Here is a 230,686-nt window from a genome sequence, read left to right on the forward strand (position 1 = left end):
TCCAGACTCGCAGTGCATTCCCAACGTGCCAAATGCACTGAGATTACCTAGCAACGCTGGAGCCATTCAGAACTTACCAGGCTATGCAGAAGGCTGGTGGATTGTTCAAGATAGTAGTGCTCAACTCGTCAGTTACTTAGTCGATCCGCAACCTGGAGAGATTGTTGCAGACGCTTGTGCGGCTCCCGGTGGCAAAACTCTGCACCTGGCAGAATTGATGCAAGATCAAGGAACCGTGTGGGCGATCGACAAAACCGCCTCTCGATTGAAAAAGCTTCAGCAAAACATCGATCGCTTAGGGGTCACTTCGATTCAGATTTTGACAAGTGATAGCCGAGACGTTCCCAGTTTGAAAGGGAAATGCGATCGGGTTTTAGTCGATGCACCTTGTTCAGGCTTAGGAACGCTGAATCGTCATGCCGATGCACGCTGGCGACAAACCCCTGAAAGCGCAACAGCACTTGCTCAACTGCAACAAGAAATTCTCACCGAAGCTGCAAGTTGGCTAAAACCTCAAGGCGTGCTTGTGTACTCAACTTGCACCTTGAATCCGCTCGAAAACGAATCCGTGATTGAGAAATTCCTCCATCAGCATCCAAATTGGGCGATCGAACACCCTACGCATCCAGCTTTGATCACACTCACTTCCCAACAAGGGTGGATCAAAGTCCTCCCGCACTGCCACAATATGGACGGATTCTTTATGGTTCGACTCAAACAAATATGAAAAACGATGTCAAAGATTTAGTAAAAATTCTGATCGGTGTCGCTTGGTTAGATGGGAAAATTCAGCCGGAAGAAAGAACGTACTTACAGCGAATTGCGATCGAAAAAGGAGTGGCAAAAGATCCAGAAATTCAACCCATCCTGCACGAACTTCGAGCGGTTCGATCAGAGGAATGCTACCAATGGATACAAGACTATCTGGGCGAGCATCCTACCTCTGAAGAATGCCATCATCTCATCGAAGCCATTAGTGAAATTATCTATACCGATGGCATGATCGACAGCGAGGAAGCCAAGCTTCTCACTCGCCTGCAAATTCTCGAATCTGAACCTGTCCCAACCCTGCAAACCAAGGTTGTCTCAGCGCTGCGTAAGCTCTATCAGCATGGACTCCAAAAAATTGAAAAGCTCTGAATCGTAATCCAGAGCTTGGTTTAAGCCTAAATACCAGGCGTTTCTTCTTTTTCAACTTCTGGCACGATATTAGGACGCTCTTTATCTTCCCAACCGACCGGGCGTTTCGAGTTGTACCAAGCGATTGACCCAATCGTCACGGCTGCCACAAACCCAACCCCATAAACTAACGTGAACGAGGTCGGAAACTGCATTCCAGGCTTTGTTGCTACTTCGGTTGCCACTTCTAATAGAAGATTCATCTAAACTGCTCCTGTAAATTTTCTACTGTGGAATCCAGACTAACAAAGTCATCATAGCAGGGCATCTTTCGCCAGTTCGATCCGTTGTTACAGAATTAGGTACTTTCTACTAATTCCCTGGAGGAGGTAGAGGGTCAGCAGCGGCGGGAGCAGGATCAGCAGGAGGTGGTGCAACTGGAGCAGCCTCAGGTTCAGGTGGAGCAGCTTCAGGTTCAGGTGGAGCAGCCTCAGGTTCAGGTGGAGCAGATCTAGGAGGCTCTGGCTCAGAATAGCGTGGTTCTGAGTAAGTTGGTTCGGGTGGAGCTTCCTCATATCGACGACGAGGTTGTTCTTCAGGGGAATCTGGAGCTGTGCCCAGTGCTCGGAGCCGATTCGGTTTTACAGGCTGAGCCTTGATCGTGCCTTTGCGATCGTCCAAATTCTCTGGAATCTCAGCAAATTTTTGCGTCGGCATTCCTGCCACAGCTTCTTTCATAAATTCATGCCAGGTAAAAGCAGCCGTTCCACTGCTTCCCCAAGTGGGAGAATTATCGTCGTTGCCGAGCCATACACCTGTAACCAGTTGTGGGACATAGCCAATAAACCAAAGGTCACGCGCGTTTTCTGAAGTTCCAGTTTTTCCTGCCACGGGTCGATCGAGTCGGGCTGCCCGTGCTGTTCCATCTGAAACGACTCCACGCATCATCCAAGTCGTAATTGCCGCCGTTTCTGCATCTAAAACTCGTTTTGGTTTGTAGTTTGCATCATAGAGAACCTTGCCTTTACGATCGATCACTTTGCGAATTGCATGAGGTTCAACATAATTTCCCTGAGCAGCAAACACGCCATACGCACTGGTCAGTTCTAATGGATTCACTTCATATGCGCCTAGCGCTAATGAATAAGTGGGTTCCATCTTCGATCGAATTCCCATGCCCTGCGCTAGTTTGATCACAGGTTCAAATCCGACATCGATCAGCACTTTAACGGCAATCACATTCACTGAATTGGTCAGTGCCGTTTTCATGTTCAACCAGCCAGAATACTTATTGCTGTAGTTCTTCGGCTGATAGCCATCGACGCTAAAACGCTCATCCAAATAGGATTGATAAGGCGACTTGCCGGTTGCAATGGCAGTGGCATAGACAAAGGGCTTAAATGTCGATCCAGGTTGCCGTTGAGCTTGGGTCACTCGGTTGAATTGACTATCTTTGTAGAAGTCATATCCACCGACCATCGATCGAATTTCACCATTGCGCGGATCGATAGCAACGAGTGCGGCTTGCTTGAAGCCTTCAGCATTTCCGTCTACGCCGATCGCCTCTCGAATCGATCGCTCTGCAACTTTTTGCCACTTCGCATTCAGAGTCGTCTCAACGGTCACGCCACCTGCTGCAAGTACGTCTTTCGGGACAAGTTTCTCAAGCTGCTGCTGAACGTAATATGTGAAGTATGGCGACGTACTTTGAAGATTTTTCGGCATACTGGGCTTCACAACCAATTTCTCAGCCTGGGCTGCCTGAGATTCTGCTTCGCTGATGTAACCAGCCACCACCATTTTGTCGAGCACTGTATTTCGCCGCTCTTGAGCTTTTTCTAAGCTCACTAATGGGGAATATAAACTGGGCGCAGGAGGCAATCCCGCGATCATTGCCATCTCGCCTAGCGTTAGCTGATCGAGGCGCTTACTAAAATAGATCCACGCTGCATCTGCTACACCGTAAGCATTAGAGCCAAGATAAACAAAGTTCAGATATTTTTCGAGAATCTGCTTTTTATCGATCGTGCGCTCAAGTTTCTGAGCAATCAGGGCTTCGCGAACCTTGCGACCGAGAGAGCGATCGTCTTGATCGAGAAAGACCACTCGTGAAAGTTGCTGAGTGAGCGTACTTCCTCCCTCAACTACATCTCTCGAAGTCAGGTTGCGAAAGACTGCCCGCCCAATTCCCTGAAGATCAAGCCCGTTATGGTCGTAAAATCTACGGTCTTCCGAAGCAACAAATGCATCGATCAATCGCTTCGGAATCCGATCAACCGCCACTTGATCGCGCGTTGCGGGACCCAATTGATGTAAAACTGATCCGTCGGAAGCTCGAATGGTCAGTGTTCCGGGACGAGCAAATGTCTTTAATTCAGCCGGGTCAGGTAAGCTTTGATCGACTTGAATCGCAGCATATCGGAATAGTCCAGCTCCGCCCAAAATGACAATCCCGATCGCGACTCGCTTTTGTACCACCGGATTTTTGATCGGTGCAGGTATCTTATGGTCTAGTGCTTCAAGGCGACGAGTGGTAACATCTAAAAACCTTCGCACCCCTGCCATCCGAGGATGCTCCATGAGCTTCGTTACTCCTGCGGATAAAGGGTTGCGGGCGCGTTCTCGTCTAGATTTTGGCTTCACTTGGCGCTTCTTTCCTGTTCCGTCTGTCATAGAGTCCAGCCCTGTTGAAGATTGATCCATCCGAGTCGGTTTTTCTCTACGTTTTGAGCGATGCTGTGCCACGATTGTGCCTCTTATCACAAAGCAGAAGAAAAGATCCGCAGAAACCAGGGAATTCATCTCTGTTAGATTGACGGAAAGCGATTCTTACGTCAACCGTGTTCTTCAAACGGATGATCTCTGCTGCGGGGTCAGAATCATGACCGAATTTGAAGAATTACTGACGTTTAGTCTACAAGACTTTCAGGATTTTGCGATCGCAATCCCTTTGATTCCGGGGTTAGCGATCGCAAATCAAGGCTAAATATTTGCATGTCCTAATGCTAACGCCGTCACCAACATGCCAAACACAAGAAAGGGTTGGGCGCTGGCTTGATATTTAACATCGTTCTTGATCGGGTCTCGCAGGAAGTACATATCTTGAAAGGTGATCTGCGGAATGATTAACAAGATCAGCAGCGTCGCCATCAGATTTTGATGAATGGTCATCAGATAACCTGCAACTCCTGCTTGAAAAACATCAATCATTGCTACACAAATCCAAGCCGCTGTTGTTACTCCAAACATGACCGGAAGTGATTTGAGTCCTAGCGCTTTATCGCCTTCGACGCTCTTGAAATCGTTGACGATCGCAATTCCCAAGCCCGAAAAACTGTAGAACAAGGTCAAGATAATAATGGTCGGATTCAGATCGCCAAATAAAGCATGTCCTGTCCACCAGGGAATCGCAATATAGCTTGCACCGAGCGCATAACAGCCTAGCCAGCCATTTTGTTTGAGTTTGAGAGGGGGTGCTGAGTAGATATAAGACAAGAATGATCCGGCGATCGCCAGTACCGTAATCGTTGGAAATTCATGCCCTGCCCAACGATCCAAAACATAGGCAAGTCCCACACCGCTGAGGAGCAAGAACCAAATTTGGATCACAACTTGGTTCAGAGGAATCGCACCCGATGGAATCGGACGATACGGTTCGTTGATGGCGTCGATCTCGCGATCGTAGTAGTCGTTCATAATCTGCGTGTAGCCTGTGAGCAGTGGTCCTGCCAGCAGCATACAAGCCGCAGATTTCAGCACATCTTCGAGTGCCCAATGATAGTTTCCAGACGAAGCCGCACCGCAGAGAATTCCCCACATCAGCGGAATCCAGGTAATCGGCTTCATCAATTGCAGCCGAATCTTCCAGATCGAAGATTCTTTCACGTCTGCGCCTTTCATCCCCAGAATCTGGCGAGTTTTGGCAGAGCGCTCGGTTTGAAGTTCAGAAGATTCAGTCATAAGGTTAGGGTCGTGAATTGAATAATCGCGGACGACTAAGACACGCTAAAACGAGATGATTAAATAGCCGTCTTGGAATTTTGCGCCTGTCACAGGTTGCCCGCGTAATGGCGCAGGCAGGTCGATATTGCGCCGCTGATCGCCCGCTTCGATCGTGATTTCTGTCCCATACTGGGTCAGTTTGACTTGCTTTTTATCAAATCCCGGCAAGAATAAGCTTACTTTTCTTTCGGCGACATTCACCGCGATCGGTCTCGGGGCTTCAGAAGTGTGATCGAGTTCTGGCAATGCATCGATCAGGGACTGCCAGTCATTCACGGGCTGAACCGGAATCGCTGAAATTGGCAAAGGCTGAAATGCTTCGCTGACCGCAGAAGCATCGCTGGAACGATTACACAAAACGCCTGCAACGGTTAAGCCAATTTGTTGCGCGCTGCCCCAGAGATATTTTGCACTCGCGATCGCAGCCTCATCTTCAGTCGTCACTAAGAAAGCTGCCATGCGTTTCGGATCATTCACCGCTTGCTTCCCTTGATCTAACAGATCATTGGCTTGACGAGTCGGCTGGGCAAAGTTATCCCCGACGAAATTGTTGTTCGTGAAAATTGCAGCAGCGATCGGTTGAATCAACATCGAAACCGTTTTCCCTAAATCTGAATCGATAAAGACCTGACGGAATCGACGAATATACCAACTCAATGTCTCAGGCGTTCCCAACAATCGCAGCGTATCTTGATTGCCTGCGCCATCGTAGATGATTACGTCATAGCGGCTATCAAACTCTCGCAGGGCATTCAAAGCGAGCAACTGATCCAAGCCTGGAAAAATCGCCAATTCCTGACCAAACACATTTTTCAGAATCGGTGACTGAAGATATTGCGCCTCCAACTTTTTCACTTCTTCCCAACTGCGTTCGAGCAGCGTTGTTGTCTGAAGTTGAACGGCGCTGAAGTTGGCAGAAATTTCTTGTGGATCAACGCCAACCGTTGTTCCGAGTGCTAAACCAAAAGCCGGAGTCGGATCTTGTCCGACCAGTAAAACGCGCTTTCCTTGAGCAGCAAACTTTTTGGCAGCCGCGATCGCGCAAGTTGTCCGTCCGGTTCCGCCTTTACCTAAAAACGTCAATATAAAAGCCATATCCAAATCCGCAAAAAGGGGCGATTCATGAGAAGAGGGGTCAGGGAAAAAGGCAAACTGCTTGATTCCCTAACCCCTATGGTATCGACTGGTCGAATTCTTAGCTCGATTAGCCGATCGTTTCCAACTCATCCTCAAAAAACCAGGTTGAGTATTTATCCTCAAACTGGACGAGTAAACCAATGCCTTTGCCATCAACCACTTTGTATTGGCTGATAACGCCAGTTGCTCCGAGCTTTTTAACCACATCTTGGGGGACACGATCGCGCAGTCGCCGAACGCGCACTTTTTGACCAATTTCCATTGCCACTTCTGATACTTGACCATCCAAAAGTTTACCAGGATGTTGCGTCTTATTAAGCTGCTGACAAGACAGAATCAAATGTCGAGGGGTATTACCCCTCATGGGTCTGACCCAGATTATTTTGTCAAGTGGGAGAACACGATGAATTGAGAAGAGTTAATTTTCTAGGATTGTTGGGACTCCTGAACGCATTTGCATGAATTTTAGGGCAATCTACAAGAGTGAAGACGAGTCGCGGAACTGAACAAGCGCTTGTAAAGTTTGAATTCTCAATTTTGGATCAGCATGAGGCATCACCATGTCGGTTAACGTGAAGACGATTCTGAAATCTCCTTTGGCAGTTGGAGCTTGTATTACCGCAGTCATGACCGTGTCTGGAACTCTGTATGCGGTAGCGAAACCCAAGGCGACGGTTAACAGTACAGAATCGGCGAATGTCATTCAAACGGTCGCGCAGGATTGTCAAACGATCGTCTTTGACGATAAGCCGCCATTGAATGTGAGATCGGCTCCAATCGAGAAGGTCGGAAATATTGTGGGGTCCCTACAGAATGGTATTGTTGTTACCGTGATTGGGCGCAGAGATGGCTGGTTACAAATTAGCCAACCTGTTGTGGGCTGGATTTATGAGAATTTAACTCGGAAAACCTGTGAAAGTGATGGTCCTGTTGCAACGCTCAATCGGAAACGAGCGAATGATCCAACTTTAGCGAGTTTGCCGAATGATCCAGGCAGCCGCCTCTACCGTGAATCACTTTCGCATTTCCAAGCTGGAAATTTAGATGGCGCGATCGCACTTGCAAAAGCTGTGCCAGCCAACAGCGCCGCCTATCCCCAAGCTCAATCGGCTCTCAAGACGATGCCCAAATCCTGGGATAAAGCTGTGACTCAATATTCAACGGCGCTAGCAGCAGAAGAACAGAACCGTTGGAGCGATATTCTCAAGATCGCGACGAATTATCCCGATATTCGCTACTGGAGAGAGAAACTCACGCCGATTGTAAAACGGGCGATCCAGATGCAACATGATTTTTCCGGTTCAGATAGAGATGTTCAGTAAGGTGACACATTGAGCTTTGTACAATACTCAAAACTTTCAGTAGGTCTTTGCACAGTCAAGGTCAGTGCGGGTTTACCATAGCCGAAACTCAACCTGACGCGAAAGTTGAATTGAAACCTCTAGGCTTTTGCAAGTCTGGAGGTTTTTTGTAATTCACTAAACCATTCCGTGATTGAATTTGCAAGTATTGAAGTAATTTCTTGATCCCAAGCTTCTCTACGACATATGCCTTTTAGATCCTCAGCATTGATTTGGTTCCGCTCAAGCACTTGTGCAACCTTGTTAGCGATGATGGCAGCTTGTTCTTCTGCGCCTCAATCTTCTGCCCCAGGTGCAAGCTCTCCGACTGCAGCGCCTCAATCTCCTGCAAAACCGACTGAATCTCCCACGGCTGCACCTCAATCGATCCCTCAACTGTCGCCCGAATCTCCAAAATCGGATGCTGCTTCTGACGCTAAGCCCTCTGGCTCAAAAGCGACTCGAACCGTCGAAAAATGTGTGATTCGTATGGCGAAAGTCAACGATCCAGAGTCACCTCTGAATGTACGATCGAGTCCCAATGCTTCCTCACAGATTTTGGGACAGTTGCCAAATGGAACGTTTGTCGATGTTGAGAATGAACAAGACGGCTGGTTCAAAATCACGGGTGAGCAGCCAGGTTGGATTGCGAAATCTAGAACAGAAAATAACTGTGGTGAAAAAGTTGAGCGGATCGAATTTGCTGGAGGACAAGACAACATTGAAATTAGAGATCGCTTCATTGGAACTGGCAGTCACACCTATTCCTTCAATTTGAGCAAAGGTCAGACATTGACGGTGACGCGCGATCGCCAAGTTTTTCCCAGAATTGTTGCGCCGGATGGGAAAGATTTGGTTGAGTACAGAGAAGACCGAAAATCTTGGACGGGTGAGGTTGCTGCGACCGGAGATTACGCAGTTATTTTTGAATCGAACTTCAAAGGATATGAATATGGAGTGTCTGTCGAGGCACGTTAGGGGAATGGGAAGTCAGCATAACCATTGCTACTTTCCCCATTCCCACATTCCCCGATTAAATCCCTAACCGTTGATAAACCTGATCGAGATTTTTCAGATGCACCTGTGGATCAAAACACTCATCCAATTCTGTAGTCGATAGCGTTTTGGTCACGCGATCGTCTTCACTCAGCAATTGACGGAAATTCCCATCTTCCCGATTCCAGGCTTGGTGGGCGCAAGATTGCACGATCGCATAAGCATCCTCTCGACTCAATCCTTTCTGCACCAATGCCAGCATCACCCGCTGACTAAACACTACCCCGCCGTAAACGTTCATGTTGCGAGCCATATTCTCTGGATAAACCAGCAGGTGTTTAATCAAGTCTGTCGTCTCAACCAACATAAAATGCGTCAAAATGCATGCATCGGGTAATGCAACCCGCTCGACTGAACTGTGAGAAATATCGCGTTCATGCCATAACGCAACATTCTCTAATGCAGCAGTCGCGTAGCCTCGGAGCAATCTTGCCATTCCGGTCAAACGCTCCGATCGAATCGGATTTCGCTTATGGGGCATGGCAGACGATCCTTTCTGACCCTTTGAGAAAAATTCCTCAACTTCCAAAACATCCGTTTTCTGCAAATTGCGAATCTCAACCGCAAACCGCTCGATCGAAGCTCCTAACAAAGCGAGGCAATTCATATAATCGGCATGGCGATCGCGAGAAATCACCTGGGTTGAAGCGGCATCTGGTTCCAGTCCTAAATTCTGACAAGTCAGCGCCTCAATGCGCGGATCAATATTGGCGTAAGTTCCTACTGCGCCAGAGATTTGACCGACTGCGATCGATTTTCTGAGTTGACATAAGCGATCGCGATGGCGCAACATTTCAGCGAGCCAGCCTGCCAGTTTGAATCCAAATGTGATCGGCTCAGCGTGGATGCCATGCGATCGACCAATCATCACCGTATTGCGATGCTGTTGGGCCTGATATCGGATGGCTTGAATCAACGCTTCTACATGCGTCATGATCACATCTAAGCTGGCGACCATTTGCAAGGCTAAAGCGGTATCCAGCACATCCGAACTGGTCATGCCTAAATGAATATAGCGACCCGCATCGCCTACATATTCATTCACATTCGTCAAAAACGCGATCACATCATGACGAACCTGCGCTTCGATTTCTAAAATCCGCGCCACATCAAATTTCGCTTTCGCTTTAATCTCTTCAACCGCTTCAGCCGGAATATAACCTAGCTCGGCTTGCGCCTCACACACTGCTATTTCAACTTGGAGCCAGGTTTTAAATTTGTAGTGATCTGTCCACAAATCGCCCATCTCAGGCAGGGTGTAACGCTCAATCAAGGTAGGGGTGCCGAATTCAACCGTCACATTGTAGCGCCTCAAGTTCCCGATTCAAAGAGGGCAACAAAAAGGGTGACAAACCGCCACCCGAAACGCAAGGAATAATGATGAAAGTATTGATCGAGATGCACTGGACTTAACTTATCATTCTCCGGCTTTCCACGATCGTAAACCCTGTAACACCGCCTCTGTGTTTGCCGTCCATCCCACAATGCCCCCTTGTGCCCGCACCATCTCTAACGTCGCTTGTTTAAATTGTGGAAAGTAACTCTCAGTGGCATCTTCGACGAGTAAGCACTCATATCCTCGATCGTTTGCCTCTCGCATCGTGGTCTGCACACAAACTTCGGTTGTTACGCCTGCAATCAAAAGATGAGTAACATTGCGATTGATCAACTGCATCTCCAGATCAGTGTTGTAAAACGCTCCTTTTCCGGGCTTGGGAATCAAAACTTCCCCCGGTAAGGGAGCAAGTTCAGGAATGATTGCGTTTCCAGGTTCACCCAGAATCAGAATCCGCCCCAACTTGCCCTGATCGCCAATGGTCAGGTTTCCTTTTCCCCGCTTGAGCTTCGATTGCGGACAGTCAGACAGATCCGGCAGATGTCCTTCTTGAGTATGAAAGATCGGCAGGTGCAGCGATCGACATCCTTCGAGCAGTTGTTTCACGGTGGGTACGATCGCTTGAGCGAGTTTCACATCATTGCCAAGGGCTTCACCAAATCCGCCTAACTCCAGGAAATCGCGCTGCATATCGATCACGATTAACGCGACTTGGGAATCACTCGGAAGTTCGTATTCGTAAGGCTGTGCGGCGATCGAAGGCATAAGGTTTAGAAGGGAATTTGGCTATTTTTACTGGGAAGGGCTTTCAAGTAATGCAGAAACTCGATCAGTTCATCCTCATCAAGCTCCGCACGGGTTTTCTTGCCGTATGTATCTTGCAAGTAAGTGCTGCCCTGTTTTTTCGTCCAGCCGATGCGCTCAATCTCAGTTCCAATCTGAGCGATCGCATCGGATAAGTCGATGGGTTCGGGTGCTGGAAAATCATCTTCCTCAAAATCGGGTGCAAAATCTGCTACAGGCGGCACAGGTTCGCGAGTAAATTCAAGAGGTTCAGATTTGATCTCGGGAAGATCGAAGTCTGGCACGGAAAATTCAAGCGCAGGGGCGATCGGATCTTCTTTCTTTTTGCGCGCAGGCTTTTTCGGTGCAATCCCTTCAGGAACCAATTCTTCAACAGGGGGTAACGGAATTTCTGCCATGGGGTCTAAGCTGGGTTCCACTTCTTTTGGCGCTTCCACCATTGGTCTAGATGGCACATCAAATGTCGCGGCACCCCCCGTCGGTGAAATTCCCAAAACTTCCATCGCTCTGACTCTGGCTCGATCTTCTGCGACTTCAATCTTCTCGGCAGCAGCCATCCCAGTTGCCATTGTGGTTGTTCCGACTTGCACGATCGCGCGAACGACAAATTGCCCATCCTGCACCTGCACCAGTTCTGAAATCAGCGCTCCTTGCGGAAATCGGCTCCGCAACTGAGCAAATAAACTATGTCCTTGGGAGTGAGATGCCAAATTGAGAGAATCTTCAGAGGAAGAGAACATAACAGGAGTGAGGTTCGCAATCATATCTATTGTAGGAAGAAGGGCAAACTGCCGCGACCATGAAAGTTTATAGGTTACAGGATCTCTCTCCAGATCGATCACTCTAAAATAGAAAAAGAGTCAAAACGTTTTGTGTAATACCTGTCAAGCTAAATTTCTCTTGTTATATTGAGGCGGCTGAAATTAACTGCTGTTCCTGATGTTCATTCGATACTCGGTTGTGTGTCCAAAATTTATCCCCCTAATCGATGCTGTATAGAAATGTGCCAGAAGGTCAGGAACCGATCCGTGTTCACTTCGAGCGTCAGATTAAACGCATTCAGCGTGATGTTTTGAGAATGGGCGCGTTAGTCGAACGCTCCTGTTGTCTAGCAAGAGAAGCTCTGTTCGATCGCAATCTTGAAGCGGCTGCGCAAATTAATAAACAAGATAAAAAAATCGATCGTCTCTATAAACAAATCGAACTCGATTGTGTGAATTTAATTGCGCTCCAGTCTCCGGTCGCGCAGGATTTGCGGCTGTTAAGTGCTCTGATGCAGTTAGTCCGAGATCTAGAACGAATTGGAGATTATGCCAAAAACTTAGGGGATGTCGCAGTGCAACTATTTCCCTATGCAGAATCACCTTACATGGGTCAGATTTTGCAAATGTTCGATCGCTGCCGTGCGATGTTAGCGTTGAGTCTAGAATCGTTGTCTGATCTGAATGCAGAATCCGGAATGGATGTGCGCCAGCGAGATGATGCGGTCGATTCTGACTATGAAACGCTTTACAACCTACTAGCGCGTCAGCAAGACGTAAAAGGCATTATCGAGCCAATTGTGCTGCAAATCCTGGTGATCCGCCATCTAGAACGAATGGCAGATCACGCTGCAAATATTGGCAAACGGGTGGCTTATATCGTGACTGGCAAACGGTGAGGATGGATTAGGTTTGAAAGAGAAACGAAATCTTATCGCCTTTGCCGAGTGAAATGCGATCGCCCGGTCTTAATCGATGCCGATTGCCCATCGGCAGGGGCGAATTATTAATATAAGTTCCGTTAGAACTGCCGACATCTTCAATGTAGTAGGTTTCACCTTCGACGCGAATGTCTGCATGAATCCGCGAAACGATCTCTGAGTTTGGAAACCCCGAAACATCAATGTCGGGTGGAATTTGATCGTTGGGTTTTCCGATATGCACCACAGTTAGACCTGGCGGGATTTCTACCACCGTGCTGGTTTGTAGATTTAACAAACGGGCGAAGGATTGCTGAAGCTGAGTTGCCAAGACTGGAGGCTGAATGGCGGCAGCTTCAGGGATTCTTTCAGCTTGGGTCGGTAGAAGAATTGGATCGGGCTGAACCAAAGGTTCAGGCACGATCGGTTCAGGCGATTCTAAGGGATCAGGCAGCGAAGATTCAGGAGTCGATAACATAGGAGCGCTCACAGATTTCAGGTGATAGCCGCACTGTCCACAGAAACTGGCATCCGCTTGCACGGTCGTGCCACAGCTTGGACAGGCGATCGAGACGGGCAAAGGCGTGTAACACGCTTCACATTGCACTGCACCGTCAGGATTAGCATGATTGCAATTGGGACAGACAATCATTTCGACAGGTTCCGATCAAAGGTGAATTTAATGATAGCTGCTAAAAATTTCAGCCGCGTTCGTAACTTGCAGTAGATACAAGTTTAAATCGGTTGATTACGGGATTTTAGAACGGAGAGAGAGGGATTCGAACCCTCGGTACGGTTCAAGACCGTACAACAGATTAGCAATCTGCCGCTTTCGACCACTCAGCCATCTCTCCAGAGTTGTCGAGTCACATCATAACAGCTTTTTGTGACTCGATCACAGTTTTTTGTGCGGATTTGAGAAATTAGTGAATTGCAAGACTGAATCCAGCCAGGACAGCCGCGATCGTATAAAACCAACCGACAACCTGTGTTTCTGTCCAGCCCGTCAATTCCAAATGGTTATGGAATGGAGACATCCTGAACAAACGCTTGCCGATGCCATTTGCATCTTTTGTGGCTTTGTAATACGTCACTTGAGCAATGACAGAGAGAGTTTCTAAGAAGAACAAGCCGCTCAGAATCAACAACGCGAACAGGGAATTCGTTAGTAATCCAACTGCCGCTAATGCGCCACCTAACGCCAGCGATCCAGTGTCTCCCATGAAGACTTTTGCCGGATTGCGATTGTGAACCAGGAAGCCGAGGCAACCTCCACTTAGGGACGCACAGAAGATACCTAAATCAGCATGCTCAGGTGCGATCAAAGCACCCAATCCCAACAGCGAGATCGCGACTGTTCCACCTGCCAATCCATCCATTCCATCAGTCAGATTCGTCGCATTGCTTTCTGCAACTAAAACGAAACAAGCCAACGCCCAAAAGAGCGATCCCAACGGCAGCACTAGACCCAACGGCAATGCGATCGAAGTGACGCTCGGATTTGTCAGGGCTAACCAGAGACAAAACGCAACTGCAAAGAAGATTTGCAGTCCCATTTTCATCCGCGGAGAAATGCCTTTGTTGGACTTGCGGCGAATGATTTGCCAATCGTCGAGAAAGCCGATCGCAGCGTACGCCATGGTCAATGCTGAAACGGCAATTACATTGCCCGAAAAATTAGACAAAATTAAACCCAGTGCAACCGCGATGGGAACAAAGAAGGCTCCTCCCATCGTCGGGGTTCCTGCCTTCTTCAAATGCGATTGTGGGCCATCTTCGCGAATAATCTGTCCAGCTTTCAGTGCCTTGAGGAAAGGCACAGCCCAAAAGCCGATCCCTGCCGTTGCCAGTCCACTCATCCACATGGGGAACGTCAGTGATGTATTCTGGCTCCAAACTCGTCCACTAAAATGATCCAGCGAGATTGCTGCGATCGTCATGCCAATCGTGAGTAGAAGAAATAGCTTCGTACCCGAAAAATTTAAGGCTCTTCCTGTAAAAAGTTTTGCGTCCACAGGTTTCTCAATTCACTCCGCACATTTCACCACTTAATTATCAAATCAGGCACAAGATTCAGAAGAATCTCGCGCCTCATCGTCTAATCTTCTAAATCTAAATCATCATCGTCATCGTCTGTGTCAAAGGCACTGCTGCCTTCGCCATCCATCAGTTCATTGATCTCTTCTTCATCGTCTAGATAGTCGAAATCTGCATTGTCGCGTGCCAGAAGTCGTCCTGTGCTTTCTAACCAGTCGAGGATCGATGATTCCTGCTGCATCGGGATCACAGCGGCACGTTGGGTTCGAGGTTCTTGACGTAGAGAGGGGTTGTAAATCATTGAGCGGTTGTAACTCCAACAGTAGAGAGCTTCTACTTTATCTTAGATCGACCGAAACACCCAGAGTGTAACACTTACGGGTATAGCTGGCACATTGAATTTGCTTTTGCTTTCGCAAATTAGCAATATACGGTTTAGATTCAATGCATTTTCTACGTTTTTCTGAAATTGTCAAGTAAATAATTTCGGAATTTCGGATTTTTTGGATCAAGACTGAATTTAAGAAACTTTTTGAATCTGAAGCAGAGCCGTGGAGAACGATTACGATTAATTCTGTTTACGCTAGGAGCGCATCATGATCGGGAAAGCTGCTTTACTCGAAGCGATCGCGGGAACGAATCGCGGCATTCTCGCCTCAGAGTCCGAAAAACAGGCAATTTTAGCGGCGATCGCTCAACTCGAAGATCGCAATCCTACCCCTCGCCCACTTGAAGCAATTCACTTACTTGATGGTAATTGGCGGTTAATTTACACGACCAGTCGCGGCATTTTGGGGATTGATCAATTTCCGCTGCTCAAATTGGGGCAGGTTTATCAGTGTATTCACGCTCCCGAAGCGAAACTCTATAATATTGCGGAAGTTTCGGGCGTGCCGTTTTTAGAAGGAATCGTGGCTGTGGTTGCTCGCTTTCGTCGGATGACGGATCGCCGAGTCGATGTGAAATTTGAGCGATCGTTCATTGGTCTGCAACGCTTAATCGATTACCAATCTCCCAGTTACTTTATTCAACAGCTAGAATCCGAGAAGAAGTTTGCCGCGATCGATTTTCAGATCAAAGACCGGGATCAACAAGGATGGCTGGATGTGACTTATCTTGATGAGGATTTGCGGATTGGGCGCGGCAATGAAGGCAGTGTGTTTGTTTTAACGAAGAACTAATGCGAATCTCTCAAGGACATTTGAATTTACTTGAATTGTGTCCGCGCAAATTTCAGCACACTTATATAGAGCAGTTGGGATCAGCAAATTCACCCGAGCAACAGGAGCGACTTGCAGCGGGAAGTCGATTTCATGCGCTGATGCAACAGTGGGAAATGGATTTACCGATCGAGCCTTTTCTGCAAGAAGATCCGCAACTTCGTCAATGGTTTCACGCTTTTACGGGTGCTGCTCCAACAATTCTTCAGATTGAGCGTCCTAGCTTTCGGGAGAGTGAGCATCTTCGGACGCTCGAATTCAATGGGCATTTATTGACTGTGGTCTATGATTTGCTACTTTTAACAGATTCAGCAGCGCAAATTTTAGATTGGAAGACTTATCCAAAACCAGCGCGAAAGGACTTATCACAAAACTGGCAGTCTCGCCTGTATCCATTCGTTTTAGCGGAGACGAGTGAATACGCACCAGAGCAGATTTCGATGACGTATTGGTTTTTCCAAGCGCAGGGAGCCGCTGAATCTCCTCAGAGCTTGAGATTCGCTTACAGTACGCAACAGCATAAGGAAACGCGGCAAAGCTTGCAGCAATTGTTAGCCCAGTTGGATGAATGGCTCGATCGCTATGAGACCAAAAATCAGCCTTTCCCGCAAATTCCACAAACCGAAGAATGTAGCGGATGTAGTTTTGCGGTGCGATGTCAGCGATCGACAGAAGCAGTCAATGCGGAAGTGTTCTTAAACTTGGCAGAGATCCAAGAGATTCCTTTATGAAAGAAGCTGAAATTTAGGATTCCGAAATATCTCTAAAACACCACTGAATGCGTCAGAACCGCAATCATTAACTTAAGTGAGATGTTTCTATTCTGGGAGTGACAGAGACTCAGAATAGAGGTGTATTCCCTTGATAAAAACTCGCCATGAATCTCCATATCCCACTGCAATCAGAAACGCTGAGTCACTTTGCTTATCGTGCGATCGAGAAACATTTCCGTAAAGCGATGAAGCACGAAGAAGAAGTTTTAGCGGATCAAGATCCAGAGGCACTGCATCAAATGCGAGTCGGACTGCGGCGACTGAGAACCGCAATTCAGGTTTTTGGATTTGTAGCAGATCTGCCAAAAGCCGCGAGTGAAGCAAAAATCCGTAAGTTTGCTCAAATTTTAGGTGCAGTGCGAGATGCAGATGTGTTGCAGCTTGAATTGAAGTCGCCCACTTTGCCAGAATCAGAGCAGAAAGAATTAAAACGGGCGTTGAAGAAACTCCAGAAGCAGAGATCGCGAGATTTCAAAAAACTGCAAAAGGCGTTGAAATCGCATGAATACAAGGCATTTCGGAAAGAAATGGAGAATTGGTTAGCGTTGCCACATTATCGGGTGATCGGACAACTCCCAATTCAATCCGTCTTACCCGATGTCTTGATGCCTCTGATTCATGGCGTTCTGCTGCATCCCGCTTGGCTGATTGGACGAGAAGAATCTGGCAGATTTGCCCCGATTACAGCCGAATCGATTCGAGAACAATTGCAGCAGAACGCATCGCTCCACGATTTACGGAAGCAAATGAAACGGGTGCGCTATCAAACTGAGCTATTCACCGAGTTCTACGGAGAGGCTTACAAGGCTCAAGTTGAAAATTTCAAAGCGATTCAAGAGAGTTTGGGAGAGATTCAAGATAGCGTTGTGATGCAGGAGTTCTTAGAGAGCAGCTTGAAGCAAGCGATCGAGAAAACTTGTCCGATTTTTGCCGATCGCCTGCAAGAGAAAATCATCAACGCTTGGCAGCAATGGCGATCGCAACAAGAAAAATATCTCGACCCTTCATTCCGAATACAGCTTCGGCGGACTGTACTAGAAACGACCTAAGTGAATCGCTTCTTCTCACCCTGGTAGCGAATCCCTTCAGCCAGTAGAGCGAGTCCACCTGAAATCACCAGCAAAACGACGCTCAATGCATTCATATCCGGTCTTACACTGGTTCGGATTCGGCTGAAGATCTCCATCGGCAAAGTTGTAATCCCTCCACCTGCGGTAAAGCTTGCGATGAGAAAATCATCCATGCTCAACACGAAAGCCAGGAGACAGCCCGAGACGATCGCGGGCATTAACTGCGGCAGCAATACCATCACCAATGACTGCATCGGAGTTGCACCCAAATCTAACGCTGCTTCCTCCAGATGCGGGTCAAGATTGACGAGTCGTGTTGAAACGACTAATGCGATGTAAGCCAGGCAGAAAACGACATGGGCAGCCACAATTGTCCAAAGGCTCAGGGGTACTGCAATGACTGCTAAAAATACAAGGGTTGCAACTGCGATCGCGATATCAGGAATAATCAACGGCAAATAAGCTGCACCTTGAAATAACTTTTTGCCAAAGAACTGATATTTTGCAAGCCCGATCGCTAGTAAGGTTCCAATGACAGCTGCGATCGCAGTTGCCAAACTTGCAACTAACAAACTATCTCGAAGCGCTGAAAGAATTCGACTATCTTGGAAAAATTTGATGTACCAAGATAATGTAAATCCAGTCCACTGAGCACTGTTTGGAGCTTGATTAAAGCTGTAGAACGCGAGCACTGATAGCGGTAAATACATAAAGCCAAACATCAGCAAGGTAAACCCTGCTGAGATGCGATTTCTAAATTGACTTTGCATTCTGATCTCCGTATTTAATGAGCAGTGCGATCGCAATACTGACGATTAAAATCAGCATCATGCTCAAAGCTGAGCCATATCCCCAATTCTGCGTTGCACCTAGGAATTGGTCATAAACGACACGCGCCGCAGTTCGGCTCGATGTTCCGCCTAATAGCTCTGGATTGATAAAGTCTCCTAGCGCCGTGATGAATACCAGCAAACCTCCAGCAATAATGCCCGGAAAGCATTGGGGGACAGTCACTTTCCAGAACGCTTGTTGAGGGGTTGCGCCTAAGTCTGCGGCGGCTTCTAACAATCGTCGATCGAGCTTTTCTAACGAGGCATAGAGAATCAGAACCATGTAAGGCAATAAACCATAGGTCATGCCGATCAGGACTGCGATCGGTTGATTTAATAAATCTAAGGTCGGTAAACCGAGACTCATCAGAAAGCTATTGAGTACGCCAGTTCGACGCAGAATGCTAATCCAGGCATACGATCGCAACAGCGAAGATGTCCAAAGTGGCAATGTAAAGCCCATTAAGATGAGATTTTGCCAGCGTTTGGGAGAAGTGAGAGCAATCCAATAGGCGACGGGAAAGCCGAGGACAAGACAAGCGATCGTCGTTCCCGATGCGAAGAGGAACGATCGCCAAAGAGCAGGGAAACTCTCAGGCTGAAAAATTCGCAAGTAATTCTCCAATCCTGATGGATTCACGACATCGCCCGGTTTGATGTTGGGAACAAGGCTCAATTGGAAAATAATCAGGGTCGGAACAATCAACAGCAACAATAGCCAAAGTCCCGCAGGCGAGAGCATCAAGACTGGCTGCAACCAGCGAGGAGCGCTAGAGGTAGAGGATTCAGAAATCGAGGGCGCTTTCATAGTTTAATATCCTCAGCTACTCGTGAGTTTCGTCCAATATCGTTCGTAGGCTTCTAGCGTTTCCCGCTCTACGGGTGCGATCGATTCGGATTTATTCAACAACTCCATCGCGGGGAACAAGCTAGAATTTGACCGAATCGCTTCAGGGAGTTGAGCAATGCCAGCTTGATTGGTCGTTGCAAAGGATAACCGTTCTGTCATTTTGGCGGCGACTTCAGGCTGAAGCATAAACTCTAACCAAGCGTAAGCTCCATCAGGGTTGGGAGCCGTTTTGGGAATCACCATCGTATCTGTCCAGAGAGAAGTGCCACTGCTCGGGATGACATATTTCAACTTTGGATTGTCTTTCATTGCCAGTGCCGCATCTGAGGAGTAAGCCATCGCGATCGACAAATCTCCAGCAATTAATTGATCCCGCCAGGCATCGGTTGTGAAAGTCGCGATTGCAGGTTTCAATTCTTGTAGCCGATCGTATGCTTTTTTCAATTCGGCCGGGTTGGTGGAATTGTAGGAGAATCCAAGCGATCGTAACGTTGCTCCTAACACTTCCCGCACATCATTCATCAAGGTCATGCGTCGCATCAACTTCTCTTTGTTCTCCCACAGATAGTTCCAATCTTTGGGTGCATCCTTGATTTTTTCACTGTTATAGATCAATCCGGTCGTTCCCCAACTCATCGGCACACTGTAACGATTGCCGGGGTCATGCAGGGAGGTTTGAAAACGCGGAATCAGATGACGGAGGCTTTCTAACCGTAAGTGATCAAGCTGGCTCAAATAGCCGAGCTTACTCATCTGAGTCACTTTATAGTCCGATGGATAAATGACGCTATAGATTTTTGCTTTTCCGGCTTGGAAAGCTGCCAACATCGTCTCGTTAGAATCAAACACATCAAACTTAACTTTGATCCCTGTCTTGGCTTGAAATGCATCGACGAGTTCTTGATCAATGTAATTCGACCAAGTGTAGATATTGAGTTCATCGGAAGACTGCACGATCGCCTGATCAGTCTGAACTTTTGCTAATGTCCAACCACAACTTGACAGCGCAAACCCTGAAACTCCTGCGGCTGCAGTTTTGATGAATCGGCGACGAGAGGCACAATACGACATAACTGCCTCCTTACAACTCAGATAACGCTAAACTGTCGGCTGCATCCCAAGACACATAGAGTGGAGCGTCTGCGTTTGGAAGTTTAGGTGATTTTGGCTGACGCACAATCACCCGATCGCCAGAGTTCATGACTATCACGCAATAGACATGAGTTCCCAGATACATCACATCTTGCAATCTGCCTTCAAAGCAGTTTGCTGCTGCTTGAGGAGCTAGACTAATCTGGATTTTTTCAGGACGTACGCTCACCGTGACCCAGCCAGAAGTCAGGGATTTCGAGGCGGTATCCTGCTGAACGGTCATTTTGATGCCCGTCTCGGTTCTAATCCAAAGCGTCTCAGGATGTGCGCCTTCAATCTTGCCGCGAAATAGATTCGTATCCCCGATGAAATCTGCAACAAATGAAGTGCGTGGACGATCGTAAATTTGCTCAGGCGTTCCCACTTGCTCAACTTTCCCCAAGTTCATCACGGCAATGCGATCGGATAATGACAACGCTTCTTCCTGATCATGCGTCACCATCACAAAGGTCATGCCTAATTCTCGATGTAACGTTGCGAGTTCAACCTGCATCTCTTTGCGTAACTTCAAATCTAATGCGCCTAGCGGTTCATCGAGCAGCAGAACGGCGGGGCGATTGACTAAAGCACGGGCAACGGCGACTCGTTGTTGTTGTCCACCGGAGAGCTGCGCTGGAAATCGATTGGCAAGCGCTTCGAGCTTGACTAATTTCAACGCATCTCGAACTCGATCTTGAACTTCTGATCGCGAACATTTCTGAATTTTCAGCCCAAATGCAATATTTTCTGCGACGGTCATATGACCGAACAGGGCGTAGCTCTGAAAGACTGTATTGGCAGGACGTCTGTACGGTGGGACATTCGACATCGAGCGATCGCGGATCAAAATCTCGCCCGAGGTCGGATGCTCAAATCCCGCAATCATCCGCAGCGTCGTCGTTTTACCACAACCAGACGGCCCTAAGATACTAAAAAACTCGCCGCGCCGAATACCCAAATCAATACTGCGAACCGCAGGTTCACCGTGATAAACTTTGGTGACGTTTCGCAACTCGACATCTAAGCTGACATCAATGCTGCGAGAGGGTGGAGTTTGGGTTGCCATGTGAGACATAAAATATGCTGCCCTGCGATCGTGGGTCACTGACGGCGCGATTGTCCGTCATTTCCGCAACAAACCCATAGTATCCAGAAACTTTGAATTCGGAGCAGTCCGTGAATTCATGCCTTCAATCATGAAGTCTTTATTTCCAGTGGGGTCGTATTGCTAAAGTTCCCTGCCCCGATCTCAAATTCCTAAGTGATTTCCCGGAGTTCACCGCAATTTAACTCTCCCCGTCATTGGGTAGATCATTCGCTTCTCAACTCGTCAGGAATGCCAACGGGAGAAAGTCCCCCAATGGCTCTCAAACCTTGACATCGCAGTAATTCCACAAAACTCAACATGCGCCCTTCATTTTGGGCGACAGCTTCGATCGCACTCAACAAAGCCCGTGCCGCTTCAGTTTCTGTATAGCCTCGTCGTTGAGCAATTTTCAGCGCTTGTTCATCCGCTTCGAGTTCCATCCGCGAGCTGCGGTTATTCCGCCAAATTTGAAAGAGTGCGATCGCGCTTAATCCACTTGCCGCTGCAACTCCCACAAAATCCTGCTGAGCAAGTTCAACCCCCAATCCGATCGCGCCTAATGCGGTCAGTCCTAACATTGGGGTCGGTTGAAACCATTTAATATTGCTACTCCAACTGACCGTTCGCAAGATCAGGAGATCACGCTGAGATCGCGACAACCGACTCCAAAGGTCGAAATTAATATAAACCGGGCGATCCCTGCCCCAGGGTAACGGTGCAGGAGTATCAATGAACGATCGCTGATCTGGCTTACTGACCAACTTGACAAACATCCGACCCGATGCGGGCATCACGTCTAACAATCGTCTAATCTCAAGCTCAGGATTCATAACGGCAGGCAATACGCGACACGCCTCAAAGTATAAGCGAATCAGCGTATTGCCTGTAAGTTTCTAATGCATCAAATACAGCAGATCAGGCGAAACCCAGTTAATCAAAATAAATAAAGTCAAAAAGAAGCTAACAGTTGCAATCCCTAGAATTGAGGAAAGCGAGAGAAATCTGAGAAAACCAGAAGACATAAGCGGCTCCAATATATTAAGGACGCTTACACCTTAAAAAAATTGCGACTACGAATCATCAACCCAATGAAGACCCATCACTCTACTAATGGATAGATTTCAACAAAAATGCGCGATCACAGAAGTCGATCGCGCATTCAAAAAAGTTCCAAATCCGCTTATCTCGGATGAGACAGCAAATCAGGGAAGAACCGATTAAATTCAATCAAAAGACCCGCTGTAAAAGTCAACCATAATGCAGTCGCTACAGGAGCCGATGAAAGATATCTTAGAAGACCAGACATGGATGAACCTCCAAAATGTGAATCAGAATTGTCTTATTTCTTCTTCACCATTGCAGGGAAGAAAGACTCAGCGCCCGACGGAATCATATCGTTACGTGCAGTCAATTCGCCACTCAGAAACTCTTTCACTGCCAACAAAGGCCATAAAGCTGCTCCCAACATGCAGGAGATCGCCAAAGGCACGTTGATGATGATTTCGTTTTCTTCAGGCTTATCTGTCTTCTTGACCGCTTGCAGATAAGAGCGACCTGCCCAACCGATCCATCCTGTAATCAGCAAGAACAGAATGCCAGGAATGGTGAATTCGCCAGCATGTGCCAGGTTGCCATCCGCGATCAAGTGAGGTAGACCATCATCCTTGCCGCATAGCAAATCGGAATACTGCTCAAAACGACGCTGCGCACTGGCGCTAGTCGAATCTTTCATTCGTTGAACGAACACAGGATTGTCGCCACACCGAGTCAAATTGTAGGCGTGAGCAGGCTGAGGGTTGGCAAAGCCCAATCCTAGGAAAAGAACGAGAACTAGAGCAAACAATCGTTGCATGGAATTGTTTCCCTTTATTTACGAATTACAAAGAAAAGTTGTGTCAAAAACGAAGTTGATTTTTCCACAAATGGGGGTGAATCCAACAGAGCGCTAAACTAGGAAATCAGCTTAGCTCACTCTAATTCGAGCGACTGCTAAAGTCACCTACTCCCAAAACCTACCAGCAAATGGCAACGGTCTTAGCAATTGAAACAAGTTGTGACGAAACTGCGGTGGCAATCGTAAAAAATCGTCACATTCTCAGCAGCATTGTGTCGTCTCAAATCGCGATTCACCAGAAATACGGCGGGGTTGTTCCTGAAGTTGCTTCACGGCAACATGTGGAAATTGTCAATTTAGCGATCGCTCAAGCCCTGGAAGCATCCGGTTTAACCTGGTCAGAAATCGATGCGATCGCAGGCACTTGTACGCCCGGACTCGTCGGCGCACTTTTAGTCGGATTGACGGCTGCAAAAACTTTAGCGATCGTTCATCAAAAACCTTTTATCGGTGTACATCACCTAGAAGGACATATTTACGCCTCCTACCTCAGCGATCCCCATCTCGAACCGCCGTTTCTCTGTCTCCTCGTCTCAGGTGGACATACCAGCCTCATCTACGTCAAGGACTGCGGGAAATATGAAGTTTTAGGACAGACTCGGGACGATGCCGCAGGTGAAGCGTTCGATAAAGTGGCTCGCTTATTGAATCTGGGCTATCCAGGCGGCCCAGTTATTGATCGGTTGGCGGCAGAGGGCAATCCGCGCGCTTTTGCCCTACCTGAAGGTCAGATCTCTTTACCTGAAGGTGGCGTTCATCCTTATGATTCAAGTTTTAGCGGCTTAAAGACAGCGGTTTTGCGGCTGACTCAAAAATTGCAGGCAACTGGTGAACCGATCCCCATTGCCGATCTCGCGGCTAGTTTTCAAGCAACCGTGGTACGAGCCTTGACGAAACGAGCGATCGCCTGCGCTAAAAATTACGGACTAAACACAATTGCAGTCGGCGGGGGTGTTGCAGCCAATCGAGGATTGAGAGCAGAACTTCAAGCGGCGGCTGAACCGCATCAGATTAAAGTTTTATTTCCGCCGATGAAATTCTGTACAGATAACGCTGCCATGATTGGATGTGCCGCAGCGGAGCATTTTGATCGGGGGCATACATCAGACTTTGCGATCGCCGCCCAGTCCCGTTTGCCCTTATCTGAGGTCATGACCCTCTACTCTTAATTTTCAATCACCAGCTCCCACTCCCCTGCCTGAGCACTCCAATCTGGTCGCTCAGTCTCTCCAACGACAAACGGGCCCCAATACCGTTGTGAGCCATCCTGAGCGAAGGCAACCACAACATCTCCCCGTTTTAGTTGAATCGATCGCTGTGGCAACGACACCAACAATCCGCTTTGGCTGCCTTCTTGCGGCGCAAAATCCCAGTGTGCCGGAGGTGCAAAACCGCTCTGAGGTGAACCTGATTTCAGATTTGCCTCTTTCGGTTGCCGTGAGAGCAGCGCGACTCGGATCGGGTAATCTGAGCGATTCCGAATTCTGAGATTGCCTTGCTTTGCAGCAATTGCTGTCGCATTAGGCTTTTCAATTTTTACAGGTGCAACTGGCTCAACTGAGGGAGATTCAGTCGTTTTGATCATCGGTACAGCATTCGGCGCAGCAGGCGCGATCGAAATCTCGATCGCAAACAATTTCATCAGACCCGCGCCTACGATCCCGATCAAAACGATCACGGCCAAACCAACTCGCAGTGCAACTTTTCCAGTCGGACGAGATCCCGATTTTATTTCTTTCATCACCTGTGCCTAGCTCGTGTCAATCTTCCTACTTCAGTAATAACAAGGGAATTTGGGATCGGGGCAGAAATTTTTATTGAGACTGAAGCAGCACGTCAAAAAAATCTTTGTAATTTGTTTGACAAATTCCCTAAAACATTGCAATATAGAAATCGCGCCACACAAAAAAGCGCAAATTTGGGACTGTAGTTCAATTGGTTAGAGCACCGCCCTGTCACGGCGGAAGTTGCGGGTTCGAGCCCCGTCAGTCCCGTAGATAAATTCAATAAACTTTCTAGCGAGCCGGGCTTTCCCCTTGATTTCACTGGGTTGTCCTGCAAGCATTATTTTGGGTTGTGGAACGAATCTATTACTAAATGAATAGTAAAGATTGATTGCAGTCTGGGAAGAATAACTTTAGAAAAACTTGGGTAACTCGATAAGGACCCAAATCTAAGGAACTTCAGGAAATGTTAGTGGACGATTCCTCAACCGATTCTCCTAGTGGTCTATTAGGTCTCCGTAGTCGGATGCATTTCAGTGGACGACTGGACGTTTCGACCCATGGACAGCAATGGAGCTTATATCTTTATATGGGTCGGCTGATTTGGGCAACGGGTGGTCCTCATCCTCGCCGTCGCTGGCATCGCTATTTAACTCAGCACTGTCCACACCTTAGTCCCAATGCGATCGCGCTTCCTCCCCTGGATGAAAATTCATGCCAGGATTACGAGGCTTTGGTCGCTTTAGTCAAACGTCAGCAAATTGGTCCTGAACATGCGGTTGCGGTGATTCGTAGCATTGTGACCGATGTCTTATTCGATATTATTCAACAGGAAGAAACTAAGCCTGTTACCTTCCGCTCTAATCCCTCAGCAATGTTAGAGGCATCGTTAGCGCTTTTAAATGCTGAACAACTCCTTGCGGAGGTTCAACAGCAATGGAACACTTGGCGATCGCTTGGACTTGCCGATCATTCTCCAAATCTTGCCCCAGTTTTACGCAATCCTGAACAACTTCCAGAGCATACGCCTGAGAAGGTTTACAAAATGCTGGTATCGCTCGTTGATGGTCGGCGAACTCTACGGGATTTAGCAATGCTGATGAAGCAAGACCTGATCCAGATGACACGCGTTCTCGTTCCCCTGTATCGGAAAGGACTGATTGGTTTAACGAAAATTCCTGACTTGACCCCGCCAGGTGCCGCCCGAACAACCAGCCCTCCACTCTCTGGCACATCTAAGCCACTGATTTCCAGCGCACCTGTGTCTGGAATTGTCTCTTCTCTACCCTTAACAGAGTCAAATCATGCACCAGTTGTAGCTTGTATTGATGATAGTCTTCGCGAATGTCAAATTATGGAACGCATTCTGACCGAAGCGGGCTATCAGTTTGTCGGCATTCAAGACTCTGTACAGGCACTACCGACCCTCATTGAGAAAAAGCCAGGGCTAATTTTTCTCGATCTAGTTATGCCGATCGCGAACGGCTACGAAATTTGTGCCCAAATTCGTCGAGTTTCGACCTTCAACGATGTTCCGATTGTTATTTTGACGAGCAACGACGGCATCATAGATCGAGTTCGTGCAAAATTCGTGGGTTCATCAGGGTTTCTCGCAAAGCCAGTAGATGCCGATCGCGTGTTAGCGATCGCGCGAAAGATGCTACCGATTCTTGACTAAATCATTAAAAGCTTCTCATCTCAGTAACCCGGAGGAACATATGAAAACCGTACTCATCGTGGAAGATAGCATCACTGAGATGCAACTTCTCACAGGCTATCTGCAGAAAGCTGGGCTGACAGTCGTCAGTGCAACTAGTGGAGAAGAAGCCCAAACGAAACTCTCGACCCAAACGCCTGACCTGATTGTATTAGACGTAATTTTGCCAGGTCAGAGTGGTTTTGAACTCTGTCGAGAATTGAAAGCTGACCCCAAAACCAGCCAGATTCCAGTTGTCCTTTGCTCTACCAAAGGCACAGATGTCGATATGATGTGGGGCAACTTGCTCGGTGCAAATGCATATTTGCCAAAACCCGTTGATCAGACAGAACTCCTCAACACGGTTCGCCAGTTGATGGTGAATTAGGCTCGGAGGAACTATGACCAAATTGTCTGAGTTCACGCGAACTCCAATTGCAACGGCTTCACTGACTAGTTTGGCATCTCTTCTCAGTCCGCCTGCTGGCACTGAACCGATGCAGAAATTTCTGCGATTTCGCCTGGATCGAACTCAATCGATGCTCCTTGCAGTGGAGGGTATTGCAGCTGTTCAGACCCTTGCGATCGCAGATATTCTGCCTGTGCCCCAGATGAATGCTTGTATTTTAGGCATGTCAAATTGGCGCGGAGATTCCCTCTGGCTTGTTGATCTCGCACAACAACTGGGAGTTCAAACTCGCTTGAATCGGATGCAAAAGCTCACCGCCTTAAGCACGATCGTGGTGCAAATTAATGACAACACTCTCGGTCTTGTTATTCCAGAGATTTACGAAATTGAGGAATACAACCCCAAAATGTTGCTCAATCCTCCTGCTGATCTTCAGACGAACCCATTTTTTCCATTTATAAGAGGATATTTTAAGCATGATCGCAGCCTGGTTTTAGATGCGGCGGCGGTTGTACAAGATCCGTCTTTACAATTGCATCATTTCAATTCTTGATAAATTTTCTTTTTCTATTGCCTCCAGGAGCTTCCCTATGTCCGCATCGCGTCGTACTGAACCCACGCTTGATATGTCTTCTATGATGTCTTCAGAACCCACTCTTGAGGAATTTACTGCTTTCCTTTCAGAAACTCCCGTTGAGATATCAAGCAACGGTGCGGATTTATCGATCGAGGTTTCCGAATCTCCAGGCTACTCCAATGGTAATGGGGTCAGTCGTTCAGAACCTGAAGATGCAGGGCGAGACATTCAGCAAGTTGTGACTGCTTTGACAGGTCTAAAATCAGAACTCAAACGGGCTGGACTTCTGGACAAGCCGAATGTCCAAAATCTATTCCGTCAAGTTGCTGAATTTGCTGCGACTCAACCCAAAAAAACGAACCAGCAAGGTGCATCGCGTGAGCTTCGGTATCAGCGGAAGCAATTAAACGCAATCTCTGCTCAAATGCGCCAAATGCCTGACTTAGATGCTTTGCTCAAAGGTTTTGTCAAAGTCGCGCGCGAAACCTTGCAAGTCGATCGAGCCATCATCTATCGCTTTGGTGCACAAGAAGGCGGTTCGATCGTGGCAGAATCGGTTCAGCGTGGATGGACCCCAGCACTTGGGGAAGCGCCGGCGTTAACTTGCTTTTGCTTTGATCAGCCTGAAGATTATGTCAAGAATCAAGTCGTCGTCATCGAAGATATCACGCGCGTCGATTTGATGCCTTATCAACATCAGCTTCTGGATCAGCTTCAAGTTAAAGCGAGCTTAAGCTTACCGATTCGTGTTGCTGGTGAGGCTTGGGGATTGCTCGTGGTTCATCAATGTTCTCGAGCGCGCCTCTGGCAAGAAGTTGAAATTAACTTACTGTATCAACTTTGCCTAGAATTGACGATCAATCTTCAGCAGTCTGACTTTGCATTAAGGCTGGCTCAGCAAGGTGAAACTGAAAAAGCCGTTTTCAAAGTTATCGATCGGATTCGTCGATCGTTGGATTTAGATGTTGTTTTCCGTACAACCACCCAAGAAATTCGGCAATTGCTAAAAGCTGATCGAGTGAGTATTTATCGTTTTGCAGAAGATTGGAGTGGTGAATTTGTTGCAGAGTCCGCTGCACCAGGATGGACTTCACTGCTCCAAGAGCAAATTGATAATCCTGCTTTGAAAGAGAATGTTAGCGATTGTAGTTTGAGAACGCTAGGAAAGCTGACAGATACTTATCTGCAACAAAATCAAGGCGGAAGATTGGCGAAAGGCGTCAATTTTAGAGCCGTAACTGACATTCATCAAGCCGGATTTTCGCCTTGCTATATTGAGATGCTGGAGCGATATCAAGCAAGAGCATACGTGATTATTCCGATTGTACAGAATCAGAAACTTTGGGGATTGCTTGCCGCTTATCAAAACTCAGCTCCACGGGAGTGGCAAGAAGCAGAAGTCGCTCTGATGATGCAGATCGGGACTCAGTTAGAAGTTGCAATTCAGCAAACTGAGAACTTACATCAATTGAAATCCCGTACAGCGCAACTCGCAAAAGTGACTGAACGTGAAAGAGCAGGCGCACGCGTGATCGAAAAGATCCGTACTTCATTGGATCTCAATACTATCTTCAGAACTGCGACCCAAGAAGTTCGACAGTTACTCGGTACAGATCGAGTAGCAGTGTACCGTTTTGAGCAAGATTGGAGCGGCGAGTTTATTGCTGAATCTGTGACAACGGGCTGGCGTTCATTGATGGAAGACCAACTCAGCGATCCAGGTTTTCAAGAGAATGGGAGTGATTGTACGATCAGATCGATGGGCACATCTGCGAAATCGGTTGATACGTATCTTGAACAGACTCAAGGTGGAGCCTATACGAGAGGAGCAACCTTTAGAGCCGTTGAGGACATCTATAAAGCAGACTTTTCTCCCTGCTATCTGAGTGTGCTGGAGCGGTTTCAGGCAAGAGCTTATATTACTGTGCCAATCCTGCAAGGAGATAAGCTTTGGGGATTGCTTGCAGCTTATCAAAACTCTGGGGCGCGGCGATGGGAAGAGTCAGAAATTTCTTTGATGGTTCAGATTGGAACCCAGCTTGGGGTTGCAATCCAACAAGCTGAATATCTGGAGAAAGTTGAGACTCAAGCGGAGCAACTTAAAAAATCGGCGGCACGGGAACGGAACTTTATTCGCGTGATTGATCAGGTGAATAAATCGGTACTCGAACGGATTCGTCAGTTTGAAAGTACTGAAACGATTCTTGGGCAGACGGTTCAGCAGATTCGTCAGTTCTTGCAAGCCGATCGCATTGCAATCTACCGCTTTAATCAAGATTGGGGTGGTGAATTTGTTTCAGAGTCAGTTGCTCCAGGTTGGGTGCGCCTAGTTAAGGCAGATGTCAAAACTGCTTGGGACGATACTCATCTACAAGAGACCCAAGGAGGGCGGTACCGCAACAATGAAAGCGTTGTTGTGAACGATATTTATCAAGCTGGATATCTGCCTTGCCACATTGAAGTTTTGGAGCAGTTTCAAGTCAAAGCTTATACGATTGTTCCAATTTTTTCGGGGCAGAAGCTTTGGGGATTGTTGGGCGCTTATCAAAACTCGGCTCCGCGTCAGTGGGAAGAGTCGGAAGTGAATCTTCTTGCTCAGCTTGGGGCGCAGTTAGGTCTTGCAATTCAGCAGGCTGACTATGTTTCTCAGATTCAGCGACAAGCCGAGCGAGAGAAAGTCCTGGCAAAAGTAAGTGATCGAATTCGCCAATCGATCGACTTTGTGCGCCAATCTGCTGACATCAGTTCAGTTTTCCAAGTGATCACGCAAGATATTCGGCAACTTCTGAAAGTCGATCGGGCTGCCATTTATCGGTTCAATCCAGACTGGAGTGGCGACTTCATTTATGAATCGATTAATAGTGGATGGGGTAAGCTGGTTGGCACTGAAATTGGTACCAATGTCAAAGATACTTATCTGCGGGAAACCCAGGGTGGACGATATCGCAATCGAGAAAGCTTAGCGATCGATGATATTTACAATGCAGGTCATGACCCTTGTCACGTTGAGCTTCTAGAACAGTTTGAGGCGAAAGCTTATGCGCTTGTTCCTGTCTTTAAGCACCAAGAGCTTTGGGGAATTTTGGCAGTCTACCAAAATGGAAGTACCCGTCACTGGGAAGAAGCAGAGGTTGTATTGCTGAATCAGATTGCAGGACAATTGGGTGTTGCCCTAGAACAAGTGGATTCACTTGAACAGTTAAGAACACAGTCCGAGCAGCTTGCTCAAGCGGCTCAACGTGAGAAAACTGCGAAAGAACAATTGCAAATGCAGGTGATTCAACTGTTGGGTGCAATTAAACCTGTATTCTCGGGAGATTTAACCATCCGGGTTCCAGTCGTAGAAAATGAAGTTGGAACGATCGCAGATGCCTACAACAATACAATTCAAAGTTTGCGGAAGATTGTAACTCAAGTCCAAGCGACATCGACCAAAGTTGCAAGTACTTCTAAGAATAGTAGTGGTGCGATCGCAAAGCTGACACAACAAGCAGAAGAGCAGTTGCAGGAAGTCACTCGGGCTTTGGATCAGCTCCAAGCAATGGTCAGTTCAACTCAAGCAGTTGCGACAAATGCGCGTCAAGTTGAAACTGCACTTCAGCAGGCGAATCAAACGGTTCGATCTGGAGATGCTGCTATGAACCGGACGGTCGATGGAATCTTGGCGATTCGGGAAACGGTTGCAGAGACCAGTCAGAAGATTAAACGCTTAAGTGAATCTTCTCAGAAGATCTCTAAGGTCGTTAGCTTGATTGGAAGCTTTACAACACAGACGCAACTTCTAGCGCTGAATGCTTCGATCGAGGCAACGCGTGCGGGAGAGTATGGACGTGGCTTTACAGTCGTTGCGGATGAAGTGCGATCGCTCGCGAGACAATCGGCAGACGCGACGCGTGAAATTGAGAAACTTGCACAAGAGATTCAATCGGAAACGAATGCTGTTGCGGCAGCCATGGATACAGGAATTCAACAGGTTGTCAGTGGAACAGGGCTGGTGAATGAAACTCGTCAGCAGTTGACTGAGATTATCAATGCAACCGCGCAGATTAGCCAACTGGTACAAGGAATTACCCAGGCAACGCTAGCACAGACGCAGCAGTCGAAACTCGTGACTCAATCGATGACAGACGTGGCAACACTAGCAAGTAAGAACTCTGCTCAGTCGAGTCAAATCTCTGCATCTTTCCAAGAGCTACTCAATACAGCTCAACAACTGCAAACGAGTGTTGGACAATTCAAAGTCAGCTAGGAAATATGAGGTGGGAGGTTTGAGCCAAATCCGGCTTGAACCTCAATGCCTTGAATTGTTTTGTTCATCTGCAATTCTGTGAGTTCCCTATGATTTCTGATGCTAAACTTCGCGAACAAACTTATTCCTATTTTTTAGCTGAAGCTGAAGATTTGCTGCAAACGATCGAGCAAAATTTACTGTCTCTGCGCAAAGAGCGTTCTGCTGCGAAAGTGCATGAACTGATGCGTGCGGCACATACCTTGAAGGGTGCAGCAGCCAGCGTTCAGTTTGATAGCATGAAATCAATGGCACATGCATTTGAGGATGTTTTCAAGGCGTTCTACAAGCCAGAAGTTGAGATTGATGCGGAGTTAGAAGCCTTACTGTATGAGGGATATGATTGCTTACGCTTACCTTTGACAACTGTTGTCTCAGGAGTAAAGTCTCAGGATGCGGAAGTGCTCGATCGATCTGAAATTATCTTTTCTAAAATTCGGAACAAGTTAGGCAAACACTTTGATCCAGGTGCAGCTTTGCCAACCTCAGCAGATTTGGGATTTGATATTGCTCAATCGCTGTTTGAAACGGGAGTGACGGAGCGACTAGAACAATTAGCGATCGCAATTTCTCAAAACGATGACGACACGATCGCGCTGACGCTACATACTCAGTCCGAGGTATTTCTGGGATTAGCAGAGTCGCTTAATTTGCCGGGATTTGGGGAAATTGCACACACGACATTAAAGGCAATGAAGCAGAAGCCTCATCAGGTTCGTGACATTGCCCAAGCTGCATTAGCTGATTTTAGACAAGGGCAAATTGCAGTGTTGTCAGGAGATCGTGTCTCAGGTGGAAAGGTGTCATCCACACTCCAGAGCTTTGTAGAATCAAATTCGATTCAAAATAGCCAGCAACTCTCTCATCGCGCCTGGAGAAAGATCAAAAACTTCTTCCAGCGTTCACGAAATGAACTCTCTGAACCTCAAGTTGCCGAAAGCTTTGACGAACCGAAAGCGGTGTTTTCGGTTGATCCTGAGATTGAAGCATTGGCGGATCAGTTTGAGGCATGGCAGACCGAATTGCCTGAAGCCAAGGCAGATCTAGGATTTGAATTATGGGATACCCCGATCGCAGAAACCGAGATTGAGCCACCATCTGAGCCTTTACACCTGAAAGAGTCAGCGCAAAACGTGTCTCAAAAGCCTGCTCAGGATACAGTTCGAGTCAAGCTTACCCACTTGGAATCGCTCAACTTTATCACCAGTGAACTGCTCATTCATCAAAACCAGCAACTTTTGCAAGATGAGCGACTCCAAATGATGCTAGCAGAATTGCTGCATCAGGTAGAGCAACATCAGCGTGCTCTAGCACAGTTGCGTGAGTGGTCATTGCTCGCTCCAGAGCGATTCTCCAGAAGAAGCGGTTCTCTCGTTGTTGAGAACGACTTGAAACAGAACTTCGATACCCTGGAACTGGATCGATACAATGACTTGCATGTACTGCTACAAACACTCGTAGAACAGGCAGAACGGATTGATGAATCGACTGAGGCGATCGACTTTTTGGCTAGGGAGTCACGACTATCGCGCAGCAAACAAGGTCGATTATTGACGAATCTGCGCGATGATTTGATGAATGTGCGGATGATCGCGATTGGAACAGTTCTAAATCGCTTCCCACCAGTTGTTGAGCAGCTGTGTGAAACCTATGGGAAAAAAGTTCATCTGAAGTTGACTGGCACGCAGGTGATGATTGATAAAGCATTGGCAGACAAGCTTTACGATCCATTGCTCCATCTGGTGCGTAATGCCTTCGATCATGGAATTGAGCGTGACGCAATTCGCCAACACCAAGGAAAAGGCATTGGAGAAATTGAGATTCGAGCTTATCAGAAAGGCAATCGAACCTTGGTTGAAGTTTCGGATAATGGCAAGGGGTTGGATTTAGAGCAGATTTGTCAACGTGGATTTGAACAACATCGATTGTCTTCTAACCAAATTGACCAAATCTCGAAGTCTGAATTATTGGATCTCTTGTTTGAGCCTGGATTCTCGACGGCCGAGCAAGTGACAGAATTGTCAGGGCGAGGGGTAGGGTTGGATGTTGTGCGATCGCAAATCAGAGCGATGAAAGGCGAGATCACGGTCGATTCAGTTCCAACCCAGGGAACAACATTTTCTTTGCGATTGCCTTTAACGTTGATGAGTACTCGGTTGCTCATTTGTCAGGCAGGTTCGGCAACGTATGGATTTCCCTCAGATGACGTTGAGCGGATTGTGACATTAGATGCTGCTGAGATTGATCAGATTGGCAACCAGCGTAATGTGCGCTGGCGATATGAAGGAGAAGAACACACCCTTACGATTCACAGCTTGGGGCAGTTGGTGACTTATACGAATTGGTTGTTCGGGATGCAAGCCCAATCTCCTGAAACTTTCGGAGCTGCTCCCACCTTGACCACTTCAATTCTGATCATTCGTCGTCAAAAGCATTGGATTGGGCTAGAGGTCGATCGAGTACTGGGTGAGCAGGAATTAGTGTTGCGCCCGATGGGAAGTACGATCGCTGCACCTCGATACGTGTATGGGTGCAGTGTGTTGGGAGATGGTCGATCACTCCTCGCGATCGATGCTGTGACCTTAGTCGAGCAGAATCAAGGTAAACTTTCAGCCCCGGTTGCAATTTCGCCCCCTGCTCAAAAAGAGACATCCCTCAAATCAGTCTTAGTCATTGATGATTCGATCACAGTTCGGCAAGCATTAGCTATGACTTTAGAAGATGCAGGATTCCAAGTTGTGCAGGCACAGGATGGACTCGATGCGATCGCACAATTGCAATGTCATCCTGAGATTCAGTTAATTACCTGTGATGTAGAAATGCCACGCTTGAACGGGTTCGAGTTTCTCATGCGGTATGAGCAGGAATCCCAGCTTCCTCACGTTCCGGTAGTGATGCTGACCTCGCGCAGTAATGAGAAACATCAACAATTAGCAAAGCAATTGGGTGCAGCGGCTTATTTGACGAAGCCGTTTGATTCAGATCAATTAGTTCAACTCGTTCATCAATTGATGGCAGGAAAGGTGGTGCGATGACTCAAGTGATAGAGCATTCTCAAACGATGCGGCAGATGATGCGGTTGGTTGTTTTTACGATTGCTGGATATCGATTCGGGTTGCCATTGGAGAGCATTTTGCGAGTTGTGAATGTGCCAGAAGAATTGAAATCAAGCGCTTCTGGGATGTTGGAGGTGGTGCCGGTAGGTGAGTATACTCTGACTGTGCTGAATTTGCGATCGCAGTTGAGTATGACACAAGGGCAAGCGCAGGCAGTGAGCACGCGATCGCAAGCAGAATTTTTAGTGGTGACACAGGTTGAAGCGGAACTGTGCGCGCTTCGAGTAGATGCACCCCCCGATTTGATCGAAATTGATGCGGCAGCGATTCGGCAGTTGCCTGCTCCCTATCGTCAGGGGCATCCCTTAAGTATTGCTAGCCATGTTGTGGTTTTACCTCAAGGCAAGGCAACGCTAGCCATCTTTTTACTAGAGATGAAGCGTGTCCTTGCATTATCCGAAAATTCTCTAGGATAAATGCTCTTGTTTCGATGCAAGATGCTGGAGGAGAAGTGTCTTCCAGATATAAAAAGGGCTGAGAAGTCTACCCATAAAGAACTGGAGTTCACAGGCATCAATCAGATCGTTGGATCGCTGATGTTTGTGCCAGGAGAGGACGACTTTGCGTAAATCGTTAATGAGGAGAAAAGGGAAAGCGATCGGGCGTTTCCAAACTGGGTAGCGAAGCATCCGAAAGCGATGCTGGCTTAGTCCGATCACACTTAGAAAGTTCAATAAATAGTCTTTTTCTAGCCGCCATTGCGGGATTTTGTGAGCGATTGTCATTTCGGCGTTGTACCAGATTTCCCAATGGAATGATTTCATTTTCCAAAGGACTTCCGTTTCTTCGCCTTTCAGGGCAAATCCTTGTTTGACTGGACCTTGGATAATTTGGTCGCCGATCGCGCTTTCGAGCCAAGCTTGTTTGCGAATCACTAGACCTGCACCAACAGGCATTCCTTTGAGATGAGTGTCATAGCAGAAGGACTGCGTTTTAAGCATAATGGGCATGTAGTGAGCAATGCGATCGAAGTTCTTCGGTGGCTCAATTTCATATTCAGGAAGAATTCGACTGCCAAACGCTCCTACTTTCGGATGCGTTTGTCCAAATTTGTAAGCTTGTGCAACCCAATCTGGAGCGGGCAAGGTGTCATCGTCAAGGAAGCCGATCCAAGTACCCTGGGCTTCAGTAATGGCTCGTTTTCGAGCGATCGCAGCTCCTTGCTGAGTCTCAAGAATATAGCGAAGCTGGCTCAGCTGCGATTGATAAGTTTGCACGACTTCAGCAGTATTGTCAGTGCTATTGTTATCAACGACTAAAATTTCCCATCGAATTGATTCAGTATTTTGCTGTAATTGTAATTTTTGAAGCAAAAGTGGCAAACGCTGAGCAGCATTGTACGCTCGAATCGCGACTGTAAAATCTATCCGTACCATAGAGGGCTTGCCTAATTCAGAAGCATGACATCCCTAAAGTGCCCAAAAAGGTGCCCAAAAACAGGGATAAGCTTTTGCCTAGGCTAGTTTGAACTATCATCCGAGCTATTGATCTTGCTTAGGTAAGCCTGCATCTGCTGAGGATAGATAATCAAGAAAAAAATCATCCAGGCTAAAATTGGAACTGCGACGAGAGTGGTCAGCCATAGTTTTGCGAACACAAACCAACTGCCAGCAATTATACAAATTCCTGTGAGTAGAATTGACCAAGGCTGACACCACCAAGGTTTGTATTGCCAAATGTTTGTTGATTGATCATTCATAGAAGTGATATTGCTCAAGCCACAGTCAGATTATTTTACTAACTGTGGCTCGAGTAAGCTATCCGGCAAACATTGCGCTTTTTGCTTGCTCGTTTAGAAGAACTTGTCCTTTACCATCCATACTAAAGTCGTGTCCGGGTTCGTAACCTTGCGTGATCAGACGGCGATAGAGCGTTACAGAAGTAATTCGGCGAATTTCACGCATGACGTAGCCTGGAATCACATTCTCGATCGCCCAACAGAATGCAAGCGGATCTATCCAAACTAAGCGTTCCAGACTTACAATCACCATTCCTGCTACATCACGGAGGGTGAGACGGCTCCTCAAATTCGCAATGACTGCTTTGCCGATTTCAGTATTTCGAGTAGCAAAGGCACAGGCTAAACGGCTCAATTCTTGCTCAAGGTCTAAGCTGGTATGATCTTGCACGGGTTGTTTATTCTCCTACAGAATCAGCAATATGTCGTTACAACAGGCGTGATTTTGTAGAAGTATATCTTGAGATAGATTTATAGCCCTAAACAAATAAGTAGCGTAACAAAACTTGATATTCTCTAGCTCTACTCAAAAATCAAGCTTGCTGAGAGGTTTTTGGGTATACTGGGCGCAAAAAATCCAGATGTACATTCATGACCCTTAGTCTTGCTTATATCAGTCAGGGAAAGCTTTTTCTTAAGTACCAAGATGCTCCGGTTCAAGAAGTTGAAAGTCAGTTCGGGCTTACAGTTCAAGAGCGAAAACTGAGAATGGAACGGAATAAGGCTTGGAAGCCTCGTGGGCTGCAAGAAATGATGCTTCCGCCGGGTCTAAAGGCTCAATTACAACAGCAACCAGAGTCGGTTGTAGGAGTTGAGATTACAAGCTTGTGTCAAGGTGATACTGAACAGCTACTTTATGCGCTGAATGCTGGAGATGTAGGCGGTATCTTTCTGTTTCAGCCAAAACGACAGCGAGAAGATCGGTTATTTCATACCGCAGATTTTCAAGTTGGGCATTTGAACTATGATCGCGATCGCAAATTAATTGCCTGTACGACGAACTATCAAACGGGAATCTCCAACATTGCCGTGATGCAGATTGATGCGCCTCGCCCACGTGAAGTGACGGAAGGAGATTCGATCGATTTAGCTCCAAGATGGGTTTTAGGCAAAGAAAAAGCTTTAGTGTATCAATCGGCGGGAATTGGACGAGATCATCAGGGGTATGTGAGTGATCGTGCGCCGTTTACGATTGAGAAGTTGGACTTTGAGAAGCAGGATGTTTTAACGTTGGCATCTGATCCAAAATCTGATTTGTTATCTCCTCAGTTGGATGCAGATGGGTGGCTGTACTACATTCGTAGACCTTACTCAGCGAGACAGCGATCGTTCAACTTTCTACAATTTTTGAAGGAAATTTTCCTGATTCCAGTCCGACTGCTGCACGCAATTTTCCAGTGGTTGAATTTCTTTTCACAGATTTACACTGGGAAGCCTTTGATGAATGCAGTGACGAAGCAGAAGATAGAGCAGAAGCAGTTGCAGGCTTGGGGAGAGTGGGTGACACCGGAGATGTTGCGCGATCGAAATTTAGATGAGCCAGATGCCCCGTCGTTAGTGCCCAAAACTTGGCAATTAGTAAGACAGAGAACACAAGGGGTTCCAGAAAATTTGGCTGAAGGGGTTTTATCCTATGATTTGGCAGCAGATGGAACAGTGATTTATAGCAATGGAAGTGCGATCTATATGCTCTCGCCCAATGGCAGCCGTGAACGAGTGTTAGTTGGCAATTGGATTGAAGGTGTGGCACTCTTACAACCGTAATGACTGATGCTTGGTGTCAAAAACAAGCGCTTGATCTGAGGCAAGATCAAGCGCTTGTTTGCGAGAAGGAAATGAAATTAGCCCCAAGAATCGAGGTCGAGCGCAGCTGAACCGCCTTCTTCGATTTGGGTGAGAATTTTACCGAGTTGCCACCAGACGAGCCATGCTGTTCCAATCGTTAAAGGAAGCGAAATTGCATAGGCTAATCGAGTTGGAAAACCAAAGATTTCAACACCTGCTGAAAGAAAGAAAAACGCACCGCCTGCCATTCCTAGAAACGGGGTGAATAAAGATAATCCACGCATCGTCGCTAAGCTGCGAGTCGATTTGTTTTCTGACCATTCTTTCACCGATTGTTTTAAAACCGCTTGAAAGGCTGACCCAGAAGCAAGGCTTGCTAGGAGAGCAACGATCAATAAGAGGTAAGGAGGTTGGGGAAATAAGTATTGCACAGTTTTTTAGGACGGGTTCAAAGTTCGCTAATTCCCCATATCCTACCGTTCTAGCTTGATGCCCGTCAAAGAAGAGACGGTTGGAATTAAGGCAGCTGTCCCTGCGGTGGATAAGTCTGCGATCGCTTTCGGCAAGAGTGCTGCTCCGACTCCTAGCGCTGCTGTCCAGATTCGAGCAGGTTTGATATCGTCTTTGACGAGTTCCCACAGGCGCTGAACTTCTTCGGTATGTAAGCGATCGTCTTCTGTGAGAGCGATTAGAATTTGCTGCCGTAAGAATTGTCCTTCTTCGGACAGCAGATACTGGAGGCCGAGTTGAGCGGTTGGAAGAATGTCGAAGCTCGAATCGGATCGAGCAATAGAAATCATGTTCTCTAACCGATGCCATTGGAATTTGCCGTCCTTAAAAAGAACTTCAATCAGGCGGCGACGTAAGCGAGGGGATTCTCCAGTTAACAAGCGGCGCGCGACATACGGATAGGCAATTTCAACGATTTTGAAATTGGGGTCGAGCGTGAGGGCTAAGCCTTCTTGGGTGACGAGCGATCGAATAATCAGTGCGAACTTAGCTGGAACCCGGAACGGATAGTCATACATCAGTTCGCTAAAGCGATCGGTAATCGTTTTGAAGTTAAAATTGCCAACACTCTCGCCCATGATGTCTCCAAGTACAGATTCAAGGGCGGGAACGATCGGATAGATATCAGTTCCAGGCGATAGAAAGCCAAGTTTGACGAAATCGTGAGCGAGATCAACATAATCTTTGTTGATCAAATGAACGACCGCATCGACTAGCGTCTCTTTTGCTTCTTCTTCGAGCTGATCCATCATTCCGAAATCGATGTATGCCATTTGTCCGCCATTTTCGGTAGGAACAGCGAACAGATTGCCAGGATGAGGATCGGCATGGAAGAAGCCAAATTCTAAGAGTTGGCGCAGCCCAGATGTTACTCCGATGCGAATGATGGCGTTTGGATCGGCTCCAGCCGCTTCGATGCCTTCTACGTCAGTTAATTTGTAGCCGTTAATCCACTCTAAGACGAGCACGTGCTGCGAGGTATAACGCCAATAAATTGAAGGAACTTTGACGGAAGGATCATTGCGGAAATTCGTAGCGAATTTCTCGGCGTTGCGTCCTTCGTTAAGATAATCAATTTCTTCAAAGAGCTTGGTTCCAAATTCATCGACGATCAAGGTGAGATCGTGTCCTAGATTTAATGGGAGCCACGGGGCTAACCAGCCCGCAGCCCAGCGCATGATGTAGAGATCGAGAGTTAATGTGGGGAGAAGATTGGGGCGTTGAACTTTGACGGCGACTTCTTCGCCTGTTTTGAGGTGAGCGCGATAAACCTGACCGAGAGAAGCTGCTGCGACCGGAGTTGTAGAGATTTGCGCGAAAATTTCATCGATGTCTGCATCGAGTTCAGTTTCGATGATGCGAAAGGCATGTTCAGTCGGGAAGGGGGGCAACTGATCTTGTAACTTGATCAGTTCATCCAGGTAATCTTGACGAATTAAGTCGGGTCGGGTCGAAAGGGCTTGACCGACTTTGATAAACGTGGGTCCCAGTTGAGTCAAGATTTGCCGAATTTGAGCGGCGCGCTTAAATTTGTTGCGGTCTGCAACGCCTCGCCAGTCGTCCCATTTCAGACCAAAGACAAATCCCGTAAATAGCAGTGTGACTTGCAGTGCTCGCCAGATGACTTGCCAGGGGCGGAAGCGGTAATGATTTGCGATCGCGTTGAAGTCGTAACGTTTGAGTTGAAAAAGCGGAGTTCGACCCACAGTTTTTTAGCCTCTTGATTCGATCGATGAAACGCAACCACCTGCAGCAATATCATCGTCTTTGTTCCGCTTCTTAACAACATTAAATTGTTGGAAGTTCCGGGATTTTCCGCTGGCTTAGCTGCCCTGTGATGATTACGATTTTTGTTATTTGCTCCTATTCTAGTATACAAAACTACATCTTTACAGCCCAAAATTTGATTATTGTGAGCGGCTGTAATCTAGATTCTGTAGTCTTTTCAGGCATCCGTTATCGAATCAAGCAGTCTTTCAAACTGTAAATGACTTGATCTTGCTGCTCTTCAGACAGTTCTGGGAACATGGGGAGTGACAAGACTTGGGCAGCCGCTCGATCGGATTCGGGAAGTTGTCCGGGTTGATAGCCTAACGATTTATAAACGGGCTGCAAGTGTAGCGGGATTGGATAATAAATCATCGAATTCACGCCTTTCGAGAGCAAATCAGCTTTGAGTTGGTCGCGGTTTTCGTGAACTCGAATCGTGTATTGGTTCCAAACACTCTGACCACCTGCGAGCGCTTGTGGAGGTGTAATGCCAGGAATTGAAGAGAGGAAAGAGAAATAGCGATCGGCAATTCTCGTCCGATTCTGATTCCAAGAGTCGAGATAGCGAAGTTTGATTTGGAGAATGACAGCTTGAACCGCATCGAGACGGCTATTCACCCCGAGTGCTTCATGGTAATAACCGCTGTAGCGTCCATGATCTCGAAGCATTTTTAGCTTGGAAGCAATTTCAGGATTGTTCGTGGTGATCGCACCGCCATCTCCACATGCGCCTAAATTCTTTGTGGGATAAAAGCTAAAACAGCCAATCTGTCCAATGCTACCCACACGTTTGCCTGCCCATTCTGCCCCAGTGCATTGAGCACAATCTTCGATGACTTTGAGTTGATGGGCATCTGCGATCGCCATCAGCTTTGTCATATCTACAGGCTGACCAAACAAATGTACGGGAATGATGGCTTTCGTTTTTGGAGTGATGGCTGCTTCGATTTGATTGAGATCCAGATTGAAGGTTTGTGGATCAATGTCGATAAATACAGGTGTTGCACCGACTGCGCTGATTGTTTCTGCGGTTGCGATGAAGGTAAAAGGTGTGGTGATCACTTCGTCGCCCGCGCCGATGTCGAGCGCGCGAAGCGCGAGAAATAGAGCGTCTGTACCGGAATTACACGCGATCGCGATATCAGAGCCTATATATTGAGCAAATGATTTTTCAAAATTCTCGATCGCTGCTCCGCCAATGTATCGACCGGAAGCCAGCACCTCTAAAACAGCTTGATTAATTTCTGAACCGATCGCTTTAAATTGTTCAGACAGATCAAACGGGGGAATTGTATTCACTCAGCTTTACCACACCTGTAGTTAATTTGGTCTTATGCTTTAGACCGGAAAGGATTGAGATTGGTTTCTCAATTGGATCTAAAGATATCAGGCAAGGGGAAAATCGGGCAATGAATTTTGCGACGCAGGCAGTTTGGGCGATCGGGCTAGTTGGGGCGGCATTTGCGCTCTCGTCTTGGCAAAAATTAGGACTCGAAGGCAGTCTGATTTTGGCGGCAGGACGAGCGGTGATTCAACTTGCTGTGGTCGGATATGTCTTGGCTGTCATTTTTGCGCCACCGCTCAGTCCGATTTTGATCTTGTTTGTATTGGGGGTGTTGGTGATGATTAGCGCGATCGTGACGCGCAATCGGATTAGCCAGAAATTGCCATTGCCAGGGATTGTCGGATCGTTGTTGATCACAACACTGGTTACAGTAGCGTATGTTCAATTGATTGTGGTTCAGCCTCAGGTTTGGTATGAACCCAGATTTTTGATTGCGTTGGGCGCGATCGTGCTGTCTCAGGCAATGAATGCAGCAGCGATTTCGGGAGAACGTCTTTTCAATACATTAAAGTCGAATTCTTTAGAAATTGAGACGCGATTGAGTTTGGGGGCGACTCCAGCACAGGCAATTGAGTCGTATCGGAAAGACTCAATTCGGGCGGGAGTGTTGCCTGTGATCAATGCAATGTCGATCGTGGGATTGGCGACGATTCCAGAGATCGTGAGTGGGCAACTGTTGGGCGGTGCGGAACCGATTCAAGCGATCGCATTTCAGATTGTGATTTTGTTTATGGTTTTGTTTGCGACACTGCTTGTTACCTTGCTTGTGACATCCGGAATTTGGCGAAAGTTCTTCAATGCACAGGCGCAGTTGATTCGATGGTGATTTCTGGCAAACAGCGATACACTGAGGGCAATCTTCTCGATCAGTGGCTTCGTGTTGAATCCTCACTTTCATCGATCGATTCCTAGCATTTTTAAGGGCATTGCGCTGTTCACGCCAGGCGGTGATCTGCTCTACTGTATCGATCCCGACAAGCAAGGGCGCTGGCATCTTAACTTGTGTATGGCGCTGCAAGAGGTTTTAGAGCTTTCGGAACCGCCTCATTTTCTAGTTCCTTGCTATACGGCAACGCTCGATCGCTGGTTTGATGCGAGAACGAATCAAATTCGGATCTTTGCAGAAGCGTATCCGCCTGTATTTCGATATCGAGCATTATTGAATACGGTGTTCGAGGCGGGTGATTTGCATTGGCAGGTTGCGCCTTCTCAAGAGATTTGTGATCCGATGGTTTTAGAAACGTATCGTCATCGGTTTCCCGAACTTTGGGAGAATCATGATCTGGTGATGCGATGTGATCCCACTCCGCCTGTCACGGTGCAGCAGCCTGCTTCTCCTTACCCGCAAGGTTATGTGTTGCGCTTGTTTGTCTCTGGCTACAGCGCTGCAACAGCAAGGATTTTGCAGAATTTACATGAGTTACTAGAAGATTCCTTGGAACATCCTTACACGTTGAAAGTGATTGATATTTTTAAGCATCCTGAGCAGGCAGAAGCTGATCAGGTTTCTGCAACGCCTACACTGGTAAAGGTATATCCGCCTCCGGTTCGTCGCATTGTGGGGAATTTGGAGGATGTCGATCGAGTTTTAAAAATTTTAGGTGCTTTGAATGAAGGGCTGAAGGATGATTGATGCAATTTTAGACAAAGCAGAATCTGGGTTAGATCTGTCTGTGGATGAGGGGGTTTTACTGCTGAAGCAGACAGATGTGGATGTGATTGAGAAGATTCGGCAGAGTAGCGATCGCTTGCGACAAAAACAGGCAGGCGAGACAGTGACTTATGTGATCAACCGTAATATTAATTACACCAATATCTGTGAGCAGCATTGTAGCTTTTGTGCTTTTCGACGAGATGAAAGCGACGAAGGATCTTACTGGTTAGATTGGTCACAGATTCTAGAAAAAGCAACCGATGCAGTCCGGCGAGGCGCGACTGAGATCTGTATGCAAGGCGGGTTGAATCCGACAGCAAAGGTTCAAGAGAGTTCATTAAAGTACTATCAAAAGCTAGTTGAGACGATTAAGTCTGAGTTTCCTGAGCTACACATTCATGCGTTTTCGCCGCAAGAAGTGCAATTTATTGCGCGAGAAGATCGATCGACAATTGCCGAAGTCATTGTTGGGTTGAGAGATGCGGGTGTCGATTCGATGCCGGGAACTGCTGCGGAAGTTCTAGATAATCAGGTGCGTAAGATTCTTTGTCCGGAAAAGATCGATGCTGAAACTTGGATTGAGATTGTTCAAACCACGCATCAGCAAGGAATTCCCACGACTAGCACGATGCTATCAGGACACATTGAAACTTCAGAACAACAGATTCAGCATTTAGAGAAACTCCGATCGATTCAACAGTCGGCTCAGCAGCTTGGATTGACTGGGATCACTGAATTTATTTTGCTGCCGTTTGTCGGGAAAGAGGCTCCGAAACCTTTGCGGCGCAGAGTTGGACATGATCAGCCGATTCTTGCTGATGCGCTGTTACTGACGGCTGTTGCTCGAATTTTTCTCGGCAACTGGATTCCGAATCATCAGCCAAGCTGGGTGAAGCTAGGACTGGCAGGAGCGGTTGAGGCGCTGAGATGGGGCTGTAATGACATTGGCGGAACTTTGATGGAGGAACATATCACGACAATGGCAGGAGCGATCGGGGGAACTTGTATGGAGGTAGAGACGTTGCAGACTGCAATTCGTTCTCTCGATCGACCTTATGCACAGAGAGATACATTGTATCGGTTGTTGGTTTGTGCCTAACTTCGTCAGAGCCAATGTTTTCTAAGATTGTCCTGAGCAGATGACTGATCGCATTTGCCGTAGATTTATGGGCAAATCAAGCTTAATCGTTTGCTCAATCAGAAAACTCGGAACTGGAATCGTTGGAACCGCTTGCACTGAATAAGTCAGGATCGTTCCTTCTCCATGCGGCTGTAGTTTCAAATCGGCATGAAACTCGCTAAAGCTACCAGATTCTAAGTAAAACTGAATCCGTTGTTGTTGCGTTTCTAACACACTCAGCGAAATCTCGACCTGAGCTGTAAACATCATAAATGCCTTACTTGCCACTTGGTACAGCCGTTTTACACCTTGGCGAGACAACACTTGACGAATCTCACTCCGGGTCACGTCCGGAAAATATTGCGTCCAACGTGGATAATCAGTCACCTGCTGCCACACTTGAGGTAATGCGATCGGTAAATACATCTGTGCCGTCACCGCTCCACCCCAAGCCGAATGAGCGCGAGTCTCTAGCAAAATTTCGCCGCGCATCAGGGCAACTACGTCGCGTGTTAACGTCATCATGAGCGTCACTCCCACACCAAAGGATCGATCACTCGTTACGATAACAGGCAACGCATAAAATAAGTGCATTAACTCTATAAAGATTGTAAAAATTCTCCCTCGAACGAAGATGAATCAACCCAGTAACTCTAGAGCAACAGTCTATATCGTAGTTTTAGTGATGACCGCGATCGTATGGATCTTGCGCGGTATTGGACTTCTTGCCTTCTTGCCAGGATTCGTTTTGTGGATTCTGATTTTCCTGTCGATTATTTTGACGATCGTGAATGGGTTGATCGAAGTTCGATAAGAACCTTTCTCTAGAGAGATTAGTAAAGCGATCAAGATCAGAATAATGACTAATATGCAGACCTTGATCGTTTACATTTAGCAACTATGAATTCTTCGGCTTTACCGACGCGCGGGCAGTTAGAAAGGACACTATCGCAGCGAGTTCAGGCGTTTTATCGGACTCAGTTAGGACATCAGCCCAGTCGAGTCCAATGTTATATCGCAGACGGCAAAATTACGATCGTGCTAGAAGACTCGATTACCAAGCCTGAACAGTTGCTAATGGAAAACGGACAAGAGCAACTTGCAGAAAAAGTGCGAAATGATCTCGATAAAGCACTGCATCCGCAGTTGAGCGCTATGATTCAAGAGATCGTTGGCATTAAAGTTGTAGATATCTTCAGCGATGCGACTTTTGATACGGGGCGTAGTGGAACAATCGTGGTGTTAGAAGAAGCACCTCAATTGCGCGAATCGCAGCCGAAACGCTCTAGAGAAGAGAATACTGAGGCAAGTGACGAGTAACGACCTCAAAGAGATCGTCTAGGTCATAAGGTTTGCTGAGATAGTCATTACACCCAGCGGAAAGAATACGATCGCGATCTTCGTCTCTGGCGAGGGCGGTGAGCGCCACAATAGGAATCTTAGCAGTCAGTGCAGACTGACGAAGCTGGCGAGTGACTTCAATCCCACTCAGGTCAGGCAGTAAAATATCGAGCAGAATTAAATCGGGCAATTGATGTTGTGCTAGCTGAAGGGCAGCTTGACCTGTTGTGGCTGTGACGATTGCACAAGACGTAACGGCTTCAAGCTGGCACTCCATCAACGTCAGATTATCAATGCTGTCATCTACAGCAAGCACGATCGGCTGTTCGGAAAATTTTGATGAATTCATGAAAAACGGTGTCCAACTCAGGTTTCTTTTGTAACCGTAAGAAAAGCTCACTTCAAGAGAATCCTGGTGGAGCAGGCTGCGACTGCGCTCAGCCCTCAAAACTCGTAAGTTACGACTGAACGAAACTCACGCCACGGCAAAATTCTACTGATTTAGACATTCCTAAGCGCTGAGTGAAGCATTTCTAAAGCGGCAATGAAAGGGCGCTTTATTAATCTGGTTGTCGCTGTCCTCATGATAGCGAAAAATGCATGAACGATAATATTTAGTTACATGAGGTTTAGATTGGCGGGAATTCCAAATTTATATTGATTGAGTATATTTAGTTTGCAACAATAAGTACAAAACTTAATGTATCAGAGAATGCTTCTGATCACAGAATAATAAATAGCTTCTTCAGTGCGGAAGTGATTATCGCTGCATCAATCTGTTAGAACTGAAGCAGAATATGTTGTGCAAGTCGTAAAAGAAGTCACGACTTGTAGGAGGGAACGTATGGCGATCGCTACAGTTAACCCGTTCACTGGGGAAACAGTGAAGACATTTCAAGCCTTGAGTGATATTGAGATCGAACAGAAGCTTAGCTTGGCACAGGCGCAATTTTTGAAGTATCGAACGATTTCATTGAGTCAGCGTTCGCAGTGGTTATCCGAAGCCGCAACTATCTTAGAGCAAGAGCGCGATCGCTTTGGTAAACTGCTGACGCTAGAAATGGGAAAACCTTTGAAGGCAGCCATTGCAGAGGTAGAAAAGTGCGCGCTGGTCTGTCGGTTCTATGCGGAACATGCGGCGCAATATTTAGCGGATGTTTCGGTTCAAACTGATGCCACAACGAGTCTAATTAAATATCAGCCGTTGGGTATCGTTTTAGCTGTCATGCCTTGGAATTTTCCATTTTGGCAAGTGTTTCGGTTTGCGGCTCCTGCATTGATGGCGGGGAACGTGGGACTGCTCAAACATGCTTCTAATGTGCCGCAGTCAGCTTTAGCGATCGAAGAGATTTTTACTCGTGCTGGTTTCCCGGAAGGAGCGTTTCAAACTTTGTTAGTGGGTGCTGACAAAGTTGCTGCGATTGTTGAAGACGATCGCGTGAAAGCCGCGACTTTAACCGGAAGTGAACCTGCTGGCGCAAGTCTCGCTGCTACTGCTGGAAAGCAAATTAAAAAAGTTGTTCTCGAACTCGGGGGCAGTGATCCGTTCATTGTGATGCCGAGTGCTGATTTGGATCAAGCGGTTCAAACTGCGGTAACGGCGCGGATGATCAATAATGGTCAGTCTTGTATTGCAGCCAAGCGGTTTATTGTTGCCGAAGAAATTGCAGATCAATTTATCGATCGCTTAGTTGAACAATACAAGCAGCTCAAAATTGGTGATCCAATGTCAATGGATACTGACATTGGACCGCTTGCTACTCCTGGAATTTTGCAAGACTTGGATCAGCAAGTTGAGATTTCAGTGCAGCAAGGTGCAAAAGTCCTGATTGGGGGTCATGCGCTGCGCGATCGACCGGGCAATTTCTACCTGCCAACCATTCTGAGTGAGATTCCGAAAGGCTGTCTGGCTGAGCATGATGAGTTTTTTGGACCCGTCGCACTGGTGTTTCGCGTGCCGGATTTAGAGAGTGCGATCGCGCGGGCAAATGATTCACCTTTTGGGCTAGGTGCGAGTGCTTGGACACAGGATCAAACCGAGCAAGATCGATTTATTTCAGAGCTTGAAGCGGGGGCTGTGTTTATCAACGGTATGGTCAAATCGGATGTGCGGATGCCGTTTGGGGGAATTAAGCGATCGGGCTTTGGGCGGGAGCTTGGACGCGAAGGCATCTTGGAGTTTGTCAATGTCAAATCGGTTTGGGTGAAGTAAATTAAATCGATCAATCTGAGCTATCAATAACAAGTCAAAAACTACTGAGGAGGATGATCGGTGAATACAGCAGAGTTACTCGTTCGATGTTTGGAGGCTGAAGGAGTTGAATATATCTTCGGCCTGCCAGGAGAAGAAAACCTCCATGTGTTAGAAGCATTACAAGGCTCATCAATTCGGTTTATCACGACTCGCCATGAACAAGGTGCAGCTTTCATGGCAGACGTGTATGGACGATTGACTGGACGAGCGGGGGTCTGCCTGTCTACGTTAGGACCAGGGGCGACAAATTTGATGACGGGTGTGGCTGATGCAAATCTCGATCGCGCTCCTTTAGTCGCTATTACGGGACAAGTGGGAACCGATCGGATGCATATTGAATCGCATCAATATCTCGATTTGGTGGCAATGTTTGCGCCTGTGACCAAGTGGAATGCTCAGATTGTTCGCCCGAGTAATACCGCTGAAATTGTTCGTAAAGCCTTCAAGATCGCTCAGACTGAGAAGCCCGGAGCCGTCCATATTGACTTGCCTGAAAACATTGCTGCGATGGCAGTAGAGGGCAGTCCCTTACGTCCTGACAACATTGAAAAGTCCTTTGCTTCGTTTCGGAGTATTGAGAAGGCGGCGGCAGCCATTAATGAGGCGAAGAATCCATTAATTTTGGTCGGAAATGGTGCCATTCGCTGCGATGCCAGTGAGATGCTCACCCGATTTGCGACTCGATTAAATATTCCTGTCGCGAACACGTTTATGGGAAAAGGCGTGATTCCTTATCCGCATCCCTTAGCCCTCTGGGCGGTAGGGCTTCAGCAGCGAGACTATATTAGCTGTGGGTTTGACCAAGCAGATTTGGTGATTGCGATCGGCTATGACCTGATCGAGTATTCGCCGAAAAAATGGAATCCAGAAGGGACGATCCCTGTGATTCATGTTGGAAGTACTCCGGCTGAAGTAGATAGTAGCTATGTGCCGATCGCGGAAGTTGTAGGAGATATTTCAGATTCATTGCAAGAGATTTTGTATCGCTGCGATCGCGATGGTAAACCGGAACCGCAAGCTCTGCATTTACGGGCGGATATTCGCAGTGACTATGCTCAATATGCTGATGATCAAGAGTTTCCGATTAAGCCACAAAAGCTAATTTATGACTTGCGGCAAGTGATGGGCGCAGAAGATATCGTGATCTCAGATGTCGGGGCACATAAGATGTGGATGGCGCGGCACTATCATTGTCATCGTCCGAATACTTGCATTATTTCAAATGGATTTGCAGCGATGGGGATTGCGATTCCGGGTGCGATCGCGGCGAAATTGGTGCATCCCGATCGCAAGGTTGTAGCAGTCACGGGAGATGGCGGTTTTATGATGAACTGTCAGGAGTTAGAGACAGCGCTGCGGGTCGGTACTCCGTTTGTCACGATCATTTTTAATGATGGGGGCTATGGCTTGATTGAGTGGAAGCAGGAAAATCATTTTGGGCATTCCTCGTTTATCAAGTTTGGGAATCCCGATTTTGTCAAATTTGCCGAGAGCATGGGATTGAAGGGTTATCGTATCAAATCAGCGGAGGAGTTAATTCCGACCTTGAAAGAGGCGCTAGAGCAAGAGGTTCCGGCGGTGATTGATTGCCCGATCGATTATCGGGAGAATTTACGATTTACGCAAAGAGCAGGCGATTTAAGCTGCGCGATTTAGGAGCCGAACAATTTCAGGGATAGTCAATCAACCTTAAACCATTGCAGCTTGATAGCGTTCCTGAATGCGATCGAATTCCAAATCAATCAGATAATCGACTGTCCAATTTGCACACCGCTGCAACATATGAAACGGATAGCTGTTCGCCACCCCAACGACTGGAATTTTTGCAGCTTTTGCTGCTTGAATTCCAGCAAAGGTATCTTCGATCGCTAAACAGTTCTCTGCGGTGAATTGAAGGTCAGGAAAGGTCTGATTTAAGCGCTCGATCGCGAGTAAATATCCATCTGGTTCAGGCTTACTCACGGTTAAATCATCGCCCGATACAATCACGTGGAAGCGCGATCGTAAATTTGCTCGTTCTAGAACTAGCTCGATTTCAGATCGCAAAGCACCACTGACGATCGCAAACTTACAATTGGGCAGTTTGAACATCACATCTTCAATGCCAGAGTAGAGAGGGAGCCTTTCTAAGCTACTCATCTGCGCTACATAAGCTTTGGCTTTACGAGCAACTAATTCATCGAGATATTCATCAGTGATCACTCGTCCGCGCCGTTCTAGCAACTCTTGAATACACACGCGATCGCTCCGTCCCAAGCACAATTCGCGAAATTCGCCAGACTTAGGACGCAGATTTTCCTCAATGAGGATTTGTTCGAGAAGCTTATCGTGAAGTGGTTCATCATTGATGATCACTCCATTGAAATCAAACAGAACGGCTTTCAGCATACACGTAGAGATGATTCTCGCATCTTTTACCTTACACCCAAGCTTGCTCAAGCGATCGCCCAAGCCGATTGTTCAACATCGCTGAAGTTTTCAGATTCAGTATGGGGTAAGGGTTTGACTCCATGCGTAATTTGATGGATCAACCAGAAGTCATGGCTTTGCACTGCCTCAAATCCGGCGGCTCCCATCCATGCTTCAATACTGTCGTTTGCGAAATCTTGGATATAAGGCTCTTCAAAAATCTGTGTTAGCCATTCAGTTTGTCGCAGGGTCTTCTGGCTGCCGTCTAGAATCAGAACTTCTCCACCTGTTCGCAATAATCGAAAGCATTCCTGCAAGATGCGTTTGGAAATTTGCGTGGGGGTTTCGTGGAACAATAACGATGCAGTCACGAGATCGAAGGAACCCTCTGCAAAATTCGTGTTTTCTGCTTTTCCATGTCGCCACTGAATGTCTAAATTCGCTTGTTTCGCTTTGTAATCGGCGATCGTTAACATGTAGGGCGACAGGTCTAATCCAATCACTTCTGCGGTCGGAAATGCTTGTTTTAGCATGAGAGTCGTCGAACCTGTGCCGCAGCCGAGATCGAGAATTCTCGACGGTACACCTTGAATCGCATCGATCGCGGCTTGTCGCACCCAGGTTTCATTTGGCGGTAAGGCGTATTGCGTTATCGGATCGTAAGAGGTTGCTGCACCGATCGTGAGATAGCCGCCTTCGATACCATGAAAATTCTGGTCTTTGTAATAGCTGGGATAGCTCAGGTTCGGATCGGTCAAGCGATCGCAACCTGCTTTCCAATCAATGCTGTCGTGAAGGCGTTTCATCTCTTTTTCATCGATGAAGAGACGAACGATCGGGGCAAGGTACTGCTCAAACAGGGTATCTTTGCGAACTGGCATAGGTGCAAACAACGCTACTGGTGCTTAGTTTAGCGAATTGTTCTCAGACCGGATCGATACCAGGCTTGAATTCGTGTGGGTGAAATGCCTATCAAATAGGCAAAAACTACGATTTGATTGACGATCGTAGTTCTGAAAACGCCAAGTTTCTGCCAGCGTCGCCCTGATGTGATCACAGGTTTGGGCAAAATCACAATCTTTCCCAATTGTTGCAGCGTCCTGACAAATTCAAAGTCTTCCATAATGGGTAGGTCAGGAAAGCCGCCGATTTTGTGGAAGGTTTCGGTTCTTAAAAAGAGTGCTTGATCGCCGTAAGGAAGTTGTAAATAACGCGATCGCCAATTCACGCCTTGCTCAATCCAACGAATTCCGGGTTGATTGGCATCAATGCTGAGTTCAAATGCTCCCGCAATTGCCGTCTTTAAAGCGTCCCGAATCATTTGATCAAAGCCATCTGGAAGCCTGGTATCTGCATGGAGAAAGAGCAGAATTTCACCTGATGCGACTTTCGCGCCAGCATTCATTTGGGCGGCACGACCCGGAGCAGATTGAAGAACTTTCACCCCAAAAGATTGAGCAATGGCGACGGTTTCATCTTGGCTCCCCCCATCTACGACAATGATTTCGATATCGGTTGCTTGGATCGATAGCGTATTGGGCAGGTGACGAGCTTCGTTGAGAACGGGAATGACGATCGAGATTTTCATGTGAGATATTGCAAATCTTCGGGGCGATCGATGTCGTGCAAAATGGGAAGTTCAGCGATCGACAATCCCAATCGTTTGACAATTTCTATCGTTTGCTGAAATACGATGTCTGTACTCCATTGAATATTTTGAAACGCATCAGGCACAAACCGATTGCATCCAATCAAGTAATATCCGCCATCGGTTGCACCACCGATCGTGATCGGATGAGTTTTTAGATTGGAAAATGCTAGCGCTAAGATTTCGGATGTGAGGTCAGGACAGTCTGTGCCAATCGCGATCGCAGATTTTGCACCGTGATCAAATGCCGTTTGAAATGCATGAGTTAAGCGATCGCCTAAGTCTCCAGAATGCTGCGGGTAATAGCAAAGATCATATCCAAGCCAATCTTGCATCTGTTCTAAAGTCGCGCCTGTGAAATGAATGCAGAGCTGGCACGTGAGGCTACGGCATTTCTCGATCGTTCTTTCGGTCATTTGTCGATGCAGTTCAGCAGCTCCAACTTCTCCGAGTGCTGGAATGAGACGAGTTTTAGCTTTGCCCGCTTCAGGATACCGAGTGAAAACAATTAACTGTTCTTGCACAATCTCCCCACTCCCCACTCCCTACTCCCCACCCTCTTCCTTCCACCGCTCCAGTGGTACACAATCAATCTCAAACTGATCTAACGCCCGTGCCACCACAAAATCGACTAAATCCTCGATCGTCTGCGGACGATGATACCAAGCTGGAATTGCCGGAACAATCCGCGCTCCTGCTTCTGCTAAAGCCGTCAAATTCCGCAAATGAATCAAACTAAACGGGGTTTCTCTCGGCACAATGACTAGCTTACGTCCCTCTTTCAACTGCACATCGGCTGCGCGTTCTAGCAAATCTGAACTCAACCCCGTCGCTAATTTTCCGACGGTGCTCATACTGCAAGGCATAACCAACATGCCCAATGTCCGAAACGACCCACTGGCAATATTCGCACCGACATTTCCCCAAGGATGACAGTTCAATTTTCCAGCAGTTTCGACTCCCGCTTGATCGCGCCAAAATTGCTCCTGCTGGATTGGGTCTGGTGGCATCCGCATTCCTGTTTCTTCCTGCCACACCATATAAGTTGCTTTCGATGCGACAAGCTCGATCGCGTAATCTGCCGATAACAGGTACTTCAAAGCTCGGACGGCATAAATTAAGCCTGAAGCCCCAGAAACACCAAGAATGATAGGACGATTGACCACAGAGAATACCTAAATAAAAAATGCGGGACATGCCCGCATCTCTTATTATTCCTCACTAAACTCCTCATCGGGGAGGGCAGGTTCAGGTTGAAACTCAGATCGCTCTTCGGATTCAAATTCTTCGTCGGTCGCCTCACTGCCACCGCCGACTGCAATCAGGTCAATCTGCTGGCGGTAGTAATCGACGCTCTTGACTTGAACTTCAATGCGATCGCCAAGTCGATACTGCTTGCGATTCTTTCGTCCTACCAGGGTTTGCTGGCGCGATCGAAACTCGTACCAATCATCTTTGAGCGAACTCACATGCACGAGACCTTCGACGAGCAATTCTTCGAGTTCGACAAACAATCCATATGATTGAACACCCGTAATCAATCCGTGGAAGATTTCGCCTGTGCGCTCTTTCATCAACTCGGCTTTCTTCAAACCTTCGAGATCGTTTTCTGCATCTTGAGCCACTTTCTCGCGTTCACTCACATGCACAACGACTGCACCAAAATGGCTTTCCAATTCTTGATGCACATCGGTCGGCAGTACGTTCCAATTAATCTCTCCGTGACAAGAGCTATGGCGTAAATCAACACTATCTTTCACGCGCGAAGACCGACGATCTCGTCCTGCTTCAAAGACCGCATGTAAGGCGCGATGCACGAGCAAATCAGGATAGCGCCGCACGGGAGACGTAAAGTGCGTATAGCCTTGCTCTAATGACAAGCCAAAATGTGGTTTCGGCTGAGAACTGTAGAATGCAGGTTTCATGGTCGAAAGCAACAAGTAAGTCAAAACTCGTTCTGCATTCGATTCTGCAAAGGCATGTGTGAAATTCTGATAGTCTTGTGGGCGAACTTCTTCTTCGTTTTCTAGCTTCAGTTCGATGCCCATGCTGACTGCTAACTTCACCAATTCCTGCACCTCTTCTGGATCAGGGGTGGGATGGACTCGGTAAACGCTAGGAACTCCGAGTGCAATCAAATGAGATGCAACGGTTTGATTTGCCAGCAACATTAGTTCAACGATCATCGAGTGAATCGGGAGCGTTGCAGAAACAACTACTGCACCTAATACGCCTTCATCATCGTAGTGAAACTTGCTAAACGTAAATTTATCCGTTTCTTCTGGCGATTCTGAACCGTCAGGACGCGCATAAATTTTTTCTGGCAGGTTCAGTTCAAATGCGCCTCGTTGTCGTCGCTGGTCTTTGATCGCATGACTCAGCTTATCGAGCTGCGCCAACAGTTCAAAAATCGGCTCAAACTGCTTCAATTCTTCTGTGTGATTGTCTTTGAGAATCTCTTCTGCTTGGTGATAACTCAACTTGTAATCGACATTAATCACTGTGGGCTGAATCTCGAATTCCAGCACGCCACCTTGATCATCGAGTGTAATCAGCACTGAAACGGCAAGTCGATCTTTTCCAGGCTGAAGCGAACAGAGATTATCGGTGATCTGTTCAGGCAGCATCGGGACGACTAATTCACTCAGATAGACCGAAGCGCCTCGACGTTGAGCTTCGCGATCAAGCGGCGCTCCTGATCCAACATAGTGCGCGACATCTGCAATATGAATGCCCAAGCGCCAGTTGCCGCCTGCTTTCGTTTTCTCTAAGGTAATCGCATCATCGGCGCTATCTTCGTCGCTAGATTTGATCGTCAGCGTGGTCAGATTGCGTAAATCAACGCGGTTTTTCAACTCTGCTTTGGTCAACTTAGTCGGCAACTCTTTTGCTGCGGCTAAAACCGTTTCAGGAAATTCGCGCGGCAAATCATGCTTGCAGCAGACAATATCAATATCGGCTGCGTCATCATCTGCGCCTAAGACTTTTGCGACTTTACCGAGGGGGGCATGTTGCCCGATCGGATAGCGTTTGACCTGCACATGTGCCAAATGATCGATCGCATTATCGAGTTGGATGCCATTTTCATTGACTTGCAGTTCAAACAATAAGCGATCGTCGAGGGGAACGGCTCGAAATTCTCCACTTTCGCTCTTTTTAATGCGTGCCAGAACCGAGGGATTTGCCCGTTCTAAAATCAATCTCACTTCGCCTTCTGGACTGCGACGACGACTGCCTTCCTTCGTCACTCGCACCAAAACGCGATCGCCATTCCAAGCATGATTCAGTTGGCTTTCGCGAATGTAGATATCTTCTGACCCTTCGACATCTTGAATCGCGAAGCAGAATCCTTTGCTTGAACAGCGTAACTTTCCTTCTACTACGCCTTCTTCTGGCACTCGACGATATTTGCCCCGTTCCTTCACGAGCACTCCGATTTTTTCGAGTGCGTCTAGTGCGATCTGTAAGCGTCTTAGGCTCGGTTCATCATGGCATTCCAGCTTTTTTTCGAGAGCTTTTGGAGCCACTAATTTATCATCTGTGAAGTTAGCGAGTAACTCAGCGATCGAGAATTCCATGAAGCGATTTGTCCTCGTGTGTTCTGCGTGGGGTGTGCAAATGGCTCTGAAGTCGTCACTTCACCGGAACCGAAGCTCGAATCAGTTCCGATTAATCAACAAGCCGATTCCCAGTTTTAACAGATAGGAAGCTGCGCACTTAGCATTGGCTCTATGAGGTTGAACTCCCGAAGTTGACCAAAATCAATCGATTCGGAATTTCAAGTCTCGAAAAGCGCCTGTACGAACATGTTGACAAGTCGAGTGTCGCTCATAGTTACACGACAGCCTGACCGCCAATGCGATCGCACCTTTACTATTGTTACTCAAGTTGAGCCTAATGACACATTGAATCTCGAACTTTTGCGGATTCATGCGTCTCGGAAGTCTGAAGTTAAGCTATAGTGCGAGGACAGATTTGAGACGGAATCGTGATGAGAAGGCTGAAACAATTCGCGGGCTTGGTTATATTGTGTCTGATGTTAATCAGTTGCTCTTTGCCAGTGCAGGCAGATAGCAAGATTGATCCAAAATTTGAAGAACAAGTCCTGCAAGTGATTCGTAAAAATCCTCAGGCAATTCTGGATTCGGTACAAGCTTATCAACGCGAACAACAACAAGAACAGCAAAAAGTTCAACAGTCGTTTCTCCGCGATCTCCAGCAGAATCCAAAATCGGTGATCGCTCAGTCTCCCACGAAAGGCAACGGTCAGGCTGTCTTGGTGGAGTTTTCTGATTTTCAATGTCCTTACTGTCAAGCAGCAGCAGGCACGGTAAGCCAGTTTGTAGACAAGTATAAAGATCGCGTCACTCTGGTTTATAAACATTTGCCGCTGACCAGTATTCATGATCAAGCCCTACCGGCAGCAAAAGCGGCTTGGGCGGCTCAGCAACAGGGCAAATTCTGGCAATATCATGATGCTTTGTTTGCGCAGCAGAAACAGCTGAATGAGGCGATTTATCCAGAGATTGCCAAGACTCTGGGGTTGGATGTGGCGAAGTTTAATCGCGATCGCGCGTCTCAAGCGGCAGAAACCACGATTGAAAAAGATCTTCAACTTGCAGAGCAGCTTGGAATTTCTGGTACTCCGTTCTTTGCCATGAATGGTCGTGCATTTTCAGGGGCAGTCGATCTTGCTACCTTAGAGAAAAACTTAAACCAAGCACAGTAAGGAAAGGAACGGTTATGAAAGGATGGATGGCTTGGCTTTGTGCAGCTCCAATTGCGGTTTTGATGACGACCGCCGCAATGGCTCAATCGACTCGCTCTTATGCGCCAATCCCGCTGGCTCCTGGAAAAGAGATTAACGATCGCTTAACGGATGCCGATATTCCCACCGGGCAAGGCAATTTCGCACGCGATTATGTGGTGACTTTGCAGGCGGGAGAACAAGTGGCGATCGATTTGTCTTCGGATAGTTTTGATACGATCGTCACGCTGATGACCTCACAAGGGACAACCGTTGCCGAGAATGATGATGGTCCAGATGGGACAACGAATTCGCTCTTATTTACTCGCATCACGCGCAATGCGAATTACATCGTTCGAGTCAAAGCTTTCGGAGAAACGGCGGGCGGCCCCTTCAAGTTGAAATTGACTCGGCTGAAACCCGTTCAATAAATATAAAGGCGATCCAGATTCGGATCGCCTTCACAGCGAAGCAAGCCTTCTGAGTGTTTCAAAAACTCGGAAGGTTCGTGTTTTTAAACCGCTTCAAAGTTCTTTTCGCCGGTACGAATCCGAACTACTTGTTCAACAGGTGTGATAAAGATCTTCCCGTCCCCGATTTCTCCGGTTCGAGCCGCCACAATGATTTTGTCAACCACCATGTCTACTTGATCATCTTCCACCACAATTTCAATTTTGAGCTTCTGTAAAAACTCAACCGTATATTCAGAACCGCGATACCGTTCGGTCTGACCTTTCTGCCGTCCAAAGCCTCGGACTTCAGAAACCGTCATTCCCACGATTCCAGCATTGACTAATGCAATTTTGACTTCGTCGAGTTTAAATGGGCGAACAATCGCTTCAACCTTTTTCAAGCGCTTACACTCCTTAATCGTGATCTCTATAATTCGGGCATGAGACTATCTATCATTTCTGGTGAAGAGAATTTTGTAACGATCGCTACCGATCATTAACCGCCTCGCCGATTGTAATAGTATTTTTGAGTGTCGCATGAGCCACTCAAAATCGGAATTCATCAGTTGTAATTCGTAATTTCGGGTTGCTATTGGTTACATTCGAGAATTTATTTTGATGAAGGACTCAGCAAAGGACGCACCAGCAAGAAGCCAGCGCCGAAAGCAGTCACGACGATCAAAGCGATGACTAAGCCCAACATCCAACCGCTGAGTTCAAAATGAGTGTCTTGTTCTGGCTTAATTTTGCGCCGGGGCTTGCTGTCTTCTTCGATTACCAGCTTCTCTTCAGGAAATTCGAGACTCGATGGAACGGGTTCTGGTTTGGGAGCAACGGGGATGCGGGGTGGCATGACCGGGATTTGGAAGGATGCAGCTTCGACTTCGGGCATCAAGTCGAGACGAGGTGCGGGTGGTGCAGCAGGATTAATTCCCGGCATTGCATTGGAGACTTGGCGGAGTTGGAGTGCTGCTTGTACCGTGCGTTCAATTTCTTGCCGCAATTGCTGATTCTGTTTTGCCAATTGCTGGTTTTGAATCTTCATGGCTTCCACCGAGTTCTTTGTAGCTTGAAGCTCAGCAATCACCTCGCGGTAGACTGAAATCGGTACAGAAGGGGCATATCCGGTTGCAGGAGCTTGAGGCGGCAAATTGATCGATCGATTAGGTGTTTTCTGCATCATGGGGTTCATAACAGCGAGAGTAATCTGACAAAACAGCGAGAAATTGTGATGCCCTCAGAATAGCTGCAATTGAATCAAGCAACGCATTTTTAGTCAAGATTTTTTCAAAAAGAAACGATTTTGTGAACGAATTTCGGGGATTGCGGAGATCAAGTACTCAAAAATCTTGAGACGCGATCGTGCCTCCGTGCAAATTCGATTGCTAAGATCAGTCAGTTCATTCAATTTCATAGGCTATGACGCAAGCGCAAGACCATCCCGAAGTAAAGTATGGCGAACGCCTGATCGAAGAGGGAAGTCTAATTACTTTCCCGAATCCTAGACCCGGACGGCGTTATACGATCAATATTACGCTGCCAGAGTTTACCTGTAAGTGTCCGTTTTCTGGCTATCCCGATTTTGCGACGATCTATGTGAGCTATGTTCCGGATCAGCGCGTCGTCGAACTGAAAGCAATTAAGCTGTATATCAATAGTTATCGCGATCGCTATATTTCTCACGAAGAAGCGGCGAATCAAATTCTAGATGACATTGTGGCAGCGTGTGATCCGTTAGAAATCTCGATTAAGGCGGACTACACGCCCCGAGGAAATGTGCATACCGTAGTAGAAGTGACGCATACGAAGGTATAAGTAGAATGCGGTTCGCTAACCGTCCAGAATTCTCGCTGAGCGTCTGAACTCGTTCTTCTTGATAGGGTGAGCGCAAAAAAATCCGTGTTCTGTCTTGTTCTAGCTTGCAGTTTAGGAGCGAGACAGAACCGATTCAGATCCTAAACTAACTTGAGCAGTAACTACTGGCTCTAACCTCGAAGTAGACATCCTAGTAAAGCAACCAGCACTTACGATCGAGCTTTTCATTTGAGCTAGTAATGATTGCTGCAAGAGTAGACAAGCAGAATGAGAGAAAGCAAAATCTTTTGCAAATTTAAGTGATGAAAGGTGGAAGGCTTCTAGGAGTGATGCCTTGCTTCAATCTCAGCGGATGTTTTAACAATTTGTTAGAAAGCCCTCTAACCTTGTGCTCATCTCAATGTTTTACTTGTGGTAACTATAGAGCAGAGCAGGTAACTCACTTGTGCCGCGATCGCAGATTCGGGGAAAGTAATTTCAGTCGTTATCATTCGCTCTATGGTCAGCACAGTTTCGAGATCCGACCTGCCAGAACAATCGCCTGGCATTAAAAAACCTGTTCAAGAAACGCTCTTAACTCCTCGGTTTTACATCACTGATTTTGATGCGGTTGCCCAAATGGATTTATCCAGGCATGAAGCAGAACTAGAAGCGGTCGTCGCAGAATTGCGAGCAGACTATAATCGTCACCATTTTGTTCGCAATGAAGAGTTTCAGCAAGATTGGGAAAAGATTGATGGTGAAACCCGGCACGCGTTTATTGATTTTCTAGAGCGCTCTTGTACTTCAGAATTTTCGGGCTTTTTGCTCTTTAAAGAACTCTCTCGCAAGCTTAAAAATCGGCAACCTTTACTATCAGAAGCGTTTCATTTACTTGCGCGCGATGAAGCTCGTCATGCCGGGTTCTTGAATAAAGCAATGGCAGACTTTGGCTTGACTCTTGATCTGGGCTATCTGACGAAAAATCGAACCTATACTTTCTTTCCGCCAGAATGGGTGATCTACACCGTTTACCTCTCGGAAAAAATTGGGTACTGGCGTTATATTTTGGTCTACCGCCATTTAGAACAGCATCCAGAACATCGGTTTTATCCTCTGTTTCGGTACTTTGAGAGTTGGTGCCAGGATGAGAATCGACACGGAGATTTCTTTAAGGCACTCTTGCGATCGCAGCCCAAACTCTGGAATTGCTGGAAAGCAAGACTGTGGGCAAGATTCTTTCTGCTGACTGTCTTTGCAACTCACACCTTGACTGTTTTAGAACGATCGACGTTTTACGACTCGATTGGTATTGATCCGCAAGAGTACAACAAGGCTGTAATTCAAAACACGAACGAAACCTCGAAGCGAGCTTTTCCGAGTGTGCTGGATACGGATCATCCAGAGTTCTTCCCTCGGCTCGAAAAATGCGCGATCGCGAATCAGAAACTAGCAGAGATTTCGAGTCAGTCGCGCCCGAAATTCATTCAAACGCTCCAAAAATTGCCTTGGATTGCTGTGATCATTTGGCAACTTCTCCGCCTCTATTTCTTACCTGCAATTGATGCAGAAGCCTCTCGTCCTGTCATTCATTAGGAAACAATTTCATGAGTACTTTATCTGTCCGCTTACGAGAAGGAACCCAACGCTCTCACACCACAGCAGAAAACACTGCATTTATGAAATGCTTTGTGAAAGGTATTGTAGAACGCGAACCTCTACGGAAACTGTTTGCAAATTTGTACTTTGTTTACAGCACTTTAGAAGCAGCATTACAGCAGCACGCTCAAGATCCAGTGTTTGGTGCATTCTACTTCCCAGGGTTGAATCGAGCTGCGAATCTGGCGCGCGATCTCGCATTCTACTACGGTGAAGACTGGCAAAATCAGATCGTTGCATCATCTGCGGGAATTGCATACTGCGCTCGAATTAAAACGCTCGCTGCTACTGATCCAATCTTGCTGGTTGCCCATGCTTACACCCGCTATATGGGCGATTTATCAGGAGGACAGAGTTTGAAAAATGTGATTCGATCTGCATTGTCTTTGCCTCCGAATCAGGGAACGAATTTTTATGAGTTTGAGCAGATCTCGACTCCTGAAGCCAGACGAGAATTCAAAGAGCGTTACCGTCAGATGCTAGATAGCCTGCCTGTAGACGAGAACACAATCGAACGGATTGTTGCCGAAGCAAACCTTGCCTTTGTGCTCAATCAAGATGTGATGCATGAACTCGAACCCGATGTCAAAGCAGCAATCGGAGAACATACCTTTGATTTACTCACTCGGCAGGATCGTCCTGGAAGTACAGAACGACGATCTCATGGTAGCGATCGTGAACCTGTCCTAGCTCCTTAACTTGAAGAATTGTTTGATGCGTGGAGTTTCGATTGCTTAAGAGGACGCTTTAAAAGTACAAAAAGCCTCTTCGCTCACGTTGTCCTCCTGCCCCGGAATGGAATTCCAGGGCTAGTAAAACGAAGTCCACTAAACTGGACTACACAGAGATTTGAGCGATGCAGTCCTTTTAAGGACTTCGCACCGTTAGCCCTAGAATTCCATTCCGGGGCGGGTGAATGCGTCTCAACGATTACTTTTAAAGCATCCTCTAAGCAAATGCTCAACTTGCACAACCCGCAACGATTGTTGTGCAAAGTCGGAACCTCACGCTAACAGAGGCAATTTCGTCCCTCAACCCTGCTGCTGCAAAACGGCTCGCCCATCCAAACCCATTAAATCCTTTCCAATGAAACAACTATCCCAAACGGTCGAGTTTGACGCGGCGCTTCTGAACCAGTACAACCTGCCCCTTCCCCGCTATACCAGCTATCCGCCTGCTACAGAACTTAGTTCCGACTTCGAGCCTCATTTCTTCAACCGAGCGATCGACCTCGGCAATCACAAAAAAACGCCCTTATCCCTATACTGTCACATCCCTTTCTGTGAAACACCCTGTTATTTCTGTGGCTGCAATACGATCATCACTCAACGTAGAGAAGTCGCAGAACCCTACTTAGGTTATCTTGCCCGTCAAATCCGCCAAGTCGCTCAATCGGTCAGTTCTGACCGTCAAGTTCATCAATTGCATTGGGGTGGCGGCACACCAAACTACCTTGACTTACAACAGGTTGAATTTCTTTGGAATCGCTTCCATCGCTATTTTCGATTCGATGCCACCGCCGAACTGTCGATCGAGATCAATCCGCGATACGTCGATCGTCATTACATTCATTCTCTAAGGCAACTCGGCTTTAACCGAATTAGTTTTGGAATTCAAGATTTCAATCCTGAAGTGCAAGTCGCAATCAATCGGGTACAGCCTGAAGCAATGCTCTTTGATGTGATGGATTGGATTCGGGAAGCTGGATTTGAAAGTGTGAATGTCGATTTGATCTATGGTTTACCGTTCCAAACTTCATCCACGTTTCAGCAAACGGTTGAGAAAACACTAGCGCTCAATCCCGATCGCATTGCGGTGTTCAATTTTGCCTACATTCCCTGGCTCAAACCCGTTCAGAAACGGATGCCAGAATCGGCGCTGCCTAGTACTGTTGAAAAATTCAAGATTCTGCAAAACACGATCGCTCAACTTACACAAAGTAACTATGTGTTTATTGGCATGGATCACTTTGCGAAGCCCAATGATGAATTAGCGATCGCCCAACAAGCCGGACAACTGCATCGGAATTTCCAAGGCTACACCACAAAGCCTGAGTCAGATTTACTCGGCTTTGGCATTACTTCTATCAGTATGTTGCAAGATGTTTATATCCAGAACCACAAGCGGTTAAGAGACTTCTACACTGCGATCGATGCCTCTGAGCTTCCGATTGAGAAAGGAGTGCTCTTAAGCCAAGATGACTTGATCCGACGCACTGTGATTATGGAACTGATGTGTCAGTTCCAACTTTCAGCAGCAGACTTAGAAGCAAAATATCATTTGGGATTCGATCAAGATTTCAATGATTACTTCGCGGATGAACTCTCACGTCTAGATGCGCTCGAAGCAGATGGACTGCTCAAGCGGTGGAGTGATGGCATTGAAATTACGCCAGTTGGACGGTTACTGATTCGGAATATTGCAGCGGTGTTTGATACCTATTTGGGCGATCGGAAAGCTCAAACTTTTTCTAAGTCGATCTAGTAATTAAGCGCGTTGACTGTGGAGAGTGGGAGATAGGGAGAACCCAGACCTGGATTACTCCCTATCTCCCGGCTCTGCGGTTCTAGGCTGTCAAGATATACCCCGAATCTACTGCTGCTACTCGCCCGTCTCGAAGTAAGGTTTGATAAACCATGGCTGAGACATCCGCCCGTGTTGCTTCACGATTTGGATTGAACTGCTTTTGATTCGGATAGTTCACAATCATATCTGCTTGAGCCGCTGCTGCTACTCGATCTTGGAACGATTGCGGAATTGCATTGCGATCGTCTAAGACTGCTAGCACATTCGGATTTGCAGGAGAGAGGTTAAATCCGCTGACCAGAGATAGCACCAACTGAAGCCGTGTAATGTTCTGATTCGGCTTAAATGTGCCATCTGGGAACCCGGAAATAAAACCTGCTCGATACGCTTGCTCGATCGCGCTTTTTGCCCAGAAATCCCCAGGCACATCTGGGAAAGTGGCTAAATCGCGGCGCGGAGCCGGGTTAAAGGTTCTCGCAATGACAGTTGCATACTGAGCGCGAGTCATTGGGGCATCGGGTTTGAATGTGCCATCGGCAAATCCTTGGATAAAATTCTGACCAGATAAGCCCAAAATGAAATCCTTTGCCCAGTGGTTCGTGACATCAACAAAGGCAGTCGTCGCAGTATCAGGATTGACGATGTAAGCAGACGCGATCGCTTGTGCCTGATTTGTCGCGACTAAAGCTTGATAGATAAAAGTCGTGACCTCAGCCCGTGTAATCTCCTGCAATGGACGCAATTGTGAAACATTCGGATAGTTCACGACTAATCGCCGCTGAGTTGCAGCCGCAATTCGCTCGCTCGCAAAACTTGGAATCTGAGCACGATCGCTATACAATGTCAGAGTATTTGGAGTCCCACCTGGGAAGCCTAGCCCGCTGACTAATGCAACGAGCGCTTGAGTACGGGTTAAATTCAAGCCAGGACGGAAGGTTCCATCCGGAAAGCCAGTAATAAAGCCCATGCGATTTGCTTTGGCGATCGCTTCAGCCGCCCAGAAATTCGAGGGCACATCTGAGAAATTCGTGGCAGGTTGCTTGAGAGGCAGATTGAATGCTTTCGCCACGATCGCTGCAAATTGAGCACGAGTTAGCGGACTTTCTGGTTTAAACGTATTGTCTGGAAAGCCCGTGATCAGATTGCGAGCTACCAATGACTGGATAAATGCCTCAGCCCAATGCCCCCGGATATCCGTAACTCCAGCCGTTGGCGTTGGTGTGGGCGTTGGCGTTGGCGTTGGCGTTGGCGTTGGTGTCGGGGTTGGTGTGGGAGTCGGAATTGGCGTTGGCGTTGGAGTTGGTATCGGTGTGGGTGTTGGAGTCGGGGTTGGTGTGGGAGTCGGGGTTGGAGTCGGGGTTGGTGTGGGCGTTGGAGTCGGGGTTGGTGTGGGAGTCGGAACTTGACTCACAATGAAATCAATTACGCCTCGGACTCTAGAGGGATTGATTTGGTTGCCAACAGAAGCGATCGACACGTTCGTTCCGTTTTCGACATCAATGTCTGTATTGTCGCGAATAATGTTTCCGCCTGGGTCTTGACTGCTGCCTAAATTAGGCGAACCGCTGCCTACGATCGTCAGTCCAGAATCGGTATTTCGCTCGATCGTATTGCCGCGCAAAACTGGACGTGCTGAATTACTCACAACAATTCCAGAGCGGTTTTCAAACAATCGATTCTCAATAATCAAGGGTGCGCCATTGTCGCCAACCGCAATCCCGTAGCCTGTGTTTTGACAGACGTTACGGCGCAATTCACCTTTTGCATTTCTAGAAATTGCAATTCCGTTGGCATCGTTTTGCAGAAAAACGCAATCTGATACGACCGGGTTTGCAGTTCCGGTCGCAAAAACGCCTTCTCGCTTACATAAAGTAAACGTACAATTTGCGATCGTCGGCGCAGTCGATTCTGACCAAACTCCACTACCACGAGTGTTCGGGTTGGTCACGGTCACGCCTCGAAGCTGAGCATTGGTATCGAGTCGGAAAGTCACATTTTGCCCTGCCCAAGTTGGACTCAGGTAAGTTCCACCGCCTTGTACGAGAATGTCTTTGCCTTTTGTCGATTCATTACCGACAACCGTCACCCCTGCGGGAACGAACAGCGGAAACACCTCGCCGCTAGCGGCATTATAAGTTCCGGGAACAAGTTGGATTGTTGTCCCAGATTTTGCTTGTTGGAGCGCGCGGGCGATTGTTTTGAGGGGAGCGGCTTGAGTTCCAGCAGCGCTATCATTGCCGCTTGCAGGATTGACATAAAGAACAGGGGAGTTTACTTGAACCATAACGTCAGAGCTTTGTGATAAATGCTATTGGGTCTGAAACAAACACGAAACAGACAATTCCAGGAATACGAGAAAGTAATTCATGATACTCACTCGATCGAATGTGGACACCTATCCGTTAGAAATCTTTGAGTCAGAGAAAACGTCAATCCTGGAAGAATTCCCGCAGAATTGCTACACTCCAGGCACGATCGGTAAACCTGGATCTTGCTCAATCCGACCCAGATTCGTCATATTCGCCCGCCCAGTCGTCAAAAATCGGAACGTCTCCTGATACAAACTTTGCCAAAATCGATTACTCATGTTCTGGCTGACCTCAGTTGGATCAACCATCGGATGTGGCACTAAATCCTCACTCGGATATAAGAAGAACCGATGCCCTTCTCCCTCTCCTCCAATCCGCTGATAAAAATCCTGGCTCGTCTCAATATCCGCTGCATCTTCATTCTCAGTCAGGACTAAAAACGTCGGAATATTCGACAGCGATCGCACAGATTCATCACTCATCACGACTTGAGAGCCAAAGCGATCGGCAGCGGTCAAACAGCCGACTGGAAACCGCAACTTCTCATCCCAGCCCAACTCACTAATATCCAAAGGACCTGCTAAATTCACATATCGCCGCCGCTGTTCTCCATAAATCTTCAGCAACGGTGCATACGCGACCACTCCACGCACCCGCTCAGGTCGCGATGCTGCCAAGCCCAGAGCTACCGCGCCTCCAACGGATAAACCTACTGTGAAAATGGCTCCCGGCATCGCATCTAATTCTGCGAATCTCGCCTGAGCTTCAGTCAGATAGCGCAAATGCGAAGACGTGAAATAGCGATCGAAATCAGGATCATTATTCGATTCCAAGGATTTCACAATATCTAACAACTGCGGTTCGATCAGCAATAAGCGGGCGATCAATCCCATTTGCTGCATAAACCCTGGACGGGTTGCCGTTGGATTATGCGCAAAATTTTGGAGAAAAGTTTGCAGTACCGGATCTTTCTGAACTTTGTCTTTGAGCGGCTCTGCATATTCAGGTTTGAGATCGACTTGCGCCCAGTTGCGATCGGGATACATCAAGGCATGTCCTGCGATCGAAGGCTGATATACATTAAAGCCATTCTGAAAGAGATAATCTGCTAAACGCCACATCTGATGGGGTCTTGCGCTGAATCCGTGGAATATCATGACTGTGCCGCGAATCGGTCTTCCAGGTTCATGAAACAAATAGTACGGCATTGCCCCTTCTCGCCGATCAGGGTGCTGATTCAGGCTCGCAATATGCGCGTCGATCGCAGATTTAGTTTGATTAATTTGCTCAAGAGTTGGGATCGTTTCAGCAGCAATATTCATACAGATTCTCTACTCGAAAAGGTCTTAAAAGGACGATCCAGGCTGTTTCAGGAACTCAAGTTCTTCGGGGGTCGAAGGTCGATTGAGGATTAGATTGCGGTGGGGAAACCGTCCAAATCGTGCAATCACATCGCGATGCCGGATGGCATAGTCGTACGTATCTGCTAATTCAGGAATATCCCTGAAAGGCTCATATAAGCGCACCGATTCATTTTGGTCATCCAGATTTTCACTGTGTTCTAGCGGCAGGTAGAAAAAGAAGCGCTGCATCGGTGGGAGGTGCTGATCAAACCCCTGAGCGATCGCACATTGAGCCACTTGTAACGCTTTTGCATCGGTGGCAAACGATCGCGGCGTTCCTCGGAACATATTTCTCGGAAACTGATCCAGCACAATCACTAACGCTAAACTGCTTTCAGCCGCATTCATCCAATCCTCCAATTCGCCTAAAGCCGCTTGTTCATACTGTGAGAGAAACCGGGAGCGAATCTCTGCATCAAAGGCAGGATCTTTCTTAAACCAAGCCTCCCGCCGCTCGAGCGTTTCTCCAAACCAAAACTGCAACACTTCTGCTGTATTCATAAATCTTTCTCCCAATGGGTTCCGTAAAATTTCGGAATAATTTAAAAACAAATTCCCCGCTGTTTTCAGAAATGCCGCAAACTCTACCGCATCTCCGCAAACAGCGGGGAACTCAAAAACTTCCAGTGTCTCTATGACATTGCTTGAACGATGTAGTCGAAATAAGGAGCTGCTGCTGCTGCATCCTCATTGTTTAACAAACCAAGAGAAGCTTCCTTCAAACAGCGGATTGCTTCCGCCATTCCAGGAACCGGAACACCGAGCGCGTTATACATTTCCCGCGCCCCGATCACCCCAATCTTCTCGATCGGGTCAGTACTGCCGGCCAGTACCCCATACGTTACCAATCGCAAATACCAGCCATAATCGCGTAAACATAGCGCCCGCTCCCGATTGCCATAAGCGTTGCCGCCCGGGGCAATGAAATCAGGACGCTTCTGCCACAACAATTTGCTCGCTTGCTCAACAATCTTTTTCTCACTTTCAGACAGAGTCGCGGCGATTCGAGTCCGTTGCTCTCCGGTTTGAAAAAATTCTCTTATGCCACTCAATTCGCCGCTCGTTGGATAACGAAGCTCGTCGTCGGCTTGTAGGATAACTTGGCTAACTACGCTCATGTTTATATTGCGGTATCTCAGAATTCACTTTGTAGTGTACCGACTTTCGGGGACGATGCGAAAGAGGAAGTTCTCATTTTGCTTGACAAATCGTTACACTTCGTCGTGACATTAGATGGGAGAGACAGGAATAATCTCTCTATCTCCCTATCTCTCCCTATCCCTCTACTCGTCTGCGATCGCTTCCGCCTTAGTCACGACTGGATTGGGAGCCGCTACTACAGGTTCAGCTTTGACAGGTTCAGCTTTGACAGGTTCAGCTTTGACAGGCTCAACCTTTGCGGGTGCAGGAGCCGGAATCTCAAATCCTAACTGTGCTCTTGCCTGATTGAGCGTGTAATCTAAACTTGACTTGCCTGCGTTCAGGAGTGCTCTTCCCGTCTCAGAGGCAATCTGTTCGCTCGAACCTTCTAGCCCATTAAACCAGGCGCGTGTACTTCGTCCGGCTCCCACAGAAATTTTCCAGAACCAGTCCGCAAATACTAATACGAGGCAAAGCACTAGCCAAACCAGCAATGCCGTTTCTTTGATGATGATCCAAGTCATGACCACTGCTGACTTGTAGGTATCAAATGTTTCAGGTGCAGTCAGCAACTTCCACAGCTTCGCAAATTGCGCTTGAATTTTATCCATAATTTTAATTTCGTCTCCTCAAACGTAATCTCTTCAAATTATCACCCGCACAACTAGATTCCGATTCAACAAAAATCTATCAATGCCTATCGATTGACAGATGCGATCGCATTCGGATCTCCCTAAACTATTGACAGTATGCCAATCTCAACTTTAAGCAGTGCAGGGTAATTCATTGAGATCCAGGGTGAAATGTTCAATTTCAGCTGGCGAAATGGTTTCAGAAAGCTTGGGTTCTGCTTAGTTTTGGCACATGGTTCTTATTAACTACTCAGAATTGACTTGGATAGTTCCAGCGGCATAATCCTTAAATCAGATCTGATCTCCCGTAGGATTGATGTGGATTCTGCTCAAAGATTTTTATGCTTAGCGGAACATAATAATTGCGCTCTCACCAACCAAGCTAGGGAGATTCTGTCTGAATCGCTTTGAGATCGGTTGTTTTATTGCTTGAGTGTAATAAATTGCTTGAGTGTAATAAAATGGGTGCGCCAGAGGTTAGTTTATTCAGTCCTTTCGTAGAGTTCAGCTTTAGATGGTGCCAGAAGATATTTCCACCTCAAGCAAGTGTGTGAGGAGACAGCCTTCATCCTGCTGTTCTCCAGAGGAGAACCTGAAATCGAATCGTCCGCATCGCCGGATTTCCTCGATCGCATTTGGTCTTTCGCTCGGTTGGTTGACGAGTAGTTTAGTGCTGCCTGCACGCGCTGCTGATATGTCGATCGGGAACGAAGGCATTCGGGCGAACAAAAACACAACCTTGCAATCAGAATTTGTTGAGTCGCATGGTGCTTACCAATCTACCTTTGGTGTCATCAACCTAACCACGAAGGAAAAAACTCCTCTCTTGGTCGAAACAAAGCCTGCTGATAGTCCAGACACAATTTTCCGCCCATCGACCAAAATTGATGACGCGGGAAGTGAGTTAGATTTTCCAGGCACTCCTGGGAATGCGGTTCCTGAACCGAGCAAGCAATACACGTTTCAGCCGAATAATGATTACGTGTTTTATCTAGAGTCTTCATATAACGGGCGACCGACTGGGCTTTTGTATTCCACGGATAGCTTGAACCCCAATTCTGAACAGCACGTAAAATTTACGGGGAACATCAATTCTCTGTGTGAATCAGGCGGCATGACGTTGGGCTGGGATGATACTGGCTCTAGGATTGTTCGCAACCGGGATGCACAGGATCGAGATTATGACGATTTCATTGTGCGGATGCGGGATACAGCTTGTCCGGTTGGGGGAGGTGAGCCTCCACCAGTGGTTTCTCCAGTCGGTCCGGGTGGCACACCTGTGGGTCAGTTGCCTGTTGCCGCTGTGCCTACTGCGTCGGGCGGTTCGTTCTTGTTGCCAGCCTTGTTAGGCGCAGGTGCGATCGCGGGCTTAGCGGTCGGTTTGAGTGGGGATAGCGGCGACAGCGGCGGCGGTGGTGCTGTCGGTGGCGGCGGTGGCGGCGGTGGCGGTGGCGGCGGTGAGCCGATTCCCGAACCGTTGACCATCATGGGTTCAGGTGCAGCCGTTGGGTTTGCCGCTCTAATGCAGCGCCGTCGTTCTAAGAAGAAGAATAAGAAAGACTAACGCTGTGCGATCGAGAACGGTCGAGAGTATCCGAGAGGTATCACAGCCTCGAAACGTGAATAACTGTGATTTAATCTTCAGATATCCCCTCTTCATGATGAAGAGGGGATATTTTTTCAGGTGAATCGCTTATGTCGTGGACGATCGCAGTTGGGAACGTTGAGTCGGTTCAAGCTACTTGGAAAGAAGCGGGAATTGCGATCGTCGATGCACCTTTTTCGGTTGGTGAAAGCTATGTCGTGATCGGTGAAGATTGCGAATGGACAGGATTTGAATCGCTCGATCGGCTTGATAAAACCTTTGTCGTCTGGGATCGCCAACTTCAACAAATTTGGATGATTCGCGATCGTGTGGGTCAGAAGACGCTTTACTACACGCGAACTGGTGAAACTCGCTGGATTTCGCCGAGATTGCGATCGCTGAATGCTTATCATTCGCGTGAGTTGGATTTAGTCGCACTGCGAGATTATCTTTCTTGTGCCTTTGTGCCTGGATCTCAGACCTTGTGGCAGCAGGTGCGCGAGGTACGACCCGGAACGTATCGGAATTTTCAGGAAGAAACAATTTATTGGTCGCCGCAAGAGCAAATTCACAACCCAGATGCATCGCTCGAATGGCATGGGCAAAAAGTACGATCGCTGCTCGAAGGCTTAATTGAGGAAATGTTGCCGTCGGGAGAGCCAGTTGGGGCATTTCTTTCGGGTGGGATTGATTCAAGCTGTGTGACGGCACTTGCTGCAAAATTACACGATCGAGCGGTGCATACGTACTCGATTCACTTTGGCGCACCGTATCCCAGTGAGTTAGAGTTTGCCAATCTCGTCGCCAAACATTGTCACACTCAGCATCATATTTTAGAGATTTCGCCAGAGATGATTTGGCAGATGTTACCGGAAACGTTAGCAAGTTTGGATGATCCGATTGGGGAAGGGCTGACGGTTCCGAATTTGGTACTGGCGCGCGCGGCGAAAGAATCGGTGAATGTCGTGCTGAATGGAGAAGGCGGCGATCCCTGTTTCGCGGGTCCGAAGAATAAGCCAATGTTGTTAAATCAGCTTTATGGCTCTGGTGGGAGTAAACGTGATGTTGAGGCTTATCTGACTTCGTTTCAAAAATGTTTTTCAGACTTGCCGACCTTGTTGAAGCCGGAGGTTTATGCCGCGATCTCACAGGCTCCTTCGGTGTTTGAAGCTGATCTGAATGCACCTGTAGCTTATCTAAATCGATTGATGTTACTCAATCTCAAGTTCAAAGGTGCGGACTACATTTTGACCAAAGTTAATGCGTTAACCGCAGCAGCGGGAATCACAGGTCGATCGCCGTTGTTTGATCCGCGCATGGTGGAACTGAGCTTACAGATTCCGCCCCAGTACAAACTGGCAGGAGCAGAAGAAAAAGCTGTATTGAAAGCAGCAGTGGCAGATTTGCTTCCCGATGTGATTGTGAATCGTCCGAAAAGCGGCATGATCATGTCGATGCAGCAATGGTTTCGCAACATTTGGCGACGACGAGCCAGAGCATTATTGTTAGACCGCAAGGCTGAAATTGCACCGTATATCAATCAAGCGATCGTTAAAGATTGGCTCGACTATCGCGGACAAGTCTGGCATCGCTACGGATTGAAACTGTGGTTACTCGTGACTTTAGAAATTTGGTTGCGAGTCAATCGGTAAAATGAGAGATTTTGTAACGTTCCGCAAAGATGGGAGAATAGAGAAAATCTATCTAGAAGTAAATCGCACGAAAAAATCATGGCAGAAATTCAATTTGCAAAAGGCATTGCAGAAGAAGTGATTCCCGATGTTCGCTTAACTCGATCGAAAGACGGGTCAAACGGGACTGCAACCTTTATCTTTGAAAAACCGAAAGCGCTTGAGGCTGAGAATACAGATAGCATCACGGGCATGTACATGATTGATGAGGAAGGCGAACTGGTCACTCGTGAAGTGAAAGCAAAATTTATTAATGGTCAGCCTGCTGCCTTAGAAGCGCTGTATGTGATGAAATCGGTAGAAGCATGGGATCGCTTCATGCGGTTTATGGATCGCTACGCTGAATCAAATGATTTAGGATTCACCAAATCATAAGTCGATCGGCAAAATGCTCATCCAATACGGTTCGGCTCCGTTTAACGCTCAGCCCCCGAAGATCGGGAGTTGAGCGAAGTCGAAACCTAACGGCAGATTGAACTTAGCTTTTTTACTTCATGTCTCATCAGCCTCATCCTGACTCTGGCGGGATCGCAGTCTCATGTGCTGTCATCACGGTCAGCGACACTCGAACTGCTGAAACCGATCGCAGTGGTCAACTGATTCAACAGCTTTTAACCCATGCAGGACATATGATCGCGCATTATGCGATCGTGCCGGATGAGCCGGATGTGATCCGTCATCAACTTGCGAATTTACCCGAACTCGATGCCGTCATTCTCAACGGAGGAACTGGGATCGCACCGAGAGATACGACGTGCGATGCGATCGAGCAATTATTAGAAAAGACACTGCCCGGATTTGGGGAAATTTTTCGGGCACTGAGCTATGCAGAGATTGGCTCAAGAGCGATGGCATCGAGAGCGATCGCAGGCGTATCTGCGAACAAATTGATTTTTTCACTGCCTGGATCTTCAAATGCCGTCAAGCTGGCGATGGAAAAATTAATCTTGCCGGAAATTGTGCATTTAGTCACACAAATTCGATCTAAAACGCCGTGAGGCAACCTATACTAGAAAAGTTGTTTAAATCTTCGAGTCAAACGAGGAACTTTCAATGTCGCGATATCGAGGTCCACGCCTTAGAATTGTTCGTCGTCTGGGAACAGAACTGCCTGGACTAACCCGTAAATCTGCTCGTCGGGCTTATCCGCCTGGACAACATGGGCAAGCCCGTAAAAAGCGCTCTGAATATGCAGTGCGTTTGGAAGAGAAGCAAAAGCTCCGCTTTAACTATGGTGTGAGCGAAAAGCAGCTTCTTCGCTATGTGCGTAAAGCGCGTCGTGCAGCAGGTTCAACCGGACAAGTGCTGCTGCAATTGTTGGAAATGCGGTTGGATAATACCGTCTTCCGTCTGGGCATGGCTCCGACAATTCCCGGCGCACGTCAGTTGGTCAATCATGGTCACGTCACTGTGAATGGAAAAGTTGTAGATATCGCAAGCTACAACTGTCGTCCGGGTGATGTAGTTGCAGTTCGTGATCGCGATCGCTCTCGCAAATTAGTCGAAGCAAACCTGCAATATCCAGGATTGTCAAACTTACCGAGTCACTTAGAATTCGATAAGAACAAGATGACGGGTAAGGTGAATGGTGTCATCGATCGGGAGTGGGTCGCACTTCAGATCAACGAACTGCTGGTCGTTGAGTACTACTCACGTCAAGCTTAGAATTTTTTTCAAAATCGATATTCTCCGCGGCAATTGAATATCTATTTGACAGCCTCCCCTGTTCCGTCAACAAGGGAGGTTTCGTTATTTTGGCTCAGAATCTTGCTGGATTTTGCAAGTGTATGACTGCATCGATCGCAACACATTGCTCAATGCCATCGATTTGAACAGAAAACCATTTGCCCCGGCAGCAAACGCCCGTGAAGCATCATCAGATTGCCCAATCAGCACAATCCAAGGTTTCTTTTCTGCTGGATTGATCTGCAATTCATCCAAAATGCCAAAGCCATCGAGTTCTGGCATACTCACATCACAAAGAATCAGATCGGGTTGGTGATCCTGGGCAAGTCTCAAGCCAATAAAACTATCCCAAGCCACTATCGTCTCAAATTCATCTAAAGCGAGCCAGTTTGTTAGAGCCGATCCCAAAGCCGCATCGGCAGCGATAATTAAAGCCTTTCTCATTTTGAATGCATATACCTCAGTCCAGGATTTAAGTCGAGCGACATTCTCGGAATAAACGATTGATTGGGAAGTCCTCAAGCCATACTAATGTCGCGCTTTACGCAGTTTGTAGTCCAATCTCAAAGGTTGCAGCATAGCCTTGAGTGTTTTTAGTCGGAGACAGCAGGAGCGGATTCCCACCCTCTTGAAAGATCCCGTCTTCGGCGTTCTTGATCGATCTCTGTCCTCTGCTGGCATAGGGAAGCCCTGCATGAACTTGATCCGTGAGCGCATCGTCAAAATACAGTTGGGACGTAAATTCTGCCCCCGTTGGAGTACGAACTTTGAAATGAATATGCACAGTTCGACCTTGATACCAGCCTGGATAGATTGTTAGAAATTCAACATTTCCAGCCGCATCAGTGGTTTGATAACCCCGGAGAAAATTCTGACCCGTTGTATCAGAACGGCGATCGCGAACATCAGAGTAAATGCCTTCTGCATCACAGTGCCAAACATCAACGATCGCGTTTGAAATGGGTGTACAACTGCGATCGCTGACCTGAACAATATTGAGCTTTAGTTGCAGGGGAACCCCTGCTTTGACTGCGCTACTTTTCGAGTCGGAGCGAATATCAGAGCGATTTAGCTTTTCATCGACAAAATAGGGGCCTTCTGTTTGTTGCGGTCGAACCGTACAAGCCGGAGGCGAAGATTGTGCAGAACTCATTCGCCTGGGAAGACAGCCCACTAAAAGCGCAGTAGCAGTCGATCGTAGAACAATCAAGGCAGTCCGACGACTGAATTGAGCTTTGAGAAACCTTTGCATGGGTAGAATCTGAGCGGTAGATAGAAAACAATGTTCAGCAGGATCTCAATGAGAGATCCTGCTACACCATCAATTATTGATTTTGGTTAGAGCGATCGTGTTGGCGATGGGGTGGAACACCAAGCGCGTCTTTGAGTTGTTGCTCGCTCACATTCAATTTCGCAGCAGCGGCAGCGAAGTCAGGACGCGGCGGGCGTTGTCTTTGACTGGGTGGATTAGCAGGTACACCGAGTGCGTCTTTGAGTTGTTGCTCACTTACATTCAATTTTGTAGCAGCAGCAGCGAAGTTAGGACGCGGCGGGCGTTGTCCTTGAGCAGGCGGATTGGCAGACACACCGAGTGCATCTTTGAGTTGCTGTTCAGTGACATTCAATTTCGCAGCAGCAGCAGCGAAATCAATTCGGGGACGGCGCTGTCTTTCTTGCTGACCATTGGGAGATTGCTGATCATTGGGAGATTGGGAAGCTTGAGCAATCTGGCGGACTGGATGAGCTGTTGCTAGAGAACTCATCACACCTACCCCTACTGTGCCAGCAAGAACAGAAATTGCCGTTGTTGCTAAAATTTTACGAAGACTCATCGCGCTACCTCTAAACGGTTACTGTTCTAATTCAGCTCGGTAAAATGACAAACCACCCGTTTTCTAAATTACAGTTTTGTCATTTTTGCTTGGAGAAATTGAGCCTAGAATAAAAAGATTCGAGTCACATAACATAGCCGTGAACGTTCTATTTGTCGAAGACGAAATCAAGATTGCTGACTTTGTTCGGGCTGGTCTGAAAGAACAAGGGTTTGTAGTGGACTATTTCGACAACGGCGATGATGGCTATATGCAGGCACTTCACAATGATTATGATGTGATTGTGCTGGACATCATGGTTCCAGGAAAAGATGGATTAGCGATTCTAAAACAGTTGCGAAGTGCAGGGCGAAATGTGCCCGTGATTTTACTCACTGCGCGAAATGAACTCGACGATCGCTTACAAGGATTGAACCTTGGAGCCGATGATTACATCGCTAAGCCCTTTTTTGTCGAAGAATTAGGGGCACGAATTCATGCTGTGGTCAGGCGGAGCGTTGGAGAACGGCAGAACTTACTATCCGTCGGAACCTTAAAGCTCGATCGCATCACGCGCGAAGTCACGTGTCATCAACAGGTGATCGAGCTAACGAGCCGAGAGTTTAATTTACTGGAATATCTTATGCGTTCTCCCGGACAAGTGTTTACTCGGACTCAAATCTTAGAGCATGTTTGGGGATACGATTTTAATCCGAATACAAATGTGGTTGATGTCTGCATTCAAAGAATTCGCAGAAAGATAGAACCGCTGGATCAAGCCGTTTGGATTGAGAGCATTCGCGGTGTGGGCTATCGATTTCGCAAGCCTGAATGATGAAAATTCGTTCTTTTCGGCTGCGGATTGCATTACTCTCGGCGACCCTTGCAGGCATCGCACTGCTTGGATTTGGGGCAATCTCTTGGATACAGATTTACAGCGCGAAAGTAAATCGATTAGATGCAGATCTGCTCAATCAACTGATGCGAGCTGGTCGCCCGCGCGATCGTGAACAACGTTTCTTCGAGGATGATCCAAAAATAGGACTGTTAGTGCTCGATTCAGAAGGAAACCCACGCTATCAAAGCGCCGCATTGTCCGATCAGACATTAGACCAACTCTTGCGGCGGAATCTTCAGCTTGCTCCACCTGCGCCTCCTCGACGAGAACTCCCACCTATTCGACCGATTCCACCTCGCCCGCAGCTTGTGACTGGACAAACGCCAACAGGAACTTGGCGAATCGGAGCGCTTAACTTTCCAGAGACTCAAGTCGCGATCGCGATCAACTTACACGCGATCGATCAAGAAATGGACGGGATTCGCAATATCTTTCTGATCTCAATTCCAGGCATGTTACTTCTCGTCGCAGGGGGTGCGTGGATTGTCGCAGGTCGGGCGCTTCGTCCCGTTCGACAATTAACGGGCGTGATTCAGAAAGTCACCTTAGTGATGTAGAAAAGTCCTGAAACGTCTGATTTATCGAGAGTCTCATGTGAGACAAGAATGGCTTGGGCGGGGCAAATTGTGAGAGGCTTAAGTTCCTACACAAAAACAATCTCATGCAACTGCCCCATCTGTATCGTGAACTAATCGACCAATTCCGTCAATGGATTCAACCGCGTGACCAACGGCACTTAGAGGGCGTATCCGAAGCGGTTGCTGCAATTCTACAATCCGAGAGCGCCTGCTTGAATCATTGGTTGCCCTATTTGAGCCATCGCGGTTGTACCGCCCGCAGTCACCATGCTCGCTTGAATTACTTACTGACCAATCCGCAGGTCAATGCTGAAACCTTCTATGTTCCATTATTGCAGCAATTGCTCTGTGCCTTTGCCGGGACAGACTTGCTGCTGACGCTCGATACCAGTGTGTTGTGGGATCAGTTCTGTTGGATTGGGGTCTGCTTTGTTTGGGGTGGACGCTCGTTCACCTTAGCTCAGATGGTTTTGGAACATGGCAGTGCAACAGTTGCTTTTGAAGCTTATCTTCCTGTCTTAGAGCAAGTTTTCAGCCTGTTGCCCTCTGATTGTCGGGTGACGCTGCTGGCAGACCGTGGCTTTGAGCATGGCGAACTGATGCGGTGGTGCAATCGACACGCATGGGACTGGTTGATTCGGGCTAAAAGCAATCTCACGATTACCCTCGCTCCCGGTGTATCGCAGTCTGTTGCTCAATTGCTGTCTCCAGTCGAGCAGGCTTACTTGTTCCCGAACGTGACAATTCTCGAAGACATCCCCTGCCATCTCGCCACTGCTACACTGCCAGGGGGACAAGAGCCTTGGGCTGTCCTCAGTAGCCAACCCCCTTCATTACAGACGTTTGAGCGCTATGGTCATCGCTTTGGCGGAATTGAACCGCACATTAAAGACTACAAATCTGCTGCCTTTGACATCATTGGCTCTCATTTACGCGATGCCACAGGGCTTACCCGTCTGTTCATGCTGCTCGATATGGCAACGCTGATTGCTTTGGTTTTAGGCTTTTTGCTCGTGCGTTGCGGTCAACGCAAACGGCTCGATTCCCATCCAGAGCGAGGCTTGAGTTTTCTGCAACTTGGTTTGCGCTATCTCAAACAACTTCGTCATTTGGGTCAACCCTTGCCCCGATTTCAGCCTCTGCCACGTCGGAGTCCACCGACGGCATGTGCTTCTCAAAGTAAGCGCGATCGTTTAAATCAAAGGATTCTATTCTCCAAAGTCACCACGTTCTCATCGTGAGACAGCAAAAAGTTTTCTACATCACTAAGGAAAGTCACTGTAACTGGACTCGATCAACGCATTCCCATCGGCACAACTGATGTTGAATTTGTGCAACTGATTCAAGTCTTTAACCAAATGCTAGAACGGTTGGAGCGGAGCTTTCTGCAAGCCTCTCGATTTAGTGCAGATGCCGCTCATGAACTCAAAACTCCGTTGACAATTTTACAAGGTGAATTAGAGCGATCGCTTCAGCAAGTAGAACCTGGCTCAGAAGTACAGCAGCGATTAAGTAGCTTACTAGATGAGGTACGCCGACTCAGTAGCATCATGCGAAAGTTACTTTTACTTTCCCTAGCTGATGCGGGGCAGATGAGCTTGTATCGCGTGAAAGTGAATTTGTCCGAACTGTTGTTTGAAATGCTAGAAGACATTGAGCTATTAGCACCACATTTGACTGTGCAGTCTGATATTGCTCCGGGGTTAAGTGTTCAAGGCGATCGTGATTTGCTCAAACAAGTGTTGCAGAATCTCTTAAGTAATGCGATTAAGTACAACCTTGAAAAGGGGTGGATTCGGATTCGAGCCGGGCAAAGTCAGACTGCCATTCAAGTGACGATCGCGAATGCTTCTAAAGGGATTCCAGTACAGGATCGCGATCGTATTTTTGATCGGTTTCATCGGGGTGATCCGGCTCGAACTCGCAAAGTCGAAGGGATTGGATTGGGCTTGAGTTTGGCGCGCGAGATTGTGCGAGCACATCAGGGTGATCTCAAACTGGACGCAAGTCAGATGGGTCAAACTGCTTTTATTCTCACTTTGCCAAAGACTGCATCACGACCGTAACTTCTTGACGATTGTGAAACAGATTTCTAATCCCAATGATCTCGTACTGGTTTTCCAGAATCGCGATCGCTTGATTAATCACTCCCTTTACACCTTTACTCGGGAGTTTAAGCGTCATCACTGCGAGTCCTCCAGCTTTGAGGACTGGACTCGCAGCAATCATATTTTTTGCAGAATCCACTGCATCCATTCGCATATCATTCACGATCAGATCAAAGCGATCGCGACAGGTTGGGACATACTGCTGCACCAGTTGGCGATAGTGCGAAACTTTCGGATCAGATTGCAGCGAGTCAGCGAGATTTCCCGGATCAACGGCAACAACGGATAAACCGAGCTTTCTTAGAATCCTTGTCCACCCGCCAGGGCTTGCACCTAGATCCAGCGCGAGTCCCTGAGTTGGGAGCGTGAGATTGAATACTGCGATCGCTTCTAGTAACTTAAATTCTGCTCTAGAAATTTGGTCATCTTCATGAGCAAACCGATGCATTCCACCTGCCCAATTACTCAGATTTCCAGTGGCATTGGAGAACCCGAGATAAGACTTTGAAGAATCGCAGAAAATCGAAATAATTTGCACTGGATCTTTAACAGCTACGGTTAAGCCTGCTGCTACTAAATCGTCAACTAAAAGGTGTCTTAGCTCAGTACGATTAATCGCTTTAGTATTTGAGCGAATCTGCACAGATATGGATTGAGTGCGATCGAACAAGGGGATTTGAGATGCGATCGCGCTTTGCAACCTTTCGACGGGCAATACCTCCATCACTGGGCAGAGATGCCGAATGAATGCAGCTTTAGTTGCTGTGATTTGGGAAGCGAGTGCAGAGAAAGTTACTTCATTTAGTTCGATCAATCCGATGCCTTGATCGAGCCAGTGGAGAAATTTGGATTGACGATCGATTCTCTGAAGCTCAGCCAGTGCAGTTTGAGCAAACTCAGGAGAAGCGGTAAAAATAACTTGCATTGACGCGCTGCATCTACGATTGCTGATTTTATCGCATTCGCTCAACAGCCGAGCGCTACACGCCACAAATGCGCCTCGAAGCCTCGATACAGACTTGCTTACAGGAGTGTTATTTTAAGTCTCAATGCGTTGGCATTCTTCTCTAGCCTGGAATTAGGATGTGTTGCCGAAGCGTTCCAAATTGGAAGAGGGTGAGTCATGAAGAGAAATACTGCTCGCAAAAGGATGTATCAGCAAGCGATTCGAGGCGCATTTGTGAAGCTCGATCCTCGTGTTGCGGTGCGAAATCCGGTGATGTTTATCGTTTGGGTCGGAACGATCGTGACTTTACTGGTGACTCTTGATCCGAATCTATTTGGAACGATTCAAGCTGATCTGACTCAACAGCGATTGCTGAATGGCATGATCACAGTGATTCTGCTTTTTACTGTGCTCTTTGCTAACTTTGCGGAAGCGATCGCAGAAGGACGGGGGAAAGCTCAAGCAGATGCATTGAGAGCAACGCGGTCAGATACGATCGCGAAAAAAATCATCAACGGCACAGTGCAAGAAGTGAGTTCGACAAGCTTACGCAAAGGCGATGAAGTTCGAGTCGTTGCAGGCGATCTGATTCCGGCAGATGGCGAAGTGATTCAAGGACTCGGATCAGTTGATGAATCAGCGATTACAGGCGAATCTGCTCCCGTTTTGAAACAACCTGGAACAGATATTTCAAGCTCAGTAACAGGGGGGACAAGGCTACTTTCGGATGAGTTAGTAGTGAGAATTACTTCTGATCCAGGGCAGGGATTTATCGATCGTATGATCTCGCTGGTTGAAGGTGCAGAGCGATCGAAGACTCCGAATGAAATTGCACTCACTGTTCTCCTCGCTGTTCTGACGTTAGTCTTTCTGATTGTGGTTTCGACGCTCTCCCCTCTAGTTCACTCCGTTGCAAGAGGCATTGAAGATGTGACTGCTGCAAATCAGTTACGAGCAGGTACGAGTGTCGCAATTTTGATCTCATTGTTAGTTGCTTTGATTCCAACCACGATTGGGGGATTGTTAAGTGCGATCGGGATTGCGGGAATGGATCGAGTCGCTCAATTTAATGTCATTGCAACTTCAGGACGAGCCGTTGAAGCTTGCGGTGATATCAATACATTGGTGCTAGATAAAACTGGAACAATCACTTTAGGAAATCGCCTTGCAGCACAGCTTATTCCAATTCATGGTCATTCGATCGAGGAAATGGCTCAAGTCGCTCTTGCTGCAAGCGTGTTTGATCAAACGCCAGAAGGTCGATCGATTGTGCAATTAGCAGAACAAAATCGAGCAAGACTAGACTTCGATTTGGACAATGCGAGCGGGGTAGAGTTTTCGGCTCGAACTCGTATGAGTGGCACCAACCTTCCGAATGGGCGAGAAGCCCGAAAAGGAGCGATTGAAGCGATTCGGGGCTTTGTACGTTCTAGGGGTGGTCAGATTTCTTCGGAACTAGAGCAAGCCTATGAAAGAGTTTCACGGTTAGGCGGAACGCCGCTCGGGGTTTGCCAAGATGATGAAATCTATGGCGTGATTTATCTCAAGGATATTGTCAAACCAGGACTTCGAGAGCGGTTTGATCAGTTGCGCCGCATGGGTGTGAAAACAATTATGCTGACTGGAGATAATCGGATTACGGCTTCAGTGATTGCTCAAGAAGCAGGAGTCGATGATTTTATTGCAGAAGCAACGCCCGAAGACAAAATCCATGTAATTCGCGAAGAACAATCGCAGGGAAAGCTCGTTGCAATGACAGGAGACGGCACAAATGATGCTCCGGCTCTAGCACAGGCGAATGTCGGTTTAGCAATGAACTCTGGAACTCAAGCAGCAAAAGAAGCGGCAAATATGGTGGATTTGGATTCTGATCCGACCAAGTTGATCGATTTGGTCACGATCGGAAAGCAGCTTCTCATGACTAGAGGTGCATTGACGACGTTCTCGATCGCGAATGATATCGCCAAGTATTTTGCAATTATCCCTACACTGTTTGCTTCGGCGGGGATTGGAGCATTGAATATTATGGGACTCAAAAGCGCACAATCAGCGATCGTGTCAGCATTGATCTACAACGCACTGATTATTCCTGCTTTAATTCCACTAGCTCTACAAGGGGTAAAATTCCGCCCTTTGACAGCGGATCAACTGCTCAAACGCAATATATTGCTTTATGGCTTGGGTGGCATTGTTGCGCCTTTTATTGCAATTAAGATCATTGACCTCCTCTTGCCATTTTCCTAAGGATTATAAATTTAATCTGTCCAGCACATTCGAGTGGAGAAGGGGGAGAACTCAGATGCAGCTTATCCCCTATCTTCCCGTCAAATGTGCTGGATTCGCCTACTTCACCCTTGCTCGAAAGCGAACAAACCCGTAAGAATCAGCAGGGACACCTGGAGCCGTTGCGCTGTTCAAATTGCCTAAATTGACAACCACTGCACCATTAGTATTGGCTCCATTACAATTAATTCCGCTGAATTCAGGAACCAAGCTAGGTTCAACTCCGGGTGGAAAATAGCGAGCACGATCGCCATCGGCAACACCTGTTAGTGCTAGGCTATTGCCTCCAACATTCACTACAATGCCGCGATTTGCTGTACTGATTCCATTTGGATCAGCAGGCACGCCTGTGTTAAATGCAGTCGGATTAAATGTGACATTCGTGGGAACGCGATCGCAGAAGAGAACGTTTTGAGCTTCTCCGTCTCCTGCGGATAAGAAGTAGATCGTATACTCAAGCTCATCACCGGGTTTGGTAAATCCGCCGTTCGTTCCTCCTACTAGGAAAGTGCTCAGATTTAGCCATTTATCTGTATCTTTGGGTGGATCGGTGGGATTTGGCTGAGTGGGAATCGTAATCGTATTATCGTCGTAGGGATTACTCGCCTCATCTTTATATAAGCTCAGATTGTCTCCGCCTTGAGTGCTCGTCAGACCGTTAATCGCTGTAATGCGTTTTACAACAGATACATTAGGTGAAGCACAGACCTGAATTGTCGCAGCCTCTACTCTTAGGAAAAAACCTGTCAAAGGTGATCCTGAATCTGTGATGATTTCGATGATATTGACTCCTGGCTGCCAACCTTGGGTCATATTGACAGTTCGCGTCGCACGATAATCTTCTGTTTGCGGATCTTGTGCTGGCAAAGGCGATAGATTTTCTACACCATTGACTCTAACGCTCACAAATTGGTTGTCAACTGAAACCCCAATCGGTAAAGAGACGCTAATTGCGTTTGCATTTGCAGGCAAAGTAACACTCGCTGTGTACTTGAGACGGATCGTGTCTGACGTGCCTGTATACGATCCGGGGGTCGCAATCTCACCGACAATCCCATCCAGATCCGCGTTTTGATGATTACCATTGCTATTGTTCGACAGGCGGAACGGATAACTAATCCATCGAGCATTCGATGGCTCATTGATCCATGCGCCTGGGGCTAAATTTCCAACAACAACCGCAGGCATGGGTCCAACTGGACGAGCAGGCGCATAGGGAATTGCTCCCAGACTTGCATTGAGCCACTCGACTGACCAGTTCAGATCAAAGTTTCCAGGAGAAAGTTGACCACCCGTAGAACTGATTCCAGTTGTTAAAGCTCCTGTGTAATCAGGATTACAAGTGGTAGGAGCAGGATCGGGAGCAATTACATAGCCTTGACGAATTCCAAAGTTTTGGTTGGTCAGAGCGCTAGTCGTTGTTGTGATCGCAATGTCTCCCAGAGTAGAGATGACGGCATCGATCGTGCCATTAACATTTTCACCCGTGTAATACCAATTACTGGGTAGACTCACATTAGGCGCAGTTGCACCGATCGCCGCACTACTATCATTAGAGAGTCGCAGCGTCAACGAGCTATTGCTTGGAACATTTGCCAGCGTGTAGGTGCCATTTGCCGCAACGATCGCTTTATCGACAACCTGACTTGACGGATTAATAGCATAGACGGTTAAGCTTGGCGAATCTGCATTGGTACCAACATCAGTGCCCAAGTCACTGTCAAGCACGACATTGGCGGAATAATCATGAAACACCGTACCCGACACTGAAGTCGGAACTGCAGCGATCACAACATCCTCAGCCGTGTTAGTGACAGCATCATAGTTTGAACCGGGAACAGACTGTCCGGCTAAAACACCATTTTCATAGGTTGTATTTGCTCCGGGAAGGGCAGAGGTAGCAGGCGCAATGAGCCGATTGGGATTGGCCGTGGTTCGAGTCGGATCAAGGTAACGAACTTGGGCTGAATTTTGATACGTTCCAGGCGGAGTTCCGGCAGCAATATTGACGGTAAAGGTAAGCGTAACATTGCCACCTGCCGGAATTAGAAAGTCGCCAAAGATAGGGGTCGTTGCCGTACCAGAATTCGTGGGAGAAGCAGACCCCAAGGCTCCGCCTGCAAATGTCGCTGTGGCACCCGAGGCATAGGAGAATCCAGCGGGGAGTGGATCAACAATCTGAACCCCTGCTGCACCACCAGGACCCGTATTGGAAACAGTGATTGTATAGGTTGCTGTACTCGGTGCAAACCGTTGTCCGGCTCCTCCTGGATTAGCTTCGGATTTTGTGACATTGAGCGTGGGGAAACAACTCGCACCGGGTTCGATCGGAGGCAAAGAGGTTGGTGCAAAGGTGGCACTGACGCCCACAGTACCCGCCGTTGCACCGTGAGGAATTCCGGCTCCATTATTTGCCCGACCGTTCGCTCCTCCTGTCAAATTCGCTCCACTTACGGTTCCACCAGGGCTGTAGGAGACAACGACACCGCCGCCGCCGCCGCCGCCAGGTCCATGTTCATTGCCATTGTCATTGAGGGTATTGCCGCCATTTCCTCCTTTTGCTTCAACCGTCAAGCCTGACAAATTGCCATGCAGCGCTTGTAGGGCGATCGTTCCGCCTGCGCCGCCACCCCCTGCACCATCAGGGTTGTTGTTAAATTGGTTGATTTCACCATCACTTCCATTCGAGCGAATCGTTCCAGATCCCACAAATCGACCGGCTCGGATCAAGACAATACCACCGCCTTGTCCACCTCGTACCCCATTGGGTTGGTCATTGGCATCACCGCCGCCACCACCACCACCCATAATCAGGCGATCGATGGTCGCAGGATTAGATACTGGAAAACCACCAATCCCCTGACCACCCGGCAGCCCTGTGGACCCTCCTGCACCCTGCCAGCCAATTCCACCCGTACCCCCACGACCGCCGTTTCCTCCTCCGGCCCCCCCAGAGTTGTGATCGTTCCCACCGCCACCGCCGTTACTTGGTGCGCCACGTCCTGCATCACCGCCGGGTAATTGGTCGCTCCCTAGGTTAACCGCAGTGATTCCATCCCACATATAGCGAGGAGTTCCAGCAATCCCTTCACCCTTACCGCCACCAACCGTTGAACCTGCTGAAGCAACATAGGTGGTCACGTTTTGACCCGAAGCACCAGAGGGGGTGTATCCCCCTCTAAATCCTTTGTTAGTGCCATCAATGGCGAAGCTATTGAAATTCATGTCACCTGCAACATCAAAAACCAAAACCCCCCCAACAGTTCCATTCCAATCAGGAACAGTGATATTGCTAGCTAGGGTTAGGCTGGCATATTGTTGCACCCGGATGACTTGGAAGGTTCTGCGTCCACGCGTGGATGTAGGGTTGGCATTAACGTAGGTGTTGACTAAGCCCCCTCCAGCTCCACCGCCTCGAATTTGTAGGGTGCCGCCGCTTAAGGGCACGGAATTCTGGGCATAGACAAATTCATACTGACCCGAAGCGCCTAAGGCCGTTTGTCCACTTCCCCCACCAGCAATGTTTCCTGAACCATAGGCAAGCGAATTCGTAAAGTCGATCGTGGCATCTTGCATCTGGATCACCATCAGCAAATCGCCCGGCGCGATCGGCGTATTTGCTCCACTGGTGTAATAATTAGAGACCGACAGCGATGTACTTCCAGCAGTTGCTGAAGAGTCAGGTGCGCCAGGAAAGTAGGTGTTGACGATCGTACTCTGGTTCACGACTCCATCTTTCCCAGGAATCGCACAAACTCCCGCTGCTAGTGCAGGCTCAACAGGAATCAGCAAAGGATGGTAACTGGCTAAAAAGGTCAACGTCAGCGCAACCATAAACCAGCAAAATGTCTGGTAGAGCTTGGAGAAGGAGGTGGGGCGATTGAACTTCATGACTTTTGGGAAAGGGGTAGACAGAGTAATTAGTTAGCCTGCTGTGAGAGAGTTTGTTGGGGACTCGGCACTTTTTGGAGTCCAAAACCGTTGAAAAGCTCATTCACTTTCATGGTTAAGCCAAGATAGATTCCTCCAGCAGAACGCGATCCGGTCAAGTCGCGATCGTGGGCACGCCCGAAGCTATAGCCTGCGGCAAGCCGAAGATTTGGATTGAGGTAGTAGCCCGCTTCGATCGCTAAGCCAGTTTCACTAAATCCAGCAGTTTGATGAATCCAACGAGCCTCACCTGTTATATCCCATTGCTCTGCAAAACGGTAAGTGGCTCGAAGCTGAGTTAACGTTGCAGTGCTTGTTCCTGCTAAATCGCTTGCTAAATAAGAGCGACTATTCCGCAGAGCAAATTTACCATAAAATTCCCATCGCCAATCCGGGGCATAGATTGCTTCGAGTCCAAATAGATGATCCTTTGTGCCAGTGCCAGTGCTGAATAAAATACTGTCAGGAATCGTCGCAGGATTTTTGCGGTATTCGTACCTTAGTAGGGCATTGAATCGATCGTCGCGTGGATTGCGATAAGCTAAACCAAATTTCAAGTTCGCTGTGTCTGGCAACCCAACCAAGGTCTGATTCGCGCTATTCGCTTGCTGATATCGCAGCAACGCGGTTAGCTCAGGACTAATTTTTCCAGCCGCTGCGGCTGAAATTACTGTATTGCGACTCTGTGAAGACGAGCGATGCTCATAACGAGCGCTCGCCTTAAAGTCTGGGCTACCTGTGTATTCAAGCCCAACGCTATAACTATCACCACTTTCCAGCCCAAGCGCCGAAGCACCTTGCCCAAACGCAAAAGGCTGAGCAAATCGAGAACCAGCAGCACTTCGACCCAGAAAATCACCGAAAATGCGATCGTATGCTAAGTCAAGCCGTAACCCAGGAGAAATCACGATGCCTTGATTAATTCCAATTGCGCCCTGCATCGTTAAATCGTTCGCACCGCCCCAGAGCGTATAGCGCCCTCTCAACGTCGTGTCTCGCGCCAATTTATAGTCGCCAATCACATTTAAGCTAGTGATCGATTGTCCTTCAAATTGCCCACGAGTGAAAAATTGTTGGGCTAACTGAACATTGATACCAGAAACAACTTGCCAGTTTAGACCCAGTAACGTGCGATCGCTATAAATCGCATCTGTTTCTTGAGAAAGCGTCGTCTCATTCTGAGCAATAAACGTCAAGTCGCGAGTCAGCGGGACATTGAGGCGCGATCGCAATTGATCCGAGTTACTATCCAAACCAGAATTCAGCCGATCTTCGCGATCGCGGTGAATCCAATCGACGGTGAAATCCGCTGTGCCAATTTTCTGCTGAATCCCTGCCAAAATCGTCGTGAGCGAATTGTCAACCTGTGTCCCTGGGAGTGGCTCTGTTCGAGGACTAAAGAGATCTTCGAGTGTGGTTAACGGACGCGGTGCAATGCCGCGATTATCCTCATGGTCATATTGAAATCGTAAATTTGTCGTTTTACCAACTTGTGCTGTCAGTTGAGTCCCATAGCGAGTTTGACCTGGAACAAAACTAACCGTTGCATTGTTTGCAAAGCCTGTATCAGCTTGACGATAGTAGGCACGCGCATCAATGCCTTGCGAAAGTTTGCTTTCTAGCTCAAACCGATAAGCAGACCCGCTGACTAATCCCAGCACATCAGAGAGATTTGTCGATCGAGCATATTCTGCTAAAGCATGACTATTCTGACCGAGGGAAACAAACGCATCGGCTCCATACAACTCAAAGTCTCTCGTGCCTTGATCTTCTCGAAGATAAGTCGCACCTAGCCAACTTTCACGATTTAAGCCACGGGCGAAATGATATCGCACTCGACCCGCAAACATCCGAGAATCTGAGCCAGGCGTATCGTATTGATAGGTCGAAACAATACGACGAACCAGCGTTTCTCCAACCTCTCCAACATCAGTTCGAGTGATCGGCTCACGAAATAAAATCGTGCCTCGATCGTAATCAATTTCATAATCTTTTCCACGGCTCAGTTGCTGACGTTTGAGCACGGTTCCGGGTCGATTGAGTTCTTCGAGTTCCAGAAAAATCGACTCGCTCCCTTCAACGAGCAACCGACGAGAGAGAAAGTAAAATCCGCTTGTGCCATCAGGAACAAGCGTATCGCGTTGAAATCCCTGAATATTGTTCGCGAATAGTCCTGTGATTTGGAGATTGCCGAAATTGTAGTTCGTCTTAAAGCCGTGAAGCTGGCGATTTGTCGCACTGAATTCTTGCGATCGCGTCGCAAATTCTTCAGTGGTGTAATCACCCCACATGGCATAGTCTGTCCCGGCTCCAGCAACAGGTGAGGTGCGTTCTAGCTTCAGGAAAAGACTATCGATCGAAGGCGTGAGAATCGTTGATTCAGAGCTATCTCCATAAACACTATAGTTCTGATCACAGGATTGGTCATTGGGTCGAAACAAACTATTCGTGCCATCACACGTCTCATTCAAAGGACGAGCACTGTTGTATGCACCTGTGAGCAACCAATCTCCGATTCGCCCCGTCGCAAAAACGGCTGCACCGAAATCGAGTTGATAGTTGTTATCCCGATTCACAGGCAGAAAATCACGGAAGCTTCTGTAAAAATCCGTGCCTTGTCTACCGAATCGTAAATCAATCACCCCCGTCGCGATCGAAGGGCGCAGGTTCGTCTCAAATTGCAGTTGAGTAAAGTCTTCCAGCTTTCCAACAGCTGCACGAATGGTCACTGTCCTTGCTTCTAATCCCGATCTCAATCGCGCCGTAAATTGTCCTCGCTCTGCTTTGACTTGAAAGCCAGGCTGATCCGCTGCTGCATCTGTATCTAGGAATTCGCCTGCGGTCGTTGAAAGCGTGATTAATGCGTCTCGATTCGATCGATTGCCTTGTCCATCCAGAAGCTCGCCTCGAATCGCCGCAGTCGATCGTCCATCTGCAGGAATTTTGGCTTCTGCGGCTTGTACAGAGAGTTTCTCAGCTTCCCCACGTACCTGTATGGTGACTTGCGCTGATTGACTAGCACCAATGATTTGCGCAGAGATTGTATTGCTACCTGGTTGCAGCGAAACACCATAGTAAGTTCGGAGCACCTGACCTGATTTTTGATCCGTCTCGGTTCGTCCAATCAGTTGATCAGAGACAAGTACACCATTGACTCGCAGTTCGACCTGCTTACCTTCTGGAGCTTGAACAACAACCATTGCAGCAGGCACATCAATAACCGCATCGATCGCAGGTGAAAGAATCTTGACTTCATCAGTTGTGCTTTGCGCAGAGAATTCCGGATTGGGTTGCCGTTCAGGCTTTACCTCAACTGCGGTTGAACTCGGTTTTGCTGCATCAACTGATTCAAGAGATGTCGGGGTTGATTGCTGTTTAGAATTCGCCTCCTGAGCTTGTACTGGAGCGAGCAAAACTCCCGCCAAGAAGAGAGAGACATACAAGAAAAACTGCGACTTCATGACTTGCCCTCTTTACGCGAGACTGGAACGACACCAAAATTCATTCGTACCAGTCCGCCCGGAGCAAGACGAACTAGCCGAGATTGACTCCGGCGCTCTCTAAACGTGGGAGTTGGTGCAAGGGTATAAGACGGAATACTACTGAGATCCAAAACGCCAGATCGGCTTCCAGGCAAAACATTCGCGACCGAAAACAATCCATCTTTATCCGTCGTAATTCGATTTCCGTCATCAAGGAAAATTACAGCATTAGGAATTCCAGGTTCATCCTTCTGCTGTTCTCCGTCTTGGTTCTTATCCTCAAACACTCGCCCAATGATGGTTCCACAATCGGAAGTAATCCCCGGACGAATGCGGAGTTGATGAGTTGCCGGGCCATCTTTCACAGCAAACCCGTTATCCACTCGTTGCCCATTGACGATCGCGCTATTGCGTCCCGATCCTCGAATTGCATCAGGCGTAAGCTGTGTTGCATAAGCAATGTTCATGACACTGCCCCGTGGAATCGTCGCAGTCGAGCGGAAAATCACCGTCGAACCTTGTGTTTCAGTCGTGACAGGCACAATCTGCCCGCCGACTTCTGCCTGCACTGAATTCGCTAAGAACTTGAACCCAGTTGGCAAAGTATCGGTCGCTTGAATTTGAGTTAAGCCTGCATCTGATTGGTTCCGAATCGACAATCGATAGATCACAGAGTCCCCCGGCTCTGCGGTTGCGCGATCGCCACTTTTGACTAATTGCATTTGCTCAGACTGACAAAGCAAAGAGTTAAACTGCAACGATAAAAGGTCTAATCCAACTTGCTCAGCATCTGGAACAAACACGACTGTACTTGTAATATTCGTTCCGCCAGTCGTACTGATCGGTTGATCATCAAGCGACGTTGCCAGATAGCGGACGATGCTGTTATTGACCGTTCCAGTAGGTGTGAGAATTTCAATCTTGATGCGGCGTTGTCGATAGATTGAATTCGCAGGCGGATTGATCACAAGGATGTAAGTTTTTCCTGGATCTGTTTGACCACGATTTGGGTCAAACAGGAAGTTATATCGACCGCCCTCGCCATTCGTGAGAAAGAAAGGATTAATGTTACTCAGATTGGGTGCCAGTCCTGGACGGATTCCATTCCCCGGAATGTCGGGACTCTCAGTAGGAGTCAGATCAACTAACCGACCCAGCTCTGTCCCTGTCGGATCGCTTGGATCTGGCTCATATAGAGCGACCGAGAATCCGCGATAGTCTGGCAGCAATTCACCATTACACCCAAGCACCCGTCCTAATGGATCAACAAGTCCACTAGCAACCGTTCCCAAGGAATTAGAAATGAGACTATAGGGGCGCTGCGACCTCCGATCGACATAACGTAACTCGGCTTGATTGCTTAAGAGAGGACGACTTTGGGAAAACGTAGCAGGGGCTGTGACTCCACTAGCAACGATCGCTAACAGCACACTCTGCCAAGTTCGATATATTTTTTCTCTCATCTGAGGACGATTCACGAGGCTCCTCTTAGTCCCTAACTCTTGGGGGAATAAAGCTATAACAGTTGAAAAAATTGAATGTATGAAAAAAAGAGGGAAAAGAAACCGATAGAAGCGCTCTATTTCTAAGCTCGCTCTTTCCCTCTAGTCCAAACTTCGCTCTAGCGGACTTCGACTTGGTAAGCAGCCATCAGGGCAGCTTGAGGATTCAAATCTTTAGCCAGGTTCCAGCGCACATGGGTATAAGCTTCAGCAGGTGCAGGACGTTCGACCGTCTTGCCGTCTGCTAAGGTCACCGTCACCGTCGGTGCTTCCACAAAAGTTTTGCCGTTATCAATGCTGTAAGTGATCTGTCCTGCACTGTTTGTTGTGGCTGAGTTCAACACAAATTTTGTGCCTTTCGGAATCGGTTGGGTCAATTCAATGCCTTGAGCAGGCAGATCTCCCGCATTTTTCCCGGTCAAGCTGTACCGCAGAACATTCCCGGGTTCAACCAGAGCTTTGCCTTGCAGAGCATTCCACTTCACTTGTTTTTGCCCTTGCTCATTGACCATGACGGTTTGCTTCTCAACTGCAAGGTTGAGTTTGACTTCTGGGCGTTGTAGGCGCTCTGCGATCGCGGCTCCTGCCTGTTGCAGGCTTGCCATCACAGGCGTACCGTTGAGGAATGGCAATGTTGCAGCAATGAGAGCCACTGCACCTAAACTAATAGACCAACGTTTCATAAAGGTTCTCCGGTAAAAAATGAATGCAGATGATGGGATGAACAATCAGACCTTTTGCAAGGAGCAGCGTTAGAAAATCACTCCTTGCAAAAAGGCTACTGAGCTTAGTTCACGCGACGGCGGAACGTGAAGGTTCGAGATTGCTGAGGTGCAACAATGCCAGTTACCGTGTTCACATATCGCGTCACATCAGTAGTTGCCGTCGTTCCCGTCTGATCAACAGCCCCAGTCGTTGCTGGATTGCCGCTAAAGAAATTAACCGTCGAAGCACCAGAATCCGCTGCACTTCCTACAATGTTGCTCGTGTCAATGATGCCATTGCCATCATTGTCTCTTGCCCAGTTGTTCGTGTTGTTTGCACCGGATACGCCATTTTCATCAATCACCACTTGCTCAGCTTCCAGGATGATGTTGCCTGTGCCGGATTGCGGTTCTGAAATGTTGGTGTAGGTAATCCGATACTCAATGACGTTGCCTGGAGCAGGCGTTTTTTGGGTAGTGCTGAACGTGGAATCCGCAGCTGTCGGTGCTGGACCTGTACCCGGCAGAATGCGGCTCTCTTTGACCGTTCTGAGGTAGCCTGTATAGACTCGATCGATGGTCAAATTCGTCGCCTCAATCGTCGCAATGTTACTATCTGTATCAATTCCTGCCTGAATTGGAACCGGGAAACCTCGATTGATATCGGTTGACAGCGGCGTGTTCAGCGGAAGATTGACCTCAACCCCATAGTTCACCTGCTGACCCGGTTGAACATTGTTGATTTGAATCGGGTTTCCACCTGTGTTGCTCGATACGATCGTGTAGTTCCCTGCACCGTCATACTGATAAGTCACAGAACTGCTACCAGCCGTAATCGTCACCGTAGAATTTGCAGGAAGATGATCCAGAGTCGCTGGAGGTTGTGGAGTCAGCACAATATTGCCAGAACTCGTTCCACTGTTCAGCACCGTATTTGTAAAGGCAACAGGAGCAGGGTCAAGCGTTGCATTAGTTCCAGCAACGAGGTTCGGTGGAACAGGAGACGAAGCATTCGTAAAGTCGTCATTGTCTGTACCAGAAGGACCCGTTGCGGTGGGTGCGCCATCGGGACCATTGCTCACAGCAGCCGGGACAGGCGTGTTTAGGGTGAAAACACTGGCTTCACCACCCCCTTCAGTTGGGGTGCTGTCTTGACCCGAATTATTGTTGCCGGAATCGATACCTGTTTCAGGGCTAGCTGGAGTATTGACGAAACCATCGTCAATGTCTGTATCAGGCAAAGCATCAGGCACACCATCGCCGTTTGAATCTGTTCCAGGAGGAGTTCCATCGTCGCTGTAGTTACTTGGATTCTGGTCACCAGATTCGTCGTAAACTGGTACACCAGGTTGTCCAACCGTTTGGCTTGGAGTCGAACCGAACAATTGGCCAATGTTTGCAACTGTAATAGACGCAGGAGTTCCTGCTACGGCTACGGTGATTTGGAATCCGGTGACTGTCGTTCCAGGCGCAATCGTGCCCGTTCTGACAAAACCAACCCGGGTTGGATTCGCGATCGGAGTTGTGCTCCACGTCGCTTGGTTTGCATCGATTGAAATCGCAGAGCTAGTGTAAACTGTTTGCCAACCCAGTGGAGCAACAGCACTGACAAACGTTGTGCCTAGAGGAATCGCATCCGAGACTAAGATATTTGAGCCAGCTACACCATTGACTGTCGTTCCAGCCAAAGGCGCAGGCGTAATTCCAAGTCCGGTTGGATCAGTATTTTCAACTCGCAAGCTCAATCCATAGGAGATTTGATCATCACCGGGACCCGGCGCTCCAGTGGGGGTATAGCCTGTCCGAGTCTTCAGCAATGTTGCTAACGCATAGGTTCTTGCCGTTTGATTGACCGTTGCTTGTGCTGTACTGCTCGCTTCTCGAACGCCGTTGACAGGTGCGCCTGTCACTTCTCCGCCTGGCGTTCCGTCTGGATTATCGACGGTATAAACGTCGCCTCCATTCGGGCTTCGGGCTTGGTTTTGGGCATCTCCAGGAGTATCCCCTAAGGTGACAGAAACCACATCATTCGCCTGTGCCCCAGCTGCGATCGTCACAGGCACACGCACTAGAATTGAACCGCCCGGCACAATCCCGTTCGCTAAGCTTGGGATTGTGTTGGTGAGCAATTCACTTCCTGGAAACGCAGTCCAAGTCGCTCCCCCATCAATGCTGTACTCTAGGGTTCCAGGTGTACCTGGTCCAGTCACTCTTGCCAGGTTTGGAATCCGGAAACTCGTTGGATCGTTACCAACGTTGGTCAAGCTGTAGGTGTAGTAAAGGGTGTCTCCAACCTCAACCTGTCCGCCGTCAACATCTGTAACCCCTGAGGCTGTCACCGTAATCCCCGCGACTTCTGCAACTTGCACTGAGACAGTGTTTGAGGTTGCATTGATGGTCGTTCCCGGATCTCTGGGAGAACGGTAGGTAACATTGGCGGTGTTACTAATCGAAGTACCGGCTTGAGTTCCTTCTGCAAATACAGGTGCGAGAGGGAATCCAGTGGTGAGTAAAAATGTAGCAGCAAGCAGTTGACTCGCTCGCCGGGGGGTGCGTCGTGGTTGCATGATTGACCAATTAAATGAATGACAAGCTCTGAACCTATGCCAAACCGCTCCGCATTATCTGTTACGGGCAATCTAGATACATAGGCAATTTCATACGCAATAACCTGTAGAACCCATTGAATGCTCGCCTTTTAAATTCACGGGCATAAAATGAGTCTCTAATTAGGTGGATGCTAATTTTGGTAGATCTATCCAGTTAGCATCCAGCTCAAATAGGAGTTTATGCAAAAAGTTGTGACAAAGTTGTGACAAAAATCATAATTGTAAGAAAAGATACTCAGTAAGATTCTCGATTTTCAGTTGAGTTTCAAAGAATTTTCCGTGAAAGTGCGAGATTAAGCAGTTGCGATCGACAAAATTGTGTCTTCTCTGGCTTGAGTTTCTAGCTTAATGAATTGACTCCAAGGCTTTGCGTAAACTCTGCATCAGCATAGGCATTGCACAAGGCACAGTCACATAATCAAAACAGCCTAACTCTCTCGCCATTTCTGCTTCTTCGGGTTGGGTCGCCAGTAAAATAACGGGAGTCGTTTGCAGAAACTTCTGCTTTTTCAAACGCTGTAGAAGGGTTATCCCGTTTAGTTTCGGTAAATTTGCTTCAAGCAGCAGCACTTGTTTTTTTGCACCTTCAGCTTGTAATTCTTCTAATCCCGATCGACCTTCTTGGAACCAGCGGCTCTGGTAGCCACGCATCAAGAGCGCGCGCATCATATCTTCAGCAAATGGGGAGGATCGATGCAGCACAATGACATCCATATCTGTTCTGTCAGGCTGCCAACCCGCAGGCAGAATGCGATCGATCGGTTCAGCTTTTGTTTGATCGAGTGTGGCGATCGCGGCTTGATACAGTGAGAGTAGATCGACTCCATCCTTGGGATACTGGGCAACTGATGCCCTAAATGTACTCGGGATCGAACCCATGGGAGATCGTAATTCTGTCTGATGGAGGGACTCTAATACCTGTGCTAACCAATCTACCACTTCACCCTGCGTCAGGTTGTAGGTTCCAATGACAAATTCTGCTCCACTCCAACGGGCAATCACATCTTCGGTACGGAATGATTTTCTAAGAGAGGTCGCGATTTGCTGTAAAACTTGATTGCCATAGCGATATCCATACTGCTGATTCAGGTGTTGCAAGTCATCCAGTCTTAGAACAGCAAAGCAGAGCACCTGTTGGTTCTGATGAGCAAGATGCAATAGCTGTTTGAGCATTCCTCGCGCTCGCTGCTGCGTCGGTAGATTGGTGAGTGGATCAAAATCAGCCTGATAGCGAATATGCTGCATTCGAGTTAATCGTTTGGATATTCGCTCAATTAACTCAGATGCAATAATAGGTTTACTAATATAATCATCTGCCCCGACTGTAAAAATTTCTCGAATGATATCGAGATGATGCAGACCCGTTAGAAACAAAACGGGTAACCAAGACCACCGCATGTCCTCACGAACTGCCTGACATAGGCGCAGTCCATCCATATGCGGTAATTTGAAATCGAGAATGAGCAAATCGGGCGCAAACAACTCAAGTTCTTCCCAAAGTCTTAAAGGATTCGTGATGGCATTGACTTGAATGCCATTGTTCTCCAAGATGCCTTTGATTAAACGAACCATCATCGGGTCGTCATCGATAATCATGACACGCTGCGTCAGAGGTCGCGTTGGTTCTAAACAGCCCAGACTCGCTTCGAGAAGTTGGGTCGGTGTAATCGGGTAGTACAAGTTCCCTCGGATTTGAGCAGACAAGTTCTGTTCAGACTCTGCCTTCAGTCTTTTCAGGAGTAAGACGGGCATGTCATGAATCATCGATTCTGGCAGAACCAGATCGCAGTCCAGAACAATGAGATCAAAGGGTTGATGTCGAAGTCGTATCTGGGCGATCGCGCTTGTCGGAGCACCCGTCACTTGAATGGAATACAGATCTGCTTCTTGAATAATTTGATCGAGCAAGTGCTGATCGGATAAGACGACTAAGACTTGGGGCTGCTGTTGTACTCGATAAGGCTTGAGCGTTGCAGAAACTTCACTTTTGACAGATAAAGATCGAATCGGTTCTCGTAACTCAGGATTGAGGCGATATCCCTGTCCATACACCGTTTCAATCAGCTCCTCTGCGTAGATCGCTTTCAATTTCTGTCGTAATCGCTTAATCAACGCCCGAACGGCTTCTTCCTTGCGCGGGTCTTCATCCAGCGACCAGAGATGATCGACTAGATCGCTTTGACTATATACTCGACCCTCTAGCAATCGTTCTAGCAGCGCGAATTCTTTAGAGGTTAAATCTAACCGAGTCTGATCATAAAGGACTTCGCGAGTATGACAATCAAGCTGCAATTTTCCCCAGCGTAGAATCGTTGAAATTGCGGCTGTTTTACGTCGAAACAACGCCCGGATTCGAGCTTCTAGCTCTGCTAGAGCAATCGGCTTCACAATATAGTCATCAGCACCACTATCTAAGCCTAGTACTCGATCTGCGATCGCACTTTTGGAAGTAATCATCATCACCAAGGTTGAATGACCTCGATTTCGCAAGCGCTTGCAAAATTGGATGCCATCGATTTTAGGAAGCATCACAGCCAGCAAAATCAAATCGTATTCGATCGCTTCGACGAGTTCCCAACCTGCTTGACCATCGATCGCAATATCAACCGTGTAAAGTTGCTTGGTTAACGCCGCTTTGATCGCTGTAGAAACTTGCTCATCATTTTCTACTAGCAAAACTCGCATAGGCTTGCATCACACAATTCGCTAAACCGTTTTAGCACCGCTTTTTTTTTCGTCACGGATTTTTATTTAGACTTTCGGTGATTGAACGGTTGAGATCAGTTTCAGCCTCAGATCAATCAGCGAACTTAACCGAGCGCAACTACCCCAAAGTTTTGTGCAATCTCTTCCGTGTTCTAACGGAATTTTTCAAGAGTTTGATAAAGATTACAAAAACCTGGGGACTCTCTTAAATGTAAAAAGTGTTGTTCTGCTGACGAGTTTTGCGAGCTATGTTCTCGCTCACTCACCCTTGCTCATCATGAAAAATCTGCATCAGTTCCTAGCAGCAAGTTCTCTACTCAGAAGTAGTCTAACCGACTTTCAGCCTGCGATCGACGCTGCTAGAACATTCCTCTTCCGTTGTCAGATTCACTAACCCCTAGGAGAGAACAATGACACGTCGCTATGTGGTATTTGGCTTGGGAATTGCAGCTGCGATCGCCATGATCCCAGTAGATGGAACCCCTGCTGCGGCTCGTTTTTTTGAGCAGGGCAGATCTGTCGCACAATCCATCCATCAAACGGAAGTTGAATTGAAGCTGATTGCTAAGCAAAAGCAAGTGCAGAAAGATGCACGAGGCAAAGAGCAAGTCATTTGGAACGAGCTTAAACAAGATACGATGGTGAAAAAAGGTACGGTGCTGCGATTTCAGGTTATCGGCAAAAATACAAGCGATCGTCCGGCTGAAAAATTAGTCGTGACTCAACCGATTCCGAAAGGAACAATCTATAGCCTCAACTCCGCAGTCAAAGGGGATGCAGAATTAACCTACAGCATTGATGGCGGCAAAACATTTTCTGAAAATCCAATGATTTTGATCACTTTGCCAGATGGTAGAACGGGAATGCAGCCTGCGCCTGCTGATACTTACAGCCATCTCCGCTGGGTGTTTGATCGAGCGATCGCACCTCAATCTGCAGTAGAAATGAGTTACGAAGTGAGTGTGCGGTAGTAAGGCAGCGGTCTGGCAAACTCGATAGCCTGGTTCTAGCGCATGGCATCCTACCTTAGTCTCGAGAAATTTTAGCCTGCGGTAAATCCTAGGGAAAGTTTACGATCGCATAATCTTTCCCCACTTTGAATCGTAAACCCGCATAATAAATTGAAGCAGGCTAAAATTTAGTAAAAGAGTACTAATTCTTTCATGACTGTTCCCTCGACTCAGCCCGATCCGACTCATGGAGTTCCCGATCGCTTAATCAAACATTCAGTGCGATATGCGGATCATCGTGCTGTCCAGCGTGAGCATCTCACTCCCATGATGCGGCATTACGCTGATCTCAAAGATCAATATCCTCATGCAATTGTCCTGTATCGAGTCGGGGACTTTTATGAAACGTTTTTCCAAGATGCACTGATTGTCTCGCGAGAACTAGAAATTGTTCTGACTTCCAAAGACGGCGGCAAAGAAGTTGGGCGCGTACCCTTATCAGGCATTCCGCATCACGCGCTCGATCGCTATTCTGCAACATTAGTCGAAAGAGGATATGCGATCGCAGTATGCGATCAAGTTGAAGATCCTGCCGAAGCACAAGGATTAGTTCGGCGAGAAATTACCCGTGTGATTACGCCCGGCACCATTCTTGAAGAAGGAATGTTGAATGCAAAGCGAAATAACTTCTTAGCTGCAATTGTGATTGCTGGAAATCATTGGGGATTATCCTATGCGGACATTTCAACTGGAGAATTCTTAACGACGCAAGCCACCGGACTCGAGCAGCTCTGTAGCGAATTAATGCGATTGCAGCCTGCGGAAGTTCTGATCCCAACCAATGCACCTGATTTAGGCGGGTTACTTCGACCCGGAGAGCGCTCTCCCCATGTTCCAGAAAGCTTGCCAACCCAGTTTTGCTATACCTTGCGATCGCAAGCTCCCTTTAATCAACATGAAGCTCGACAGCGATTGCTCGAACGTTTCAAAGTGCGATCGCTCGAAGGTCTAGGCTGTGAACATCTGCCTTTAGCAGTTCGCGCCGCAGGAGGATTGCTCGAATATCTCGAAACTACTTCAGAGCGCAGTGTGATTGATACAACCAAATCAAAAACACCCGAACTCACTCAAGTCCCACTTCAACCGATTTGTACTTACACCATCAGTGAATATCTCACCATTGATCCACAGACTCGGCGCAATCTAGAAATCACGCAAACCGTTCGAGATGGTGTATTTCATGGCTCATTGCTGTGGGCACTCGATCGCTCTGAAACGTCGATGGGAAGCCGTGCTTTGAGACGATGGCTCTTGCAACCTTTGCTGAACATTGACGACATTGAAGCCAGACACGACACGATTCAAGAACTCGTCCGAAATGGCATCCTTCGCGAAGACCTCAAAGCCATGCTCAATCAGATTTATGACTTGGAGCGCTTAGCAGGTCGAGCCGGATCGGGAACTGCCAACCCGCGCGATTTAGTCAATTTAGCTGAGTCGTTGAGTAAACTACCCGAACTTGCGAGGCTTGTCGCTCAGGCAAAATCTCCCTATCTCAAAGCATTGCAGCATGTTCCACCGATTCTGGAACAGCTTGGCAAACATCTTCAGGCGCATTTAGTCGATCGTCCACCGCTAGGTCTGAAAGAAGGCGGTTTGATTCGTGAAAACGTGGTGTCTCAGTTGGATGAAATGCGCCAGCAAGCTGTAGACGACGAGAAATGGTTAGCCGAACTCGAAAAAAAAGAACGCGATCGCACCGGCATTCAAACGCTAAAAGTTGGCTACAACAAAGCCTTTGGCTACTTCATTAGTATCTCTCGCGCCAAAGCTGATCAATGTCCCGAAGGCTATGAACGCAAGCAGACCTTAACGAATGAAGAACGCTTTGTGACTCCAGAACTAAAAGTTCGAGAAGGTCGGGTGATGAACGCTCGGCGAGAAATCGGGGAGCTAGAGTATGAAATTTTTGCGGGACTGCGATCGCAAGTAGGAGAACAAGCCGCAGTCATTCGTAAAGTCGCTCATGCAGTCGCAGCAGCAGATGCTTTAGCAGGACTGGCAGAGCTAGCCGTTTATCAAAATTTTTGTCGTCCTCAAATGTCAGTAGGACGAGAAATTGCGATCGTGGAAGGTCGTCATCCGGTTGTTGAACAATCGATTCCCTCAGGATTCTTTGTACCAAACTCCGCAGAACTGGGTTCTCCTGCACCCGATCTGATTGTTCTGACTGGTCCGAATGCAAGTGGTAAAAGCTGCTACCTGCGCCAGATTGGTTTAATTCAACTCATGGCACAGATTGGGAGCTTTGTTCCGGCTGAATCCGCACAACTTGGCATTTGCGATCGCATTTTCACGCGGGTCGGTGCAGTCGATGATCTCGCAACTGGACAATCAACATTCATGGTTGAAATGAATGAAACTGCCAATATTCTGAATCATGCCACTGAGCGATCGCTCGTGCTACTTGATGAGATTGGACGAGGAACTGCGACGTTTGATGGATTGTCGATCGCTTGGGCAGTCGCCGAACATCTCGCAACTGAGATTCGAGCGAGAACGATTTTCGCAACGCACTATCACGAACTGAATGAACTCGCTTCGATCTTGCCGAATGTCGCAAACTATCAAGTCACAGTGCGAGAAATGCCCGAGCAAATTATTTTCCTGCATAAAGTTCAACCCGGAGGAGCCGATCGCTCTTATGGCATTGAAGCTGGACGACTCGCAGGACTGCCGAGTTCAGTCATCGATCGCGCACGACAAGTCATGACCCAAATCGAGAAACATAGCAAAATCGCGATCGGACTGCGTAAAGGCAAAGCCAAGCCATCAGAGCGAGCGAAAGAACCAGCCCAACAACTTGACATTTTTACTGAACTTTAAGGCAGCCAGGAATTTCTCAAGCTTGATGCAGACAATTGAGCGATCCCACTTCATCAACTGAAAACAAGCTCGTTCTGTCTTCACGTTATCCGCTAAAGGCGAAATCCAGATCAAGTCTGAATCAAATGTAAGAACGGATGGGGCTGAGGAATTAACTTGGCAGCCTCAAGTCGAGGCAATGGCTTCGAGAATAAAAACCCTTGCCCATACTCACATTTCAGCGCTTTCAACTGCGCTAACTGCTTCGTAGTTTCTACCCCTTCTGCGACTACATCCATCCCCAAATTCCAAGCCAGTGTAATAATGGTGCGAACGAGTTCTAGCTTTTCACCATCGACATCGACCCGGCTCACAAAAGAGCGATCGATTTTCAGTACATCCATCGGAAATCGATACAAATAGCCCAACGAAGAATATCCTGTGCCAAAATCATCTACCGAAAGCTGAATGCCCATCGCTTTAAGCTGTAGCAACATATCCATCGCAGATTCAGTATTCTCCATGATCGCGCTCTCAGTAATTTCGAGCTTTAGGCAGTGAGCATCAATCCCAGTTTCTACCAGAATCTGGCGAATTTGATTAATCAAACTTGGCTGCGAAAACTGCCGACTCGAAAGATTGACGCTCACTGTCAAGGGCGGTTCTGATGAAAATTCATCTTGCCACTGCTTTAATTGCCGACAGGCTTCACGCAGTACCCATTGCCCTAATGGAATAATTAAGCCAGTTTCTTCTGCGATCGGCACGAATTTTGCAGGTGAGATAATGCCTTGCTCTGGATGTTGCCAGCGCACTAACGCCTCAAATCCCATAATCCGCCCCGTCGCTAAAGCAACAATCGGCTGATAGTACAATTCAAAATCTTGGCGTTCAACTGCTCGACGCAAATCATTTTCAAGCTGCATCAACGCCACAACATGCGTATGCATATCGTGATCGAAGACTTCATGACAAGCTTTTCCTTGCGCTTTAGCACGATACATGGCGATATCTGCACCGCGGAGCAAATCTTCTGGGCGATCAAAATCAGTTGAAGAGAGCGTAATGCCAATACTGGCTGAAGTAAACACTTCATGACCGCTGAGATTAAATGGGGTAGAGAGAGCTTTCTGAACTCGCTCTGCAACTTTCGTTGCGTCCGCATCACTCTTAATGTTTTCCAGCAAAATCGTGAATTCATCTCCACCCAGTCGGGCAACCGTGTCATGCTTATTCAGACAAGATTCAAGTCGTCGGGCGATCGCAATTAACAGTTGATCCCCAATCATGTGCCCCAAACTATCGTTGATCACTTTGAAGCGATCGAGGTCTAAGAACAAGAGCGCAAATCGATAGTTCGGATCTTCATGGGCACGCTCAACAGTCTGACTCAACCGTTCCATGAAGAGAAGCCGATTCGGCAGACCAGTCAGAGAGTCGTGAAACGCATTCCGACGCAGTTGTTCTTCCACAATCTTGCGTTCTGTTACTTCCCGCATGACCGAAACAAAATGAGTCACTTGCCCCTGCTCGTTGCGAATCGGAACCATGTTGACATCGACCCAAAAATGAGACTCGTCTTTGCGATAGAGAATCACTTCGGCTCGAACGGGTTCATGAGCATTGAGCGTATCTCGAATGCGATCAACTTCACTGATCGAAGTCTTTTCACCTAGCAAAAGCAAAGCAGACTTCCCAATCGCTTCACCAGAAGAGTAGCCTGTTGCTCGGGAAAAGGCATCATTGACATAAACAATTCTCAAACCCAGGGGATCGTCGATCGCTTCTTCCGTCTGCGAGATCATGACGATCTCATTTGCGTTGACCACGACCGATTCAAGCAGTCGGAGATATTCCTCAAGCCATTTGCGTTCTGTGATATCTTTGACCGTGATTAACGTTCCGCTGGCTTCTCCCACGGCGTTACAGAGTAACGTGGAGTTGACTTCCGCCCAGAACTTTCTGCCATCTTTGCGGCGAAGCTGTCCTTCCTTCCAGCCATAAAACGGCTGAGATTGATCGGCGGAGCCTTGAAATTCTAACCATCCTTCGATTTCATGAAAAAATTGATGGGCGGGTCGCCCCACCATTTCGGCAACAGAACAGCCGACTAATTTCGCCAAACGCGAGTTGACATACAGCACTTCATCCTGCAAATCTGTGATCACAACGCCATCATTGAGATTTTCGACCACAGTCTGCAAGAGCCAGTCGGCTTCTCTGAGCATTGCAGGACGATTTGGCTCTACTGCTGTGCTTGGAGTGCGAGATGTCTCCAGGTCGATCGACTTTGCCATGCCTGCTTACCTTTGGAAATTGACGCTCATTAAGAAGTTCACGTTGAAGGCGATAAAGCTTAACTGCAAATGGATAATTTTATCCACGCTTAATCTATAGAAGTTGATCGCTAAGTTTTGCTTAATAAAAGCAGCACAAATCCAACTGAAATTGATAGATTCAGTCTGCCCACGATCAGAGATGAGTGAACGTTAAGGATGGAGTGAACGCCACTGAGAGATGAGTGAGGCAAGTTCGGGAAAATGATTTTGTGGCAGACTATGATCGGCATCCTTCAGGATAGAGAACTTGGCGTTTGGAATTTCACGAGCATACGTTTCGCTATGCCAAAGTGGAATCGTTTCATCTTGATCGCCTGTGATCACTAAAGTCGGTGTGGTGATTTGGTGAATTTCTTTTTCAACCGTATCGATCGCATCTTCGGGTCTTAAGCGATCGACTAAAAAGGATCGGGCGGCAGGTTGGGCATTTAATTCTTGCCGCATCCAAGCAATTTGAGCAATTGTTTTTTCTTGTCCAATCTGAACTGCGATCGGTTTAATCAAGGCTAATGCCCAATCAATCACAGGAGTTTGCCAGAGGAGAGGACGCAGATGATCATATCGTCCACAGAAACTATCATCGCGAATTCCAGCGGGAGCCGCGAGAATTAGACCTTTCACCGATTCAGGATATTGCAACGTATAGGCAGCCGAAACCCATCCGCCAAAAGAATGTCCGAGTAAATAAAAAGAGTTTAGTTCTAATGCTTGAACGACTTGGCGTAAGAATGTGACTTCTTTGGCGATGTCATAGCGAATGATAGGACGGGCAGAAGCTCCAAAGCCGAACAAATCAATGCCAATACAGCGAAAATTTGGTTTGAGCAACTCAATCAGCGGCAACCAATTGGCTGCGCTACCCATAAACCCATGTAGCATGACAATGGGAGTGCCTTCACCCACATCGAGATAAGCAGCAGGCAGCAAGGTTGATCCGTCTGGTAATCCGTCAAAATCGAGTTGAATTTGGAGAATCTTTTTTTGAGTCATTTCAATCAGGGTTGGGTGTACACAGATCGAATCGATCGGCAAGGAAGGACGTTACTAGATTATTATGCTGAGCGTTATCCGCATTCTTCTCGACAAGATTGGCTCGATCGCATTCAGTCTGGCGCAATTTCGATCAATGATATTCCAGTCAGCGATCCCGAAATGCCATTGCAGCCTGGTCAACTGCTGTCTTATCAGCGCTCGCCTTGGATCGAGCCAGATGTTTCATTCGAGATTCAATCGCTGTACGAGGATGAGCACTTGCTTATTTTATCCAAACCGTCTGGATTGCCTGTCTTACCAGGCGCAGGCTTTCTGGAAAATACATTGTGGGGATGGCTACGCCGCGAGTATGCGACTCCTCCAGTTCCAATTCACCGATTAGGCAGAGGAACTTCGGGAGTGATTGTTTTAGCAAAAACAGAGCTAGCACGATCGCAGTTATCGAAGGATTTGCGCGATCGTACGTTTGAAAAACGATATCGGGTGCTCGTTACTGGAATTCCCGCTGCAGATCAGTTCACTGTCACTCACCGAATTGGCAAGGTTGCCTATCCACAGCTTGGAGAGTTGTATGTCGCAACGGAAACCGGGAAAGAAGCCATCAGCCATTGCCAGGTGCTAGAGCGCGATCGCATTCCGAATGCCACATTGCTAGAAGTCACAATTCCTACAGGCAGACCGCATCAGATTCGGATTCACTTAGCGGCAGCAGGATATCCACTTTGGGGTGATCCGCTTTATGGAGTGGGAGGAGTCGCTATCAATCAAAACTCAGTGCCTGGAGATTGTGGTTATTTACTTCATGCGTATACGGTCGGGTTGATTCATCCTGTTAGCAAAGAAAAGATGACGATTCAAGCAGAACCTCCGACTTTGCTCAGTCCTTCCTATAATTGAAGTCTAGGATGCGAATTGCATTTTAAAGAGGTCACTATGCTTAAATTTGCGTTTCTGATCGTTCCCTTGCTGCTGATCAGTTCTGCTGTTCAAGCTCAATCCATTCCAAATTTATCTGTGCGCGATCGCCAACGCCTCAGCCGCGATCTCACTCCTTCAAACTCACAAGAATTTTTCAATCTTGGGCACAACCAACTAGAGCGCGAAATTCGACTTTTAGAACGGCGATTTACAGCTCAGCAAGAAAGCCCGTTAAGGATTGATCCGAAACTACGCGATCAGGAATTTCAAAGCGATTCGATTCGCAATAGAGTGATACCGAAAATGCAACACCTTAGATAGTTGCAGGTTGCAAAAGAGCGAATCACGATCGAAGATCTCTCGTATCATGAGGAAATGCGATTTCTTACACGTTTTTTTGCCGCAGTTCTCGCGGTTCTTCTCATCTCTGGATCTATGACAGTAGCGCAGACAACCAACATTACGCCGGGCGATAACCTCGTCGCCGAAGGCATTCCACCTATTCCTGAATCGTTGGCACAAACCGTCGATCGCTATACTCAGTTCCGTTCCGCAGGATTTGTGAGTTGGCATCCTGAACGTCGCGAAGCCTTGATTGTGACGCGATTCGGAGACGCGCCTCAAATCCACCGCGTTGCTTTTCCACTGGGAAGTCGGCAGCAGATGACTTTCTTTACTGAACCTGTGTTTCGGGCAAGTTATCAGCCGACGAAAGGGGATTACTTTGTCTTTAGTAAAGATACTGGTGGCAATGAGTTTAGCCAGAATTATCGCTATGACTTAGCAACGGGCGATATCACATTACTCACGGATGGCAAGTCGAAGAATAGCGGCGGGGTTTGGTCGAATCAAGGCGATCGCATGATTTATACTTCGACCCGGCGGACTGGAAAGGATACTGATTTTTATACGATTAATCCAACCGATCCAAAGAGCGATCGCTTACTGGCTGAAGTTGAAGGCGGCGGTTGGGGTGGATTAAATTGGTCACCCGATGATAAACAGCTTTTAGTCATCGAATACGTCTCGATCAATGAAAGCTATCTTTGGTTATTTGATACGACTTCGGGTGAGAAAAAGCTACTCACGCCAAAAGGTGAAAAAGATAAGGTTTCTTATCAAGGCGGTGTGTTTAGTAAAGATGGCAAAGGATTGTATGTGATTACCGATCGAGAATCGGAATTTCAACGCCTGACCTATATCGATTTAGCAACCTTCAAGCATACCTACCTCAGCACTCAAATTCCTTGGGATGTTGAAGATTTTGATTTGTCTCACGATGGCAAACAGCTTGCGTTTGTGACCAATGAAGATGGCATTAGCGTGCTGCATTTGCTAGATACGGCGACGAATCAAGAGAAAGCTTTGCCAAAGTTGCCGATCGGACAAGTGAGCGGAATTATCTGGCATCGCAATAATCAAGATCTAGGATTTACTTTAGTTTCTTCGCGCTCAACAGCAGATGTATATTCGCTGAATACAGTGACGAACAAAATCGATCGCTGGACAGAGAGTGAAACAGGTGGATTAAATACTGCGAATTTCTCAGAAGCAGAATTGGTTCGCTGGAAGAGTTTTGACGATCGTACAATTTCTGGGTTTCTCTATCGTCCGCCTGCAAAATTCACAGGCAAACGTCCTGTCATTATCAATATTCATGGAGGTCCAGAAGGGCAATCCAGACCTAGCTTTTTAGGACGCATCAACTATTACTTAAATGAATTAGGTGTTGCCGTAATTTTCCCAAATGTGCGGGGATCAACTGGATATGGCAAGACATTTTTGAAGCTAGATAATGGCTATCTACGCGAAGATTCTGTGAAAGATATTGGCGCATTGCTAGACTGGATTGCGACTCAGCCGGGGTTAGACAAGGATCGAGTTTTAGTCACAGGCGGCAGTTATGGCGGATATATGTCATTGGCGGTGGCGACGAATTATAGCGATCGTATTCGTGCTGCAATTAATATTGTCGGAATCTCGAATTTTGTCAGTTTCTTAGAGCGGACGGAAGGCTATCGTCGGGATTTACGCCGAGTTGAATATGGAGACGAACGCGATCCAAAAATGAGAGAATTTCTGCTCAAGATTTCTCCGTTAAATAATGCGGAAAGAATCAAGAAACCTCTCTTTGTCATTCATGGTAAAAACGATCCAAGAGTTCCATTAAATGAAGCAGAACAGATCGTAAAAACTGTGAGAAAGAACAATGTTCCGGTTTGGTATCTGATGGCAACCGATGAAGGTCATGGATTCTCAAAGAAGAGAAATATTGATTTTCAGTTCTATTCCACCATCATGTTTATCAAAGAGACCTTGTTAAAGTAAAACTTGCAAGTTTTACTTGTCCCGCACGAGGTTGAAATCCCGTGCTCGTCCGGGCAAAGTCTCTAAAGAGGCTGTCTTTCTGAGTCATTGGCTAGGTTCTGTAGTCCCTTGAGGGAGTTTGCACGGCTAGCACCGGGTTTTCAACCTCGTGCGGGACAGAAACGCAGTCAAGCTAATGTCCAGGCGGTTTTGTCAGCCAAACAGTTCCTGCATCTCTAACGCCGATAGAGTTTGTCCCGTATAAACTCAATGTCTTGCGGGACAAACCATAGGCTAGGTGGAGCAGTTTTTAGCACGGCTGGGTAGCAGATTAATGTTGAAGCTAATCGAATGAGCGCTGAGCACAGTAAAGCTAGACCTAGACCTAGTAATCCGTAGCTCGGAGTCAACCATAAAATTAACGGGATGCCCAAGCCTAGCCCTAAGCTTTGAATCACAGTTACAATCCCCGGACGATCAAGTGCCATAAACGCTTGCGCTAGAATCACCGAAGTCCCGCTCACAACCGTTTCAAGTGCTAACACTCGAAAGACCGGAATTGCTGCTAAGTATTCTTTTCCATAGAGTAAGTTCAGAACGAGCGGTGCACAGATCATCATGAAAGCTGCCATTACAATTGCTAAAAATCCGCCAATTCGAGCCGCTCGACCTGTCATCTGTAAAACTTCTTCTGTAGGACGTGCCGCCGCTTTGGGAAATAGCACGGTGACAAATGAGCTTTGAACGACATACAGCAATTGACAGAGACTAAACGCGATCGCAAATAGCCCCATTGCTGCCGGAACTAACAAACTGACAGCTAAGACCTGCTGGAGTTGTCCCGCTAAAGTAGAAACGAGGTCAATCCCATAAGCCCGCAAGCCATAACTGAGCAGTCGTTTGGTCGATCGCCGAACCCGCTCAAATCGAATTGTAAAAAACCGCCGAGTACAAGCGATCATCCAAACCAAAATCGGGATTCCAGGTAGCCAGTAAGAAATCACTGCCGTAAATGGAGTCAGTTTTCCCAAGAGCGCCAGTCCGACTAGCATGACTAAAGTACCGAGTGGGAAAACATAGCGCATTTGATTCGCGATCGCGAATTCGTCACTTGCCTCCATAGACGATCGCAGAATTTCTGTGAACATTGCGATCGGAACGGCTAACATCAGCGCTTGTGCAAAATGAATTGTATCAACTGAGTATTTTCTCAGAAGGATTGGAATCGTAAAAATTCCAATCACAGCACCGATAGTACTCAGGATCACGCCAATGAGAATAGCGGCTGAGAAACTTTTCGATCGCTCAGTCGGATATTTTTTGAGCGTGTAAAGTAGGGCGCTCGGCAAGCCGAACGACAAAGAATATGCAAAAAATTGGGGCCAAATCGCCATTGCAGCTTGTTCTCCCCGACCACTTGGACCCAACAGCCTTGCGGTGATGGTTCCGGTTGCGACATTGAGAAAAATGATCAGAAATCGAGCAAGCAAGGTTTGAAGAATGGCAGATGTGCCATCGCGTCCCTGAAGCGAGCGAGATCCACGCTGCCAAACTTCTGCAATCCGTCCTCCCCAATTCCTCATGCACTCACCTTTAGAACGCAAAGTTATCTTAGCGTCCTTCTAGCATCAAGAAAAAGGCATCATCTAACTCATACCCTAACGTCTTCGTCATCGACTTGACCCGCGATCGAGCTTCAATTTGCTGTTCGGTGAGCCAATTCAGCATCACAAACGTTTTCTGCATGACGAAGATTTCTAAGGCTTCCGGGTTGTATTCAATCCCATCTTTCTGAATTTGATGCGGAACGAGCATGGCAGCATAGCGACCCAGTTCCTTTTCCGACCAGTTCAGTAAAAATGGCATCCAAGGATAGGTCGCATCGAGCCGGATAAACCACAATCGGATCTCTGGAATCTCTGAATATTCACGCGGATCGCTAGGGTCTAAAGGGTAATCAATTTTAAATTGAATCGATTGCTCATGTTCGCGGAGGTTGGGTTTGAGAGATTCGATGCGGTCGATCGCTTGACTGAGATCGACTGTATCAATCTGTTCGGCAGTGAGATGGATAATCATTGCTTTATCGTGCGTGAGGGTTGAGGACTCAAAGTTCTTCGAGAACTCTGAGTCCTGTTCGTCTTAGCGAGCAAGCTCGATCGCTCTCTTCGCCATACCTGCTGCGGTAATGCTGTTAAATGCCATCAGTTCGCCTGCAGTTGCAGTCGTCTCACCGCGTCTCCAAGCAAAGGTATCGCGTTTTGCGGTACTCCGAAGCATGATTGGCTCTAGCATTCCGCTTGCGCCACCGGTGACACCGATTAAGGCATCGCCACCAAACAGTGTGTCAAACGTTGCATCATCAATAAATCCACCATCCGGCTCAGAGCAGGTGTCCCAAGCCACATCGGATGCACGATATAAGCGGCGAGGATTGACGATCGAGACAATTCTTACCCCATATCCTTGAGCTTCTAGACTCGATGCTGCTTCAAACACAGGCACTAAAGTCATATCGCCAATGACACCAAATACGATCGTTTTCGATCCAGTGCTTTCATGCAGAATGATGCCACCTTGCTCGATCGCTTGTCGCGTCTGTTCTAAGGTTGTCCGAATCGGCAACGGGGATTTACTCGCTGTGATCACAACGCCTTTGTTCTTCGTGGTCAGTGCCCAGTCATAACAAGCTTGAATGCTATTCGCATCGGGTGGGAATAGTGCGAACACGTTGCCATTTCTGAGCATTGCGGCAAAGTACGCTTCAACTTCAGGACGTTGGTGAGTCCAGCCATTTCGTCCTTGCTCTAAGGCTCCAGCGGTAAACAATGTAATGGTCGAAGGGGTGAGACGACGCAATTCTGCCATCGCTTGCGTTACGGTTTGCCAGATAGGTAGCCCGTTAATCGCGAAGGATTCATAAGAACACCACAGCGATCGACATCCCATTAATGCCAGCCCTGCTGCTAATCCCGCACAAGCATCTTCGCTCAAAGGCTCATAGACTTGACCGTTGGGGGCTTGGTTATAGAGCGAATCTTCAGTCGGGTGAATGATCTTCAATGCCTGGTTAATGTTGGCAATCCCAGATGCTTCGTTTCCGTCTGCGTTGGTCACTAAGAAGGCGCGATCGCTTTGTCCAACATGTCCCACCAATCGACCCATTGCAGTCGTCGAAACTTTCGCATCTCCGCCGACAGCATATTCTTCGAGCGGCAACTGTCCTAAATCGGGTAAAGCCCGCTCGAATTCAGTCACAACCGTTTTGCTAGCAGAACCACCGCCCGCCCGTTCACAGTTCGATCGCACTAATGCCCAAGCTTCAGGAGTCAATGCCCGCGCTTTCAATGCGGTAATGATGTCTTCGTTTTCTAGCGTGTGTTGCGCGTAGAGGTTGTGAGACTTCGAGCCTTTTGCGTGAACCCCTGCACCTTTGAGTTGTTTGATGATGAAGACGGTTAACTGACCGCCTAATGCCGATTTTGCGGCTTGGTCTGCGGCAGTTAAGACTGCGTTTGTAAACTTAATCCGATTCTCCAAAGAGAAAATGGTGCTATCGACGTATTCGCTGGGTTGATTGCGATCGTCAAAATCTTTCGCATCGACGAGGATGACATTCTCGAATCCATTCCCTTTCCAGAAGTCGATCATTTGCTCATTGGTTTTGAGCGACACCATGCTGTGATGCTCTTGCGAGTAGCCATTCCAAACCAAGATCGGCAAGAAGTTCGTCACCCCTGGGAATGCGGTGTTGAAGTGTGCCATCGAACTCATGATGTATGGCTCACCTAATCCACCATCCCCGACAGTAAAGGGGAACAATTTATCGCGATGCAGAAGGGATGCTGCCATTGCAAAGTGCTGCCCTTGACCTAAAGGCCCTGCCGGAGCCAAAATCCCCGGAATGAAGCCGGACAAGTGACCTAAGAGTCCATGCTTTTCCCGGAAGCGATCGCGCAATTGCTGTACGGTTTCGATCCCCATGTCTTCAAGAGAACGATCGAGGAACATGGCGCTATAAAATCCGGGCGCGTGATGTCCGACTTCGGTGATGATGTTTTTATGCCCTAACATTACAAAGGCTGCATAGGCTTCGGCTTGGCTGGCAAATCCGCCGGGGTGGCCAGAGGCTTTACTGGCTGTCATTTGCAGAATCAAATAGCGCAGTGCGTCTGCAGCGAGCAGTGTTTGATAGCCCGCAGCCGGGTCGGTTGGGTCAGTAATCGCGGTTTTGCCGTCAGCGATCGCTGACTTTTTACCGTATGTCTCAAACCCTGGTAACTCGTCGCTGAAGTATTGAATCCCTTCTGTAAAAGCGGGTTTGGTCGAGATTGGGTTTGTCACTGCGGTCATACTTACACCTGTTGCGTTTTGTAATGGGTCTGACACTCTATCGTACACAGACGTTGCACGCTTGAGAATCAATCTTGCTGGCATGTGAGGGATCGATGTGTTGATACAGTGAATAGAACACAATCGATGATTTTAGGTGAAAGAATAGAGAATCGTGGTGATCGCGATGCTTCACCAAATGGTTTGTACGGGGTACTGAGCGATGAGATGATCAATCGTCAGAATCGGGATGTTTTCGACCTGAGCTTGGGCAATTAGAATTCGATCGAATGGATCTTTGTGATGATCGGGAAGGCTATCCACTTGCAGAATGTGGGCAAGATTGATGGTCAAACTCTCAAAACGGTTAGCCGTTAGGCAAGATTGAATAAATTGGGTCGGAGGTTCTGGAAGGGGAAGCTTGCCAATGTTGGATGTAATGATAATTTCCCAACTGCTGGCAACGCTGAGATAAAGCGTGGTTTCAGGATTTGAAATGATGTCTTGAACGGGTACAGAGAGTCGAGAGTTGTTGGTAACCCACCAGAGTAGAGCATAGGTATCGAGTAAAGCACGCATGGTCTACTGAGGGTCGGCGGGATTGAGAAAGCTGTTTAAGATATCGTCTGGTAAGGGGGCGTTAAAGTCGTCTGGGATGATCAGTTTGCCTGCATATTGTCCGGGAACACGAGGTGAATTTTCTGGGGGGTGAGGTTTACGATCGCGGTTTGCAGGAGAGATATGGGCGACCGCTTGTCCATCTTGGGAAATGATGATTTCTTCGCCTTGGATCACCCGATCGAGGAGTTGGGTAATGTTGGCAGTGGCTTCGGGTAGAGTGACGTGGGTGACCATGGGTGGGTAAGCCAGGATGGTTGTGTCTGTCATTATAGTCGGGGCAGAAAGTCGATCGCGCTATTTTGACCAGAGCCATGCGATGAGAAGGAAGATTGTCGAGTTTGTGAGAAGTAGACTTTACGCATTTGCTGAACGATTGCGATGGGTCTAGGCGACGTTGGGAAGAACTTCGATACGAATCGTCATACCTGCGCGAGTCAGCATGAGGATGAGTTGGTCGATCCGAAATTGACCGATCTTACCTTGCAGAAGGGCTTGAATAGTGTCTGGGGATTCTCCAAGGATTTGTGAAGCTTGGTCGATCGTCCAATTGCGGTCTTGAATCAAGGTTTTGAGGTTGAGCATGAGATCGGCACGAATGCGGAGTTCTTCAGCTTCTTGGGGAGGAAACCCTAAATCTACAAAAACATTTGGCTCTCCGATCGTCGTGAGATTGTCAGTCATGATTGAGTTCCTCTGAGGTTTGACGATGTTGCAACATTTGTTGGTAGCGCTGTTGTCCCAGTTTAATGTTTCTTTGGGAGGTCTTTTGGGTCTTCTTTTGGAAGGCATGGAGGACGTAGATTGCTTCCTTAAATTTAGCAACATAAAAAACTCGATAGGCATCTTCTGTACGAATTCGGATTTCTTGAACACTTTTGCCGACAGTTGAAATCGGTTTGAAATCAGGGGGTTCTTCGCCTTGCTGAATAGCCCGAAGCGCAAATCCGGCTTCTTTTCGCGCTTCGTCAGGAAAGGATTGGATTTCTTCACGTGATGCACCGACCCAGTGAATCGGTTTGTCGGTCATAGTGGATGCCTTTACGATCGATGAATTGCCTTCGATAGTTTACTGCGATCACTGATTCCACGTCGCTTATTCGCGGAGCCATGCGATGAGAAGAACGGACACGCTTTGCGTAAGCTAAAGCAATGCGATCCCAATGTAGAACCTGAGAGTACTTTCAGGTTGCTATTTTCGGGGTTTTAGCCGTTTCTGGTGCCAGCGAATCGGGGAAAAGAGCCAGCGAATTGAGAAGAGAATAAGACCGAGCTGCTCTAAGAACCATGCTAGTTTCCGCTCATTCTCAATCATCTGCTCAATCCAATCATCACCTAGATTTCGGAGTAATCGTTTCTGAAAGTCAGAGAAGGGGAGCGCTTCAAGTGGAAGGTCTAATTCTTGCCAGATACGATACATTTGATGACGATAGGAACTCGCACGCTTAAATTGTCCGCGTTGTTGGTAGATGTTACTTAAGGTAAAGAGGCACTTGGCTTCATCGTTGCGATTGCCAATTTCACGCTGAATTTCTAAAGACTGTTGATAAAAGTCGATCGCACGCTGATACTGTCCTAACGAATAGTAGGCATTGCCTAAATTGCCGAGTGAAATCGCTTCATAACCTCGATCATCAATCGCGCGCGCAATCTCCAGGGCCTGTTGATGAAAATCGACCGCACGGTCGTACTGCCCTAACAAATAGTAGGCAAGCCCCAACCTAACGAGAGAATTAGCTTCACCGTTGCGATTGCCAATTTCACGCTGAATTTCTAAAGACTGTTGATAAAAGTCGATCGCACGCTGATACTGTCCTAACGAATAGTAGGCAAGCCCCAAATCGCTGAGGGAATTGGCTTCACCGTTGCGATTGCCAATTTCACGCTGAATTTCTAAAGACTGTTGATAAAAGCCGATCGCACGGTCGTACTGCCCTAACGAACAGTAGGCAAGCCCCAAATTGCGGAGGGGAGTTGCTTCACCATTGCGATTGCCAATTTCACGCTGAATCTCTAGGCCCTGTTGCTTAGTGATGTAGAAAAGTCCTGAAACGTCTGATTTATCGAGAGTCTCATGTGAGACAAGAATGGCTTGGGCGGGGCAAATTGTGAGAGGCTTAAGTTCCTACACAAAAACAATCTCATGCAACTGCCCCATCTGTATCGTGAACTAATCGACCAATTCCGTCAATGGATTCAACCGCGTGACCAACGGCACTTAGAGGGCGTATCCGAAGCGGTTGCTGCAATTCTACAATCCGAGAGCGCCTGCTTGAATCATTGGTTGCCCTATTTGAGCCATCGCGGTTGTACCGCCCGCAGTCACCATGCTCGCTTGAATTACTTACTGACCAATCCGCAGGTCAATGCTGAAACCTTCTATGTTCCATTATTGCAGCAATTGCTCTGTGCCTTTGCCGGGACAGACTTGCTGCTGACGCTCGATACCAGTGTGTTGTGGGATCAGTTCTGTTGGATTGGGGTCTGCTTTGTTTGGGGTGGACGCTCGTTCACCTTAGCTCAGATGGTTTTGGAACATGGCAGTGCAACAGTTGCTTTTGAAGCTTATCTTCCTGTCTTAGAGCAAGTTTTCAGCCTGTTGCCCTCTGATTGTCGGGTGACGCTGCTGGCAGACCGTGGCTTTGAGCATGGCGAACTGATGCGGTGGTGCAATCGACACGCATGGGACTGGTTGATTCGGGCTAAAAGCAATCTCACGATTACCCTCGCTCCCGGTGTATCGCAGTCTGTTGCTCAATTGCTGTCTCCAGTCGAGCAGGCTTACTTGTTCCCGAACGTGACAATTCTCGAAGACATCCCCTGCCATCTCGCCACTGCTACACTGCCAGGGGGACAAGAGCCTTGGGCTGTCCTCAGTAGCCAACCCCCTTCATTACAGACGTTTGAGCGCTATGGTCATCGCTTTGGCGGAATTGAACCGCACATTAAAGACTACAAATCTGCTGCCTTTGACATCATTGGCTCTCATTTACGCGATGCCACAGGGCTTACCCGTCTGTTCATGCTGCTCGATATGGCAACGCTGATTGCTTTGGTTTTAGGCTTTTTGCTCGTGCGTTGCGGTCAACGCAAACGGCTCGATTCCCATCCAGAGCGAGGCTTGAGTTTTCTGCAACTTGGTTTGCGCTATCTCAAACAACTTCGTCATTTGGGTCAACCCTTGCCCCGATTTCAGCCTCTGCCACGTCGGAGTCCACCGACGGCATGTGCTTCTCAAAGTAAGCGCGATCGTTTAAATCAAAGGATTCTATTCTCCAAAGTCACCACGTTCTCATCGTGAGACAGCAAAAAGTTTTCTACATCACTAAGGGCCCTGTTGATAAAAGTCGATCGCACAGTCGTACTGTCCTAGCAATTGATAAACGCAGCCTAGACCTACTAAAGAGTTAGACTCAAAATCTCGATTGCCAACCTCTCGTTGAACTACTAAAGCTTGCTTATAGTACTCAATCGCCCGCTGATACTGTCCCAGAAGATAGTAGACCTTAGCCAAATTGCCGAGGCTAGATCCCTCGGCATTACGCGCGCCAATTTCACGCTGAATCTCTAAGGACTGCTGATAAAAGTTGATTGCTCGTTCATATTGCTCCAAATCAACACAAATCTGTCCTAAACCTGATAGTGAAAATGCCTCACCTCGATGATCTTCAATCTCACGTCTAATTTCTAGTGCTTGCTCATGATACTTAATTGCCTGGTGATGCCTTCCTATAGCGTTATAAGAGTTACCTAAGCCGGTCAAAGAACAGGCTTCTCCATATAAATCATTATTCTCACGATCCAAGTCTAGAGACTGATGATGCATCTCAATTGCCTGCTGATATGCCTCCAGATACTCATACAAGCCACCCAAATTATTTAATACTGAAGCTTTACCTTGGGAATAGTTAGATACGTTGAAAAAAAACCAAGCACTCTCATAGTGCAAGATTGCTTTCTGGTACTGTCCTATGTCACGATGTAAACCACCTAATCGTGTCCATGCCCAGCCTAAGTTCCGTTGCTCCTCTGCCTCATCAGACTTCGCATCTGTCCAAGTTTGAGTCAGGCGCTCATAGACAGGCAGCAAAGCAAGATAGTAGCCGCGTTGGTCTAAGCCCTTGAAGCAGGTATCCATAATTTGATAAGCAAGAGCGCATTCTCCCAATTCGCAGCGATGATGAAAAATCTCGAGCTTTTCGGCACAGTCAGAGAGTAAGCCTGTCCATGGCTGAATGTTCGCAGTAAAATACGCGATCGCTCTTTCATGCGATTCCCGATGTTGCTCGCTCTTCTTCAATTCCTGCTCAACCAATCCCAGCATCAACGGGTGCAATGTCCATCGCTCCGACTCCTGCCGCAGAAACGCCCGATCACTCAACGTCTGCAAATCCTCGATCGACGTATCCTCTAGCATCGCCTGAGCCATCTCTAACCCAAACGCATCCCGATACACCACAACTCCAAGTAACAACGATCGCAACCGTTCCGGCAATGCTGCAAATAAGACCGCAAAGATTTCCTCAACCTTCGCTTCCGAATCACCCTGATAGTGACGAAACAACCGCTCAAAGAAGTCCAAATCTCTTTCGCTCAGGCTTCCCTTCGCCTCTTGCCGCACCCAACTTGCTGCCAACCCCAACAACAACGGATGCCCATTCGCCAACTGCGTCAATCGCACCAATCCCTGATCCGCGATCGCACCAATCCCCTGTTTTGCCAAAAACTCCGCCCCTTCCGCATCCGTCAAGCCAGAAATCGCCAACCGCGATCGCGCATCTGTTACGACTTTACGGCGAGTCGTCACTAGTAAAAAGCTCCGCTCACCCCGCTCTTGCCAATACTGCACAAACTGATCAAAGGATGCGATCGCGCTTTCCGTCAGTTGTTCAGCCTGATCGACCACAAGCAAGCAGCGATGCTCTGTCAATCGCCGCGCTAACTCATGAATCAATGCTTCATCATCCCAGCGCTGATCAATTAAATACCTGAGTTCTTGCAAAACCCATCGCGCAAACTGATTAAACGATTCTACTTTCGCCGCATCCACCCACAGAGATCGCTCAAAGTCTGCTTTCTTCTGAGCATATAGCCACGCTGCTAAGTCAGTTTTACCAAATCCGCCTTGTCCAAGCATTTCTAATAAAACCTGAGCTTCTAACCGTCGCATCAGTTCGGCTTCAACCTGTTGACGCTTCACCCACTTCTCAGAAGAATGCTTTGGCGCGATCGTACCTTTCAGGACAACCTCAATGTTCTGCTGAGCGTTAGTACGATTGTCAACTTGGAGACTCCCATTCAGCGTCTCAATGTTGAACTGATCACGCCCGTAGTTGTTATATTGCCGCGACATCGCTAAGACCCACCCAATTTTGGATCACCAGTAATTGTTTCAATGTTGAACTGATCACGCCCGTAGTTGTTATATTGCCGCTCTGCGGTATTTTGCACATTCGTAATCTGTTCGGCAAGCTGCTGCAAGGTTTGAGCAAATACCTTGTCCTTCATTTCATCATCCAAATACATCGATAACTTATTCAGCGCTTCGGGTGACTGCTCTTTTTCAATCTTCTCGATCGTCGTTTCCGCCTTTTGATTCCCCTTAAATCGGTTCTTAATCGTCGATCGCAATTGTTCGATCGCGCCTCCGACCGCTTTCTTTGCAACTTCTCCCGCACTCGACTTTACAAACTCATCGAATGCAATTTTTGCGATCGCAGCCCCAGTTAATTCCAACATAAGCTTCAGTCAGACAACTACATTCTTGCTGTAATTAATTCTTCCCCTCTTGTGTACCAGTCTTTGCATGATCACGGAAATGGTTCAACTAATAGTGACAATTAGCGAGATCGTTTTTACTGCGATCTAAGTCCGCATGACCTCGCCCTTGTTTGTCACTGCATTGATCGCTTCATTCGCCACAAATCCTGTGACAGTCACAGTGACAATCGCGCCATTCGTCAGTAATCTTTCAACCTTACCCACGAATTTCGCGACCTTCACAACGAATCGCGCAACCGACTCCGTAATCCTGCTCACTCTCCTTACAAACGCTTCAAAAAGCCTCAATCAACCCAGAAAATTCTTCTTAAAAGCAACACACTTCTCTGTGCAAATCACCCATCTCATCGCGCGATCGCTCAAGCCAAACTGGAATGAAAACACACTAACTGTCAGGGAGTATCTACCGATGGCACGTTCACAAAGAACCTCACGCATTCTCGAAAAAGCACAACTCAGAGCCATGAAACTCAAAGCGATCGATGCCGAAATGGACTTCGGACGCGATCGCAACCTGACCACCTTCACCACCAAAATCGAGAAGCTACAAGCCAAACTCAACCACTACAACAACCTCATCGAACTACTAGATGCCGCAAAAAATGAAATTGACGGCTCTGAAAGAGAACTCGGAGATCTGAGTGATGAAATGCTGAATGGCGTTTCTGCTCGCTATGGCAACGACAGCCGAGAATATGAAATGGCAGGCGGAACCCGGAAGAGCGATCGTGTTCGTAAGAGTGCAGAAAGTCGCATAAGAAACGCTGCGATGAAAAAGGTCGCGAATGCAGTCAATAACTAATGTCACCCATGACACCGTGAAATCGATCATCACGCTGACATTACCCTGAAACTGGAGAGCGGGGACAAACCTGCTCTCCAAACCAAGAAACGCAATATCCATCCATCAATTCAACTGAGCTTGATAGAGTACGATCAAGGTGATTTCGCTGCATTACATCCCGCACTCTATGCTTTTTCGGTCAACCCTTATGGAAAAGATAGAAAGCTTCTATGGAAAAAAGTCCTGTTTCTGACGGATTCACTTGAGCAACGTCACCTAGAGTGGCGTACAGTGAAATCATCGGAATAATTCAATTATTACCAAAATTTGAACTCTATAGAGGAACTCGTCGGAGAGCCTAGTTTTACGCTATCTACATAGCGAATTTTCTAGCCATTTTCTACACCTTTTGTTTGTACAGATAGAGGGTGACAGGGTTGCATTGTCTCAAATTGAGATTCACTTACCGTTCATTCACTTGGGTTATGACAATTACCAATCTAATTCGATTTAATAATCTCCGAGGAGATATCTTCGGAGGCGTCACCGCAGCTATCGTTTCATTGCCCCTCGCACTCGCTTTCGGGGTCGCCTCTGGAGTCGGTCCCATTGGTGGACTGTATGGCGCAATCTGCGTTGGATTCTTCGCTGCACTGTTTGGTGGCACTCCAACACTGATCTCTGAGCCAACTGGTCCGATGACCGTTGTCATGACCGCGATCGTCGCTGGATTGACCGCAAGCAATCCAGAAAACGGCTTAGCGATGGCATTTACGGTCGTCATGCTGGCTGGACTGTTTCAAATCGTGTTCGGTATTTTCAAACTTGGAAAATACGTCACGCTGATGCCATATAGCGTCATTTCCGGCTTCATGTCTGGAATTGGCGTAATTCTGATCATTCTACAGATTGCACCCTTCCTAGGGCAGGCAGCTCCGAAAGGTGGCGTGCTTGGAACAGTGATGGCAATTCCAGGTTTGATTGCCAATGTCAAAACACCAGAAGCAATTCTCGGTGCAGTCACTTTGGCAATTATCTTCTTGATGCCGAAAAAGCTGAAGCGACTCGTTCCGCCTCAGTTGGTTGCGTTAATCATTGGAACAATCATTTCGTTAACCGTGTTCCAAGGCGCTGATATTCGTCGGATTGGTTCGATTCCCGTTGGATTGCCGCCGCTGCAACTCCCTACCTTTACTGCAAGTCAACTGACTACCATGTTTGTGGATGGGGTAATGCTTGGGATGCTGGGCTGTATTGATACACTCTTGACAGCGGTTGTTGCAGATAGTCTGACTCGCACAGAACATAAATCAGATAAAGAACTCATCGGTCAAGGAATTGGCAACATTGTCTCTGGATTGTGTGGAGGGTTGCCGGGTGCTGGAGCTACGATGGGAACCGTGGTCAACATCCAAACTGGTGCGAGAACTGCTGTTTCTGGATTGACGCGTGCGATCGTACTTCTGGTCGTGGTACTGGGGGCTGCAAGGCTCACTGAACCGATTCCGATGGCAGTTCTCGCAGGGATTGCTCTGAAAGTAGGGATCGATATTCTCGACTGGAGCTTCTTGAAGCGATCGCATAAAGTCTCGCTCAAAGGTTCCCTGATTATGTACGGGGTACTGCTGTTAACGGTGTTTGTGGATCTGATCGTGGCAGTCGGCGTAGGGGTCTTCATTGCTAACATTCTGACGATTGAGCGACTGAGTGAAATGCAATCGTCAGAAGTCAAACTGATTTCAGATATGGATGATGATGCGCGTCTCTCAGCGGAGCAAAAACAACTGCTCGATAAAGGACAAGGACGTGTTCTATTGTTCAGCCTTAGTGGGCCCATGATTTTTGGCTTGTCGAAAGCGATCGCGCGGGAACACAATGCTATGAAAGAGGCAGATGCCTTAGTTGTGGATCTGACTGATGTTCCAACAATGGGCGTAACGGCTTCGTTAGCGATCGAGAATGTCATTCGGGATGCGAGTGATAAAGGCTTAGCGATTTACCTGGTTGGGGCAAGTGAGAAAGTTCAGCGTCGCTTGCAAAAGTTGGGGCTGTTCGATGTCATTCATGCTGACCATTTTTTCAGCGATCGTACCGCAGCCTTAGAGCAAGCTGTGAGCCATGTCTATCTCAAAGAGACTGCTTAATTGATGGTTTTGAGTCCAACCTTTGATAGGGAAAATCACTGTCCTAGCCCCTTTACTTGCCACCGTAGAAGCTGAGAATGGGACGATCGTGCTATCGGGTGTCCTGCTCACTTTGCTTGTGATGCATCTCACCAATAAGCTCGGTGGCAACGTAGAGCTTAGTGTTTGGCGAAGTAGGGTTTGAAAATGAATAAAGGGGCGATCTCAAACCTGATCTCCCCTTTATTTAATATTTAATAAGCTGCGTTAATTGCGATCGCGTCGATTCCCCTTCTTCTCTTCCCGCTCTTTATGTTCTTTCACGAGTTGCTTCACTTTCGACTGAATGGCTGAATGCTGCTCCACTCCCTCAAAAGCATAGCGATTGTAACCCGTCTGAGTGATTAGCTCTTGCAGATAGTTCACTCGATCGTTAGGTAAAGGATGCGAAGCTAACCAAGCAGGCGGAAGATCTCGCTTCTTCTCTTCTTCTTGTTTACGCAGCGTCACCATCAGATTGTACAAACCATCTGCTGCATAGTCCGTTGAAGCTAAAAGCCGAGTTCCTAGCACATCCGCTTGACGTTCCATATCGCGGCTGTAGCTCAGTGTTGTCAGGTCTGTAATCAAGCCACCCACGTAAGGAATGAACTGCGTAATATTGGCAGTGAGGGAGCCTTCTGTAATCAGTTGAAAACTATGAGACAGAATCGCGTGGGAGAGTTCGTGTCCCAATAGTCCAGCGAGTTCAGCTTCGGAATTTGCTTTCTCAATCGCGCCTGCATTCACAAACACCTTCCCACCCGGCAGCGCAAATGCATTGAGCTTGTCATCTAAGACCACATAAAATTCGTACTTAAATTCTTTCCTGCCAGCAGCATCCGCAAGCTTCTGTCCGATGCCTGCTACATAGTCATTGACTTCTTTATCTTCAACCAAATCAAGCTGACGTTTTGCTTGCCGAACAACACGATCGCCAACCGCAGATTCGCCTCGCAACAGTAGCGCAGTATTCTGAACCGAAGTCAGTGGTCCAAATAAGCTTCCAGTCAGAGCATACCCTAATGCCCCAGTGAGAATTCCACCAACGAGATTGCCTCGAAGTCTGCTACGAAGTTGCTTTTGATAGCGTTTCTGATAGTCATCTGCTAGTGCTGTCAGTGCTGAGGCTTCGGAATGATTGGGGTTGAGTAAGGCAAATTGTCGAGCCGCGATCGACGCATCAATCCATTTCTCATTTTTTGCCAATGCTGCGACTTTTGCTTTGATCAACTCTGGCTGATTGGGATAGCGAGTTGCCGCTTTTTCGAGTACCGCCAACGCTTGTTCGGTTTTGCCAAACTTCTCTAGCGCCTCCGCATATCGCAGCTGTCCCGGAACGAATTGCGGAACTTCTTTGACTAAAAGTTCCAAGGGGACAAAAATTCGACTTTCTAAATTCTGAGCCAGTCCCGCTTCAGATTCGCGCCAGTACACTTGTCCCGCAGTCGATAACTGAGCAGGATCAGTGATCACTTCTTGAGTATTCGCTTCGACTACACCCTGAAAAGGAGGCTTGACTGCTTGATAAAGCTTGACTGCTTGAGCTTTGTCACCGGATCGGTAAAGTCGATCGGCTTCGATCAATGTCTTCTCCCGCCCTAACTGTTCCGGGGTTTTGGTCGGCTCGGCAGGTTTAGACTCTGCGGGCTTCTCATCAGGCTTTGGCTCGGCAGGTTTAGACTCTGTAGGCTTCTCATCAGGTTTAGAGTCTGTGGGTTTCTCAACTGTCGGAGTCGGGCTTGGAGTCGTCGCACTGGCAGAAATTGCAAATGCGATCGGGCGAATCAAAAGCAAGATTGCACAACAAACTGTGACGAATCTTGGAAAGTACCAGCGCCAGCGTTGCCGGAAAACTTGCTTCTTCATCGGGAACTCCAAATTTTGTATGAGGATCAATCTGTACCCATCCAACCCGACCTGACGCGCCCCCTTGAACGTCCTTCAAGACGCAAAGGGGACAACGATCTCCGAAGAGTCTTGCCGAATTTCAGCGATCGCACACGCCCGTCAAAAGTTTGGATAGCTAGTTCTAAACTCGCACAAATCTAGCGTTGCAACAGTGCTTCAATTTGACGCTTTGCAGATTCTTTAGCAAGTTGCTTCGCCAACTTCTTCGGAAGTTTTTTCTTCAGCTTGTGAACTACTTTCTTCGCAATCTTCTTCGCCAATTTTTTCTTGTGATGTCCCATAACTGTCCTCTATGCCAATGCCGACGATCCAAAATCCGGGGGAATATCCTGCCAGCGCCCTTGTCCCACTGCTCGAACCGCTTCTTTCAGAGAAACATCTCCGGTGTAAATCGCTTTTCCAACGATCGCACCTGTCACTCCTTGCGGTTCTAATGCCAATAGGCTGAGTAAATCCGTCAACGAACTAACTCCCCCCGAAGCAATCACCGGAATTGCCGCGATCGCTGCTAAATCCCGCAATGCTTCCAGGTTTGGTCCCTGCATGGTTCCATCCCGATGAATATCAGTATAAATAATCGCTGCGGCTCCCAGTTGCGCCATCCGCTCCGCTAACTCTGTCGCCAAGACTTCTGAAGTTTCGAGCCAGCCTTTGGTGGCAACTTTACCATTGCGCGCATCGATTCCCACAATGATTTGACCAGGAAATTCTCCACACAATTGCGCCACCAAATCGGGCTGTTCCACTGCAACCGTTCCTAAAATCGCCCATCTTACCCCTGTCGAAAGTAATGCGGCGACGGCATCGCGATCGCGCAAACCGCCCCCAACCTCGACCGGAATCTCCACAGCTTCCACGATCAATCGAATCACATCCAGATTCACAGGATGTCCAACTTTTGCGCCATCGAGATCGACTAAATGCAATCGAGTTGCACCCTCCGCTTCCCACTGACGGGCGACCGCAACCGGATCATCATTAAACACTTGCGACTGGTTATAGTCGCCTTGATACAGACGCACACATTTACCACCGAGCAAATCGATTGCTGGGATCACTTCCATTCTGCTTCTCCTTCCAAAGACAGACTGCCATCATAGATCTGTCTAGAGAGCAACAGACAGCGATCGAAAAAATCAGTTACTCTTTTGACTAAAATTATTTAATTGGGGATAAGCTGTGTTTCCGGTCGGCGACGATAATCCAATTCGCATTACACCCTATGTCACATACGGAATTATTGCGGTCAACGTTTTAGTCTTTTTCTATCAATTAACGCTTACACCTGCGGAACTAGACAATTTTTTCTACACTTGGGCAGTTGTTCCCCGTGAACTTAGTGCAGACCTCGCAGGAGCCTCTCTTCGCTATCAACCTTTCCCAGAGTGGATTACTCTAATCACGTCGCAATTTCTGCATGGTGGGTTTGCCCATATCTTTGGCAACATGTTGTTCCTCTGGATTTTTGGCAACAACGTCGAAGAAAAACTGGGACATCTGCGATTTTTGATTTTTTATATCGGCTGTGGCATGTTGGCAGCCGCAACTCAATGGTTTTTCTCAATGGACTCTAATATTCCATCCTTGGGAGCCAGTGGCGCGATCGCGGGCGTGATGGGGGCATACATTCTGCGGTTTCCGGGCGCAGCCGTCACTACGATTATTCCGCCGTTCTTCTTCTTCCCATTTCGCGTTCCCGCTTGGGCATATCTGGGCATTTGGTTTATTCAACAAGCCTTCTACGGCGTTGCCAGTTTAAACGTGCCTGCAAATATCGGTATGGAGCGGGGTGGTGTTGCCTACTGGGCACATGCAGGCGGGTTTGTGTTTGGAGCAATTTTAGGACCGCTGCTCGGATTGTTTTCCAATAAGGATCGAACATACTAAGCATAGAAAATCTTGATAGAGGCTTGCGCCGAGTTCCACCGCAGACTGATAATCGTAGAGAGGACTACATTTCATCTGTTGATCTCAACGGATAGGCAACCACGATTCAGCAACTAACCCAGGAGTATTGTTCAATGGGCGGTGTCATTAACTTAATTAAAAAGCTCTTTAGCGGAATTCTTTCTTTGATTGGATTAGGCCGTAAGTCATCTGGTGGGTATTACATGGAAGCTGAGCCTTTGTCAGCAACCGAAGCTCCACAAGAGACCAAACAAGAACCTCAGAAGTTGGCTGCACCTAAGGCAGAAGTTGCGAAACCAGAACCTGCAAAAGCGGAAAAGGTCAGTAAACCTGCAACGGCTGATCTCAATGGTTCAGCCAATGGATCGAAGCCGCCAGTTTCAGCAAATACCTTGAATTTGCCCCAGCCGACCGCTAGTTTTTCAACCACAGCGCCAACTCTCACCACTCCTCGCCGTCGTCCCGGCGCAAACATGGGTGCATTCTTGGACATGGCAAAAACGGTCAAGACTCCAAACAGCTAATCTTTCAGTCTTTCGCATTAGTTAAAACCGCTCGATCGTATGATCGAGCGGTTTTCTTGTGAGCCTTCATTTAGTCTGCGGTTTAGTACGCGCCACGTCGTTCTTCGGTCTTTTGTAGATACCAAATTGCGTGAATAATTCCGGGAACCCATCCGAGTAGAGTCAGCAGAATGTTGACAACCAGTGCTGAACTAATTCCAGAAGTCATGAAAACAGCGACAGGAGGCAGGACAATAGCGAAGACTAAGCGTAAGAAGTTCATAAGAAGTCTCTAATTTTCGATTTTTTGAGTTAATCCGATTTTCCTGTAATCATGGGCGATCGCCGTCTTCCTGAAGGTAGGATTTGAAAAGACCGATCAGGAGAATGTCATGGTAGAAGTTGCAATCACAGCGGCATGGTTAGCGGATCATCTAAACGATCCCAATGTGGCGATCGCAGATTGTCGATTTGCGCTGATGCAACCCGAACTCGGACGGCAGCAATACAGAGAGGGACATATCCCTGGCGCATATTATTTCGACCTCAATCAAGATCTCTCTAGCCCCGTACAAAAACACGGTGGACGGCATCCTCTACCTGATCCCGAACAGTTTGCCCACAAGCTCTCGCAACTGGGGATCACGCCTTCAACCTTAGTGGTTGCTTACGATGACTCGCGATTTGGATTTGCGGCGCGGTTTTGGTGGCTCCTGCGCTACTTCGGACACGAAAATGTCAGAGTGCTCGACGGTGGCTTTGCGAATTGGCAAAATTTGGGCTATCCCGTGACCTCGATCGTGCCGACTGAGCGAGCCGGAAATTTTACACCTGAGATTCAGTCCGATTGGATTGCCGATATTGCAGCCGTCAAAGCTGGAGCCTCAACTTTAATCGATTCGAGAGAGGCAGAACGATATCGGGGAGAACGTGAGCCAATCGATCCGATCGCAGGTCATATTCCCGGTGCCGTGAATTATCCCTGGCAATTGGTCACCGACGATCGCGGATTTCTCAAATCGACTGAAACTTTAAAGGAACATTGGTCAAACATCAAAGATGACCCGATCGTATATTGCGGTTCTGGTGTCACCGCTTGTGTGAATTTGTTGGCCTTAGCAGCAAGCAGCATCGATCGCGCAAAACTCTACCCCGGCAGTTGGAGCGATTGGTGCTCATATTTAGAACAGGGGTAAGTTGAACACCAAGCCAGCCCCAAAAATAAAGCCGTTGAAATTGATGCCTCGCTCTGTGGAATTCCCAAAACTAAAGCCACTAAATAGATTCACTTGAGTTCGAGGCGTAGCATTGTAGGTCACTCGCGCGACGAGTTGATGATACAAATCATCGCGATCTATCTGGGTAAAATGCGACCAAGTAAATTGGTAATCAATTGCCGTTTGCAGCCGAGGGTTGAGGCGATATCCCAAAGTGGTAATGAATGAATTAAGGATCCGACTGCGCTGATCCGGGTCTGCAATGCTCCAGCGAAATTGATAAAACGTATTCAGCGACAATCGCGGAGACAGTTGATCTTGACGGCTTAATTCTAAGCGAAGTGAATGATCGTTAAAAAACTCTTTCCCACTAAAGATCTGCTGTAACCCTCGGCTAGATTCAACTAATTTCTGATGACTCCACCCAATCTCCCCGGACACGCGAGGCGTAATTCGATGAAAAACGCCCACGCGAAACCGCAATTCGTCATAATTCAACGATCGAAAATTGCCCGTGAACGTCCCATCGGAGAACCGCTCGCGATATCGCCCAAGTTGTGCATAGCGGACGAGATTGGCATCGATCGAGGTAATCAAAAACGTTTTCCGCCCGATCGGAGGCGCATAAAAGAAGGTCAACCCTGTCCGAATTAGCCCATCATCGACGGGATCACGCTCTGAAAAGACATTCGAGGTTTTGAAGTAGTCCGCTCTTGCTAAGAGAAAAGCAGAAGTTTGGCGCGGACGACTGGGTATCGCGATCGACGGTTGTGGGGCGGTGCGCTCTTGCAATCGCAATGTGCCTAGTTCGGGATCACTTGTCCCCGCTGGGGGATCAACCGCGATCGGCTGAATATTCAATTCTCCTAACTCAGACTTCGGAATCGGACTGAGGCGCAAATCGCCAATCTCCGGATCGACTTGTCCTTCAGTAGGAGGAATCGGCAGGAGTGGAGCTTTACTAGACGTATAAGAACATTGCGCAGTCGATCGCCAACAACGGCTAGAGGGTAAAGGAGGAGAAGGAAAAGATTGATCTGAAAAGGTACGAGTCATACTCGCTTTTTCAGCGGGGGCAGGCAGCACTGCGATCGCCTGGGTTGGGTCTAACCCTGAGGCAGCGGGTGCTGTCAATGACGGGAGCGGCGCAAGATCTTTCGCTTGATACGACACAGAATTGAGATTCGATCGCGTCCTAGGAAACTTTAGGGCAGCTTCAAAAGTCTGGAGTTCCGATGCATCTGTCTGAAGTTCTGGAGTTTGATCTTTTAGCGGTAGCTCCTCTTTAGGTATAAAACTACACTGAGCTTTATCCGTAAAAGCCAGGATAAGCGAGGCGCTAATTTGACCCAATAAGTGGTAGCGTAATTTACATAATTGCTTCTTGTTGCAAATTTGTTTTCGAGCCTTAAGCAGAGATTTCACAGCATTAGGTAATCGTAGAATCGAGCATCTCACAGTCGTTCACCAATCGTTCACCAATCGTTCACCAATTGTTCACGCGCCCTCTATTCGGTAGAGACAGCTTGTCCTAAAGAATAATTTTGTGACTTCTAGATCAAGTAATCCGGAGAACTTCAATTCTTGTTGCATATACAAAAGTAGCCTCGTATCTTCACTTAATCTTGTATAAAGTCTAGTTAAAGCTTGAGCAGAAACAATCCAGATTTTTCGCTTGACATGTAAAGTATTTATGAAGACTACATTGTGTAATTTCACTTAATCATCTCACACGAGTAGAACTGGGTTGAATCTGCTTAGGCTAACCCGCCTCTGGATGCGTGCCATCGCATTCCGTCCTTTTGTTCTTGGAGCGTCTATGTCCCGTAAATTGTTCCTCACGATCGCCTCTCTGATCCTAGGAGTTGGTACTGTGGTTTCCACAAAGGCAGCCTATGCCTTAACTCCACTCACTTCAGCCGAGATCCGGGAAATTGTAAGGCGAGTTCAGTTTGTGCCGAAGGGACAAAGCCCGCGAGATGCCGTCTTATCAGAAATTCTGCGCCCTGATGATGCGCTGCATACGATGAGAGCGTCACGAGTGGGTTTACGATTTAACGATGGCTCTTGGGCACGGGTTGGTGAGATGGCAGTGTTCCGATTTGTGCCTGGAACACGAAATTTTCGTCTCACAAATGGAACGGTTCTCTTATTGATTAAGCCAGGGCAGGGAAGAACGACGATCGATACTCCCAATGCTTCAACTGGAGTGCGCGGATCAGCGTTATTTGTTCGGTATGACGAGCAAACTGAAACGACCGTAGTTGGCGCTTTGACGAATAATCCAGCAGGTCCAATGGAAATTGTGGACAACACAACTGGGCGCAAGGTGCCATTAGAAGCAGGACAAATGGCGATCGTTGATCCCTTAGGAGTTCGGCTTTTCAATTTTGACATGCACCGCTTCTATGAAACGAGCGATATGGTGCGCGGTCTTGATTTGCAGCGACGAGAAGCACAGCCTCATCCAGAACCAGGAATTGCCGCTGTACAAGCAGAAACAGCACAAGCTTTACAAGAGCAAAAACCTTTAACGGGACCGGTGATCGAAAATCCCCGAATGGTGCAGCTTACTCCAGTTCCGGATCCTGCGCCAAATCCCCCTGCACAAAATTCTACTGGCACGGGTCAGCAGTCAGCCCAAACCTCCCCGACCAATACTGCCACAAGTCAACCAAGTACCGGAAACCCACCTTCCCAAAATTCGAGCACGGGAACTGGAGGGACACCTAGCAGTGGACAAACTTCAGGAAACACGACTCCAACCAATCAAAATTCAACTGGTTCCCAACAGAACAACGGTAGAGAACCTGTAGAAGTTGATGCTACCAGAGGCGCACAAAAAGCTCCCGAGAGTACAACGGGCGGTAGTGCTGGAAACGCTACAAACTCAAATCAACCGAACTCCAATTCAAATCAACCAAACTCCAATTCAAATCAACCCAATTCAAACTCAAATCAACCAAACTCTAATTCAAATCAACCCAATTCAAACTCAAATCAACCGAACTCTAATTCAAATCGCCCCAATTCAAACTCAAATCAGCCAAATCCCAATTCAAATCAACCAAACTCCAATTCAAATCAACCAAACTCAAACTCAAATCAACCAAACTCCAATTCAAATCAACCAAACTCAAACTCAAATCAACCCAATTCAAACTCAAATCAACCAAACTCCAATTCAAATCAACCAAACTCAAACTCAAATCAACCCAATTCAAACTCAAATCAACCTAATTCAAACTCAAATCCAACGTCCACCACTCCAAATCCATCTGGCTCCACTCCCAGTAACCCAAATCCGGCAAATTCAGCACCAGCGACTCCCAGATCAGCAGACCCTGCACCAACTTCAGGAGAATCAACTAAGCCTTCAAACAATCCTGCACCAAATCCTCCAGCAAACTCGAATCCTCCAGCAAACTCGAATCCTCCAGCAAACTCGAATCCTCCAGCAAACTCGAATCCTCCAGCAAACTCGAATCCTCCAGCAAACTCGAATCCTCCAGCAAACTCGAATCCCCCAGCAAACTCGAATCCTGGGCAATCTTCCCAACCTGAACAGCCCCGCCAGATTCTAGAAACAACACCCCCTGGAAGAGCTATTCAAGCTTCGCCTGAAAACCAAACTCCTCCCCTTTCACCTACTACACCAGCTACCAATCAAGTTTCAAATCCAATCAATACTCCACCTACTCAACCAGTAGTCGAGCCAACCCAATCTCCTACTAACCCTCCTGTAGAGCAAGCAGCTCCAACTGCTCCAGTCCAAGCCCCAACCCCAACTCCAGTCGAAACTCCTTCAACTCCAGTCGAAACTCCAGGTCCAACTCCTCCAGTTCAAGCCCCAACTCCAGTCGAAACTCCCTCAACTCCAGTTGAAACTCCAGGTCCAACTCCTCCAGTTCAAGCCCCAACTCCAGTTGAGACTCCAGGTCCAACTGCTCCAGTCGAAACTCCTTCAACTCCAGTTGAAACTCCTTCAACTCCAGTTGAAACTCCTTCAACTCCAGTTGAAACTCCGGCTCCAACTGCTCCAGTTCAAGCCCCAACTCCAACTCCAGTTGAAACTCCTCAACCCCAGAATTCTACGCCCCCGCAGAATTCAACTCCCACTCAAAACTCTGCCCCAAACTAGGAGCGGCACAAATAAAAAAGGAGGACGATCGCTGAATCGTCCTCCTTTTTTCAACTCAATCAAACTTATGCTGAAGTGACCAATCGTTTCCGCAACGACTCAGCCCGCCGCTTTGCTGTCTGATTGCTCGGTTCGATCGCTAAAGCCTGCTCATAACATTCCAATGCTGGCGACGCGAGTTGCTTGCGCTCATAGGAATGCCCAAGATTATTTAACGCTGTCACATACTCAGGCAGAAGCTTAAGTGCTTCTTTGTACTGTTTAATCGCAAGATCGTACTGTTCTTGAGCAAAGTAGGCAAATCCCAAAGCATTGTAGACCGCTGCAAGATCTTGACCTTCGAGCGTTTCAAGCTTGATCGCTTTTTGGAATTGAGCGATCGCTTGAGTAAATAACCGCTTATCGAGCAAAATGCTCCCAAGTTCGTAATATTCTTCAGCAGTGCCTTTTTCTTTGTTCAGTTTGCTTTGAAGTCGAGAAAGAGCGCTCTCGATCCGGCGAGTTTTCAGAACTTGCCGAACCACAAAGAACGCAACACTGCCCAGTAAAACGAGCAAAAGCGAGATGTAAAGGATTGGAGAGGCTACACTATCCATAAGACTATCGTTCGCAAATTAAAAGGCATCTTTTCAGCGTATCTCAAGGAAGTCCCCAATAGTTAGCTCGTTGCTGTAACCATCCTTCAGCTTTCCAGCGTCGAATCACTTGATCTACACTGCGGCGAAGTTGATCAGCATCAAGCCCTTTCGGGAAAACGATCGCCAAAGGTTCAGTTGAAACTCGAAATGGCAAAACTCGATATTCTGGAGATTCTTGCACCCACCCGGCGAGAATACTCGCATCTGCGGCAAACGCGATCACTGTTCCCGATTCAAGCAACTGCTTTCCCGCTGCATAAGAATCCACTCCAACCAGTTGAAGCTGTGGGAATCGATACTTCAGAGTTGCAATAGTGCTGGCATGATTCAAAACAGCAACCGTCTGATTCGTTAACTCCTGCTCACTCCGAATCGCAGAATTTTTAGTCACAAATCCTGTTCCATCCAAGTAGTAAGGTTCACTAAACGCAACAATTCGAGCGCGAGAAGAGTTTACCGTGACCCGCGCGATCGCAAAATCGACTTTTCCATCAATGACCACTTGCAGTCGATCGCGATTCGAGACGGGTTGAAATTCGATCGCCGCTGAACTTCCCAATAATTCCTCGGCTAATCGCTTCGCAATATCAATCTCAAAGCCTTGCAATCTGCCTTGAGCGTCCCGAAATCCAAGCGGGCGAACATTATCTTTCACCGCAACAACCAGCTTACGGTTTTGGGCGATCTCGGCTGCACACAAAGATGGGGACGCAAACAACTGCGCCCCCATAACGTACAAACTACAGATTGCGACGAATCGCTTCAGCATCTAAGCCTTAACAGCCTTTTCGACAACTTTCGCAAATCCATCGGGATCGAGAACTGCGAGTTGTGCCAACATCTTGCGGTTGATCACAATATCAGCCTTCTTCAGCTTGCCAATCAATTGGCTATAGCTCACGCCATGAATGCGAGCCGCAGCATTGATCCGAGTGATCCACAACCGACGAAAATCACGCTTCTTCTTGCGGCGATCGCGGTATGCATTCCGCAATGCCTTCATAACTTGCTGATTCGCGGTGCGGAACAGCTTAGAGTGAGAGCCACGGAAGCCCTTCGCTAACTTCAAAATTTTCTTGCGGCGTTTCCGAGCAACATTGCCGCGCTTAACCCGTGCCATGTTTCACTATCCTTGACTAATTTTTAATATTGCGATCGTGTCTCAGCCAACCCTTAGAGATAAGGCATCATCAACCGAACGTTGTCTGCATCGCGCTCGTTCACCAAATCGCCTCCTGCGATCCGACGACGGCGGCTCATACTCTTATGGAATAAAAGGTGGTTTCCGTGAGTGCGACGGCGTTGGATCTTGCCGCCACCAGTTGCTTTGAAACGCTTTTGTGCAGATTTGCGGGTTTTCAGCTTCGGCATGGGTTTGCTCTAATTCGACACAGTTGTCAATCGTACTACAAATTTAAAGATTTAGGCAAATTCGATCCATTTCAGTTTTCTAACATTGTTCAGAAAACCAGAAAATGTGTTGGGCATAGACTTTAATCGATAATAATGTCCGGCAAATCCCGAAGGCACTTTTACCCGCTGAGATCCCTTAACCGTATAGCTTTAAGAATAGACTGCGCTAAAAGAAATACGCGGCAGCAGGATTTATTCGTCGTTTTTATTCGTGGTGAGATGATGAAGGTGAAAAAATTAAAATTTGAGATGCAGGTGAGCCTAGCGAGCCTGGTTGCGGGATCGATCAGTTTAGCTGCCGGAAATGCGATCGCGGCTGAACCTACCTCCGAGTTAAATCAAATCCCTTCCGTCTCTGAGTTGAGCCGTCCAACAGCTCCAACAATGTCACAAGTGACCTCTGTATCACAGCTTTCAGATGTCAGACCGACCGATTGGGCGTTTCAGGCATTGCAATCCTTGGTAGAGCGGTATGGCTGTATTGCAGGCTATCCCGATCGCACCTATCGCGGCAATCGTGCCTTGACCCGATACGAATTTGCAGCAGGATTGAATGCCTGTCTCGATCGCGTCAACGAATTAATCGCGGCTGCAACGGCTGATCTGGTCAAGAAAGAAGATTTAGCAACCCTACAAAAGCTGCAAGAACAATTTGCCGCAGAACTGGCAACACTGCGCGGACGCGTGGACTCTCTCGAAGCGAGAACCTCAACGCTGGAAAAACAGCAATTCTCCACAACAACCAAACTCTCTGGAGAGGCAATTTTCAGTGTGGCAAATGGCTACGAGTCAGGCGATGCCGGAAATGATGCCAATACCGTCTTCAACAACCGCGTCCGCCTCAATCTCAACACGAGTTTCACTGGAAAAGACCTGTTAATCACTGGATTGCAGGCTCAAAACTTCGGTGCAAGTGGAATTGCAGGGGGTAGCGGCTCTAGTATTGCTCAAACCTTGGGCTATGCTGATCCCGTCTTTGGCTCTAACAGCAATGTCAGACTTTCTTATGAGCCTCAGTTTCCCACAGTTGATCCTTCAACGCTGACTGGAAAAGGCGCAAACAACAGCCTGTCTCTCTACAAACTGCTTTACATCTTTCCCGTTGCAGACAAAGTCACCGCATTTGCTGGAACGAGTGCAGAAGTTTCGGACGCGTTCCCATCCGTCTTGCCCTGGGCAAGTGAAGGACAGGGCGCACTCTCTCGCTTTGCGTCGCTTCCAGCCGCTCAGCGAGTTTCCGGTGGAACCTCTCAAACAGGTTTAGCAGCGGCAGCAGGGGTGATCTTTAATATCTCCGACGCGATCGACTTCCGGGCTTTGTATGGAAGTGTCAACGCGAACATTCCTGGCAACCGTGGCTTAGGCGGTGGGACTCCACTGGGCGCAGGCGTTGGCGGCGGAAGCTATGTTGCAGCGGCTCAACTGACGGTAAAACCCAGTCAGGCGTTCACTGTGGCACTGAACTACGCTCATAGTTATCACCAAATCAATATTTTGGGTACAGGCTTGAGCAGTTCTGATATTGGCGCAGTCAATCTACCAGGCGGTCTCACCTTAGGAAATCTGAACCAAGGGATCAAAATGAACACCCTGGGGGCAACTGCCGCATTCCGCCTCTCGCAAAACATCACCCTAGCAGGCTCTTACAGTCATATCTTTGCAGATCTCGTCGATGTCGATGCAGGAACAAACTTTAACTCCTGGTTGGTCGGACTTTATGTGACCGATATTCTCAAAAAGGGCAATTCAGCGGGTCTGATTTTTGGTCAACCGTTGAAGCGAGTCAGCACAGATGGCATTGCAAGCAATCCTGAAAATCGCACCCCTTATCAGGTTGAAGGCTTTTTCAACTTCCGAGTCAACGACAATCTGAGCATTACACCCGGAGTGTTTGCTATTTTCAATCCAGAAGGGCAGAGCACGAATGGAACAGCGATCGTGCCGGTAATTCGGACGACCTTTACGTTCTAGTAGGGGGTAGGGAGTGGGGAGTAGGGGAACGTTGGGTTACTCCCCACTCCCCACTCCCCCCATAAAAAACGGGCGACTCTGAAATTTTTCGCTAAACTTGGGTTGGAAGAACAGTAACTCTGTTTGACCGAACTCCATGAAATCAGTCGTTTCATGAGAAGTGGGCATTGTCCCACTTTTTTATTTGGAGAAGTTGTTCGATGGCACATCCTTTGATTCCTCAAGTTTTAGAAGTTGCGGCTCCAGTCGCGGAGACGCTCGGTCTAGAAGTGGTTCATGCGGTGTTTCACACGAATCAGAATCCTCCTGTCCTCAGAATTGATGTGCGTAATCAACAAGCCGATACGGGACTTGTGGATTGTGAACGGATGAGTCGGGCATTGGAACCGATTTTGGATGAATTGATTCCGGATCAGTATGTGCTGGAAGTTTCTAGCCCCGGAATTTCTAAATTGCTGACGAGCGATCGAGAATTCATTTCTTTCCGCGGCTTTCCCGCCATGGTCACGACATCAGAACCTTATCAAGGTCATATCTACTGGGAAGGCAATCTGATTCGACGCGACGAAACCAACGTCTACATCAGCAAAAAAGGACGTACAATTTCGATTCCTCGAACCCTGATCACGAGCGTTCAACTGACCGAAAGCGAAGAAGACTAATTTCCTGACAATTCAATATTTAGTACCTACGGAGATTTTCCCTATGTCAATGGTCGCCTTGCCCGGACTCAAAGACATGATTGACGGCATTAGCCGTGAACGTAATTTACCCAAGCACTCAGTCCAAGCCGCGCTCAAAGAAGCCCTAATGAAGGGATACGAGCGGTTTCGCCGCACTCAGAGAATCGATGGCGATGGGTTTGACGAAGAATATTTCAATAACTTCGAGGTCGAACTTGATGTCGAAGAAGAAGGCTTCCGCGTATTAGCCACGAAAACGATCGTGGATGAAGTCGATAATTCAGATCACCAAATTTCTTTGACCGAAGTACAAGAAGTTGCACCTGAAGCTCAAACAGGCGATACAGTCGTGCTGGATGTCACCCCCGATCAAGGTGATTTCGGACGCATGGCAGCGATCCAAACCAAGCAAGTTTTGGCGCAAAAGCTGCGCGATCAACAGCGAAAACTCGTTCAAGAAGAATTCCAAGACCTCGAAGGCACAATTTTGCAAGCGCGAGTTCTACGATTCGAGCGGCAGTCGGTGATTATGGCAGTCGTGAGCGGGTTTGGGCAGCCAGAAGTCGAAGCGGAATTGCTCAAACGCGATCAACTGCCAAACGATAATTACCGCGCCAATGCAACGTTCCGCGTTTATCTCAAAAAAGTCAGTGAAGGATCGCATCGAGGTCCACAGTTGCTCGTTTCCAGAGCAGATGCAGGTCTGGTCGTTTACTTGTTTGAAAACGAAGTGCCTGAGATTCAAGATGATGTGGTGCGGATTGTTGCAGTGGCGCGCGAAGCGAACCCTCCTTCCCGCCATGTTGGACCTCGGACGAAGATTGCCGTTGATACTTTAGAACGAGATGTTGATCCAGTTGGAGCCTGCATCGGGGCGCGCGGCTCTCGCATTCAAGCGGTGGTCAATGAATTGCGCGGTGAAAAGATCGATGTCATTCGATGGTCGCCCGATCCGTCCACTTATATTGCCAATGCACTAAGTCCAGCGCGAGTGGATGAAGTGCGCTTAGTTGATCCCGAAGGTCGGCAAGCGCATGTATTAGTCGGTGAAGATCAATTGAGTTTAGCGATCGGCAAAGAAGGTCAAAACGTTCGTCTGGCTGCTCGTTTAACCGGCTGGAAAATTGATATCAAAGACAGCCGTAAATATGATGAAGCGGCTGAAACTGAGAAGATTTCGGCTCTGATCGAAGCACGTCGTCAATCTCAACCCGCCATGGATGAGTATGACGATGAGGATGACTACGAAGAAGAGGAAGTCGCGATCGCTCCTCCAGTCCCAGAACCTGACGAAGAACCCGAACTCGAAGAAGAACCCGAACTCGAAGAACAGCAAGTCTAGAAATTGAGTGCTGCTCACTTTAAGCGAGTTAGAAAAAATGCAGGATGAGATCGCTAAAATTGAGATCTCATCCTGTGTTGTTTTTCATGCTCCCGAATTACCGTCGCTGCATCTGTTGTCGCAAAGTCGCACCAAAAGCCGAGTTTTTGCGTATCGTTCGTCTCCATCCATCGCATGAAATCGCGATCAATACTGGCATGGGACGCTCCGCCTATCTCTGCCCGACCGCAGACTGTCTCAAAGCAGTTCAAAAAAAAGATCGCCTCAGTCGCGTCCTCAAAGCCCCCGTCCCGCCTGAGATCTACCAAACTTTACAACCCTCGCTTCAGCCAAAAACGAAAATCTAAACTTGCAGAACATCTTTTCCAACTCTTCTCCTGCGATATACTAGGGATAATGTCCAAATTATTTTTGTCTCCCTGTCCTGTCGTTAGGAGATTTGCCGCCCCTTGCTCTGAGTCAGTCTTCTGTGTCCTCTCTTCAGTTTCAGCCCCAGAGCAACTCAGATCTGTACAGCGGGGAGGGTGACTACTCACCAACATTACTGCTAAGAATTGATCGCACCATCTGCGATCGCTCAGCTAGTCTTGTGCACTTATCAAACTGCTCAGCGACAAATTGCGTTCTGAGCTACCATGCTATTTAAAGACCATTAAAAACTTGTGAGTTAAGACCACAAAATTTTAAGAACATGCAACGCTAAGAGGGTAACGTCTTCATCAAGTATTAATTTAGATAGTTCAATTATACTATCAAAACCCGAAAAAACCTGTCGTTTTAGTTAAAACAGAAGGTCACTATGTAACACCCAACGATCGAACGAGGGAAAGAGTGGATGAACAACGGCAAAATCAGAATTTACGACCTATCGAAAGAGTTAAATCTCGACAATCGAGATATACTCGCCATCTGCGAACAACTAAATATTCCGGTTAAAAGTCATAGCAGCACGATTACAGAAGCGGAAACTGAACAAATCCGCGCTGCTGCCCAAAAGTACGCTGCCAGCCACCCATCTCCGGCAAAAAGCGCACCCCGTTCTACCCCCCAATCTGTTGAATCTCGAAAGAAAACGCCCTTGAATATTCAGAAGAAACAGCAAATTCTCGAAATCCGTCGCCCTATTACGCGATCGACCGCCGCAGCGGAAGCCTCAGAGGTTCGCCCGCCGCAATCACCGACTGCACCCCAAGCGCCCTCTGCTCGCGCAGCAGAGCCTCCTCGTCCGAGCCGCCCTGCGACTGCTTCAGCGCCGAGTCTGACCGAAGCACCGACCCCAACTGAGCCGCCCGCTTCTGAACCTCAAGTTGAAGTATCTTCGGCTCCTCCTGTAGCTCCGGCAGAACCTGTGGAAGAACGTGCTGTACAGCCCAGTGCTCCAGCTCCAACCCTGCAAACTCCAGCGCCAGCGCGCCCCGCTACTCCAGCACCAGCGCGTCCTTCGCTCGTGAACAAACCCGTACTCAAGCGGGACAAGCCAGCCGCGAGTGAGGCAGGAAGTTCTGATAATCGTCGCCCGACGAGAGAAGGCAGCGGCGAAAAACCCCAGCGTCCTAGCATCAATCGCCGTCCTGGCGGACCTGTGAAGCCGGGAGAAGCTGCTCCAAAACCGCAGCAAATTGTGGAACTGCGGAGACCCAAACCTGCGCAAGCTGAAGACGCATCTGCCTCAGAAGGAGCGACTGCTCCAGTGCTGCGGAATCGCCCTGTGAAGCCTGCTGCTCCAGATCCAACCGCACCCGCTCCGGATCTCACACTGAACAAACCAACTCCCCCTCGTAGACGCACAAAAGGCTGGGAGGAAGAAGAGGAAGACGTTCAAGAAGTCGAAAAAGCCGCGAAGCTGGGTAAAGGCAAGCGTCGCGCTCAGCCTAGAATTCAGGATGACGACGACGACGATCTCGATCTGTTCGGCAATGACGATGAGGGAGCAGTGAGTTCTGCTCAAGTTAGCCTCTCGCTTGCTCGTCCCGCCAAACCGAAAAATCTGCCTGGACAACAGCAAGTTCGCCCGGTTGCAACAGCAGCGCCGACTCAGCGCAAACGGAATAATTTCCGCGATCGCCGCAATCGGAACAACGAACCCGAAAAACAAGAGCGTCCTGAAATCATTACCTTAACGGGTGGGTTAACCGTTCAAGAATTGTCAAATCTCTTGGCGATTTCACCGACGGAGATCATTACCAAGCTCTTTATGAAGGGCATCGCGGCAACGATTACTCAGATGTTGGACGTTCAAACTGCCACGATGGTGGCAGAGGAGTACGACATCCTTGTGGAAGTCGGTACCAAAGAAGCAGCAGCCAAGAAACTGACTGAGATGATCGATGCGGATGATTTAGATTATCTGCACCGCCGTCCACCGGTCGTCACGATCATGGGTCACGTAGACCACGGTAAAACCACCCTGCTCGACTCAATTCGGAAAACGAAAGTTGCAGCCGGAGAAGCAGGCGGTATCACCCAACACATTGGGGCATATCACGTCGATGTCATGCACAACGACGCGATGCAACAGGTCGTCTTCTTGGATACACCGGGTCACGAAGCGTTCACTGCAATGCGGGCACGTGGGGCACGGGTCACTGACGTAGCGATTCTTGTTGTTGCAGCCGATGACGGGGTACAGCCTCAGACGGTTGAAGCGATCAGTCACGCGAAGGCAGCAGAAGTGCCGATCATCGTGGCGATTAACAAGGTGGATAAAGAAGGGGCACAGCCCGATCGCGTTAAGCAAGAATTAACCGAGTACAACCTTGTGCCGGAAGAATGGGGTGGCGATACGATCATGGTTCCGGTGAGTGCGTTAACTGGGGACAATCTCGATACGCTGCTCGATATGATTCTGCTCGTCTCTGAAGTTGAGGATCTGTCGGCAAATCCGGATCGTCCTGCAAGAGGAACTGTGATTGAAGCGCACTTAGACAAGGCGAAAGGCCCTGTTGCGACTTTGCTGATTCAGAATGGTACGCTGCGTGTCGGTGACGTGCTGGTTGCTGGATCTGCCTTGGGTAAAGTGCGGGCAATGGTTGACGATCGCGGGCATCGCGTTCAAGAAGCTTCGCCCTCATTTGCGGTGGAAGTCCTCGGTCTGAGTGATGTTCCAGCCGCAGGGGATGAATTCCAAGTCTTCCAGGATGAGAAGGAAGCACGAGCAACGGCTTCGGATCGTGCCGATGAGCAACGACAATCGAGACTGTTGGCAGCGATGTCTTCTCGTCGGGTGAGCTTGAATACACTTTCAGCGAAGGCGCAAGAAGGCGAACTCAAGGAACTGAATCTCGTCTTGAAGGCGGACGTACAGGGATCGATCGAAGCAATTCTGGGTGCGTTAAGTCAGTTGCCTCAGAACGAAGTGCAGGTGCGGGTCTTGTTCTCAGCTCCGGGTGAAATCTCAGAGACAGACGTTGACTTAGCAGCGGCTTCTGATGCAGTCATTATTGGCTTCAACACCACATTAGCTCCCGGTGCGCGTCAAGCCGCCGATCGAGCAGGTGTTGATGTCCGCGACTACAACATCATTTACAACTTGTTGGATGATGTTCAGGGTGCGATGGAAGGTCTGCTCGAACCTGAATTGGTTGAAGAGGCACTTGGACAAGCAGAAGTGCGGGCAGTATTCCCGGTTGGACGGGGTGCTGTTGCGGGCTGTTATGTTCAGTCAGGTAAGCTGATTCGGAACTGTAAGATTCGGATTCATCGCGGTGGTAAGCTCATCTACTCTGGCACTTTGGATTCACTGAAGCGGATGAAAGAAGATGCGCGGGAAGTGAATACGGGTTACGAGTGCGGTATCGGTCTGGATGACTTCAAGGATTGGGTCGAAGGCGATACCATCGAGGCTTATAAGATGGTCACGAAACGTCGCACGCTAGCTCGATAATTTGATTCAATTAAAACTGCTCCTCTTTGGTTGAGGGGCGGTTTTTTTATGGAAATCACGATCGACGCCATTAGTCGAAGAATCAGTCAACGAGCAAAATCTACACGGTATCGACATAATTCTAGGTAGAGTGTAATGATATGCTGTTGCATAGAGCACTATGTTTTATTTCATCAAGGTGATCATCTACAACTCTCATATCACTCGGATGAATCACACTTATGAAAATTTCACCTAACTTTCGAGCACTCAGTCTGAATGCTGCCGCAACGATCGTCGCCTTGGGTTTCAGTCTCAGCGCTGGAACCGCAGCATTCGCGCAATCCAAACTAACCATCTCTGTTCCAGAGTTTAAGAATGAGACAAATTGGTGGTGGTGGCGCGGTTCGACAGCTCGTGAGCTAGCTGACGCACTCAGTAATGAATTAAGTTCGACTGGAAAGTTTACGGTTGTTGAGCGTCAGAAACTTGGAGCCGTTCTTTCAGAGCAGGAATTAGCAGAGCTTGGATTAGTCCGTCGAGGGACTGAAGCCAAGAGAGGACAGTTGACGGGATCGCAGTATATTGTCGTCGGTCAAGTGACTTCTTATGAAGAAGGAGTTGCTGAAGAATCGACCGGGGGCAGAGTCGGCGGAATTAATATTGGTGGCATCCGATTAGGCGGAGGAGCACGCCAAGAAAAGCAACAAGCTTACATTGCAGTTGATCTGCGGGTTGTAGATTCGACAACAGGCGAAGTTGTCCATTCTCGAACCATTGAAGGTCGCGCAACTTCAGAAGCGGGAGGGGGCGATTTGGGTGTGAGTATTGGTGGCGTGAGTTTGGGTGGCGATCGCTCCCAGGCAAAACGTGCGCCGGTTGGGAAAGCACTGCGTGCTGCCTTGATCGAAGCAACAGATTATTTAAGTTGCGTAATGGTTGAGAAAGGTTCTTGCATTGCGAAATATGAGGCGAAAGATCAAAATCGTCGGGAAAGAACGCGAGGCGTTTTGGATTTGGATGAATAGATGAGATAAAAGCATCGATCGCTTTGAGATCGAGGAATTGAGGAGATAGGGAATAATCTGAGCCTAGATTCTCCCCATCTCCCACTCGCAAAACTCATGCGGTAAACTATTCGGCTGGGGTATTGCGATCGCACATCAGATAAACCGCCCAAATCGCCATTGCTCTTAAATAGTGACTCGCTCGGAATGTTCCTGCGGCGGTAATCGCTTCTGGGGTTCTGAACTGCAAGCCATGATCATAAACTTGCTGAACAACTGATTCTGTAATCGCCCAGGCTTCAGACTTCATGCCCATTCGCATCAAGAAAGCAGCTAAGCCAAAATTAATTCCTGTCCAGACTTCAAGGGGATGGGTTGCATTCGGATTTTCAGGAGAGCCATCAGGTCGAACCCCATTGGCTGCGCCGATCGTACGTTCCACATTCATCTTCTGATTGAATTTCACGAAGCAAGCATCGTAGATCGTTTTGAGCGCAGACTCGGTGCATTCGGTTGGCACAACGTCCGGCAGATTTAACAACTTCGCATAGAACTGTCCACAGAGTTGATCGGCCATGACGACATCTGAGCCACTCTCACTATCTAAGCGGTAGTAAGTTCCATTCCAAAGTTTCTCTTGATAAATTGGACGAGATTGAGCGAGCCATTCTTGGTAGAGTTCGACCGGACGATCGAGAATTTTGCCAATTGCGATCGCGCTTTCCAGTGCCGCAATCCACAAACCTCCACAGTAAGCACTGACTCCTTGTAATCGCCAATCGTCAAAGGTTTGATCGGGTGCGCCAGAGTTTTCAGGAATGCCATCATTATCGAGATCGAACTGTTTGAGATAGAGAAGTGTTTCAGCGATCGCATCCCAGCATTCAGCTAAAAATTCGACATCGGTTGCGCCTGTGAGCAAGTAATCTCGATAAACTTGCAGCACAAAGTCAGAGCCTAAATCCTTCCACAAGTTGCAATCTTGATAAGCGGTATAGTTCGTTTTCTCCCATACATGCTCATTCGGTGCGCCCAAATCATGTGGAGTTGCGCCTTTTACTTTGCGCAGTGCCATCGGACTCTCGGAACCGATCGTGTAATAGTAACCAATCACGCGGGTGCGATCGTCTTGTGCTGGAATGGCTCTCGCGAAAGCTAGCATGACGGATTTCTCTAACTTCTCCCAAAGCATGAGCAATCCAAACGAGCCATACAGCCGAACATCTAAGCTCTCATACCAGCGATAATCAATGCACTCGAGTACAGCAAACTGTCCAACGGGATCGCGCTCGTCCGCAGCACTCCACAATGTTCCACCTTGAGTCAGATCATAGAGTTCGTTGAACAATGCCATTTTGAACCAATCCGGGAGATCGGCTCGATCGAGAATCGGTTGCTGCCAAGCCTGGATCTTTTCTTGCCACGATTTTAGATGCTTCAAAGCCGTTCGAGCGATCGACCAAGCATTCTGACCACTCCGCCCAAAGAAATCGGTGTAGCGTCGGAAATACTCGACTCCTTGAGCAAATTCGGTGACTGGAAAATCCCAACTGAGAACAAAAGGAATTTGTAGAGTTTGACCAGGTTTCAAAGTAAAGCGCACTGCGATCGCACTGCCGAGCGTTTCTCCGTTTGAAAGGGTTTCGTCGTCTCGATCTCGAAGCGATCCATCTTGCGAGAAGCTTTGCCAAAGTTCTGAAGTTTCAAGCCAGCGAGTATCGTAAAAGACTTCCCAGAGATAAGGATTGAGATTCGTTGCGATCGCCCATTGTCCGTCGCCTTCAGTCGGTTGTTCAAAAGCGCGAGACATGACGATCGCCAATTGATTCTCGTTACCCGTTAGCTGATTGAAATTGCCTGCGCTTTCCCGCATTCGAGGCTGATATTCATACACGGGGCTACCATCATCTCTGAGGCGAATTTCCGGTGATTTCAATGCATTGGTAAACCAACCGACCATATTCTGCCAGGTCAGCATAATACTGAGCGTGATCGGCTGATCCGTTGGATTGTGTGCTGTCCATTGAAAGACAGCAACGGGATAGCTCGTTTCTTGATAGTTCTGAGCAATGATCGGTGAGAACTGTTCACACGTTAGCTGCGCTTGAAACACATTCTCGTACTGGAACCAGCTCCGCGGATACAAAGCTGAATAAGTTCCACCATTTTCAGGATATGAATTTTCTACACTCTGATCCGTGGTCAACCGATAAGCCTGAACGGTTTCTCCGACCTGTTCAAACACGCTAAATTGACACGCTGGCATCGACTCAAACACATGCTCGCCGCCATCAATATGCCAAAGATTAAAATCTCCTTTCGATGATCGCCCAATACATCCGGCTCCGAATCCTCCCAACGGTGCGCCATGCCAAGCCCCATCATCCAAATTACTCGGATAGCGTACGGTGTAGGGCTTTTCCCATCCTTTTCCAATCGGACGCTTCCAAGCGCAATTCGGGATCTGAGAAGATTGAGTCATTGTTAAATTTGGCGATCGGCAATGCTCAATATACTACGATCGAGCAACTTCGCCCTGTGAATCCAATGTCCGAAATTCCATCGCTGTCAGAGTTAGAGTTTCTTCCCTACGTTGATCAAGCTGGTCAATTGCTAGAACAGTTTCAAGGCAAAATCGGCATCTATGCAATTTTTGATCAAGAGAAAAACCTGAAATTTGTTGGGTTCTCGCGAGATGTCTTCTTAAGTCTTAGACAGCATTTGGTGAGGTGTCCACGGGAGTGCTATTGGGTGAAAGTCAGTTTAATCGATCGACCAAATCGCACAATTTTAGAAACGACTCGCGCCGCTTGGATTGAAGAAAATGGTTCACCACTCAGCGATGAATCACAGTGGACACAGCCGATTCAGGTAAAAGAATTCATGACTGCTCAAGAGCGATCGACCTTTGAAAGCGCGATCGATGAACTCTCTCAAATGAAAGCATTAAAAAACGTTGCCCGCCGAGTGGAGTCGGAGATCATGACGCAACTCAAAGCGCGCAACGTTCAAGCTGAGATTCGATTTAATCCGAAGCTGAAAGAAGAAGGATTATTGGATTTGAAATAAGCTAATCAGCTTGCACTCTTGCAAGAACTCGATCGCTTCTATAAGCTTCATTTCCTAAACACGTTCGAGTGTTGCAATCATTGCATACCGTGAGACGATCGCAACGTGTAAACCTTAAGCTAGACCGTGAGCGATCGCGAAAGTGATAGATTTCCACCCTTGTTAGAGGTAAAAAAGTTGACATGGAAACGAATGAAGAATCGACCTCACTCAAACGAGTGTTTGGGCTACCTGCCTTAGTGATCTATGGAGTCGGTGACATCTTGGGGGCGGGAATTTACGCCGTGATTGGAGATATCACGAAACCTTCGGCTTCACTGGTTTGGGTTTCATTTATCATTGCCCTCGTCGTTGCTGCTTTTACGGCTTTGAGCTATGCCGAGTTAGGAGGACGATTGCCAAAGTGTGGAGGGGTCGCGCATTTTGTCCAGCAAGCTTTTCGGATTGACTGGCTTTCGACATTAGTTGGCTGGGTCATGTTTTGTACCTGCATTGTCTCAATGGCAACGATTTCCAAGGCATTTGCTGGCTATCTGATGGCTTCGATCCCGGTCTTGCCCGAGTGGTTTCTGGTCATTCTTCTGTTTGCAGCACTGGGCTATGTCAATTTTCGAGGCATGAAAGAATCCTCGTTACTGAACTTGGTGTGTACCGCGATCGAGACTTCAGGACTCTTGATCGTGATTCTACTTGCCAGCATTTATATATTCGGAGGTGCAGCAACAACGGCTCCAGTTGTGGCGATTCAACCTGAAACAGGCTGGACAGGAATTATCGGAGGAGCGTCGATCGCGTTCTATGCGTTCATTGGCTTTGAGGACATTGTGAATGTCGCTGAAGAGGTCAAAAATCCTGAGCGGAATGTGCCAAGAGCAATTGTTTTGTCCTTGGCAATCGCGGGAGTCATTTATATTGCGATCGCTTGGCTGGCTGTGAATGTGCTGAGTCCTACAGATTTAGCTGGCTCAAAAGCGCCTTTGCTTGATGTCGTCACTCGCGCTCAGCCAAGTTTCCCGAAGTTGATTTTCACATTCATTCCTCTGTTTGCTGTGATGAATACAGCATTGCTGAACTTTGTGACTGCGTCGCGATTAGTTTTTGGGATGGCTCGCGAGGGCTTAATTCCGACCTGGGCAGGTAAATTACATCCTGAACGAGCAACACCTTATCGAGCAATTTTGGTGATTTTAGCGATCGTGATTGTGATTGCTCTAGCTGGCACACGAGAACTGCTAGCAGGAACAACCGCAACGCTGATTCTCATTATGTTTGTTCTGACCAATCTTTCTCTGCTAGTGATTAAGCGCCGAGAGCCTATCATTTCTGGGTTTCAGGTTCCGCTGATCGTTCCTGCGATCGCAGTTTTACTCAATCTTTTGCTCATTGCCTATGCACAGCAAAAGAGCCATATTTTCGCATTGGGCTTTATCACAGTTGGCGCATTGCTGATTTTGCTTCAGAATACTTTGAAGAAGCAGCAGTTGACCTAATTTTGCTCTGCTAGCCAAACTTCTAAATCGGTTTGAGAAGAGAAGTTTAGAAGCGCGATCGCTAAGTTTCCAAGTTGCTCCAGGTTGAGTGTGGAAATGCGATCGCGTTCTTGTTGCGAGAGTGAACCGATTTTTTGCTCCAGCATACGGAGAATCAGCGATCGTTGCCCTTGTAAAAGTCCTTGTGTGAGTCCTCGTTCTTCTCCTTCTTGAAGGATTTCTTGATAGATTACGGATTCTCGCATCATGTCCTCCCGAAATAGGCGGTGGATTCTATCTTTATCGTACTTTAGACCTGCCATAAGCTGCACATACGACGAAACCTCGCGCCGTTCCTCGGTTTCAGGAATTTCTGCAACTTGTTGGACAATATGATCGAGCAGTTGATCTGGATTTTGAGTTCGAGTCAGGGCAGCAAAAGGCAGCAGAACTGGATCGTGTAGAAATGGGTCTGGGTCTTGCTCCCACATTTTTATAACTTGAAATTCATGGCGAGTTGATTCCTCTTCAAAGAAATTCTCGATCGTCATTCCTTCACTCGGCGGCAACAGCACAATCACGATTTGAGTAATGGAGGATCGATACAACCGATACAGCCGCACCCAGTAATCTAGTAACCGAAAAGGGATGGGCGGATCAGATGTCCAAATAGTCTGGAACTCTAGATGAAGAATGCGATCGCTCGTTTTCAGAAATGTCACCGAGTCTGCTCGAATGGGTTCGATGCTCAGTTCGGTTTTGAGAACTTCGATCGTGCTTGTCACTTCTTCGCCGAGTAACCAAGCTGCAAATCGCTCCGGGTGCTTTTCCGCTAACAGCTTACAAAGATTGTCGAAGCTCATACATATGTATCAAAACCTTTGTGTAGTGTATCAGGTTCGCGATCGTGCATCCATCACAGCAAAGGATAAAAGCGATCGCTAGAGTTCCCCAATCTCTACTTTTCGCTTTGTAGAATAAATCTGATTGTTTCAAGGCTCTGATCGATGTTTCGGAATTTCTGGCGCAAGAGTGGCGATTGTTCTAAGGCTGAAGTCGAACATTCTCCGTCTCAAAGTTCCTCGGTTGACTATGAAATGGTGTTGTTTGCCTTGCTGGATGAGGTGGAACGGCGATCGGAGTTTAGTCGGGGATGGATTCGGGGATTTTTGGAACTGCGAGGGTGACGCGGGAGGCGTTGGCAGAATGGTTGCGTGGATTTGGAGAACGGTTGCAGAGTGGGGAAGAGCATCAGGAATTAGGGGAACGGTTGTTGAGGTTGGGGCGATTGGATGAAGGTGAATTGTGCCGAGTCGCAGGATTGATTGGGGGTCGGTTGGAGCGAGATCCTCAGGCTCCGAAAGATGAAGCGGAGGCTTGGTGGAACCGAGGAAATGAGTGTTACCGTGCAGGGGATTTTGAGGGTGCGATCTCAAGCTATGACAAAGTGCTCAACACTAAACCGGATCTTCCCGAAATTTGGATCATTCGTGGCATTGCATTCGATCATCTAGGACGATACGAAGATGCAATCGCAAGCTTTGATAAAGTACTCGACATCAAGCCGGATTATCATACAGCTTGGCTCATTCGCGGCGATTCACTCCATAATCTAGGACGAGACGAAGAGGCGGTCGCAAGCTTTGATAAAGCCCTCGACATCAACCCGGATTATCAAACTTGGTACAATCGCGGTATTTCACTCCACAATCTAGGACGGAACGAAGAGGCGGTCGCAAGCTTTGATAAAGCCCTCGACATCGAATCGGATTCTCATGCAGCTTGGCACAATCGCGGCATCTCACTTGATAATCTAGGACGGCATGAAGATGCGATGGCAAGTCTTGACAAAGCCCTCGACATCAAATCTGACCTTCACGAAGCTTGGTTCAATCGCGGCATTTTACTCCATAATCTGGATCAGTACGAAGATGCGATGGCAAGCCTTGATAAAGCCCTCGACATCAACCCGGATTATTATGCAGCTTGGCACAGTCGCGGTATTTCGCTCCATGATCTAGGACGGTACGAAGAGGCGATCACAAGCTTTGATAAAGCCCTCGACATCAACCCGGATTATTATGCAGCTTGGACGAGTCGTGGCAATTCACTCAATATTCTAGACCGGTACGAAGAGGCGATCACAAGCCTTGATAAAGCCCTCGACATCAAATCTGACCTTTACGAAGCTTGGTTCAATCGCGGCATTTCACTTGATAATCTAGGACGGCACGAAGAGGCGATCTCGAACTATGATCAAGGACTTACCTGCGTTCTAAAGGAAGCTAACCCTGAAGGATGGGGGAACCTTCAGCGTGGAAAAGGTAACATCTACTTCTACCAAGCGCAGAACAGTCAAAATATTCGAACTAGCAAAATCTACTACAGTCAAGCAGTCACTGTTTATAACACTGCAAGACAGACGTTAGAATCATTTCCGAGGTTCTATTTAGAACTCATTCAAAACCTTATTACAACTTATATTGGCTTAGGCGATTCCGAAACTGCTGATCAATGGCGTATCAAAGGATTAGAAGTTTTTCGGCAATTGCTTAATGCCCAATCGACACCATTACAAAAGCGCAATCTTGAAACAAAGTTCTCAAGCTTTAGCCGCATTGCTATCGATCGCCTACTAGCTCAAGGCGAAACTATCGTCGCTCTCGAAACCGCAGAACGCTACAAAAATCGCTGTCTCACTTGGATTCTCGACGAATGGAAAGAACAAGTCATCAGCCCAAGCTATGCCGAAATACTTCAACTGCTCGATCCACAAACCGCGATCGTTTACTGGCATTTCAGCGATGAGTCCCTCACCACCTTTATCCTTACCCCAACTTCAGAAGACCCGATCGTTCTAGAAAATCCGCTCCCCTACGATCGAGCAAAAAAACTACAATCCTGGATCAAATCCTGGAACACTCAATACAACGACTATCGCACTAAGAAAGCCAATCAAGCTGATCATTCTTGGCGCAAAGCTCTATCAACCCAGCTGACAAAGCTCAAAGAACTTCTGCAAATTCAAACGATCGAATCTCACCTCCCAAACATTCAAAACCTCATTCTCCTGCCCCATCGAGATTTGCATCGTTTTCCCCTTCACGCTCTTTTCTCAGAAAGTTTGACCATTAGCTATCTTCCTAGCATCCAAATTGGCTTGAATCTGAAATCGAGATCCAGCGATCGCACTTCTTTCCTTCTCAATGTTGAAGACCCTAATCGCGGCAATTCAATGCCTTTCGCCCAACTCGAATCAGTGATTTTGAAAACCATGTTCGCCCCAAATGCCGTCTCGATTCCGCCAGAAAAGAGCGATCGCGCAACCGTCGAATCCGCTCTCAAAACACATCACGGCATCTTTCATTTCACAGGACACGCCAACTATAACGATCGCAAACCTGAAAACTCCGAACTCGCACTCAAAAACTCAGACACGCTCACAGCCAAGGGAATCAGTAGTTTAGATCTGAAAAACTATCATCTCGTCAGCCTCTCCGCTTGCGAAACTGCGCTAAATGGGACTCAATCGATCGATACCGAATACGTCGGCTTAACCAGCGCCTTTCTCCAAGCCGGAGTTCCACACGTCATCAGCACCCTTTGGACAGTCGAAGAAGCCTCAAACGCCTATCTGATGATCCGGTTCTACCAATTTTGGCAGGCGGGTCAAGAAAGCGCGATCGCACTTCGATCCGCCCAAAACTGGCTCCGTACCTGCTCAAATTCCACACTCGCCCAATGGCTCAAAGACTTGCTCCCCAAAACGGAAAGCGATCCCGGCGCTCAAGAATATCTTCGGAGTTGTATTCAAAGCATTGAATGTAAAATAGACGAAACAGACCCGCCGTATCGCGATCCTTATTACTGGGCAGCCTTTACCCATACTGGACTATGACGATCGCTAATGCCTTCGATGCTTTTACCTTTCAAGCCTTTTCTCTGGCACTCCTTCAGCTAGACCCCTCTCGCTTGGAAGCCCTGCAACCCACGCTACAAAGCATTAGCGACCTCGCCAGCCGTCAACCTCAATCCGCTGTAAATCAAATCCGGCAACTTCTCGATCAAGATTCCGAACTCAAATCTATTTACGACTCAGAATACGATCGCCTCGCACAGTCCTACCAAACCCAAGAACGTGCCAAAGGATTTTTCGATTCACCGACCAGTGAGGCAACTCTAACTTGGGACGCTCTCGCATTCCCCATTCTGCAATCGACAGATCCCATCGAAACAGCTAAAAATCTGCTCAAGCGAACAAAATCTAAGCAGACAGCAAACACTCAGCCTTACCTCAATTCTTTGCAACGCACGATCGCCACAGTCGAGCAAACCGAAATCAAAATCCTCAAAGCGATCGAGCAGCGCCCCATTGCAATCGAAGATTTAGTCTATGTAGTTGGACTCCCTATCAATCAGGTATCGAGTATTATCCAAAATCTCTGGAAACGCGGATACATCGATCGCGCTACCAGTAGTTTTATCTCGATGCTATTTCCCCAACGCAAGAAAGCACAGCAACTTGATCCACAGATTCCACTCGCTTTAACCTCAACAGGCTATTTCTTCCTGCATCCAATTATCACAGCCAGTCCATCTGAGGCATTGAATCGATGAATTGGCTGCAATCTTGGGAACCGTACATTGCGATCGCGCTCCTGACTGGACTAATCAATCTCCCCATCTCCATCAAAAAACTACTGAATAAGTGCCAATCTCTTCCCTTCTTCAAACCACTCAGCACGATCGCATTTTGGTGGTGGATTTTGGTGAATTTAGCTCTACCTGCAACCGTTTTCTGGCTTCTCTATTCAATTCCCACTAAACCAACCGTCAACGCAGATCTCGTAACCAAAGCAATTACGTTTGGCTTGATCTTCACGGCTTTTGCCAATGCTCGTGTCGATACTGGCTTTTTTGGAGTCGATATCGAGAAGTTTTACAAATATCTCACTCAATTTACCTACGATCGCATCGCGGCCAGCCAAACCAGAGAAACTGCTGCATTTTGGACAGATTTTGAAGCCGATCTGAACCAAAATCAGCCTGATATCAGCGAAGGTCTGAACTATCTAGAAAACTATTTTCAAAATGATGTTTCTCTCGACGAAATCGCAAAACAGGATTACCAGAAACGTCTCGATCGAGTTCGTCAAATGACGGTCAAATCTGAACAAACAAAAGCGATTCGGACTCTTATTGCAATCCGACGACGCGATTTACCCGAAGTATTAAAGCGCTTCAGATGTAGCACTGCCTTCTTAAACAAATATCTATCCAAACTTCCAAAGCAGTAGCATTTTGCATCTATCGATTTCCAATCACTCCACAAGAAATCACAACCAACAAAAAAGGAGCCTCTCGCAAGAGACTCCCAAAATCATCAGAATCGAACGAGTGACTATTTAACCGTCACTTTACCGCCAGCTTCTTCGATTTGTTTCTTGATGTCTTCAGCCTCAGCCTTAGCAACACCTTCTTTGATTGCTTTCGGCGCAGCTTCTACGAGGTCTTTTGCTTCCTTCAGACCCAAGCCAGTGATACCGCGAACAACTTTGAGAACGGCGATCTTCTTATCAGCAGGAACTTCTTCCAAGACTGCATCAAATTCGGTCTTCTCTTCGACTTCTTCAGCCGCAGCACCGCCGCCAGCACCCGGAGCCATCATCATCATGCCACCTGCGGGAGCAGCAGCACTTACACCAAAAACTTCTTCGATTTGTTTAACCAGCTCAGAAGCTTCGAGCAGGGTCAAACCTTTCAACTTCTCTACAATTTCATCGGTTACAGCAGACATGGACTAACTCCTAAATCAATTGAAATTTGCCAAGCAGATTACTACGCTGCTTCTTTTTCGGACACCTGTTTGATCGCTCTTGCCAAACCAGACGGTACTTCGTTGATACCCACTGCCAGCTTGGTTGCGACACCGTTGATAGCACCAGCAATCTGTGCAATGAGCTGTTCCTTAGAAGGTAGATCTGCAATCGCTTTAAGATCCGCTTCTTTGAGAACTTTGCCATCCATCACACCGCCGCGCATCTCGGTCTTTTTGGATGCCTTTTGGAACTCTTGATATGCTTTGATCGCACCACCAAGGTCGTCCTTGACCATCACAAACGCGGAATCACCTTTCAGTAATTCGCTCACCGCTTGCCAGCGATCGTCACCTTCGGTCGCTTTCTCCATAAACGTGTTCTTTGTCACCTGACAAATCGCACCTTTCGGACGCAAACGATTCCGTAAATCCGAAATCTCCGCAACAGTCAAACCACTGTAGTTAATGATGAACATCAACTGTGATTCGCTGAGCGTTTCTTTCAGACCTGCAACAATCTCTTTCTTGTTTGCTAACGTTCTTCCCACTCTTTCTCACCTCCTGGTTTGGGACGAATGAGAATATCCAAAAACAAAAAACTCGACCTTGAGTTAAAGCCGAGTTCGCATGATTTCTAAAGAACACTCGAAAGCGTCTGAAAAAATCAAACCTCGGCAGGACATTAAGGCTTTAACCACCTGCTGTCTTTGGTTTGGATATTCAGTTGAAAAACTTTTGTCTAAGCAGCGTCTCCAACCTTGAGGTCACGCAGTGCGTTGATATCGACCTCAATGGACGGACCCATCGTTGACGACACGTACATTGTACGCCAATAGCGTCCTTTTGCACCAGCAGGACGATTTCGATCGATCGTTTCTTGCAGGGCTTTCAGGTTCGTCAACAAATCTTCTGCGGAAAAGCCTGCTTTACCAAATAGAACGTGGACGATCCCAGTCCGATCTGCCCGGAATTCAAGCTTACCTGCTTTGAATTCAGCGATCGCTTGCGGCAGATCAAAGGTCACCGTACCACCTTTCGGCGAAGGCATCAAACCACGTGGACCTAGCACACGACCAAGTTTTGCAACTTGAGGCATGACATCGGGAGTTGCAATCAACAGATCAAAGTCCATCCGTCCTTTCTGGATTTCATCGATCAGTTCTTCAGAACCTGCAATATCCGCGCCTGCGTTCGTTGCTTCCGTTACTTTTTCACCACGAGCAATGACCGCGACTCGGATTTCTTGACCCGTTCCTTTCGGCAGTGCAACGGTGGTTCTCAGCTGTTGGTCAGTGTACTTGGGATCGATACCAAGGCGAATGTGCGCCTCAGCAGATTCAGGAAATTTCGCAGTTGCTGTTTCTTTCAGCAATTGCAAGGCTTCAAGCGGCGCATAAGCCTTGTCTTGAACCTTTGCACGCAGTTCTCTGGTGCGCTTTGATAGTTTCTTTACCATGTGTCTCCTGGGGTAAATGGCGAGAAAATCTCTCCCCCGAAAAATTGAACTAGTCGGTGATGGTTACGCCCATGTTACGAGCGGTTCCAGCGATGATTTTCTTAGCTGCTTCAATGTCGTTTGCATTGAGGTCAGGCATTTTGGTCTTCGCGATATCTTCGAGTTGAGCTTGAGTAATCTTGCCAACTTTCTTTTTGTTCGGTTCGCCTGAGCCTGTTTCGATTCCGGCTGCTTTTGCAATCAGCTTCGAGGCAGGAGGGGTTTTGAGAATGAACGTGAAGCTACGGTCTTCGTAAACAGAGATTTCTACAGGTACAACCATCCCTGCTTGGTCAGCAGTTCTCGCATTGTATTCCTTGCAGAACATCATGATATTGACCCCGTGCTGACCCAGTGCAGGTCCGATCGGGGGTGCAGGATTCGCCTTGCCAGCGTTGATCGCCAGCTTGATCACTGCGGTTACTTTTTTTGCCATCGATCTTGACTTTCTGAAAGCCGATTAAATTTTCTGCACTTGGTTCACTTCTAGTTCTACCGGGGTTTCACGCCCAAAGATAGATAGAAGTGCTTTGAGCTTGTTCCGCTCAGGGCTGAGTTCGATGACTTCGCCTTCAAAGTCTTTAAATGGACCTGAAAGCACCGTAATCTTATCGCCCATCGCCATGTCAATTTTTCTGACAGGCTCCTGCTCTTGGGACTGTTTGAAGATGCGTTCCACTTCTCCATGCCCCAATGGCATTGGTTTGACGTGACCTCTGCCTCGTCCGTAGCGCCGTTTTTGCTCCGCGCCGACGAAGTTAATCACGTTGGGGGTGTTCTTAATTACCTGCCACGTTTCGTCATCCATCACCATTTTGACGAGGACATAGCCTGGGAAAACTTTCTCAGCCGATTCCTTGGCTCGTCCGTCTTTTTGGTGCTTGAGAATGGGCGTTTCAGGAATTTGAACTTCCAAAATCCGGTTCACAACATCGAGCGTCTCGATCCGTTGCTCTAAATTCATTTTGACGCGCTTTTCACAGCCTGATGCGACTTGGACAGCATACCATCGAGCACCTTTGGCTAGCTCTGCCTCCAAGTTTTCTTCGGAGCGATCGTCGTACTGCGTTTCGTCTGAGGTAAATGTCATCCGAATACTCTCACTTGTGCCCAATGAAAGAACTGATCAACAAAGTAAATCAAGCTAGCAGAGAGCGTGACCATCAAAATCACAGAAAGCGATTCTCCAATCAGTTGCTGACGGCTAGGCCACACAACTTTGTCGAGTTCTTCCTTCGTTTCTTTTGCGAACTCGTTCGGATTAAATCCTGATTTTTGCTCCAAAGCTGACTCGCCTTTCTTTGCCACTGCTCTGCTCCATTGTTCGACCGAACTTTTATGATAATGATTTTTGTCGATCGCGGCACACTACCGAAAAAATCCTATTACATGCAAAATCAGAGTAATTCAGCGCGCCCTGGAGGACTTGAACCCCCGACATCAGGTTTTGGAGACCTGCGTTCTACCAACTGAACTAAGAGCGCATATGCTGAACGACTCTGAATTGCGTTCTTTATCTAGTCTACCAGGTGTTGTGCATTCTAGCTAAAAAAACCGAGTGCACTTTAACTACTAGACCAAGGGACGATCGAAACGCTGCTTCAAGCGGGTCGCCTTACCAACGCGATCGCGCAGATAGTACAACTTAGCCCGACGCACTTTCGCCCGACGCATGATTTTGATGCTTTCAATTCGTGGGGAGTGAACCAGGAAGACCCGTTCCACACCTACGCCTTGGAAAACCCGACGTACAGTGATGCTCTGGGTAAGACCTGCACTACCTTTTGCGATCACAACGCCTTCATACGGCTGCGTCCGTTCCTTATCGCCCTCTTGAATGATTACGCCGACGCGAACCGTATCCCCAATGTAAATCGTTGGGAGATTGTCTTTTATTTGTTCCGCTTCAATTGAGCGGATGATTTCTTGCGCGTTCATAAAGGGCTTGCAAAACTCACAATCGCGTATCTTAGCGCGTGATCGTGCACTTTGTCTAGAGGAAGATTCAAGAAAGTTGTTGAATTCTTAAGTCTCGCTTAAATTCCGCCCGTCATCCTCCTAGAGGGGATTGAATTCTCAGAGATAGGTCAATTTTACTGAGGGTTCATCCCCGACCTCCACAAAGTTTGTCCTAAGCATTTCTTCTCATCCGAGAATGTCGTATTGGAGATAGGCAAATATGGTTTTTGTTTCGACTCAGCTTGCCCTGCATATTCCAGATGGCTTTCTGAATTTACCGATTACGTTAATAACTTGGGTGTGTGCATTCGCGTTAATTGCTATTAGTCTTAAACAAGTTCAAGCAGATTATCAAGAGCGGGCTGTGCCTTTGATGGGCGTTTGCGCTGCTTTTATTTTTGCAGCTCAGATGATTAATTTCCCGATTCCAGGCGGCACTTCAGGACACTTGCTCGGTGGAACATTAGCGGGTGTGTTACTGGGTCCTTGGGCGGGATCGCTCGTGATGTCGGTCGTGTTTATCGTACAGGCGTTTCTGTTTCAAGACGGCGGGGTGACTGCACTCGGCGCAAATATCTTCAATATGGGGTTGATTGGAACATTTGGCGGGTATTACCTTTACCGCACCATTCGCTACATGATGGGGAGAGATTCCTTGAAAGGGGTTTTGACCGGAAGCGCGATCGCGAGTTGGACAAGTGTGGTTGTGGCTGCAATCATCTGTGCAGTTCAGCTTGCAATTTCTGGAACAGTTCCGTTACCAGTTGCATTATCAGCGATGACATTTTGGCATGTCATGATTGGAATCGGGGAAGCGATCATTACGGTGATTGCTGTGAGCTATATTTTTAAGACTCGTCCAGATTTGATTTATAAAGCGCCAAGATTGGGAGCTTTGGAACCGGATCGTTCTTATTCTTCACGGTAATTTAGGGGGTAGTATGACTCAAGTTTCACAGACTCGAAATCGAGCGTTTGTGATTTCGGGATTGGGAGTTGCGCTGTTGGTTGCAGTGCTTTTGTCGCCGTTTGCCAGTTCTGATCCAGATGGACTCGATCGCGTTGCTCAGGATCAAGGGTTTGAGCAAAAGGCAGCAGAGGAGCCGATCGCGCATAAGTTGCCGTTTTATCAAGTGTTTGAGGAGTATCAGTTGCGAGGAGTTCCAGAACAAATTTCGACTCCTGCGGCGGGATTGATCGGAACATTAGTGACCTTTGGATTGGCATGGGGTGCAGGGAAGGTTTTGATTCGCGATCGCTAGGCGAGAAGTAATTGCTGCGTTCTCATGACCTTTAGCCTCCTAAAATTCCTGACTCTGGGAACTTAGGGGGCGATTCTAACTATTTTCAACAGAGATCCACACTTGTCTAGGAGATCTCAATGATCCTGTTACACCTGGGTGCAATGCACCTTGTGGAAGCTGAAAAAAATCAAACGCTTTGGCATCGGTTGACTCCAAAGTCGCGGTTACTGTGCACCTTACTTTTAGTCTTTGCGATCGCGCTTACCCCCAATGGTCGCTGGCTGACTTGGGCAGTTTATGCAGGTGCAGTCGGGCTGATTATGCTTTTGAGTCGTGTTCGATTATGGGTCTTATTCAGGCGCGTTGCCGTTGAATTTGTTTTTATTGGTGTGGTTCTGCTCGGAACCTTGTTTCGAGACGGCGGGCACACCCTATTTCGATGGGGTTGGATACAAATTACAACTGAAGGCTTAACCGTTTTAGGGAGTGTCTCACTTAAAGCGTTCTTATCATTACTGATATTGAATACTTTAATTCTAACGACCTCGGTTCCAGCATTGCTTCATGCATTAACTGCACTGAAAATGCCACCGTTGCTTGTCGCAATTCTCGCATCCATGTATCGCTATATTGCAGTGCTGATCGATGAGTTTCATTCGATGCAGAAAGCAGCACGATCGCGGAATTTAATGGGAAATCCCAAGCGCCAACGCATCATCGTTGGCAATATGTTTGGCTCGCTGTTCATTCGCACCTATGAGCGAGGAGAACGAGTCCATCAAGCGATGCTCGCGAGAGGATATCAAGGTCTTCCTCCACTGGCAGAAACTCAGTCCGGAGGTAGGGGCGATATTCTAGCACTCACAATTATGATCTCGGTTCTTTTGTTCGGACAAGCAATTACTTTTCATGCACCATAATCCGATTGAAATCTATAACCTTTCCTACTGCTATCCAGATGGCAATCGCGCACTGAATGGAATTACGATTTCAATTGGTGCGACTGAGCGAGTTGCGCTTGTGGGGGCAAATGGTTCAGGCAAATCGACGCTCTTAATGCACTTTAATGGATTGATCACACCGCAAGTGGGACAGGTCATTGTGGGTGAGCTTCCGGTTGAGCCTCAGTATCTTAAGCAGATTCGCAATTTTGTTGGCATTGTGTTTCAGAATCCAGATGATCAGCTATTCATGCCAACGGTTTGGGAAGATGTGACCTTTGGACCTCTAAATCAAGAGATTCACGGGCAGGAATTAATCGATCGAGCAACCGCCGCGATGAACTGTGTGGGACTTGATCCGGAGCTGTTTGGGTCGAGAAGCGCGAATGGTTTATCAGGCGGAGAGAAAAAGCGAGTTGCGATCGCGGGTGTTCTTGCGATGCAGCCGCAAGTTCTCGTGTTAGATGAACCGTCAGCGCAGTTAGATCCGCGATCGCGAAGACAACTGATCGAATTGCTCGATAGCTTGCCTCTGACACAGTTGATTGCGACGCATGATTTAGATTTGGCGTTGGAACTGTGTAAGCGCACGATCGTACTCAGTAAGGGTCGAGTGGTTTACGATGGTTCAACTGAGAAAGTCATGAGTGATCCTGACCTGCTTGCTCAACATGCACTAGAGCCACCTTTAAGCTATAGTCGCCCTTACTGCCAGCTAGAGGATCTTAAATAAGACCTTTGGCTAGATTTTTCGATTTCGACTGCAAAGCTTTTTGCTGAGTCCAGTACTGCATCTCACTGACTGAATATTGAGGCTACGCCAATATAGCTACGACGAAAGTACATATCCGATTTTTTCACGAAAAAATGCGGAAGAAATAAAATCACAACAACCGCTTGAATAGGGCAGCCATTGATTCAAGTCGGTGATTCTGTGATGACAATTCAAATGAGTAGAAGAATTCGATCCTCGAACACGAAAAAGCGAGCATCATTCAGGTCATGCAGACTTGGATTAGGCACTGTAGCGCTTACAGCTACGCTGAGCCTTAGCCCATCAAAAGCAGCAGTGGCGTTGTCCTACAATCCAACTGGAGTATTCTTTGCAAACACTGGAGTGCCCACCAGTGATCTAGCACTGACAAGCACTGGTGAAATACTTGCAACAAGTTATGATGGCGGTTGGATTCGACGCTACGACAGCAGCGGAGGCTTGCTGTCCCAATTTGGAACAAATTTGAACGGTCCTTGGGGAATTGCAGCAGACAGCACGGGTACAATTTTCGCTGCTAACTTTAATGCTAATGAGTTGCAGCGTTACAACAGTAGTGGAGTGCTACTAGGAAGTACTCCATTCAATGAGCCTGGGGGTATCGCGATCGAGAGCAGTGGAAATGTGTTGGTTTCAAGTTACTCTGCCCCTTCTATCGGTAGATTCAGCAGCACAGGAACTTTCCTGGGCACGTTTACCACATCGAATCTAAGCAATCCACTTGGAATAGCAATCAATAGTGCGACTGGAGAGGTTCTTGTTGCAAACCGAGGATCTGACTCAATCACACGATACGACAGTGCCGGGGTGTTTCAATCAACATTGGTATCAGGCTTACCTGGAGTTATTGATGTCGTTATTGACAGTACAGGGGATGTCTTAGTATCAACCGCTACTTCTGTACAGCGATTTAACGGGGCTGGTGTTTTGCAGCAAACACTTATCCCATTGGGAACAGGAGAGATTGAAGGACTTACTTTGGATGGTACTGGTTCGCTCTTGGCAGGGCAGCGAGATGGTACGATTACTCGCTTTACTGCAATTCCAGTGCCATTTGCGTTCTGCCCACTCTGGGGATTTTTGCCTCTGGGGATTCGTCGTCTCAAGCAGCAATTCTCAAAGCTGCGAAGTCGCTCATCGGCGCAGGAGTCGAGTTTTTAGGAACTTAATATTCTGGCACTCAGAATTATGATCGCGATTCTTTTGTTCGGACAGGCACTTTATTTTCAAGCACCATAACCTGAGTTATGGTGCTTGATGAACCGTCCGCACAGTTAGATCCGCGATCGCGGATCTAACTGTGCGAATTGCTCGATAGCTTGCCTCTGACGCAGTTGATTGCAACGCATGACTTAGATTTGGCGTTGGAACTGTGTAAGCGCACGATCGTTTTGAGTAAAGGGCGAGTCGTTTATGATGGCCCGACTGAGAAGGTCATGAGCGATCCTGATTTACTCGCTGAACACGCTCTGGAGCCACCGTTAAGCTACAGTCGCCCTTACTGTCAGTTAGAACATAACCCAGTCTAGAGAAGGGCTTGAATGTCTTTTTCGATTTCCTCTGGTTTGGTTGTAGACGGATAGCGTTTGACGACCTTCCCAGCGCGATCGATTAAGAATTTCGTGAAGTTCCACTTGATTCCTTCAGTTCCAAAAATGCCCGGTGCAGATTTGGTCAAATACTTAAACAGCGGATGAGCATTGCTGCCATTGACATCGACTTTTTCAAACAAGGGGAATGTCACGCCAAAGCGAGTTTCACAGAAGGATTGAATTTCACTTGCGGTTCCCGGTTCTTGTTGCCCGAACTGATTACAGGGAAATCCTAAAACTGCAAATCCTTGATTCTCAAACTTATTGTAAATCGATTGTAAGCCTTGATACTGTGGCGTAAATCCACATTGACTTGCAGTATTCACGATCAGCAAGACTTTATCTTTGAACGTGCTGAGTGAAACGGGCTGACCTTCTAAGCTATTGGCTGAGAAGTCATAAATTGAAGATGCTTGAGCAGTCATAATTTCAAGGTTTAGAACGACACTACCTTGATCTTACAGGGAGATGGGGAGTGGGGAGATGGGGAAATACACACCTCTACTCCCCACTCCCCACTTTTGGCACTACGGTTTCACTTTCCCGATCGTTGCCAATTTCCCATCATCCTTGACCGTCCAAACATCATAAGAACCAACCACATCGCCTGCTGCATCAATATCGACATCACCACTTGCACCCTGGTAATTGATATCTTTGCCCTCTTTCAGCAATGCCAGACCCTTACAAACATCAGTTACTTCTTCTCCAGGTGCATTCGTGACTTCGCGGAGTTTATCTTTCATCGCTTCACCGCTATTCGACTTCGCTGCCTGTGCCGCTAAAGCTAGAATCGCTGCTGCATCCCAAGCATGAGCCGCATACGCAACTAACGGGCGCTTCTGCTTCTCTTCCCACAATTTAGTAAACGCATCTAAACTCTTGCCACTTGCCCCTGGAACCGTTCCTAACGCACCAGTCAAAATCGATTTTCCGTCTTGCCCTTTGCCAACTTTATCCACAAAATCTTGAGAATAAACGCCATCCGTCAAGAGAAACTGCGATCGTTTACCCTGCTCATACGCCGATTTGACAATCAAGCTTCCTGTATCCGCATAGAGAACAGCGGCGACAGCTTTCGGATTCCCGGCAAAGGCAGCAGCAGCTTCGGTTTCAACCGTTGTTGCTTTCGGATCATAGCGAGTGGGTCTTGCCTTGTTCAGAACTTTGCCGCCTTGCGATTCAAACGCTTTAACAAACTCCTGTTCAAAGCCAACGCCATAATCGTTATTAATCACGATCGTGCCTGCCGTATCCAATTTGCGCTCGGTCGCCAGTCTGGCTAATGCCTGAGCTTGATAGGTATCAGGGGGAGCCGTTCTTGCCCAATAGCCTTGATATTTACCTTCTTTAGCAGCTTGGGTAAAGACGGGGCTAGTACTTCCTGGTGAAATCAAGACGACTTTATTACGAACCGCGATCGGTAAAGCGGCAGTCGAAACACTACTGGCAAACGAACCGACAACGCCTGCAACTCTCTCTTTCTCAGCAAGGCGGGTCATCCCTTCTGCACCTGCGGCGGGATCAGTTTGATCATCGACACTCACGAGCGTCATCGGCTCACCATTCACACCCCCACAGGCATTGACCGTATCAACCAGCATCGGCACTGAAGCGACCATTTGCTGTCCGACAGACGCAAGATCCCCCGTTGAAGGTAGGAGTGAACCAATCTTGAGACCTTTAGCAGGGGTAGAATTTCCAGACGTTGCTCCTTGACCTTGAGATGTGGGCGGGGCGGATTCTTGGCAGGCAGCCGCCAGAATTCCAACCGTGAGAGTGACGGCAGCGAGGGATAAAGCGCGTCCAAGTTTCAGACGGTTTGAGGAAATCAGGTTGCTCATTGATACAATTCAACTCCTAATCGATGAAGCCGATTGTAAACCCAAGTCTTCCAATATTCAGTTTTCTTTACTGAAATTCGTGGATTGATCCAATAACCACCACAATTCTCCTTGAGGCTGAATCAGCCGCGCTGGATAAGTATCCGTATCAGCTTGATCGGCGAAAATCTGAGTGAGTGCGTGGTGTTTGTTTGAACCTGCGACCATGAAAATGACGGTGCGGGCTGCGTTGATCAGCGGCACTGTGAACGTAATGCGAGGATTGCCGTCTTTGTTGCCCACGGTGATGAGGCGATCGCAGACCTGTAACGCCTGAGTATGCGGAAACAGAGAAGCCGTATGAGCATCATCGCCAATACCAAGCAAAATCACATCAAATGCAGGGAATTCTCCCGGTTTTGAGTTGAAGAATTTTTTGACTTCTGCTTCGTGGCGATCGGCTGCGATCGTCGGATCAATCGCATCCATCTGCATCGGATGAATATTCTCCGCCGGAATCGGGACGTGATTGAGCCATGCCAGTCTTGCCATACGTTGATTACTATCCGGATGATCGGCAGGAACATAGCGTTCATCGCCCCAAAAGACGTGCAATTTTTCCCAAGGCAAGTCTTGTTGAGCGAGTTTTTCGTAGAGTGGTTTGGGTGTGCTGCCGCCTGCAAGCGCGATCGTTGCAATATTCCGTTCGGCGATCGCGCTTTTTAATTTCTCTAAAACAAGTTCGAGAGCACGATCGACTAAAGCAGGGACATCAGACAAAACTTCAATCTGTGGGTTCATAGCGGATTTGTAATACTGCACTCATCAGAATAAGAGAGGATTTATGATTTCTCTGCTGTCTTTAGCTGGACTTTATGTCTCATATCGTTGTCAAAGACCTCAGCAAGACTTTTTACTTATCTGAACGAACGTCTGGACTCTGGGGATCAGTGCGGAGACTGTTCGATCGAAAAACGAAAGCAGTTCAAGCCTTAAAAGGTATTTCGTTCTCGGTTGAGCCAGGAGAACTTGTGGGATACATCGGTCCAAATGGCGCGGGCAAATCGACCACGATTAAGATTTTGAGCGGTATTCTCGTGCCTTCAGGTGGCACTTGTTTGATTGGAGGGCGGACTCCTTGGAAAGATCGCATTCAGCATGTGGGGCGGATTGGCGTTGTCTTTGGTCAGCGCACTCAGCTTTGGTGGGATTTGCCCGTGATCGAATCGTTTGAATTGCTGCGAGATATCTATCGTGTGCCTGAATCGGTTTATCGATCGACCTGCGCGGAAATGATCGAACTCTTGAACTTAGAAAGCCTGCTGAATACTCCCGTGCGGCAATTGAGTCTAGGGCAAAGAATGCGCTGTGATTTTGCGGCAGCAATGTTGCATCGACCAGATATTCTCTTTCTCGATGAACCGACGATCGGACTCGATGCAGTTTCAAAACTATCAGTACGGAAATTCATCAAATCCTTGAATCAAGCGCATCAAGTCACAACCATTCTCACAACTCATGACATGGATGATATTGAAGCCCTCTGCGATCGCGTCATCATCATCGGCAATGGTGAGATTCTCTGTGATGGGTCGCTGGCAAAACTGCGATCGCAAGTTTCATCACGTCGCTATCTCAAGATTGACCTCAAAACCGATCAGTTTCAATTTGAAGCTTCAGGAGTCAGTGTTTTAAATCAAGAAGGTCATACGATCACACTCGCTTTTGATCCGTTGCAAATCTCTGCTGCGACTTTGATTCAGAAAATCACAGAGCGCTATGAGGTTGAGGATTTATTTGTTGAGAATCCACCGATCGAGGAGATTGTCGCTGAACTGTATGGAGGTGCAAGATGAATGCTTATCGATCGCTCTTTGTTGCCCGATTTTCCCTGTTACTTCAATATCGCGCCGCAGCTTTAGCTGGAATTGGCACTCAGTTTTTCTGGGGATTGCTCAAAGTCATGGTGCTAGAAGCGTTTTTTCAGCAATCGACGACAGCTCAACCGATCACATTTCAAGAAACTTTAGGATATATCTGGCTCGGACAGGCTTTCTTATTTGCAATCGTGCCTTGGTCGGGCGATCGCGAAATTCAAGAACTGATTCGCTCTGGAGCAGTCGGGTATGATTTGCTGCGCCCGACAGATTTATATAACTTCTGGCTCACTCGCGCTTTAGCCATGCGAACCGCTCCGATCGTGCTGCGTGCCTTGCCTTTACTCATCCTGACAATGGTGCTATTCCCGCAAATTGGACTGGCTGAATGGGCATTAGCTCCGCCTCCTTCGGTTGCATCTTTGGGTGCTTTCTTGCTGACTTTCATGGGAGCAATTCTACTTTCTGCGGCTCTCACCATGCTGCTGACCGTTTCAATGATGTGGACACTTTCTGGAGAGGGACTGAATCAAATGGCTCCAACTTTAGTCACCATCTTGTCGGGCATGATTGTGCCATTGCCCTTGTTTCCAGATTGGTTCAAGCCCATTTTGGCAATTCTGCCCTTTTCTGGTTTGCTCGATAAGCCCTTTCGCCTGTTTACAGGCAATCTACCGCCCGAAGCACTGCTCAATGTTTTGCTTCATCAGACCGTTTGGATTGTTGTGCTCATCGGATTAGGGCGATTTCTCGTCAGTCGAGGCGTGAATCGACTGATTATCCAAGGAGGCTAGAGATGAATGCTTTACAGCTTTACTTACGATATATCTCTGTCTCATTTCAAGCTCAAATGCAGTACAAAGTCTCTTTCTTACTGCAACTGATCGGACAATTCGGTGGAACAGCGATCGAGTTCTTTGCTATCTGGACATTGTTCAATCGCTTCAACCAACTTGGAACCTGGACACTGGCTGAAGTTGCGCTGTTCTATGGCACGGTTAACACTGCGTTTGCCTGTGCCGATGCGATCGCGCGAGGTTTTGATCTGTTTGGCAAACTGATTCGAGACGGCGGATTCGATCGCTTATTGCTACGTCCGCGATCGACGGTTTTACAACTTCTCGGCACGGAATTTACCTTAAAGCGAATGGGTCGCCTACTCCAAGGAGTAACGGTGCTAGGTTGGTCGCTCTCTACTTTGCAGATTCCTTTATCTCTGTCTACAGTATGGCTGCTCTTTACCGCTTGGCTCGGCAGTATTGCGCTATTTGTTGGAATTGTGATTGTGCAGGCGACGCTGACCTTTTGGACAATTGAATCGCTCGAAATCATGAATATCCTCACTTACGGCGGAGTCGAAACGGCGCAATATCCGTTTTCGATCTATCGCAAATGGTTCCAGCGATTCTTTATTTTTTTGATTCCGCTCGCTTGTGTCAGCTACTTTCCGCTGCTCGCTGTTTTAAATAAAGCTGCTGAATTTTCAGTCCCGTTGTGGGTGTGTTATGTTTCTCCGATCGCTGGCTTTATTTTCTTAGGGGTCTCACTCAAATTGTGGCGAATTGGCGAGCGGTATTACTGTTCAACTGGAAGTTAATGCTCAGAAGTTCATGCTCAATCCGGGCTAAACCGTGTATCGTAAGTGAGATTAAAAATCTCTTAAATTTTTGATTGATCCCACTCAAGTACGTAAGAGCGGGATAGTATCGATCGAACATCGTCCACGGTTGTCCGAAGAGTAGAGCGCACGAATGAAACGAGCATCAAGGTTCCTGGCTTTTCTGCTGGGGTTAATGTTAGTGATGTTGCCAGCTAGCATTCCCTGGATTGTCCCAAGTATGGGTCAATCCTCCGCTAAACCCGCCCAGAAACCGACTGCTGAGCCAGATCGATCGCAGCTTCGACCGTTTGACGATGTGATCAAAGAAACAAAAACGATCAAAGGATTATTCACGCTCTACCGCAATGAGAAAAACGGGAAACTGTTTGCGGAAATCCTGCCCGATCAGCTAGAGCGCAACTATCTGGCTACGATGACGCTCGAATCGGGCATCGGACAGAGTGGAATTTATAGCGGTTTACCGATCGGAGATTTTCTCTTCACCTTCCGGCGAGTCAACAACAATATTCAATTTGTCGTTCCCAATATTTACTTCCGAGCCGAGCGCGGTCTGCCGATTGAGCGATCGATTCAGCGATCGTTTAGCGACTCTGTGCTACAGTCTTTGCCGATTCGGAGTATCCATGCCGAGCGCAAAAGCTTTTTAGTCGAACTCAATCCATTACTCCTCTCTGATCTGCCTGGATTGTTACCCGTTCTCTCTGCAACATTAGGCGGCTCTTACAGTCCAGAAGCAAGCGCTTCGTACTTTGAAACAGTCAAAGCATTTCCTCAAAATGTGGAAGTCGAATCTGTGTTTGGCTTTACAGGCGGAGATAAAGGTGTTGATGCACCCACTTACATCAACACGTTGCCGGACAGTCGAGCTTTTTCGCTGAGAGTTCGCTATAGCTTGTCTCAACTGCCAGAAAATAACGGCTATCGTCCTCGGCTTGCTGACGATCGCATCGGCTACTTTATTACTGCCTACAAAGATTTCACAAACGACAATTCTAAACGACCTTTTGTTCGCTATATCAATCGCTGGAACTTACAAAAGCAAGATCCAGCCGCTCCTGTGTCGAAACCCAAACAGCCGATCGTATTTTGGATCGAAAACAGCGTGCCATTAGAGTATCGCGATGCAGTTCGAGATGGAGCATTGTTCTGGAATCAAGCCTTTGAGAAAGCTGGATTTAAAGATGCGATCGAAGTAAAACAGATGCCTGATCAAGCCGACTGGGACCCGGCAGATGTCCGATACAACACGATTCGCTGGTTCAATAGTAATGATGCAATCTTTGCAATGGGACCATCGCGCGTCAATCCGCTAACCGGTGAGATTCTCGATGCCGACATCATGGTGTCGGCCGACTTTACTCGGGTCATGAAAGAAGACTATCGGACGTTGGTTGAGCAAAACCAAATGCGAACAGCGCCTTTCGTGTCGCAATTAGTCGGGAATGCTAACCTCTGTAACTATGGTATGGCAGCGCGATCGCTGGCGCAAACAGCCAAAGCACAAGAAAAGAAACCGATTCCTCGCTTGCGATTCGGATCTCATCTCGGCAACTATCAAGACCTATGTTTTGGCGTCGATACTGCTAAACAATTTGCTGTCGGCAATATGTTTTTAGGAATTATGCAAAATGAATTGCCAAGCAGTCCTGAGCGCAAAGCATTTGCTCAAGAATTCATGCGTGAATTGATTGCTCACGAAGTCGGTCATACTCTAGGACTGCGGCACAATTTCCATGCGAGCGCAATGCTTAAACCAGAAGAGTTAAACAATCCCGCAATTACACAGCAGCGCGGGTTAACGGCTTCTGTGATGGACTACGCACCTGTGAATCTTGCGCCCCTCGGAACAAAGCAAGGCGATTACTTTACCCATCGAGTTGGAGCCTACGACGAATGGGCGATCGAATACGGCTACACCCCGATCGATGCAAAAGTTCCCCAAGCCGAAAAGCGCGAACTCGATAAAATCGCTCAACGTGCTCCGACTCCTGAGCTTGCCTATGCAACCGATGAAGACGTGACAACGCTTGATCCAAAAGTCAACGTCTTCGATCTCAGTGGAGATTTACTGACTTATGCGCAGTGGCAGCTAACGAATGCGCGAGAAATGTGGAATCGAGTCAACCAGCGATTTCCAGTCGAAGGAGATAGTTTTAATGAAGTGCGGGTTGCTTTTAATGCCGTACTTGACTACTACTTCCAGTACTCGCTCTTTTTACCAGAATACATTGGTGGACAGTATTTCAACCGATTCAAAGCCGGAGATGCCAAGGGGAGATTACCCTTTGAGCCAGTCTCCGTTGAGCAACAACGCCAAGCTTTAGCTTTGATTAATCAGTATGTTTTTAGTGAAGAGCCTTTCCGATTTTCGCCGGATTTGCTGAATAAGCTAGCACCTTCTCGCTGGGCACATTGGGGCAGTGAGCCAACCTCGAACCTGGACTATCCGATTCATGACAATATTCTGTTTTTGCAGAGCATTGTTTTGTATGACCTGCTGAACTACGATCGCTTAGCTCGTCTCAGAGATTCCGAATTGCGAGTGCAAGCAGGACAACCAACACTGACGATTCCTGACTTGTTTGACAGTCTGCAATCGAGCATTTGGGGAGAAGTGACCAATCCCAAAGATAATCTCAAACTCTCAGGATTGCGGCGGGCACTGCAACGGCAGTACATGAATGCCATGATTTCGATGATTCTGCGCGAAGTTGAGGTTCCTGAAGATGCTCGCACGGTCGCGCGCTATGAATTGAGAAAATTGCAGAAATCGATCGATCGAGCTATGCGAAAAGTCAATGATCGAGACATTTACACCAAAGCTCATTTAGAAGAAGCACAAGATCGAATTGGCAAAGCCTTAGAAGCACAACTGCGATCGCAGTAATCTAACGAATAGCATACAGATTAAAGACCTCTGTATCTTGAAACATGGGTTCTTGCTCGATCGTAATTTTGCTAAAGCCCTGCTGTTTGAGTAACGTAGCAATTTGGTCAACTCGCTGCGCTCGATTGTGAATTTCAACTACAATTTGCTGAATCTTATGCCAATCTTGTAATTCAATTCCCAGGAGCACATCTAATTCGCTACCCTCAACATCAATCTTCAGCAGATCAATCTGTTGAACGTCGTGATCGCGAATGATGTCAGACAGCGATCGCATCTGGCAACGAACCGACTTGACCCGTAATAGCTGATTCAACTTGAAATTGACCAGCAGCGATCGCAAAAAAGATGGAAATCGTCGTAACAGAGCGATATCAGCGGGTTCATCATCCGATGGGTTGGCAAGTGAAGTCGCGATCGTTTGGCGAATCGTCGATCGGGTTTGTTCCCAAGAATCAGAGTACGCCGTCGAGAGAATGGTTAGATTTGGATAGTAATCAAATACAACCGATTTCGATGCTTGCGCGAGTCCACACTCAAACACCTTCATCCTGTTCTGTGGCAGCAGTTGTGCATTGCGCTTTAAAACTTGAAAGACCTCTGGAATCGGCTCAAATGCATAAATCTGTAAATCGTTTTGACACTGCTCAGCCGCCCAAAGGCTAAATAACCCAATATTTGCCCCAACATCAAACAACGTGTCGCCTGGATGTAGCTCAATCCCATTCCGAACGTATTGTTGAACCTGTCCATAAACAACAGGCACTTCCTGTTTCCGCAAGTAGTAAACTCGCTTGCCATTCGGAAGTGCCATTGTTGGAATGCCCATTTGCGGAACCCTTTGATCAGGTTGTATACTCCGCGTTGATTTTTACATAGTCATAACTCAGGTCACAACCCCAAGCCTTTCCACTGCCTGAACCATTGCCAATCTTGACTCCAATCACCACAGGCTGATCCAAAACTTGGCGATCGCCGTCTAAATTCTTCGCCGCCTGTTGCTTCAAATATTCATTTGCCGCAACGCGATCGAACGATTGGGGCTGACCATCTTTTAATAACACAAACTCACCAAGCGTAATCTGCAACTCTTCTTGATCAAAAATCACATCTGCTCGTCCTGCTGCTCCCGCAATTCTGCCCCAATTCGGATCGCGTCCAAAAATCGCAGATTTTACTAGCGAAGATCCCGCGATCGTTCTGGCAACTTTCCGAGCCGATTCATCATCACTTGCACCCGACACCTGAACTTCAATCAAACAAGTCGCGCCTTCTCCGTCTCTCGCGATCGCTTTTGCCAAATGAATACAGACTTCTGTCAGCATCGCTTCTAATTTATCCGCTTCGGCTCCCGCTTCCGTAATCGCAGGCGTTCTTGACTGACCGTTCGCTAAAGCAATCAAACTATCATTCGTACTAGTATCACCATCCACAGTAATTTGATTAAAACTGCGATCGGCAGCTCGACTTAACATTTGCTGCCACAGATGAGAAGACACAGCAGCATCACAAGTGACAAATGCTAACATCGTTGCCATATTCGGGTGAATCATTCCCGATCCCTTAGCAATTCCACCAATCCGAACAGGGCGATCGCCGATCGTGGTTTCTAAAGCAATCGATTTCGTGACTAAATCTGTGGTCACGATCGATTTTGCAGCCGCATCACTTCCGGTTTCACTCAGACTCGCAACCAGATTCGGAATGCCGGATTTCAGCGCATCCATTTTAATGCGTTGACCGATCACGCCTGTTGATGCGAGCAACACCATATCCGAGGAAATATTTAAAGCTTGCGCGACTGCTTGAGCGCTTTCGAGCGCATCGATCATGCCTTGTGCGCCTGTTGCAGCATTCGCCTGTCCTGCATTACAAAGAATCGCGCGAGTGGTGGATTTAGTTTGAAGACGTTCTCGACAGTAATCGACGCAAGCGGCGCGGACTTGACTTGTAGTGAAAACTCCAGCCGCGATCGCGTCTACTTCTGAGACGATGAGAGTGAGATCGGGTAAGCCGGAGGGTTTGAGTCCTGCAGTAATTCCTGCTGCCTTGTAGCCTTTAGGTGCTGTAATACCGCCTGAGATTTGCTGCCAGTCTGCCATGAAGTGTAGCCCTCTCTCTAATTCCTGAACCGCGATTATATCGGGAGTTATGATGGAAGGCTAGTGTTTTGGCGAGGAAATCAGACGCTTCTCTCAGGTTCCATTTTCTGATTTCCTTTGCAAGCCAACTCGGAATTCGACTTTAAAAAGAAAAAAGGAGGGTCGCGGTTGGCGAGTCCCCCCTGTCATCAGGGTGCATCTACTTATCACAGTATGCCATTAATGGGGTGAGGGGTAAAACCCCTCTCAGCGGATCTTCGTAAAAAATACATGGATCTTTCGATAAGGCTTCACAAAAATCAGTGTTTTTGCGGTGAAGCAAGCACAATGATGAGTTTGATGTGTCTACTGAGTACAAATCGCACTGAGAGCCTGATCAAATTGCGACTTCACCTTAGCCTTGATTCAGCTTCTTTGCCAAGAGTTGATTGGTAAGTTTTGGATCTGCCCGTCCTCCGGTTTCCTTCATCACCTTACCCACAAAGAATCCTAAAAGCTTCGTCTTCCCGGCGCGATACTGTTCTAGCTCATTCGGATTCGCTGCCAGAACGGCATCGATCGCTGCTTCGATCGCGCCCGTATCTGAAATTTGAATCAGTCCTTTCTTCTCGATCAGTTCCTTTGCCGAGCCACCTGTGGTCAGTAATTCTGGCAAGACATCTTTCCCAATTTTGTTACTGATCGTGCCGTCTTCAATCAGGGCAATCAATTCCGCCAAGGTTTCAGGCTGCAATGCCAATTGAGAAATACTCAGTCGCTCCTGATTTAGATAAGCACTGATATCTCCCATAATCCAATTAGCTGCCAGTTTGGGATTTGCTTTCGCTGCGATCGCTGCTTCAAAATAGTCCGCGATCGCTTTGTCCTCGGTCAAGATTCTCGCATCGTAAGCGGATAGCCCTAACTCATCTTCATACCGATGCCGTTTCTGATTCGGCAATTCCGGCAGTTGAGATTTCCACTCTGCTAATTGCGTCGGAGCAACCTCGATCGGACCTAAATCAGGTTCCGGGAAATAGCGATAATCGCTGGATCCTTCTTTGATCCGCATACTAATCGTGCGTTGTGCGCCTTCTTCCCACAATCGAGTTTCTTGAACAATCTTTTCACCGTTCTCGATCGCAGCAATTTGCCGTTCAATTTCGTAATCGATCGCTTTTTGAATGGCGCTAAACGAGTTCATATTCTTGATCTCGACTTTCACACCGAATTCTTCTTGCCCAATCGGACGGACGGACACATTCACATCACAGCGCAGTGAGCCTTCCTGCATGTTGCCATCGCTGACTCCGAGATAGCGCATGATCCGGCGAATTTCTTGCGCATATTCAGCCGCTTCTAATCCGGTACGCAGATCGGGTTCCGAGACAATCTCACACAAAGGCACACCCGCACGGTTGTAATCAACCAGAGAATAGGTTGATCCCGCCAGTCGATCGCTGCCTCCATGCACCAGTTTGCCTGCATCTTCTTCCATATGCAGTCGCGTGATCCCAATGCGTTTTGTCTTCGCTTTGCCGTTTTCATCCAACAGCGGTTTGCCTTTGTTGTCAGTCAGTTCGATTTCGATCCAGCCATGTTCTGCGATCGGCAAATCGTATTGTGAGATTTGGTAATTTTTCGGTAGGTCAGGATAAAAATACTGTTTACGATCAAACTTGCTGTAGGGTGCAATTTGGCAATTTAACGCTAGCCCAGCCTTAACTGCATATTCCAGCACTTTCTGATTCAAAACGGGCAATACCCCTGGCATTCCCATGCACACAGGATCGATATTGACGTTCGGATCAGTGGTGAACTTGGTTGAGCTATCGGAAAAAATCTTGGTCTCAGTGTTTAACTGGCAATGAGTTTCAAGACCGATAATCGCTTCATACTGAGTTTTAGCGGGAGCAGCAGTAGTCATGGCAAATCATACGCCTGTAAAAAGGTTTATTCATTTTAAATGATGAAGGTTGATTTAGAAGAGGTAGGGAGTAGGGAGTGGAGAGTAGGAAAAAGAATTTATCCCCTACTTCCCCACTCCCACTCCCCCCACCCGAACCGAGACAACGTAGGCTAAAATTGCTACACCCTGAAAAAGACTGAGTAAGATTGAGAAAACTTCCCGATCGGGAACCGAGGAATTTGGAATGCTGGTTTGCCCTCAATGCCAATTTGAGAACCCAGAAGAGCATAACTTTTGTCAGGCGTGCGGAACTTCATTAGTTGAAAAACCCTGCCCCAATTGTGATGCACTGGTCGATTGGAGTACTTATGAATGCCCAAAATGCGGCGCGATTACGGGAACCGTGCGATCGCTAGCAGTCATTCCTCCAGGAGGGACTTGGCAACTTGAGTCACGCTATCAAATTATCGACACGACCCAATCGCTGATTCAAGTTCTCGATCGCGAACCGCTCAAACCTGCGATGATTGATGTTCCGCCAACGAGTGCCATACCTTATCTCGAATTAGAACCCTACTTACATCAAATTCTGCCCTTGCTTTACAACGCCTGGCATGAGGAAGAGCGAGACTTTCTGGTGTTAGAAGCGCGATCTCAGTTCACTCAACTCGCTACCTTTCTCAAGCACAATAAGCAAATTCCGATGCTGCAAATTCTGCATTGGTTTTATGAAATGGTGGATCTCTGGGAAGTTCTCGAACCCCATCACCTGACTCAGAGCTTGCTGAGTTTTCCCAATCTTCGACTCGATGAAGATCACCTGCTGTGTCTCGAACAACTGCTACCCAACAGCGCAACTGCGCCGACCCTGCGAAACTTGGGTACAATCTGGCAAACACTGCTTGCTCAATTGACTCAGACTCAATCTGCGTCTTTGCATTTCCTGATTGCTGATCTCTGTACCGAATCTGTTTCCACACCTGACCAATTAAGATCACGGCTAAAAGCGATCGCCCAAGAAACCCAAGCTGATTTAATTGACTCTGAGATTGAGATCATGTCTGACCCACAAGTGCCCGATTTTCCCCAAGCTCCGATTCCCAACTCCGAAGTTCCACCTGAAGAGATCGTCACGGTATTTGCCGATTCGGAGCCAGATTCAGAAGGCGATGATATGCCCACGATCGTGCTGCCGATGCTATTGTTTAGCCTTGACGATGCAGGTCGAACCGATATTGGACGGCAGCGAACTCACAACGAGGATTGCTTCGGGATCGATGCAATCATTGATAAGGTACAGTCTCCTACAGGCAGATTAGTGAAAGCACGTGGGCTGTACATCCTGTGCGATGGCATGGGCGGACATGCCAGTGGAGAAGTGGCAAGCCAAATGGCACTGGATTCTCTCAGAGCATTCTTCCGGCAATATTGGCGCGAGATTGATGCAGGCAAAATTCCTGCCAAGTTGCCTGCGGCAGATGTCATTCGGGATGCGATTCAGCAGGCGAATAAGGCGATTTATAACGTCAATCAGGAAGGACTAAAATCAGGCAGTGGCAGAATGGGGACGACTCTAGTCATGCTGCTGGTTCAAGATACGGAAGCCGCAGTCGCGCATGTCGGAGATAGTCGCATGTATCGCTATACCCGCAAGCTCGGTTTGCAACAAGTGACGCTCGATCATGAAGTGGGACAACGCGAAATTCTACGAGGCGTTGAGCCTGAAATCGCATACGGTCGCCCAGATGCCTACCAACTGACTCAGGCATTAGGACCACGGGACGAGTATTTTGTGAATCCAGATGTGCAGTTCTTTGAAATTAACGAAGATATGGTGCTCATTCTGGCATCGGATGGCTTAACTGATAATGATCTGCTGGAAACGTATTGGCAAAGTCATATTGACCCAATGTTGAGTTCGCAGACCAATCTGGATCAGAGTGTCGCGAATTTGATTGAGTTGGCAAATCAATACAATGGGCACGACAATATTACCGCGATCTCAGTTCGAGCTAAGGTTCGCCCCAATTTGGATCAGTTGCGGTAGAGATAATCTGCTTTTAAGTCAGGACGATATTTCTCGAAATAAGCACGATCGTTGGGTGTCCAACAATTGATCCAAATTTCGGATTCATCAATGTTGTATTCTGTCTTTCCCCGGTTTAGACCGCGAGCCTGAGCGAGTTCCAAAGGACAATCAACCCAGATTGTGAACCCATAATAGGAGCATAAATCTGGATGGAGTACGCTGATGCCTTCAATGATCAAATAATTTGAGTCAGGAAGCTGTTTTAAGTTTCCTAACTTGCCTTGTTCCCAATCGAAGACTTGATAGGTAATGGGCTGATTTTGATGGGCTGGAATGATGACTTGCTGTCTGAGTCGATCTCGATCGAACACAATCCAATCTTCGGATAGAACATTGCAATCGGGAAGCCAGAATTCGTCGATCGAAACAGTCTCAACGCTTTCTAATTGTTGAGCGAGTTCTCTAGCAAGCGTACTTTTTCCAGAGCCGCCAAAGCCAGAGATGCCAATTAGAAAAGGTGGAGACTGAAACCGCGATCGAATTTGATCTGCAATCTGCAAAATCATATCTATAGCAAAACGGGCGAAACTCAAATGGATCGCCCGTTTCAAACAAATTAGTCTTCTTCCCAACTTTCAACCGCTAATAGTTCACTGACCGGATCTTTCATTGAAAACTCGAATGCTTCTAATTCTTGTTTCCAAAAGCTCCAATCATCCCCATAAAGCAGTGCGATTTTCCAAAGACTATCATTTGGCTTCAGCAGCTTCGAGTCCACTAATTTTTGAACTTGACGCTGCAACTTCTCCATCGGATGAGCAACCTGTAGGTTCATACCTTTGATTTACCAAAATTCAATTGAGTTGTACAAATGTTGCATACGGGCTACAGCCAGAAGACATATCACTGAGGAGGTGTCTGTTTCTTACGGCGCATTGCCATTCCAGCTACTAATATTAGCTTACTTTTTTGAGTTTTTGACAAGTCGTTTCAACAATTCGCTTTCGGATTGCCGTACATACACCGGGAAGCATTGAAATTTATTGTTTCTTGATTTCCCGATCCGTAAATCTACCCTGAATCTATTTCTAGATTAAGATGCGCCCCGTATTTTCTAAGCAGTTGTACTGCTTATGAAACCAGAATTGGATGCCCTCCAATTTTAGCAAGATAGTCGATCGTAGGGTGCATCGATCGTGTTGCAATCCCTTGACAGGGATATGTCTATGCAAGTTCTAAAGCCTCGCATCTAGACCCTGCGGATGAAATCCGCCAAAGCAAACTATGCAAGAAGTCTACTAGGCAATGGTGATTGAGCACGTTGTTGCAACAATAGCCCATACTCTAAACTTTCAACGACAGCTTGATAGGACGCTTCCAGGATATTTCCTGAGACTCCTACCGTTGCCCAACGTTGAACACCGTTACTTGACTCAACGAGCACACGCGTTTTGGCGGAAGTTCCCGCTGCACCATCGAGAATTCTAACTTTGTAGTCTGTGAGGTAAAAGGTTTCAATCTCAGGATAGACCGTGATTAAGGCTTTGCGTAAGGCTGCGTCTAAAGCAGAAACAGGTCCATTCCCTTCTGCGGCTTCCAGAATTTCTTTGCCTGCGATCGCAACTTTCACCGTTGCTAGCGATCGCGCGCGTCCACAATAACTATGCGTTGGGGCTGCCTCTGCCATCATGTCGTAATGCACCTGAAATCCTCGAACTTCAAAGGGTGCATTTCTCTCTCCCAAAGCCTGCCGAATCAGCAATTCAAAGCTCGCTTCTGCGGCTTCAAACTGATAGCCATCTTGCTCTAGATGCTTCAACGATTCAAGAATCTCCCGACAGGTGGGATCTTGACGATCGAGATTGAATCCCAAAGATTTTGCTTTTGCCAGGATGTTGCTAATTCCGGCTTGCTCTGAAATCACAATTCGCCGACCGTTCCCTACCAGTTCTGGCTGCAAATGCTCGTAAGTAATTGGATTACGCTGCACTGCGCTGACATGCAATCCGCCTTTGTGGGCAAATGCAGACAATCCGACAAATGCTGCATGATCATCTGGCGCAAGATTTGCGACCTCACTGACAATGCGACTGACTTGAGCCAGCGTCGCGAGCTGCTCAGCGGGTAAACAGTCATAGCCTAATTTCAACTGCAAGTTCGGAATCACCGAGCAAAGATTGGCATTGCCGCAGCGTTCACCATAGCCGTTGATCGTGCCTTGAACCATGGTTGCGCCAGCATTGACCGCCGCGATCGCATTTGCAACCGCCAAATCACAGTCATTATGCGGATGGATGCCGATTTTCACATCTCCAACTGCATTTCTCACATCTCTCACAATCTGCTCAATCTCATGCGGTAATGTTCCGCCATTGGTATCGCAGAGAGTTATCCATTCTGCTCCTGCTGCGATCGCGCTTTTCAAGGTTGCAAGTGCATATTCTCGATTGTGCTTATAACCATCAAACCAATGCTCTGCATCATAAATCACTTGGCGATCGTGGCTTCTGAGATACGCGATCGTGTCTTGAATCATCGCGAGATTTTCGTCGAGCGTAGTTTGTAAGCCTTCGGTGACATGCAAATCCCAGGACTTGCCAACAATCGTGATCCACTTTGTTCCGGCTGCTAAAATCGGCTGCAACATTGGATCAGTTGCAGCCGTCTTTCCAGGACGGCGAGTGAAGCAGAACGCAACGATTTCAGCCTGACTCAGCGGTTGCTCTTTGAGGTGCCAGAAGAATTGCACATCTTTGGGATTTGCTCCGGGCCATCCGCCTTCGATAAATGGAATCCCGAGTCGATCGAGTTCTCGCGCAATGCGGATCTTGTCTTCGACTGAAAATGAAATCCCTTCTCGCTGAGCACCATCGCGCAATGTTGTATCGTAAATCGATAAAGAGATTGGAGTCATACGTTTGACTCTAAAAAAATTAAGACAGCTTCCTATTCTGAAAGACTGAGAAACCTTCCAGAGTGACCATTTGCAAAACTTAATTCAACGAGGTGCGAAATGCCGCAAATTACAGCCCAGGGAAAGACGATTGAATGTGAATCCGGTGCAAATTTACGTCAAGTTTTGCTCAAAAACGGAATTGATCTCTACAATGGCGGTTCTACTGTGATTAACTGTCACGGCCTCGGAACTTGCGGAACCTGTTCAGTTGAAATTGAAGGAGAAGTTTCGCCGATGGAATGGCGCGAAAAAACTCGCCTTTCTCTGCCACCCCACAATCCTGAAAAATCTCGTCGTTTAGCCTGTCAAGTTCGCGTGTTAGGTGATATTCGGGTTACAAAACACAGTGGATTTTGGGGACAAGATGACGCGATTCAATGGGAATAATACCTGCTTCAGCGTTAACGATAAATTGACATCATGATCACTGAATAGCACAGTAGAAGTACCAAAACCCGCCAAGGCTATGCGCATGAGTGCATCCTCAAACTGGCGGGTTTCTCATTATCCTGGACTTTTCAAAAGATTAGAAGAGTCGCTGCATTTGGCTAGAGCGATAAAATCATAGAACAGTACAATTATTGGGGCGCAAACCCTAGCGCTATACTTTACACAAAGAGCGTTTTTTGCCCGCGATCGGGCTTTCTAGAAAAGAAACATTACGTCAGGCAAGTGTTATGAATCCGACTGGAAGAATTGTGGGTGGGGGATTGGTCTTAATCGCATTGTTATGGATTTTGCGAATTGCAGGAGCCTTACCTTTTAGCGATCGCTCAATCAATCAAGTGGCAGCACAAGTTCCCCAAGATCGTCCTCCCATCTCAGATCTTGATGCCTCGCGCACCACGATCGCGAACTTCAACCCTCCGACAACAACTCAGCCGTTAAATCCGAACGGAACAACATCGGGGAATGGTTCTTCCACGATTGGAGATTTGGCAAATGCTCCGGGAACGAGTACTGCTAACTCAGGCACTTCGACAGGCAGCACAACCAGACCGAGCGGAGCCACAACACGACCCGCAATTCGAGGAGCTTGGTAATCGATGCAACGTGAGGTGTTGATCATCGGTGGCGGTATTATCGGACTCGCGATCGCGATCGAACTTAAATCTCAAGGCGCGGCAGTGACCATTCTCTGCCGCGATTTTGCTGAAGGGGCAACTCATGCAGCAGCAGGAATGCTCGCGCCTCAAGCAGAAGAACTTCCGCCCAGTCCGATGCTCGATTTTTGTCTAGAGAGTCGGGCGCGCTACCCCGATTGGATTCATAAACTCGAATCTTTAACCGGAATGAATGCTGGATATTGGGCTTGTGGCATTCTTGCACCCCGGTATCAAGTTAGTGCCCATGATCAATGGCTCGATCGAGCCAGTTTACTCACGCATCAAGCAGACCTCGGTGAAGAAGTCGTTGGAGGCTACTGGTTCCCGCACGACGCGCAAGTGGATAATCGCGCGCTAGCAAAAGTGCTGTGGATAGCAGCAAAAGAGCTAGGAGTCGAAATTCAAACCGGAATCAATGTTGAGCGATTTGCATTTGATACCAACATTAATTATCTAGAGACAAATCAGGGAACTTGGAAAGCCGATCATTACGTTCTGGCAACCGGAGCTTGGGCACAAGAACTGCTGCCGATTCCCGTTTTTCCCAGAAAAGGGCAAATGCTTGCGGTGCAAGTTCCCGACCCTGCAAGGCTGCCACTGCAACATGTGTTGTTTGGAGACGCTTACATCGTGCCGCGTCAGAATGGGCGCATTATTATCGGCGCAACTAGCGAGAATGTTGGATTTCAGAGAGGCAATACTGCGATCGGCATTCACACGTTGTTAGCAAAGGCCATACGACTTTACCCCCCGATCCAGAACTTTGCATTGCAAGAGATTTGGTCGGGGTTCCGACCTGCAACACCGGATGAACTGCCGATTTTGGGCGAAAGTCCCTATGCTAATTTGACGCTAGCCACTGGGCATTACCGGAATGGGATTTTACTGGCTCCGATTACGGGTAGTGCGATCGCGCAATTTGTCCTCACGCAAAAGTCTGACTCTCGCCTAGAAGCTTTCCATTATTCGCGGTTTTCATAGATTCTCTAGGTTTGGGAGGGGGCAATTTTCGGCATAATGGATATCCGCAATCCGCGATCGAGGCAGCATTATGCAAACTTTAGAAAAACCCCTAGACAAGAATTTAGAGGACAGTTTAATCATCGCAGGACGCAAATTTCGCTCCCGCTTGATGACTGGAACCGGAAAATATCGCAATTTCGATGAGATGCGTCAAAGTATTGATGCGAGTGGCTGTGAAATTGTCACAGTCGCTGTGCGGCGCGTACAAACGCAGGCTCCTGGACATGAAGGACTCGCGGAAGCGATCGATTGGAACAAGATTTGGATGCTCCCGAATACCGCAGGTTGCCAAACCGCCGAAGATGCGATTCGTGTGGCACGCTTGGGGCGTGAGATGGCGAAACTGTTGGGACAAGAAGACAATAATTTCGTCAAACTCGAAGTGATTCCTGATGCGAAGTACCTTCTCCCTGATCCCATTGGCACACTAGAAGCGGCTGAACAATTGGTGAAAGAAGGTTTTGCCGTCCTGCCTTACATCAATGCAGATCCACTGCTGGCCAAGCGATTAGAAGACGTAGGATGCGCAACCGTGATGCCATTGGGGTCTCCAATTGGTTCAGGTCAAGGGATTCGGAATGCGGCAAACATTCAGATCATTATCGAGAATGCCAAGGTTCCGGTTGTAGTAGATGCAGGGATTGGGACTCCCAGTGAGGCAGCGCAAGCGATGGAATTTGGTGCGGACGCATTGTTGATCAATACCGCGATCGCTCAAGCAGCGAATCCGGCAGCAATGGCGCGGGCAATGGGATTAGCTGCTGAAGCCGGTCGTTTGGCATATCAAGCAGGTCGAATTCCGGTCAAGGCGTATGCAAGTGCGAGTTCGCCGTTAACGGGCAGGATCAACGACTAATCAAAGGGTGACTTCGTCACCTGCATTCATTGTGCAAAGTAGGGAGATGCGGGGCAATAATCTTAATTTCAGACCCTCTCCCTATCTCCCATCAGATTGATCGTGCTGTACTAATCTACAATTCGATCCAAAGCTCGATCGCTCTTTAAATAAGCTGAGTAAACATAGAGCGATTGCGGATCGACTTGATCCGACTGCATCTTGTAATCGTGCGTGGCAAATTCGATTTGTAGCATTAAGCGATCGTGGCGAATCGGGGGCATTCCTTTGTGGAAGCACAAGGTATCTTCGGCAAACCCAAACCCTGCATTGCCACATACTGTCACTAATTTATCGATTCCGTAAGTCTCAACAATCTCAGAATCTCTAAATCGCTTTCTCACCCATTCGTGAGCAAATCGCTTTCGACGATGCGTGCCTTGAATACAGGCATGAGCACCCGTGAGTGAATCGACATTCGTGAGATAGAAAAAGAATTTGATAAAGCGGTAATCATCAAGATCGTAATGAAACAGTTGCGCTGCTTTACGACGAGCGTGTAAAGAGGCTTCTGTTGCAAAGCTCCACCAAAGCTGACTACTAATCAAAACTGGCTCGGTTCCTAAATACTCTGCTGCGATCGACAACAATGTGGGATCTTGAGTCAACCGCTCGATCGCAGGACAATTCTCCACCGTATTGAAATAGTGCGCCGTGACAAATGCCCGGTGATACCATTGTTGCGCTTCTCGCTTGCGGGTGTAGTGAAAGCCATATTCCGGTTTACGATCGCCATAACAAGGGTACTGCTTTGCATAAGTAATGATGTCTTCGCGCAGATCCGGCGGCAAATTCAAACCTAAGTAAATTCCGTCCTTGACTAAAGACTGCACGACTGTCTCAGGAGCAGTTTCGGGAAACGCAGACTCGCCTGAAAATCGAGCGATCACGCTTGCACGGGATCTGAACCGATGGATCAGCGATCGCACTGCACCAAACCGTCCTAACTTCCGCATCAGTAGCCAATTTGGATTTTTAGTGATCCCTCGAAACAACTCGTAGCCGTAGTCATACGCATCATGGTAAAAATTGCGCAGCCAATAGAAACCTAAGAACACATCCGTCTCCACTCAAACAGATTTGATAACTAATGATTGATGAGCCTTCATTTCACCCTTACAGGAGACTACAGAGACTCCCGGTAAGTTTTTAAATACTTCATGATTATTCCCGCTCAAGGATGAAGTTTTGACAAACTTAATAGCTTTATTTCGCAAGAAAAACTCATAGATTTGATGAATCAAAAGGGATAAAACTAAATAATTAAAACCTGAATTATATAGAAGCAAAACATTTTTTTGATTACCTGAAATAGCGAATTCGCAAAGCTTTCGTCAAACTTAATGTAATTGTTAAATACAAAAAGTTCTTCTGAATAATGTGGGCTAAGAAAATCTATAGGGTAAAATCTGCCAAAACAGGTTACATTGCTCTAAGTGATATGACATTCCTCACCTCGCGCACTTATGAGGATTCTTAAAACAGTTCGGATCGCGGTGAGAAAGTTTGAATGACCTAGATAGCGTTGACGTAGGAGTGAACTTCCAGCTTTATGTTTGACTGTATTGTTGTTGGAGCAGGTCCCGCCGGCGGAACTGCTGCTTACCATCTCGCAAAACGCGGACGTTCAGTTTTAGTGTTAGAGAAAGACGCTCTGCCTCGTTACAAACCCTGTAGCGGCGGAGTTTCACCTGCGATCGCGCAATGGTTCGAGTTTGATTTCAGCCCCGTCATTTCTCGCAAAGTCAATACAATCCGCTATACCTGGAAGCTCGGTGATCCGGTCGATGCGACACTGGAAACGCCTGAACCGATGTGGATGGTACGCCGTGATGAGTTTGATCAATTTGTGATCAAACAAGCTCAGCAAGTCGGTGCAGAAGTTCGAGACGGAACGGCGGTAACGGGGATCGAATTTAAAGGCGATCGCTGGCTCGTCCAGACCACCGCCGGATCTCTAGAAGCAAAGTATCTAATTGCAGCAGATGGTGCAAAGGGTCCGATGGCAAAATGGCTCGGATTCAAAGAGCGCAAGACGCAAATGGGTGCAGTCATGGAAGCACCTCATGCGATCGGGCAAACGGCTCAATTTGATTTCGGCATGTTGAAGAACGGATTTATCTGGAATTTACCGAAATCCGAAGGGTTCAGTGCCGGAACTGCATCATTTAGAGGCAACGATAAGACCGACTTTGATAAAGCCTTGTCGAATTATGCAAAAGAGGCTGGATTCAATACGAGCGGCGCACAGATTTATACCCATCCGATCGTATTTTGGGACGGGGATCAAGTCTTACATACTCAGAATGCAGTCCTTGCTGGAGAAACGGCAGCGATCGTTGATCCAATGACCGCAGAAGGCATTCGTCCTTCGATGTTTAGCGGCATGAAAGCGGCAGAAGCGATTGATCAAGCACTCAACGGCAATGCAAACGCGCTTGCTGAATATACCAACGTGATTCAGCAAGAGTGGGGCAGCGATATGGTTTGGGCACAACGATTAGCAAATCTGTTTTATCGAGTTCCGGGGATCGGGTACAAGGTGGGTGTGAAACGTCCGACTGCAACCGATCGTTTGGGCAAAATTATGTGCGGTGAGTTGCGTTATGCAGATGTAGCCACCCGCGCATTGAAGCGTTTAGGCGGTGGATTGATCCCTGGAATGGGCGGTTAGTCTAGCTTTTAATGAAGCAAAGCCTCGGAATTAATCTAAATTCCGAGGCTTTGTTATGCTGACTAATGTAGGTAGAGTTTTGGGAATGCGATGAAAACTCGTAGCTTTACAGTCATTATCTCTAAAGAAGACGACATGTATATTGCCGAATGCCCAGAAGTTGGCACAGTTGATCAAGGTGAAACGATCGAACAAGCTGTTGCCGGACTGAAAGAGGCAACCCGTCTGTATCTTGAAGAATTTCCGACCTGCACTCAGCAACGCATTCCTTAAGCTTTTTGCTCGTAGTAGCTAGAAATATGCTCGTAAACATGTTGCGGAAATTCTAGATCTCGATAGACATTACAAGCATCGGGATTATCAGGATTTGGACAAATTGGAAAGTTTTGATGCTGCTGCCAATCTAAAACACGATCGCGTTTCGGTGGATTGTAATCTTTGCCTTGAACCTGCTGATAAAGCGATTTTGCTTCCGCCTCACCGCATTCTTCATCTTTCAGAAGATACTCGATCACCTCTTCCTGCGAAAGAAAATGCCGAGCCACCATTGCGAAAACTAAACGCCCATAATGCTCGATATTTTCGCCCGCATCTAACGCATCCAGTAAATGCGCCATCATGTCACTTTTTCTCAAATCTTCGACAGACATAGACTTCTCAATAAATTGATCTACTATGACTGTTGTAGAACTGATGATCTAAGATGACTTCTGCCAAAAGATTCAAATGATCCGCATCAAGCTGATCCAAAGAATGATCTGATTCACATCAAACATCAGCCGATTACAATTGGGTCTAATGCTCGATCGTGCCATTGCCGCTGCGACCATTCCGAAACATAAGGACGCAGAACAAATTTCACAGGTTCACCATCCATCACGTCAATTCGTAGAAAAGAATAAGGACGCTGTTTGTCCTTTCCTTGCCCGGTTCGTCCGACAAAAAGTTGAGACTTCGCCACAATGCGATCGTCTTCTTCAATCTCGGTTCCCTCCTCTCGTTGTCGTCGCAAACTATAGCCACTCCCACCACAGATCACCCAATTAATATTGGAATCTGCATGTCCAGTCTCAACCGTCCGAAGGTACTCAAAACAATGAGCGTGACCCGTAAGCACAAGATCAACAATCGAGCGCTCCTTGATATCAACCGCTTTCGCTACATCATCAAAAACCTGCCGCAATCGATAGCGCACCGCATGAGTTTGTGCTTGATACCATTTCGTCGCCTCGGTCACATAGGGGGGATGATGAAAATAGATAATTCTGCCTCGCACGTCAGGAGAATTGAGCGATGCAATTAAGCGATCGCGTAACCAGTCTAACTGCTCATAATCTGTCACCGATGCTTCTGTATTCAATTGCTTATCAATGTCAAGCTGAATCTCTTCAAGTTGTTGAAGTTTGACGCGAATATCATCTGCTGCGTCTGACTGTTCGGGTTGATTGACATTTAAGCGAGAGAGTTCTTGTAGCAATTGCTGCATTTCTTGCTCGATCTCGTTACGACGATCGAGCAATTTCCCACGGTCTTCTTGAGTACTCGAAGGCACAATCGGCTCATTAAATGTATTGGAGTCGAGGGCAAAGAAATCAATCCCGCCGTAACGGAACGTATAGTAGCGGTTTGGCAAACGAGTAAATAACCCAGGCTCGTATTTTAAGCACCGTCCCGTTGAAGTTTCAGCCGTGTAATGTCGATCGAGATGTTCGGCTAAATGCATTGGGTCTTTCAACCACAACGTATCCATGAACGCTTGGGCAAATGCTTTTCCTTGATAAGATCCATGAAAACGAATATCGAGATCAATCTTTTTTCGTAATAACAGTCTCAATGGATAAGAAACCTGAGCTAATACACCATAAAATAGGGTTAAATCATAATAATCATGATTTCCCAACACAGGTAAGAATGGGAAGTTAAACACCATTTGATCAAACTTAATCTTGGTCGGTGTTTCTCCCCCAACTAAAAATTCTCGGTAAGGCTCAATAAAATTTTGGGGATAAAATTCACTAGAGCCAACAAGATAAACGACATCTCCAGTATGTAAAACAAACCGACATTCGTCCTTATGAAGCAACATCTGCTCAGCAATTTGGCGTTGGGGAAAATGCCCAGGGTGTCGTCCCGATCCACTATCACCAATCACCAAGAAAGAAAAAGCATTTTGCTCGCGCGGATCATCAATGACAAAACGGGTTTGATCAATTCCGCGATCGCGCAAACTAGGTGCTTTCCACTGCACCCGCTCCCGCATTTTTTGAATTTTGAGTGCAGTAGAGGGTTCCGAAACAAATCTCATCATGATCAATCTCGATACATGATTAAATTCTGAACGCTGAAACCCGAATTTTCAACCATCTGTGTAATCCTGGATCAATGCGTAAATTTCTAGCTTTCTAAGGAACCCATCATGGACGACAAGTTAATGTTAATGATTCCGGGACCAACCCCTGTCCCTGAACAGGTCTTATCGGCAATGGCAAAGCATCCGATCGGACACCGGAGTGGCGATTTTGGCAAAATTGTGGCAGAAGTCACGCAAAATCTCAAATGGCTCCACCAAACGCAAAATGATGTCTTAATCCTCGCGGCAAGCGGGACAGGCGCGATGGAAGCCGGGATTATTAATTTTCTCAGCCCAGGCGATCGCGTTTTAGTCGGAACGAATGGAAAATTTGGCGAACGATGGGCAGAAGTCACGGATGCCTATGGCTTGCAAACCGAACGCCTCTCAGTAGATTGGGGGAAACCGCTTGATCCAGAAGCATTCCGACAACGCTTGGAAAGTGACACTGACAAGCAGATCAAAGCGGTCATTGTTACCCATAGTGAAACTTCAACGGGTGTGATCAACGATCTCAAAACGATCAGCAGCTATGTCAAAGCACATGGAGCGCTGATGATGGCAGACACCGTGACCAGCCTCGGTGCAACCAGCGTGCCCGTGGATGAGTGGAGCTTGGATGTGGTGGCATCGGGTTCACAGAAAGGCTACATGATCCCGCCTGGATTGGGATTTGTTGCAGTCAGCGCAAAAGCTTGGGAAGCCTACAAGACGGCAAAACTGCCTCGGTACTATTTGGATTTAGGCAAGTATCGCAAGTCGAGCGCAAAAGATACCACGCCGTTTACGCCTGCGATTAATTTGTTCTACGCGATGCAAGCCGCGCTGAGAATGATGAAAGCTGAAGGCTTGGAGAATATTTTTGCGCGTCATGAACGCCTGCGCCAAGCTGCACGGGCTGCTGTAAAAGCGTTGAATATGCCTTTGTATGCAGCAGATGAGTGTGGCAGTCCAGCGATTACTGCCGTGATGCCAAACGGAGTCGATGCAGAACAAATTCGCTCTGTGATGCGGAAACGATTTGATATTGCGCTGGCAGGTGGACAAGACCATCTCAAAGGCAAAATCTTCCGAATTGGGCACTTGGGATTTGTCAGCGATCGAGATTTATTAACCGCGATCGCGGCGCTAGAAGCGACCTTGCAAGAGTTGGGCTATGACAGCTTTACGCCTGGGGCAGGAATTGCAGCAGCGGCGAAGGTTATCTCGAATTCCTAATTGAACTGCCGCGTTTCGGCTACGCTCACCGCTCAGTGCTGAAGATCTTTAGGTTCCAGTGCCTTTGCGGATTGATCGCAGCCGAAACCCAATCCTCAAGATGTCACTCGCGCTAATTCTGTATTCAAAGGGAATTCTGGGAAAGTGTTACTTTTCAGAACCCCCCTATGAGTCGTTCCGTTTCGATCGCGTCAAATCTCCAAGATCTTCAGACTTTAATTCTGTCTTTTCATCCGGTCATCGCGATCGAAACCGTCGAAGAAGAGCGGGTACAAGACTTGCTCAGAACAGCAACGCAAGAGATGGGCTTATCGTTGTTTGAGTGGAGCATGACTCAGGGATTAGTTCGTGTCTCTCAGAGCGATCGCTGGACAAATGAGTATGCTCCGCCCGGACAAACTACTTCTGGGTACGAAAACTCAGGCGATCCGCTAAAGCTGCTCGAAACAATTCAATCTTTAAACATCCGAGGAGTCTTTTTACTCAAAGATTTTGCGCCACACCTCGAAGATGCAAAGACAGCCCGGCAGTTTCGAGAACTGGTGCAATTGTTTGGGCAAACGCGATCGGTGATTGTTCTAGTGGGGGCTGAGATTGCATTGCCCGTCGAACTTGCACATGATGCTTGCTTTTACGATCTCAAACTTCCAGGACGAGATGAATTGCTGCAAGCTGTTCAAGACATTGTGCGATCGCTGCGCGTCAAAAATCGGGTGCAAGTCGAAGTTCAAGATCAAGACTTACAACTTCTCGTGAAATCGCTTAGCGGGATGACCTTAAAACAAGCGCGTCAAGTAGTAGCTTATGCCGCTTTAGAAGATGGCAAACTGACGGCGCAAGATGTGCAGCGAATTCTGCAACGCAAAGCGCAGATTATTCAAGAAGGCGGCGTTTTAGAGTATTTCCCGATGGATGATACGCCGCTTGATTTGGGCGGTTTTACCGGACTCAAACAATGGCTTGCTTATGCCAAGGTTGGATTTAGTCCGCAAGCTCAAGCCGTGAATTTGAAACCACCCAAAGGAATTTTAATTGTCGGGATTCAAGGCTGCGGAAAATCTCTGGCAGCAAAAGCAATCGCGCGCGCCTGGAAGATGCCCCTGTTAAAGCTCGATGCAGGTCGGCTGTATGACAAATATGTTGGTGAATCGGAGAAGAATTTCAGACATGCGATCGCACTGGCTGAATCGATGGCTCCCGCCGTGTTGTGGATTGATGAAATCGAAAAAAGCTTAGGCAACAATGGTGGAGATGCGGACGGCGGTTTGAGCCGGCGAATGTTTGGATCATTTCTCACCTGGATGCAAGAAAAAACAGGCGAAGTCTTCGTGATTGCTACCGCAAATGATCTCTCCCAAGTCCCGCCAGAACTGTTACGCAAAGGGCGATTTGATGAAATCTTTTTTGTCGATTTACCGGACGATCGCGAACGCCTGACAATTCTACAAATTCATCTCACCCGCCGCCGCCAAAATCCAGAGACGTTAGATTTATCAGCTTTGATTGCTGCAACCGATGGATTTAGTGGTGCAGAGATTGAACAAGCAGTCATTACAGCGTTGTATAAAGCGTTGTATTTGAATAAACCGTTAGAGACTGCACTATTGTTAGAGGTGATTAAATCGACGGTTCCACTGTCGATTACGCGGCGTGAAGATGTGCAGCGACTTAGAGCGATCGCTCAAGAGCGGTTTGTTAGTGTTCGATAATTGCTGATTTCAATCGTGACCTCGATCGAAGTGTTCTTGGGGCACAGAAAATTTTTGTTGCTCAAATCCCGCCACCTCAGACAGCGTATAGAGTGGGCGGTTTTTCACTTCCTCATAGATTCGCCCAATGTATTCTCCCAAAATTCCAATGCTGAGCAGTTGCACCGCACCTAAGAAGAAAATGGCGACTACGATGATAGTTAATCCAGTCAAGGGTGAAGCGGGATAAGCAATTCTCCAGTAAAACGTCAGCAGCATCATCACGATCGCAACTAAAGCAGCAAATAATCCTACATAGGTTGAAATCCGCAGCGGCACTTTCGAGAAGGAAACTAAGCCATTGATGGCTAACCCAAGTGATTTGTGAAATGTGTATTTCACATCGCCAGCAATTCGAGGATCGCGCTCGAATTGGATTGCAGTCTGAGAAAATCCAACCCACGATCGCAAGCCCCGAATGTAACGATTGCGCTCAGGCATTGCATTGAGTAAATCCACGACTTGACGATCCATCAAGCAAAAATCGCCTGTATCCGTTGGAATATCGACATCCGCAAGCTGTTTGAGCAATCGATAAAACACAAAAGCTGTCAAGCGCTTAAACCATCCTTCCTTGCGCCGCTGAGTCCGCTGAGCATACACCACTTGATAGCCTTGTCGCCACTTCTCAATCATGGCGGGAATCAGTTCGGGCGGATCTTGTAAGTCTGCGTCTAAGATGACAATCACGCGACCTCGAACATAGTTCAAGCCAGCCGTGACGGCAATTTGATGTCCGAAATTGCGAGCTAAGCTGAGATAACAAACGCGCGGATCGCGATCGTGTAATTCTCGAATTAACTGCAAAGACCGATCTCGGCTCCCATCATTGACCAAAATCAATTCAGATGGGGCATCGAGCCTGTCCATTAGCGCACTCACACGACCATACAGCGCGGCAATCGTCTCTTCCTCGTTGTAAATCGGAATAATCAGCGTGTACTTCGGTAAAATCATCAAACCCACCTCCACAACAAGATCAACGCGATCGTACTTAAACTACTGACTGCAACGCCGATCGTAAAGATCGTTGTCCATCCATACCAAAGTTTGACCTCGGATTTTCCAGATGGAACGCGAATCTCGATCGTGCCATCTTTTGCCTTTGAGAGATCTAACTTCGCTTCATTTGCTTTTCCTTGCCAAGCTGGATGGTAGTAAGTTCTGAGTTTAAGGATTGCGGGTTCTGGCGTGTCGATATTCAGGACGCGAGATTGACCTGTCCAACGTTTGATATCAATTTTGGCAGTCTTAGGAGCTTCCATCACAGGAGCTTGACCTCGCAGAGGTTCTGGAATTTTGCCATCGTCTAGGGGCGGTCGATATTCTGGTAGATCGATGAGATTATCTGAGTACGGATCGTGAACAATCGCTTTGATCGTTTCCAGATTCATGATGGTTCCTCTGCCTGCATGATTCAAAGTGGGCAGACGGCGAGCAAGCTGAAAAGAGTATCTAAAATTTGCAACTAACACTGCCACAATGATCAGTGCAAATAGAATCTTCAGCCGCGATCGTTGCAGGGCATAGACCGCGATCGTGCAACTAATTCCCCCTGCCAGCGCGAACATTCCGAGTAGTCTCACCGGAAATTGCACCATCTGTAACGTTGGACTAGCTTCCCACACTGGAGCCGAGAGAATGCTCATCATGAAAGCAAGCGCGATCGCAAATCCTAGTACTCCCAATGCTGGACGCAACACTGTCTTGCGATTCCAAAGCGTTAACGCAATCGCTGAGAAAATTAAGATTGCGATGCCTTGATGGACATAGATGTAAGCCATTTTTTGTAATTGGCTAAGCGGCAACAATTGCAACTGTCCGCTGCCAATCATATTGGCTTGAAAGCCTCCGTTCACAGCTTTTAAGGCTTTGATATTGGCAAAAGACTGTTCTAGTACAGCAGGAAGCAGAAAGAATCCTGCAAGTCCAAATCCTATGCCTGCTGAGGCAAATAGTGGCAGAATTCGTTTCCAAGATTGCTGGATCATGAGCACGAAAAGATATCCGACCCAAGCGATTGTACAAAGCAGCAAGGTTGGAACATGGGTTAGTGCAACGACTGCCCAAAATAGAGCGAGCACAACCTTCCATCTCGGTTGCTCAAGTGCTTTATCTGTAAAGTACAACCCCAACGGCATCAACGGCTGAGCAAACAGCGCTGGAATTCCCCCAAAATAAGCTAAGTTTGTGAGTTGTGGAGCCGAAACATAGAATAATGCGCCGACAACCGCAGCTAATTTTCCCCACTTGCGTGCTGTGTAGATGTAGAATCCTAACCCGGAAGTAAACAGAGCGATCGTACAAAGCACCGCGATCGTTTGCTGAATATCAAAGCCTGAACGCCTAAGCAGCGCACCGAGGTAGTAAACCAACGGGGGATAAAAAACAAAGGTGGGACTGCCGTATCCGTAGTTTGTTCCACCTAGCCAGCGGGGGTAAATCGTTTCCGTCAGCTCTAGAGCAAAGTGCTGAATCCAAGTCATATGCCAGGACAGATCGCCAAGTCCATTGATTCCATCTCGGAGCATTCGCCATGCGATCGCGATTGCGGCAAGGCTAATGAGGAGAATTGCGATTGTGTCGTAAACGCGCTTAGAAATCGAAGGACTTCGGGAAAGTCCAGAGAAAGAAGGAAACATAGTGGGGCAGATTCAAAGGGGCTTGAAGGTATTTTGCCCAATTTATTGGCGTGCTAGCGTTTGAATGCAGAATTCTCGAAGGTGCGGATAAGAAACGCTATCATCGTCACTCGCTTGACTCATTGCGAAGCAATTTCATAGTCAAGCACAGCTTGTTTGTATGACTGTTCTACCTTGATGAGATAGTAAGGAAACGTGCTAGCTGAAATTAAGGTTCAGCTAGTGATGCATATCAATCAGTTAAGTTAGTACTGATTCAGCTAGCACTTCTGAAGTTGATTGATAAAAGCTCAATGTAGAAACTATTGACGAGTTCGATCGAGTTTAGAAACGACTCCGCCAAATGCAAAATTTTGCACCATCTCGCTTGCCAGAAAGTCATGCGGAAAGCCAAGCTCGATCGTACTCACATCATTCAATCTCTGAAGCTGTTCTGAACTGAGTTCAAATCCTAAGCAATCCATGTTCTCCTTGAGTTGATCGAGCTTGCGCGAACCAATGATTGGAATGATGCTACCCGGTTGTTGACGAATCCAATTCAGTGCGACTTGCGACGGGAGCTTACCTATTTCAGCAGCAATATCGAGCACAGTTTGAGCGATCGCGAGTTGGTTTTCAGTGACCGGGCGCGAAGTATCAGGATGACTCAATCGTCCTTCCACAGGTTCCGGCTTATTATATTTACCCGTTAAAACTCCTGCTCCAAGCGGACTCCAAGCCGTTACTCCAATCTCAAATGCTCGTGCCATAGGCAGGAGATCTCGCTCGGGAGTACGTTCAATCAGAGAGTACTCAATCTGTAGTCCGATAAACGAAGTCCAGCCGCGAAATTGCGCGATCGTATTTGCCTGAGAAATAATCCAGGCAGGTGTATCTGAGATGCCAATATAGAGAATCTTGCCTTGTCGAACTAAGTCATCAAATGCTCTCATGACTTCTTCGACAGGTGTTGTAAAGTCCCAAGCATGGAGCCAAAGTAGATCGATGTAGTCTGTTTCTAGGCGCTTCAAACTTGCTTCAACTGCTTGCACCATGTTTTTCCGATGATTGCCAGCAGCATTCACCCCGCCGTTGCCCATGTTGAGTGAGTACTTTGTAGCGAGTACCCACTTTTCGCGATCGCGTTTAATAAATTCTCCAACAAACTTCTCGCTGGTTCCATTGGTATAGAGGTTTGCGGTATCAATGAAATTTCCGCCTGCTTCTGCAAAGGCATCAAACATTTTGCGGCTCTCTTCATACGCTCCGCCCCAGCCCCAATCCTCTCCGAAGGTCATTGTGCCGAGACACAATTCCGAGACTCTGAGACCGCTCTGTCCTAGTAGTTTGTATCGCATCGTTTTTCTAAAAGTGCAGTGAAGGGTAGCGGTTCATTCTTCCCCGGATTGAGGGAAATTGAATGAAGCATTGCATGACATGCTGCAATTGAAAAGTCATCGAATCAATCGGACTCGCGGTGCATCGATTGCGCATCGCGTCGAGCATCTTAATTATCAAGACTAGGCTAAAACTTTCCGATGAGTCAGGCTCAGAATCAATTTCTTAGTGTTGTTTTACAAATTGCAATAAACGGTTCAACTTCATGACGAATTTAGATTTAGCATCGCGCGAAAGCCTAGCAAAATCTGACCTGTGCGCTTTCTACTCATCCTGGGCATAATGAATCCGCCCACCAAGATACTCACGGTTCTGTCTGATACATTCACCCTTTGGATTGACGAAACAGGAAGCCAGCATGTCCATTGAGAAACTTCAACCTGCACCTACGCAGCAAGTCGGGGTCTACACGCCATATTATCCTCAACAAACCAAAAAACAACTTCTTCCATTTGCGATTAGCCTCTATCAAAAAGGGGCGCTTGAAGGAGAACGCAGAATTGAGGGAGCTGAAAGTATTCCGTTTATTGCGACTTGGAATGTTTCAACCCTACCTGCGGATTTGTGCCGTTGTCGGATTCAATTTGAAGGCAATGCTGAACTCAGTTATGAGATCATGATGGCGAACTTCGAGTTTGTTGACTTCTTAATTGATGTCATTCTTAATTTTAAGCGGAGTCGGCTTTCTGATTTTTCCCAGTCGTTTTATCGCAAGCTGTTGCGCATCGACGAATAGAGGGTTCAATTCCATCTGATTCTGATCAAGTCAGGGCGATCGTAGAATTCTACGATCGCCCTGACTTTTGCCGTAGTTCCGAACTGAGTGTATCCAAGATTGCGATAAAATTCATAAAGCTACAAGGCTGTTCATTGAGTCATCATTATCCGGAGTAAGCGCGTGCCAAAGTCCGCCAAGTATTTAGTCATCGGTTCGCTAGAAGCTTACAGTGGCAAATCGGCTGCCATTTTAGGAATTGCTCATCAACTCAAAGCGAAAGGGATTGATCTTGCCTACGGCAAAGCGTTAGGCGGCGGCTGGGGTCAAACTCAGATGGCAGATAATGATGGTGATATTCAATTTGTGGCAGAGGCGATACAACTGCCCCAAGAACGGCTCCAGGCTCCCGTCCTCAACCTCGATACGGATACGGTTGAAAGACGGATTAGTGGAACTGATCAGCAGGACTATCAACAATTGTTGGCGCAGCGATCGCAAGCGCAAAAAGGCGATTTAGTCATTCTGGAAGGACCTGGAAATCTCAGTGAGGGTAAATTGTTCGATCTCTCACTGCTGCAAGTCGCAGAAACCATTCAAGCCCAGGTAATGCTCGTCACACGGTTTCATTCTGTACTCTTGCTCGACCAGATTTTGAGTGCAAAAGAGCAATTAGGCGATCGCTTGTTAGGAGTTTTGATTAATGATGTTCCGGCGGATCAGATCAATTCCATCAATCAGTCACTCCGTCCTTATCTAGAACAGCAAAATATTCCCGTGCTAGGCGTATTGCCGAGTAGTACGTTGTTAAGAAGCGTCAGTGTTGCAGAATTAGTGCATCAATTAAATGCAGAAGTGCTCTGTCGCCCTGATCGCTTAGATCTCATGGTCGAAAGTTTGACGATCGGCGCGATGAATGTCAATTCTGCTTTGAAGTATTTTCGAGCGAGACACAATATGGCGGTGGTCACAGGGGGCGATCGCACGGATTTACAGCTAGCAGCGCTGGAAACTTCCACGCAGTGTTTGATCTTGACCGGGCACATTGCCCCGACGAAAGAGATTGTGGCACGCGCAGAGGATTTGGAAGTGCCGATTCTTGCAGTCGATTTAGATACATTAACAACTGTTGAAATTATTGAACGAGCCTTTGGAGAAGTGCGATTGCAGGAGCCAATTAAGTTTCAATGTATTTGTCAAATGATTGAAGCTCATTTCGACAGCGATCGCTTACTGTCCGCTTTAGGATTAATGCCAGCAAGTACACGATGACACAAACATTAGTTTCAACCGCATTCCGAGTCGGAATTGCAGGTCCCGTGGGATCAGGGAAAACAGCGTTAGTTGATGCCCTTTGTAAAACGCTGCGCGATCGGTTTGCGATCGCAGTCGTGACGAATGATATTTACACGCAAGAAGATGCGAAATTTTTAGTGCGATCGCAAGCTTTAGACCCGAATCGAATTTTGGGAGTCGAAACGGGAGGCTGTCCTCATACAGCAATTCGGGAAGATGCATCGATGAATCTTGCCGCGATCGAGCAGCTTGAGCAGCGATTTCAGGATTTAGAGCTGATTTTCGTCGAGAGTGGTGGCGATAATTTAGCTGCAACCTTTAGTCCTGAACTGGTTGATCTGAATCTCTATGTAATTGATGTTGCAGGCGGGGATAAGATCCCGCGCAAAGGTGGTCCCGGCATCACAAAATCTGATCTATTGGTCATTAATAAGATTGATTTAGCGCCCTATGTCGGTGCCGATCTGCAAGTTATGGAGCGAGATGCAAAGTTGATGAGAGGGGATAAACCTTTTGTCTTCACAAACTTAAAAACACAAGCTGGATTAGGCACCATTGTTGATTTTGTGACCACTTACGCAGGGCTGAACCTGACGCAAAAATAACAAAATAACCCTTAAATTGTAGTCCTCAATACAATTCTTGCCAGAACACAAGCCCTAGTATTTCAGAGATATTACTGAAGCTTGAAATCGCGACATCTCTGCGACTCGCTCCTTCGCAGAGCCAATCTTTTTTGGATTGTTCGATCGCTCTTGCTTGGTTCAATACGTCACTACTTTGGACTATGACAAACTCATTCGGACGGCGTGAATTTATTGTTTTTGGCTCCACTCTTGCAGGGAGTATTTTGTTGAAATCGTGCGGAGCGCCCACAGCTTCAACGGGTTCAAGTTCAGGTTCTTCTCCTGCTGCTTCTCCTGCTGCCAATACCGCAGCATCGGGCAACACGATCAAGGTGGGAATCTTGCACTCGCTCTCTGGCACGATGGCGATCTCTGAAAAGAGTGTCGTCGATGCTGAGCAATTAGCGATCGAGGAGATCAACAAAGCGGGCGGTGTGTTAGGCAAGCAGATCGAAGCGGTCGTTGAAGATGGCAACTCGGATTGGCCAACCTTTGCTGAGAAAGCGAAGAAATTGATCGATCAAGACAAGGTGGCAACGGTCTTTGGTTGCTGGACTTCAGCAAGCCGGAAAGCGGTACTGCCTGTGTTTGAATCGAAAAAACACTTGCTCTGGTATCCCGTGCAGTATGAAGGGCAAGAATGCTCTAACAATGTGTTCTATACGGGTGCTGCTCCCAACCAACAGATCGAACCTTCGGTCGAATGGTTGTTGCAGAACAAGGGCAAAGAGTTCTTCTTGGTGGGTTCAGACTATGTCTTCCCCAGAACTGCAAATACGATCATCAAAGCTCAGTTAGCAGCTCAAGGCGGAACGGTGAAAGGGGAAGACTACATTCCCTTAGGCAACACCGAAGTCAAATCGGTTGTAGACAAAATCAAGCAAGCGCTTCCGAATGGCGGCGTGATCTACAACAGCTTGAACGGCGACACGAACGTTGCATTCTTCAAAGAGCTGCAAGCATCTGGCTTGACACCTGACAAGTATCCTTCGATGTCGGTGAGTATTGCAGAAGAAGAAGTTAAAGCGATCGGGGTTGAATACCTCAAAGGTCACTATGCAGCATGGAACTACTTCCAAACGGTGAATACACCTGCTAGCCAAAAGTTTGTGCAAGCATTCAAGGCGAAGTATGGCAACGATCGAGTCGTGAACGACCCGATGGAAGCTGCTTACATCATGGTTTATCTGTGGAAGCAATCCGTTGAGAAAGCAGGAACCGCTGATGATCTCGATAAAGTGAAAGCAGCCGCGTATGGTCAGACCTTCGATGCACCCGAAGGAAAAGTCACCATGAACTCGAACCACCACTTGTCGAAGTTTGTCCGGATTGGTGAAGTTGGAGATGATGCGCTGTTCAAGATTGTTTCCGAAGGCAAGGAAGCGGTGAAACCGTTGCCTTGGAATCAGTTTGTTGCAGAAACGAAAGGCTTCTCCTGTGATTGGTCTGATCCGGCGAAAGGTGGGAAGTTCAAGCTGACAACCTAGGGATTGATGGCTCTGTCTCATGTCACAGAGGTAGGGAGTGGGGAGTAGGGAGTAGGGAAAGAATTGTACGATTCCGTTTCCCACTCCCCACTCCTCACTCCCTACTTCCTCATTTCTGTCATACCGACTTGGAGGAGATTTTGCTATCAGGACTTTTGAATGGATTGTTCAGTGGGCTAAGCCTAGGTTCAGTACTGTTACTTGCAGCATTGGGACTGGCGATCGTCTTTGGACTCATGGGTGTGATCAACATGGCGCACGGTGAGTTAATGATGCTCGGCGCTTACACAACTTTTGTGGTGCAAAATGCCCTGAAGCCGTTGGGTGGCATTTGGTTTGATGCCTATATCTTTGTTGCTTTGATCGCAGCGTTTATTGTGACTGCCATATTTGGCGTAGTGCTAGAGCGTGGGGTGATTCGATATTTGTATGGGCGACCGCTGGAAACGCTGCTGGCAACGTGGGGTGTGAGCTTGATCTTGCAGCAGTTGGTTCGCAGTGTGAGTTGGCAATTTGTAGTTGGGCTGATTGTCTTCTGTGCGTTCTTCTTCGGGGGACTGTGGTTTTTAGCAAAACGCCCGAATTTTGAGCAATTTCGAGGGTGGGCGATCGCGCTTTTACTGCCGATCTCGGCTGGGATCGCGCTCTCGCTCGGAAATTATTTAGGTCAAGCGTATGGGCTGCTGATGACCAAACCGTGGTTTGGCGCGCAAAACGTGGATGTGACGGCTCCGCGATGGTTGCGGGGTGGATTGTCGATCGCGGACACACAGCTTTCCTATGCTCGGATTTTTATTATTGTCTTGACGATCGCGTGTTTGTTTGGCGTGTATTGGTTTTTAAATCAAACGTCCTGGGGCTTGCGAATTCGTGCGGTCACGCAGAATCGCGGCATGAGTGCTTGTCTCGGAATTCCGACGCAGAAAGTGGATGCTTTGGCATTTGCGATCGGGTCTGGGCTAGCTGGAGTCGCAGGATGTGCGGTGAGTTTGCTCGGATCAGTTGGTCCTAATACGGGACAGAACTACATCGTCGATACCTTTATGGTGGTCGTCGTAGGTGGAGTTGGTAAGTTAGTTGGTAGTATTATCGCAGCACTGGCGATCGGAACCGCGAACTATATTATTGGCTCGAACTTGTTAGTCGATGCGTTTAGTTTCTTTCCGCCGTTGGCTGAATTCTTTCGGTTCTTCTCAACGATCAGCATGGCAAAGGTGATGGTCTTTGCATTAATTATTGTGTTTCTACAGTTCCGCCCGGCTGGACTGTTCCCGCAAAAGGGTCGAACGGTGGATGCTTAAAAAGAGGATGACGTTGTGAAAAGGGAAATTCCTTGGTGGAAAACGAAATCGTTTGCAATCGAAGTTGGACTTGTGATTGCGATCGCGCTCTTGCTGATCTTTGTGATTCCGCCTTTGTTAGTCGGCGTGGGTCAAGCCTTTCGCGTGAATTTGCTCGGGCGGTTTTTAGCGTTAGCAATTGTGGCGTTAGGGATTGATTTAATCTGGGGCTACACTGGCATTTTGAGCTTGGGTCACGGATTGTTTTTTGCGCTCGGTGGCTATAGTTTGGCAATGTATTTGCAGTTGCAAATTCCCGCCGGACAACTTCCTGAATTTTTCAGTCTCTATGGCGTCACTGAACTGCCAGCTTTTTGGTTGCCGTTTTACTCGCTGCCGTTTACGGTCTTTGCGATCGTCTTGTTGCCGACGGTCGTGGCGGCAGTGCTAGGCTATCTGGTGTTCCGAAATCGGATTCGGGGCGTTTACTTTTCGATTTTGACGCAAGCGGCTTTGATCGTATTTTTCAACTTCTTCAATGGTCAGCAAAAGTTGATCAATGGAACGAATGGATTGAAGACGGATACGGCGACTATTTTTGGACAAGCGGTAGGTTCGCCCGAAGTGCAGTGGGTGTTCTACATGCTGACGGTCTGGTTGCTGGTGGGCGCTTATGCACTGTGTCGATGGCTCACGAGTGGTCGATTGGGACGGTTACTGGTTGCAGTTCGGGATGATGAACCGCGCTTGCGATTTTCTGGGTATGACCCGACGGCATTTAAGGTGTTGGTGTTTGCGATCTCTGCGGGACTTGCGGGGGTTGCAGGTGCATTGTTCACGGTGCAGTCTGGGATCATTTCGCCCAAGTCGATGGACATTGCTTTCTCGATCGAGATGGTGATCTGGGTGGCAGTTGGCGGTCGGGCAAGTTTAGTCGGCGCGATCCTGGGTGCTTTGATTGTGAACTTTGCTAAGAGCGTGCTGAGTGAACAGTTTCCCCAGGTTTGGTATTTTTTCCAAGGTGCATTGTTCCTCACAGTTGTGACGGTGCTGCCGGGTGGATTGGTGGGCTGGATTCGCAATGAAGGCTTAGAGCTTGTGCGATCGCGAATTCTTGGCAAACGCTACCTGATGACCTACCCAAGTTTAGAAGAAGATCCGGAAGTGCAATATGAGCGAGAAAATCTTGCAAATCGAAAATCTGACCGTTAGTTTTGATGGCTTTAAGGCGATCAATGACCTGAATTTTGACCTGGATGCGGGCGAGTTGCGGGTGGTGATTGGACCGAATGGAGCCGGAAAAACGACCTTTTTGGATACGATTACTGGGAAGGTGCAGCCGACAGTTGGAACGGTCTACTTTCAAGGTCGAAACACAAAAGGTCTCAAAGAACACCAGATTGCGCGGTTAGGTGTGGGGCGAAAGTTTCAAACGCCGAGGGTGTATCTAAATTTGACTCCGCGTGAGAATTTGGAGCTTTCTTGTACGCGCGATAAGAATATCTGGAATGCGATCGTTGGAAAAACTCCGGCTGCGGAACGGCGAACGGTGTCTGGGCTACTCGAAACGATCGGGCTAGATCTCAAAGCGGATATCAAGGCGGCGTTGCTGTCTCATGGAGAGAAGCAGCGGTTAGAGATTGGCATGTTGGTGGCTCAGTCTCCGGATTTGCTGTTAGTCGATGAGCCAGTTGCAGGGTTAACGGATGAAGAAACCGAGAAGGTAGGGGATCTGTTACTGGCGCTGGCTGAGAGTCATTCGATTATTGTGATCGAACACGATATGGAGTTTGTCCGACAGATTGCTCGCAAGGTCACGGTGCTGCATCAAGGCAGTGTGCTGTGTGAGGGTTCGATGGATGAGGTACAAAACGATCCGCGAGTCATTGAAGTATATCTAGGGCAACAAGAAGATCACGCTGCGTAATTTACTATGACGAATACAACGTTAGAACCAATGGGAATGGACATTGCGGTTCCGATGCTTCAGGTGTCGGGATTGAATGTGTACTATGGCGAGAGTCATATTTTGCGGGATGTGGATATGACGGTGCATCCGGGCAAGATGGTCTGTCTGATTGGGCGCAATGGGGTGGGAAAGACGACGCTTTTGAAGTCGATTATGGGGTTGCTGAAGCCGCGCCGAGGAACGATCGATCTGGGTGGTGAAGCGATTACCATGAAGACTCCAGATCAGCGCGCTCGCTTGGGGATTGGCTATGTGCCGCAGGGTCGGGAGGTGATTCCTCGGCTGACGGTGAAGGAGAATTTGATGTTGGGGATGGAGGCGTTGCCACCGAAGAAGCGTACGGCTGACATTCCGGATGAGATTTTTGAGTTGTTCCCAGTGTTGAAGACGATGCTGGCTCGGATGGGCGGGGATCTCAGCGGTGGGCAACAGCAGCAGTTAGCGATCGCGCGGGCTTTGATGGGTCAACCGCGGTTGCTGGTGCTAGATGAGCCGACGGAGGGGATTCAGCCGTCGATTATTCTGGAGATTGAAGCTGCGGTGCGGCGGATTATTGAGACGACTGGGATTTCGGTGTTGCTGGTTGAGCAGCATTTGCATTTTGTGCGTCAGGCGGATTGGTACTATGCGATGCAGAAGGGCGGGATTGTGGCTGCTGGATCGACGAGTGAGTTGAGTAATGAAGTGGTGCAGCGGTTCTTGGCGGTTTAGCCTCAGGCGTGATTTTCTTTGGCAAACCGAAGCAGGAGCAAAACACCTGAGAGGTTTGCCAAAAGGTTAGAGCCAAGACAAGTCGATCGTTTTGAGAATTGAAAGATTTGTCATCAGTATAGATAGATACTATAAAACGAGCAAGAGATTGCTCTCTCACTAATCACGCAGTTTACTCCTGCTAACGGGTCTGAAACCGATGGTCAGTTCGTCCTGTTCCAATTGTAGAAAGCAGCACTGATCAAAGAAAGACAATAGAAGTTGATCCTAAATATGAAAGTCTTATTGAGCGTGGAATGTTAAGAGGTTTGGGACTTGAGGGTATATTTAGAGCAGAAAGTCAACTTCTACATAACTACTCCTCGAAAGGGCTTGCCCAAACAGATGGAGAGAAATCCCCTTTATTGTCTGAACAGTAGAGGGGATTTCTGCTGAATTCTGGCAACGGGAAAACGCTAGATTCCGATGGCGATACAGGGAGGATGTCAGGGTTTCCTATGTACAGTTCTCGAAGTCATGGCTTAGACCATTCAACTCAAGGTTACTTTGAGCGTTCCGGCATGGGCTTAGTCCCACTCCGAGAGCGATAATATTTCTGCTCTCCACTACAGGCAATGAGTGGAAGCACAAGAGTAAAGATCAGAGTGAGAGAAAGAATCCGTTTCATGATTGGTTCAGTAAAGGACAAGATTAGGGTGGACATTAATACTCGGACGGTAGCATTAAGGCTCTATCGCAGACATAGAGTTTGATGTTGCTCAGGCGCTTGAGTCTCTACAACGGGGATAAAACACAAGCGATCGCTCACCTTTGAGATGACCTTACGATCGAGAACTTTGAAATTTGGCGAAAAAGTAGGAGTATAGTCTTGAAACTGCTTCTGCTTTTGCAACAGGAGAGCGCAATGCCAGAGATTCCACGGCAACTGAAACCCGATGAATTGCATCAATGGCAGATAGCAATTGCAGAAGCCGATCGACATAACATTCTCTGTCATTGTCGAGACTGTGACTATGAATGGGTTGCATCCAAGCCCGAACCTTGTCAATGTGGAAGCAAGCAGGTCGAACATATCGCTTGCTGGCAGTTTCCGGATGGTTAGCGAATTGGGATAAACGGAAAAACCGTTCTAATAAACTTCCGTAACCGCAAAAGCCCGATCGTTTTTCTCAGTCCCGGAGAAACCTGATTGCGTGGATTTTCAGGCGGACGTTGTTGAAGTTGAGCCTGAAGATCAGCATATTCAGCCGCCGTTAGCCGTTTATTATCAATCGGCGATCGTGCTTCTGTAATAATCTCAGTTCGCGCCACTTCCTCGGGCAAATCTTCCGGCGGTGGAAGTGCCGTTGCAGGCAGCGCAGCAGTCAGAATAAACAACGTCACAAGCTTCCAATTCATAGCTGATAAAACGTCAGTGCAGTGTTGCCGTAGCGTTTTTGGCGAACGATCGAAAATCCCGAATCTGGTAACTCATACTCAGGACTATGCTCGATCGCAAACTCACCGTGGGGCGCAAGTAGATTCAGTTGCTCAACCAACTGTAAGACCGGAACATACAAATCGCTCGCATAAGGCGGATCAAAATAAATTCGATCGAACTGTTGCCCTTGCAAACGATTGAGTTGTTTGACCACATCTCCTCGTAACAACTCATAAGACTGATCTGGCTTAGCAACTTGTTTCCAATTTTGCTCAATCACAGCACAAGCTTTGGGAGACTGTTCAATCCCAACTACGATCGAAGCTCCTCGACATAGAGCTTCCGCCCCCATCGAACCACTTCCAGCACACAGATCGAGCCAACGACACTGATCGATCGTACCTTGCCAAATGTTAAACACTGCCTCGCGCACCCGCGCTACCGTTGGACGAGTCGCCTGTCCTGGAAGCGTTTTCAGAGATCGATTGCCGTAAATTCGCAAACTCATACCTGCAATAGCTGACGTTGATTCACTAGCTCAACAAAGTTCGAGAGCAACTGCAAGCCAGCCGTAGAGGATTTTTCTGGATGAAACTGCACTGCCATCAGATTATCTCTCGCGATCGCAGCCGTCACAGTTTGCGTTCCATGCGTAATCGTTGCTGCCCGAATGCTCGGATCAGTCGGCTCAACATAGTAGGAATGCACAAAATAGACCCAAGGCTTCTCACCTAAGCGCTGCCAGAGGGCACAATCTGGCTGAGTGAACTCTAATTGATTCCAGCCCATGTGCGGAATCGTAATCTCCGGCTCGTGGTGAAATCGCTTCACAATTCCTGGAACAATTCCCAGTCCAGCTTCTTTGCCTTCTTCGCTCGACTCAAACAAGATTTGCAAGCCTAAACAAATTCCCAAGAAAGGCTTACCACTCGCAATCACATCTTTAATCGGCTGAACGAGATCGCGAGATCGCAAATGCTGCATCGCCGGATCAAACGATCCCACCCCTGGAAGCACGACCGCATCTGCGGATTCGATTTCTTTGGCAGAGTCCGTCACGATCGTAGTTGCACCTGCATTATCCAGACCTTTACAAGCCGAGTGCAAGTTTCCCATATCGTAATCGATGACCGCGATCGTGGGCATTGCTCATTCCTCCAATCTAATATTTAGATTCTAGTAGCAATCTGGAACGATGAAAATTCTCCTCACCTCATTTTCGACTTGGATGCCTCACCAGATCTCCAATTCATCGGATGATTTACTTCAAGCGATCGCTGATCACCAAGACTGTCATTTTCTACGCAGCATCCCAGTCGATTTTGAACTTGCACCAAAAGTCACGATCGCCCAAATTCAAACGCTTAATCCTGCTGGCATTATTTGCTGTGGAATGGCAGAATCGCGCCAAAAGTTATCGATCGAATCTAATGGCAGATTTCAGAGCGAAATTCTGCGATCGCGCTTGAATCTAGAAACTCTGCTCGAAGGAACGACCACCACCGAAATTAGTCATGATGCAGGAGATTACGTTTGTAACTATCTCTACTATTCCGTTTTGAAATATCTAGAGCATTGCCAACTAAATCAACCCTGTGTGTTTATTCACGTTCCAATTTTGACTTCAGCAAATCACAATGCGATTGTTGAAGATTTTCTGAGCATTCTCGATCGCATTCGATCGCAGTGCGATGGATTGATATAAAGCTTGCCTGTGCAAAACTGACAATAACAATTGCCCACAGAAATCTCATTCTAAAAATATCGATTCAGCGAGGCATACCATGACTGCAATCGTCATCAATCTCCGTCCCACGATCGAACTGACCGACGACGAGTTTTACAAGTTCTGTCAGCAGAATCCAAACCTCCGAATTGAAACCACAGCTACCGGAGCGCTAATTGTTACGCCACCCGTGGGAGGAAGAACTGGAAAACGGAATGCTGATCTAACAACTGATGTTGGGCTTTGGAATCGTCAGGCTGATTTAGGAGTTGTGTTTGATTCTTCGACGATCTTTAAGTTGCCAAATGGAGCCAATAAATCGCCTGATGTTGCTTGGGTCAGTCACGATCGCTGGAATGCTCTAACCGTAGAACAACAAGAACGCTTTCCGCCGATCGCACCTGACTTTGTGATTGAACTACGATCGCGCACTGACGACATCGAAGACTTAGAAGCCAAAATGCAGGAATACATGGACAATGGAGTGCGCCTCGGTTGGCTGATTGACCCCCAAGCGGAACAAGTCAAAATTTATCGGCAAGGTCAGCCTGTTGAAACGCTACAATCCCCTCTCACACTCTCCGGCGAAACCGTTTTACCCGGATTTGTACTCGATCTCAGTCGCATTTTTCGCTAAATCGTCAAGAATTCAACGAGACAAATAGCAAACTGCGATCGCGCTTTTTCGGTATGATCAATCCCGCTCTCGATCTTGAATTCCTTTATGTTGTCGCTTCTCTCCAGTTTGATCTTGTCACAAACAACACCTGCTCCCACACCGACACCGACTCCCACTCCTCCCCCACAGCAAACGATCGTAGAACCGCAAGAAATGCGCGTTTTACCGGGAGAATTAGATTCAGTGCCCGTCTTCAACAGCAACAGCCCAGAAGTGGTGCAAAAAGAAGGAATTTTACTGTCCACATTTCCCGCAGCAGGCAAACAATTTCCAGCAGCGCACCTCAATCAAAGCTTTTCCGGCAGATTTGACATCTTCACCCATCACATTGCCAAAGCCCTCACCCCAGAAGATTTGAGAACGCTTTACCTCGGTGTGATTGCTCATAATCCCGGCAAGACAGCCGTCACGATCGACATTCTCCAGGCTGCGAGCTATCTGAGCCAACCTGATGCGCCGTTTATTTCACTCGATCCCGCGATCGCCAATGAGGATGGCAAAACTTTCGCAGGTCCCGGCAGTCGCGCTGTCGGGGAAGTCCTGCGCGGATTACGCCAAGATATCTTTCCGGCTCAAGTTGTGATCCCACCCGGGGAAAGCCGGATGTTAATGAACTTGCCGATTCCTGTGAAGCCGCTCACCCCACCGCTCAATGGTCGATCGTCCTTGATGAGACTGCGCAGCACTGGAGAAGTGTATCTTGCAAGCCTAGGCATGTTTGCCAAACAAAATCCCGACAGCACAGAACGCGAACCCACGGTCGAAGAATGGGAAGCATTGCTCAATACAGCAGATCTGTCAGGACCACGCGATAAAACGCCAACCCCGATCGAAGAAACCACAGGCACTTTAATCTACGGACGAGTTGCAGGGGTCGCCGTTGGCTCGCAATGGAATGGACGAATTTTAGATGCAAACCGAGATTCTCTCAGCATTCCTGCACCAGGGGCAGGCTTCTCTTATGGATTAGCCACGCTGCATCGCGGCACATTGGGCACGAATCAAAACCAAAGCGCTAAAATGATTCGCCGCTATCCTGATACAGCCTATCAAGCCCACGGGAACTATGCCATTCAATATAGTCTGACGATGCCGCTGGAAAATACCAGCGACCAGCCTCAAACCGTTGTTCTCACGGTCGAAACCCCGCTGAAGCGAGAAGACACCGACAAAGGACTGCGCTTTCTTGAGCCTGCGGGACCGCAGATGAACTTTCGCGGCACCGTCCGTTGGAGATTCAACGACGATCAAGGATTACCCCAAACTCATTACGTTCACCTCGTTCAACGTCGCGGTCAACAAGGTGCGCCGCTTGTCACCTTGCAGATGCAACCTCAAGAACGACGACTCGTGCAGTTCGATTTTCTTTATCCTCCGGATGCCACGCCACCACAAGTACTGACGATCAAAACCCTTAAATCGGAACCTGCACCGTAAAGCAAGTGCCCACTCCAACCGCGCTCTGAATCGCAATCTGTCCTCCTAAGAGATCAACGCAGCGTTTGACGATCGCGAGTCCCAAACCTGTGCCGGGAATGGCACTTGCATTCTGAGCGCGATAAAACGACTGAAACAATTTCGATTGCTCAGATGCGGGAATGCCAATCCCTTGATCTGCAACTTGTAGGGTCAGATGGCTGGAATGAACTTGCAAATTGCATTCGATCTTGCCGCCTTTCGGTGAATACTTGATGCCATTCGACAGCAAATTCACGACAATGCGCTGGAATAGAGTGGCATCAATTTGGGTCACGGGCATCGTCGTTTCAGATGAAAACACAATCTCATGGCAAGACGTATTCGCCTGGGCTTCTTCGATCAGTTCTGCACACACTTGTACAGGGTTCACCTCGGTCGGACTGACCTTAAATTCAGGCTGCTCTGTCCGACTCAGCACTAGGACATCTTCTAACATCTGAGCCATCTGCTTGATCTTCGATCGAATTCGCTGAAAATGCTTGCGTGCCCGATCGCTCTGCGGAGCCGTCGCCGTTTGCAATAAATCGATCGAGGTCGAAATCACCGTTAAGGGAGATCGCAATTCGTGAGCGGTATCTGCTAAAAATTGAGTCTGCGGCTGTGGCGATTCTTGTGTCGATTCCGGCGCTTCAATCGGGTGACTAATCGTGGCAAATCCGATCGGTTGATCGGTTTCGCGATCGCGAATCAAAAACCACTGACTTTCAAACCAAACCAATTCAGACGATCTCAAGAGTGCAAACTCGCCTCGCCACTCCCCAACTTCATAAAGTCTCGGCAAGATCGTGTCATTCCAAACCTGCTGCCGGGCTTCGTCTAACTTGAACTCAAATAATTTAAGTAAAGTCTTTCCACTCGGATTCAGACAAATCCACTCGTGATCGAGGGACACGACTCCGATTAAATCTTGACTCTGCTGAGCGATCGCGCCGAACCAACTTAACTCGCTCCAAACCTTTGAGGGACACCTGCTTTCAACCTCTGGCTTTCGAGACGCTTGAAAGCGAGAAGCATGATTGAGGGTTGGGGTAAAACACACTTTAACAGCCTGATGCGTTGACTTCATGGCAGCTTGCTTTGCTTAATCACATCCAGGGAACCGACTGCGACACGCTGATGTTGCGCCTCAGTGATTTCTATTAGCTAATTTCCCCGATCTCTGTGGATCATCCGTACAATTTCGGGCATCTTTATTGTTTCTTTATATTATTGACCTGTATTATTGAAAACAATTCAGCGATCGCGCTGAGCAAGGTGAACAATTCAGTGTTCACGCAGAAGTAGAAAAAATTGATACATACTGACGCTCGTTCTCTACGATTTTACGAATTTCACCTTGAGAATACGCAGGAGCGGTCTCGATCTTAATCCGTACAAGTACTTGGAAAATATGCGGTCTTGCTGCAACTTGAACGGTTTTGAACGTCTAGACGCAAGTTTTACCGTAATAACCCTGAAATTTTGCGCAAGCCATAGCCGTGTAATTTACCAGAAAATCTGTCTGAGATTTGCGTGTTTGAACGCTTAGCGATCGCGTTCAGGCTCGTTTAATCTAAATAGGATTCATGAAGCTTTAACTTCGCTTTTTCTGAGAATCATCAGTTTGTTTACACTAAATCAAAAGCTAGACAAACTAAACTTGAAAACTTGAGTGCATCCATCAGATTTTGAAATTTATCTCTAGTTTATAAACGATTTGATTCCTTGCTCATTTCTTTAAGTACGAGACTTCAAGAAGGTAGTATTTTCACTAAGGGTGTACGTAATACTTTGCATTATGTGGAGACAGACTAAAAATTTGCATGGGTGTACCTAATGACACGCATGTGAATTTGAGAAAGTGAATTAGAGCGACATTTTTCACGTTTAATCAAGGCGTTTTCTACCAGGTTGATCGAACGGACAGGGTTGTTTTTGAAATCAAGACTCACATCTACCGAACTTTGAGTTGATTTCGTCCTGCATTACGCGACTGAGTAAAGAACGAGATTCCTTATGCGTGAAAAGCTTTCTGTTTCGGCGGCTTTCCTTCGGCTCTTTCAAACTGGATTACTCCTTCAATTCATCACAGGCTTGCTTAAATTGCCCCGCCGCTTGCGACGCTATATTTTGTTCGCAGGCGACAGTATCATCTTTCTAATTGCTGCCTGTATTGCGCTCAATCTGCGGTTTGAAGATTCCCCTTTGATTGACCAATTCTGGTATTACCAAGCATCTCTTGCGCTAACTGTTCCGGTTAAATTCTGCATATTTTATTTATTAGGCATGTATCGACCTCTGTTACGGCATACAGGGGCAGAAATCTTATGGTTGGCACTAAAGGCAGTCATTTTGAGCGAAGCGGGACTGGTTGCATTCAGTACCCTGTTACATGTGCAGGTTTTACCTCGATCGGTTCAAATTATCTCTGCGCTGATCACTTGGATTGGAGTAGTCGGAATTCGGTTCTCAATCCGGCGATTTTTGGTGCTGATCGATACTGCACCTCAGGCAACTCATGCGGCTGCTGTGCGATCGCGTACAAAGTCGCTGCCATATTCAACGTCACAGCGAATTATCATCTATGGCGCAGGGTCGGCTGGGTTTCAGCTTTCGCAGGCACTGCTGCGTGAAACAGAATACCAAGTCATTGCTTTTGTGGATGACAATCCTGAAATTCATGGCAGATCGCTCGATCGCGCTCATATTTACAGTCCAACTCTGTTGAGAACGCTGATTGCCCAGTACCAGATTACGATGGTTTTACTGGCAGTGCCTTCTGCGAGTCCCCAAGACAAGCGTCGCATTCTTCAGAGTTTGAAGGGATTGCCTGTCAAGGTCAAAACAGTTCCTTCGGTGCGTGAAATTGTTGCAGGTCATGTGCCGATCGGTAAAATTCGGAATGTTGATATTTCTGATCTGCTCGGGCGCGCCGAAGTTCTGCCCGATCCGAGTCTACTTCGAGTTAACATCACTGATAAGTCAGTACTGGTGACAGGAGCAGGCGGCTCGATCGGGTCAGAACTCTGCCGCCAAATTGCCCAGCAAAATCCTCGACTTCTGGTGCTCTATGAGCTGAATGAGTTTGCTTTGTATTCGATTGAAACAGAGCTAGCAGAAACGTATCCCAATGTGCCTCGTTTTGCTTATTTAGGCTCGGTCACTGATGGCGATCGCTTATCGGAAGTATTGGAGAAGCATCAAGTTGAGACGGTCTATCATGCAGCGGCATACAAGCATGTTCCTTTGGTTGAAAGTAATGCAGCGCAAGGAATTATCAACAATGCCTATGGCACAATGGTGACTGCACAGACCGCAGAAAAATGCAGAGTTGAGACTTTTGTCTTGATCTCAACGGATAAAGCTGTGCGTCCAACCAATGTGATGGGTGCGACGAAGCGGATTGCAGAATTAGTACTGCAAGCATTAGCGGCACGGGCGAAAACACGAACCCGCTTTGTGATGGTGCGATTTGGTAATGTGCTGAATAGTAACGGGTCAGTTGTCCCCCGATTTCGACAGCAGATTGCAGCAGGTCAGCCGATTACACTGACACATCCAGAAATGACGCGCTATTTCATGTCGATTCCAGAAGCGTCACGGCTGGTGATTCAAGCAGGTGCAATGGCTCAGGGTGGTGAAGTTTTTCTGCTCGATATGGGTGAACCTGTGCGGATTTATGATCTGGCGGTGCAGATGATTGAACTGAGTGGATTAGTACCCGGAGCAGATATTGATATTGAAATTACGGGATTACGACCGGGCGAGAAGTTATATGAGGAGCTACTCATCAGCGGAAATTCGATGGCAACGAGTCATCCTAAGATTTTTGCAGCACGAGAAGCCATGATACCCTGGGAGCAGCTAGAGCCATTGTTGGATCAGCTTTTCTTAGCGGCGTATCAGAAAAATGCTACTAAACTACGATCGCTGCTCAAAACTTTGGTTCCAGAATATCAGCCCAGTAGTCCGAAGTCGATGGATTCGGTTCTCAATCCGCAGCGTCGAACGAGTTGAGACGAGTCTGTTTGAGATGGAGATGCTCAAAGAGTGGGGGTAGGGAGCTAGTAAGGAAACAACTCCCCACTCCCCACCCAACTTAGGGCTACGATAGCAACTAAAGCTTCTCTTGCGCAGGCGGTGTTACTCCCGTTTGAACTAAGCCCTGCTCGATTTCTCTGAGCAATTCAAAGTCCTCATCTGGTAAAACTCGATCGCTCTCTTTTTCCAAAAAGCTAAATGCCGATCGAAACTCTTGTGCATCTGCTGGAATAGGAGCATCGAAGTGGCAGGGAATAATCCGCTCAAAGTTCCAGCTTGCAACTTGATTTGCCCAATCCATCACCTTTTGCGGTTCACGATTGAGGATCAATTGCTGCAAAATCGGAGCAACCATTAATCGATGCTTGCGTAATGCTTCAAACGATCGCTGCCAGCCCGCTTTCCAATGAAACGGATACCAGCCGAATAGAGCTTTCTTTGAGCGATCGGGAGCTTTCATTGCTTCTCGAACCGAAGGAGCTAAGTCTGCGATATCCAGCGCACTAGGGCGAAAGTAAAATGTAAATAATGCCACGCGCTGCCAGCCTTTGAGACGATTGGCTTCTGTATCTTCGATGCGATCGACAGCACTCTCACGCGCATGAAACAACAACGGATAAGGATCAAGCTGAATAATCTCTGGAGCAACTTCTGGAACTGAGACAACGGAATCTGTCACCAGTAAGGTGCGTGAGCTTTTATCCAACAGTGCAATCTCTCCAAAAGGGCCGAGTCCCAATCCAATCGGGCCGAGAGTTGCAGACTCAAATTGGTTACTAAAAGAAACATTCTGCCCATCTAGCACATGAGTGCGTTGCTTTGGAAATCCCAACCAGGTCAGAGGTAAATTGGCTGGATAGCTCCATTGGTTCGGTGGAACATAGATTTGAGCTTTAGGAAACCGACGCGCAAAAGGCGGAACACAGACTTTATGCTCTAGTCCCGATATCGTTGGCAGAACAATGTATTTTACCTCGCCGTGTAGGGCGACTAGCTCATCGAGTAATCTTGAACATTCGCGGGTTAGGGCAACCGGAGCATAGATTAACAGTCCACCCTCATCGAGCTTAATCACAGTCATGCGAATCGGTGTGACCACATAAAAGATGCCTTGAAGCTGGTCAAATGTCCAAACGGCATCTTTCACAACTTCAGTTCTAAGGGTTCGACGCTGACGATAGGGATAAATGGGGAGGAGAAACCAATAGAACCACGATCGCTCTCTCGAATCTGTTGAAATGTCTTGCACCGATTGCATCCTTTCTCAAATCTTTCTTCATCTTAAAACGATGGGCTATACCGAATCGAGAAATAAATTCCATTCTCTTGTAAGGTGTGTTTCTCATTTTCGATCGACACGAGCGGAAAGCCAAAATCGATCCGCGCTGAAAAGTTTTCTCCTTGCCGCCACAAAAGCCCTAGACCCGCTCCGACGAGCGTATTCTTTTCAGGATTGTCTCCGCTGCGATTCCAGCCTGTTCCTAGGTCAACAAACGGTGTGAGTTGTACCAGTCCGTTTCTCGGTCTGAAAATCGGCAATCGTAATTCGGTCGAGAACAAAAAACCGTTATCGGTGAGCAGGGCATCTTGTCGATATCCTCGAACTGTTTCTTGTCCTCCCACGCCAATTTGTTCTAAGGGGACGAGTGTACGATCGGCAAGTTGCATATCTCCTCGCACTAGGAATAATGAGTCTCTTGCTAAAAGTCTTGTCCACTGGGCTTGACCTCGCCAAGCAAAAAAACGGCTGTCTGGTGCTTGCTCGTTGATGGTTGAATTCAAGAAATTCAAGCCCAGGCTAAATTGCGATCGCGCGGCAAAAACTTGGCGATCGCTGCGTTGTACATATTCCTGAAAGAAGCGTAAAGCTGAAATTTGAGTGCGTCCCTGTTCATCTGCGCCAGGAGAAAGGGGAAAGGGTCCAATATTATCCAAACCTAGCTCGGTCTGACTTTCTTGGCGCGAGAACGTCAACCCGATCGCAAACTCATTGGTTGGGTGCTGAACGATGGGCTGTCTCAGCGTCAATTCGTAGTAGCGCGATCGCGCTTGAATCTCCAAAATATCAAACGGCTCCTCAATCACTCGGCTGCGAGTGCTGCCATAAGCTAGTCGGAGTGTCCCGTTGCGCGCATTGAATGGAACAATATAGCTCAAATCAATGCCATTACTTCCGTCTGTGTTGGTGTAGCTGGCTCTAAGACCATCGCCTAAGCCGAGTAAATTTGCCTGCGAGACTTCGAGTTGTCTGCGGAATGAGCCGACACTCGGAGAACGGGAATTATCGAGCAAAGGCGAGAGGGTCAACGTTTTCGCTTCTGCGATCGTAATTTGTAAAACACTCGTCCCTGGGCGTGTACCTGCTTGCAAGTCGGCTGAAATCGAAGCAATCAAGGGGTCAAGCTGTAACAGCCGCAAGCCTTCTAGCAACCGATTTACATTCAAAGGTTTTTGAGCCACAAGCCCAATTCGGCTGCGGATATAAGCAGGATTAAGGCGACGGGTTCCGATGACATCAATGCTCGCGATCGCACCTTCAATGATTTGAATTTTGACGGTGCCACCCGTTAAAACCTGAGGTGGGAGAACTGCGGCAGAGGTGACATAGCCTTGTTTGATATACAGTTCAGTAATTTCAGTTCTAATTTGCAACAATTCTGCAAACGAGATCCTGCGATCGACATATTTACGAGTAATCTCCGCGAAGTCTTGCGGGCGAAAAACAGTACTGCCGACAATTTCAATTTGTTTAATTTGAATCGTGTCTGAGACATTCTCCGGAGGTTCAGGAGTGGGGGGAGTTAGACCCGGGAGTAGTTGATCAGGTGGGGGAAGTGGAGTTGAAGTGGGTTCTGGTGGAGAAGGCTGCGGCGGTAGCGGTCTGGGTAAATCTTGAGGTGGGGGAATTGGCAAAACGCGCTGAGCGAGAGCAGGCGATGGATGAACAAGAGAAAGTAGCGACAGGAGCAGAATTTGAAATCGCGAGTGAGAAGCCATATGTATTTTTCATCGTGGAGAATTATCGCCCACGTTTTATTTAAACCATAGTTAGGTCAGGAGATGAACGCGGCAAAATAAAAATTTCTCCTCGATGAAAAGGATTCAGCAGGAGGTGAATCAAACCAGAACGCGAATTTCAAGGTAATCTTGAAATCTGTCTTATCGGGACGCGTTTTCTAGTTTTTGATCCTCACTCCCATGCACAATTTCCTCCCCATCGCCTATTTCAAAAATCAATTTCTCCCTTTTGAGAATGCCAATTTGTCGATCGCAACCCATGCGCTGCATTACGGAACGGGTGCGTTCGGCGGATTACGCGGGATTCCGAATCCAGAGAATCCAAATCAGATTTTGCTGTTTCGCCTCGATCGCCATTGTCAACGCTTGAGTAATAGTGCAAGATTGCTGAATTTTGAGCTGCCTGCGGATAAGATCCAATCGATTATTACGGATTTTGTTAAGAAAAATCAGCCAAAAACATCGTTTTATATTCGTCCGTTTGTCTATACCTCGGATCTGGGGATCGCACCGCGATTACACAATATTGAACATGATTTCTTTGTGTATGGGCTGGAGTTAGGGGATTATTTGTCGCCGGATGGGGTGAGTTGCCGCATTAGTTCTTGGTATCGGCAGGAGGATCGCAGTCTACCGTTGCGCGGCAAGATTAGTGGAGCCTATATTACGTCTTCATTGGCGAAGACAGAGGCGGTGTCTTGTGGGTTTGATGAGGCGATTTTGCTGAATTCGCAAGGCAAAGTCAGTGAAGCGTCGGGAATGAATATTTTCTTGGTGCGCAATGGGGAATTGATTACGCCAGGATATGACCAGGATATTTTGGAAGGGATTACGCGGGATAGTGTGTTGACGATCGCGCGCGATTTGGGGATTAAAACGATCGAACGTCCGGTGGATAAGTCAGAGTTATTCATCGCGGATGAAGTGTTTTTAAGCGGAACGGCGGCGAAGGTAACGCCTGTGAAACGCATTGAGACGTTTGAGTTTAGTAAGCATCGTCCAGTGACGGATAAGCTGCGTGAAGCGGTGACGGCGGTAACGGAAAATCGGAATGAGACGTATCGCGACTGGGTGAATGTGATTGAGATTTAAGTCGGAAGTTGTGATGGTTGTAGAGCGCTAGCGTGAGGCTGATTATCACAAAGAATCCCCAGAAAATCACTGTTATCCTTGATTAACGGAACGGTGATTTTCTGGGGATTTTGGAATTGATGCTGCGATCGCTTAATTGACTGCCGATGTGACCCAAGTCCGAATCAGTGCGTTCACTTGGTCAGGAATTTCGTCATGCGGACAATGTCCTGCATTCAAGTAATGCTCGGTCAGTTGGGGATGATAGCTGCGGAATTTTGCACCGCGATCGCGCGCGTTAATCCAGGGGTCAGCTTCTCCCCACAACATTAACAAGGGTCGCGTTAGTTGTCCGAGCAATACATCGACTTTTTCTCCTTGTGGAGTGCGGAAGACTGATGCAAAGACTTTATCTGCGCCTTGATCAAAGGCAGGGCGTTGGATTTCCTCGATTAAGCGATCGGTGACTGCCGTTTGATCTACGTAGACCTTTTCTAAGGTTTTTCGGATCGTTGATTTCTGCCGCACATACTGAAAGAGCAACCAACTTGCCCAGTCCTGGTGAAATAAGCTCATCACAAAGCTTCCCATGACTTGGCGAATCGGATCAGGCTTGGTTGTGCCTTGAATATCGGTAAAGGGACCTGCACTATTAATCAAAATTAATCCTGCTGACGATTCGGGACGTTGGGAAGCGGCACAAAGTCCAACATAGCCACCGAGCGAATTTCCAGCAACGACGGCAGGCGCACCGATGACTTCAGTGACAAATTCATGAATCTGGTCGCGCCACAGTTCACCGCTGTATTTCCAGTCTGGTTTTGCCGATCGCCCAAATCCGAGTAAGTCGATCGCCCACACTTCAAACTCTTGGCTCAATCCGATCACGTTTTTGCGCCAGTGATCAGTCGAAGCTCCAAACCCATGAATCAATAACAGCGGGGGGCGATTGTTTCGTTCGCCCATTTTTACGTAGTAAACTGGCTCGTTTCGCCAGTTCCAATACTGTCCTGGAACCGTATCGATCGAAGAAGCGACCTGCATGAGACAATCCGCAATACATCACAGATTTAATTGTAAAACTTAGGGGATGTCTCAGGTGCAGAGAGCCGGAGAACTGCATCAAAGAATGAGGGGATTGGGCTTGCTGAAAGTCTGTAGAAATTTTTAAAATCATTCCGACACTTGAATTAAAATCATTCCGACACTTGAATCGTAGACAGCGATCGCAGAATTTCCAAGCGCGATCTCAATTACCCATTTAGCAAGCTACAGAGCTTCTCAACTAATACAGCATGAGTCTGCAGAGATAATTCGCCCAAGCGACGCTGAACCATCGATCGACGAAGCGTAATCAGATGATTCAGACGGAGCGTAGAAGGCTTTCGCAACCCACTCATCACAAAATCTGGGTGAGACAAATCTAGAACGAGATCCGAATCGAGTAGCATGGCCGGAATCCGACTCGTAATCAGTGCAAAAATCAGATGGCGATTCTCTCCAATTGGGTCAGTGAGACAATATGCAGGACGAATCTTGCTAGCTGAAAGATCATCATAAGGAAACTCGATCAAGACAATACCTATGCTTCATCACTCACAGGTTCGCCATCTTCTAACGTGTAAATATCTTCCGCCGGATCATCTAACCAATCCTGAACAGAAGCTTGAACTGCAGAGGATGACCACTCTTGATTCAAAGAACTCTCTGAGTCAGGGAAGAGCAAAATCCCTCGAAATCTGGTTGATTTTACTGCAGGGAGCGGTTGATCGATCTGGATACAACCTTCCTCATTCACGCTGCCTGTTACTTCAATCGCTCTCATAAAGTAGTACTTAGACGATCTATTTCATTTTACGCGACTTCAAAATTGGCGCGCCATTTCTGAAGGGCAATTGCTATTTTCCAATTTGCGATCGCCCCTTCACCTAAAACCGCTCAACGCCCTCAAAAACCTTCTGTCCATGCGCCTGCGCTGCTTCTCCACAAGTCCGAGGAGTCGGGAACAACTTCGTCGGATTGGCAATTCCCTGCGGATCAAATGCCAATCTCACCCACTGCATCGTCTCCAAATCCGCAGGCGAAAACATCTCTGGCATATAGCACCGCTTATCCGCTCCAATGCCATGCTCCCCAGAAATACTTCCCCCCACTTTCACACAGAGCTTCAGAATCTCTCCCCCCAACGCTTCGACTTCTTCTAATGCTCCTGGAATCGCATTGTTGTACAAAATCAACGGATGCAAGTTCCCATCCCCTGCATGAAACACATTCGCCACGTTGTAGCCAAACTTTTGTCCTAACGCCTCAATTTCACGCAGCACATATTCCAACTTCGTGCGCGGAATCACGCCATCTTGCACATAGTAATCGGGACTCATCTTCCCCATTGCTGCAAATGCTGCTTTTCGTCCCTTCCAAATTGTTAAACGCTCATCCGCCTCGGTTGCTACCGTGACATTTCGCGCTCCATTTTTTTTACAAATCTCCGCGACTCGCTGACTGTTCAAGTCTGCTTCAACTTCCAAGCCATCTACTTCCACCAGCAAAATCGCTGTCGCATCGCGTGGATAACACCCAGTTGCGACGACATCTTCGACTGCATTGATACTCATGTTATCCATCATTTCCATCCCGCCTGGAATGATGCCCGCACTGATAATGTCCGAAACTGTCGCTCCCGCTGCTTCAACACTCATAAAATCTGCTAAAAGCACCCGAATCGACTCCGGTGTTTTCAAAATTTTCAATGTGATTTCAGTTGCGATTCCGAGCGTTCCTTCTGAGCCAACAAACACTCCGGTGAGATCGTATCCTGGCGATTCGGGAATCTCACTGCCCAAATCCACGATCGCGCCTTCGGGAGTGACAATCTTCACCCCCAACACATGATTCGTCGTCACTCCATATTTCAGACAATGCACCCCGCCGGAATTCTCAGCTACATTACCGCCGATCGAACAAATGATCTGACTCGATGGATCGGGTGCATAGTAAAATCCCGCTCCACTCACCGTCTGAGTCACCCAACTATTGATCACACCTGGTTGAACAATCACGCGCTGATTCTCCAAATCCACCTGAAGGATTTTCCGCATCAAAGAGGTGACAATCAAGACACAATTCTCGATCGGTAAAGCGCCACCTGACAGTCCTGTGCCCGAACCTCTCGCCACAAAGGGAACCGAAGCGCGCGCGCAAATCTTCACGACTTCTGCGACTTCTTCTGTCGTGCGCGGTAACACTGCGATCGCGGGACGTTCTCGATAGCTCGTCAAGCCATCACACTCATAAACCAAAAGTTCTTCGCGGCGTTGCACAACCCCCGATTTTCCCACAACTGCCTCAAATTCGCGTGCGATCGCTTGCCAATTGGGTTGGGTCACTACTGCCGTCATGATCATTCCTGTGCAACGTTATCCTTAACGTACCAAATTACCCTGATTTCGGGTCACAAGATCGTAGATAGAAACTATCAATTGTCCGTCGATTGCTTCTCAATCTGGCAAACTTCTGACTTACATCTATATGACCGTGCTGATTTTGGGACATGCCGCGGATCTTCATGCATCACATCTGTATCAAACCTTAGAACGATTGGGAATTGTCTGTCACTACTGGGATGTGGCAACGTTTCCGACCCAAGCACAAATTACTTGGTCGCCCGTATCTCAAGAAGGCTTATTGCGTCTGGCAGATGGGCGGCACTTAGCAGTCAGCCAGATTCGCAGTGTGTTCTGGCGACATTTTGCCGGGGTACGAGTGCCCAGATTACCTCATGCATCGGTGCAAAAAGCCGCGTATCAAGATGCGATCGCGCTCGTTCGCTCTCTGATTCAAATTCCTTCAATCCACTGGGTGAATCCCATACAGGCGTATCAACTGCATCGCGAGAAACCGCTGCAACTCAGCAAACTTCATCAATTAGGAGTCAGCCTTCCCGATACGATCGTCACGAATGATCCAACTTCAGTGCGAGAGTTCGTCTATCGACATTCCAAAACGACCTTCAAACCAATTTATGGCGGAGCTAGAACCCAACTCATTTCAGCAGAACACTTGAATCCTGAACGCTTGAAATTGAGTCTAAAAATTGCGCCTGTGACGCTGTGCGAATACATTGCCGGAGCGAATATTCGATCGTATGTCATTGGTGACACTGTTTATGCAGCCGAGATTTGCAGTGCTGCATTGGATTTTCATGAGGATGACGATGTTAAAGTCATTCCGATCATCTTTCCGAAAGCGATGTGCCAGCAGGCAATTGCGATCGCTCAAGCCTTGGATGCGGAATGGCTGATGATTGATTGGAGATTAACACCGAGCGGCGAGTATCTCTTTCTCGAAGCCAATCCCAATCCATCCTTCTTAGCCTTTGAACAACAGACTGGATTTCCAATCACGCAAGCGTTGATTGAATTGTTGTTGAATTCAGACTGATGTGCTGCGGCTTGAGCAGGTTTGACAGTGTGAGAATCTTACCAACTCTAGGGAGATGGAGATGGGGACGGAGATGCTGTCGATGAAGGAGATGCTGTCGGAGATGGCGATGTAGACGGCGACGGAGACGGTGAAGGCGCTTGAATCGTTAGGGGAATCCCATCACTGGTCGATCGCTCGGTTGCTTCTATTTGTCTTGGATTCGTGCTGGCTTGTACCTGTGCTGCTGTCAAATTGGTTTGATACTCGGACAATTGCTTGCGAATTCGAGGAATTTGCGCCGCAGGTTTGAGAATATCGATCGCTAATTTCCAGCGATCGATCACCAGTCTCCAATCATCCTTCGACTGCGCCACTCTTGAAAGGTTAGTCGCACTCGCCGCTTTATCATCGGCTTGAGTCAGTAAAGTCTTGATTTCTTCCTCAGAAAGCTTCTGACCCGGTTTTACTGTGACCGTTGGCGGGAGCTTTATCTCAGATCCAGAAGGCTTGGGTGCATCAGGTTGTACTGCAACCAAACCTTGTTTCTCGTAGGGCGTTGGATCAACGGGACGAGACTCGACGTAGGCTCTGATCTTTGTGGGTAAAGGAGTACAGCTTGTGAGAAATCCTAGCATTGCGACGAGTGACAAAACCTTAACCATGAGCAGAGAACAAATTCGACCCCGTTAGAATGCCTCAATTTCCACATTTGATCACACAACAGCGTTAAAATTTCTTAATGAAGTCATGTCAGTGAGATGAGCGAATGCGTGTTGCGATCGTTGGGGCAGGATTAGCGGGATTAGCCGCAGCCGTAGAATTAGTCGATGCGGGTCACGAAGTTGAAATCTTTGAAGCACGATCGTTTGTCGGCGGGAAAGTTGGCAGTTGGATCGATGCGGATGGCAATCACATTGAGATGGGATTGCATGTGTTTTTCAACAATTACGCGAATCTATTCGCCTTAATGAAAAAGGTCGGCGTATATCAAGAATTGCTGCCGAAAGAACATGTTCACACGTTTGTGAATCGTGGCGGTGAACTTGGCAAGCTAGATTTTCGCTTCTTAGTCGGTGCGCCATTTCACGGATTGAAGGCGTTCTTTACAACCGGACAACTCACGATTCAAGATAAATTGCAAAACGCGATCGCGCTGGGCACAAGTCCGATTGTTCCAGGGCTGATTAATTTCGATGCCGCGATGAAAATGATTCGCGCTTTGGATGGAGTCAGCTTTGCTGATTGGTTCCGCAGTCACGGCGGTTCTCAGAATAGTTTGAAGAAAATGTGGGATCCGATCGCTCTCGCTCTCGGCTTCATCGATACCGAAAATATTTCTGCGCGCTGCATGTTAACCATCTTTATGATGTTCGCCGCGAAAACAGAAGCGTCGCAATTGAACATGCTATCTGGCTCACCTGCGGAATATTTGCACAAGCCGATCGTAGATTATTTGGAAGCGAGAGGCGCAAAGATTCACACCCGCAGACAAACCCGACGGATTTTGTTTGAAGGTGAGGGAACGAATACGATCGTGACTGGACTTGCGATCGCGAATGGTGAAACCGAAGAGATTATTACTGCTGATGCCTATCTTGCAGCATGTGATGTTCCTGGAATTCAGAGATTGCTTCCCCAGGAATGGCGCAGTATCAAAGAGTTTGACAATATCTACAAACTCGAAGCAGTTCCAGTCGCAACGGTGCAAATGAGATTTGATGGCTGGGTGACAGAAATGAATGATCCAGCCGCGAGAAAGCAAGTTGACCATGCAGCAGGAATTGATAACTTGCTCTACAGTTCAGACGCAGATTTTTCTTGTTTTGCAGATCTAGCGCTGACGAGTCCGAAAGATTACTACCGAGAAGGTCAAGGTTCTTTGATGCAAGTCGTGCTCACGCCGGGTGATCCGTTTGTGCCAATGAGTAATGAAGACATTGCTCAACATGCTCTCAAGCAAATTCATGATCTGTTTCCTTCCTCGCGCGAACTGAATATGACCTGGTTTAACGTGGTGAAGCTAGCACAGTCGCTGTATCGGGAAGAACCCGGAAAGGATCCGTATCGTCCTTCGCAAAAAACGCCGATCGAGAATTTCTTCTTAGCAGGCAGTTATACCCAACAGGACTATATCGATAGCATGGAAGGTGCAACGATTTCAGGCAAGCAGGCGGCTCAGAAAATTCTGGAACCGACGGGCTATAAAGTTCAAGGGGTTGGATTGTTTAAGTATTAAGCGATCGGTTGCATCCATCTTGTGGGATGGGGAGACGGGGAGAAACAGCCATGATTTTAGAGTTTTGCCCTATCTCCCATCAGATTTACTCGGTTGCGATTGACTGAGGTAGTTTCCCATCGCTGAACCAAATCACATTTTCCTGACCCGTCACACTGACCCAACGAATATCTGAAAACCGATCGCCGTTGTAATCTCCAATTTCGGGAAAGAATGTAGCAGACTGCGCTGGAATATCGGAAATTTGCACTTCGATGTCTCCGGCGCGCCAGATTTGATTCTCGCCTGTACTTGGATTGCGAACGAGAAAATCTGTTTTGTGATTGCCATCAAAATCGCCCGTTTTGATCACAAAATCGCTGCTTGTGCTGGGTAAATCGATCGCGATTGGATCAGGTTGCAGACTGTCGCTTGTCCAAAGCCAAATTTGGTTTTGTCCGGTTAAGCGATCGCGCCAAAACAGATCACTGCGCCCATCGCCGTTGTAGTCAATTATTTCATAGTTCCAAGTTGGAGACTTCGCCTCAAGCCATTCTCCGGAGATACCCAGTGTCTTCGGATCGATTGTCCAGACGGCATTCTGTCCTGTCAACGGATTGCGCCAGAATAATTCATGGCGATGATCACTGGTGAAATTTGTAGCAGCAGGTTCCCAACCCGGTTCAATCTGAGCGATCGAGCGTTTCACACGCTGCGCCCCATTCATTGCCCAGATCTGGAACTCCCCAGTCGTAGAGTTATACCAAAACAAATCGCTGGTTCCGTTGCCGTCAAAATCGCCGACCACTTCTGTCCATGTACCTTGCAGAGAATCAAGCCATTGGGCATCCAAGGATGAAGTTCCATCCATCAGCCAAATTGCATTTTCTCCAGTTTTGGGATTTCGCCAAACGAGATCCGTTTTACCGTCTTGATTAAAGTCGCCATATTTTGGAGTCTGCCAACCTTCTGGAATGAAGAAGATCGGACTTGATGCACTCGTTCTGATATTGGCTGATAAATTAATTTCTGGAATGCGTGTCGTGAGATCAAAACTGAATAAATCAGTCCGCCCATCTCCATTAAAATCAGGTGCTTTGAACGAATTCAAACTATCAAAAAATGTCATACTTCTCCTCACATAGGAACTCAGCAACAAGATGCCACGCTGGAATTCCGTAGCTTGAGTATCAGAGTGATGGACTCCGTGATGAACTCAATCATGAATTCAGCAGGCAGATGTAAAGTGATGAGAGCTAATCAGTTAATTTTTATCTTTAACCCCGGATTTTATCCCATTCAAAACAGAGATGGAACTGGATACAAATCCAAAGCATTGTTTGACATTATACAGAGTGGCTTGCCAACAAAAATCTGGCGAAGTTGTTGCCGTGCAATCTTCTAACAAAATGCAATCGTATCCTAAGAAATTTGCATCTTGTAGAGTTGCCATCACACACTGATCTGCATTTACGCCTGCAAAAAATAGCGTCGTTTTTCCTAAATTTCGCAGAATACTATCCAGCGGTGTATCCCAAAATCCACTCATTCGATATTTATCGATTTGAATATCACCTTCTATCGGTTGAAGTTCATCGACGATCGCTGCCGCCCAACTATCTTTTTGTAAAACAGGAGCCTGATTTTTCGGGAGCGGATCGCCGAGTCCTACACTTTGTCCGTCTGAATTGTAGACATATCGTGTTGCGGGGCTAATATTCAGTAAGTCAGGACGGTTTCCCCAATTGACCCAAACGATCGATAGACCAACTTGTCGCGCGATCGGTAGAAATTGTTGAATCGGCACAATTGGCGATCGTGCAGGGGTAACATCCACTCCGATATGGGCTAACCATCCATCCGGGTGACAAAAATCATTCTGCATATCGATGACAATCAATGCAGATTTGTTTAGGTCTAATCGTATTTTTTTTGTTGCGGTTTCGACCGTAATGATTTGAGGAGGAATAGGAGATCGAGTTAGATCTGCGATCGTGGAATTCACATACCAGGCATTCGGTGGAAGACCGAGTGGATACATCGGCTCATTCATATTTGGGGAACTCTAGGTTTCAATTCTTCTTCAATAGGTACTACAACTTTTGATCACAAAGCTGTTCGAGGGATCACGAATTCATCCGTGAGATCAGCTCAATTTTCTGATACAACTACTCTTAAATCTTGGCTTCTGATTGTTGAATTGAGTGCTCTAATTCTGTGAGTTTAGCAATGCGAATTTCTACATTAACGGCTTGTACGATCGGATTAATTTCCATATCAGATCTCGCGCAAACAGCAGCAGCAACGAGCGCGACGAATCTCGATGAAATTGTTCCGATTGAAGCTGAGTCTACTCAGACGCAGAGTGTTTCAGACGCTCCGAGTCCGAAGAGTGCTGCCGTTAAGCAAGCGATCGCGGCTCCAGAATTTTCGCGCTCCGCTCAACTCGTTCCCGCGATCGCAACTCCTGTCGCGGCTCCAGAATTTTCGCGCCCTTCCCAACTTGCTCAAGCCCAATTTGAGCAGACCTATCAACCCGTTTCTCCGACGCAAGAGTGGATCGTTCCGAGTCGTTCGCCTGCCTCAACCGCTCAAACTGCTCCTCGCCAAACTCCGCCGCGTCCAACCCCGACTCCTGCAACCCCAGCTCCGGTTCCTGCTAATCTCGTTCTCACAGCAACCGATGTGCAAATTGTGGGTGCAGACTCGGAGCTGCAATCGATCATTCGCTCTAAGATCCGCACTCAAGCGGGCGGAAATGTTAGTAGTCCTCAGCTTCAGAGCGATATCGCCGCCATTTTAGAAACTGGGCTGTTTAGTACGGCAAACTTTACGACTCAGGCGAATCCGAATGGATTAAGTGTGACGTTTCAAGTGCAACCGACGACAGTACGCACAGTGAATTTGGTGAATGCTCAGGCGTTGACACCTGCGATCGCCAATCAATTTTTCCAATCACAACTTGGCGCGCCCGTCAGCCCAACAGCAATTAATGAAAGCATTCGTCAAATCAATGCTTGGTATCGCCAGAATGGATTCACTTTAGCGCGTGTGATTGGGGTCGTTCCGAGTCGGGATGGAGTCTTAACGCTGGAAGTTGCAGAAGGGGCAGTGAGCGATATTCAAATTCGCTTTACGGATGAGCAAGGCAGACTGGTGAATGATCAAGGTGAACCTGTGCGCGGCAGAACCCGCGAAAGTTTTCTACGCAATCAGATCCAACTAAAGCCCGGTCAGATCTTTCAAGAATCTGCGGCTCGTCAAGATCTTCAGCGCATTTTGCAAACAGGACTGTTTACAAATGGGCGGGTTTCACTCGAAGGCGATGCCCGTCGCACTACGGTCGTGTATAACCTGACTGAGGCGCGCAGTCGTGCCTTAAATGTCAGCGGTGGCTTTAATGATGATTTAGGCATCTTCGGCAACTTCAACTACAGCGATAACAACTTCAATGGAGTTGGGCAACAGTTGAGTGGGAATGCCTCGATCGGGACAAAAGATGCACAGTTTGATGGCAGATTTGTCAGTCCTTATCACGCGACAGAACCCGATAAGCTTGGCTACAGTATCAGCGGATTCCGGCGACGTGGGGTGTCGCGGGTGTTTGATGACGAGCAGAGCGAATTAGCGAATGGCGATCGCCCAAGAGAAGGTCGATTTGGGGGAACCGTTGCGGTCAATCGTCCAATTGGGAATGGTTGGGATGGAACGTTGGGCTTGAACTATACGCGAGTGAGTATTCGCGATCGCGATGGTGATGTCGCGCGACGCGATGCTAATGGCGCACCGCTTTCCTGGAGTGGTACTGGGATTGATGATCTGACGACGCTCAGCTTTACAGCCGTTCGAGATCAGCGCAATAGTGCGATCGATCCGTCGAGTGGTTCGATTTTGACGCTCAGTACCGAGCAATCGATTCCGATCGGTCGAGGGAACATTCTCTCGAATCGTCTGCAAGCGAACTACTCGCAGTATATGCCAGTGAATTTCTTTAATTTAGAAAAAACGCAGCAACAGCCAGAAGTGTTGGCATTTAATGTGCAGGCAGGAACCACGATCGGAGATTTGCCGCCCTACAATGCCTATACGCTCGGTGGTCCCAATTCAGTTCGAGGGTATGGAGTCGGAGAAGTTGGAGTCGGACGGAGTTTTGTTTTAGCTTCGGCAGAGTATCGCTTCCCGATTTACAGCATCATTGGCGGAGCCGTGTTTGCCGACTTTGCGTCTGATCTCGGATCTGCAGATACAGTGTTAGGTGAACCTGGCATTGTTCGGAATCGTCCGGGAACTGGTTTTGGGTTTGGCTTAGGGATTCGCTTAAAGTCGCCTCTGGGAACAATTCGGGCAGGCTATGGAATTAACGATCAAGGTGAAGGGCGTTTCCAATTTGGATTCGGTGAGAAATTCTAGAAATCGTGATCCGATTTAATTTACAAGTGCCAATGCTCTCACCTTAACAATTGGCAAGAAAATATAAAACGCTAAATCTGGAGAAAATATTAATTTCCCCACCATTAGTAGCGCATTTTAGAAATTGTGTCTAAAATGGCACTGGTAAATTAGAACTAGCGTCCTGCCGGAGAAACAGATTATGCAGTCTAGTAGCGCGAGTCGTCAGCTCTACACTCTACTACAGCAAGCGTATGAACATGATGGAAAAGCACAGAGCCAAGGCGTTTGGGCAGCTGTCTTAGGGGCTGATGCTAATAGCAATCTTGATATTTCTCAAAAGTTGGGAAAACTTCTTGGACTGTTTGAGGACGTAGCTCAGGAAATTCAGAGTTTGAAAGTTACAAACCAGAGCAGGTACCTTAACCCCTTAAATAATCTCAGGCTGTCGCTGATGATTCAGCCGATGAGTGTCGCATGGGAGGCGATACAAGCGCGGTTACAGCCAGATCTGCCCCTACTTGAAGCTTGTGCAGACGTTGTAGAATCTCAGCGTCAAGGTGTATTTTTGCTATCTGTTGAAGACTTGGAAGAGTTGAAGCAAGGCATTAGAGCGTTGATAGATGAAATTTCGAGCGCAAATATAGATACAGACACTAAGTTGTTTTTGATTAATGAACTGAGAAAGATCGAAGAGGCTCTGCTCAACTATCAGATTGTAGGATCTACGGGAGTCGCTAGAGTAAGCGATGAAGTTGTTGGAAGAGCCGTTTCACGTTGGGAGGAAGCTGTAGATAAGGGAAAAGACATGATTGGTAAAGTTATTAGACATGCGATAGCCGTTGACAGACTGATCAAAGCAGGGGGCACGTTCTACAAATTAGCGGAAGGATTGAAAGATCATCTTCCGCTTCTACCACCAATGTAGCTTCCTTGTCTCGCTGGTCTAAAGTCTAATGATGATCGGTAACGAAGTAGATCTTAGATTATCTCTCTCTGAAGAGCACACTGATTCTCTGGCTCGCCATTTCCTGAACCTGAATTTGCGGGTTTTGTTTGTATCGTCGCGATTTCTAATCGCCAGGACATGATGTGTCACGATAAGAAATTGATTTGATACCAGCCGATCGCTGTTTCAACAATTTTTCAGGAGAAATTTTCAAAAGATTTCGTCGTTTGTAAAATATCGATAGGGCAACTTACAAAAACCATCCTGTGGAGTTCAGTGTCATGTCTAAGAAAAAATTCGCGCTCGGTTTGATTGCAGGGTTTGGAATAGCAATGATCGCTGCTCCCTCACATGCCCAACAAGCTCCGAGCAGTGCTGATCTGCTTAGAGATCCCCAATCTCAAGATTCGCTCAGCAACTTATTCAACAACCGAGGCGATAACGCAACGAGCAGTCTGATGGACTTGATTCAACGAGTTTCGCAAGGTAGCGTTGATCCCGAAGCTTTTCGTCAACAGCAGCGAGAAAGCCTAGACGCTGCAACAGCAGAGTTTCTCAATAAACGTCGCCAAATGCTGCAAACTCAGCCTCAAGCCGCACCTGCGCCTGTGGTACAGCCATTGAATTAGTTCAGCCACTGAATAGTTCAGCCATTGAAATAACCCCGCACGAGGTTAGAAACCCCGTGCTCATCGAACGAAGTCTCTGAAGAGACTGTATCTCTAAGCCATTAGCTAGGTTCGGGAGTCCCTTGAGGGAGTTCGCACAGTTAGCACCGGGTTTTGAATCCGGTGCAGGACAGGAACGCAGTCTCGAACCCTCTGCTATTTCGGAATCGGTTGAAAGATAAATTTGCCAGATTTCGCACCTGTGACTCGCACGAGCGTAATTTCTGTTTCACGATCGCCTTCTGGGGTAAAACTGACGGACTGAACTGCCCCAATTGTGGTAAAGCTTGGGGTTGAAAGTGTCGCTCGAATACCATTTCGCGTTGGGGCTTTTTGCAGTGCAGCGATCATGGCTTGCGTCGCATCGTAACCTAACGCCGATCGCCAGCCTGGGGCACGCCCCCAGACGGATTTTGCTTGCTGTTCAAAGGGCGAATTCTGAAGCTGAGTCTGTGCCGAAGGAATCGCCACAACCATTCCACTCGCTGCGCTTCCTAACTCAGTCAAAATTCGAGAATTGTACAACGCATCTCCTGCGAGAATAGGCAGACGTTTCTGATTGGCATTAATGATAAGTAGAGTGCGATCGAGCAATTCTGCATTCGGAGCCAAGAAAATCACTTCTGCGCCTTTTTTCATCGCTTGGGCAACGTTTTCTGCAACTTCGATCGCAGGATTACTCAAATCCACTTCATGCACGACCTTACCTTTATCCGCATAGTAGAGTGCATCTTTGAATGCTTCTGTCAGCGATTTGCTATAGAGATTTTTGGAATTGAAAAAGACGGCAGCTTTTCGCTTCTTCAATTGTTTGGTCATATAACTTACGAGCCGCTTGGCGGGCAGTTCATCGCTTGGCATTGTGCGGAACACATAGCGACTAAATCCGGATAAATTCTTGGCTGAACTCACCGGAGATATTGCAACCAGTTCTCCTTCTTGGTAAATCTTGCCTGCTGCCAGCGTCGTATCGCTCGTTCCATGTCCAATCACGCCCAAGACGGTCGGATCGCGAACCAGTTGGGTCGCAATTTGGCGAGCGAGATCCGGATTCGCATCATCAGACGCGATCGCGATTTTCAATTTCATTGCTTTCGTTTGATTGATCCGATCTTGTGCCTGAGCAATTCCTCGCAAGACTTCGGCCGAAGCGGTTGGATTTGTCCGAATCGGCAGAACGACAGCGATCGTATTTGCCTGCTCGGAACCAATTCGCGCATTGTTGAGATAGATCAGCGTTTCAGGATCGCTCTGATCGATTTTGTGGGCTTGTTCAAACAAACTGACGGCTTCTGCAAACTCGCCGCTTTTCATTTTGTCGATTGCCGCTTGTTTCAAGGGTTGTGGCGGTGTGTTTGGACTGAGTAACGTTTGTCCAACGCTGAGAAATTGCCCGCGTTGTCCGGGTGGGTCGGTCGGGGTTGGAGTGTTGCGGGTCAGTGTCCAAGCTGAAGCGCCAATGATCGCAGTGAGTCCGACTGCGATCGCGCTCATTTTCAACGGCTTGTTCAAGACAGGTTTTGGCGATCGCAGTCGATTTTTTGCCTCGGAAATTGGCATCTGCGTAAAAATCGAGGACTTGACCTGATTGAGCGCCTCTAAGATTTCTGCCGCAGTTTGATAGCGATCGTTGAAGTGAAACTGCGTCATCTTCTCTAAAACAGCGGCAAAATCATGGCTGACCGTGACGCGATCTCGCCAAAGCAAGTTATGAGTATTAGGATCGTAAGCCAGTTGAGACGGGCGTACTCCAGTCAAAGCCTGAATGGCAATCATGCCCAACGAATAGAAATCACTGTTATATCGGGGCTGACCTAAACATTGCTCACTGGCGGCATAGCCAGACGTATAGATTGGAACACTGAGATCAACGGGTTCAGTTGCGATCGACGATTCTAAAATCGTTTTAACGGCTCCAAAGTCGATCAGTACGAGTTTCTGATCGCGATCGCGCCGGATTAAATTCTCGGGTTTCAAATCGCGATGAATCACGCCCTGCTCATGCACATATCCTAGAACTTGAGTCACATCTTCGACCAAATCAACGACTTGTGCTTCTGCAAGCCTGCGATCTCCGCCGATTTCTTCGCTCAACGGATGCCCTTGAATGAATTCCTGAACGAGATAAAACTCTTGATCTTCTTCAAAATAAGCGAGAAGCCGTGGAATCTGATCGTGTCTGCCCAAGCGTTCCAGGGTTTCTGCTTCTGCAAAGAACATGCGCCGCACTTGACGTAGAATGGCTTCATCTTGACTCGAAAAACTCAAATGTTTGAGAACACAGCGAGGATTTCCGGGGCGTTTAGTGTCTTCGGCGATGTACGTTTGCCCAAAGCCACCAGAGCCAAGGGGTTGAAGAATTTTGTACCGTGCGTCGAGTATACGTCCTAGCATTGCAGCCCTGAAAAGCGATAATGGCATTGTAGGTCGATCGACAAGTTCAGGCACATCCAGTCATGAAAATTGAACAGCGTCACGAATGGGTGTTGACCGCAGAAGCCGCGATCGTCATTCAACAAGAACTATCCCAAGAAGTGATCACAGACGATCAGTTTGGGACAGTGAACTATGTGGCGGGGATTGATGTCGGATTTGAAGCAGAGGGAACGATTACCCGTGCTGCTGTCGCGATCTTAAAGTATCCCGAATTAGAGTTCTGTGACCATGCGATCGCGCGTCGCCCTACTACTTTTCCTTACATTCCCGGTTTTCTCTCATTTCGTGAAGTTCCAGCCGTGCTAGATGCGTTGGAGCAAGTCAAGACAAGCCCGGATTTGTTGCTGTGTGATGGTCAAGGGTTAGCTCATCCGAGACGGTTTGGGATTGCCTGTCATTTGGGGATCTTGACGAATCTTCCTGCGATCGGAGTCGGCAAGTCTCGATTGGTTGGCAAGCACGAAGAACCGCCAGATCAGCGCGGGGCTTGGGTTCCTCTGATTTATAAAAGCAACACGATCGGAGCCGTTCTCAGAACTCGTCCAGGGACGAAACCGCTTTATATTTCATCTGGACATCGCATTCGTTTAGAAAGTGCGATCGCGTATGTAATGGGTTGTACAACAAAATATCGATTGCCAGAAACCACGCGACATGCTCATAAGTTAGCCAGTGGGTGATCGCTCGATCGCGAAAGATATCCCGACCGGCAAGCTTGAATTGATGGCGGCGCACCCTGTACGATCGAGCAAATTCCAACTTGTCGCTGAGAACCGTGAAAAGATTTCTGATTGCGTTGCTTTTATGGTTGAGCATTGCATTTCCCGCCTACGCTGCTGAACGCTGTCGCCCAGTCAACGATCAGGAAGTCTGCATTGTTTCAATTCGGCGCAGTGCTAAAAACTATTGGGAATACCGAGCGATCGTCAAAGTCGATGGCGCAGTCAAACCCTTACAG

216 protein-coding genes, 3 tRNA genes, 1 pseudogene and 1 other annotated feature (2 of these 221 cut by a window edge) are annotated in these 230,686 nt (G+C 47.7%); of the genes and pseudogenes, 106 read left to right on the top strand and 114 right to left on the bottom strand.

Going from position 1 to position 230,686, the window contains the following annotated elements:
• Both ACMUEV_RS16480 and ACMUEV_RS16485 read left to right on the top strand, forming a co-directional pair.
• Positions 1–727: the 3' portion of a 16S rRNA (cytosine(967)-C(5))-methyltransferase gene (locus tag ACMUEV_RS16480; protein WP_017288014.1), read on the top strand. 596 nt of this gene lie to the left of the window's left edge; 727 of the gene's 1,323 nt are visible here — the last part of the coding sequence; the start codon falls outside the window, past its left edge; it ends in the stop codon at positions 725–727.
• Positions 724–1,140: a TerB family tellurite resistance protein gene (locus tag ACMUEV_RS16485; RefSeq protein ID WP_017288013.1), complete on the top strand. Its 417-nt coding sequence runs from the start codon at positions 724–726 to the stop codon at positions 1,138–1,140. The genes ACMUEV_RS16480 and ACMUEV_RS16485 overlap by 4 nt, the downstream gene beginning before the upstream one ends.
• Before the next feature lie 26 nt (positions 1,141–1,166).
• On the opposite strand, the gene psb35 is transcribed toward ACMUEV_RS16485, so the two are convergent.
• The 5 genes from psb35 to ACMUEV_RS16510 form a co-directional block, all read right to left on the bottom strand.
• Positions 1,167–1,382: a photosystem II assembly protein Psb35 gene (psb35, locus tag ACMUEV_RS16490; RefSeq protein WP_017288012.1), complete on the bottom strand. Its 216-nt coding sequence runs from the start codon at positions 1,380–1,382 to the stop codon at positions 1,167–1,169.
• A 109-nt stretch (positions 1,383–1,491) separates the two neighbouring features.
• Positions 1,492–3,864, bottom strand: a complete 2,373-nt coding sequence (locus ACMUEV_RS16495) for a transglycosylase domain-containing protein (RefSeq protein ID WP_197693269.1) — start codon at positions 3,862–3,864, stop codon at positions 1,492–1,494.
• Between the two features lie 237 nt (positions 3,865–4,101).
• Positions 4,102–5,079 carry a chlorophyll synthase ChlG gene (gene chlG / locus ACMUEV_RS16500; RefSeq protein WP_017288009.1) on the bottom strand — a complete coding sequence of 326 codons (978 nt, stop codon included), beginning with the start codon at positions 5,077–5,079 and terminating at the stop codon, positions 4,102–4,104.
• Positions 5,080–5,124: 45 nt separating this feature from the next.
• Positions 5,125–6,216: an ArsA family ATPase gene (locus tag ACMUEV_RS16505; RefSeq protein WP_190653708.1), complete on the bottom strand. Its 1,092-nt coding sequence runs from the start codon at positions 6,214–6,216 to the stop codon at positions 5,125–5,127.
• A 109-nt stretch (positions 6,217–6,325) separates the two neighbouring features.
• Positions 6,326–6,622, bottom strand: a complete 297-nt coding sequence (locus ACMUEV_RS16510; protein ID WP_239741164.1) for a DUF2862 domain-containing protein — start codon at positions 6,620–6,622, stop codon at positions 6,326–6,328.
• Between the two features lie 196 nt (positions 6,623–6,818).
• Here ACMUEV_RS16510 and ACMUEV_RS16515 point away from each other — a divergent pair, with 196 nt between their 5' ends.
• Entirely contained in the window at positions 6,819–7,580 is a 762-nt protein-coding gene (locus tag ACMUEV_RS16515; RefSeq protein ID WP_190653707.1) for an SH3 domain-containing protein, read from the top strand.
• A gap of 225 nt (positions 7,581–7,805) precedes the next feature.
• On the top strand, positions 7,806–8,576 hold the full coding sequence (locus ACMUEV_RS16520; RefSeq protein WP_190653706.1) for an SH3 domain-containing protein: 771 nt from the start codon (positions 7,806–7,808) through the stop codon (positions 8,574–8,576).
• A gap of 55 nt (positions 8,577–8,631) precedes the next feature.
• On the opposite strand, the gene purB is transcribed toward ACMUEV_RS16520, so the two are convergent.
• From purB to ACMUEV_RS16535, 3 genes are all read right to left on the bottom strand, one after another.
• Positions 8,632–9,954 carry an adenylosuccinate lyase gene (gene purB / locus ACMUEV_RS16525; protein WP_017288004.1) on the bottom strand — a complete coding sequence of 441 codons (1,323 nt, stop codon included), beginning with the start codon at positions 9,952–9,954 and terminating at the stop codon, positions 8,632–8,634.
• 117 nt (positions 9,955–10,071) lie between these two features.
• On the bottom strand, positions 10,072–10,755 hold the full coding sequence (locus ACMUEV_RS16530) for a cysteine hydrolase family protein (protein WP_017288003.1): 684 nt from the start codon (positions 10,753–10,755) through the stop codon (positions 10,072–10,074).
• Positions 10,756–10,760: 5 nt separating this feature from the next.
• On the bottom strand, positions 10,761–11,558 hold the full coding sequence (locus ACMUEV_RS16535) for a hypothetical protein (RefSeq protein WP_348251565.1): 798 nt from the start codon (positions 11,556–11,558) through the stop codon (positions 10,761–10,763).
• 224 nt (positions 11,559–11,782) lie between these two features.
• Here ACMUEV_RS16535 and phoU point away from each other — a divergent pair, with 224 nt between their 5' ends.
• Positions 11,783–12,454 (top strand): phosphate signaling complex protein PhoU, encoded by a 672-nt coding sequence (phoU, locus tag ACMUEV_RS16540; RefSeq protein WP_190653704.1) that lies wholly within the window; start codon positions 11,783–11,785, stop codon positions 12,452–12,454.
• A gap of 7 nt (positions 12,455–12,461) precedes the next feature.
• On the opposite strand, the gene ACMUEV_RS16545 is transcribed toward phoU, so the two are convergent.
• The 4 genes from ACMUEV_RS16545 to ACMUEV_RS16560 form a co-directional block, all read right to left on the bottom strand.
• Complete coding sequence (locus tag ACMUEV_RS16545; protein ID WP_017288000.1) at positions 12,462–13,127, bottom strand: FHA domain-containing protein; 666 nt, start codon at positions 13,125–13,127, stop codon at positions 12,462–12,464.
• A 112-nt stretch (positions 13,128–13,239) separates the two neighbouring features.
• Positions 13,240–13,329: transfer RNA gene (locus tag ACMUEV_RS16550), tRNA-Ser, on the bottom strand.
• Positions 13,330–13,398: 69 nt separating this feature from the next.
• Positions 13,399–14,490, bottom strand: a complete 1,092-nt coding sequence (gene mraY / locus ACMUEV_RS16555) for a phospho-N-acetylmuramoyl-pentapeptide-transferase (RefSeq protein WP_190653703.1) — start codon at positions 14,488–14,490, stop codon at positions 13,399–13,401.
• 83 nt (positions 14,491–14,573) lie between these two features.
• The gene (locus ACMUEV_RS16560) at positions 14,574–14,813 is read right to left on the bottom strand and encodes a DUF3134 domain-containing protein (RefSeq protein ID WP_017287998.1); all 240 of its coding nucleotides are present in this window, start codon (positions 14,811–14,813) and stop codon (positions 14,574–14,576) included.
• Between the two features lie 295 nt (positions 14,814–15,108).
• Here ACMUEV_RS16560 and ACMUEV_RS16565 point away from each other — a divergent pair, with 295 nt between their 5' ends.
• From ACMUEV_RS16565 to ACMUEV_RS16575, 3 genes are all read left to right on the top strand, one after another.
• On the top strand, positions 15,109–15,693 hold the full coding sequence (locus ACMUEV_RS16565) for a PAP/fibrillin family protein (protein ID WP_190653702.1): 585 nt from the start codon (positions 15,109–15,111) through the stop codon (positions 15,691–15,693).
• Positions 15,693–16,463 carry a PD-(D/E)XK nuclease family protein gene (locus tag ACMUEV_RS16570; protein ID WP_190653701.1) on the top strand — a complete coding sequence of 257 codons (771 nt, stop codon included), beginning with the start codon at positions 15,693–15,695 and terminating at the stop codon, positions 16,461–16,463. Before ACMUEV_RS16565 ends, ACMUEV_RS16570 begins: the two co-directional genes overlap by 1 nt.
• A 146-nt stretch (positions 16,464–16,609) precedes the next feature.
• On the top strand, positions 16,610–17,554 hold the full coding sequence (locus tag ACMUEV_RS16575; protein ID WP_199329756.1) for a CHAD domain-containing protein: 945 nt from the start codon (positions 16,610–16,612) through the stop codon (positions 17,552–17,554).
• Here ACMUEV_RS16575 and ACMUEV_RS16580 read toward each other — a convergent pair.
• The 8 genes from ACMUEV_RS16580 to ACMUEV_RS16615 all read right to left on the bottom strand — a co-directional run bounded on the left by ACMUEV_RS16580 (position 17,551) and on the right by ACMUEV_RS16615 (position 23,325).
• A complete protein-coding gene (locus ACMUEV_RS16580; RefSeq protein ID WP_017287994.1) occupies positions 17,551–18,345 on the bottom strand; it encodes an ABC transporter permease in 795 nt (264 codons plus the stop codon). The two genes, ACMUEV_RS16575 and ACMUEV_RS16580, sit on opposite strands and share 4 nt — an antisense overlap.
• Positions 18,329–19,213 carry an ABC transporter permease gene (locus ACMUEV_RS16585; protein WP_190653700.1) on the bottom strand — a complete coding sequence of 295 codons (885 nt, stop codon included), beginning with the start codon at positions 19,211–19,213 and terminating at the stop codon, positions 18,329–18,331. The genes ACMUEV_RS16580 and ACMUEV_RS16585 overlap by 17 nt, the downstream gene beginning before the upstream one ends.
• Positions 19,214–19,225: 12 nt before the next feature.
• A complete protein-coding gene (locus ACMUEV_RS16590; protein WP_190653699.1) occupies positions 19,226–20,326 on the bottom strand; it encodes an ABC transporter substrate-binding protein in 1,101 nt (366 codons plus the stop codon).
• Positions 20,327–20,336: 10 nt separating this feature from the next.
• A complete protein-coding gene (locus tag ACMUEV_RS16595) occupies positions 20,337–21,461 on the bottom strand; it encodes an ABC transporter ATP-binding protein (protein ID WP_415354607.1) in 1,125 nt (374 codons plus the stop codon).
• Between the two features lie 236 nt (positions 21,462–21,697).
• Positions 21,698–22,303, bottom strand: coding sequence for a DUF3318 domain-containing protein (locus tag ACMUEV_RS16600; RefSeq protein WP_017287990.1), 606 nt, complete (start codon positions 22,301–22,303; stop codon positions 21,698–21,700).
• A 63-nt stretch (positions 22,304–22,366) separates the two neighbouring features.
• Positions 22,367–22,495, bottom strand: a complete 129-nt coding sequence (locus ACMUEV_RS16605) for a hypothetical protein (RefSeq protein WP_017287989.1) — start codon at positions 22,493–22,495, stop codon at positions 22,367–22,369.
• A 158-nt stretch (positions 22,496–22,653) separates the two neighbouring features.
• Positions 22,654–22,779: a photosystem I reaction center subunit IX gene (psaJ, locus tag ACMUEV_RS16610; protein WP_071596157.1), complete on the bottom strand. Its 126-nt coding sequence runs from the start codon at positions 22,777–22,779 to the stop codon at positions 22,654–22,656.
• Between the two features lie 33 nt (positions 22,780–22,812).
• Complete coding sequence (locus ACMUEV_RS16615) at positions 22,813–23,325, bottom strand: Photosystem I reaction center subunit III (RefSeq protein WP_190653698.1); 513 nt, start codon at positions 23,323–23,325, stop codon at positions 22,813–22,815.
• A 170-nt stretch (positions 23,326–23,495) separates the two neighbouring features.
• Between ACMUEV_RS16615 and tsaD the strand changes: the two genes are divergently transcribed.
• Positions 23,496–24,536 carry a tRNA (adenosine(37)-N6)-threonylcarbamoyltransferase complex transferase subunit TsaD gene (gene tsaD / locus ACMUEV_RS16620; protein ID WP_190653697.1) on the top strand — a complete coding sequence of 347 codons (1,041 nt, stop codon included), beginning with the start codon at positions 23,496–23,498 and terminating at the stop codon, positions 24,534–24,536.
• Here tsaD and ACMUEV_RS16625 read toward each other — a convergent pair.
• A complete protein-coding gene (locus ACMUEV_RS16625; protein WP_190653696.1) occupies positions 24,533–25,108 on the bottom strand; it encodes a hypothetical protein in 576 nt (191 codons plus the stop codon). The genes tsaD and ACMUEV_RS16625 overlap by 4 nt on opposite strands.
• 179 nt (positions 25,109–25,287) lie before the next feature.
• Between ACMUEV_RS16625 and ACMUEV_RS16630 the strand changes: the two genes are divergently transcribed.
• From ACMUEV_RS16630 to ACMUEV_RS16660, 7 genes are all read left to right on the top strand, one after another.
• Positions 25,288–25,361 (top strand) — tRNA-Asp (locus tag ACMUEV_RS16630).
• Between the two features lie 196 nt (positions 25,362–25,557).
• Entirely contained in the window at positions 25,558–26,769 is a 1,212-nt protein-coding gene (locus ACMUEV_RS16635) for a response regulator (protein WP_199329755.1), read from the top strand.
• A gap of 40 nt (positions 26,770–26,809) precedes the next feature.
• The gene (locus tag ACMUEV_RS16640; RefSeq protein WP_017287965.1) at positions 26,810–27,175 is read left to right on the top strand and encodes a response regulator transcription factor; all 366 of its coding nucleotides are present in this window, start codon (positions 26,810–26,812) and stop codon (positions 27,173–27,175) included.
• Between the two features lie 13 nt (positions 27,176–27,188).
• Positions 27,189–27,749, top strand: a complete 561-nt coding sequence (locus tag ACMUEV_RS16645; RefSeq protein WP_190653695.1) for a chemotaxis protein CheW — start codon at positions 27,189–27,191, stop codon at positions 27,747–27,749.
• A 37-nt stretch (positions 27,750–27,786) separates the two neighbouring features.
• On the top strand, positions 27,787–32,022 hold the full coding sequence (locus ACMUEV_RS16650; RefSeq protein WP_242044917.1) for a GAF domain-containing protein: 4,236 nt from the start codon (positions 27,787–27,789) through the stop codon (positions 32,020–32,022).
• 89 nt (positions 32,023–32,111) lie between these two features.
• Positions 32,112–35,096, top strand: coding sequence for a hybrid sensor histidine kinase/response regulator (locus ACMUEV_RS16655; protein WP_190653694.1), 2,985 nt, complete (start codon positions 32,112–32,114; stop codon positions 35,094–35,096).
• Positions 35,093–35,593 (top strand): chemotaxis protein CheW, encoded by a 501-nt coding sequence (locus ACMUEV_RS16660; RefSeq protein WP_190653693.1) that lies wholly within the window; start codon positions 35,093–35,095, stop codon positions 35,591–35,593. The genes ACMUEV_RS16655 and ACMUEV_RS16660 overlap by 4 nt, the downstream gene beginning before the upstream one ends.
• Here the strand turns inward: ACMUEV_RS16660 and hpsE are convergent.
• From hpsE to ACMUEV_RS16675, 3 genes are all read right to left on the bottom strand, one after another.
• Positions 35,585–36,553: a hormogonium polysaccharide biosynthesis glycosyltransferase HpsE gene (gene hpsE / locus ACMUEV_RS16665; RefSeq protein ID WP_190653692.1), complete on the bottom strand. Its 969-nt coding sequence runs from the start codon at positions 36,551–36,553 to the stop codon at positions 35,585–35,587. The two genes, ACMUEV_RS16660 and hpsE, sit on opposite strands and share 9 nt — an antisense overlap.
• An 83-nt stretch (positions 36,554–36,636) precedes the next feature.
• Positions 36,637–36,876, bottom strand: coding sequence for a DUF6737 family protein (locus tag ACMUEV_RS16670; RefSeq protein ID WP_190653691.1), 240 nt, complete (start codon positions 36,874–36,876; stop codon positions 36,637–36,639).
• 58 nt (positions 36,877–36,934) lie between these two features.
• Entirely contained in the window at positions 36,935–37,306 is a 372-nt protein-coding gene (locus ACMUEV_RS16675) for a hypothetical protein (RefSeq protein WP_017287958.1), read from the bottom strand.
• A gap of 200 nt (positions 37,307–37,506) precedes the next feature.
• On the opposite strand from ACMUEV_RS16675, the gene ACMUEV_RS16680 reads away from it, so the two are divergent.
• Positions 37,507–38,679 carry a hypothetical protein gene (locus tag ACMUEV_RS16680; RefSeq protein WP_190653690.1) on the top strand — a complete coding sequence of 391 codons (1,173 nt, stop codon included), beginning with the start codon at positions 37,507–37,509 and terminating at the stop codon, positions 38,677–38,679.
• A 77-nt stretch (positions 38,680–38,756) separates the two neighbouring features.
• Here ACMUEV_RS16680 and ACMUEV_RS16685 read toward each other — a convergent pair whose 3' ends face one another.
• From ACMUEV_RS16685 to ACMUEV_RS16695, 3 genes are all read right to left on the bottom strand, one after another.
• Positions 38,757–39,131, bottom strand: a complete 375-nt coding sequence (locus tag ACMUEV_RS16685) for a hypothetical protein (RefSeq protein WP_017287957.1) — start codon at positions 39,129–39,131, stop codon at positions 38,757–38,759.
• Between the two features lie 42 nt (positions 39,132–39,173).
• Positions 39,174–40,916, bottom strand: a complete 1,743-nt coding sequence (locus tag ACMUEV_RS16690; RefSeq protein ID WP_190653689.1) for an ABC1 kinase family protein — start codon at positions 40,914–40,916, stop codon at positions 39,174–39,176.
• A gap of 250 nt (positions 40,917–41,166) precedes the next feature.
• A complete protein-coding gene (locus tag ACMUEV_RS16695) occupies positions 41,167–42,279 on the bottom strand; it encodes an aminotransferase class I/II-fold pyridoxal phosphate-dependent enzyme (RefSeq protein WP_190653688.1) in 1,113 nt (370 codons plus the stop codon).
• Between the two features lie 110 nt (positions 42,280–42,389).
• Here ACMUEV_RS16695 and ACMUEV_RS16700 point away from each other — a divergent pair, with 110 nt between their 5' ends.
• From ACMUEV_RS16700 to cofH, 3 genes are read left to right on the top strand one after another with little or no spacing between them, the layout of a single operon-like run.
• Positions 42,390–43,151: an ABC transporter permease gene (locus ACMUEV_RS16700; protein ID WP_017287954.1), complete on the top strand. Its 762-nt coding sequence runs from the start codon at positions 42,390–42,392 to the stop codon at positions 43,149–43,151.
• A gap of 51 nt (positions 43,152–43,202) precedes the next feature.
• A complete protein-coding gene (locus ACMUEV_RS16705) occupies positions 43,203–43,958 on the top strand; it encodes a circadian clock KaiB family protein (RefSeq protein ID WP_017287953.1) in 756 nt (251 codons plus the stop codon).
• Complete coding sequence (gene cofH / locus ACMUEV_RS16710; RefSeq protein WP_017287952.1) at positions 43,951–45,078, top strand: 7,8-didemethyl-8-hydroxy-5-deazariboflavin synthase subunit CofH; 1,128 nt, start codon at positions 43,951–43,953, stop codon at positions 45,076–45,078. The genes ACMUEV_RS16705 and cofH overlap by 8 nt, the downstream gene beginning before the upstream one ends.
• 21 nt (positions 45,079–45,099) lie before the next feature.
• Here the strand turns inward: cofH and ACMUEV_RS16715 are convergent, their stop codons facing one another.
• Entirely contained in the window at positions 45,100–45,624 is a 525-nt protein-coding gene (locus ACMUEV_RS16715; RefSeq protein ID WP_242044915.1) for an SRPBCC family protein, read from the bottom strand.
• 109 nt (positions 45,625–45,733) lie between these two features.
• On the opposite strand from ACMUEV_RS16715, the gene ACMUEV_RS16720 reads away from it, so the two are divergent.
• Both ACMUEV_RS16720 and ACMUEV_RS16725 read left to right on the top strand, forming a co-directional pair.
• Complete coding sequence (locus ACMUEV_RS16720; protein WP_190653686.1) at positions 45,734–45,913, top strand: hypothetical protein; 180 nt, start codon at positions 45,734–45,736, stop codon at positions 45,911–45,913.
• An 86-nt stretch (positions 45,914–45,999) separates the two neighbouring features.
• Positions 46,000–46,419, top strand: a complete 420-nt coding sequence (locus tag ACMUEV_RS16725) for a DUF2294 domain-containing protein (protein ID WP_190653685.1) — start codon at positions 46,000–46,002, stop codon at positions 46,417–46,419.
• Here ACMUEV_RS16725 and ACMUEV_RS16730 read toward each other — a convergent pair.
• Positions 46,385–46,789, bottom strand: a complete 405-nt coding sequence (locus tag ACMUEV_RS16730; RefSeq protein WP_190653684.1) for a response regulator — start codon at positions 46,787–46,789, stop codon at positions 46,385–46,387. The two genes, ACMUEV_RS16725 and ACMUEV_RS16730, sit on opposite strands and share 35 nt — an antisense overlap.
• 495 nt (positions 46,790–47,284) lie before the next feature.
• Here ACMUEV_RS16730 and ACMUEV_RS16735 point away from each other — a divergent pair, with 495 nt between their 5' ends.
• Positions 47,285–48,652: an NAD-dependent succinate-semialdehyde dehydrogenase gene (locus tag ACMUEV_RS16735; RefSeq protein WP_017287947.1), complete on the top strand. Its 1,368-nt coding sequence runs from the start codon at positions 47,285–47,287 to the stop codon at positions 48,650–48,652.
• Between the two features lie 60 nt (positions 48,653–48,712).
• Complete coding sequence (locus tag ACMUEV_RS16740; protein WP_017287946.1) at positions 48,713–50,350, top strand: acetolactate synthase large subunit; 1,638 nt, start codon at positions 48,713–48,715, stop codon at positions 50,348–50,350.
• A gap of 33 nt (positions 50,351–50,383) precedes the next feature.
• Here the strand turns inward: ACMUEV_RS16740 and ACMUEV_RS16745 are convergent, their stop codons facing one another.
• Genes ACMUEV_RS16745 through ACMUEV_RS16770 form a run of 6 tightly spaced genes read right to left on the bottom strand, consistent with a single transcriptional unit; the run spans position 50,384 to position 56,329 of the window.
• Positions 50,384–51,082 carry an HAD family hydrolase gene (locus tag ACMUEV_RS16745; protein ID WP_017287945.1) on the bottom strand — a complete coding sequence of 233 codons (699 nt, stop codon included), beginning with the start codon at positions 51,080–51,082 and terminating at the stop codon, positions 50,384–50,386.
• A 47-nt stretch (positions 51,083–51,129) separates the two neighbouring features.
• Positions 51,130–51,984, bottom strand: a complete 855-nt coding sequence (locus tag ACMUEV_RS16750) for a class I SAM-dependent methyltransferase (RefSeq protein ID WP_190653683.1) — start codon at positions 51,982–51,984, stop codon at positions 51,130–51,132.
• A gap of 29 nt (positions 51,985–52,013) precedes the next feature.
• A complete protein-coding gene (locus ACMUEV_RS16755; protein WP_190653682.1) occupies positions 52,014–52,691 on the bottom strand; it encodes a TIGR04283 family arsenosugar biosynthesis glycosyltransferase in 678 nt (225 codons plus the stop codon).
• The gene (locus ACMUEV_RS16760; protein ID WP_347277638.1) at positions 52,688–53,275 is read right to left on the bottom strand and encodes a TIGR04282 family arsenosugar biosynthesis glycosyltransferase; all 588 of its coding nucleotides are present in this window, start codon (positions 53,273–53,275) and stop codon (positions 52,688–52,690) included. Before ACMUEV_RS16760 ends, ACMUEV_RS16755 begins: the two co-directional genes overlap by 4 nt.
• A 21-nt stretch (positions 53,276–53,296) precedes the next feature.
• Entirely contained in the window at positions 53,297–53,917 is a 621-nt protein-coding gene (locus ACMUEV_RS16765) for a flavin prenyltransferase UbiX (RefSeq protein ID WP_190653680.1), read from the bottom strand.
• A gap of 45 nt (positions 53,918–53,962) precedes the next feature.
• On the bottom strand, positions 53,963–56,329 hold the full coding sequence (locus ACMUEV_RS16770; protein WP_190653679.1) for a ribonuclease R family protein: 2,367 nt from the start codon (positions 56,327–56,329) through the stop codon (positions 53,963–53,965).
• Positions 56,330–56,787: 458 nt separating this feature from the next.
• Between ACMUEV_RS16770 and ACMUEV_RS16775 the strand changes: the two genes are divergently transcribed.
• Positions 56,788–57,480, top strand: coding sequence for a DsbA family protein (locus tag ACMUEV_RS16775; protein ID WP_199329754.1), 693 nt, complete (start codon positions 56,788–56,790; stop codon positions 57,478–57,480).
• A 14-nt stretch (positions 57,481–57,494) separates the two neighbouring features.
• Positions 57,495–57,929 (top strand): PPC domain-containing protein, encoded by a 435-nt coding sequence (locus ACMUEV_RS16780; RefSeq protein ID WP_017287938.1) that lies wholly within the window; start codon positions 57,495–57,497, stop codon positions 57,927–57,929.
• Positions 57,930–58,012: 83 nt separating this feature from the next.
• Here ACMUEV_RS16780 and ACMUEV_RS16785 read toward each other — a convergent pair whose 3' ends face one another.
• Positions 58,013–58,351 carry a P-II family nitrogen regulator gene (locus tag ACMUEV_RS16785; protein ID WP_017287937.1) on the bottom strand — a complete coding sequence of 113 codons (339 nt, stop codon included), beginning with the start codon at positions 58,349–58,351 and terminating at the stop codon, positions 58,013–58,015.
• Positions 58,352–58,560: 209 nt separating this feature from the next.
• Positions 58,561–59,133 carry a hypothetical protein gene (locus ACMUEV_RS16790; RefSeq protein ID WP_197693271.1) on the bottom strand — a complete coding sequence of 191 codons (573 nt, stop codon included), beginning with the start codon at positions 59,131–59,133 and terminating at the stop codon, positions 58,561–58,563.
• Positions 59,134–59,369: 236 nt separating this feature from the next.
• On the opposite strand from ACMUEV_RS16790, the gene queF reads away from it, so the two are divergent.
• The 4 genes from queF to hemN all read left to right on the top strand — a co-directional run bounded on the left by queF (position 59,370) and on the right by hemN (position 63,887).
• Positions 59,370–59,765, top strand: a complete 396-nt coding sequence (queF, locus tag ACMUEV_RS16795; RefSeq protein WP_017287934.1) for a preQ(1) synthase — start codon at positions 59,370–59,372, stop codon at positions 59,763–59,765.
• Between the two features lie 498 nt (positions 59,766–60,263).
• Positions 60,264–61,340 carry a magnesium-protoporphyrin IX monomethyl ester (oxidative) cyclase gene (acsF, locus tag ACMUEV_RS16800; protein WP_190653677.1) on the top strand — a complete coding sequence of 359 codons (1,077 nt, stop codon included), beginning with the start codon at positions 60,264–60,266 and terminating at the stop codon, positions 61,338–61,340.
• A gap of 11 nt (positions 61,341–61,351) precedes the next feature.
• Complete coding sequence (locus tag ACMUEV_RS16805; RefSeq protein WP_190653676.1) at positions 61,352–62,101, top strand: heme oxygenase (biliverdin-producing); 750 nt, start codon at positions 61,352–61,354, stop codon at positions 62,099–62,101.
• Between the two features lie 388 nt (positions 62,102–62,489).
• Positions 62,490–63,887 (top strand): oxygen-independent coproporphyrinogen III oxidase, encoded by a 1,398-nt coding sequence (gene hemN, locus ACMUEV_RS16810; protein ID WP_190653675.1) that lies wholly within the window; start codon positions 62,490–62,492, stop codon positions 63,885–63,887.
• 82 nt (positions 63,888–63,969) lie between these two features.
• On the opposite strand, the gene ACMUEV_RS16815 is transcribed toward hemN, so the two are convergent.
• The 5 genes from ACMUEV_RS16815 to ACMUEV_RS16835 form a co-directional block, all read right to left on the bottom strand.
• A complete protein-coding gene (locus ACMUEV_RS16815) occupies positions 63,970–66,213 on the bottom strand; it encodes an S-layer homology domain-containing protein (protein WP_190653674.1) in 2,244 nt (747 codons plus the stop codon).
• A gap of 174 nt (positions 66,214–66,387) precedes the next feature.
• On the bottom strand, positions 66,388–67,560 hold the full coding sequence (locus tag ACMUEV_RS16820) for an alpha/beta hydrolase (protein ID WP_017287929.1): 1,173 nt from the start codon (positions 67,558–67,560) through the stop codon (positions 66,388–66,390).
• Between the two features lie 24 nt (positions 67,561–67,584).
• A complete protein-coding gene (locus tag ACMUEV_RS16825) occupies positions 67,585–68,142 on the bottom strand; it encodes a DUF924 family protein (protein WP_017287928.1) in 558 nt (185 codons plus the stop codon).
• A 131-nt stretch (positions 68,143–68,273) separates the two neighbouring features.
• Positions 68,274–68,759: an allophycocyanin subunit alpha-B gene (locus ACMUEV_RS16830; RefSeq protein ID WP_017287927.1), complete on the bottom strand. Its 486-nt coding sequence runs from the start codon at positions 68,757–68,759 to the stop codon at positions 68,274–68,276.
• A 165-nt stretch (positions 68,760–68,924) separates the two neighbouring features.
• Complete coding sequence (locus ACMUEV_RS16835) at positions 68,925–69,392, bottom strand: hypothetical protein (protein ID WP_190653673.1); 468 nt, start codon at positions 69,390–69,392, stop codon at positions 68,925–68,927.
• 571 nt (positions 69,393–69,963) lie between these two features.
• Here ACMUEV_RS16835 and ACMUEV_RS16840 point away from each other — a divergent pair.
• The 5 genes from ACMUEV_RS16840 (at position 69,964) to rpsD (ending at position 74,354) form a co-directional block, all read left to right on the top strand.
• A complete protein-coding gene (locus ACMUEV_RS16840) occupies positions 69,964–70,977 on the top strand; it encodes a PEP-CTERM sorting domain-containing protein (protein WP_190653672.1) in 1,014 nt (337 codons plus the stop codon).
• Positions 70,978–71,108: 131 nt separating this feature from the next.
• Positions 71,109–72,650: an asparagine synthetase B family protein gene (locus ACMUEV_RS16845; protein ID WP_190653671.1), complete on the top strand. Its 1,542-nt coding sequence runs from the start codon at positions 71,109–71,111 to the stop codon at positions 72,648–72,650.
• A 78-nt stretch (positions 72,651–72,728) separates the two neighbouring features.
• On the top strand, positions 72,729–73,064 hold the full coding sequence (gene psb28 / locus ACMUEV_RS16850) for a photosystem II reaction center protein Psb28 (RefSeq protein ID WP_017287923.1): 336 nt from the start codon (positions 72,729–72,731) through the stop codon (positions 73,062–73,064).
• A 119-nt stretch (positions 73,065–73,183) separates the two neighbouring features.
• Positions 73,184–73,687 (top strand): molybdenum cofactor biosynthesis protein B, encoded by a 504-nt coding sequence (locus ACMUEV_RS16855; RefSeq protein ID WP_190653670.1) that lies wholly within the window; start codon positions 73,184–73,186, stop codon positions 73,685–73,687.
• 55 nt (positions 73,688–73,742) lie between these two features.
• Positions 73,743–74,354 (top strand): 30S ribosomal protein S4, encoded by a 612-nt coding sequence (rpsD, locus tag ACMUEV_RS16860; RefSeq protein WP_017287921.1) that lies wholly within the window; start codon positions 73,743–73,745, stop codon positions 74,352–74,354.
• Positions 74,355–74,438: 84 nt separating this feature from the next.
• Here the strand turns inward: rpsD and ACMUEV_RS16865 are convergent, their stop codons facing one another.
• The 3 genes from ACMUEV_RS16865 to ACMUEV_RS16875 form a co-directional block, all read right to left on the bottom strand.
• Complete coding sequence (locus ACMUEV_RS16865; protein ID WP_190653669.1) at positions 74,439–74,819, bottom strand: response regulator; 381 nt, start codon at positions 74,817–74,819, stop codon at positions 74,439–74,441.
• A 97-nt stretch (positions 74,820–74,916) separates the two neighbouring features.
• Positions 74,917–75,627: an intradiol ring-cleavage dioxygenase gene (locus ACMUEV_RS16870; protein WP_190653668.1), complete on the bottom strand. Its 711-nt coding sequence runs from the start codon at positions 75,625–75,627 to the stop codon at positions 74,917–74,919.
• 73 nt (positions 75,628–75,700) lie between these two features.
• On the bottom strand, positions 75,701–76,207 hold the full coding sequence (locus ACMUEV_RS16875; RefSeq protein WP_190653667.1) for a hypothetical protein: 507 nt from the start codon (positions 76,205–76,207) through the stop codon (positions 75,701–75,703).
• 139 nt (positions 76,208–76,346) lie between these two features.
• Here ACMUEV_RS16875 and ACMUEV_RS16880 point away from each other — a divergent pair, with 139 nt between their 5' ends.
• From ACMUEV_RS16880 to ACMUEV_RS16900, 5 genes and pseudogenes are all read left to right on the top strand, one after another.
• Entirely contained in the window at positions 76,347–77,021 is a 675-nt protein-coding gene (locus ACMUEV_RS16880; RefSeq protein ID WP_017287917.1) for a response regulator transcription factor, read from the top strand.
• Positions 77,018–77,641, top strand: a complete 624-nt coding sequence (locus ACMUEV_RS16885) for a hypothetical protein (protein WP_348251564.1) — start codon at positions 77,018–77,020, stop codon at positions 77,639–77,641. The genes ACMUEV_RS16880 and ACMUEV_RS16885 overlap by 4 nt, the downstream gene beginning before the upstream one ends.
• A gap of 104 nt (positions 77,642–77,745) precedes the next feature.
• Positions 77,746–78,903 carry a transposase gene (locus tag ACMUEV_RS16890; protein WP_415354608.1) on the top strand — a complete coding sequence of 386 codons (1,158 nt, stop codon included), beginning with the start codon at positions 77,746–77,748 and terminating at the stop codon, positions 78,901–78,903.
• 27 nt (positions 78,904–78,930) lie between these two features.
• Positions 78,931–79,026 (top strand): annotated as a pseudogene (locus tag ACMUEV_RS16895) (hypothetical protein); the annotation flags it as partial.
• Positions 79,021–79,728 carry a sensor histidine kinase gene (locus ACMUEV_RS16900; protein ID WP_415354790.1) on the top strand — a complete coding sequence of 236 codons (708 nt, stop codon included), beginning with the start codon at positions 79,021–79,023 and terminating at the stop codon, positions 79,726–79,728. The pseudogene ACMUEV_RS16895 and the gene ACMUEV_RS16900, both read left to right, overlap by 6 nt.
• Here the strand turns inward: ACMUEV_RS16900 and ACMUEV_RS16905 are convergent.
• A complete protein-coding gene (locus tag ACMUEV_RS16905; protein ID WP_190648198.1) occupies positions 79,697–80,695 on the bottom strand; it encodes an SAM-dependent methyltransferase in 999 nt (332 codons plus the stop codon). The genes ACMUEV_RS16900 and ACMUEV_RS16905 overlap by 32 nt on opposite strands.
• Positions 80,696–80,893: 198 nt before the next feature.
• Here ACMUEV_RS16905 and kdpB point away from each other — a divergent pair, with 198 nt between their 5' ends.
• A complete protein-coding gene (kdpB, locus tag ACMUEV_RS16910) occupies positions 80,894–82,960 on the top strand; it encodes a potassium-transporting ATPase subunit KdpB (protein WP_190648199.1) in 2,067 nt (688 codons plus the stop codon).
• Between the two features lie 99 nt (positions 82,961–83,059).
• Here the strand turns inward: kdpB and ACMUEV_RS16915 are convergent, their stop codons facing one another.
• The 6 genes from ACMUEV_RS16915 to ACMUEV_RS16940 form a co-directional block, all read right to left on the bottom strand.
• Complete coding sequence (locus tag ACMUEV_RS16915; RefSeq protein WP_190648200.1) at positions 83,060–86,890, bottom strand: DUF11 domain-containing protein; 3,831 nt, start codon at positions 86,888–86,890, stop codon at positions 83,060–83,062.
• 29 nt (positions 86,891–86,919) lie between these two features.
• Positions 86,920–90,390 (bottom strand): TonB-dependent receptor, encoded by a 3,471-nt coding sequence (locus ACMUEV_RS16920; RefSeq protein WP_190648201.1) that lies wholly within the window; start codon positions 90,388–90,390, stop codon positions 86,920–86,922.
• Positions 90,387–91,889: a DUF11 domain-containing protein gene (locus ACMUEV_RS16925; protein WP_026148599.1), complete on the bottom strand. Its 1,503-nt coding sequence runs from the start codon at positions 91,887–91,889 to the stop codon at positions 90,387–90,389. Before ACMUEV_RS16925 ends, ACMUEV_RS16920 begins: the two co-directional genes overlap by 4 nt.
• Before the next feature lie 143 nt (positions 91,890–92,032).
• Positions 92,033–92,596, bottom strand: coding sequence for a DUF11 domain-containing protein (locus ACMUEV_RS16930; RefSeq protein WP_017287910.1), 564 nt, complete (start codon positions 92,594–92,596; stop codon positions 92,033–92,035).
• Between the two features lie 104 nt (positions 92,597–92,700).
• The gene (locus ACMUEV_RS16935) at positions 92,701–95,184 is read right to left on the bottom strand and encodes a hypothetical protein (protein WP_190648202.1); all 2,484 of its coding nucleotides are present in this window, start codon (positions 95,182–95,184) and stop codon (positions 92,701–92,703) included.
• A 387-nt stretch (positions 95,185–95,571) separates the two neighbouring features.
• Positions 95,572–97,911, bottom strand: coding sequence for a response regulator (locus tag ACMUEV_RS16940; RefSeq protein ID WP_190648203.1), 2,340 nt, complete (start codon positions 97,909–97,911; stop codon positions 95,572–95,574).
• 154 nt (positions 97,912–98,065) lie between these two features.
• Here ACMUEV_RS16940 and ACMUEV_RS16945 point away from each other — a divergent pair, with 154 nt between their 5' ends.
• From ACMUEV_RS16945 to mutS, 3 genes are all read left to right on the top strand, one after another.
• Positions 98,066–98,326 carry a hypothetical protein gene (locus ACMUEV_RS16945; protein ID WP_190648204.1) on the top strand — a complete coding sequence of 87 codons (261 nt, stop codon included), beginning with the start codon at positions 98,066–98,068 and terminating at the stop codon, positions 98,324–98,326.
• A 16-nt stretch (positions 98,327–98,342) separates the two neighbouring features.
• Positions 98,343–98,903 (top strand): hypothetical protein, encoded by a 561-nt coding sequence (locus ACMUEV_RS16950; RefSeq protein WP_190648205.1) that lies wholly within the window; start codon positions 98,343–98,345, stop codon positions 98,901–98,903.
• A 192-nt stretch (positions 98,904–99,095) separates the two neighbouring features.
• Positions 99,096–101,768: a DNA mismatch repair protein MutS gene (gene mutS, locus ACMUEV_RS16955; RefSeq protein ID WP_190648206.1), complete on the top strand. Its 2,673-nt coding sequence runs from the start codon at positions 99,096–99,098 to the stop codon at positions 101,766–101,768.
• 110 nt (positions 101,769–101,878) lie between these two features.
• Here the strand turns inward: mutS and ACMUEV_RS16960 are convergent, their stop codons facing one another.
• Together ACMUEV_RS16960 and ACMUEV_RS16965 are read right to left on the bottom strand one after the other, a co-directional pair.
• Positions 101,879–104,044, bottom strand: coding sequence for an EAL domain-containing protein (locus ACMUEV_RS16960; protein ID WP_017287905.1), 2,166 nt, complete (start codon positions 104,042–104,044; stop codon positions 101,879–101,881).
• A gap of 192 nt (positions 104,045–104,236) precedes the next feature.
• A complete protein-coding gene (locus ACMUEV_RS16965) occupies positions 104,237–105,076 on the bottom strand; it encodes an alpha/beta fold hydrolase (RefSeq protein ID WP_190648209.1) in 840 nt (279 codons plus the stop codon).
• Between ACMUEV_RS16965 and ACMUEV_RS16970 the strand changes: the two genes are divergently transcribed.
• The 3 genes from ACMUEV_RS16970 to ACMUEV_RS16980 all read left to right on the top strand — a co-directional run bounded on the left by ACMUEV_RS16970 (position 105,068) and on the right by ACMUEV_RS16980 (position 108,325).
• On the top strand, positions 105,068–105,976 hold the full coding sequence (locus tag ACMUEV_RS16970; protein ID WP_190648213.1) for an RluA family pseudouridine synthase: 909 nt from the start codon (positions 105,068–105,070) through the stop codon (positions 105,974–105,976). The two genes, ACMUEV_RS16965 and ACMUEV_RS16970, sit on opposite strands and share 9 nt — an antisense overlap.
• A 36-nt stretch (positions 105,977–106,012) precedes the next feature.
• The gene (locus ACMUEV_RS16975) at positions 106,013–106,318 is read left to right on the top strand and encodes a hypothetical protein (RefSeq protein ID WP_017287902.1); all 306 of its coding nucleotides are present in this window, start codon (positions 106,013–106,015) and stop codon (positions 106,316–106,318) included.
• Positions 106,319–106,432: 114 nt separating this feature from the next.
• Positions 106,433–108,325: an alpha/beta hydrolase family protein gene (locus tag ACMUEV_RS16980; protein ID WP_242044252.1), complete on the top strand. Its 1,893-nt coding sequence runs from the start codon at positions 106,433–106,435 to the stop codon at positions 108,323–108,325.
• Between the two features lie 215 nt (positions 108,326–108,540).
• On the opposite strand, the gene ACMUEV_RS16985 is transcribed toward ACMUEV_RS16980, so the two are convergent.
• From ACMUEV_RS16985 to ACMUEV_RS17020, 8 genes are all read right to left on the bottom strand, one after another.
• Positions 108,541–109,887, bottom strand: coding sequence for an oligosaccharide flippase family protein (locus ACMUEV_RS16985; protein ID WP_190648215.1), 1,347 nt, complete (start codon positions 109,885–109,887; stop codon positions 108,541–108,543).
• 28 nt (positions 109,888–109,915) lie between these two features.
• Complete coding sequence (locus ACMUEV_RS16990) at positions 109,916–110,383, bottom strand: CRR6 family NdhI maturation factor (protein WP_190648217.1); 468 nt, start codon at positions 110,381–110,383, stop codon at positions 109,916–109,918.
• 63 nt (positions 110,384–110,446) lie between these two features.
• Positions 110,447–112,693 (bottom strand): phosphoketolase, encoded by a 2,247-nt coding sequence (locus ACMUEV_RS16995; protein ID WP_415354609.1) that lies wholly within the window; start codon positions 112,691–112,693, stop codon positions 110,447–110,449.
• Positions 112,694–112,828: 135 nt separating this feature from the next.
• Positions 112,829–113,215, bottom strand: coding sequence for a type II toxin-antitoxin system VapC family toxin (locus ACMUEV_RS17000; RefSeq protein ID WP_190648220.1), 387 nt, complete (start codon positions 113,213–113,215; stop codon positions 112,829–112,831).
• Positions 113,216–113,218: 3 nt separating this feature from the next.
• Complete coding sequence (locus ACMUEV_RS17005; protein ID WP_199329274.1) at positions 113,219–113,524, bottom strand: type II toxin-antitoxin system Phd/YefM family antitoxin; 306 nt, start codon at positions 113,522–113,524, stop codon at positions 113,219–113,221.
• 117 nt (positions 113,525–113,641) lie between these two features.
• A complete protein-coding gene (locus ACMUEV_RS17010) occupies positions 113,642–113,938 on the bottom strand; it encodes a helix-turn-helix domain-containing protein (protein WP_017287895.1) in 297 nt (98 codons plus the stop codon).
• The gene (locus ACMUEV_RS17015; protein WP_190648222.1) at positions 113,931–114,284 is read right to left on the bottom strand and encodes a type II toxin-antitoxin system RelE/ParE family toxin; all 354 of its coding nucleotides are present in this window, start codon (positions 114,282–114,284) and stop codon (positions 113,931–113,933) included. The genes ACMUEV_RS17010 and ACMUEV_RS17015 overlap by 8 nt, the downstream gene beginning before the upstream one ends.
• Before the next feature lie 162 nt (positions 114,285–114,446).
• A complete protein-coding gene (locus ACMUEV_RS17020) occupies positions 114,447–115,361 on the bottom strand; it encodes a tetratricopeptide repeat protein (RefSeq protein ID WP_190648230.1) in 915 nt (304 codons plus the stop codon).
• 36 nt (positions 115,362–115,397) lie between these two features.
• Here ACMUEV_RS17020 and ACMUEV_RS17025 point away from each other — a divergent pair, with 36 nt between their 5' ends.
• Positions 115,398–116,555, top strand: a complete 1,158-nt coding sequence (locus tag ACMUEV_RS17025; protein ID WP_415354608.1) for a transposase — start codon at positions 115,398–115,400, stop codon at positions 116,553–116,555.
• Between the two features lie 24 nt (positions 116,556–116,579).
• Here ACMUEV_RS17025 and ACMUEV_RS17030 read toward each other — a convergent pair whose 3' ends face one another.
• From ACMUEV_RS17030 to ACMUEV_RS17040, 3 genes are all read right to left on the bottom strand, one after another.
• On the bottom strand, positions 116,580–118,607 hold the full coding sequence (locus ACMUEV_RS17030) for a tetratricopeptide repeat protein (RefSeq protein WP_190648719.1): 2,028 nt from the start codon (positions 118,605–118,607) through the stop codon (positions 116,580–116,582).
• A gap of 2 nt (positions 118,608–118,609) precedes the next feature.
• Positions 118,610–118,993, bottom strand: a complete 384-nt coding sequence (locus ACMUEV_RS17035) for a hypothetical protein (RefSeq protein ID WP_190648722.1) — start codon at positions 118,991–118,993, stop codon at positions 118,610–118,612.
• 126 nt (positions 118,994–119,119) lie between these two features.
• Positions 119,120–119,293 carry a hypothetical protein gene (locus ACMUEV_RS17040; protein ID WP_190648726.1) on the bottom strand — a complete coding sequence of 58 codons (174 nt, stop codon included), beginning with the start codon at positions 119,291–119,293 and terminating at the stop codon, positions 119,120–119,122.
• A gap of 151 nt (positions 119,294–119,444) precedes the next feature.
• Between ACMUEV_RS17040 and ACMUEV_RS17045 the strand changes: the two genes are divergently transcribed.
• Positions 119,445–119,837 (top strand): hypothetical protein, encoded by a 393-nt coding sequence (locus ACMUEV_RS17045; RefSeq protein WP_190648729.1) that lies wholly within the window; start codon positions 119,445–119,447, stop codon positions 119,835–119,837.
• Between the two features lie 467 nt (positions 119,838–120,304).
• Positions 120,305–121,963, top strand: coding sequence for a SulP family inorganic anion transporter (locus tag ACMUEV_RS17050; RefSeq protein ID WP_017287889.1), 1,659 nt, complete (start codon positions 120,305–120,307; stop codon positions 121,961–121,963).
• Between the two features lie 246 nt (positions 121,964–122,209).
• Here the strand turns inward: ACMUEV_RS17050 and ACMUEV_RS17055 are convergent, their stop codons facing one another.
• The 3 genes from ACMUEV_RS17055 to hisA form a co-directional block, all read right to left on the bottom strand.
• Positions 122,210–123,850, bottom strand: coding sequence for a M48 family metalloprotease (locus ACMUEV_RS17055; protein ID WP_190648732.1), 1,641 nt, complete (start codon positions 123,848–123,850; stop codon positions 122,210–122,212).
• A 179-nt stretch (positions 123,851–124,029) separates the two neighbouring features.
• On the bottom strand, positions 124,030–124,173 hold the full coding sequence (locus tag ACMUEV_RS17060; protein ID WP_017287888.1) for a hypothetical protein: 144 nt from the start codon (positions 124,171–124,173) through the stop codon (positions 124,030–124,032).
• Positions 124,174–124,182: 9 nt separating this feature from the next.
• The gene (hisA, locus tag ACMUEV_RS17065) at positions 124,183–124,956 is read right to left on the bottom strand and encodes a 1-(5-phosphoribosyl)-5-[(5-phosphoribosylamino)methylideneamino]imidazole-4-carboxamide isomerase (protein ID WP_190648736.1); all 774 of its coding nucleotides are present in this window, start codon (positions 124,954–124,956) and stop codon (positions 124,183–124,185) included.
• 115 nt (positions 124,957–125,071) lie between these two features.
• Between hisA and ACMUEV_RS17070 the strand changes: the two genes are divergently transcribed.
• Positions 125,072–125,779 carry a rhomboid family intramembrane serine protease gene (locus ACMUEV_RS17070; RefSeq protein ID WP_190648738.1) on the top strand — a complete coding sequence of 236 codons (708 nt, stop codon included), beginning with the start codon at positions 125,072–125,074 and terminating at the stop codon, positions 125,777–125,779.
• A 134-nt stretch (positions 125,780–125,913) separates the two neighbouring features.
• On the top strand, positions 125,914–126,324 hold the full coding sequence (locus tag ACMUEV_RS17075; RefSeq protein WP_190648740.1) for a hypothetical protein: 411 nt from the start codon (positions 125,914–125,916) through the stop codon (positions 126,322–126,324).
• An 82-nt stretch (positions 126,325–126,406) separates the two neighbouring features.
• On the opposite strand, the gene ACMUEV_RS17080 is transcribed toward ACMUEV_RS17075, so the two are convergent.
• Positions 126,407–126,586, bottom strand: coding sequence for a YqaE/Pmp3 family membrane protein (locus ACMUEV_RS17080; protein WP_190648742.1), 180 nt, complete (start codon positions 126,584–126,586; stop codon positions 126,407–126,409).
• Positions 126,587–126,695: 109 nt separating this feature from the next.
• Between ACMUEV_RS17080 and ACMUEV_RS17085 the strand changes: the two genes are divergently transcribed.
• Positions 126,696–127,499, top strand: a complete 804-nt coding sequence (locus ACMUEV_RS17085) for a sulfurtransferase (protein WP_190648746.1) — start codon at positions 126,696–126,698, stop codon at positions 127,497–127,499.
• Here ACMUEV_RS17085 and ACMUEV_RS17090 read toward each other — a convergent pair.
• Complete coding sequence (locus tag ACMUEV_RS17090; protein WP_190648749.1) at positions 127,485–128,945, bottom strand: hypothetical protein; 1,461 nt, start codon at positions 128,943–128,945, stop codon at positions 127,485–127,487. The two genes, ACMUEV_RS17085 and ACMUEV_RS17090, sit on opposite strands and share 15 nt — an antisense overlap.
• Positions 128,946–129,339: 394 nt before the next feature.
• Between ACMUEV_RS17090 and ACMUEV_RS17095 the strand changes: the two genes are divergently transcribed.
• The gene (locus ACMUEV_RS17095; RefSeq protein WP_415354610.1) at positions 129,340–131,661 is read left to right on the top strand and encodes a FecR domain-containing protein; all 2,322 of its coding nucleotides are present in this window, start codon (positions 129,340–129,342) and stop codon (positions 131,659–131,661) included.
• Positions 131,662–131,726: 65 nt separating this feature from the next.
• On the opposite strand, the gene ACMUEV_RS17100 is transcribed toward ACMUEV_RS17095, so the two are convergent.
• The 4 genes from ACMUEV_RS17100 to rpmI are packed head-to-tail and all read right to left on the bottom strand — an operon-like array spanning position 131,727 to position 133,670.
• Complete coding sequence (locus ACMUEV_RS17100) at positions 131,727–132,257, bottom strand: tetratricopeptide repeat protein (RefSeq protein ID WP_190649786.1); 531 nt, start codon at positions 132,255–132,257, stop codon at positions 131,727–131,729.
• A 43-nt stretch (positions 132,258–132,300) separates the two neighbouring features.
• A complete protein-coding gene (locus ACMUEV_RS17105) occupies positions 132,301–133,068 on the bottom strand; it encodes a transporter substrate-binding domain-containing protein (RefSeq protein ID WP_190649788.1) in 768 nt (255 codons plus the stop codon).
• Positions 133,069–133,419 (bottom strand): 50S ribosomal protein L20, encoded by a 351-nt coding sequence (gene rplT, locus ACMUEV_RS17110; RefSeq protein WP_017287878.1) that lies wholly within the window; start codon positions 133,417–133,419, stop codon positions 133,069–133,071.
• A gap of 53 nt (positions 133,420–133,472) precedes the next feature.
• Positions 133,473–133,670 (bottom strand): 50S ribosomal protein L35, encoded by a 198-nt coding sequence (gene rpmI / locus ACMUEV_RS17115; RefSeq protein ID WP_017287877.1) that lies wholly within the window; start codon positions 133,668–133,670, stop codon positions 133,473–133,475.
• A 261-nt stretch (positions 133,671–133,931) separates the two neighbouring features.
• On the opposite strand from rpmI, the gene ACMUEV_RS17120 reads away from it, so the two are divergent.
• From ACMUEV_RS17120 to ACMUEV_RS17145, 6 genes are all read left to right on the top strand, one after another.
• Positions 133,932–135,683, top strand: coding sequence for an iron uptake porin (locus ACMUEV_RS17120; RefSeq protein ID WP_017287876.1), 1,752 nt, complete (start codon positions 133,932–133,934; stop codon positions 135,681–135,683).
• A gap of 200 nt (positions 135,684–135,883) precedes the next feature.
• On the top strand, positions 135,884–136,345 hold the full coding sequence (gene rimP, locus ACMUEV_RS17125) for a ribosome maturation factor RimP (RefSeq protein WP_017287874.1): 462 nt from the start codon (positions 135,884–135,886) through the stop codon (positions 136,343–136,345).
• A gap of 43 nt (positions 136,346–136,388) precedes the next feature.
• A complete protein-coding gene (gene nusA / locus ACMUEV_RS17130) occupies positions 136,389–137,708 on the top strand; it encodes a transcription termination factor NusA (protein ID WP_190649790.1) in 1,320 nt (439 codons plus the stop codon).
• An 86-nt stretch (positions 137,709–137,794) separates the two neighbouring features.
• Positions 137,795–138,055, top strand: a complete 261-nt coding sequence (locus ACMUEV_RS17135) for a YlxR family protein (protein WP_190649792.1) — start codon at positions 137,795–137,797, stop codon at positions 138,053–138,055.
• A gap of 488 nt (positions 138,056–138,543) precedes the next feature.
• On the top strand, positions 138,544–141,591 hold the full coding sequence (infB, locus tag ACMUEV_RS17140) for a translation initiation factor IF-2 (RefSeq protein ID WP_190649794.1): 3,048 nt from the start codon (positions 138,544–138,546) through the stop codon (positions 141,589–141,591).
• Between the two features lie 221 nt (positions 141,592–141,812).
• Positions 141,813–142,598, top strand: coding sequence for a CsgG/HfaB family protein (locus ACMUEV_RS17145; protein WP_017287870.1), 786 nt, complete (start codon positions 141,813–141,815; stop codon positions 142,596–142,598).
• A 106-nt stretch (positions 142,599–142,704) separates the two neighbouring features.
• On the opposite strand, the gene ACMUEV_RS17150 is transcribed toward ACMUEV_RS17145, so the two are convergent.
• On the bottom strand, positions 142,705–145,059 hold the full coding sequence (locus ACMUEV_RS17150) for a GH116 family glycosyl hydrolase (protein WP_190649796.1): 2,355 nt from the start codon (positions 145,057–145,059) through the stop codon (positions 142,705–142,707).
• On the opposite strand from ACMUEV_RS17150, the gene ACMUEV_RS17155 reads away from it, so the two are divergent.
• Positions 145,059–145,646, top strand: coding sequence for a GIY-YIG nuclease family protein (locus ACMUEV_RS17155; RefSeq protein WP_017287868.1), 588 nt, complete (start codon positions 145,059–145,061; stop codon positions 145,644–145,646). The genes ACMUEV_RS17150 and ACMUEV_RS17155 overlap by 1 nt on opposite strands.
• 182 nt (positions 145,647–145,828) lie before the next feature.
• Positions 145,829–147,136, top strand: coding sequence for an APC family permease (locus ACMUEV_RS17160; protein WP_190649797.1), 1,308 nt, complete (start codon positions 145,829–145,831; stop codon positions 147,134–147,136).
• On the opposite strand, the gene ACMUEV_RS17165 is transcribed toward ACMUEV_RS17160, so the two are convergent.
• Positions 147,133–147,978 carry a DUF4351 domain-containing protein gene (locus tag ACMUEV_RS17165; RefSeq protein WP_190649798.1) on the bottom strand — a complete coding sequence of 282 codons (846 nt, stop codon included), beginning with the start codon at positions 147,976–147,978 and terminating at the stop codon, positions 147,133–147,135. The genes ACMUEV_RS17160 and ACMUEV_RS17165 overlap by 4 nt on opposite strands.
• A gap of 144 nt (positions 147,979–148,122) precedes the next feature.
• Between ACMUEV_RS17165 and ACMUEV_RS17170 the strand changes: the two genes are divergently transcribed.
• Genes ACMUEV_RS17170 through ACMUEV_RS17185 form a run of 4 tightly spaced genes read left to right on the top strand, consistent with a single transcriptional unit; the run spans position 148,123 to position 152,412 of the window.
• Complete coding sequence (locus ACMUEV_RS17170) at positions 148,123–148,302, top strand: hypothetical protein (protein ID WP_190649799.1); 180 nt, start codon at positions 148,123–148,125, stop codon at positions 148,300–148,302.
• Positions 148,269–151,013: a CHAT domain-containing protein gene (locus ACMUEV_RS17175; protein WP_190649800.1), complete on the top strand. Its 2,745-nt coding sequence runs from the start codon at positions 148,269–148,271 to the stop codon at positions 151,011–151,013. The genes ACMUEV_RS17170 and ACMUEV_RS17175 overlap by 34 nt, the downstream gene beginning before the upstream one ends.
• A complete protein-coding gene (locus ACMUEV_RS17180) occupies positions 151,010–151,732 on the top strand; it encodes a hypothetical protein (protein WP_190649802.1) in 723 nt (240 codons plus the stop codon). The genes ACMUEV_RS17175 and ACMUEV_RS17180 overlap by 4 nt, the downstream gene beginning before the upstream one ends.
• Positions 151,729–152,412 (top strand): hypothetical protein, encoded by a 684-nt coding sequence (locus ACMUEV_RS17185; RefSeq protein ID WP_017287863.1) that lies wholly within the window; start codon positions 151,729–151,731, stop codon positions 152,410–152,412. The genes ACMUEV_RS17180 and ACMUEV_RS17185 overlap by 4 nt, the downstream gene beginning before the upstream one ends.
• Before the next feature lie 104 nt (positions 152,413–152,516).
• On the opposite strand, the gene rplL is transcribed toward ACMUEV_RS17185, so the two are convergent.
• The 8 genes from rplL to rplS form a co-directional block, all read right to left on the bottom strand.
• The gene (gene rplL, locus ACMUEV_RS17190; protein ID WP_017287862.1) at positions 152,517–152,912 is read right to left on the bottom strand and encodes a 50S ribosomal protein L7/L12; all 396 of its coding nucleotides are present in this window, start codon (positions 152,910–152,912) and stop codon (positions 152,517–152,519) included.
• A gap of 41 nt (positions 152,913–152,953) precedes the next feature.
• Complete coding sequence (rplJ, locus tag ACMUEV_RS17195) at positions 152,954–153,481, bottom strand: 50S ribosomal protein L10 (protein ID WP_017287861.1); 528 nt, start codon at positions 153,479–153,481, stop codon at positions 152,954–152,956.
• A gap of 35 nt (positions 153,482–153,516) precedes the next feature.
• Positions 153,517–153,662 (bottom strand) — a sequence feature (ribosomal protein L10 leader region).
• A gap of 10 nt (positions 153,663–153,672) precedes the next feature.
• Positions 153,673–154,389: a 50S ribosomal protein L1 gene (rplA, locus tag ACMUEV_RS17200; protein WP_017287860.1), complete on the bottom strand. Its 717-nt coding sequence runs from the start codon at positions 154,387–154,389 to the stop codon at positions 153,673–153,675.
• 49 nt (positions 154,390–154,438) lie between these two features.
• Entirely contained in the window at positions 154,439–154,864 is a 426-nt protein-coding gene (gene rplK, locus ACMUEV_RS17205) for a 50S ribosomal protein L11 (protein WP_017287859.1), read from the bottom strand.
• 24 nt (positions 154,865–154,888) lie between these two features.
• Positions 154,889–155,518 carry a transcription termination/antitermination protein NusG gene (gene nusG, locus ACMUEV_RS17210; protein WP_017287858.1) on the bottom strand — a complete coding sequence of 210 codons (630 nt, stop codon included), beginning with the start codon at positions 155,516–155,518 and terminating at the stop codon, positions 154,889–154,891.
• The gene (gene secE, locus ACMUEV_RS17215; RefSeq protein ID WP_017287857.1) at positions 155,515–155,736 is read right to left on the bottom strand and encodes a preprotein translocase subunit SecE; all 222 of its coding nucleotides are present in this window, start codon (positions 155,734–155,736) and stop codon (positions 155,515–155,517) included. Before secE ends, nusG begins: the two co-directional genes overlap by 4 nt.
• Positions 155,737–155,839: 103 nt before the next feature.
• A tRNA-Trp gene (locus ACMUEV_RS17220) sits at positions 155,840–155,912 on the bottom strand.
• 88 nt (positions 155,913–156,000) lie between these two features.
• Entirely contained in the window at positions 156,001–156,366 is a 366-nt protein-coding gene (rplS, locus tag ACMUEV_RS17225) for a 50S ribosomal protein L19 (protein ID WP_017287856.1), read from the bottom strand.
• A 241-nt stretch (positions 156,367–156,607) separates the two neighbouring features.
• On the opposite strand from rplS, the gene cbiM reads away from it, so the two are divergent.
• The 6 genes from cbiM (at position 156,608) to ACMUEV_RS17255 (ending at position 160,873) form a co-directional block, all read left to right on the top strand.
• On the top strand, positions 156,608–157,315 hold the full coding sequence (cbiM, locus tag ACMUEV_RS17230) for a cobalt transporter CbiM (RefSeq protein ID WP_190649804.1): 708 nt from the start codon (positions 156,608–156,610) through the stop codon (positions 157,313–157,315).
• A gap of 13 nt (positions 157,316–157,328) precedes the next feature.
• A complete protein-coding gene (locus ACMUEV_RS17235; protein WP_190649806.1) occupies positions 157,329–157,649 on the top strand; it encodes a PDGLE domain-containing protein in 321 nt (106 codons plus the stop codon).
• A 119-nt stretch (positions 157,650–157,768) separates the two neighbouring features.
• Complete coding sequence (cbiQ, locus tag ACMUEV_RS17240) at positions 157,769–158,551, top strand: cobalt ECF transporter T component CbiQ (protein ID WP_017287853.1); 783 nt, start codon at positions 157,769–157,771, stop codon at positions 158,549–158,551.
• Positions 158,541–159,305 (top strand): energy-coupling factor ABC transporter ATP-binding protein, encoded by a 765-nt coding sequence (locus tag ACMUEV_RS17245; RefSeq protein WP_190649808.1) that lies wholly within the window; start codon positions 158,541–158,543, stop codon positions 159,303–159,305. The genes cbiQ and ACMUEV_RS17245 overlap by 11 nt, the downstream gene beginning before the upstream one ends.
• A 336-nt stretch (positions 159,306–159,641) precedes the next feature.
• Positions 159,642–160,505 (top strand): NHL repeat-containing protein, encoded by an 864-nt coding sequence (locus ACMUEV_RS17250; protein WP_190649810.1) that lies wholly within the window; start codon positions 159,642–159,644, stop codon positions 160,503–160,505.
• A gap of 158 nt (positions 160,506–160,663) precedes the next feature.
• On the top strand, positions 160,664–160,873 hold the full coding sequence (locus ACMUEV_RS17255; protein WP_242044319.1) for a hypothetical protein: 210 nt from the start codon (positions 160,664–160,666) through the stop codon (positions 160,871–160,873).
• Here ACMUEV_RS17255 and ACMUEV_RS17260 read toward each other — a convergent pair.
• The 3 genes from ACMUEV_RS17260 to pgl form a co-directional block, all read right to left on the bottom strand.
• On the bottom strand, positions 160,870–161,361 hold the full coding sequence (locus ACMUEV_RS17260) for a glutathione peroxidase (protein WP_190649812.1): 492 nt from the start codon (positions 161,359–161,361) through the stop codon (positions 160,870–160,872). The genes ACMUEV_RS17255 and ACMUEV_RS17260 overlap by 4 nt on opposite strands.
• Before the next feature lie 102 nt (positions 161,362–161,463).
• Complete coding sequence (locus tag ACMUEV_RS17265) at positions 161,464–162,780, bottom strand: ABC transporter substrate-binding protein (RefSeq protein ID WP_017287848.1); 1,317 nt, start codon at positions 162,778–162,780, stop codon at positions 161,464–161,466.
• Positions 162,781–162,837: 57 nt separating this feature from the next.
• Complete coding sequence (pgl, locus tag ACMUEV_RS17270; protein ID WP_017287847.1) at positions 162,838–163,560, bottom strand: 6-phosphogluconolactonase; 723 nt, start codon at positions 163,558–163,560, stop codon at positions 162,838–162,840.
• 74 nt (positions 163,561–163,634) lie between these two features.
• Between pgl and ACMUEV_RS17275 the strand changes: the two genes are divergently transcribed.
• The 4 genes from ACMUEV_RS17275 (at position 163,635) to ACMUEV_RS17290 (ending at position 169,144) form a co-directional block, all read left to right on the top strand.
• Positions 163,635–164,615 carry an ATP-binding cassette domain-containing protein gene (locus tag ACMUEV_RS17275; RefSeq protein ID WP_190649814.1) on the top strand — a complete coding sequence of 327 codons (981 nt, stop codon included), beginning with the start codon at positions 163,635–163,637 and terminating at the stop codon, positions 164,613–164,615.
• The gene (locus tag ACMUEV_RS17280; protein ID WP_190649816.1) at positions 164,612–165,430 is read left to right on the top strand and encodes an ABC transporter permease; all 819 of its coding nucleotides are present in this window, start codon (positions 164,612–164,614) and stop codon (positions 165,428–165,430) included. The genes ACMUEV_RS17275 and ACMUEV_RS17280 overlap by 4 nt, the downstream gene beginning before the upstream one ends.
• Before the next feature lie 2 nt (positions 165,431–165,432).
• Positions 165,433–166,233: an ABC transporter permease gene (locus tag ACMUEV_RS17285; RefSeq protein ID WP_190649818.1), complete on the top strand. Its 801-nt coding sequence runs from the start codon at positions 165,433–165,435 to the stop codon at positions 166,231–166,233.
• 154 nt (positions 166,234–166,387) lie between these two features.
• The gene (locus ACMUEV_RS17290) at positions 166,388–169,144 is read left to right on the top strand and encodes a zinc-dependent metalloprotease (protein ID WP_242044320.1); all 2,757 of its coding nucleotides are present in this window, start codon (positions 166,388–166,390) and stop codon (positions 169,142–169,144) included.
• A 1-nt stretch (position 169,145) separates the two neighbouring features.
• Here ACMUEV_RS17290 and ACMUEV_RS17295 read toward each other — a convergent pair whose 3' ends face one another.
• From ACMUEV_RS17295 to gatB, 3 genes are all read right to left on the bottom strand, one after another.
• Entirely contained in the window at positions 169,146–169,973 is an 828-nt protein-coding gene (locus tag ACMUEV_RS17295) for an FkbM family methyltransferase (RefSeq protein WP_242044321.1), read from the bottom strand.
• Between the two features lie 16 nt (positions 169,974–169,989).
• Positions 169,990–171,246 (bottom strand): bifunctional ornithine acetyltransferase/N-acetylglutamate synthase, encoded by a 1,257-nt coding sequence (gene argJ, locus ACMUEV_RS17300; protein ID WP_017287841.1) that lies wholly within the window; start codon positions 171,244–171,246, stop codon positions 169,990–169,992.
• Between the two features lie 394 nt (positions 171,247–171,640).
• Positions 171,641–173,152 (bottom strand): Asp-tRNA(Asn)/Glu-tRNA(Gln) amidotransferase subunit GatB, encoded by a 1,512-nt coding sequence (gene gatB, locus ACMUEV_RS17305; protein WP_017287840.1) that lies wholly within the window; start codon positions 173,150–173,152, stop codon positions 171,641–171,643.
• Positions 173,153–173,378: 226 nt separating this feature from the next.
• On the opposite strand from gatB, the gene ACMUEV_RS17310 reads away from it, so the two are divergent.
• On the top strand, positions 173,379–175,181 hold the full coding sequence (locus tag ACMUEV_RS17310; RefSeq protein WP_190649820.1) for a serine/threonine phosphatase: 1,803 nt from the start codon (positions 173,379–173,381) through the stop codon (positions 175,179–175,181).
• Here ACMUEV_RS17310 and ACMUEV_RS17315 read toward each other — a convergent pair.
• The 3 genes from ACMUEV_RS17315 to cimA all read right to left on the bottom strand — a co-directional run bounded on the left by ACMUEV_RS17315 (position 175,169) and on the right by cimA (position 178,077).
• The gene (locus ACMUEV_RS17315; RefSeq protein ID WP_190649822.1) at positions 175,169–175,729 is read right to left on the bottom strand and encodes a uridine kinase; all 561 of its coding nucleotides are present in this window, start codon (positions 175,727–175,729) and stop codon (positions 175,169–175,171) included. The genes ACMUEV_RS17310 and ACMUEV_RS17315 overlap by 13 nt on opposite strands.
• 50 nt (positions 175,730–175,779) lie before the next feature.
• The gene (locus ACMUEV_RS17320) at positions 175,780–175,998 is read right to left on the bottom strand and encodes a DUF4327 family protein (protein WP_017287837.1); all 219 of its coding nucleotides are present in this window, start codon (positions 175,996–175,998) and stop codon (positions 175,780–175,782) included.
• Positions 175,999–176,445: 447 nt separating this feature from the next.
• Complete coding sequence (gene cimA / locus ACMUEV_RS17325) at positions 176,446–178,077, bottom strand: citramalate synthase (protein ID WP_190649824.1); 1,632 nt, start codon at positions 178,075–178,077, stop codon at positions 176,446–176,448.
• Between the two features lie 99 nt (positions 178,078–178,176).
• Here cimA and ACMUEV_RS17330 point away from each other — a divergent pair, with 99 nt between their 5' ends.
• The 4 genes from ACMUEV_RS17330 to ACMUEV_RS17345 all read left to right on the top strand — a co-directional run bounded on the left by ACMUEV_RS17330 (position 178,177) and on the right by ACMUEV_RS17345 (position 181,104).
• Complete coding sequence (locus tag ACMUEV_RS17330; protein WP_017287835.1) at positions 178,177–178,506, top strand: 2Fe-2S iron-sulfur cluster-binding protein; 330 nt, start codon at positions 178,177–178,179, stop codon at positions 178,504–178,506.
• 290 nt (positions 178,507–178,796) lie between these two features.
• Entirely contained in the window at positions 178,797–179,162 is a 366-nt protein-coding gene (locus ACMUEV_RS17335) for a hypothetical protein (RefSeq protein ID WP_017287834.1), read from the top strand.
• 3 nt (positions 179,163–179,165) lie between these two features.
• Positions 179,166–180,206 carry a glycine oxidase ThiO gene (thiO, locus tag ACMUEV_RS17340; RefSeq protein WP_190649826.1) on the top strand — a complete coding sequence of 347 codons (1,041 nt, stop codon included), beginning with the start codon at positions 179,166–179,168 and terminating at the stop codon, positions 180,204–180,206.
• 70 nt (positions 180,207–180,276) lie between these two features.
• The gene (locus tag ACMUEV_RS17345; RefSeq protein WP_199329398.1) at positions 180,277–181,104 is read left to right on the top strand and encodes a thiazole synthase; all 828 of its coding nucleotides are present in this window, start codon (positions 180,277–180,279) and stop codon (positions 181,102–181,104) included.
• 110 nt (positions 181,105–181,214) lie between these two features.
• Here the strand turns inward: ACMUEV_RS17345 and ACMUEV_RS17350 are convergent, their stop codons facing one another.
• Entirely contained in the window at positions 181,215–182,201 is a 987-nt protein-coding gene (locus ACMUEV_RS17350) for a hypothetical protein (RefSeq protein ID WP_144056191.1), read from the bottom strand.
• Positions 182,202–182,695: 494 nt separating this feature from the next.
• Between ACMUEV_RS17350 and ACMUEV_RS17355 the strand changes: the two genes are divergently transcribed.
• Positions 182,696–183,817, top strand: a complete 1,122-nt coding sequence (locus tag ACMUEV_RS17355) for a geranylgeranyl reductase family protein (protein WP_190649828.1) — start codon at positions 182,696–182,698, stop codon at positions 183,815–183,817.
• Positions 183,818–183,907: 90 nt separating this feature from the next.
• Positions 183,908–184,090, top strand: a complete 183-nt coding sequence (locus ACMUEV_RS17360) for a type II toxin-antitoxin system HicB family antitoxin (RefSeq protein ID WP_190649830.1) — start codon at positions 183,908–183,910, stop codon at positions 184,088–184,090.
• Here the strand turns inward: ACMUEV_RS17360 and ACMUEV_RS17365 are convergent.
• Together ACMUEV_RS17365 and ACMUEV_RS17370 are read right to left on the bottom strand one after the other, a co-directional pair.
• Positions 184,087–184,467: a hypothetical protein gene (locus tag ACMUEV_RS17365; protein ID WP_190649832.1), complete on the bottom strand. Its 381-nt coding sequence runs from the start codon at positions 184,465–184,467 to the stop codon at positions 184,087–184,089. The genes ACMUEV_RS17360 and ACMUEV_RS17365 overlap by 4 nt on opposite strands.
• A gap of 125 nt (positions 184,468–184,592) precedes the next feature.
• A complete protein-coding gene (locus ACMUEV_RS17370) occupies positions 184,593–186,125 on the bottom strand; it encodes a metallophosphoesterase family protein (protein ID WP_017287824.1) in 1,533 nt (510 codons plus the stop codon).
• 108 nt (positions 186,126–186,233) lie between these two features.
• Here ACMUEV_RS17370 and ACMUEV_RS17375 point away from each other — a divergent pair, with 108 nt between their 5' ends.
• Complete coding sequence (locus ACMUEV_RS17375; RefSeq protein WP_017287823.1) at positions 186,234–187,385, top strand: pyridoxal-phosphate-dependent aminotransferase family protein; 1,152 nt, start codon at positions 186,234–186,236, stop codon at positions 187,383–187,385.
• A 167-nt stretch (positions 187,386–187,552) separates the two neighbouring features.
• Positions 187,553–189,094, top strand: a complete 1,542-nt coding sequence (locus ACMUEV_RS17380; RefSeq protein ID WP_190649834.1) for an AAA family ATPase — start codon at positions 187,553–187,555, stop codon at positions 189,092–189,094.
• Between the two features lie 9 nt (positions 189,095–189,103).
• On the opposite strand, the gene ACMUEV_RS17385 is transcribed toward ACMUEV_RS17380, so the two are convergent.
• The 3 genes from ACMUEV_RS17385 to ACMUEV_RS17395 form a co-directional block, all read right to left on the bottom strand.
• Positions 189,104–190,090, bottom strand: a complete 987-nt coding sequence (locus ACMUEV_RS17385; RefSeq protein WP_199329400.1) for a glycosyltransferase family 2 protein — start codon at positions 190,088–190,090, stop codon at positions 189,104–189,106.
• Positions 190,090–191,775 (bottom strand): 6-pyruvoyl-tetrahydropterin synthase-related protein, encoded by a 1,686-nt coding sequence (locus ACMUEV_RS17390; RefSeq protein ID WP_190649836.1) that lies wholly within the window; start codon positions 191,773–191,775, stop codon positions 190,090–190,092. Before ACMUEV_RS17390 ends, ACMUEV_RS17385 begins: the two co-directional genes overlap by 1 nt.
• 302 nt (positions 191,776–192,077) lie before the next feature.
• Positions 192,078–193,112: an aldo/keto reductase gene (locus ACMUEV_RS17395; RefSeq protein ID WP_190649838.1), complete on the bottom strand. Its 1,035-nt coding sequence runs from the start codon at positions 193,110–193,112 to the stop codon at positions 192,078–192,080.
• 398 nt (positions 193,113–193,510) lie between these two features.
• Between ACMUEV_RS17395 and ebsA the strand changes: the two genes are divergently transcribed.
• From ebsA to urtE, 8 genes are all read left to right on the top strand, one after another.
• Complete coding sequence (ebsA, locus tag ACMUEV_RS17400) at positions 193,511–193,888, top strand: type IV pilus biogenesis protein EbsA (protein WP_017287819.1); 378 nt, start codon at positions 193,511–193,513, stop codon at positions 193,886–193,888.
• A 162-nt stretch (positions 193,889–194,050) separates the two neighbouring features.
• Positions 194,051–195,139, top strand: coding sequence for a DRTGG domain-containing protein (locus ACMUEV_RS17405; protein WP_190649840.1), 1,089 nt, complete (start codon positions 194,051–194,053; stop codon positions 195,137–195,139).
• A complete protein-coding gene (gene ureG, locus ACMUEV_RS17410; RefSeq protein ID WP_017287817.1) occupies positions 195,136–195,768 on the top strand; it encodes an urease accessory protein UreG in 633 nt (210 codons plus the stop codon). Before ACMUEV_RS17405 ends, ureG begins: the two co-directional genes overlap by 4 nt.
• Before the next feature lie 182 nt (positions 195,769–195,950).
• Positions 195,951–197,276: an urea ABC transporter substrate-binding protein gene (urtA, locus tag ACMUEV_RS17415; protein WP_026148586.1), complete on the top strand. Its 1,326-nt coding sequence runs from the start codon at positions 195,951–195,953 to the stop codon at positions 197,274–197,276.
• 140 nt (positions 197,277–197,416) lie between these two features.
• On the top strand, positions 197,417–198,577 hold the full coding sequence (locus ACMUEV_RS17420) for an ABC transporter permease subunit (protein ID WP_190649842.1): 1,161 nt from the start codon (positions 197,417–197,419) through the stop codon (positions 198,575–198,577).
• Positions 198,578–198,592: 15 nt separating this feature from the next.
• Positions 198,593–199,768 carry an urea ABC transporter permease subunit UrtC gene (gene urtC / locus ACMUEV_RS17425; protein WP_017287813.1) on the top strand — a complete coding sequence of 392 codons (1,176 nt, stop codon included), beginning with the start codon at positions 198,593–198,595 and terminating at the stop codon, positions 199,766–199,768.
• On the top strand, positions 199,728–200,483 hold the full coding sequence (gene urtD, locus ACMUEV_RS17430) for an urea ABC transporter ATP-binding protein UrtD (protein WP_017287812.1): 756 nt from the start codon (positions 199,728–199,730) through the stop codon (positions 200,481–200,483). Before urtC ends, urtD begins: the two co-directional genes overlap by 41 nt.
• Positions 200,484–200,489: 6 nt before the next feature.
• The gene (urtE, locus tag ACMUEV_RS17435) at positions 200,490–201,236 is read left to right on the top strand and encodes an urea ABC transporter ATP-binding subunit UrtE (protein ID WP_199329402.1); all 747 of its coding nucleotides are present in this window, start codon (positions 200,490–200,492) and stop codon (positions 201,234–201,236) included.
• 730 nt (positions 201,237–201,966) lie between these two features.
• Here the strand turns inward: urtE and ACMUEV_RS17440 are convergent.
• On the bottom strand, positions 201,967–202,128 hold the full coding sequence (locus tag ACMUEV_RS17440) for a hypothetical protein (protein ID WP_268184369.1): 162 nt from the start codon (positions 202,126–202,128) through the stop codon (positions 201,967–201,969).
• 12 nt (positions 202,129–202,140) lie between these two features.
• Between ACMUEV_RS17440 and ACMUEV_RS17445 the strand changes: the two genes are divergently transcribed.
• Entirely contained in the window at positions 202,141–202,338 is a 198-nt protein-coding gene (locus ACMUEV_RS17445) for a hypothetical protein (protein WP_190649844.1), read from the top strand.
• Here ACMUEV_RS17445 and ACMUEV_RS17450 read toward each other — a convergent pair.
• Genes ACMUEV_RS17450 through hisH form a run of 3 tightly spaced genes read right to left on the bottom strand, consistent with a single transcriptional unit; the run spans position 202,335 to position 203,802 of the window.
• Positions 202,335–202,634, bottom strand: a complete 300-nt coding sequence (locus ACMUEV_RS17450; RefSeq protein ID WP_190649846.1) for a hypothetical protein — start codon at positions 202,632–202,634, stop codon at positions 202,335–202,337. The genes ACMUEV_RS17445 and ACMUEV_RS17450 overlap by 4 nt on opposite strands.
• Positions 202,631–203,164 carry a 16S rRNA (guanine(966)-N(2))-methyltransferase RsmD gene (gene rsmD / locus ACMUEV_RS17455; RefSeq protein WP_190649848.1) on the bottom strand — a complete coding sequence of 178 codons (534 nt, stop codon included), beginning with the start codon at positions 203,162–203,164 and terminating at the stop codon, positions 202,631–202,633. Before rsmD ends, ACMUEV_RS17450 begins: the two co-directional genes overlap by 4 nt.
• Positions 203,161–203,802: an imidazole glycerol phosphate synthase subunit HisH gene (gene hisH, locus ACMUEV_RS17460; RefSeq protein ID WP_190649850.1), complete on the bottom strand. Its 642-nt coding sequence runs from the start codon at positions 203,800–203,802 to the stop codon at positions 203,161–203,163. Before hisH ends, rsmD begins: the two co-directional genes overlap by 4 nt.
• A 49-nt stretch (positions 203,803–203,851) precedes the next feature.
• Between hisH and ACMUEV_RS17465 the strand changes: the two genes are divergently transcribed.
• From ACMUEV_RS17465 to ACMUEV_RS17475, 3 genes are all read left to right on the top strand, one after another.
• Entirely contained in the window at positions 203,852–204,361 is a 510-nt protein-coding gene (locus ACMUEV_RS17465; RefSeq protein WP_190649852.1) for a peptidase C15, read from the top strand.
• 79 nt (positions 204,362–204,440) lie between these two features.
• A complete protein-coding gene (locus ACMUEV_RS17470) occupies positions 204,441–205,019 on the top strand; it encodes a Uma2 family endonuclease (protein WP_190649854.1) in 579 nt (192 codons plus the stop codon).
• Positions 205,020–205,106: 87 nt separating this feature from the next.
• On the top strand, positions 205,107–206,498 hold the full coding sequence (locus ACMUEV_RS17475; RefSeq protein WP_190649856.1) for a DUF3370 domain-containing protein: 1,392 nt from the start codon (positions 205,107–205,109) through the stop codon (positions 206,496–206,498).
• Here ACMUEV_RS17475 and ACMUEV_RS17480 read toward each other — a convergent pair.
• Positions 206,476–207,606, bottom strand: coding sequence for a sensor histidine kinase (locus ACMUEV_RS17480; RefSeq protein ID WP_190649858.1), 1,131 nt, complete (start codon positions 207,604–207,606; stop codon positions 206,476–206,478). The genes ACMUEV_RS17475 and ACMUEV_RS17480 overlap by 23 nt on opposite strands.
• A gap of 929 nt (positions 207,607–208,535) precedes the next feature.
• Here ACMUEV_RS17480 and ACMUEV_RS17485 point away from each other — a divergent pair.
• The gene (locus tag ACMUEV_RS17485) at positions 208,536–210,536 is read left to right on the top strand and encodes a nucleoside-diphosphate sugar epimerase/dehydratase (protein WP_190649861.1); all 2,001 of its coding nucleotides are present in this window, start codon (positions 208,536–208,538) and stop codon (positions 210,534–210,536) included.
• Positions 210,537–210,636: 100 nt separating this feature from the next.
• Here ACMUEV_RS17485 and ACMUEV_RS17490 read toward each other — a convergent pair whose 3' ends face one another.
• Positions 210,637–211,818, bottom strand: coding sequence for a DUF4336 domain-containing protein (locus ACMUEV_RS17490; protein ID WP_190649862.1), 1,182 nt, complete (start codon positions 211,816–211,818; stop codon positions 210,637–210,639).
• Between the two features lie 23 nt (positions 211,819–211,841).
• A complete protein-coding gene (locus ACMUEV_RS17495) occupies positions 211,842–213,557 on the bottom strand; it encodes a ShlB/FhaC/HecB family hemolysin secretion/activation protein (RefSeq protein ID WP_190649864.1) in 1,716 nt (571 codons plus the stop codon).
• Between the two features lie 201 nt (positions 213,558–213,758).
• Between ACMUEV_RS17495 and ACMUEV_RS17500 the strand changes: the two genes are divergently transcribed.
• Positions 213,759–214,670: a branched-chain amino acid transaminase gene (locus ACMUEV_RS17500; protein ID WP_017287799.1), complete on the top strand. Its 912-nt coding sequence runs from the start codon at positions 213,759–213,761 to the stop codon at positions 214,668–214,670.
• A gap of 132 nt (positions 214,671–214,802) precedes the next feature.
• On the opposite strand, the gene ACMUEV_RS17505 is transcribed toward ACMUEV_RS17500, so the two are convergent.
• From ACMUEV_RS17505 to glcD, 4 genes are all read right to left on the bottom strand, one after another.
• Positions 214,803–215,693 (bottom strand): alpha/beta fold hydrolase, encoded by an 891-nt coding sequence (locus tag ACMUEV_RS17505; protein WP_190649866.1) that lies wholly within the window; start codon positions 215,691–215,693, stop codon positions 214,803–214,805.
• Positions 215,694–215,902: 209 nt separating this feature from the next.
• Complete coding sequence (locus ACMUEV_RS17510; RefSeq protein WP_199329403.1) at positions 215,903–216,223, bottom strand: type II toxin-antitoxin system PemK/MazF family toxin; 321 nt, start codon at positions 216,221–216,223, stop codon at positions 215,903–215,905.
• An 8-nt stretch (positions 216,224–216,231) separates the two neighbouring features.
• A complete protein-coding gene (locus ACMUEV_RS17515; protein WP_190649869.1) occupies positions 216,232–216,474 on the bottom strand; it encodes a hypothetical protein in 243 nt (80 codons plus the stop codon).
• A 103-nt stretch (positions 216,475–216,577) separates the two neighbouring features.
• The gene (gene glcD / locus ACMUEV_RS17520; protein ID WP_190649871.1) at positions 216,578–218,047 is read right to left on the bottom strand and encodes a glycolate oxidase subunit GlcD; all 1,470 of its coding nucleotides are present in this window, start codon (positions 218,045–218,047) and stop codon (positions 216,578–216,580) included.
• A gap of 130 nt (positions 218,048–218,177) precedes the next feature.
• Here glcD and ACMUEV_RS17525 point away from each other — a divergent pair, with 130 nt between their 5' ends.
• Positions 218,178–219,089 carry an MvdC/MvdD family ATP grasp protein gene (locus ACMUEV_RS17525; protein ID WP_190649872.1) on the top strand — a complete coding sequence of 304 codons (912 nt, stop codon included), beginning with the start codon at positions 218,178–218,180 and terminating at the stop codon, positions 219,087–219,089.
• A 47-nt stretch (positions 219,090–219,136) separates the two neighbouring features.
• Here ACMUEV_RS17525 and ACMUEV_RS17530 read toward each other — a convergent pair whose 3' ends face one another.
• A complete protein-coding gene (locus ACMUEV_RS17530; RefSeq protein ID WP_190649874.1) occupies positions 219,137–219,733 on the bottom strand; it encodes a hypothetical protein in 597 nt (198 codons plus the stop codon).
• 104 nt (positions 219,734–219,837) lie between these two features.
• Between ACMUEV_RS17530 and zds the strand changes: the two genes are divergently transcribed.
• Positions 219,838–221,307 (top strand): 9,9'-di-cis-zeta-carotene desaturase, encoded by a 1,470-nt coding sequence (gene zds, locus ACMUEV_RS17535; protein WP_190649876.1) that lies wholly within the window; start codon positions 219,838–219,840, stop codon positions 221,305–221,307.
• A gap of 85 nt (positions 221,308–221,392) precedes the next feature.
• Here the strand turns inward: zds and ACMUEV_RS17540 are convergent, their stop codons facing one another.
• Together ACMUEV_RS17540 and ACMUEV_RS17545 are read right to left on the bottom strand one after the other, a co-directional pair.
• Positions 221,393–222,415, bottom strand: coding sequence for an FG-GAP repeat domain-containing protein (locus ACMUEV_RS17540; protein ID WP_190649877.1), 1,023 nt, complete (start codon positions 222,413–222,415; stop codon positions 221,393–221,395).
• Positions 222,416–222,550: 135 nt separating this feature from the next.
• Positions 222,551–223,339, bottom strand: a complete 789-nt coding sequence (locus ACMUEV_RS17545; protein WP_017287790.1) for a cysteine hydrolase family protein — start codon at positions 223,337–223,339, stop codon at positions 222,551–222,553.
• 176 nt (positions 223,340–223,515) lie between these two features.
• Between ACMUEV_RS17545 and ACMUEV_RS17550 the strand changes: the two genes are divergently transcribed.
• The 3 genes from ACMUEV_RS17550 (at position 223,516) to ACMUEV_RS17560 (ending at position 227,253) form a co-directional block, all read left to right on the top strand.
• A complete protein-coding gene (locus ACMUEV_RS17550) occupies positions 223,516–225,696 on the top strand; it encodes a BamA/TamA family outer membrane protein (protein WP_190649880.1) in 2,181 nt (726 codons plus the stop codon).
• A 181-nt stretch (positions 225,697–225,877) separates the two neighbouring features.
• A complete protein-coding gene (locus tag ACMUEV_RS17555; protein ID WP_190649882.1) occupies positions 225,878–226,603 on the top strand; it encodes a hypothetical protein in 726 nt (241 codons plus the stop codon).
• Positions 226,604–226,905: 302 nt separating this feature from the next.
• A complete protein-coding gene (locus tag ACMUEV_RS17560) occupies positions 226,906–227,253 on the top strand; it encodes a hypothetical protein (protein ID WP_190649884.1) in 348 nt (115 codons plus the stop codon).
• A gap of 195 nt (positions 227,254–227,448) precedes the next feature.
• Here ACMUEV_RS17560 and ACMUEV_RS17565 read toward each other — a convergent pair whose 3' ends face one another.
• Positions 227,449–229,740, bottom strand: coding sequence for a bifunctional serine/threonine-protein kinase/ABC transporter substrate-binding protein (locus tag ACMUEV_RS17565; protein ID WP_348251475.1), 2,292 nt, complete (start codon positions 229,738–229,740; stop codon positions 227,449–227,451).
• An 8-nt stretch (positions 229,741–229,748) separates the two neighbouring features.
• On the opposite strand from ACMUEV_RS17565, the gene nfi reads away from it, so the two are divergent.
• The gene (gene nfi, locus ACMUEV_RS17570) at positions 229,749–230,408 is read left to right on the top strand and encodes a deoxyribonuclease V (RefSeq protein WP_190649888.1); all 660 of its coding nucleotides are present in this window, start codon (positions 229,749–229,751) and stop codon (positions 230,406–230,408) included.
• A 95-nt stretch (positions 230,409–230,503) separates the two neighbouring features.
• On the top strand, positions 230,504–230,686 hold the beginning of the coding sequence (locus tag ACMUEV_RS17575; RefSeq protein WP_190649891.1) for a hypothetical protein. 219 nt of this gene lie beyond the right edge of the window; 183 of the gene's 402 nt are visible here — the first part of the coding sequence; its start codon is at positions 230,504–230,506; the stop codon falls past the right edge of the window.

The organism is Leptolyngbya sp. FACHB-1624, from assembly GCF_047649235.1.
Taxonomy (GTDB): domain Bacteria; phylum Cyanobacteriota; class Cyanobacteriia; order Leptolyngbyales; family Leptolyngbyaceae; genus Leptolyngbya; species Leptolyngbya boryana.

What these genes read in the sequence shown, in the direction of transcription:
- ACMUEV_RS17100 (WP_190649786.1), bottom strand. Translation starts at nt 132,257, where the DNA reads ATGGATAGTGTAGCCTCTCCAATCCTTTACATCTCGCTTTTGCTCGTT.
- ACMUEV_RS17280 (WP_190649816.1), top strand. Translation starts at nt 164,612, where the DNA reads ATGAATGCTTATCGATCGCTCTTTGTTGCCCGATTTTCCCTGTTACTT.
- ACMUEV_RS17015 (WP_190648222.1), bottom strand. Translation starts at nt 114,284, where the DNA reads ATGACCGACAAACCGATTCACTGGGTCGGTGCATCACGTGAAGAAATC.
- ACMUEV_RS16605 (WP_017287989.1), bottom strand. Translation starts at nt 22,495, where the DNA reads ATGTCTTCTGGTTTTCTCAGATTTCTCTCGCTTTCCTCAATTCTAGGG.
- ACMUEV_RS17295 (WP_242044321.1), bottom strand. Translation starts at nt 169,973, where the DNA reads ATGGGCATTCCAACAATGGCACTTCCGAATGGCAAGCGAGTTTACTAC.
- rsmD (WP_190649848.1), bottom strand. Translation starts at nt 203,164, where the DNA reads ATGAGTTTGCGAATTTACGGCAATCGATCTCTGAAAACGCTTCCAGGA.
- ACMUEV_RS16965 (WP_190648209.1), bottom strand. Translation starts at nt 105,076, where the DNA reads ATGACTCAAAAAAAGATTCTCCAAATTCAACTCGATTTTGACGGATTA.
- ACMUEV_RS17390 (WP_190649836.1), bottom strand. Translation starts at nt 191,775, where the DNA reads ATGTTTCCTTCTTTCTCTGGACTTTCCCGAAGTCCTTCGATTTCTAAG.
- tsaD (WP_190653697.1), top strand. Translation starts at nt 23,496, where the DNA reads ATGGCAACGGTCTTAGCAATTGAAACAAGTTGTGACGAAACTGCGGTG.
- ACMUEV_RS17095 (WP_415354610.1), top strand. Translation starts at nt 129,340, where the DNA reads ATGTCCCGTAAATTGTTCCTCACGATCGCCTCTCTGATCCTAGGAGTT.
- ACMUEV_RS16600 (WP_017287990.1), bottom strand. Translation starts at nt 22,303, where the DNA reads ATGAATCCTGAGCTTGAGATTAGACGATTGTTAGACGTGATGCCCGCA.
- ACMUEV_RS17315 (WP_190649822.1), bottom strand. Translation starts at nt 175,729, where the DNA reads ATGATTTTGCAGATTGCAGATCAAATTCGATCGCGGTTTCAGTCTCCA.
- cofH (WP_017287952.1), top strand. Translation starts at nt 43,951, where the DNA reads ATGATTGATGCAATTTTAGACAAAGCAGAATCTGGGTTAGATCTGTCT.
- ACMUEV_RS17035 (WP_190648722.1), bottom strand. Translation starts at nt 118,993, where the DNA reads ATGTTGGAATTAACTGGGGCTGCGATCGCAAAAATTGCATTCGATGAG.
- ACMUEV_RS17025 (WP_415354608.1), top strand. Translation starts at nt 115,398, where the DNA reads ATGCAACTGCCCCATCTGTATCGTGAACTAATCGACCAATTCCGTCAA.
- psb35 (WP_017288012.1), bottom strand. Translation starts at nt 1,382, where the DNA reads ATGAATCTTCTATTAGAAGTGGCAACCGAAGTAGCAACAAAGCCTGGA.
- rplL (WP_017287862.1), bottom strand. Translation starts at nt 152,912, where the DNA reads ATGTCTGCTGTAACCGATGAAATTGTAGAGAAGTTGAAAGGTTTGACC.
- ACMUEV_RS16715 (WP_242044915.1), bottom strand. Translation starts at nt 45,624, where the DNA reads ATGATGACGTTAACACGCGACGTAGTTGCCCTGATGCGCGGCGAAATT.
- thiO (WP_190649826.1), top strand. Translation starts at nt 179,166, where the DNA reads ATGCAACGTGAGGTGTTGATCATCGGTGGCGGTATTATCGGACTCGCG.
- ACMUEV_RS16730 (WP_190653684.1), bottom strand. Translation starts at nt 46,789, where the DNA reads ATGAATTCATCAAAATTTTCCGAACAGCCGATCGTGCTTGCTGTAGAT.
- ACMUEV_RS17450 (WP_190649846.1), bottom strand. Translation starts at nt 202,634, where the DNA reads ATGAATTGGAAGCTTGTGACGTTGTTTATTCTGACTGCTGCGCTGCCT.
- ACMUEV_RS17465 (WP_190649852.1), top strand. Translation starts at nt 203,852, where the DNA reads ATGAAAATTCTCCTCACCTCATTTTCGACTTGGATGCCTCACCAGATC.
- ACMUEV_RS17165 (WP_190649798.1), bottom strand. Translation starts at nt 147,978, where the DNA reads ATGAGCTTCGACAATCTTTGTAAGCTGTTAGCGGAAAAGCACCCGGAG.
- ACMUEV_RS17235 (WP_190649806.1), top strand. Translation starts at nt 157,329, where the DNA reads ATGACTCAAGTTTCACAGACTCGAAATCGAGCGTTTGTGATTTCGGGA.
- ACMUEV_RS17075 (WP_190648740.1), top strand. Translation starts at nt 125,914, where the DNA reads ATGGGCGGTGTCATTAACTTAATTAAAAAGCTCTTTAGCGGAATTCTT.
- ACMUEV_RS17500 (WP_017287799.1), top strand. Translation starts at nt 213,759, where the DNA reads ATGCACAATTTCCTCCCCATCGCCTATTTCAAAAATCAATTTCTCCCT.
- ACMUEV_RS16725 (WP_190653685.1), top strand. Translation starts at nt 46,000, where the DNA reads ATGAATTCTTCGGCTTTACCGACGCGCGGGCAGTTAGAAAGGACACTA.
- ACMUEV_RS17555 (WP_190649882.1), top strand. Translation starts at nt 225,878, where the DNA reads ATGCAGTCTAGTAGCGCGAGTCGTCAGCTCTACACTCTACTACAGCAA.
- ACMUEV_RS17145 (WP_017287870.1), top strand. Translation starts at nt 141,813, where the DNA reads ATGAAAATTTCACCTAACTTTCGAGCACTCAGTCTGAATGCTGCCGCA.
- ACMUEV_RS17320 (WP_017287837.1), bottom strand. Translation starts at nt 175,998, where the DNA reads ATGAACCTACAGGTTGCTCATCCGATGGAGAAGTTGCAGCGTCAAGTT.
- ACMUEV_RS16960 (WP_017287905.1), bottom strand. Translation starts at nt 104,044, where the DNA reads ATGGCAAAGTCGATCGACCTGGAGACATCTCGCACTCCAAGCACAGCA.
- ACMUEV_RS16990 (WP_190648217.1), bottom strand. Translation starts at nt 110,383, where the DNA reads ATGATTATCCATCTCACTGCCGAACAGATTGATACAGTCGATCTCAGT.
- ACMUEV_RS17055 (WP_190648732.1), bottom strand. Translation starts at nt 123,850, where the DNA reads ATGAAGAAGCAAGTTTTCCGGCAACGCTGGCGCTGGTACTTTCCAAGA.
- ACMUEV_RS16905 (WP_190648198.1), bottom strand. Translation starts at nt 80,695, where the DNA reads ATGCAAGTTATTTTTACCGCTTCTCCTGAGTTTGCTCAAACTGCACTG.
- rplA (WP_017287860.1), bottom strand. Translation starts at nt 154,389, where the DNA reads ATGGTAAAGAAACTATCAAAGCGCACCAGAGAACTGCGTGCAAAGGTT.
- ACMUEV_RS16560 (WP_017287998.1), bottom strand. Translation starts at nt 14,813, where the DNA reads ATGATTTACAACCCCTCTCTACGTCAAGAACCTCGAACCCAACGTGCC.
- ACMUEV_RS16855 (WP_190653670.1), top strand. Translation starts at nt 73,184, where the DNA reads ATGTCTCATCAGCCTCATCCTGACTCTGGCGGGATCGCAGTCTCATGT.
- ACMUEV_RS17540 (WP_190649877.1), bottom strand. Translation starts at nt 222,415, where the DNA reads ATGACATTTTTTGATAGTTTGAATTCGTTCAAAGCACCTGATTTTAAT.
- ACMUEV_RS16940 (WP_190648203.1), bottom strand. Translation starts at nt 97,911, where the DNA reads ATGCGAGTTTTGCTAGTAGAAAATGATGAGCAAGTTTCTACAGCGATC.
- ureG (WP_017287817.1), top strand. Translation starts at nt 195,136, where the DNA reads ATGACACAAACATTAGTTTCAACCGCATTCCGAGTCGGAATTGCAGGT.
- ACMUEV_RS17380 (WP_190649834.1), top strand. Translation starts at nt 187,553, where the DNA reads ATGAGTCGTTCCGTTTCGATCGCGTCAAATCTCCAAGATCTTCAGACT.
- ACMUEV_RS16565 (WP_190653702.1), top strand. Translation starts at nt 15,109, where the DNA reads ATGATCGGGAAAGCTGCTTTACTCGAAGCGATCGCGGGAACGAATCGC.
- ACMUEV_RS16980 (WP_242044252.1), top strand. Translation starts at nt 106,433, where the DNA reads ATGACAGTAGCGCAGACAACCAACATTACGCCGGGCGATAACCTCGTC.
- ACMUEV_RS16770 (WP_190653679.1), bottom strand. Translation starts at nt 56,329, where the DNA reads ATGGAATTCTCGATCGCTGAGTTACTCGCTAACTTCACAGATGATAAA.
- ACMUEV_RS17525 (WP_190649872.1), top strand. Translation starts at nt 218,178, where the DNA reads ATGACCGTGCTGATTTTGGGACATGCCGCGGATCTTCATGCATCACAT.
- ACMUEV_RS17490 (WP_190649862.1), bottom strand. Translation starts at nt 211,818, where the DNA reads ATGCAATCGGTGCAAGACATTTCAACAGATTCGAGAGAGCGATCGTGG.
- ACMUEV_RS17290 (WP_242044320.1), top strand. Translation starts at nt 166,388, where the DNA reads ATGAAACGAGCATCAAGGTTCCTGGCTTTTCTGCTGGGGTTAATGTTA.
- urtA (WP_026148586.1), top strand. Translation starts at nt 195,951, where the DNA reads ATGACAAACTCATTCGGACGGCGTGAATTTATTGTTTTTGGCTCCACT.
- ACMUEV_RS16680 (WP_190653690.1), top strand. Translation starts at nt 37,507, where the DNA reads ATGACCCTTAGTCTTGCTTATATCAGTCAGGGAAAGCTTTTTCTTAAG.
- ACMUEV_RS17485 (WP_190649861.1), top strand. Translation starts at nt 208,536, where the DNA reads ATGCGTGAAAAGCTTTCTGTTTCGGCGGCTTTCCTTCGGCTCTTTCAA.
- ACMUEV_RS17150 (WP_190649796.1), bottom strand. Translation starts at nt 145,059, where the DNA reads ATGACTCAATCTTCTCAGATCCCGAATTGCGCTTGGAAGCGTCCGATT.
- ACMUEV_RS17180 (WP_190649802.1), top strand. Translation starts at nt 151,010, where the DNA reads ATGACGATCGCTAATGCCTTCGATGCTTTTACCTTTCAAGCCTTTTCT.
- ACMUEV_RS17160 (WP_190649797.1), top strand. Translation starts at nt 145,829, where the DNA reads ATGGAAACGAATGAAGAATCGACCTCACTCAAACGAGTGTTTGGGCTA.
- ACMUEV_RS17285 (WP_190649818.1), top strand. Translation starts at nt 165,433, where the DNA reads ATGAATGCTTTACAGCTTTACTTACGATATATCTCTGTCTCATTTCAA.
- mutS (WP_190648206.1), top strand. Translation starts at nt 99,096, where the DNA reads ATGACTGTTCCCTCGACTCAGCCCGATCCGACTCATGGAGTTCCCGAT.
- ACMUEV_RS16590 (WP_190653699.1), bottom strand. Translation starts at nt 20,326, where the DNA reads ATGTCGTATTGTGCCTCTCGTCGCCGATTCATCAAAACTGCAGCCGCA.
- ACMUEV_RS16530 (WP_017288003.1), bottom strand. Translation starts at nt 10,755, where the DNA reads ATGCCTTCGATCGCCGCACAGCCTTACGAATACGAACTTCCGAGTGAT.
- ACMUEV_RS17010 (WP_017287895.1), bottom strand. Translation starts at nt 113,938, where the DNA reads ATGACTGACAATCTCACGACGATCGGAGAGCCAAATGTTTTTGTAGAT.
- ACMUEV_RS16790 (WP_197693271.1), bottom strand. Translation starts at nt 59,133, where the DNA reads ATGATGCAGAAAACACCTAATCGATCGATCAATTTGCCGCCTCAAGCT.
- cimA (WP_190649824.1), bottom strand. Translation starts at nt 178,077, where the DNA reads ATGACTCCAATCTCTTTATCGATTTACGATACAACATTGCGCGATGGT.
- nfi (WP_190649888.1), top strand. Translation starts at nt 229,749, where the DNA reads ATGAAAATTGAACAGCGTCACGAATGGGTGTTGACCGCAGAAGCCGCG.
- hpsE (WP_190653692.1), bottom strand. Translation starts at nt 36,553, where the DNA reads ATGGTACGGATAGATTTTACAGTCGCGATTCGAGCGTACAATGCTGCT.
- ACMUEV_RS17470 (WP_190649854.1), top strand. Translation starts at nt 204,441, where the DNA reads ATGACTGCAATCGTCATCAATCTCCGTCCCACGATCGAACTGACCGAC.
- ACMUEV_RS17135 (WP_190649792.1), top strand. Translation starts at nt 137,795, where the DNA reads ATGCTCCCGAATTACCGTCGCTGCATCTGTTGTCGCAAAGTCGCACCA.
- ACMUEV_RS16635 (WP_199329755.1), top strand. Translation starts at nt 25,558, where the DNA reads ATGTTAGTGGACGATTCCTCAACCGATTCTCCTAGTGGTCTATTAGGT.
- ACMUEV_RS16505 (WP_190653708.1), bottom strand. Translation starts at nt 6,216, where the DNA reads ATGGCTTTTATATTGACGTTTTTAGGTAAAGGCGGAACCGGACGGACA.
- ACMUEV_RS16780 (WP_017287938.1), top strand. Translation starts at nt 57,495, where the DNA reads ATGAAAGGATGGATGGCTTGGCTTTGTGCAGCTCCAATTGCGGTTTTG.
- ACMUEV_RS17185 (WP_017287863.1), top strand. Translation starts at nt 151,729, where the DNA reads ATGAATTGGCTGCAATCTTGGGAACCGTACATTGCGATCGCGCTCCTG.
- ACMUEV_RS16900 (WP_415354790.1), top strand. Translation starts at nt 79,021, where the DNA reads ATGCTAGAACGGTTGGAGCGGAGCTTTCTGCAAGCCTCTCGATTTAGT.
- ACMUEV_RS16745 (WP_017287945.1), bottom strand. Translation starts at nt 51,082, where the DNA reads ATGCTGAAAGCCGTTCTGTTTGATTTCAATGGAGTGATCATCAATGAT.
- ACMUEV_RS16815 (WP_190653674.1), bottom strand. Translation starts at nt 66,213, where the DNA reads ATGGTTCAAGTAAACTCCCCTGTTCTTTATGTCAATCCTGCAAGCGGC.
- rplK (WP_017287859.1), bottom strand. Translation starts at nt 154,864, where the DNA reads ATGGCAAAAAAAGTAACCGCAGTGATCAAGCTGGCGATCAACGCTGGC.
- ACMUEV_RS16485 (WP_017288013.1), top strand. Translation starts at nt 724, where the DNA reads ATGAAAAACGATGTCAAAGATTTAGTAAAAATTCTGATCGGTGTCGCT.
- ACMUEV_RS17545 (WP_017287790.1), bottom strand. Translation starts at nt 223,339, where the DNA reads ATGAATGAGCCGATGTATCCACTCGGTCTTCCACCGAATGCCTGGTAT.
- ACMUEV_RS17275 (WP_190649814.1), top strand. Translation starts at nt 163,635, where the DNA reads ATGTCTCATATCGTTGTCAAAGACCTCAGCAAGACTTTTTACTTATCT.
- ACMUEV_RS16830 (WP_017287927.1), bottom strand. Translation starts at nt 68,759, where the DNA reads ATGAGCGTAGTTAGCCAAGTTATCCTACAAGCCGACGACGAGCTTCGT.
- ACMUEV_RS17085 (WP_190648746.1), top strand. Translation starts at nt 126,696, where the DNA reads ATGGTAGAAGTTGCAATCACAGCGGCATGGTTAGCGGATCATCTAAAC.
- ACMUEV_RS16575 (WP_199329756.1), top strand. Translation starts at nt 16,610, where the DNA reads ATGAATCTCCATATCCCACTGCAATCAGAAACGCTGAGTCACTTTGCT.
- ACMUEV_RS17120 (WP_017287876.1), top strand. Translation starts at nt 133,932, where the DNA reads ATGATGAAGGTGAAAAAATTAAAATTTGAGATGCAGGTGAGCCTAGCG.
- ACMUEV_RS16700 (WP_017287954.1), top strand. Translation starts at nt 42,390, where the DNA reads ATGAATTTTGCGACGCAGGCAGTTTGGGCGATCGGGCTAGTTGGGGCG.
- ACMUEV_RS17245 (WP_190649808.1), top strand. Translation starts at nt 158,541, where the DNA reads ATGCACCATAATCCGATTGAAATCTATAACCTTTCCTACTGCTATCCA.
- ACMUEV_RS17495 (WP_190649864.1), bottom strand. Translation starts at nt 213,557, where the DNA reads ATGGCTTCTCACTCGCGATTTCAAATTCTGCTCCTGTCGCTACTTTCT.
- ACMUEV_RS17265 (WP_017287848.1), bottom strand. Translation starts at nt 162,780, where the DNA reads ATGAGCAACCTGATTTCCTCAAACCGTCTGAAACTTGGACGCGCTTTA.
- ACMUEV_RS17355 (WP_190649828.1), top strand. Translation starts at nt 182,696, where the DNA reads ATGTTTGACTGTATTGTTGTTGGAGCAGGTCCCGCCGGCGGAACTGCT.
- ACMUEV_RS17310 (WP_190649820.1), top strand. Translation starts at nt 173,379, where the DNA reads ATGCTGGTTTGCCCTCAATGCCAATTTGAGAACCCAGAAGAGCATAAC.
- ACMUEV_RS16890 (WP_415354608.1), top strand. Translation starts at nt 77,746, where the DNA reads ATGCAACTGCCCCATCTGTATCGTGAACTAATCGACCAATTCCGTCAA.
- ACMUEV_RS16645 (WP_190653695.1), top strand. Translation starts at nt 27,189, where the DNA reads ATGACCAAATTGTCTGAGTTCACGCGAACTCCAATTGCAACGGCTTCA.
- hemN (WP_190653675.1), top strand. Translation starts at nt 62,490, where the DNA reads ATGAAACAACTATCCCAAACGGTCGAGTTTGACGCGGCGCTTCTGAAC.
- ACMUEV_RS17005 (WP_199329274.1), bottom strand. Translation starts at nt 113,524, where the DNA reads ATGACAGACACAACCATCCTGGCTTACCCACCCATGGTCACCCACGTC.
- ACMUEV_RS16545 (WP_017288000.1), bottom strand. Translation starts at nt 13,127, where the DNA reads ATGATTGTCTGTCCCAATTGCAATCATGCTAATCCTGACGGTGCAGTG.
- ACMUEV_RS16950 (WP_190648205.1), top strand. Translation starts at nt 98,343, where the DNA reads ATGACACGTCGCTATGTGGTATTTGGCTTGGGAATTGCAGCTGCGATC.
- ACMUEV_RS16510 (WP_239741164.1), bottom strand. Translation starts at nt 6,622, where the DNA reads ATGAGGGGTAATACCCCTCGACATTTGATTCTGTCTTGTCAGCAGCTT.
- ACMUEV_RS17445 (WP_190649844.1), top strand. Translation starts at nt 202,141, where the DNA reads ATGCCAGAGATTCCACGGCAACTGAAACCCGATGAATTGCATCAATGG.
- ACMUEV_RS17175 (WP_190649800.1), top strand. Translation starts at nt 148,269, where the DNA reads ATGGATTCGGGGATTTTTGGAACTGCGAGGGTGACGCGGGAGGCGTTG.
- ACMUEV_RS16885 (WP_348251564.1), top strand. Translation starts at nt 77,018, where the DNA reads ATGATGAAAATTCGTTCTTTTCGGCTGCGGATTGCATTACTCTCGGCG.
- ACMUEV_RS16820 (WP_017287929.1), bottom strand. Translation starts at nt 67,560, where the DNA reads ATGAATATTGCTGCTGAAACGATCCCAACTCTTGAGCAAATTAATCAA.
- argJ (WP_017287841.1), bottom strand. Translation starts at nt 171,246, where the DNA reads ATGGCAGACTGGCAGCAAATCTCAGGCGGTATTACAGCACCTAAAGGC.
- psaJ (WP_071596157.1), bottom strand. Translation starts at nt 22,779, where the DNA reads ATGTCTGGTCTTCTAAGATATCTTTCATCGGCTCCTGTAGCGACTGCA.
- ACMUEV_RS16935 (WP_190648202.1), bottom strand. Translation starts at nt 95,184, where the DNA reads ATGCAACCACGACGCACCCCCCGGCGAGCGAGTCAACTGCTTGCTGCT.
- psb28 (WP_017287923.1), top strand. Translation starts at nt 72,729, where the DNA reads ATGGCAGAAATTCAATTTGCAAAAGGCATTGCAGAAGAAGTGATTCCC.
- ACMUEV_RS16640 (WP_017287965.1), top strand. Translation starts at nt 26,810, where the DNA reads ATGAAAACCGTACTCATCGTGGAAGATAGCATCACTGAGATGCAACTT.
- ACMUEV_RS16930 (WP_017287910.1), bottom strand. Translation starts at nt 92,596, where the DNA reads ATGAAACGTTGGTCTATTAGTTTAGGTGCAGTGGCTCTCATTGCTGCA.
- ACMUEV_RS17375 (WP_017287823.1), top strand. Translation starts at nt 186,234, where the DNA reads ATGGACGACAAGTTAATGTTAATGATTCCGGGACCAACCCCTGTCCCT.
- ACMUEV_RS17475 (WP_190649856.1), top strand. Translation starts at nt 205,107, where the DNA reads ATGTTGTCGCTTCTCTCCAGTTTGATCTTGTCACAAACAACACCTGCT.
- ACMUEV_RS16670 (WP_190653691.1), bottom strand. Translation starts at nt 36,876, where the DNA reads ATGAATGATCAATCAACAAACATTTGGCAATACAAACCTTGGTGGTGT.
- phoU (WP_190653704.1), top strand. Translation starts at nt 11,783, where the DNA reads ATGCTGTATAGAAATGTGCCAGAAGGTCAGGAACCGATCCGTGTTCAC.
- rpmI (WP_017287877.1), bottom strand. Translation starts at nt 133,670, where the DNA reads ATGCCGAAGCTGAAAACCCGCAAATCTGCACAAAAGCGTTTCAAAGCA.
- ACMUEV_RS16570 (WP_190653701.1), top strand. Translation starts at nt 15,693, where the DNA reads ATGCGAATCTCTCAAGGACATTTGAATTTACTTGAATTGTGTCCGCGC.
- ACMUEV_RS17365 (WP_190649832.1), bottom strand. Translation starts at nt 184,467, where the DNA reads ATGTCTGTCGAAGATTTGAGAAAAAGTGACATGATGGCGCATTTACTG.
- ACMUEV_RS17335 (WP_017287834.1), top strand. Translation starts at nt 178,797, where the DNA reads ATGAATCCGACTGGAAGAATTGTGGGTGGGGGATTGGTCTTAATCGCA.
- ACMUEV_RS17360 (WP_190649830.1), top strand. Translation starts at nt 183,908, where the DNA reads ATGAAAACTCGTAGCTTTACAGTCATTATCTCTAAAGAAGACGACATG.
- ACMUEV_RS16845 (WP_190653671.1), top strand. Translation starts at nt 71,109, where the DNA reads ATGTCGTGGACGATCGCAGTTGGGAACGTTGAGTCGGTTCAAGCTACT.
- ACMUEV_RS17560 (WP_190649884.1), top strand. Translation starts at nt 226,906, where the DNA reads ATGTCTAAGAAAAAATTCGCGCTCGGTTTGATTGCAGGGTTTGGAATA.
- ACMUEV_RS16805 (WP_190653676.1), top strand. Translation starts at nt 61,352, where the DNA reads ATGAGTACTTTATCTGTCCGCTTACGAGAAGGAACCCAACGCTCTCAC.
- ACMUEV_RS16625 (WP_190653696.1), bottom strand. Translation starts at nt 25,108, where the DNA reads ATGAAAGAAATAAAATCGGGATCTCGTCCGACTGGAAAAGTTGCACTG.
- ACMUEV_RS16985 (WP_190648215.1), bottom strand. Translation starts at nt 109,887, where the DNA reads ATGAGGAATTGGGGAGGACGGATTGCAGAAGTTTGGCAGCGTGGATCT.
- ACMUEV_RS16615 (WP_190653698.1), bottom strand. Translation starts at nt 23,325, where the DNA reads ATGCAACGATTGTTTGCTCTAGTTCTCGTTCTTTTCCTAGGATTGGGC.
- ACMUEV_RS17330 (WP_017287835.1), top strand. Translation starts at nt 178,177, where the DNA reads ATGCCGCAAATTACAGCCCAGGGAAAGACGATTGAATGTGAATCCGGT.
- rplS (WP_017287856.1), bottom strand. Translation starts at nt 156,366, where the DNA reads ATGAACGCGCAAGAAATCATCCGCTCAATTGAAGCGGAACAAATAAAA.
- ACMUEV_RS17030 (WP_190648719.1), bottom strand. Translation starts at nt 118,607, where the DNA reads ATGTCGCGGCAATATAACAACTACGGGCGTGATCAGTTCAACATTGAG.
- ACMUEV_RS17395 (WP_190649838.1), bottom strand. Translation starts at nt 193,112, where the DNA reads ATGCGATACAAACTACTAGGACAGAGCGGTCTCAGAGTCTCGGAATTG.
- gatB (WP_017287840.1), bottom strand. Translation starts at nt 173,152, where the DNA reads ATGACTACTGCTGCTCCCGCTAAAACTCAGTATGAAGCGATTATCGGT.
- ACMUEV_RS17260 (WP_190649812.1), bottom strand. Translation starts at nt 161,361, where the DNA reads ATGACTGCTCAAGCATCTTCAATTTATGACTTCTCAGCCAATAGCTTA.
- ACMUEV_RS16580 (WP_017287994.1), bottom strand. Translation starts at nt 18,345, where the DNA reads ATGCAAAGTCAATTTAGAAATCGCATCTCAGCAGGGTTTACCTTGCTG.
- nusA (WP_190649790.1), top strand. Translation starts at nt 136,389, where the DNA reads ATGTCAATGGTCGCCTTGCCCGGACTCAAAGACATGATTGACGGCATT.
- ACMUEV_RS17385 (WP_199329400.1), bottom strand. Translation starts at nt 190,090, where the DNA reads ATGATTTTACCGAAGTACACGCTGATTATTCCGATTTACAACGAGGAA.
- rimP (WP_017287874.1), top strand. Translation starts at nt 135,884, where the DNA reads ATGGCACATCCTTTGATTCCTCAAGTTTTAGAAGTTGCGGCTCCAGTC.
- ACMUEV_RS16825 (WP_017287928.1), bottom strand. Translation starts at nt 68,142, where the DNA reads ATGAATACAGCAGAAGTGTTGCAGTTTTGGTTTGGAGAAACGCTCGAG.
- rpsD (WP_017287921.1), top strand. Translation starts at nt 73,743, where the DNA reads ATGTCGCGATATCGAGGTCCACGCCTTAGAATTGTTCGTCGTCTGGGA.
- ACMUEV_RS16520 (WP_190653706.1), top strand. Translation starts at nt 7,806, where the DNA reads ATGCCTTTTAGATCCTCAGCATTGATTTGGTTCCGCTCAAGCACTTGT.
- ACMUEV_RS17480 (WP_190649858.1), bottom strand. Translation starts at nt 207,606, where the DNA reads ATGAAGTCAACGCATCAGGCTGTTAAAGTGTGTTTTACCCCAACCCTC.
- ACMUEV_RS17060 (WP_017287888.1), bottom strand. Translation starts at nt 124,173, where the DNA reads ATGGGACATCACAAGAAAAAATTGGCGAAGAAGATTGCGAAGAAAGTA.
- hisA (WP_190648736.1), bottom strand. Translation starts at nt 124,956, where the DNA reads ATGGAAGTGATCCCAGCAATCGATTTGCTCGGTGGTAAATGTGTGCGT.
- ACMUEV_RS17530 (WP_190649874.1), bottom strand. Translation starts at nt 219,733, where the DNA reads ATGGTTAAGGTTTTGTCACTCGTCGCAATGCTAGGATTTCTCACAAGC.
- nusG (WP_017287858.1), bottom strand. Translation starts at nt 155,518, where the DNA reads ATGACATTTACCTCAGACGAAACGCAGTACGACGATCGCTCCGAAGAA.
- acsF (WP_190653677.1), top strand. Translation starts at nt 60,264, where the DNA reads ATGGTCAGCACAGTTTCGAGATCCGACCTGCCAGAACAATCGCCTGGC.
- ACMUEV_RS16975 (WP_017287902.1), top strand. Translation starts at nt 106,013, where the DNA reads ATGCTTAAATTTGCGTTTCTGATCGTTCCCTTGCTGCTGATCAGTTCT.
- ebsA (WP_017287819.1), top strand. Translation starts at nt 193,511, where the DNA reads ATGTCCATTGAGAAACTTCAACCTGCACCTACGCAGCAAGTCGGGGTC.
- ACMUEV_RS17550 (WP_190649880.1), top strand. Translation starts at nt 223,516, where the DNA reads ATGCGAATTTCTACATTAACGGCTTGTACGATCGGATTAATTTCCATA.
- ACMUEV_RS17370 (WP_017287824.1), bottom strand. Translation starts at nt 186,125, where the DNA reads ATGATGAGATTTGTTTCGGAACCCTCTACTGCACTCAAAATTCAAAAA.
- ACMUEV_RS16870 (WP_190653668.1), bottom strand. Translation starts at nt 75,627, where the DNA reads ATGCAAAGGTTTCTCAAAGCTCAATTCAGTCGTCGGACTGCCTTGATT.
- ACMUEV_RS17345 (WP_199329398.1), top strand. Translation starts at nt 180,277, where the DNA reads ATGCAAACTTTAGAAAAACCCCTAGACAAGAATTTAGAGGACAGTTTA.
- rplT (WP_017287878.1), bottom strand. Translation starts at nt 133,419, where the DNA reads ATGGCACGGGTTAAGCGCGGCAATGTTGCTCGGAAACGCCGCAAGAAA.
- ACMUEV_RS17080 (WP_190648742.1), bottom strand. Translation starts at nt 126,586, where the DNA reads ATGAACTTCTTACGCTTAGTCTTCGCTATTGTCCTGCCTCCTGTCGCT.
- ACMUEV_RS17170 (WP_190649799.1), top strand. Translation starts at nt 148,123, where the DNA reads ATGTTTCGGAATTTCTGGCGCAAGAGTGGCGATTGTTCTAAGGCTGAA.
- urtD (WP_017287812.1), top strand. Translation starts at nt 199,728, where the DNA reads ATGAGCGAGAAAATCTTGCAAATCGAAAATCTGACCGTTAGTTTTGAT.
- ACMUEV_RS16655 (WP_190653694.1), top strand. Translation starts at nt 32,112, where the DNA reads ATGATTTCTGATGCTAAACTTCGCGAACAAACTTATTCCTATTTTTTA.
- hisH (WP_190649850.1), bottom strand. Translation starts at nt 203,802, where the DNA reads ATGCCCACGATCGCGGTCATCGATTACGATATGGGAAACTTGCACTCG.
- ACMUEV_RS17050 (WP_017287889.1), top strand. Translation starts at nt 120,305, where the DNA reads ATGACAATTACCAATCTAATTCGATTTAATAATCTCCGAGGAGATATC.
- ACMUEV_RS16920 (WP_190648201.1), bottom strand. Translation starts at nt 90,390, where the DNA reads ATGAAGTCGCAGTTTTTCTTGTATGTCTCTCTCTTCTTGGCGGGAGTT.
- ACMUEV_RS16515 (WP_190653707.1), top strand. Translation starts at nt 6,819, where the DNA reads ATGTCGGTTAACGTGAAGACGATTCTGAAATCTCCTTTGGCAGTTGGA.
- ACMUEV_RS16595 (WP_415354607.1), bottom strand. Translation starts at nt 21,461, where the DNA reads ATGTCTCACATGGCAACCCAAACTCCACCCTCTCGCAGCATTGATGTC.
- ACMUEV_RS16750 (WP_190653683.1), bottom strand. Translation starts at nt 51,984, where the DNA reads ATGCCAGTTCGCAAAGATACCCTGTTTGAGCAGTACCTTGCCCCGATC.
- kdpB (WP_190648199.1), top strand. Translation starts at nt 80,894, where the DNA reads ATGAAGAGAAATACTGCTCGCAAAAGGATGTATCAGCAAGCGATTCGA.
- glcD (WP_190649871.1), bottom strand. Translation starts at nt 218,047, where the DNA reads ATGACGGCAGTAGTGACCCAACCCAATTGGCAAGCGATCGCACGCGAA.
- ACMUEV_RS17505 (WP_190649866.1), bottom strand. Translation starts at nt 215,693, where the DNA reads ATGCAGGTCGCTTCTTCGATCGATACGGTTCCAGGACAGTATTGGAAC.
- ACMUEV_RS17105 (WP_190649788.1), bottom strand. Translation starts at nt 133,068, where the DNA reads ATGCTGAAGCGATTCGTCGCAATCTGTAGTTTGTACGTTATGGGGGCG.
- ACMUEV_RS16735 (WP_017287947.1), top strand. Translation starts at nt 47,285, where the DNA reads ATGGCGATCGCTACAGTTAACCCGTTCACTGGGGAAACAGTGAAGACA.
- ACMUEV_RS16775 (WP_199329754.1), top strand. Translation starts at nt 56,788, where the DNA reads ATGTTAATCAGTTGCTCTTTGCCAGTGCAGGCAGATAGCAAGATTGAT.
- ACMUEV_RS17515 (WP_190649869.1), bottom strand. Translation starts at nt 216,474, where the DNA reads ATGAGAGCGATTGAAGTAACAGGCAGCGTGAATGAGGAAGGTTGTATC.
- chlG (WP_017288009.1), bottom strand. Translation starts at nt 5,079, where the DNA reads ATGACTGAATCTTCTGAACTTCAAACCGAGCGCTCTGCCAAAACTCGC.
- ACMUEV_RS16875 (WP_190653667.1), bottom strand. Translation starts at nt 76,207, where the DNA reads ATGAGTCTTCGTAAAATTTTAGCAACAACGGCAATTTCTGTTCTTGCT.
- pgl (WP_017287847.1), bottom strand. Translation starts at nt 163,560, where the DNA reads ATGAACCCACAGATTGAAGTTTTGTCTGATGTCCCTGCTTTAGTCGAT.
- ACMUEV_RS16535 (WP_348251565.1), bottom strand. Translation starts at nt 11,558, where the DNA reads ATGATTGCGAACCTCACTCCTGTTATGTTCTCTTCCTCTGAAGATTCT.
- ACMUEV_RS16915 (WP_190648200.1), bottom strand. Translation starts at nt 86,890, where the DNA reads ATGAAGTTCAATCGCCCCACCTCCTTCTCCAAGCTCTACCAGACATTT.
- ACMUEV_RS16720 (WP_190653686.1), top strand. Translation starts at nt 45,734, where the DNA reads ATGAATCAACCCAGTAACTCTAGAGCAACAGTCTATATCGTAGTTTTA.
- ACMUEV_RS16585 (WP_190653700.1), bottom strand. Translation starts at nt 19,213, where the DNA reads ATGAAAGCGCCCTCGATTTCTGAATCCTCTACCTCTAGCGCTCCTCGC.
- ACMUEV_RS17000 (WP_190648220.1), bottom strand. Translation starts at nt 113,215, where the DNA reads ATGCGTGCTTTACTCGATACCTATGCTCTACTCTGGTGGGTTACCAAC.
- ACMUEV_RS16835 (WP_190653673.1), bottom strand. Translation starts at nt 69,392, where the DNA reads ATGGATAAAATTCAAGCGCAATTTGCGAAGCTGTGGAAGTTGCTGACT.
- ACMUEV_RS16650 (WP_242044917.1), top strand. Translation starts at nt 27,787, where the DNA reads ATGTCCGCATCGCGTCGTACTGAACCCACGCTTGATATGTCTTCTATG.
- cbiM (WP_190649804.1), top strand. Translation starts at nt 156,608, where the DNA reads ATGGTTTTTGTTTCGACTCAGCTTGCCCTGCATATTCCAGATGGCTTT.
- urtE (WP_199329402.1), top strand. Translation starts at nt 200,490, where the DNA reads ATGACGAATACAACGTTAGAACCAATGGGAATGGACATTGCGGTTCCG.
- ACMUEV_RS16865 (WP_190653669.1), bottom strand. Translation starts at nt 74,819, where the DNA reads ATGAGAAAGGCTTTAATTATCGCTGCCGATGCGGCTTTGGGATCGGCT.
- infB (WP_190649794.1), top strand. Translation starts at nt 138,544, where the DNA reads ATGAACAACGGCAAAATCAGAATTTACGACCTATCGAAAGAGTTAAAT.
- ACMUEV_RS16660 (WP_190653693.1), top strand. Translation starts at nt 35,093, where the DNA reads ATGACTCAAGTGATAGAGCATTCTCAAACGATGCGGCAGATGATGCGG.
- ACMUEV_RS16755 (WP_190653682.1), bottom strand. Translation starts at nt 52,691, where the DNA reads ATGAAAATCTCGATCGTCATTCCCGTTCTCAACGAAGCTCGTCACCTG.
- zds (WP_190649876.1), top strand. Translation starts at nt 219,838, where the DNA reads ATGCGTGTTGCGATCGTTGGGGCAGGATTAGCGGGATTAGCCGCAGCC.
- cbiQ (WP_017287853.1), top strand. Translation starts at nt 157,769, where the DNA reads ATGATCCTGTTACACCTGGGTGCAATGCACCTTGTGGAAGCTGAAAAA.
- queF (WP_017287934.1), top strand. Translation starts at nt 59,370, where the DNA reads ATGACGCAAGCGCAAGACCATCCCGAAGTAAAGTATGGCGAACGCCTG.
- ACMUEV_RS17045 (WP_190648729.1), top strand. Translation starts at nt 119,445, where the DNA reads ATGGCACGTTCACAAAGAACCTCACGCATTCTCGAAAAAGCACAACTC.